This is a genomic window from Paenibacillus woosongensis (assembly GCF_030122845.1).
Taxonomy (GTDB): Bacteria; Bacillota; Bacilli; order Paenibacillales; family Paenibacillaceae; genus Fontibacillus; species Fontibacillus woosongensis_A.
This window is the reverse complement of sequence record NZ_CP126084.1, coordinates 2,072,406-2,303,091: the sequence shown is the minus strand read 5'-3', so window position 1 is coordinate 2,303,091 and position 230,686 is coordinate 2,072,406. Positions and strand designations below refer to the sequence as shown.

General features: G+C 49.4%; 225 protein-coding genes, 2 tRNA genes, 1 other RNA gene, 11 pseudogenes and 1 other annotated feature (2 of these 240 only partly in view). Of the genes and pseudogenes, 52 read left to right on the top strand and 187 right to left on the bottom strand.

Annotated elements, in window-relative coordinates; all coding sequences use genetic code 11:
• Nucleotides 1–480, top strand: partial view of a glycoside hydrolase family 94 protein gene (locus QNH46_RS10455; protein WP_283928039.1) — the 3' end only. The gene continues 1,956 nt to the left of window position 1, outside the view; 480 of the gene's 2,436 nt are visible here — the last part of the coding sequence; the start codon falls outside the window, past its left edge; the stop codon is at nt 478–480.
• Nucleotides 481–583: 103 nt separating this feature from the next.
• Here QNH46_RS10455 and QNH46_RS10450 read toward each other — a convergent pair whose 3' ends face one another.
• The 3 genes from QNH46_RS10450 to QNH46_RS10440 all read right to left on the bottom strand — a co-directional run bounded on the left by QNH46_RS10450 (nt 584) and on the right by QNH46_RS10440 (nt 1,958).
• Nucleotides 584–970: a RidA family protein gene (locus QNH46_RS10450; protein ID WP_283928038.1), complete on the bottom strand. Its 387-nt coding sequence runs from the start codon at nt 968–970 to the stop codon at nt 584–586.
• A 115-nt stretch (nt 971–1,085) separates the two neighbouring features.
• A complete protein-coding gene (locus tag QNH46_RS10445; RefSeq protein WP_283928037.1) occupies nt 1,086–1,631 on the bottom strand; it encodes an aminotransferase class I/II-fold pyridoxal phosphate-dependent enzyme in 546 nt (181 codons plus the stop codon).
• A 135-nt stretch (nt 1,632–1,766) separates the two neighbouring features.
• Nucleotides 1,767–1,958: a PAS domain-containing protein gene (locus QNH46_RS10440; protein ID WP_283928036.1), complete on the bottom strand. Its 192-nt coding sequence runs from the start codon at nt 1,956–1,958 to the stop codon at nt 1,767–1,769.
• Between the two features lie 107 nt (nt 1,959–2,065).
• Here QNH46_RS10440 and QNH46_RS10435 point away from each other — a divergent pair, with 107 nt between their 5' ends.
• Nucleotides 2,066–3,316, top strand: a complete 1,251-nt coding sequence (locus tag QNH46_RS10435; RefSeq protein WP_283928035.1) for a methyl-accepting chemotaxis protein — start codon at nt 2,066–2,068, stop codon at nt 3,314–3,316.
• Between the two features lie 58 nt (nt 3,317–3,374).
• Here the strand turns inward: QNH46_RS10435 and QNH46_RS10430 are convergent, their stop codons facing one another.
• The 11 genes and pseudogenes from QNH46_RS10430 to QNH46_RS10380 all read right to left on the bottom strand — a co-directional run bounded on the left by QNH46_RS10430 (nt 3,375) and on the right by QNH46_RS10380 (nt 13,751).
• Nucleotides 3,375–5,570 carry an alpha-galactosidase gene (locus tag QNH46_RS10430; RefSeq protein WP_283928034.1) on the bottom strand — a complete coding sequence of 732 codons (2,196 nt, stop codon included), beginning with the start codon at nt 5,568–5,570 and terminating at the stop codon, nt 3,375–3,377.
• A 117-nt stretch (nt 5,571–5,687) separates the two neighbouring features.
• Entirely contained in the window at nt 5,688–6,797 is a 1,110-nt protein-coding gene (locus QNH46_RS10425; protein WP_283928033.1) for a DUF4349 domain-containing protein, read from the bottom strand.
• Between the two features lie 200 nt (nt 6,798–6,997).
• Nucleotides 6,998–7,366 carry a Na+/H+ antiporter NhaC family protein gene (locus tag QNH46_RS10420; protein WP_283928032.1) on the bottom strand — a complete coding sequence of 123 codons (369 nt, stop codon included), beginning with the start codon at nt 7,364–7,366 and terminating at the stop codon, nt 6,998–7,000.
• 14 nt (nt 7,367–7,380) lie between these two features.
• A complete protein-coding gene (locus tag QNH46_RS10415) occupies nt 7,381–7,857 on the bottom strand; it encodes a hypothetical protein (protein ID WP_283928031.1) in 477 nt (158 codons plus the stop codon).
• Nucleotides 7,817–8,113, bottom strand: coding sequence for a hypothetical protein (locus tag QNH46_RS10410; protein WP_283928030.1), 297 nt, complete (start codon nt 8,111–8,113; stop codon nt 7,817–7,819). The genes QNH46_RS10415 and QNH46_RS10410 overlap by 41 nt, the downstream gene beginning before the upstream one ends.
• A gap of 488 nt (nt 8,114–8,601) precedes the next feature.
• Nucleotides 8,602–9,869: pseudogene (locus QNH46_RS10405) on the bottom strand (amidase family protein).
• 335 nt (nt 9,870–10,204) lie between these two features.
• A complete protein-coding gene (locus tag QNH46_RS10400) occupies nt 10,205–10,924 on the bottom strand; it encodes a 3-ketoacyl-ACP reductase (protein ID WP_283928029.1) in 720 nt (239 codons plus the stop codon).
• 106 nt (nt 10,925–11,030) lie between these two features.
• Nucleotides 11,031–12,035, bottom strand: coding sequence for a biotin synthase BioB (bioB, locus tag QNH46_RS10395; RefSeq protein WP_283928028.1), 1,005 nt, complete (start codon nt 12,033–12,035; stop codon nt 11,031–11,033).
• Nucleotides 12,036–12,284: 249 nt separating this feature from the next.
• Complete coding sequence (locus QNH46_RS10390; RefSeq protein WP_283928027.1) at nt 12,285–12,623, bottom strand: GNAT family N-acetyltransferase; 339 nt, start codon at nt 12,621–12,623, stop codon at nt 12,285–12,287.
• 178 nt (nt 12,624–12,801) lie between these two features.
• Nucleotides 12,802–13,134, bottom strand: a complete 333-nt coding sequence (locus tag QNH46_RS10385; RefSeq protein WP_283928404.1) for a VOC family protein — start codon at nt 13,132–13,134, stop codon at nt 12,802–12,804.
• 152 nt (nt 13,135–13,286) lie between these two features.
• The gene (locus QNH46_RS10380; RefSeq protein ID WP_283928026.1) at nt 13,287–13,751 is read right to left on the bottom strand and encodes a GNAT family N-acetyltransferase; all 465 of its coding nucleotides are present in this window, start codon (nt 13,749–13,751) and stop codon (nt 13,287–13,289) included.
• A gap of 435 nt (nt 13,752–14,186) precedes the next feature.
• Between QNH46_RS10380 and QNH46_RS10375 the strand changes: the two genes are divergently transcribed.
• Nucleotides 14,187–16,538 carry a fibronectin type III domain-containing protein gene (locus tag QNH46_RS10375; protein WP_283928025.1) on the top strand — a complete coding sequence of 784 codons (2,352 nt, stop codon included), beginning with the start codon at nt 14,187–14,189 and terminating at the stop codon, nt 16,536–16,538.
• 37 nt (nt 16,539–16,575) lie between these two features.
• On the opposite strand, the gene fosB is transcribed toward QNH46_RS10375, so the two are convergent.
• The 8 genes and pseudogenes from fosB to QNH46_RS10340 form a co-directional block, all read right to left on the bottom strand.
• Entirely contained in the window at nt 16,576–16,995 is a 420-nt protein-coding gene (gene fosB / locus QNH46_RS10370) for a metallothiol transferase FosB (protein ID WP_283928024.1), read from the bottom strand.
• A gap of 45 nt (nt 16,996–17,040) precedes the next feature.
• Nucleotides 17,041–17,184: a hypothetical protein gene (locus QNH46_RS10365; protein ID WP_283928023.1), complete on the bottom strand. Its 144-nt coding sequence runs from the start codon at nt 17,182–17,184 to the stop codon at nt 17,041–17,043.
• Nucleotides 17,185–17,304: 120 nt separating this feature from the next.
• Entirely contained in the window at nt 17,305–18,045 is a 741-nt protein-coding gene (locus QNH46_RS10360; protein ID WP_283928022.1) for a GTP pyrophosphokinase, read from the bottom strand.
• 89 nt (nt 18,046–18,134) lie between these two features.
• Complete coding sequence (locus tag QNH46_RS10355; protein ID WP_283928021.1) at nt 18,135–18,812, bottom strand: phosphatase PAP2 family protein; 678 nt, start codon at nt 18,810–18,812, stop codon at nt 18,135–18,137.
• Between the two features lie 35 nt (nt 18,813–18,847).
• Entirely contained in the window at nt 18,848–19,024 is a 177-nt protein-coding gene (locus tag QNH46_RS24440; protein ID WP_347342976.1) for an FtsW/RodA/SpoVE family cell cycle protein, read from the bottom strand.
• Nucleotides 19,025–19,058: 34 nt separating this feature from the next.
• On the bottom strand, nt 19,059–19,514 hold the full coding sequence (locus tag QNH46_RS24435) for an FtsW/RodA/SpoVE family cell cycle protein (RefSeq protein WP_347342974.1): 456 nt from the start codon (nt 19,512–19,514) through the stop codon (nt 19,059–19,061).
• Nucleotides 19,515–19,838: 324 nt separating this feature from the next.
• Nucleotides 19,839–21,089: a HAMP domain-containing protein gene (locus QNH46_RS10345; protein WP_283928020.1), complete on the bottom strand. Its 1,251-nt coding sequence runs from the start codon at nt 21,087–21,089 to the stop codon at nt 19,839–19,841.
• Nucleotides 21,043–21,165, bottom strand: a pseudogene (locus QNH46_RS10340) (winged helix-turn-helix domain-containing protein); the annotation flags it as partial. The pseudogene QNH46_RS10340 and the gene QNH46_RS10345, both read right to left, overlap by 47 nt.
• A gap of 243 nt (nt 21,166–21,408) precedes the next feature.
• Between QNH46_RS10340 and QNH46_RS10335 the strand changes: the two are divergent.
• Nucleotides 21,409–22,047 carry a stalk domain-containing protein gene (locus tag QNH46_RS10335; RefSeq protein WP_283928019.1) on the top strand — a complete coding sequence of 213 codons (639 nt, stop codon included), beginning with the start codon at nt 21,409–21,411 and terminating at the stop codon, nt 22,045–22,047.
• On the opposite strand, the gene QNH46_RS10330 is transcribed toward QNH46_RS10335, so the two are convergent.
• The 10 genes from QNH46_RS10330 to QNH46_RS10285 form a co-directional block, all read right to left on the bottom strand.
• Nucleotides 22,044–22,430 carry a glyoxalase superfamily protein gene (locus QNH46_RS10330; RefSeq protein ID WP_213588707.1) on the bottom strand — a complete coding sequence of 129 codons (387 nt, stop codon included), beginning with the start codon at nt 22,428–22,430 and terminating at the stop codon, nt 22,044–22,046. The two genes, QNH46_RS10335 and QNH46_RS10330, sit on opposite strands and share 4 nt — an antisense overlap.
• 42 nt (nt 22,431–22,472) lie before the next feature.
• Nucleotides 22,473–22,997 carry a tubby C-terminal domain-like protein gene (locus QNH46_RS10325; RefSeq protein WP_283928018.1) on the bottom strand — a complete coding sequence of 175 codons (525 nt, stop codon included), beginning with the start codon at nt 22,995–22,997 and terminating at the stop codon, nt 22,473–22,475.
• Between the two features lie 132 nt (nt 22,998–23,129).
• Complete coding sequence (locus QNH46_RS10320; RefSeq protein WP_283928017.1) at nt 23,130–23,813, bottom strand: phosphoribosylaminoimidazolesuccinocarboxamide synthase; 684 nt, start codon at nt 23,811–23,813, stop codon at nt 23,130–23,132.
• Between the two features lie 102 nt (nt 23,814–23,915).
• Nucleotides 23,916–25,580, bottom strand: coding sequence for an extracellular solute-binding protein (locus QNH46_RS10315; RefSeq protein WP_283928016.1), 1,665 nt, complete (start codon nt 25,578–25,580; stop codon nt 23,916–23,918).
• A gap of 23 nt (nt 25,581–25,603) precedes the next feature.
• The gene (locus tag QNH46_RS10310) at nt 25,604–27,949 is read right to left on the bottom strand and encodes a helix-turn-helix domain-containing protein (RefSeq protein WP_283928015.1); all 2,346 of its coding nucleotides are present in this window, start codon (nt 27,947–27,949) and stop codon (nt 25,604–25,606) included.
• A gap of 222 nt (nt 27,950–28,171) precedes the next feature.
• Nucleotides 28,172–29,293 (bottom strand): glycoside hydrolase family 88 protein, encoded by a 1,122-nt coding sequence (locus tag QNH46_RS10305; RefSeq protein ID WP_283928014.1) that lies wholly within the window; start codon nt 29,291–29,293, stop codon nt 28,172–28,174.
• A gap of 34 nt (nt 29,294–29,327) precedes the next feature.
• Complete coding sequence (locus QNH46_RS10300) at nt 29,328–30,212, bottom strand: carbohydrate ABC transporter permease (RefSeq protein WP_283928013.1); 885 nt, start codon at nt 30,210–30,212, stop codon at nt 29,328–29,330.
• Nucleotides 30,213–30,223: 11 nt separating this feature from the next.
• Nucleotides 30,224–31,147 (bottom strand): ABC transporter permease, encoded by a 924-nt coding sequence (locus tag QNH46_RS10295; RefSeq protein ID WP_283928012.1) that lies wholly within the window; start codon nt 31,145–31,147, stop codon nt 30,224–30,226.
• A gap of 62 nt (nt 31,148–31,209) precedes the next feature.
• Nucleotides 31,210–32,853, bottom strand: coding sequence for an extracellular solute-binding protein (locus QNH46_RS10290; RefSeq protein ID WP_283928011.1), 1,644 nt, complete (start codon nt 32,851–32,853; stop codon nt 31,210–31,212).
• A 218-nt stretch (nt 32,854–33,071) separates the two neighbouring features.
• Complete coding sequence (locus QNH46_RS10285; protein ID WP_283928010.1) at nt 33,072–35,765, bottom strand: discoidin domain-containing protein; 2,694 nt, start codon at nt 35,763–35,765, stop codon at nt 33,072–33,074.
• Nucleotides 35,766–36,219: 454 nt separating this feature from the next.
• On the opposite strand from QNH46_RS10285, the gene QNH46_RS10280 reads away from it, so the two are divergent.
• Complete coding sequence (locus QNH46_RS10280) at nt 36,220–38,103, top strand: rhamnogalacturonan lyase (RefSeq protein WP_488262276.1); 1,884 nt, start codon at nt 36,220–36,222, stop codon at nt 38,101–38,103.
• Nucleotides 38,104–38,149: 46 nt separating this feature from the next.
• The gene (locus tag QNH46_RS10275; RefSeq protein ID WP_283928009.1) at nt 38,150–39,547 is read left to right on the top strand and encodes a M6 family metalloprotease domain-containing protein; all 1,398 of its coding nucleotides are present in this window, start codon (nt 38,150–38,152) and stop codon (nt 39,545–39,547) included.
• A gap of 57 nt (nt 39,548–39,604) precedes the next feature.
• Here the strand turns inward: QNH46_RS10275 and QNH46_RS10270 are convergent.
• The 18 genes and pseudogenes from QNH46_RS10270 to QNH46_RS24685 all read right to left on the bottom strand — a co-directional run.
• A pseudogene (locus QNH46_RS10270) lies at nt 39,605–39,697 on the bottom strand (MerR family transcriptional regulator); the annotation flags it as partial.
• 74 nt (nt 39,698–39,771) lie between these two features.
• Nucleotides 39,772–40,641 (bottom strand): arylamine N-acetyltransferase family protein, encoded by an 870-nt coding sequence (locus QNH46_RS10265; protein WP_283928008.1) that lies wholly within the window; start codon nt 40,639–40,641, stop codon nt 39,772–39,774.
• 36 nt (nt 40,642–40,677) lie between these two features.
• On the bottom strand, nt 40,678–41,208 hold the full coding sequence (locus tag QNH46_RS10260) for a hypothetical protein (protein ID WP_283928007.1): 531 nt from the start codon (nt 41,206–41,208) through the stop codon (nt 40,678–40,680).
• Between the two features lie 214 nt (nt 41,209–41,422).
• The gene (locus QNH46_RS10255; RefSeq protein WP_283928006.1) at nt 41,423–41,641 is read right to left on the bottom strand and encodes an MbtH family protein; all 219 of its coding nucleotides are present in this window, start codon (nt 41,639–41,641) and stop codon (nt 41,423–41,425) included.
• A 35-nt stretch (nt 41,642–41,676) separates the two neighbouring features.
• Complete coding sequence (locus tag QNH46_RS10250) at nt 41,677–48,906, bottom strand: amino acid adenylation domain-containing protein (protein ID WP_283928005.1); 7,230 nt, start codon at nt 48,904–48,906, stop codon at nt 41,677–41,679.
• A 2-nt stretch (nt 48,907–48,908) separates the two neighbouring features.
• Complete coding sequence (locus QNH46_RS10245) at nt 48,909–50,009, bottom strand: isochorismatase family protein (protein WP_283928402.1); 1,101 nt, start codon at nt 50,007–50,009, stop codon at nt 48,909–48,911.
• A gap of 84 nt (nt 50,010–50,093) precedes the next feature.
• Complete coding sequence (locus tag QNH46_RS10240; RefSeq protein WP_283928004.1) at nt 50,094–51,779, bottom strand: (2,3-dihydroxybenzoyl)adenylate synthase; 1,686 nt, start codon at nt 51,777–51,779, stop codon at nt 50,094–50,096.
• Nucleotides 51,779–53,107, bottom strand: coding sequence for an isochorismate synthase DhbC (gene dhbC / locus QNH46_RS10235; protein WP_283928003.1), 1,329 nt, complete (start codon nt 53,105–53,107; stop codon nt 51,779–51,781). Before dhbC ends, QNH46_RS10240 begins: the two co-directional genes overlap by 1 nt.
• 25 nt (nt 53,108–53,132) lie before the next feature.
• Complete coding sequence (locus QNH46_RS10230; protein WP_283928002.1) at nt 53,133–53,918, bottom strand: 2,3-dihydro-2,3-dihydroxybenzoate dehydrogenase; 786 nt, start codon at nt 53,916–53,918, stop codon at nt 53,133–53,135.
• A gap of 119 nt (nt 53,919–54,037) precedes the next feature.
• On the bottom strand, nt 54,038–54,850 hold the full coding sequence (locus QNH46_RS10225; protein ID WP_283928001.1) for an alpha/beta hydrolase: 813 nt from the start codon (nt 54,848–54,850) through the stop codon (nt 54,038–54,040).
• 26 nt (nt 54,851–54,876) lie between these two features.
• A complete protein-coding gene (locus QNH46_RS10220; protein WP_283928401.1) occupies nt 54,877–55,851 on the bottom strand; it encodes an ABC transporter substrate-binding protein in 975 nt (324 codons plus the stop codon).
• A 99-nt stretch (nt 55,852–55,950) separates the two neighbouring features.
• Complete coding sequence (locus QNH46_RS10215) at nt 55,951–57,177, bottom strand: AraC family transcriptional regulator (protein ID WP_283928000.1); 1,227 nt, start codon at nt 57,175–57,177, stop codon at nt 55,951–55,953.
• A gap of 216 nt (nt 57,178–57,393) precedes the next feature.
• Nucleotides 57,394–58,089, bottom strand: a complete 696-nt coding sequence (locus QNH46_RS10210; protein ID WP_283927999.1) for a class I SAM-dependent methyltransferase — start codon at nt 58,087–58,089, stop codon at nt 57,394–57,396.
• Between the two features lie 31 nt (nt 58,090–58,120).
• Complete coding sequence (locus QNH46_RS10205; RefSeq protein ID WP_283927998.1) at nt 58,121–58,879, bottom strand: class I SAM-dependent methyltransferase; 759 nt, start codon at nt 58,877–58,879, stop codon at nt 58,121–58,123.
• 155 nt (nt 58,880–59,034) lie between these two features.
• Nucleotides 59,035–59,625 (bottom strand): FtsW/RodA/SpoVE family cell cycle protein, encoded by a 591-nt coding sequence (locus tag QNH46_RS10200; protein ID WP_283927997.1) that lies wholly within the window; start codon nt 59,623–59,625, stop codon nt 59,035–59,037.
• Nucleotides 59,626–59,826: 201 nt separating this feature from the next.
• Nucleotides 59,827–60,024 carry a hypothetical protein gene (locus QNH46_RS10195; RefSeq protein ID WP_283927996.1) on the bottom strand — a complete coding sequence of 66 codons (198 nt, stop codon included), beginning with the start codon at nt 60,022–60,024 and terminating at the stop codon, nt 59,827–59,829.
• Nucleotides 60,025–60,028: 4 nt separating this feature from the next.
• Nucleotides 60,029–60,628 carry an LCP family protein gene (locus QNH46_RS10190; RefSeq protein ID WP_283927995.1) on the bottom strand — a complete coding sequence of 200 codons (600 nt, stop codon included), beginning with the start codon at nt 60,626–60,628 and terminating at the stop codon, nt 60,029–60,031.
• Nucleotides 60,589–60,816, bottom strand: a pseudogene (locus tag QNH46_RS24685) (hypothetical protein); the annotation flags it as partial. The pseudogene QNH46_RS24685 and the gene QNH46_RS10190, both read right to left, overlap by 40 nt.
• A 547-nt stretch (nt 60,817–61,363) precedes the next feature.
• On the opposite strand from QNH46_RS24685, the gene QNH46_RS10185 reads away from it, so the two are divergent.
• Nucleotides 61,364–62,602: an RICIN domain-containing protein gene (locus QNH46_RS10185; protein ID WP_283927994.1), complete on the top strand. Its 1,239-nt coding sequence runs from the start codon at nt 61,364–61,366 to the stop codon at nt 62,600–62,602.
• Nucleotides 62,603–62,754: 152 nt separating this feature from the next.
• On the opposite strand, the gene QNH46_RS10180 is transcribed toward QNH46_RS10185, so the two are convergent.
• Both QNH46_RS10180 and QNH46_RS10175 read right to left on the bottom strand, forming a co-directional pair.
• Nucleotides 62,755–63,201, bottom strand: coding sequence for a GNAT family N-acetyltransferase (locus QNH46_RS10180; RefSeq protein WP_283928400.1), 447 nt, complete (start codon nt 63,199–63,201; stop codon nt 62,755–62,757).
• Nucleotides 63,202–63,390: 189 nt separating this feature from the next.
• Nucleotides 63,391–63,549: a hypothetical protein gene (locus QNH46_RS10175; RefSeq protein WP_283927993.1), complete on the bottom strand. Its 159-nt coding sequence runs from the start codon at nt 63,547–63,549 to the stop codon at nt 63,391–63,393.
• A 372-nt stretch (nt 63,550–63,921) separates the two neighbouring features.
• Here QNH46_RS10175 and QNH46_RS10170 point away from each other — a divergent pair, with 372 nt between their 5' ends.
• Nucleotides 63,922–68,886, top strand: a complete 4,965-nt coding sequence (locus QNH46_RS10170; protein ID WP_283927992.1) for a rhamnogalacturonan lyase family protein — start codon at nt 63,922–63,924, stop codon at nt 68,884–68,886.
• Nucleotides 68,887–68,967: 81 nt separating this feature from the next.
• Here the strand turns inward: QNH46_RS10170 and QNH46_RS10165 are convergent, their stop codons facing one another.
• From QNH46_RS10165 to QNH46_RS09895, 55 genes and pseudogenes are all read right to left on the bottom strand, one after another.
• Nucleotides 68,968–69,759: a lipid II flippase Amj family protein gene (locus QNH46_RS10165; protein WP_283927991.1), complete on the bottom strand. Its 792-nt coding sequence runs from the start codon at nt 69,757–69,759 to the stop codon at nt 68,968–68,970.
• Nucleotides 69,760–70,489: 730 nt separating this feature from the next.
• Nucleotides 70,490–71,281, bottom strand: coding sequence for a hypothetical protein (locus tag QNH46_RS10160; RefSeq protein WP_283927990.1), 792 nt, complete (start codon nt 71,279–71,281; stop codon nt 70,490–70,492).
• Nucleotides 71,282–71,300: 19 nt separating this feature from the next.
• Nucleotides 71,301–71,843 (bottom strand): cysteine hydrolase family protein, encoded by a 543-nt coding sequence (locus QNH46_RS10155; protein WP_283927989.1) that lies wholly within the window; start codon nt 71,841–71,843, stop codon nt 71,301–71,303.
• Between the two features lie 23 nt (nt 71,844–71,866).
• Nucleotides 71,867–72,295 carry a GNAT family N-acetyltransferase gene (locus QNH46_RS10150; protein WP_283927988.1) on the bottom strand — a complete coding sequence of 143 codons (429 nt, stop codon included), beginning with the start codon at nt 72,293–72,295 and terminating at the stop codon, nt 71,867–71,869.
• A 40-nt stretch (nt 72,296–72,335) separates the two neighbouring features.
• Nucleotides 72,336–72,728, bottom strand: a complete 393-nt coding sequence (locus QNH46_RS10145) for a hypothetical protein (protein WP_283927987.1) — start codon at nt 72,726–72,728, stop codon at nt 72,336–72,338.
• Nucleotides 72,729–73,238: 510 nt separating this feature from the next.
• Nucleotides 73,239–73,775 carry a DNA topology modulation protein gene (locus QNH46_RS10140; protein ID WP_283927986.1) on the bottom strand — a complete coding sequence of 179 codons (537 nt, stop codon included), beginning with the start codon at nt 73,773–73,775 and terminating at the stop codon, nt 73,239–73,241.
• A 240-nt stretch (nt 73,776–74,015) separates the two neighbouring features.
• The gene (locus tag QNH46_RS10135; protein ID WP_283927985.1) at nt 74,016–74,561 is read right to left on the bottom strand and encodes a GrpB family protein; all 546 of its coding nucleotides are present in this window, start codon (nt 74,559–74,561) and stop codon (nt 74,016–74,018) included.
• A 155-nt stretch (nt 74,562–74,716) separates the two neighbouring features.
• Complete coding sequence (locus QNH46_RS10130; RefSeq protein ID WP_283927984.1) at nt 74,717–76,915, bottom strand: DEAD/DEAH box helicase; 2,199 nt, start codon at nt 76,913–76,915, stop codon at nt 74,717–74,719.
• Nucleotides 76,912–78,252 carry an ATP-binding protein gene (locus tag QNH46_RS10125; RefSeq protein WP_283927983.1) on the bottom strand — a complete coding sequence of 447 codons (1,341 nt, stop codon included), beginning with the start codon at nt 78,250–78,252 and terminating at the stop codon, nt 76,912–76,914. The genes QNH46_RS10130 and QNH46_RS10125 overlap by 4 nt, the downstream gene beginning before the upstream one ends.
• A gap of 37 nt (nt 78,253–78,289) precedes the next feature.
• Nucleotides 78,290–79,900: a TerB N-terminal domain-containing protein gene (locus QNH46_RS10120; protein ID WP_283927982.1), complete on the bottom strand. Its 1,611-nt coding sequence runs from the start codon at nt 79,898–79,900 to the stop codon at nt 78,290–78,292.
• Between the two features lie 77 nt (nt 79,901–79,977).
• Nucleotides 79,978–80,247, bottom strand: a complete 270-nt coding sequence (locus QNH46_RS10115) for a hypothetical protein (RefSeq protein WP_283927981.1) — start codon at nt 80,245–80,247, stop codon at nt 79,978–79,980.
• Between the two features lie 188 nt (nt 80,248–80,435).
• Nucleotides 80,436–80,645, bottom strand: a complete 210-nt coding sequence (locus QNH46_RS10110; protein ID WP_283927980.1) for a hypothetical protein — start codon at nt 80,643–80,645, stop codon at nt 80,436–80,438.
• Between the two features lie 76 nt (nt 80,646–80,721).
• Nucleotides 80,722–81,000 (bottom strand): DUF5316 domain-containing protein, encoded by a 279-nt coding sequence (locus QNH46_RS10105; RefSeq protein WP_283927979.1) that lies wholly within the window; start codon nt 80,998–81,000, stop codon nt 80,722–80,724.
• 87 nt (nt 81,001–81,087) lie between these two features.
• A complete protein-coding gene (locus QNH46_RS10100) occupies nt 81,088–81,495 on the bottom strand; it encodes a GNAT family N-acetyltransferase (protein WP_283927978.1) in 408 nt (135 codons plus the stop codon).
• Between the two features lie 197 nt (nt 81,496–81,692).
• The gene (locus QNH46_RS10095; protein ID WP_283927977.1) at nt 81,693–81,827 is read right to left on the bottom strand and encodes a VOC family protein; all 135 of its coding nucleotides are present in this window, start codon (nt 81,825–81,827) and stop codon (nt 81,693–81,695) included.
• A 217-nt stretch (nt 81,828–82,044) separates the two neighbouring features.
• Nucleotides 82,045–82,173 (bottom strand): class III lanthipeptide, encoded by a 129-nt coding sequence (locus QNH46_RS10090; protein WP_283927976.1) that lies wholly within the window; start codon nt 82,171–82,173, stop codon nt 82,045–82,047.
• A 34-nt stretch (nt 82,174–82,207) separates the two neighbouring features.
• Complete coding sequence (gene lanKC, locus QNH46_RS10085; RefSeq protein ID WP_283927975.1) at nt 82,208–84,817, bottom strand: class III lanthionine synthetase LanKC; 2,610 nt, start codon at nt 84,815–84,817, stop codon at nt 82,208–82,210.
• A gap of 16 nt (nt 84,818–84,833) precedes the next feature.
• The gene (locus tag QNH46_RS10080; RefSeq protein WP_283927974.1) at nt 84,834–86,591 is read right to left on the bottom strand and encodes an ABC transporter ATP-binding protein; all 1,758 of its coding nucleotides are present in this window, start codon (nt 86,589–86,591) and stop codon (nt 84,834–84,836) included.
• 395 nt (nt 86,592–86,986) lie between these two features.
• A complete protein-coding gene (locus QNH46_RS10075) occupies nt 86,987–87,229 on the bottom strand; it encodes a hypothetical protein (RefSeq protein ID WP_283927973.1) in 243 nt (80 codons plus the stop codon).
• A 601-nt stretch (nt 87,230–87,830) separates the two neighbouring features.
• The gene (locus QNH46_RS10070; RefSeq protein ID WP_283927972.1) at nt 87,831–88,703 is read right to left on the bottom strand and encodes an SDR family oxidoreductase; all 873 of its coding nucleotides are present in this window, start codon (nt 88,701–88,703) and stop codon (nt 87,831–87,833) included.
• Nucleotides 88,704–88,739: 36 nt separating this feature from the next.
• On the bottom strand, nt 88,740–89,333 hold the full coding sequence (locus QNH46_RS10065; protein ID WP_283927971.1) for an NADPH-dependent FMN reductase: 594 nt from the start codon (nt 89,331–89,333) through the stop codon (nt 88,740–88,742).
• A gap of 230 nt (nt 89,334–89,563) precedes the next feature.
• Nucleotides 89,564–89,944: a hypothetical protein gene (locus tag QNH46_RS10060; protein WP_283927970.1), complete on the bottom strand. Its 381-nt coding sequence runs from the start codon at nt 89,942–89,944 to the stop codon at nt 89,564–89,566.
• A 535-nt stretch (nt 89,945–90,479) separates the two neighbouring features.
• The gene (locus QNH46_RS10055) at nt 90,480–90,935 is read right to left on the bottom strand and encodes a GyrI-like domain-containing protein (protein ID WP_283927969.1); all 456 of its coding nucleotides are present in this window, start codon (nt 90,933–90,935) and stop codon (nt 90,480–90,482) included.
• Nucleotides 90,936–90,985: 50 nt separating this feature from the next.
• On the bottom strand, nt 90,986–91,420 hold the full coding sequence (locus tag QNH46_RS10050; RefSeq protein ID WP_283927968.1) for a hypothetical protein: 435 nt from the start codon (nt 91,418–91,420) through the stop codon (nt 90,986–90,988).
• Nucleotides 91,421–91,524: 104 nt separating this feature from the next.
• A pseudogene (locus tag QNH46_RS10045) lies at nt 91,525–91,810 on the bottom strand (hypothetical protein).
• Between the two features lie 106 nt (nt 91,811–91,916).
• Nucleotides 91,917–92,516: an HAD family hydrolase gene (locus QNH46_RS10040; protein ID WP_283927967.1), complete on the bottom strand. Its 600-nt coding sequence runs from the start codon at nt 92,514–92,516 to the stop codon at nt 91,917–91,919.
• Nucleotides 92,506–92,960, bottom strand: a pseudogene (locus QNH46_RS10035) (GNAT family N-acetyltransferase). Before QNH46_RS10035 ends, QNH46_RS10040 begins: the two are co-directional and overlap by 11 nt.
• Before the next feature lie 35 nt (nt 92,961–92,995).
• Nucleotides 92,996–93,139, bottom strand: a pseudogene (locus QNH46_RS10030) (RDD family protein); the annotation flags it as partial.
• A 646-nt stretch (nt 93,140–93,785) separates the two neighbouring features.
• Nucleotides 93,786–94,061, bottom strand: coding sequence for a hypothetical protein (locus QNH46_RS10025; RefSeq protein WP_283927966.1), 276 nt, complete (start codon nt 94,059–94,061; stop codon nt 93,786–93,788).
• Nucleotides 94,062–94,078: 17 nt separating this feature from the next.
• Nucleotides 94,079–94,546: a GNAT family N-acetyltransferase gene (locus QNH46_RS10020; protein ID WP_283927965.1), complete on the bottom strand. Its 468-nt coding sequence runs from the start codon at nt 94,544–94,546 to the stop codon at nt 94,079–94,081.
• A 15-nt stretch (nt 94,547–94,561) separates the two neighbouring features.
• Nucleotides 94,562–94,741 (bottom strand): hypothetical protein, encoded by a 180-nt coding sequence (locus QNH46_RS10015; RefSeq protein WP_283927964.1) that lies wholly within the window; start codon nt 94,739–94,741, stop codon nt 94,562–94,564.
• A 171-nt stretch (nt 94,742–94,912) separates the two neighbouring features.
• Nucleotides 94,913–95,983 carry a glycoside hydrolase family 11 protein gene (locus QNH46_RS10010; RefSeq protein WP_283927963.1) on the bottom strand — a complete coding sequence of 357 codons (1,071 nt, stop codon included), beginning with the start codon at nt 95,981–95,983 and terminating at the stop codon, nt 94,913–94,915.
• A gap of 300 nt (nt 95,984–96,283) precedes the next feature.
• On the bottom strand, nt 96,284–97,354 hold the full coding sequence (locus QNH46_RS10005) for a polysaccharide deacetylase family protein (RefSeq protein ID WP_283927962.1): 1,071 nt from the start codon (nt 97,352–97,354) through the stop codon (nt 96,284–96,286).
• A gap of 287 nt (nt 97,355–97,641) precedes the next feature.
• Nucleotides 97,642–98,007 carry a VOC family protein gene (locus QNH46_RS10000; RefSeq protein ID WP_283927961.1) on the bottom strand — a complete coding sequence of 122 codons (366 nt, stop codon included), beginning with the start codon at nt 98,005–98,007 and terminating at the stop codon, nt 97,642–97,644.
• Between the two features lie 10 nt (nt 98,008–98,017).
• The gene (locus QNH46_RS09995; RefSeq protein WP_283927960.1) at nt 98,018–98,464 is read right to left on the bottom strand and encodes a GNAT family N-acetyltransferase; all 447 of its coding nucleotides are present in this window, start codon (nt 98,462–98,464) and stop codon (nt 98,018–98,020) included.
• A gap of 27 nt (nt 98,465–98,491) precedes the next feature.
• Entirely contained in the window at nt 98,492–98,725 is a 234-nt protein-coding gene (locus QNH46_RS09990) for a pyridine nucleotide-disulfide oxidoreductase (protein ID WP_283927959.1), read from the bottom strand.
• 84 nt (nt 98,726–98,809) lie between these two features.
• Entirely contained in the window at nt 98,810–99,421 is a 612-nt protein-coding gene (locus QNH46_RS09985; RefSeq protein ID WP_283927958.1) for a class I SAM-dependent methyltransferase, read from the bottom strand.
• A 133-nt stretch (nt 99,422–99,554) separates the two neighbouring features.
• Nucleotides 99,555–100,196, bottom strand: a complete 642-nt coding sequence (locus QNH46_RS09980; RefSeq protein ID WP_283927957.1) for a hypothetical protein — start codon at nt 100,194–100,196, stop codon at nt 99,555–99,557.
• 73 nt (nt 100,197–100,269) lie between these two features.
• Nucleotides 100,270–100,743, bottom strand: a complete 474-nt coding sequence (locus QNH46_RS09975; protein WP_283927956.1) for a hypothetical protein — start codon at nt 100,741–100,743, stop codon at nt 100,270–100,272.
• Between the two features lie 172 nt (nt 100,744–100,915).
• Nucleotides 100,916–101,371, bottom strand: coding sequence for an NUDIX hydrolase (locus tag QNH46_RS09970; RefSeq protein WP_283927955.1), 456 nt, complete (start codon nt 101,369–101,371; stop codon nt 100,916–100,918).
• Between the two features lie 25 nt (nt 101,372–101,396).
• Entirely contained in the window at nt 101,397–101,939 is a 543-nt protein-coding gene (locus QNH46_RS09965) for a histidine phosphatase family protein (protein ID WP_283927954.1), read from the bottom strand.
• A gap of 404 nt (nt 101,940–102,343) precedes the next feature.
• Nucleotides 102,344–103,396, bottom strand: coding sequence for a leucine-rich repeat domain-containing protein (locus tag QNH46_RS09960; RefSeq protein WP_283927953.1), 1,053 nt, complete (start codon nt 103,394–103,396; stop codon nt 102,344–102,346).
• 3 nt (nt 103,397–103,399) lie between these two features.
• Entirely contained in the window at nt 103,400–103,918 is a 519-nt protein-coding gene (locus QNH46_RS09955) for a metallophosphoesterase family protein (RefSeq protein ID WP_283927952.1), read from the bottom strand.
• Nucleotides 103,919–103,982: 64 nt separating this feature from the next.
• The gene (locus QNH46_RS09950; RefSeq protein ID WP_283927951.1) at nt 103,983–104,486 is read right to left on the bottom strand and encodes an NUDIX hydrolase; all 504 of its coding nucleotides are present in this window, start codon (nt 104,484–104,486) and stop codon (nt 103,983–103,985) included.
• A 122-nt stretch (nt 104,487–104,608) separates the two neighbouring features.
• Nucleotides 104,609–105,403, bottom strand: coding sequence for an aminoglycoside phosphotransferase family protein (locus QNH46_RS09945; protein ID WP_283927950.1), 795 nt, complete (start codon nt 105,401–105,403; stop codon nt 104,609–104,611).
• A 59-nt stretch (nt 105,404–105,462) separates the two neighbouring features.
• The gene (locus QNH46_RS09940; protein ID WP_283927949.1) at nt 105,463–106,086 is read right to left on the bottom strand and encodes a GyrI-like domain-containing protein; all 624 of its coding nucleotides are present in this window, start codon (nt 106,084–106,086) and stop codon (nt 105,463–105,465) included.
• 239 nt (nt 106,087–106,325) lie between these two features.
• Nucleotides 106,326–107,138: an inositol monophosphatase family protein gene (locus tag QNH46_RS09935; protein ID WP_283927948.1), complete on the bottom strand. Its 813-nt coding sequence runs from the start codon at nt 107,136–107,138 to the stop codon at nt 106,326–106,328.
• A gap of 37 nt (nt 107,139–107,175) precedes the next feature.
• Entirely contained in the window at nt 107,176–108,009 is an 834-nt protein-coding gene (locus QNH46_RS09930) for an HAD hydrolase family protein (protein ID WP_430691902.1), read from the bottom strand.
• Nucleotides 108,010–108,090: 81 nt separating this feature from the next.
• Nucleotides 108,091–108,315: a hypothetical protein gene (locus QNH46_RS09925; RefSeq protein WP_283927946.1), complete on the bottom strand. Its 225-nt coding sequence runs from the start codon at nt 108,313–108,315 to the stop codon at nt 108,091–108,093.
• Nucleotides 108,316–108,318: 3 nt separating this feature from the next.
• On the bottom strand, nt 108,319–109,356 hold the full coding sequence (locus tag QNH46_RS09920) for a phosphotransferase enzyme family protein (RefSeq protein ID WP_283927945.1): 1,038 nt from the start codon (nt 109,354–109,356) through the stop codon (nt 108,319–108,321).
• A 195-nt stretch (nt 109,357–109,551) separates the two neighbouring features.
• Nucleotides 109,552–110,010 carry a hypothetical protein gene (locus QNH46_RS09915; protein ID WP_283927944.1) on the bottom strand — a complete coding sequence of 153 codons (459 nt, stop codon included), beginning with the start codon at nt 110,008–110,010 and terminating at the stop codon, nt 109,552–109,554.
• Nucleotides 110,011–110,042: 32 nt separating this feature from the next.
• Entirely contained in the window at nt 110,043–110,447 is a 405-nt protein-coding gene (locus QNH46_RS09910) for a DUF1259 domain-containing protein (protein ID WP_283927943.1), read from the bottom strand.
• 861 nt (nt 110,448–111,308) lie between these two features.
• Nucleotides 111,309–111,866 (bottom strand): DUF4240 domain-containing protein, encoded by a 558-nt coding sequence (locus tag QNH46_RS09905; protein ID WP_283927942.1) that lies wholly within the window; start codon nt 111,864–111,866, stop codon nt 111,309–111,311.
• 46 nt (nt 111,867–111,912) lie between these two features.
• Nucleotides 111,913–112,074 (bottom strand): hypothetical protein, encoded by a 162-nt coding sequence (locus QNH46_RS09900; protein ID WP_283927941.1) that lies wholly within the window; start codon nt 112,072–112,074, stop codon nt 111,913–111,915.
• Nucleotides 112,075–112,262: 188 nt separating this feature from the next.
• Entirely contained in the window at nt 112,263–113,324 is a 1,062-nt protein-coding gene (locus QNH46_RS09895; protein WP_283927940.1) for a suppressor of fused domain protein, read from the bottom strand.
• A 165-nt stretch (nt 113,325–113,489) separates the two neighbouring features.
• Here QNH46_RS09895 and ytxJ point away from each other — a divergent pair, with 165 nt between their 5' ends.
• Nucleotides 113,490–113,828, top strand: coding sequence for a bacillithiol system redox-active protein YtxJ (gene ytxJ, locus QNH46_RS09890; RefSeq protein ID WP_283927939.1), 339 nt, complete (start codon nt 113,490–113,492; stop codon nt 113,826–113,828).
• 164 nt (nt 113,829–113,992) lie between these two features.
• Nucleotides 113,993–114,304: a hypothetical protein gene (locus QNH46_RS09885; protein ID WP_283927938.1), complete on the top strand. Its 312-nt coding sequence runs from the start codon at nt 113,993–113,995 to the stop codon at nt 114,302–114,304.
• Nucleotides 114,305–114,373: 69 nt separating this feature from the next.
• On the opposite strand, the gene QNH46_RS09880 is transcribed toward QNH46_RS09885, so the two are convergent.
• Nucleotides 114,374–117,055: an adenosylcobalamin-dependent ribonucleoside-diphosphate reductase gene (locus QNH46_RS09880; protein ID WP_283927937.1), complete on the bottom strand. Its 2,682-nt coding sequence runs from the start codon at nt 117,053–117,055 to the stop codon at nt 114,374–114,376.
• Nucleotides 117,056–117,380: 325 nt separating this feature from the next.
• On the bottom strand, nt 117,381–117,647 hold the full coding sequence (locus QNH46_RS09875) for a hypothetical protein (protein ID WP_283927936.1): 267 nt from the start codon (nt 117,645–117,647) through the stop codon (nt 117,381–117,383).
• A 90-nt stretch (nt 117,648–117,737) separates the two neighbouring features.
• Here QNH46_RS09875 and QNH46_RS09870 point away from each other — a divergent pair, with 90 nt between their 5' ends.
• From QNH46_RS09870 to QNH46_RS09860, 3 genes are all read left to right on the top strand, one after another.
• The gene (locus QNH46_RS09870) at nt 117,738–119,501 is read left to right on the top strand and encodes a DEAD/DEAH box helicase (RefSeq protein ID WP_283927935.1); all 1,764 of its coding nucleotides are present in this window, start codon (nt 117,738–117,740) and stop codon (nt 119,499–119,501) included.
• 6 nt (nt 119,502–119,507) lie between these two features.
• Nucleotides 119,508–120,443, top strand: a complete 936-nt coding sequence (locus QNH46_RS09865; RefSeq protein ID WP_283927934.1) for a YqhG family protein — start codon at nt 119,508–119,510, stop codon at nt 120,441–120,443.
• A gap of 132 nt (nt 120,444–120,575) precedes the next feature.
• The gene (locus QNH46_RS09860; protein ID WP_283927933.1) at nt 120,576–121,640 is read left to right on the top strand and encodes a hypothetical protein; all 1,065 of its coding nucleotides are present in this window, start codon (nt 120,576–120,578) and stop codon (nt 121,638–121,640) included.
• 78 nt (nt 121,641–121,718) lie between these two features.
• On the opposite strand, the gene QNH46_RS09855 is transcribed toward QNH46_RS09860, so the two are convergent.
• On the bottom strand, nt 121,719–121,934 hold the full coding sequence (locus QNH46_RS09855) for a YqzE family protein (RefSeq protein WP_283927932.1): 216 nt from the start codon (nt 121,932–121,934) through the stop codon (nt 121,719–121,721).
• A 158-nt stretch (nt 121,935–122,092) separates the two neighbouring features.
• Between QNH46_RS09855 and QNH46_RS09850 the strand changes: the two genes are divergently transcribed.
• Complete coding sequence (locus tag QNH46_RS09850; RefSeq protein ID WP_283927931.1) at nt 122,093–122,776, top strand: N-acetylmuramoyl-L-alanine amidase family protein; 684 nt, start codon at nt 122,093–122,095, stop codon at nt 122,774–122,776.
• Here QNH46_RS09850 and QNH46_RS09845 read toward each other — a convergent pair.
• The 5 genes from QNH46_RS09845 to asd all read right to left on the bottom strand — a co-directional run bounded on the left by QNH46_RS09845 (nt 122,763) and on the right by asd (nt 128,035).
• Complete coding sequence (locus QNH46_RS09845; RefSeq protein ID WP_283927930.1) at nt 122,763–123,653, bottom strand: divergent polysaccharide deacetylase family protein; 891 nt, start codon at nt 123,651–123,653, stop codon at nt 122,763–122,765. The two genes, QNH46_RS09850 and QNH46_RS09845, sit on opposite strands and share 14 nt — an antisense overlap.
• Nucleotides 123,654–123,931: 278 nt before the next feature.
• Nucleotides 123,932–124,018 (bottom strand) — tRNA-Leu (locus QNH46_RS09840).
• Between the two features lie 139 nt (nt 124,019–124,157).
• A complete protein-coding gene (gene sstT, locus QNH46_RS09835; RefSeq protein WP_283927929.1) occupies nt 124,158–125,387 on the bottom strand; it encodes a serine/threonine transporter SstT in 1,230 nt (409 codons plus the stop codon).
• Between the two features lie 147 nt (nt 125,388–125,534).
• Nucleotides 125,535–126,665 (bottom strand): NAD(P)/FAD-dependent oxidoreductase, encoded by a 1,131-nt coding sequence (locus QNH46_RS09830; RefSeq protein ID WP_283927928.1) that lies wholly within the window; start codon nt 126,663–126,665, stop codon nt 125,535–125,537.
• A gap of 284 nt (nt 126,666–126,949) precedes the next feature.
• Nucleotides 126,950–128,035 (bottom strand): aspartate-semialdehyde dehydrogenase, encoded by a 1,086-nt coding sequence (gene asd, locus QNH46_RS09825; protein WP_283927927.1) that lies wholly within the window; start codon nt 128,033–128,035, stop codon nt 126,950–126,952.
• 107 nt (nt 128,036–128,142) lie between these two features.
• Nucleotides 128,143–128,407 (bottom strand) — a binding site (T-box leader).
• 259 nt (nt 128,408–128,666) lie between these two features.
• Here asd and xynC point away from each other — a divergent pair.
• Complete coding sequence (gene xynC / locus QNH46_RS09820) at nt 128,667–130,343, top strand: glucuronoarabinoxylan endo-1,4-beta-xylanase XynC (RefSeq protein WP_283927926.1); 1,677 nt, start codon at nt 128,667–128,669, stop codon at nt 130,341–130,343.
• A gap of 160 nt (nt 130,344–130,503) precedes the next feature.
• On the opposite strand, the gene QNH46_RS09815 is transcribed toward xynC, so the two are convergent.
• The 3 genes from QNH46_RS09815 to QNH46_RS09805 all read right to left on the bottom strand — a co-directional run bounded on the left by QNH46_RS09815 (nt 130,504) and on the right by QNH46_RS09805 (nt 132,918).
• Nucleotides 130,504–131,280 carry a DUF4367 domain-containing protein gene (locus QNH46_RS09815; protein ID WP_283927925.1) on the bottom strand — a complete coding sequence of 259 codons (777 nt, stop codon included), beginning with the start codon at nt 131,278–131,280 and terminating at the stop codon, nt 130,504–130,506.
• Nucleotides 131,281–131,369: 89 nt separating this feature from the next.
• Nucleotides 131,370–132,377: a DUF4367 domain-containing protein gene (locus QNH46_RS09810; protein WP_283927924.1), complete on the bottom strand. Its 1,008-nt coding sequence runs from the start codon at nt 132,375–132,377 to the stop codon at nt 131,370–131,372.
• A complete protein-coding gene (locus QNH46_RS09805) occupies nt 132,343–132,918 on the bottom strand; it encodes an RNA polymerase sigma factor (protein ID WP_283927923.1) in 576 nt (191 codons plus the stop codon). Before QNH46_RS09805 ends, QNH46_RS09810 begins: the two co-directional genes overlap by 35 nt.
• 301 nt (nt 132,919–133,219) lie before the next feature.
• Here QNH46_RS09805 and QNH46_RS09800 point away from each other — a divergent pair, with 301 nt between their 5' ends.
• Both QNH46_RS09800 and QNH46_RS09795 read left to right on the top strand, forming a co-directional pair.
• Nucleotides 133,220–133,423 carry a helix-turn-helix transcriptional regulator gene (locus QNH46_RS09800; RefSeq protein ID WP_430691901.1) on the top strand — a complete coding sequence of 68 codons (204 nt, stop codon included), beginning with the start codon at nt 133,220–133,222 and terminating at the stop codon, nt 133,421–133,423.
• 2 nt (nt 133,424–133,425) lie between these two features.
• Nucleotides 133,426–133,785 carry a hypothetical protein gene (locus QNH46_RS09795; protein ID WP_283927922.1) on the top strand — a complete coding sequence of 120 codons (360 nt, stop codon included), beginning with the start codon at nt 133,426–133,428 and terminating at the stop codon, nt 133,783–133,785.
• On the opposite strand, the gene QNH46_RS09790 is transcribed toward QNH46_RS09795, so the two are convergent.
• Nucleotides 133,745–134,311, bottom strand: a complete 567-nt coding sequence (locus QNH46_RS09790; RefSeq protein ID WP_283927921.1) for a hypothetical protein — start codon at nt 134,309–134,311, stop codon at nt 133,745–133,747. The genes QNH46_RS09795 and QNH46_RS09790 overlap by 41 nt on opposite strands.
• On the opposite strand from QNH46_RS09790, the gene QNH46_RS09785 reads away from it, so the two are divergent.
• Nucleotides 134,288–135,328, top strand: coding sequence for an NADH:flavin oxidoreductase (locus QNH46_RS09785; protein WP_283927920.1), 1,041 nt, complete (start codon nt 134,288–134,290; stop codon nt 135,326–135,328). The two genes, QNH46_RS09790 and QNH46_RS09785, sit on opposite strands and share 24 nt — an antisense overlap.
• 95 nt (nt 135,329–135,423) lie before the next feature.
• Here QNH46_RS09785 and QNH46_RS09780 read toward each other — a convergent pair whose 3' ends face one another.
• The 4 genes from QNH46_RS09780 to QNH46_RS09765 form a co-directional block, all read right to left on the bottom strand.
• Nucleotides 135,424–136,122: a stalk domain-containing protein gene (locus QNH46_RS09780; protein WP_283927919.1), complete on the bottom strand. Its 699-nt coding sequence runs from the start codon at nt 136,120–136,122 to the stop codon at nt 135,424–135,426.
• Between the two features lie 40 nt (nt 136,123–136,162).
• A complete protein-coding gene (locus QNH46_RS09775; protein ID WP_283927918.1) occupies nt 136,163–137,347 on the bottom strand; it encodes a TolB family protein in 1,185 nt (394 codons plus the stop codon).
• A 206-nt stretch (nt 137,348–137,553) separates the two neighbouring features.
• Nucleotides 137,554–139,095, bottom strand: coding sequence for a sensor histidine kinase (locus tag QNH46_RS09770; RefSeq protein WP_283927917.1), 1,542 nt, complete (start codon nt 139,093–139,095; stop codon nt 137,554–137,556).
• Entirely contained in the window at nt 139,092–139,781 is a 690-nt protein-coding gene (locus tag QNH46_RS09765) for a response regulator transcription factor (RefSeq protein WP_283927916.1), read from the bottom strand. Before QNH46_RS09765 ends, QNH46_RS09770 begins: the two co-directional genes overlap by 4 nt.
• Nucleotides 139,782–140,070: 289 nt before the next feature.
• On the opposite strand from QNH46_RS09765, the pseudogene QNH46_RS09760 reads away from it, so the two are divergent.
• Nucleotides 140,071–140,196 (top strand): annotated as a pseudogene (locus tag QNH46_RS09760) (RidA family protein); the annotation flags it as partial.
• 107 nt (nt 140,197–140,303) lie between these two features.
• Here the strand turns inward: QNH46_RS09760 and QNH46_RS09755 are convergent.
• Together QNH46_RS09755 and QNH46_RS09750 are read right to left on the bottom strand one after the other, a co-directional pair.
• On the bottom strand, nt 140,304–140,540 hold the full coding sequence (locus QNH46_RS09755; RefSeq protein ID WP_283928398.1) for a DUF3977 family protein: 237 nt from the start codon (nt 140,538–140,540) through the stop codon (nt 140,304–140,306).
• A 175-nt stretch (nt 140,541–140,715) separates the two neighbouring features.
• Nucleotides 140,716–140,799, bottom strand: a tRNA-Leu gene (locus QNH46_RS09750).
• Nucleotides 140,800–141,047: 248 nt separating this feature from the next.
• Between QNH46_RS09750 and QNH46_RS09745 the strand changes: the two genes are divergently transcribed.
• Complete coding sequence (locus tag QNH46_RS09745; protein WP_283927915.1) at nt 141,048–141,812, top strand: hypothetical protein; 765 nt, start codon at nt 141,048–141,050, stop codon at nt 141,810–141,812.
• On the opposite strand, the gene QNH46_RS09740 is transcribed toward QNH46_RS09745, so the two are convergent.
• The 5 genes from QNH46_RS09740 to QNH46_RS09720 form a co-directional block, all read right to left on the bottom strand.
• Complete coding sequence (locus tag QNH46_RS09740; RefSeq protein WP_283927914.1) at nt 141,809–142,063, bottom strand: hypothetical protein; 255 nt, start codon at nt 142,061–142,063, stop codon at nt 141,809–141,811. The two genes, QNH46_RS09745 and QNH46_RS09740, sit on opposite strands and share 4 nt — an antisense overlap.
• Nucleotides 142,064–142,068: 5 nt before the next feature.
• Nucleotides 142,069–142,416: a carboxymuconolactone decarboxylase family protein gene (locus QNH46_RS09735; protein ID WP_283927913.1), complete on the bottom strand. Its 348-nt coding sequence runs from the start codon at nt 142,414–142,416 to the stop codon at nt 142,069–142,071.
• 70 nt (nt 142,417–142,486) lie between these two features.
• Complete coding sequence (locus QNH46_RS09730) at nt 142,487–142,702, bottom strand: hypothetical protein (protein ID WP_213588832.1); 216 nt, start codon at nt 142,700–142,702, stop codon at nt 142,487–142,489.
• 203 nt (nt 142,703–142,905) lie between these two features.
• Complete coding sequence (locus QNH46_RS09725; RefSeq protein ID WP_283927912.1) at nt 142,906–143,244, bottom strand: hypothetical protein; 339 nt, start codon at nt 143,242–143,244, stop codon at nt 142,906–142,908.
• Between the two features lie 84 nt (nt 143,245–143,328).
• Nucleotides 143,329–143,901 (bottom strand): xanthine phosphoribosyltransferase, encoded by a 573-nt coding sequence (locus QNH46_RS09720; RefSeq protein ID WP_283927911.1) that lies wholly within the window; start codon nt 143,899–143,901, stop codon nt 143,329–143,331.
• 159 nt (nt 143,902–144,060) lie between these two features.
• Between QNH46_RS09720 and QNH46_RS09715 the strand changes: the two genes are divergently transcribed.
• Nucleotides 144,061–145,098, top strand: a complete 1,038-nt coding sequence (locus QNH46_RS09715) for a YkvI family membrane protein (protein WP_283927910.1) — start codon at nt 144,061–144,063, stop codon at nt 145,096–145,098.
• Here QNH46_RS09715 and QNH46_RS09710 read toward each other — a convergent pair.
• The 3 genes from QNH46_RS09710 to QNH46_RS09700 are packed head-to-tail and all read right to left on the bottom strand — an operon-like array spanning nt 145,095 to nt 150,859.
• Complete coding sequence (locus QNH46_RS09710) at nt 145,095–148,394, bottom strand: AAA family ATPase (RefSeq protein ID WP_283927909.1); 3,300 nt, start codon at nt 148,392–148,394, stop codon at nt 145,095–145,097. The genes QNH46_RS09715 and QNH46_RS09710 overlap by 4 nt on opposite strands.
• The gene (locus QNH46_RS09705) at nt 148,391–149,719 is read right to left on the bottom strand and encodes a metallophosphoesterase family protein (RefSeq protein WP_283927908.1); all 1,329 of its coding nucleotides are present in this window, start codon (nt 149,717–149,719) and stop codon (nt 148,391–148,393) included. Before QNH46_RS09705 ends, QNH46_RS09710 begins: the two co-directional genes overlap by 4 nt.
• A gap of 6 nt (nt 149,720–149,725) precedes the next feature.
• The gene (locus tag QNH46_RS09700; protein ID WP_283927907.1) at nt 149,726–150,859 is read right to left on the bottom strand and encodes a glycosyltransferase family 4 protein; all 1,134 of its coding nucleotides are present in this window, start codon (nt 150,857–150,859) and stop codon (nt 149,726–149,728) included.
• Between the two features lie 235 nt (nt 150,860–151,094).
• On the opposite strand from QNH46_RS09700, the gene QNH46_RS09695 reads away from it, so the two are divergent.
• Nucleotides 151,095–152,561 (top strand): RsmB/NOP family class I SAM-dependent RNA methyltransferase, encoded by a 1,467-nt coding sequence (locus QNH46_RS09695; RefSeq protein ID WP_283927906.1) that lies wholly within the window; start codon nt 151,095–151,097, stop codon nt 152,559–152,561.
• A 990-nt stretch (nt 152,562–153,551) separates the two neighbouring features.
• Here the strand turns inward: QNH46_RS09695 and QNH46_RS09690 are convergent.
• The 6 genes from QNH46_RS09690 to QNH46_RS09665 all read right to left on the bottom strand — a co-directional run bounded on the left by QNH46_RS09690 (nt 153,552) and on the right by QNH46_RS09665 (nt 159,313).
• Nucleotides 153,552–154,367, bottom strand: coding sequence for a Cof-type HAD-IIB family hydrolase (locus QNH46_RS09690; protein ID WP_283927905.1), 816 nt, complete (start codon nt 154,365–154,367; stop codon nt 153,552–153,554).
• Between the two features lie 27 nt (nt 154,368–154,394).
• Nucleotides 154,395–155,147 carry a pseudouridine synthase gene (locus tag QNH46_RS09685; protein ID WP_283927904.1) on the bottom strand — a complete coding sequence of 251 codons (753 nt, stop codon included), beginning with the start codon at nt 155,145–155,147 and terminating at the stop codon, nt 154,395–154,397.
• A gap of 5 nt (nt 155,148–155,152) precedes the next feature.
• A complete protein-coding gene (locus QNH46_RS09680; protein WP_283927903.1) occupies nt 155,153–156,742 on the bottom strand; it encodes an RsmB/NOP family class I SAM-dependent RNA methyltransferase in 1,590 nt (529 codons plus the stop codon).
• 166 nt (nt 156,743–156,908) lie between these two features.
• Entirely contained in the window at nt 156,909–157,382 is a 474-nt protein-coding gene (locus QNH46_RS09675; RefSeq protein ID WP_283927902.1) for a DUF309 domain-containing protein, read from the bottom strand.
• Nucleotides 157,369–158,187 (bottom strand): GTP diphosphokinase, encoded by an 819-nt coding sequence (yjbM, locus tag QNH46_RS09670; RefSeq protein WP_283927901.1) that lies wholly within the window; start codon nt 158,185–158,187, stop codon nt 157,369–157,371. Before yjbM ends, QNH46_RS09675 begins: the two co-directional genes overlap by 14 nt.
• A 31-nt stretch (nt 158,188–158,218) precedes the next feature.
• Nucleotides 158,219–159,313: a quinone-dependent dihydroorotate dehydrogenase gene (locus QNH46_RS09665; RefSeq protein ID WP_283928397.1), complete on the bottom strand. Its 1,095-nt coding sequence runs from the start codon at nt 159,311–159,313 to the stop codon at nt 158,219–158,221.
• Nucleotides 159,314–159,511: 198 nt separating this feature from the next.
• Between QNH46_RS09665 and QNH46_RS09660 the strand changes: the two genes are divergently transcribed.
• Nucleotides 159,512–159,643, top strand: a complete 132-nt coding sequence (locus QNH46_RS09660) for a hypothetical protein (RefSeq protein ID WP_269058915.1) — start codon at nt 159,512–159,514, stop codon at nt 159,641–159,643.
• A 3-nt stretch (nt 159,644–159,646) separates the two neighbouring features.
• Here QNH46_RS09660 and QNH46_RS09655 read toward each other — a convergent pair whose 3' ends face one another.
• From QNH46_RS09655 to QNH46_RS09645, 3 genes are all read right to left on the bottom strand, one after another.
• Nucleotides 159,647–161,080 (bottom strand): L,D-transpeptidase family protein, encoded by a 1,434-nt coding sequence (locus QNH46_RS09655; RefSeq protein WP_283927900.1) that lies wholly within the window; start codon nt 161,078–161,080, stop codon nt 159,647–159,649.
• 250 nt (nt 161,081–161,330) lie between these two features.
• A complete protein-coding gene (locus QNH46_RS09650) occupies nt 161,331–161,573 on the bottom strand; it encodes a ferredoxin (protein WP_155609101.1) in 243 nt (80 codons plus the stop codon).
• A 119-nt stretch (nt 161,574–161,692) separates the two neighbouring features.
• Entirely contained in the window at nt 161,693–162,979 is a 1,287-nt protein-coding gene (locus QNH46_RS09645) for a DNA polymerase IV (protein ID WP_283927899.1), read from the bottom strand.
• Nucleotides 162,980–163,199: 220 nt separating this feature from the next.
• Between QNH46_RS09645 and cimA the strand changes: the two genes are divergently transcribed.
• Nucleotides 163,200–164,816: a citramalate synthase gene (gene cimA, locus QNH46_RS09640; protein WP_283927898.1), complete on the top strand. Its 1,617-nt coding sequence runs from the start codon at nt 163,200–163,202 to the stop codon at nt 164,814–164,816.
• Between the two features lie 104 nt (nt 164,817–164,920).
• On the opposite strand, the gene QNH46_RS09635 is transcribed toward cimA, so the two are convergent.
• Nucleotides 164,921–165,493 carry a TlpA family protein disulfide reductase gene (locus QNH46_RS09635; protein WP_283927897.1) on the bottom strand — a complete coding sequence of 191 codons (573 nt, stop codon included), beginning with the start codon at nt 165,491–165,493 and terminating at the stop codon, nt 164,921–164,923.
• 87 nt (nt 165,494–165,580) lie between these two features.
• On the opposite strand from QNH46_RS09635, the gene QNH46_RS09630 reads away from it, so the two are divergent.
• The 5 genes from QNH46_RS09630 to QNH46_RS09610 all read left to right on the top strand — a co-directional run bounded on the left by QNH46_RS09630 (nt 165,581) and on the right by QNH46_RS09610 (nt 169,303).
• A complete protein-coding gene (locus tag QNH46_RS09630) occupies nt 165,581–166,096 on the top strand; it encodes a M67 family metallopeptidase (protein WP_283927896.1) in 516 nt (171 codons plus the stop codon).
• 52 nt (nt 166,097–166,148) lie between these two features.
• Nucleotides 166,149–166,580, top strand: a complete 432-nt coding sequence (locus QNH46_RS09625; protein ID WP_283927895.1) for a MerR family transcriptional regulator — start codon at nt 166,149–166,151, stop codon at nt 166,578–166,580.
• Nucleotides 166,581–166,622: 42 nt separating this feature from the next.
• A complete protein-coding gene (locus QNH46_RS09620; protein WP_283927894.1) occupies nt 166,623–167,303 on the top strand; it encodes a zinc metallopeptidase in 681 nt (226 codons plus the stop codon).
• 161 nt (nt 167,304–167,464) lie between these two features.
• Nucleotides 167,465–168,190, top strand: a complete 726-nt coding sequence (locus QNH46_RS09615) for a response regulator transcription factor (RefSeq protein WP_283927893.1) — start codon at nt 167,465–167,467, stop codon at nt 168,188–168,190.
• A gap of 6 nt (nt 168,191–168,196) precedes the next feature.
• Nucleotides 168,197–169,303: a sensor histidine kinase gene (locus tag QNH46_RS09610; RefSeq protein WP_283927892.1), complete on the top strand. Its 1,107-nt coding sequence runs from the start codon at nt 168,197–168,199 to the stop codon at nt 169,301–169,303.
• 52 nt (nt 169,304–169,355) lie between these two features.
• Here the strand turns inward: QNH46_RS09610 and QNH46_RS09605 are convergent, their stop codons facing one another.
• From QNH46_RS09605 to QNH46_RS09585, 5 genes are all read right to left on the bottom strand, one after another.
• A complete protein-coding gene (locus tag QNH46_RS09605) occupies nt 169,356–170,162 on the bottom strand; it encodes a DUF4097 family beta strand repeat-containing protein (protein WP_283927891.1) in 807 nt (268 codons plus the stop codon).
• Nucleotides 170,159–171,784: a hypothetical protein gene (locus tag QNH46_RS09600; RefSeq protein WP_283927890.1), complete on the bottom strand. Its 1,626-nt coding sequence runs from the start codon at nt 171,782–171,784 to the stop codon at nt 170,159–170,161. The genes QNH46_RS09605 and QNH46_RS09600 overlap by 4 nt, the downstream gene beginning before the upstream one ends.
• Nucleotides 171,781–172,656, bottom strand: coding sequence for an ABC transporter ATP-binding protein (locus QNH46_RS09595; RefSeq protein ID WP_283927889.1), 876 nt, complete (start codon nt 172,654–172,656; stop codon nt 171,781–171,783). Before QNH46_RS09595 ends, QNH46_RS09600 begins: the two co-directional genes overlap by 4 nt.
• A gap of 329 nt (nt 172,657–172,985) precedes the next feature.
• The gene (gene gltC / locus QNH46_RS09590; protein ID WP_213588854.1) at nt 172,986–173,894 is read right to left on the bottom strand and encodes a glutamate biosynthesis transcriptional regulator GltC; all 909 of its coding nucleotides are present in this window, start codon (nt 173,892–173,894) and stop codon (nt 172,986–172,988) included.
• 98 nt (nt 173,895–173,992) lie between these two features.
• Nucleotides 173,993–174,595 (bottom strand): rhomboid family intramembrane serine protease, encoded by a 603-nt coding sequence (locus QNH46_RS09585; RefSeq protein WP_283927888.1) that lies wholly within the window; start codon nt 174,593–174,595, stop codon nt 173,993–173,995.
• Between the two features lie 98 nt (nt 174,596–174,693).
• Here QNH46_RS09585 and tpx point away from each other — a divergent pair, with 98 nt between their 5' ends.
• Complete coding sequence (tpx, locus tag QNH46_RS09580; protein ID WP_283927887.1) at nt 174,694–175,212, top strand: thiol peroxidase; 519 nt, start codon at nt 174,694–174,696, stop codon at nt 175,210–175,212.
• A gap of 78 nt (nt 175,213–175,290) precedes the next feature.
• On the opposite strand, the gene QNH46_RS09575 is transcribed toward tpx, so the two are convergent.
• The 3 genes from QNH46_RS09575 to QNH46_RS09565 all read right to left on the bottom strand — a co-directional run bounded on the left by QNH46_RS09575 (nt 175,291) and on the right by QNH46_RS09565 (nt 176,947).
• Nucleotides 175,291–175,683 (bottom strand): DUF1499 domain-containing protein, encoded by a 393-nt coding sequence (locus tag QNH46_RS09575; protein WP_213588856.1) that lies wholly within the window; start codon nt 175,681–175,683, stop codon nt 175,291–175,293.
• Between the two features lie 142 nt (nt 175,684–175,825).
• A non-coding RNA gene (ssrS, locus tag QNH46_RS09570) (6S RNA) lies at nt 175,826–176,015 on the bottom strand.
• A 71-nt stretch (nt 176,016–176,086) separates the two neighbouring features.
• On the bottom strand, nt 176,087–176,947 hold the full coding sequence (locus tag QNH46_RS09565; protein WP_283927886.1) for a YesL family protein: 861 nt from the start codon (nt 176,945–176,947) through the stop codon (nt 176,087–176,089).
• Nucleotides 176,948–177,122: 175 nt separating this feature from the next.
• Between QNH46_RS09565 and QNH46_RS09560 the strand changes: the two genes are divergently transcribed.
• Nucleotides 177,123–177,227 (top strand): sporulation protein YjcZ, encoded by a 105-nt coding sequence (locus QNH46_RS09560; RefSeq protein WP_283927885.1) that lies wholly within the window; start codon nt 177,123–177,125, stop codon nt 177,225–177,227.
• Between the two features lie 62 nt (nt 177,228–177,289).
• On the opposite strand, the gene cshA is transcribed toward QNH46_RS09560, so the two are convergent.
• Nucleotides 177,290–178,864, bottom strand: coding sequence for a degradosome RNA helicase CshA (gene cshA / locus QNH46_RS09555; RefSeq protein ID WP_283927884.1), 1,575 nt, complete (start codon nt 178,862–178,864; stop codon nt 177,290–177,292).
• A 288-nt stretch (nt 178,865–179,152) separates the two neighbouring features.
• Between cshA and QNH46_RS09550 the strand changes: the two genes are divergently transcribed.
• From QNH46_RS09550 to QNH46_RS09535, 4 genes are all read left to right on the top strand, one after another.
• Nucleotides 179,153–179,980, top strand: a complete 828-nt coding sequence (locus tag QNH46_RS09550) for a YitT family protein (protein WP_283927883.1) — start codon at nt 179,153–179,155, stop codon at nt 179,978–179,980.
• 169 nt (nt 179,981–180,149) lie between these two features.
• Nucleotides 180,150–180,353 (top strand): hypothetical protein, encoded by a 204-nt coding sequence (locus tag QNH46_RS09545; protein ID WP_213588861.1) that lies wholly within the window; start codon nt 180,150–180,152, stop codon nt 180,351–180,353.
• A gap of 274 nt (nt 180,354–180,627) precedes the next feature.
• On the top strand, nt 180,628–181,821 hold the full coding sequence (locus tag QNH46_RS09540) for a putative glycoside hydrolase (RefSeq protein ID WP_283927882.1): 1,194 nt from the start codon (nt 180,628–180,630) through the stop codon (nt 181,819–181,821).
• Nucleotides 181,822–181,889: 68 nt separating this feature from the next.
• Nucleotides 181,890–183,260, top strand: coding sequence for an MATE family efflux transporter (locus QNH46_RS09535; protein ID WP_283927881.1), 1,371 nt, complete (start codon nt 181,890–181,892; stop codon nt 183,258–183,260).
• A 641-nt stretch (nt 183,261–183,901) separates the two neighbouring features.
• On the opposite strand, the gene pfkA is transcribed toward QNH46_RS09535, so the two are convergent.
• The 3 genes from pfkA to QNH46_RS09520 all read right to left on the bottom strand — a co-directional run bounded on the left by pfkA (nt 183,902) and on the right by QNH46_RS09520 (nt 186,483).
• The gene (pfkA, locus tag QNH46_RS09530) at nt 183,902–184,873 is read right to left on the bottom strand and encodes a 6-phosphofructokinase (protein ID WP_155609121.1); all 972 of its coding nucleotides are present in this window, start codon (nt 184,871–184,873) and stop codon (nt 183,902–183,904) included.
• Between the two features lie 115 nt (nt 184,874–184,988).
• Nucleotides 184,989–186,071: a tetraprenyl-beta-curcumene synthase family protein gene (locus tag QNH46_RS09525; protein WP_283927880.1), complete on the bottom strand. Its 1,083-nt coding sequence runs from the start codon at nt 186,069–186,071 to the stop codon at nt 184,989–184,991.
• Between the two features lie 91 nt (nt 186,072–186,162).
• Nucleotides 186,163–186,483: a hypothetical protein gene (locus tag QNH46_RS09520; protein WP_213588866.1), complete on the bottom strand. Its 321-nt coding sequence runs from the start codon at nt 186,481–186,483 to the stop codon at nt 186,163–186,165.
• Between the two features lie 164 nt (nt 186,484–186,647).
• Here QNH46_RS09520 and QNH46_RS09515 point away from each other — a divergent pair, with 164 nt between their 5' ends.
• Together QNH46_RS09515 and QNH46_RS09510 are read left to right on the top strand one after the other, a co-directional pair.
• Nucleotides 186,648–187,847 (top strand): MFS transporter, encoded by a 1,200-nt coding sequence (locus QNH46_RS09515; protein WP_283927879.1) that lies wholly within the window; start codon nt 186,648–186,650, stop codon nt 187,845–187,847.
• Nucleotides 187,848–187,951: 104 nt separating this feature from the next.
• Complete coding sequence (locus QNH46_RS09510; protein ID WP_283927878.1) at nt 187,952–188,599, top strand: nitroreductase family protein; 648 nt, start codon at nt 187,952–187,954, stop codon at nt 188,597–188,599.
• Between the two features lie 71 nt (nt 188,600–188,670).
• Here the strand turns inward: QNH46_RS09510 and QNH46_RS09505 are convergent, their stop codons facing one another.
• Nucleotides 188,671–189,567, bottom strand: coding sequence for a prenyltransferase/squalene oxidase repeat-containing protein (locus QNH46_RS09505; RefSeq protein ID WP_283927877.1), 897 nt, complete (start codon nt 189,565–189,567; stop codon nt 188,671–188,673).
• Between the two features lie 73 nt (nt 189,568–189,640).
• Entirely contained in the window at nt 189,641–190,024 is a 384-nt protein-coding gene (locus QNH46_RS09500; protein ID WP_283927876.1) for a hypothetical protein, read from the bottom strand.
• Nucleotides 190,025–190,182: 158 nt separating this feature from the next.
• On the opposite strand from QNH46_RS09500, the pseudogene QNH46_RS09495 reads away from it, so the two are divergent.
• Nucleotides 190,183–190,332: pseudogene (locus tag QNH46_RS09495) on the top strand (VOC family protein); the annotation flags it as partial.
• A gap of 184 nt (nt 190,333–190,516) precedes the next feature.
• Here the strand turns inward: QNH46_RS09495 and QNH46_RS09490 are convergent.
• Nucleotides 190,517–190,714: a cold shock domain-containing protein gene (locus QNH46_RS09490; protein WP_009222768.1), complete on the bottom strand. Its 198-nt coding sequence runs from the start codon at nt 190,712–190,714 to the stop codon at nt 190,517–190,519.
• A 213-nt stretch (nt 190,715–190,927) separates the two neighbouring features.
• On the opposite strand from QNH46_RS09490, the gene QNH46_RS09485 reads away from it, so the two are divergent.
• From QNH46_RS09485 to QNH46_RS09465, 5 genes are all read left to right on the top strand, one after another.
• On the top strand, nt 190,928–191,161 hold the full coding sequence (locus QNH46_RS09485) for a hypothetical protein (RefSeq protein ID WP_283927875.1): 234 nt from the start codon (nt 190,928–190,930) through the stop codon (nt 191,159–191,161).
• Between the two features lie 41 nt (nt 191,162–191,202).
• Nucleotides 191,203–191,373, top strand: coding sequence for a hypothetical protein (locus QNH46_RS09480; protein WP_196427037.1), 171 nt, complete (start codon nt 191,203–191,205; stop codon nt 191,371–191,373).
• A gap of 253 nt (nt 191,374–191,626) precedes the next feature.
• Nucleotides 191,627–193,417, top strand: a complete 1,791-nt coding sequence (gene pepF / locus QNH46_RS09475) for an oligoendopeptidase F (protein ID WP_283928396.1) — start codon at nt 191,627–191,629, stop codon at nt 193,415–193,417.
• Between the two features lie 76 nt (nt 193,418–193,493).
• The gene (locus QNH46_RS09470; RefSeq protein WP_155609127.1) at nt 193,494–193,817 is read left to right on the top strand and encodes a LapA family protein; all 324 of its coding nucleotides are present in this window, start codon (nt 193,494–193,496) and stop codon (nt 193,815–193,817) included.
• Nucleotides 193,798–194,835, top strand: a complete 1,038-nt coding sequence (locus QNH46_RS09465; RefSeq protein WP_283927874.1) for a M42 family metallopeptidase — start codon at nt 193,798–193,800, stop codon at nt 194,833–194,835. The genes QNH46_RS09470 and QNH46_RS09465 overlap by 20 nt, the downstream gene beginning before the upstream one ends.
• A 100-nt stretch (nt 194,836–194,935) precedes the next feature.
• On the opposite strand, the gene QNH46_RS09460 is transcribed toward QNH46_RS09465, so the two are convergent.
• The 8 genes from QNH46_RS09460 to hemE form a co-directional block, all read right to left on the bottom strand.
• The gene (locus QNH46_RS09460; protein ID WP_283927873.1) at nt 194,936–196,912 is read right to left on the bottom strand and encodes an ABC-F family ATP-binding cassette domain-containing protein; all 1,977 of its coding nucleotides are present in this window, start codon (nt 196,910–196,912) and stop codon (nt 194,936–194,938) included.
• 43 nt (nt 196,913–196,955) lie between these two features.
• Complete coding sequence (locus tag QNH46_RS09455; protein WP_283927872.1) at nt 196,956–197,771, bottom strand: DUF92 domain-containing protein; 816 nt, start codon at nt 197,769–197,771, stop codon at nt 196,956–196,958.
• 1 nt (nt 197,772) lies between these two features.
• On the bottom strand, nt 197,773–198,417 hold the full coding sequence (locus tag QNH46_RS09450; protein WP_283927871.1) for a fumarylacetoacetate hydrolase family protein: 645 nt from the start codon (nt 198,415–198,417) through the stop codon (nt 197,773–197,775).
• Nucleotides 198,418–198,455: 38 nt separating this feature from the next.
• Entirely contained in the window at nt 198,456–199,181 is a 726-nt protein-coding gene (locus tag QNH46_RS09445; protein ID WP_283927870.1) for a glycerophosphodiester phosphodiesterase, read from the bottom strand.
• A 25-nt stretch (nt 199,182–199,206) separates the two neighbouring features.
• On the bottom strand, nt 199,207–200,562 hold the full coding sequence (locus tag QNH46_RS09440; RefSeq protein WP_283927869.1) for a CapA family protein: 1,356 nt from the start codon (nt 200,560–200,562) through the stop codon (nt 199,207–199,209).
• A 193-nt stretch (nt 200,563–200,755) separates the two neighbouring features.
• Nucleotides 200,756–202,177, bottom strand: a complete 1,422-nt coding sequence (gene hemG, locus QNH46_RS09435) for a protoporphyrinogen oxidase (protein ID WP_283927868.1) — start codon at nt 202,175–202,177, stop codon at nt 200,756–200,758.
• Between the two features lie 7 nt (nt 202,178–202,184).
• Entirely contained in the window at nt 202,185–203,123 is a 939-nt protein-coding gene (hemH, locus tag QNH46_RS09430; protein WP_283927867.1) for a ferrochelatase, read from the bottom strand.
• A 38-nt stretch (nt 203,124–203,161) separates the two neighbouring features.
• Nucleotides 203,162–204,223, bottom strand: coding sequence for a uroporphyrinogen decarboxylase (gene hemE, locus QNH46_RS09425; RefSeq protein WP_283927866.1), 1,062 nt, complete (start codon nt 204,221–204,223; stop codon nt 203,162–203,164).
• 220 nt (nt 204,224–204,443) lie between these two features.
• Between hemE and QNH46_RS09420 the strand changes: the two genes are divergently transcribed.
• Nucleotides 204,444–205,667, top strand: a complete 1,224-nt coding sequence (locus QNH46_RS09420; protein ID WP_283927865.1) for an MFS transporter — start codon at nt 204,444–204,446, stop codon at nt 205,665–205,667.
• 211 nt (nt 205,668–205,878) lie between these two features.
• Here the strand turns inward: QNH46_RS09420 and QNH46_RS09415 are convergent, their stop codons facing one another.
• Nucleotides 205,879–206,508: a class I SAM-dependent methyltransferase gene (locus tag QNH46_RS09415; RefSeq protein WP_283927864.1), complete on the bottom strand. Its 630-nt coding sequence runs from the start codon at nt 206,506–206,508 to the stop codon at nt 205,879–205,881.
• A gap of 129 nt (nt 206,509–206,637) precedes the next feature.
• Between QNH46_RS09415 and QNH46_RS09410 the strand changes: the two genes are divergently transcribed.
• Both QNH46_RS09410 and QNH46_RS09405 read left to right on the top strand, forming a co-directional pair.
• Nucleotides 206,638–207,783: a THUMP domain-containing class I SAM-dependent RNA methyltransferase gene (locus QNH46_RS09410; RefSeq protein WP_283927863.1), complete on the top strand. Its 1,146-nt coding sequence runs from the start codon at nt 206,638–206,640 to the stop codon at nt 207,781–207,783.
• 41 nt (nt 207,784–207,824) lie between these two features.
• Complete coding sequence (locus QNH46_RS09405) at nt 207,825–209,819, top strand: LTA synthase family protein (protein WP_283927862.1); 1,995 nt, start codon at nt 207,825–207,827, stop codon at nt 209,817–209,819.
• A 115-nt stretch (nt 209,820–209,934) separates the two neighbouring features.
• Here the strand turns inward: QNH46_RS09405 and QNH46_RS09400 are convergent, their stop codons facing one another.
• From QNH46_RS09400 to QNH46_RS09360, 9 genes are all read right to left on the bottom strand, one after another.
• Complete coding sequence (locus tag QNH46_RS09400; RefSeq protein ID WP_155609139.1) at nt 209,935–210,165, bottom strand: YuzB family protein; 231 nt, start codon at nt 210,163–210,165, stop codon at nt 209,935–209,937.
• A 26-nt stretch (nt 210,166–210,191) separates the two neighbouring features.
• Nucleotides 210,192–210,494: a HesB/IscA family protein gene (locus QNH46_RS09395; protein ID WP_213588883.1), complete on the bottom strand. Its 303-nt coding sequence runs from the start codon at nt 210,492–210,494 to the stop codon at nt 210,192–210,194.
• A gap of 89 nt (nt 210,495–210,583) precedes the next feature.
• A complete protein-coding gene (locus tag QNH46_RS09390) occupies nt 210,584–210,823 on the bottom strand; it encodes a YkvA family protein (protein WP_283927861.1) in 240 nt (79 codons plus the stop codon).
• A 110-nt stretch (nt 210,824–210,933) separates the two neighbouring features.
• Complete coding sequence (locus QNH46_RS09385; protein ID WP_283927860.1) at nt 210,934–211,857, bottom strand: M14 family metallopeptidase; 924 nt, start codon at nt 211,855–211,857, stop codon at nt 210,934–210,936.
• A 42-nt stretch (nt 211,858–211,899) separates the two neighbouring features.
• Nucleotides 211,900–212,535, bottom strand: coding sequence for a TraX family protein (locus tag QNH46_RS09380; RefSeq protein WP_430691899.1), 636 nt, complete (start codon nt 212,533–212,535; stop codon nt 211,900–211,902).
• 135 nt (nt 212,536–212,670) lie between these two features.
• The gene (gene racE, locus QNH46_RS09375) at nt 212,671–213,486 is read right to left on the bottom strand and encodes a glutamate racemase (RefSeq protein ID WP_283927859.1); all 816 of its coding nucleotides are present in this window, start codon (nt 213,484–213,486) and stop codon (nt 212,671–212,673) included.
• Nucleotides 213,487–213,672: 186 nt separating this feature from the next.
• A complete protein-coding gene (locus QNH46_RS09370; RefSeq protein WP_283927858.1) occupies nt 213,673–214,122 on the bottom strand; it encodes a YtxH domain-containing protein in 450 nt (149 codons plus the stop codon).
• Nucleotides 214,123–214,253: 131 nt separating this feature from the next.
• Complete coding sequence (locus QNH46_RS09365) at nt 214,254–214,694, bottom strand: DUF86 domain-containing protein (RefSeq protein ID WP_283927857.1); 441 nt, start codon at nt 214,692–214,694, stop codon at nt 214,254–214,256.
• A gap of 27 nt (nt 214,695–214,721) precedes the next feature.
• Nucleotides 214,722–215,009, bottom strand: a complete 288-nt coding sequence (locus QNH46_RS09360) for a Dabb family protein (protein WP_213588889.1) — start codon at nt 215,007–215,009, stop codon at nt 214,722–214,724.
• Between the two features lie 180 nt (nt 215,010–215,189).
• Between QNH46_RS09360 and QNH46_RS09355 the strand changes: the two genes are divergently transcribed.
• Both QNH46_RS09355 and QNH46_RS09350 read left to right on the top strand, forming a co-directional pair.
• The gene (locus tag QNH46_RS09355; protein ID WP_283927856.1) at nt 215,190–215,504 is read left to right on the top strand and encodes a DUF2642 domain-containing protein; all 315 of its coding nucleotides are present in this window, start codon (nt 215,190–215,192) and stop codon (nt 215,502–215,504) included.
• Nucleotides 215,505–215,587: 83 nt separating this feature from the next.
• Nucleotides 215,588–216,424, top strand: a complete 837-nt coding sequence (locus tag QNH46_RS09350; RefSeq protein WP_283927855.1) for a patatin-like phospholipase family protein — start codon at nt 215,588–215,590, stop codon at nt 216,422–216,424.
• Nucleotides 216,425–216,515: 91 nt separating this feature from the next.
• On the opposite strand, the gene QNH46_RS09345 is transcribed toward QNH46_RS09350, so the two are convergent.
• Both QNH46_RS09345 and QNH46_RS09340 read right to left on the bottom strand, forming a co-directional pair.
• Complete coding sequence (locus QNH46_RS09345; RefSeq protein ID WP_283927854.1) at nt 216,516–217,154, bottom strand: DUF1266 domain-containing protein; 639 nt, start codon at nt 217,152–217,154, stop codon at nt 216,516–216,518.
• Between the two features lie 8 nt (nt 217,155–217,162).
• Nucleotides 217,163–219,055, bottom strand: a complete 1,893-nt coding sequence (locus tag QNH46_RS09340; protein WP_283927853.1) for a J domain-containing protein — start codon at nt 219,053–219,055, stop codon at nt 217,163–217,165.
• 160 nt (nt 219,056–219,215) lie between these two features.
• On the opposite strand from QNH46_RS09340, the gene QNH46_RS09335 reads away from it, so the two are divergent.
• Both QNH46_RS09335 and QNH46_RS09330 read left to right on the top strand, forming a co-directional pair.
• Complete coding sequence (locus QNH46_RS09335; RefSeq protein WP_283928394.1) at nt 219,216–219,554, top strand: winged helix-turn-helix transcriptional regulator; 339 nt, start codon at nt 219,216–219,218, stop codon at nt 219,552–219,554.
• Nucleotides 219,551–220,468 carry a DsbA family oxidoreductase gene (locus QNH46_RS09330; RefSeq protein ID WP_283927852.1) on the top strand — a complete coding sequence of 306 codons (918 nt, stop codon included), beginning with the start codon at nt 219,551–219,553 and terminating at the stop codon, nt 220,466–220,468. Before QNH46_RS09335 ends, QNH46_RS09330 begins: the two co-directional genes overlap by 4 nt.
• Nucleotides 220,469–220,567: 99 nt before the next feature.
• Here QNH46_RS09330 and QNH46_RS09325 read toward each other — a convergent pair whose 3' ends face one another.
• From QNH46_RS09325 to QNH46_RS09305, 5 genes and pseudogenes are all read right to left on the bottom strand, one after another.
• Nucleotides 220,568–221,362: a Nif3-like dinuclear metal center hexameric protein gene (locus tag QNH46_RS09325; protein ID WP_283927851.1), complete on the bottom strand. Its 795-nt coding sequence runs from the start codon at nt 221,360–221,362 to the stop codon at nt 220,568–220,570.
• A 46-nt stretch (nt 221,363–221,408) separates the two neighbouring features.
• Nucleotides 221,409–221,755 (bottom strand): annotated as a pseudogene (locus QNH46_RS09320) (CheB methylesterase domain-containing protein).
• A gap of 397 nt (nt 221,756–222,152) precedes the next feature.
• Nucleotides 222,153–223,241 carry a Gfo/Idh/MocA family protein gene (locus QNH46_RS09315; protein WP_283927850.1) on the bottom strand — a complete coding sequence of 363 codons (1,089 nt, stop codon included), beginning with the start codon at nt 223,239–223,241 and terminating at the stop codon, nt 222,153–222,155.
• A 17-nt stretch (nt 223,242–223,258) separates the two neighbouring features.
• A complete protein-coding gene (locus tag QNH46_RS09310) occupies nt 223,259–224,392 on the bottom strand; it encodes a Gfo/Idh/MocA family protein (protein WP_430691928.1) in 1,134 nt (377 codons plus the stop codon).
• A gap of 231 nt (nt 224,393–224,623) precedes the next feature.
• Nucleotides 224,624–225,064, bottom strand: a complete 441-nt coding sequence (locus QNH46_RS09305) for a nucleoside deaminase (protein ID WP_283927849.1) — start codon at nt 225,062–225,064, stop codon at nt 224,624–224,626.
• A gap of 286 nt (nt 225,065–225,350) precedes the next feature.
• Here QNH46_RS09305 and QNH46_RS09300 point away from each other — a divergent pair, with 286 nt between their 5' ends.
• Complete coding sequence (locus tag QNH46_RS09300; RefSeq protein WP_283927848.1) at nt 225,351–225,998, top strand: transcriptional regulator; 648 nt, start codon at nt 225,351–225,353, stop codon at nt 225,996–225,998.
• Nucleotides 225,999–226,346: 348 nt separating this feature from the next.
• Here QNH46_RS09300 and rbsK read toward each other — a convergent pair whose 3' ends face one another.
• The 4 genes and pseudogenes from rbsK to QNH46_RS09285 form a co-directional block, all read right to left on the bottom strand.
• Nucleotides 226,347–227,264 carry a ribokinase gene (rbsK, locus tag QNH46_RS09295; RefSeq protein WP_283927847.1) on the bottom strand — a complete coding sequence of 306 codons (918 nt, stop codon included), beginning with the start codon at nt 227,262–227,264 and terminating at the stop codon, nt 226,347–226,349.
• Between the two features lie 332 nt (nt 227,265–227,596).
• Nucleotides 227,597–228,115, bottom strand: a complete 519-nt coding sequence (locus tag QNH46_RS24430; protein WP_347342992.1) for a hypothetical protein — start codon at nt 228,113–228,115, stop codon at nt 227,597–227,599.
• A pseudogene (locus QNH46_RS09290) lies at nt 228,092–228,994 on the bottom strand (endo-1,4-beta-xylanase); the annotation flags it as partial. The pseudogene QNH46_RS09290 and the gene QNH46_RS24430, both read right to left, overlap by 24 nt.
• A gap of 282 nt (nt 228,995–229,276) precedes the next feature.
• Nucleotides 229,277–229,846, bottom strand: a complete 570-nt coding sequence (locus QNH46_RS09285) for a DUF1697 domain-containing protein (RefSeq protein ID WP_283927846.1) — start codon at nt 229,844–229,846, stop codon at nt 229,277–229,279.
• A gap of 159 nt (nt 229,847–230,005) precedes the next feature.
• On the opposite strand from QNH46_RS09285, the gene QNH46_RS09280 reads away from it, so the two are divergent.
• A protein-coding gene (locus QNH46_RS09280) for an oxalate decarboxylase family bicupin (RefSeq protein WP_283927845.1) crosses the window boundary here: on the top strand, nt 230,006–230,686 show its 5' portion. Its footprint extends 513 nt past the window's final position; 681 of the gene's 1,194 nt are visible here — the first part of the coding sequence; its start codon is at nt 230,006–230,008; its stop codon lies beyond the right edge, outside the window.

The following is a 230,686-nucleotide window of genomic DNA, read 5'->3' as shown; positions in this document are numbered from 1 at the left end:
CACAACAATCCTTGGATCATGATCGCGGAAACAGTACTGGGCAACGGAGACCGCGCATTTGAAGTTTACTCCAAAATTGCTCCGGCTTACCTCGAGGAGATCAGCGACATTCACCGGACGGAGCCTTACGTATATTCGCAAATGATCGCAGGAAAGGACGCGGTTAATCACGGGGAAGCGAAGAACTCTTGGCTGACCGGAACGGCAGCATGGAACTATGTGGCGATTACGCAGGCCATCCTAGGGATTCAACCAGAGTTTGACGGCCTGAAGCTTGATCCGTGCATTCCTTCTTCTTGGAATGGCTTGCAGGTTACCCGCGTATTCCGCGGAGATACATTTGAAATCTCCATCAAAAACCCAAGCCATGTGTCCAAAGGCGTGAAGAGCATCACGGTCGACGGCAAAGCTATTGAAGGCAATATTATCGCTCCAATCGGCGATGGCCGCACGCATCAGGTTGAGGTTATGCTTGGCTAAGCTTGCAGCTCTTGTCGTTTTATAATCGATAAATATTAAACAGCCCTCCATCCTGTCAAAGGATAGAGGGCTGTTGCTTGTTCCTCTCAGCTGCTATTAAAATTTAGGACTTGGCCGCAACCACTTCAATTTCAACCAGGCCGTCCTTCGGCAGCCGTGCCACCTCAACGACACTGCGCGCCGGATATGGCTCGGCAAAGAATTCCGCATAAACTGCGTTAACGGCACCGAAATCGTTCATGTCTTTCAAGAATACAGTTGTCTTCACGACATCCTTCATCCCGTATCCTGCCGCTTCCAGAATCGCCTTCACATTAAGCAAAGAACGCTTCGTCTGCTCTTCCACCGTTGCCGGAAATACGCCGGATGCATCCATGCCGAGTTGTCCCGACGTGAATAGCAGATGCCCGAAACGAACCGCTTGTGAATACGGCCCGATCGCTCCTGACGCCTCTGTGGTCGCTACGACTTGCTTGTCTTGTTGTTCCATTTGTTTTCTCTCTCCTCTTCTCCATTTGTTTATTTCGCTGTCTCTTCTTCATACTGCCGCAGCATTTCTTGCTGCTGTTCAGGCGTCAGCTTGGCAATGCCGATGCCCGTAAAACCTAAAATTGTGGCGAAGAAAATCCCCGTCCGAAAAAGGTCGGGTTATGAATGCCGGCCTGCTGCAAGACCTGCTTGAATCGTTCCCTGGTCGTCTCGTTAGGGATGATGATATTGGAAATCTCCAGGCTTGCCAGGTTAAAGGTCTTACCTGGGGATGTACAGATGATGCTGCGCTGGGCGATTTCCTCCGACAGCTTGGCGATGACAGTATGTTCATGCCCTTCGTGGATAAAATCGGCGTGAATATCGTCGGAGACGATCAGCGCGTTGTACTTGATGCACAAAGCAGCGATCCGTTCCAGATCCGCTCTCGTCCATACGCGTCCAACCGGGGTGTGGGGCGAAATTAGCAGCACGATTTTTACCCCTTGCTGCATTCGCAGTTCCATATCTTCGAAATCAATTTCATAACGCCCGGCAACGAGCTTCAGCGGACTTTCTATCAGCACGCGATGGTTTAAAGAAACCGCTGTAGCGACAGGCTGATAAACAGGCGTATGAATAAGAATAGCGTCTCCTTCGTTTGTGAACTGCTGAATGACCAAGGATACAGCCTATATGATTCGTGGACAGAACACGATCCACTCCTGCGGCACCTGCCAATGATAGGAACGGTCCAGCCAACCCTGCACTGCATGGTAATAGGAAGCAAACACATCCGTATAACCGTAGATTCCATGTTATGCGAACGATTCAAGCTTCTCCACGACTGCAGGCGGGGCCTTCAGGTCCATATCGGCTGCCGCGATGTTCAGGCACATCAAGCCTACCAGCGTCCCCTCGGTATTCTTAATGAAATATGTTGAGGATCTGAACTGCTGTCCCCGGGGTCCGGTGGCCTTGTAATTAACGATATAATGTCTATCCCACAATATCCGCCATCTATTCTGCCAATATCTCGAAAATCGATATATCCCCTTGGCCTTTCGGATGATATAATGGGATAAACATCCTAATTATTAAGGAGGGCATCATTCTTATGTCATGGTTCAACAGACTTCCCCTTGGCGGAAAGATTTCAGCAGCCTGTTACTGCATCGCCGCCCTTTTCGGAATACCGACGTTGATTTTGTTCATTCTACAGGGCCACTTATTGACGGGGATCGTCTTGGTTGCCATTCTAGGAGCGCTTACCATCCCTCTTACCCGCTATGTTCAGAAAGCGCTTACGGAATCGTTCGATGACATCTCCAACGCCTCGGCCAAGATTGCCAAGGGCGACTTCACTAGCCGGATCAACGAATCGGGAGGCATGGATAATTTAAGCCGAACTTTTAACAGCATGATAGACAGGCTTCGCAAAATTTTGCAGGAGACCTCCGAAATTACCCGTAAAGTTATGGATTCCAGCCGGGCTATTTCGGACAGAAATGGAGAGCTCATTCACGTTATGGGACAGGTGGCCCAGTCCTCCAACGAATTGGCGATCGGAGCCAACGAGATTTCCGAGGATGTCAGCGACATGACGGAGTCCATCCGTCAAATCGAAAATAAGGTCAGCAATTATACCGACTCTACCAAAGAAATGAATGAACGTTCCCGCGATACGCTGGAGCTCGTCGAGAAGGGCCGGGAATCCGTCTCCAGGCAGGCCGAAGGGATGCGCCGCAATGTTGAAGCGACGCAGAAGGTCGCGGAGTCGATCAATGCGCTCTCCATCAACGCCCAGGGCATTACACGCATTACAGCTACGATTTCGGAAATCGCCGAGCAGACCAACCTGCTATCGCTCAACGCCTCGATCGAAGCGGCTAGAGCAGGAGAGCATGGCGCAGGTTTCGCTGTCGTCGCCCATGAGGTCCGCAAGCTGGCGGAGGAATCCACCGCTTCCACGAAAGAGGTATTCAACCTCGTTCGGAGCATAGAAAATGATGTGAAGCTGGCCGGACACAACATTAAAATTAATGAAGAGGTCGTACAGCAGCAAAACCTGATGATCCGGGAAGCTGAGCAAATTTTTGCGCAAATCGTGCAAAGCGTGCAGTATATTTCCGAGCAAATCGAAGCCTTCTCCAGAGAAAGCGAGAGCATGCTGGACAGCGCGCAGCATATTTCCCAGTCTATTCAGAACATTTCAGCGATTACCCAACAGTCAGCTGCGGGTACGGAGCAGGTATCGGCTTCGATGAATGAGCAAATCCAATCCATCCAGAAGATGGCGGAAGAAACGGAAGCCATGAAAAATGCGGTTTTCCAGCTGCAAAAAACGATACATATTTTCAAATTCTAGACGTGAATGCAACAAAGAAGCCATGGCCTTGGGTCATGGCTTCTTTGTTCCTGTGTTCTTATTGCGAAATCGCTCTTAGTTGCACAACTCTGCTCTCGAAATCGCCCCGAATGGAGGTTATCGGCAAGCCGACTGCCATCAAACGGTCGCCGCCGTAGATGGTATCCGTATCCCCTAGCTGATAGTCCAGCAATGGATCGAGGCCTTCCAGCTTCACGCGCTTCAGCGGCGCGTTCGGCTCGGCGAGCACATGGAAGTAGAACAGCAGCGCTTCCCTCCGGTCTTCGCTGACGAACATCCATGACGTCTCGTTGCCTTCGAAGGGACTTAACAAACGATATAGATCGCCCTGCTGTACCAGCCCGCGAATTTCCTTGTAGCTTGCAATTTGGGCTTTGGCAATTTCCACTTCCTCCGGCGTAAATGTCGTCAAATCAAGCTCATAGCCGAAATTGCCGGACATGGCTACGTCCCCGCGGAATTCCAAGGATGTCTTGCGGCCGACCTGATGGTTCGGCACCGCCGACACGTGAGCGCCCATTGTCGAGACCGGGTAGACGATACTTGTGCCATATTGGATTTTCAAGCGCTCCACGCCATCGGTATCGTCGCTAGTCCACGTTTGCGGCATGTAGTAGAGCATTCCCGGATCAAAGCGCCCTCCTCCTCCGGAGCAGCTCTCGAACAGAATATGCGGGAACTCGCTAGTCAAGCGCTCCATCAATTCATACAGCCCGAGAATATAACGATGAGCCGTCTCGCTCTGCCGCTCAGGGGAGCTGAGCGCAGAACCGATCTCTGTCATGTTGCGGTTCATATCCCATTTAATATATGAAATCGGCACATTCGTAAAAATTTCACTGAGCCGGCTGTATAGATATTCCCTTACATCCGCGCGCGACATGTCGAGGATCAGCTGGTCGCGTGCTTCGGTTCTGCGGTGATTCGGCACGTGGAGGCACCAATCCGGATGGCTGCGATACAAATCGCTGTCCGGGGAAATCATCTCCGGCTCGAACCACAGTCCGAACTGCAGGCCTTGCCGTTTCACCCGTTCGGCAAGATCCTGCAAGCCGTTTGGCAGCTTGCGGCGATCCTCAAACCAGTCGCCAAGCGAGCTGTTGTCGGAGTCCCGTTTGCCGAACCAGCCATCGTCCAGCACGAACAGCTCGATGCCAAGCTCGCCGCCTTTCTTGGCGATAGCTTCGATCTTGTCGGCATTGAAGTCGAAATACGTAGCCTCCCAGTTGTTGACGAGAATCGGACGTTCCAAATCCCGGTGCACGCCCCGGCACAGTCTCGTACGATACAGCTTGTGGAATGTACGCGACATGCCCCCAAGCCCTTCAGCGGAATAGACGAGCACCGCCTCCGGCGTCTGGAAAGCTTCCCCAGGCTCAAGCTTCCAAGAAAAGTCAAAAGGATTGATGCCCAGCGATACGCGCGTTGTTCCGAATTGATCCACTTCGGCCTCGGCGGCAAAATTTCCGCTATAAATCAAGCTGAAGCCGTACACCTCGCCCTGGCGCTCGTTCGTCTCAGGACGGAGCAGCGCGAGAAAAGGATTAAACTGATGCGAACTCGACCCTCTGCGGCTGTTGATTCCGGTTACGCCCGGCGCAAGCGCTCTTCGCTGAATGTGGCGTTCCCTGGCCCATGCGCCTGATAAATACAGCGCATCATAACGGGCATCAGGCAAGTCAATGGAGGCGCTTAATGCCCGCTCGAGCTGCAGCGCCTCTCCCGCTTCATTCGCCAGCCTAGCCGATCTTGCTATGGCGCTGAATTGCTCGAATACCGTATAATACAGCGTTACACTTAACCCTGCCTTGGCATCATGCAGCACGAGTTCTAACGTCTCCGCCTCGTTCTCCTGCTCCGTATAAACCGCCGGAAGCCCTTCCAATGCTGGCTTCCCGGCTGTGATACGGTGTGATCGGTAGACCAGCTCGGAAATGCGGGTTCCGTCAGACAGCTTGATCTGGTAAGCCGGGCTCCGGAAATCGCTCGTACCATACTGCGGGTACTCCTGCGGCAAAGTATCCAGCGATAACGTCTTGTCGTCCGGAAATGGGTTTGGACAGAACGAGGAGCGCTCCACTCTGTAAAGCAGGTCATTTAAATTGCTTCCTTGGCGGAGCTGCGGACCGAAATATACATGTGCAGGCATGCCCCGCACGAGTTGAATTACGTAACTGGTTTGATGAGATTGCAAATGAAAAATACCGGATGCTTTGTCATAGTAAATAGGCATTCCATATCCTCCTAATCAATAGCTGATACCCTGTATTCTACTATGTTCTGCTAGTTACGTAACGACAGTAAAGTGATATTCTATATGGAATTTTGTGTCCTAATTTCAGTTTGCCTTTCAGTCTGTGTCATCTTCATAGCGTGGAATATCTTGATCGTCCGCCGCTTCTGCCTGGCCTGCCTGTTTTGTTTCGGCTGGCGGATTGACTGTATTTTTGCGCAGAAGACGATATTCCCTAGCTTTAAGCAGCCGCTTGCGGTGCACCATCCAGATCGGAGCGGCAATGATGCCAAGAAGCAGCAATATGGGCAGGGCGCCAGACAAAATAACGATGATCCATCCCATAGCGGCCGATAATGCTTTCAGACTGCTGTCCAAAGCGCTCCACGCCCGGTGGCCGAGAGGTTCCTTGCCCTTTGCGGAGGGACTGACTTGGTTCACCTCCGGCTGATATAGCCGGATTTCCACCGTAGAATAAGCCACGTTCTGGTCAATGTAGCGCATCCGTCCCCGGATCTGTTCAATTTCCGTCTGAATCCGTTCCAGTTCATTGGCGAACTCCACCATTTGACTGCTCTTTGTTGCTTCCTTCAGAAATTGCAAATATCTAGACTCCATCGCCTGCTTCACTTTGAGCCGCGACTCTAAATCGACGTACTCCTCGGAAACATCCTGCCCCTGCATACTGCGCTGCAGCGATTCGTGCTCCATTTTCTCCAGACGGTCCAAAAATGAGGAAAATCCGGACGATGGCACCTTCAGGATGATCGTACCGCCCTGCTCATGCTGAGACTGGTTCTCGGTAAATTCCACAATGTAACCGCCCGACATGGCCACCAAATTCCGCACCTCGGACTGCGCCTTGCCGTAATCCTTCACTTCCAGTACAACATTTGCCCGGTAAATCAGCTTCTTATTCAGCCCAGCCGGGGCGTCAATCGCCTGCATGCCAGGGCTTCCTCCTGACACCTGAAAATCGCCAGCCTGCGTAGTGGACGACTGCTTTCCTACAGGCGCCTCATCGCTGCCGGCAGCTGGCATGCTTTGCTCGGTTGCTGTGCTCATGCTAACATCCGCGCTCATGCTCATAAGTTCAGACTCTGCGGAAAAACCGCTGTCCGCCTTGCTGTCGGCTGCTTTATTGTTGCTCGCGCTTCCGCACCCGCCTAACAGCAAAGACAATGTCATGATGCCTATACATAGTACCAATTTCCATTTCTTGATCATTCTATTACCCCCTTTGCACCCTCGACGTTTCCATGGTTTGGAAGGTTGCAGCAAAGCGATAATTAATTGGTCTGGTGACGCATTTTTTATGTAACTAACCGCTTTGCTTTTGGGGAGGTAATATTCTAAACAAATGGTTTCCAAATCAAAGAAGAACAGGATCTAGGCCTGTTCTTCTTTTGTTTGATGATGAATTAATGTTACAGAAAGATGACCATGGACAGGATGAACATAAAGATCACACCTGCGATCATTGGAACCGACGTTCTTTTTATGATCGCGATTGGATCCGTCTTCACCGTACCGGCAACGATCAGCACAACAGCTGCCACCGGCGATACCGCGCGGAACAGGTTGCCCGAAAGTCCCATCGGCACCGAAATTGCAATCGGACTGATTCCTGCTGCATCCGCTAATGGAACCATCAACAGCACCATGGCGAAGATCAAAGCCGTACCGCTGCCGCTAAGAATAACGATCAGCGCCGTAATGGCTACAAGGATCAGCGGCAGAATGAAGTCTAGTCCGTTTCCTTGAATATTTTGCATGGATTGCTGCAGGGCATCCACCAAACCGATGGATTTCAGACCCGTAACAAAAACGGAAGCGGCAACGAGCGGGCGACGATCGGTACCGCTCCACCCATTCCTTTAAAGAAGGATTCCGTTTTTTCCAGTACGCTTCTGTCGCCTTTATGGCGAATGACTTCGCAGATGATCGCGAGCACGAACGAAACCAAGGTTGCCACCTCTACGCTGAGTTCAATGGCATTGCCTGTTGTAATATGATGGTGCTCAAGCAGCAAGAAGCCGTACATATGCTCATGTCGAGCACGGAATCCATAGAACGCATCGCCCACCGGGTCGGCTATGAAAATGTGCAGAGCTTCAGCCGGCAGTTTACCGCTTGGGTCGGATGCACCCCGGGAAATTTCCGCAAAAACAATCGCTAGCCATGTAATGCGAATAACGGCTCGAGCCTTGGGCCCGAGCCGTATCTTATTTTGCCAGTTGCCTTGACTATTTGCTTTTCCCTTTACCTTTGCTTCCCTCCGATTCATACCAATCGAAATCATTCCAACTGCTCTTGATCTGCTCGATCTGCTTCCGCATGCTCGTGCCTTCCAATTCCGCGACAAGTAAATATGTAATCCCGAGAATCAATGCAATCGTACTAAGTATGGTTGGCCCATCACCGACAAAGCTCAACATTTCATTGAAGTGATCTGCGTTCCATACGGAGGAAGCAGACCCGTAAATTGCTGCAGCCAAGTATCGTATGCCGTACAGGAATGCCGCGATCATAATCAAGAGCATTCCTGTAGTCCTTCTATGCATCATTTATCACCTCAGCATATGTATGTATTTAGTCATCGATTCTACTGCTTCGATCTTTCAAGCTGAGTTTTCACATATCCATTCATACGCGAAGGATACGCTTTATCACAACCTCCTTCGGGACCAAACGATGTATGCCTCTGTCCTCATGTCACAATTTTACAAGTAGTTACTGACATTATACAAGGGACTTAGTTCACACTATTCATCCTTGTTTTTCACCAAAAAAAGAGGAAGACAGCGGGAAAAATCCAGCTATCTTCCTATAAAAGCCTCCAATTTTAACAAAATTGAGCCTTATGTGTTCATCCGCTGTAGTCTCAAAGCATTCAAAACGACAGAAACAGAGCTTAAAGCCATGGCGGTTCTGTAATCCATGGGGCTAACAGCCCAAATCCTGCGATCGGAATGCCTAGAGAAATGTAGCCAAACAACCGCTTCCATCGCAATATTCTACAGGGTATATGTCAATTCCTAATTACATCAAGATTGGGAGGAACGCGATGCTTCGAAGCTTGTTCATAACTATAAGCCAGCCCAATCAATGTCGGCTCGCTAAAGGCCGTTCCCACAAAAGTTATTCCGTGCGGCCCTTTCGTCGTATCCCCCTCCGGGGTTGCAAGTCCTGTCCATATTTCAACGCGGCTTCCTTATGCTGCTCATTAAAACGGATGACGTCATCCAACGAACGAACCTTAACCATTTCCGGCAATGTCTCTAAATAGTCGTTTAAAGATTTTTTGAATTCGAAGTTAAGCACATTGAAGTCCCCGTTTTGCCCTTCGCATGGCAGCTCGACAGGATCGATGATCGTTGCTCCCTCAGCCTCAAGTACATGGATGGCTTGTTCGATCAGCGCCAATCTTCCTTCATCAAGCTGCTGATAGTAATATCGCGGGATGCCGATGCGTGATTTTGCCAGAAAAGTGCGGTTGAGAAACGGCGTATAATCCGATAACGCTTGCCTGTTTTTCGACAAAGTCGCGGCATCCTTCGGATCCTGGGCAGTAAGCGCCCCCAAAATCAGCGCAGCATCAGTTACCGTGCGCGCCATCGGCCCCGGCGTATCCTGCGTTTCTGTCAGAGGAATGATGCCGCGCCGGCTAATCAGGCCCACCGTCGGTTTAATCCCAACAATGCCATTGTGGCTGGCCGGGCTGATAATCGAACCTGTCGTTTCCGTACCAATCGCTGCGGCAGTCAGGTTAGCGGCAACTGCCGCAGCCGAACCTGAACTTGAGCCACCGACAAAAATCTCCCCTGGACCATAGGGGTTTAACGTTTGCCCGCCTCTTGAGCTGTATCCTGCCTGCATCGTGCTCGACATGAAATTAGCCCATTCCGTCATATTGGCTTTGCCGAGAAGGACAGCGCCAGCAGCACGCAATTGCGAAGCGACGGCAGAATCCTCCTTCGGTATGGCATTCGCTAATGCTAATGAACCCGCGCTGGTGCGGGTCTTATCATGCGTCCCGATATTGTCTTTCAGCAAAATAGGAATGCCGTGCAGGGCTCCTCTGCTGCCCTGCTCCTTGCGTTCCTGATCCAAAGCTCTGGCTATATCCATTGCTTCCGGATTGATCTCGATAACCGACTTCAGACGAGGATCATAACGATCGATCCGTTCCAAATATACCGCGACCAAATCCTCGGAACTGATCTCCTCTTCCTCCATCGCTCGCCGCATTATCCCGATACTGGCCTCTATGATCCATTCTTCAAGCTGAATTCCCAATGCACGCTCCCCCATTCCTGTAGTACGAATAACTGCCATATATCTTCTCTCATTTTGCGCCATTTGCAGATAATAATAAAGTCAATACGAGCACGGCCATTCCCGCAAGCCTCGTCTGTTTCTTATTTAGCCTCTTCTTCACCGCTGTACCTCCCTCTTATGAAAACCTCACTGTCGTGTTCTGAGATTTCCTCAGCATATTGCATATTGACTAACTATATGCGGATTAGGTCTTGAAAATTGTATATTTCCATGTGAAATAGGCTTCAAATAACACAAAAAAGACCCTAACCCGCTGTAAGCGGGTCAGGGCCTTGCCTATCCATAATGATAAGTTACTGAGGATTCGTCGTCCAGATGCCGGCGGTTTTAACAAAAACACGCTGTGGGAGCTTCAATGTGGCCAGCGCTAGCTCAGCAACGTCTTCCGGCTGCATCATCCGGTCTTCGTCCCCGATACTCAGGCCGGTATTTACGGCAAGCTCGGTATTTACCGTACTTGGCGTCAGAGCGACAACACGGATATTGTTCTTGCGCACCTCCTGCATAACGGCCTCCGTCAACCCCATAATGGCAAATTTCGAAGCATTGTATGCGGAGCCGGTAGCAAAGCCTCTTTCACCGGCTGTCGATGCAATGTTAATAATATTCCCTTGATTTTGAGCAATCAGTTTAGGAAGCACGGCTCTTGTCATGTAATAGGTTCCCATCAAATTAACCTGAATAATTCGCTCCCAATCCTTCGTGTCCATCTCCACCAGTTTGCCGAATTTGGCAATGCCGGCGTTGTTGATTAGGATATCTATGCCGCCTAACTCGGATACAAGCGCCTCTACGGCCTTCTCTGCGGCCGACTGATCGGAAATATCGGCGGAAGCGATGGCAACCTTAATGCCGTGCTGCTCTCGCAATTCGGATTGCAGCGCCTCCAAGTCGGAAGTCGTACGCGCGATCAGTCCTAAATGAACGCCCTCCTTTGCAAGCGCCTGTGCGATCGCCTTGCCGATGCCTTTGCCTGCGCCCGTAATGATGGCTACCTGGTTGTTCAAGCTCATGGTTTATCTCTCCTTTTCAATTCCTAACCCAGAAATGATTATTGGTCATTCCACATCCTATTATAACGAATCTCCTGCGCCTATAACAAATTATGGTTCCCGGAGTTTAAAGGGCGCACTGCTCGATTTCAAAACCAAGATCTTCGATCATCTGATGATCCGCAGTCACCGCCTGCCCTCCAGTTGTCAAATAATCACCGACAAACCATGAATTTGCCGCATAAAGAGACATCGGCTGCAGATGTCTAAGGCTGGATTCCCGGCCTCCAGACACGCGAATTTCCTTGGACGGACAAATGAAACGGAATAACGCCAGCACTTTGAGCGCTTGCAGAGGCGTAACTTTCTCCGAGGCTTCCAGCGGGGTTCCCGAAATAGGAACCAGAAAGTTGACCGGTATCGAGTCAGCATCTATCTCACGGAGAGCATAAGCCATTTGCACAATTTCGGCCTGGCTTTCCCCCATGCCTATAATTACGCCGGAGCAGGGCGACATCCCCGAGGCCTTCACCTTCTCAACCGTCTCCACGCGCTGCTCATAGGAATGCGTCGTTGTTATGGCGGAGTAATTGGCTGTACTTGTATTCAAGTTATGGTTATAGCGGTGGACGCCCGCCTCCGCGAGACGCTTGGCCTGGTCATCGCGGAGCAGCCCGAGGCAGGCGCATATTTTGAGAGGCATCGTGCTGCGTATTTCCGTAACGGCCTCAATTACTTGTTCCAGCTCCCGCGGAGTCGGCCCCCTGCCTGACGCTACGATACAATACGTACCCGCTTGGCGGGCCATCGCTTCACGCGCTCCCGCCAGTAATGAATCTTTGTCGAGCAAGGAGTATTTAGTTACAGGGGCGCTGGAAACAATCGATTGCGAGCAATAGCCGCAGTCCTCAGGGCAAAGGCCGCTTTTGGCGTTCATGATCATGTTCAGCTTCACTTTGTTGCCGTAATAATGACGGCGAACCTTATATGCAGCCTGCATGATCGCCAGGATTTGCTCATCTTCCCCTTGCAGTACGGACAGCCCTTCTTCCATCGTTAACCGTTCCCCCCGCAATGCTGTATCTGCAAGCCGCTCCCAATCTGTCTGTGTTTTCTCTTCAACGTTGTGCATATTTGGTTTCTACCGTCCTCTCTGTATATGTACTGAATCCCTAAGAATATCCCCGAAAAAAATTGTCAACCAATCACAATAAAATAGGTTGACAATTCAACTAAACGAGAATATCTTACCAGAGATGTTTCCTAGTTGTAAATACCCTCCAGCGGATTCCCCGAAAAGACGCCGTTTCCCCCTAATGTTGCAAGAAGCGCTTGTTCACATATATGAGGTGCCTATTCAACTATAGTCCTAGCTATTCGCCTACGGCTTGCATCTATACCAATAGGTATACAAATGCCGATAGTTCAATTTATCATACAGGCGGTTCGCGGAGGCATTGCTCTGCACAACGAGCAAGTAGCTTTTTACGGCCCCGTTCTCATTCGCCCATTTCAAAATATGTAGCAGCAACTGTTCGCCGTAACCAAGGTTGCGGTACGCCTCATCCGTAACGATATCATACAAGCCGGCATACCCCTGCTCAATGACAGCAAGTCCGCACGAGACCGGCCTGGAATCGTTCAGCAATGTGAAGAATCCTTGTTTCAAGCCGGAATTTTTCGTTCCAAGAGGAATACCATACAGCTTGCCGCCGATCATTCCGCCGGACAAATAGGCATCATCAATATCTTCCCGCTGAATGATCCCGTTCTCTAAATATGGATCAAAAGAAATGATCAGCTTTCTTTCCGTATATTGAGCAAAAAAGACTGCTCGAAATGAGCAGCCTTAATAAATAAGCATATAAGTCAATTATTTTACCTTAGTTCATTTATGCCTAGCATTTACAAATCATTAATTGATTGCCATCCGGATCCTTGAAATTAAACCATTGATCATACATGATTTCCGTTGTCAGCTCTACCTGCTTGGACTTCATGTAAGCGTAGGCTTCCTTAATATCATTCGTTTTGAATTGAAATGCTGGCGCTTTAAAGACATTGTCTCCTGTATAAATTTTGCTGTCCAGTATGAGGTCGGTTCCGCCGTTCATGGGCAAAATATACAAATGCCCAAACAATATTTCGCCATCAGCAGGAACCCCTAGGATACCGCAGTACCAATCGCGTGCCTGTTCAATGCTTCTTACCGGGATAAAAATCCCGCCAATTTAACTTAAAATCGGACCTGAGCTCACAAGCACAACCTCCTCATTAATATTCCTTCTCATGAATGAAAACGTTCTCTACAAGAATTTCCCATAATTATACACATTAAAATGAAGGCTGTCACCTTGAAACTCTTACGTTCAAAAGAGGTATCTTATAAATGTTTCTCATATACGACAACCTCTTTACCGTCCGCTGTAGTCACTTTTACCGGCTTCATGCACTGTCTTCTCCAGAAGCGATGGCCCGGCTCGTTCTCGGATATGACACCAATTCGGAACTGCTTCACTTGACGCTCTCTCATCAAGCTGTAAAACAGGTTTAGCGCCTTATAACCATATCCTTTGGATTGATGCTCTTTCTTGATCTCCAGAAGGCCGAGCCAGGTGTAGCCATCGCCAGGATTTTTCATGAGAAATTCAAGTATGCCTACATATTCTTGCTGCACTCGCAATAAATAGCGTTCTGCGCCGATCTCCAGCGATTCCTGAATCTCAGACCTGATCTCCTCCATGGGAAGAACTTCTTTGCCTTTAGCAACCCTGTTATAGTAAGGGTCAGAATTGAGAATAGCTGCTTCAATTTCTATCTGATTTAGGGTAGATTTCTCTAATATCATAGTAACTTAATGACCTTTCATATAATGTTTTAGTTTTCTAAATTGACCATGTACTTGCCGGTACTTAAAGAATATCTTCATGTTCATGAAGCTCATAAAGAAGAAAAAATTGCCCCGCTTAACGAAGATGATCCCTAACTTCCTTTGCTTAGCCGGCATACAATAGCTTTTCTGGCCTACATCTTATAAGTATAGTTCTATTTTTCCGATCAATTAGCAACTATGAAATTAATAACGATCAAAAAGAACTAAATTATTGAAAAAGAAATAGACCTAAGGATCATTTTTTAGGCCTATTAGCTGATTGTATGAAATTCATCCAATATTAAACTTGTCAACATTTTTACTTTTAGTACAAAAGAAGGATTCCCGAAACAAACATCGTATTTATATTACTCGGATGAAAATCCAATAAATCCCAAAGGAGGAAAATACATGTATACCAAGAAAGTCAAAGTAAGTTATTTTATCATCACCCTGGCGCTGCTGCTATTCATTTTGCCGAATACGGTCGCAGATGCCGCAAGTAAGTATAAAGGAGGTTTGCTGGATGGTATTCCTCTACAAACAGGCAGAACTGTAGGTCAACCTACAGGAGCAGACATTACTACAATTACAGATGACAGCACTACAACAAGAACAGCACAGTTAACTTCAGGAACTCTTATATGGCATAATTTTTCTTCTCCAGAGGAAATTAATTCAGTTATTTTAAACAGATATTCTGGTACGGCAGCTATTGAATTTTACGATGCTAACAATAATCTTCTTCTTTCTTACGTACCTGTTGTTAATGATGGGGTTGTTATGCTTCCTTCCCCTGTATCCAATGTATCTACCGTAGTATTAAAAATGACATCAGTTGGGTACATCACAGAATGGAACGTTTTTAAAACACCTTCCACATCTCCTATCGTACCAGCGTTCAGTTGGACCTATGGGGGAAATCAAGTTGTCGAGTTATTCTGGGAAGATATTGGAGCTAGTTCTTATAATATTAAAAGAGCAACTACTCCAAATGGCCCCTATGCATTACTAGCTTCTAACATTATCGGAACTTCTTACGCTGATAGAAACGTAAATAACAAAACACCTTATTATTATGTGATTTCGTCTGTCAACCCGGCTGGCGAAAGTGCCGACTCACCCCAAAAAATGGTCACACCAGAATTAAATAAATATACTGGCGGTTTATTAGATGGAATTACATTAGATACAGGTAGAATTGTCGGGACTCCTACGGGTACAGAACGCCGAGTTACAGACAACAATACGGGAACAAGAACAGCCCAGTTGACATCAGGAACTCTTTTCTGGCATACTTTTTCTTCACCACAGGAAGTTAGTGCTGTTATTTTAAACAGATATTCAGGTACAGCAACAATTGAGTTTTTTGATGCTAACAATAACCTTCTTCTTTCTTATATACCAGTTGTAAATGATGGGGTTGTTATGCTTCCTTCCCCTGTATCCAATGTATCTACCGTAGTATTAAAGATGACAACAGTTGGCTATATCACAGAATGGAATGTTTTTGGGACTCCTTACGTCGCTCCTGTTGTCCCAGCAATCGATTGGATTTATGGCGGAGATAAAACGGTTGAACTATTCTGGGGAGATACGGGGGCTAGCTCATATAATATTAAGAGAGCAACCTCAACTGGAGGCCCATATGCATTGATCGCTTCTAATGTTAAGGGAAATTCTTATATCGACAGAACTGTAAATAACGGCACAACTTATTACTACGTTGTTTCTGCCGTCAATCCAGCTGCTGAAAGCGACAACTCAGCCCAGAAGCAGATTACTCCAAAATCCACCAAATATACAGGCGGATTATTAGACGGACGCACATTAGATACAGGTAGAACTGTAGGGACCCCTACAGGTACGGAACGCCGAGTTACAGACAACAATACGGGGACAAGAACAGCCCAGTTGACATCAGGAACTCTTTTCTGGCATACTTTTTCTTCACCACAGGAAGTTAGTGCTGTTATTTTAAACAGATATTCAGGTACAGCAACAATTGAGTTTTTTGATGCTAACAATAATCTTCTTTCAACATACGTTCCTTCAGCTAATGACACTGTAGAAGCACTTGAGACTCCTGTATCCGGTGTCACTACAGTTGTATTAAAAATGACAACAGTTGGATACATCACAGAATGGAACGTCTTCGGAAGCGGCATTGAAGTGGAAGTTCCTGTTGAAGAGCTAGGACTTTCCGCAACAGCTGGGAACTCGAATGTTCAATTAAGCTGGAGCGCTGTGAGCACTGCAACGAGCTACAAAATTCAACGCAGCACTACGTCTGGTGGTCCATATAGCGTAATCGATACCGTTTCCAGCAGCACTTATTCCTACACAGATCATAATGTAGTTAACGGTACAACTTATTACTACATCGTCACGGCTGTAGACGCTGCAGGTGATGTGGCAACATCTAACGAAGCATCAGCTACTCCTCGCGGCAAGGTCGTTCCACCGATCGAAGAAAATTCGGGGGACCGTGCGCTTCTGTTCATCATGCTTAGCACGGGCGAGATCAAAGAATATGATTTGTCCATGAACGAAGTTAATGCGTTTATCCAATGGTATGAGACAAGAGCCACTGGTGTAGGTCCAATTACTTTTGCCATCGACAAGCATAACAATAACAAAGGGCCTTTCACCAATCGCAAAGACTACATCATTTACGACAAAATCATCACATTCGAAGTTAACGCGTACGGTAATCCAAATAGCGCTTCTCCGACCTATCCAACATCACCACTCGAGCACTAATACAGAAGCCGTGGCTAATAGCCACGGCTTTTTCTTTTCATTCATAAAAAGTCATATGCTCTTTATCATCCCGGTAATATGCCAAACGATCTGCTAAGCTGCCTGTATGGAATTCAAACATATGGCCGTCCGGATCTAGAAAATAAATCGATTTCTTATCCTTCTCGTCCCTTGTGCGACCAGGCAGTACATTCACATGGAGATCCTTCAATCTAGCTGCGATTCTCTCAAAATCAGCCTCTTCGATAGTGAATGCAATATGCGTATACGATGGATTGGCCAAACTTCGGTCTATATCTTCCTGATTTAATGCTAACCATAATCCTTTCAAATCGAAATAAGCCAGCTTCCGGCCCTTGACCAACAATTTGGCCCCGAACACTTCCCTATAGAATTCGATGGACGCTTCCAGATCTGATACCGAGAAGCACAGATGATTCATCGCTTTAATTTCCATGACTTTACCTCACCCTAACTGAGTTTTCTAATCAATCCGTATACTTCATTTCCTATTCACCGCATCCAGCATTTCATCCAGCTTCTCCATCAGCAACTTATCGCTTTCCTGCTTTTTCTTCAGCCTCGCGTCAACGCTGAGAATTCCGAACAAGATGAACAATAACAAAATTCCAAAAATAAATTCCATCCTCTATCCGCTCCTACATAAAATTTTCCGTCCCAAACCAAAAAAAGACCCGCTCTAAGATAGCTCCTATCTTATGCCGGGTCATGTTTCTGAATGAGCTTGATTCTTCTTACCTATATTTTATTCCTGCTTCCCTAGCACATCTATCAACGCGCGCGGAAGATTGAACTTCTGATTATTGATAATGATGCTGGTGAAATCCTCACTTGAATGGTCGTCGTTCAGATGCTTGATCGTCTGAACTTCATTCATCAAGCGCTCCATCTGATGATCCAGCTCGTCCGCGGTATCGGCCGCGTCCTTGAGCTCCTGCAGCAGGCGCTCGGGTACCGATTGATTATATTTATAAAAAATTTTATGCTCGAGGCTAGCCCAGAAGTCCATGGCGATTGTGCGGATTTGCACCTCGACGCATACCTGCTCGACGCGGTCAGACATAAATACTGGAACTTCGATTAGCAGATGCAAGCTTTTATAGCCATTGGGTTTCGGATTTTTGATATAATCCTTAATTTCGAGGACCTTCAAATCATTTTGCTTCTGCAGCATGTCGCTTACCCGATATATATCCGATACAAAGGAGCAGGTGATCCGCATTCCTGCAATATCCTTCACCGTTTCCCGAATCGACTCGAAGGAGAAATCCGCACCTTTGCGATACAGCTTGCTCATGATGCTCTCCGGCGATTTCAGCCTGGTCTTCGTGTGCTCAATCGGGCTATAGTCATGAAGAGATTCGAACTCTTCCTTCAAAATTTCAATTTTCGTCTCCATCTCGTCCAATGCAAATTTGTAAGTTAATAAAAAACGGGTAATCTCGTTGCGCATCATTTTCAATTGCTCAATTTGTCGTTCGCTCATATGGCTTTCCCTTCCTGCTCATTCACTTTTCTATTATTATAACGAATTCGCATTCACGATGCACGAAAGTCCCAGAGCCGCCTTATCGGCTATCGCCGTAAACGAAATTCGGACACCGCTCCATACCGCCCTTCATACCACTGGGCAATCCCGATCATGACGCTCAGCCAGAATCCGCTAGCCAGCAGTGCTCCTGCAATATCGCTTGGATAGTGAACGCCAAGATAGATTCGGCTTATGCAAATCATCACTACCATGAAACAGCTAAGGACAATCAAGAGAATGCGCCCCCATTGTGGACGTATATGCCGCCATAAGAGAAAGGCCAACGCCCCATATAATGCGAAAGCTGCCATGGCATGGCCGCTGGGGAAGCTGAAGCCCGTCTCTTCTACCAAACGATGTACGAATGGCCGCTCCCGCTGAAAGATAATTTTCAATAGCTTATTCAGTAAAGACGCTCCGCCTAGAAATGCAGCGAGAAACAATAATTCCATCCGATGCTGCAATACGAAAAACAATATAAGCATGGCCGACAAAGTAATCAGAATCGTAAACTTGGTTGATCCCAGTGTGGAGAAGAAGACCATAATACGGGTCAAGGACGCCGACTCAAAGCTCTGTACCCATGCCGCCACATGGAGATCAAAGGAATTTAACGGTTGCCGAACCGCAAAAAAAGCGATCACGCCAAATCCGGCCAGTGCCAGCAAAGCCCAGAAAATGACATATGGACTTACACGCCGTTGTCTATGCGAATATCTCATTACATACCTCTCTTCCTGTGTCACTTTCATATAAGTCACGGTAATGGTATAGTCTTATCTTTATGCATCTTCACGCTCAGAACAAGTCCGATCGCAATCATATTCGTAATCAGAGAACTGCCCCCATAACTGATAAAAGGCAGCGAAATCCCCGTTAAAGGCACGAGCCCGATATGCATCCCGATATTGACGAAAATTTGGAACACCAGCATGGCCGTAATCCCGATGACGAGATATGAACCCGCCCTATCTGCCGGAGCTGATCGCCAGCATCGCATTTTTGACATGCCATGATTTACCGGGGTCGCTGGCAGGATCCAGGAACGTCTGTATTCTGGCCATTTGGTGCGGCTTGATCACCTTGGACAGCAATGCGTTATCGGCATAATATAACCAGACGATTGCTCCGATAATCAAGATGACACCGCCTAAGAAAATGAGCATGTATCTTAACCGGATATTGCCCATCCAAAGCATGCTTAGCAGCACGCCAACAAAGACGAGCGCCGTACCAAAATCAGGCTGCTTGATAATAAACAGCACCGGGAGCATAAAGACCAGGCAGATCGGCACCACGTCCTGTATCAGACGAAGCTTCCTCCCCTGCTTCCTGCTCAGCATGTAGGCGACAAGCAGTATCGTAAATATTTTGGCAAGTTCCGAAGGCTGCAGCTGAAACGATGCGATGCTTAACCACCGCACCGTTGATGTTCTCTCCTTTAAATTGAACAAAGGCCAGCATCCCTATCCCAAATGCATAGAGAATATATCTCAGCTTGCCGAAAATGACCCTGTAATCAAAAGAAGCCGCAAGCAACATCAGGATCATGGATAAAGCGATGAGCAGCATACTGTTCTTATGCAGGCCCTCCAGCTTCGTCCCCACTGTTGCTCCATATACGGCTACCGTGCCGATGGCATTTAGACAAATAATAATGAATAATGTTGCTTTATCCAGCTTTTTTAGCTTTTCGAGAAAAATCATACATAACCTCAATTCATCATGCAGAAACGCCGCTGCAGCAGCTAGTTCATCATATCCCTGAGCTCGGTGCTTTCGTGATATCCTTTTCTGTCCTGCAGCTTCAATGTGCCCTTGTCCCATTCATAAATGTCAAGCCCGTTCACACCTGCGCCCAGCGACCAGCCCAAAAGGATTTCTGCGGCCCCATCCCTGTCGACATCACGGATCCCCGCGTAATCCAAACTATGCCCGCTGCCTTCCCCATGCCAAACAATCTGCCATGCTTCCTGCCGGCGCATTAGCAAAGCCGCTTTCAGCGTACGTTCGCGGCCAACTTCCTCTTCATATACAACGGTAGCCTCATTCTGTCCATCGCCGTCCAGATCACCGTAGGAAATGCCGTTATTCGGCTTGCCGTCAGGCATAGTAAGCAGCCGTGCCCCATCAGGGAGCAGAAGGGGTGACCGGCTAAGCTCCATTCGGCCGTCTCCAAATTTCGAGAAATCCAGCAGCTCATGCGACACCGAGGAGATGAAATCATTTTTGAGTTGCTCTTGCCGCTGTATTGTTCCAGCCATCGTATTCAGCGTATCTGTTAGTGCGCCCAACTCGTCCTTATAAGCCTTCTCTGCTCTAACACTGAAATCTCCATCCGCCATTTTTTCAGCGGCCCGCTTTAGACCGGTAATCGACTTCGTAATCATCCCGGACAGCACGATGCCAACAGCGGCAACAAGTGCAATCACAACGAGGCCTACCGCTACGAAGATGAGGGCAATCTGCCTCACCGTCTCCTCCGTTTGCTTTAACGAGGTTATGAACCGTACGGCTCCAGCGGTCTGGCCTTTGGCCACCAGCGGATAGGAAACCGCAAGCACCTCCTCCTGCCAAGCCAAGTCCTGGCCGCGCCAAGTATCGGCAAAGCCGGCAATCGCGCTTCGCACATCTGGGAATCCGGTCATATTTTGCCCAAGCCGAAATCCCGAAGTGTCTTGAATCAGCTGCCCAGAGGAGCCGATAATTTGCACCTGCCCCGCAAAATGATGCGAAAACCCTCCCAACAATCGTTCTGCCTGCTGTTCCAAGTCCTCTTCCGCAAAGTATTGCTCATAAAAAGAGGCCGACAGTTCGGCCTGAGTGACCAGGGTGCGCTCGATATTGTGATAATAATAGTTCACAGCGGCAATCAATATGGCCTCAAGGGTGATCACCGTAATCAGAATGACGAGAAGATAGCTTCCGACCAGCCTTTTGCGAATACCCACATCAATCTTCCTTCCTCCAGCGATAGCCGACGCCCCAGACAGTCTCAATCAGCTCGGGCTTGGAGCTGTCCTTCTCCAGCTTCTCCCGCAGCTTCCGTACGTGAACATCGACCGTAATACTTCCATTAACAAATCGGAGAATCCGTTCAATACTTTGTGATGCTCTTCAAACTCGAGGTCCGCAATATTCAATGCTTCCAAACTTTGCTCAATAGAGTTCATAACAAACATTCCCCGCTCTCCCTGATGGAGTCGATATGGTCGTTCCATTCCTTGTCATTTTATAATCATTCCGAGGCTTTGAACCGATATAATACTTAAGTATGTATCTACTATGATCATGTATAATTTGCAAGGAGGCTGTACGATGAAAAAAATTGTCGCTCTTGTTGTCAGTCTAGCTTTACTGTTATCGGTTCAGACGGCGGCTCTCGCCCATTCTGGCAGAACAGACGCCAACGGCGGACATAACTGCTCTGAGAAATCGAAGCAGAAGGGCCTTTGCACCGGCTACCATTATCACAATTCCGGCACGACGAATTCAGGCTCGAAATCAACATCCACCAAATCATCCAGTACCTCAACCACGAAGAGCGCTTCTACCAAAAGCAGCACAAATAGTAAAAAAACCACCCCTAACAAGGGATATACCACGGTAGACATTACCTTGATTGTGAATAGCAGCATTGTACCTCTGGATCAAAAGGCCGTCATCGTCAACGGAACGGTACTGATCCCGCTGAAAAACATGTTTGATGCCCTCGGCGCCACCTTGGAATGGGATCAGTCTACGAAGAAAATCACAGCCTACAAGGGCAATACAACGGTTGAATTGACCGTGGACAGCACGGCCGCCCGAAAGCAGGACAAGGCGCTTACTTTACAGGCCAAGCCGATTGTCATTAACGGGTATACGATGGTGCCTGCCCGCTTTGCCGCCGAATCCTTCGACGCTGTTGTGGAGTGGGATTCGCAATCAAGCACGATAACCATTACAACACCCTAATCCTGGATTGACTCCCCGAATCCGATCGTGTAGCCGTCCGGGTCCATAATGGAAAACTCCTTCATGCCAAACTCATTGACCTCCAGCGGTTTATGCAGTTTGGCTCCTTTTTCGGCCAGCTCATGATAGAGCTCTTCCACGCCGTAAACCATGGCGAAAATATCCAACGCATCTTCCCGGTGATGAGGGTAATTCGGGGTGATTCGATCTTTGTTTTCTGTTTCATGAAAAATAATTTCCAGCCCGTCCCGTTCGACGAAACCCAGGCCAAAATCGCAGTAGAAGCCAATCGAGCTATAGTACTCAAGCGTCTTCTGGCGATCGGCTACAAACAACACAGGGCTGAGATGCCGGATCGTACTCCTATTGTCTGAAGAACTCACTATCATCACTCCTCCTTTCCCGAAAAATTCATGTTGTTGCGATCAGCTAAGTGTTCTGATCAAACGGTCAATGCATGCTGCCAGCAAAGGATTTAACTCCTCATCGTACATCGTAATCTTCCTTTGGAATACCCTGCCGATAGAATGTCTCTCCATTTCAGCGCTTACCTTGTTCTGCGTTAGGTTAATGATTCTGGTTCTCTTGTCCAAAAAAGCTTGGACTGCTTCATACGGCTGACCATTATACGTAAATTCAAACCGCGGGTTCGTTCTTATCATAGTTCTGTCATTGAGCGAAAAACGCTGCTCTTCATCTCCTTCTTTGCAGGAAATGCTCCATTTGTTCCTTTCGAACCATCTGCTCCTATCCAACAGCTCGATGGCGCACTGCTCGGCTTCAGCCCTGAAGCTTAATTCCCAGCTATCTATGATCCAGCATATGGCCTTGCTGGGAAGATGCTTGAACGTTCTTGTCATGCGGCCGCAAGGACTGCCGTTGTTGTCTATCAGCTCTACGCAAGCCGCCGACATTTTCAGTACCGGGAGCTTGTAATAATAAACCTTCATTCCTCACGTCTCCATATAAAAAAATGACCCAGGCCAAAATCGTCATTTTGGGGCTGGGTCTGTGCTCTGCAACTCTCTTCCATAATTATACATCAGAACCGCTTCATTCTGAAAGGCTTTACGGCAAATCGCTTAGCCGACGATCAGCTTCTCCAATTCCAGCGGTTCTACATATTGGCCATCCTTGTAAGCGCGCATATTGCCGCCGGAAATTTCGTCGATCAGAACGATTTGTGCGCCATCGTCTACCCGGCCGAACTCAAATTTGATGTCGTACAGCTCAACGCCCTTCTTTGCAAGCTCGTCTTTAACGACATGGCCTATCGTTTGCGTCAGCTCTTTAAGCACCTTGTACTCAGCGGAGGATAAAATCCCCAGCATGTCCAGCGCATCCTCCGAAATCGGCGGATCTTGGCGCTCGTCGTCTTTAATGGTCACTTCCACGAAAGCGTCCAGGGCTTGACCTTCCTCTGCATACATGCCATAGCGGCGCAGGAAGCTTCCCACCGCTCTGTAGCGGCAAATGACCTCCAGGCCTTTACCGAATACGGTCGCCGGTTTTACCGTCATCGTCGCGTTGTCGATATCAGCATCTATATAGTGCGTAGGAATCTCTTTTTCCTTTAATATTTCAAAGAAATACTTCGTCAAACGGAGTCCGGCTTTGCCTGCACCCTCCATCGTTAGCCCAACCGTGTTGGCGCCTGGATCAAATACGCCGTTCTCCCCGGTCACGTCATCTTTGAATTTCAGCAAATAGTTGCCATCTTCGAGAGCATATACGTCTTTGGTCTTGCCTGTGTAGATCAGTTTCATTCGTGCAGATCCTTTCTCGTAAAAAGATTTTAATTACAATATAGCACGCTTGCCTGATCCTGCACCATTTTTTTTTATCATTCTCCGGCAAGACACCGCCAACTATTCTTTCACCCTCTCATTCATAACCGACTGATTGTACCGTTCTAGCGCCGTCTGCTGAAGCTCAATGGCCCGGTCGATGTTTAGCGATTTCAATTGCTCCACATAAGCGTCAAAAGCGCTAAGCGGCTCAATGCCCAGGATGATCTTCAGCGACATTTCATCGACCAGCGTCGTTACATCCTGCATAATCGCCGACAGCTCCGCGCTTTCCTTCTCCGTTTTCGGGGTAGAGGGCAGCGCGTATTTCGCCGCATCGGTATCCGACCAAAGCCGGATCGCCTCTTTTTGCTCCGGCAGCATATAATATTGCTCCATATAGCGGATATCTTGCACAAACGGCCCGAAGTAGCTCGCCCGCGTATACATCGCAAGCGCCTGGGATGGAGCCAGTCTATCTGGATTGTTCAGAATCAAATCCGTATACCGCGGATACCCGTCCTTCATCTCGTAGCTGAGGCCTTCAATACCGAAATTGAACAGCATATGTCCTTCAGGGCCATAACCATAATCCAGCATGCGGACGGCCTGCTCGACATGTTTGCTTTTGCTTGATATCGCAACACCGCTAAAGCCGACCGCAGAAGCCCTTTGCCCGAATTTGGAGCGCTCCCCCTTGTGCAGGACGGGATACGGAGCAGCGATCAATTTTGCGCCCGGATCATTCTCCCGCAGTACCGGCAGCCAGGTGCCGATCCCGGCGCCTGCATTCCAGATGCTAGCCCCGCTCCGCCCCGTGAGCATGCTTACATCCTGCGTCACGGAATCGACCGCGGCAAAATTTCTGTCTATAAGCCCCTCGGCATACCAGTCCCGGAATAAGGCCAAGAAATCCCTATAGCCTGCCTCCTGCGGGCCAAATTTCACCTGTCCGTCCTCCACATAGAAGTCCTTCTTAATGCCATATGCCCCGATGAATCCGCCGCCTTCTATGCCAAATAACGGACTGGGAACGCCCAGAAAGGTTAGGGGCGCCTCTATCCCCTTCCTCTCCTTGAAGGCCTTGAGCACCGTATGCCATTCATGGATCGTGACCGGAACGCCGAGCCCGAGCTCATCCAGCCAGTCCTTCCGCAGAATCAGCCCCTGATATGTCCGCAAGCGGTCATCCCCTTGGATGAACGGAAAGATGTAATAGCTCCCATCAGCCGTCCGAATCTGCTTATCAATATCGGGATGCTCGCTTAAGTATTTTTTCAAATTCGGCGCGTAAGCATCGATCGCCTCATTCAGCCTTAAAATGTATCCGTCCTTGATCGCCTTCTCCGGTCCTCCGGGAAAACTGTTCCATTCGTACTCCATCATATCCGGCAGCTCGCCCGAGGCAAGCAGCACGTTAATGGCGTCCTTCGCCTGGTTCTGGGGAGGCTGAATGAAGTGCAGCTTCACCCCCGTCTTCTTTTGCCATTCTTGGAAAAAAGGCACCTCCTGAAAAGTCGGCTTAATGCCCGCGGCATTGCCGTTCAGCTCCGCCCAATACGTCAGCGCCTCGCCGTCCGCGCCTGCTTCTATAACCTCCGGCGGAGTATCAGCGACATTTCCTTGTATTTGAGAAGCAGCCGTATTTATATCGCAAGCGCTTAGCATCGTCATCGTAAGCGCCAGTACAATTCCCAACACAACCGTTCCAAACCGAGCCCGGGCGAAAGCTCTCTCCCCTCTCATCAGCGAAGGCCCTCCTCATCCTGTTAATAAATTTCTTTATACTTGCCTGGTGTAATGCCTTCATACTTCTTAAACACGCGAATGAAGGTAGCTACGTCATTATAACCGACAAGCCTGGAAATTTCGTTTATCGAATCCCGCTTGGCCTGGATCATTTGCTTGGCTTGCGCGATACGCGTCTTATGAATGTAGTCAAGCAATCCCTCTCCCGTCTGACTTTTAAACAGCCGCGACAAATAGCTGCCCTTCAGATCAAAATGATCTCCGATCGCATTCACATTCAGGTTCGCGTCCTGGTAATTTTCTTCAATATAACAAGTTACCTGCGCAGTCAGATCGCGCAATGACCCTTCCCGCTCCTGCGATACGTTCGCTGTCCGCTTGGCTGCGGCGAAGGCGCACACTTCCCCCAGCAGGATTTGCAGCTCCTGCCGCATCTCCTGAATCGTATCGCAGGCCATAATGGTATCCATCCAAAGCGGATTTTTTCTTAAAATGTCGCTATCTCCGCCGCCAAGCTCGTTGATCGCTTTTATGACCGTGGCGACCAGATTGAAAATGAAACAGCGGGCCAGCGCCAATGACATGACCGGCTTGCTGAAGTTGCGCTCGGTAATTTCGTTCATGTAGGCAGAAGCCTGCTCAATATCGCCAGCCTTGATCAAATTGATAAGCTGCTGCTCCACCTGGAGGGGATAGTAGTAGCCGGACTGCGCGTTATCCGCCGCATCCATGCGTATATCTGCTAAAGCGATGATCCCCTTTTTCCCCAGCACCATTTTATACTCCATGGCATCGACTGCCTCCTGGTACGCTCCAGCGATCCCCGACCAGTTGGAATGGCTGCCGCTAATAGAAATCGTAAGCTCCATGTCATATTGTCCCAGGAAATTTTGCGCCTCTGCCGCGATATCCCGCAGCTCCTGCAGCACATATGGAACATCCGGCTTCAGGTTGACCAGGCACACCAGCATATCATCAATCTCTGTCACATATCCGGCATGATGGCGCTGACCAACCAGTTCCTCCACGACGTTGGCGATAATAAACGGGATCAGCTTCCTTCTCTCATTAAGATCAATGCCCGGCAGCTTCTCATAGAGGCTTTCTTCATTTTCGAGAACTAATAAGATCACCGCGAACTCATTGGAATGCAGCGTCATATGAAAAGAACGGAACGCCTCCTCATACGGCACAGGGGTGTCCAGCCTCCCCTTAAGCAGCCGGTGAATCATGTTGGACCTGAGCACCTGCTGATGTTTTTTCAGCTGCATGGCAATCTGGTCCTTCTCGCTTCTGGCGTTCAATATCGCCCTTAGAATGATCCGCAGCTCGTTCCCATCCCCAAGCTCTTCCGCCATATTCTTGCCGTTGATGGATTGTACGAGCTCCTGAATCGGCGAATAATTGCGGCGCATGAAAAACCAGGTCAACACCCCGGCGCCAATGACGCTGATCAGGATGCTGATATAAGTAAAGCTGCGGACATATTCCGCCTTCTCCCAATAGATACTGCTTGGAATGATCAGGGCATACTTCAGCTCCGATACTTCCGACGGAATATAGAACAGCTCGGACTCTCCGGCCCGGGGTGAGGATAGCCGGACGCGCTCGCCCTCCATAAAAGGCTTCAACTCCGGCGCCCCCGGCCGATTTGATAGAAGGATCTCGTTGTCCTGATTCAGAATGAGCAGCAAACCGCCGCTAAACCCAGAGATGTTCTCGATCGCCGCATGGAATTTTTCCGCATCCGCCATCACTACGACGGTCCCGGTCTCCCTGCCGTTCAAATCATAGGGCAGCTGTGTAATGTACGCGATGGAGGTCTGTACCGGCGCAGCGTCCAGACGGGGAAGCACCGTGAAGCGTTTCGTTCCCGCCTGGTGAATCGTCTCCAGCCATTGGTCATAGGAGAGAGCCCCCGTATTATGAATCGTATAAAAAGCCGTTCTCATATCTCTGATATTTCCAGAACGCAGTACGGAATCCCCTTGATCCCAAACGACGTAGAATTCATCGATTGAAGCATAAGAAGTTTTGTACAGCCGAAATTCCTTTACGAGCTGATAGGCTGCGAAGGGCGCCTCGTTCGCCGGCCTGTTGGAATACATTAAATTTTGGAGCTTGCCGTTCCAGGTTATTTCCATATTAAGACGTTTCATCAGATCGATCTGATTATCGATCGTGTAGCGCATCTGCTTCAGCAAAGAATCGTTGGCACGGTGAATCTCACTCTTCAGCGCATGACTCGCCTGAGAATAAATGACCAGGCTGATCATAATCGGCACGAAAAGAACCGCACTGTAAGACAGCAGCCAAGTGACAATAATGCTTTTGCGTCTCTGCCATAAATAATGAATATTTATCAAGCTATCATCACCCGTATATTCGATTAAAATGATTAAAATTAAAACGTTTACAATTACATTATACCGATAAAATGCCGGATTTCGGAATGCCTAAAAGCTGCAATTCGATTGACAAAACCTCTAGCCAAAGGCGTATTTCCCTATTAAAAAACGCAAATAACCCGTAGGGACGCGAAGTCCCCGGGTTTTCTGCGTTAATATTTATGTCAGCCGGGTACCAGATTAAAATATACGATGGCTCCATCCGTTCAGCTTCGCGATCGCTTCAACGAAAAAGTAGTCGCCGTAAATGAGCGAAACGTTGACATTCTGCCCGGCTGGCTTATGCCCGGTTCCCTGCAGCAATATGGCTTCATGACTCGGGAGATCCCATGTTCCGTAGTTCTCGTACAAAGAACCGAGAATCCGCTCGGCCGCCATGCGGTAACAGCGGCCTTCCGGCTCAGGCAGCAAATCAGCCAGCTCAAGTAATCCTGAGGCCGCGCATGCTCCGGCCGAGCTGTCCCGCGGCTCCCCTTCCAGACCCGTCTCCACTCGAAAATCCCAATGCGGAATATGATCTTCCGGCAAATGGGCGATAAAGAAGTTCGCTACACGCTGTGCAGCGTGAAGATACTTTGATTCTCCCGTGAACCGGAAGGCATTGGCCATACCATACAGTGCCCACGCCGCCCCCCTGCTCCAGGCCGAATCCGGCCCGGCTCCCTGCCCGCCGATCGCTTCCGTGAATTCGCCGGTTGCCGGGTCGAAATCGATAATATGATGCACAGAACCGTCCTCTCTGATGAAATAATTCAACATCGTATTCGCATGCTCCTGCGCAATATGCGAAAAGCGCGGATCGCCACTCTCGCTGGCCGCCCAAAATAGCAAAGATAAATTCATGCCTGTATCCACGATAGACCAGCCATGCTTATCCCCGTTCCAGGCTCGAATGAACTTGCCTCGCAAATTGAAGCGCCCTGCCAGGAAGTTGGCCGCGTAAAGCGCGCGTCTTCTCGCTTCAGCATCCCCGGTCAGCTTATACTTGATAGCTGCCGTCGGCAGGAACTGAAAGCCCACGTCATGATCGAAATTATTAACCTGCAGCATTAGCTTCTCCAGCCGCTCATCCCAGCTCCAGGCTGACGACCTGTACCGTTCTTCTGCCGTCATATCGTAGGCAATCCAGAGCATGCCCGGCCAAAAACCAGACGTCCACCAATCAAGCCGCATATCATCATATTTCCCTGTAGCTCCTGCGACATGCGGCGATTTCTCTCCCATCGCCGCGATCATTCCGTCGAGCTTGAGGACGATTTGCTCCCAAATAGCTGCCGCATTTAATGCCTTCCACCTGCTCATATCCCTGCCTCCTCATTCAAACTGCGATTCAGATTCAACCTTTTAATGAACCGATCATGACACCCTTTACGAAAAACCGCTGCACGAAAGGATAGACGCATAAAATCGGAACCGTAGCGACCATAATCGTCGCATACTTGATCGTCTCGCCGATTTGATGGCGGTCGCCCGCCGATGCCCCCGCAGACATGCTGTCGGTCGAATTGGCGATCAGAATTTCCCTGAGCACAAGCTGCAGCGGAAAAAGCTCACGGCTCTTGATAAATACCGACGCATAGAACCAGCCGTTCCATTTATCTACCGCATAATATAAAATCATCACGGCGATGACCGGCATCGATAACGGAATAATGATACGGAACAGAATTGTAAAATGGTTCGCTCCATCCATCTTGGCCGATTCCTCCAGGCTGTCGGGAATTCCCATAAAGGAGGTTCGCATAATAATCAGATTGAACGTGCTGACCGCAAACGGAATAATCGTCGACCAGAGCGTATCAAGGAGGCCCACCCCTTTTACGATCAAATAGAGCGGAATGAGGCCGCCGCCAAAAAACATCGTAAACACGATGATGAACATCAGCACGTTGTTCCACATGACATTTTTGCGAGACAATACATATGCGCCAAGCGCAGTCATAAACAAATTCACGGCAACACCCATAACAACGATAAAAATCGTGTTCCGGTATCCGATACCGATGCCTGGATTGGCCATGACACTTTTGTACGCGTCCAAGCTGAATCCTAGCGGCCTCCACAGTATCCCCTTATTCACAATTAGCTTACCGGCATCGCTGAATGAGGCGAACAGCACGTAGAGCAGCGGGTACAGCGTAACGACAACCAGCAAGATCAAAATCATATAAATACCGATATCAAAGGCCCGGTCGAATAAGCCAACCTTCGTTTTGTTCATCCATTTTCACCTCACCATAAGCTGCTTTTGCTCACTCTGCGGCTGATATAGTTGGCCGATATTAGCAGAATGAGATTGATCACCGAGTTAAACAGTCCGACCGCTGCGCTGTAGCTCCAGCCGAATTCGAGCAGCCCTTTGCGGTAGACGAAGGAAGAGATTACGTCGGCCGTCTCGTAGGTGACCGGATTGTACAGAAGTATGATTTTCTCAAAGCCGACATTCAGCAAATTTCCCATTCGCAATATAAGCATAATAGCGATCGTCGGCAAAATGCCGGGCAATGTAATGTAGAGCATCTGCTTAAAACGGTTCGCCCCGTCCATCCGCGCCGCCTCATACTGCTCCTGATCGATGCCCATCAAGGCGGCGATATAAATAATCGACTCCCAGCCGATTCGCTGCCAGATCTCCGACAAAATATAAATCGGCCGGAACAGCTCCGGCTTCTGCAGCATCGCCTGCCCATCGTAGCCAAGCCAGACGAACAACCGGTTGATCAAGCCGTCGGCATTCGTAAAATCGGTAATAATCCCGCAAATGACGACGAGTGAGATGAAATATGGCATGTACGTAATCGTTTGAACGACTCGTTTAAATAAGCGGTGCCGCACCTCATTAATGAGCAGTGCAAGCAGGATGGGCGCCGGAAACTCGAACAGCAGCGAGTAGACACTAATGAGCAGCGTATTTTTCAGGATTCGCAGGAAATAGTAGCTGTTGAAAAAATCCTGAAAATGATGAAGCCCTACCCAATCACTGCCGAGAATGCCCTTCATCGGCGAATAGTTCTTGAAAGCGATCAGAGCTCCGTACATCGGCCCATAATGGAAAATAATATAATAGGCAATGACCGGAAGGATCATCAGATAAAGATATTTATTAAGGATGAAATCCCGGATAAATCGGCGCTTGAAGGATTGCGGATTCGCCATGGCGTTGTCATTCACCTCGTTTCAAATGGAGAGGGCCGCACGGCCCTCTTTTTTGCATGTCCTTAGCGGCTGTTATAACGCTCCAAGGCAGCGTTCTGAATCTCGATAGCGCGATCCAGTTTCAGCGACTTCATCTTGGCGACATAGCTTTCGTATTGATCGATCGGCTCCGCGCCCAGAATTATCTTAAGCGTCATTTCATCCACCAGCGTATTAATATCGTTCATAATCGCTGCATACTCCGAGCTCTCCTCCGGCGTTGGCGTAATCGGCGGCAAATTGTATTTCGCCGAATCCGTATTCTGCCAAGTAGTCACCGCATCGCGCTGGGTTTGGAGCGCAAAGAATTGCTCAGCATAGCGTTTGTCCTGAATGAACGGGCCGTTGTAGCTGCCCCGGGCATATAATGAAATGCCTTGGGCTGGAGCCAGCTTATCCGGATTTTTCAGCACCAAATCGGTATATGTCGGATAACCGTTCTCCATGTTGTAGCTGACGCCTTCGGTTCCGAAGTTGAAGAACAAGCGGCCTTCTTCGCTATAGCCATAGTCCAGCATGCGTACCGCCAGCTCAGGATCTTTGGCGGCGGTTGTTATCGCCACGGTGCCTTCGGAAGCATAGGCCTGGTTACGCTGTCCAAACTTTGGCTTATCGCCCTTGTTCAGCACCGGATAAGGCGCACCCACAAGCACGGCTTTCGGATCATTCGCTTCCACGAGCGGCTGCCATTTGCCAATCCCGCCGCCAGCGTTGCCGATCGTTGCGCCTGTCGCACCGGATGCGATATTGCCATCCAGCGACTTTGTATCCGCCGTAGCCGCATTTTTGTCGATTAAGCCTTCCTTATACCAGTCATGGAACAGACGTAAATATTCCTTGAACCCCGGCTCGGCCGGACCATATTTGATCACGCCGTCTTCCTGGTAAAAACCGCGGTTGACACCAAATGCGCCGATAAATGCACCGTTCCCGGATTCATTGAAAAATCGCGGCTTGCTGACGAAGGAAAGCGGGGCGACGGCTCCTTTTTTCTCTTTAAACGCCCTCAGCGTCTCCGTCCACTCGTCGATCGTTTCCGGCACCGGCAGGCCTAGCTCATCCAGCCAGTCCTTGCGGATGATCGGGCCCTGGAACACCCGCAAATATTCGTCGCCCCGTACGAACGGAAATGCGTAATAGCTGCCGCTATCAGTCTTGATCATTTTGTCAACGTCGGGATTCTCCGCCAAATATTTCTTTAAATTAGGCGCATACTGGTCGATCAGATCATTCAGCCTGACAATATACCCGTCGCTGATCGCCTTCTCCGGCCCGCCCGGGAAATCGCCCAGGAAGTTATACTCGAGCAAATCCGGCAAATCGCCCGATGCCAGCAGCACGTTCATCGCTTCCTTCACCTGTCCTGTCGGCGGAGCTGTAAATTTCAACGTAACCCCGGTTTTTTTCTGCCAATCCTGAAAGAACGGAATTTCGTCATGCGATGCCTTGACGCCGATCAGGTTGCCATTGATTTCTCCCCAATAAGACAGCGTCTTGTCGGTCTGGATCGGGTAAACCGTCGCTTCCACAGTTTCTTCTGTTTTGGGCACTGCTGCACCGCCGTTGCCGTTCGCTCCGGCGCCCGTCTTGTCACTGCTTCCGGACGAACATCCGAGCAGTGTGCCTAACATCATAATGATTAGGCTGGAAGTCCATACTTTTCTCATTGCTTCAAACCTCCGCTTAGAAATAAGTTGAAATGCATTACGCTCTCAGTCTAGCTAAGGATCACTGCCGCCGATATGTGCAAAACATCAAATCACGTGCCGATTTCGTAACCGCGCACTGACGATTTCTACAATTCAATTGAGAATTTATGCAGTAAAAAGAGGAGGGACATCCCTCCTCTTTGACTCAAATGCTCTATTGCCTAACTTAAATATCTTCAGTGTTTGCCGTTAGCCGCATGCACCCAAAACTCCAGGATGCTGTTCCAGCCGTTGAGCTCGTTGCCTTGTCCAGCGTATTTAATGAACTTTGCTTTTACTGGCGCAAATTCAAAGGTTTCAATGCGATTCGGATGATATTTATGGCTGGCCGCTCGCTCCAGCACTTTCTCGTAATGGACACCGTCCCCCGACACTTCCAGATCGAAATAGTTCACTCGCTGATTCCCGTTATAGAACAGAATACTGACTTGATTCACCCACTGCTCCCGATCCAGCTCAAGCAGCAAATATTGTCCCCTGCCTTCTGCCGACCATCTGGAATCCGGGTCGCGATCCACCGCGTTTGCCGGAACGTTGCCATCATCCGCGCTTGCTGTAACTGCTGCAATTTCGGCGAGCTTTCCTTCCGGCCCCTGCATCGCTTCCTTGATCTCAAAGGCTTCCGTTTTCTTTACCGTCACGCCTCCGAGCTTGCTTTCTGCAGTAATATTCACGATGCCCGGCTTCTTTGCCGTGAATATGTTCCCTCGTATCGTTCCAAGCTGCTTATGATCCACCGTGTAGTGAACTGGCATACCCTCTTGCCCGGCATGGACGACTTCACCGCTGTTCATCGTAATATAAGCTTTGAGTTGTCCGCTGCTGCCTGCGCTGATGGCGTTGCCGACTGCCCTCCAGCCGGAAGCGGAACGATCGGGTTCAAATGAGAGGCTCTTCGGCAGCGCAGGATTCTCTGCCACGCGGAAATTGACCCGATACTCCTGGGAGATGCCGTCCTTTGTCACACGAATGATGCCTGTTCCGCTCGTACCCGACGGCTGCGTAATTGATATCTCCGCATCGGAAGCCATGGCTGCCGCTCGAATTGTTGGTGTCAGCGTCGATCCGTAAGGCAGCGTGTACGTGTAGCTCGTTCTCAAAAACTGCATGCCGTCAATCGCCTCGCCATTCACGAGCAGAGATGAAAGCCCCCAATCGAGCTTACTTTCCCTTCGGTCGATTTGATCCGCAAACAGACTTTGCGGTGTCAATCGCTCACCCTGCCCGATCCCTTCGGCCATATCAAACGGTCTCGTATCCGTATCGGCGATCGATCCGGTGATTTGCACATTCACTCCGGTAACAGCGCCTTTTGTTCCGATAACGTAGCCGTGGCCGAACTGCTCGGACTCCACGATAATTCCGTTCGCGCTCTTGCTTGGATGCGCCGCCTGGCCTGTCGTATTCCAGAACACGCTCTCCGTCGTTACAACACCGTGCCGGTTCGTCTCGGATGATCCGTAGTCTCGCGTTATGGCAGAAATGCCGTCACCGTTCAATGTCATATTATCGATCAGATTAGCCATGCTTAAGTACATATGAAAATCGGTTAATAGCGACGAATTTTCCGAATACACGTTATGCATCACGTTTCCGTTCGCTGAGAAATTGGCAAATGTATAGCTGTGCCGCGCCCCTACAGCATGGCTGTTGGCAATTAAATTATCGTTGCCGATAAATTGATACAAGTATCCATTGCCGTTTGCACCGCGATACTGCGGATACTCCATCGTCACCTGGTCAACGGTCACGTTCTTTGTGCGGTCAAGGACAATGCCCTTCGATAAAATATGGTAGGTTGAATTTCCCGCAGGCTTATATGTGCTAATATTGCGGATCCAGCTGTCAGCCGCGGCGATCACGTTAATCACCTTCGCATTATCGCTCTCGTAGCCCGCCGTGCCTTCTACTTTAAAATCATCTTCGCCTAACCCGCTTTTCGAGTTTTGAATGTTGGCAATGGAAAAGTCCTCGATCCCTACTTCCTTGATCGGCGCCTCCGTCTTCGTAATCGTAATATGATCTCTTACCTTCAGCGGATAACGGGTTGGAATATCGACCGTAATCGTCCGGTTCTTGGCATCAACCGCCACGATCTGCCTGTAGAACAGCTGCTCCACTCGCCCCAAACGTGATGCCCATTTATTGTGCATACCGAGTTCAGCCAGGAATTCCTGTGTCGTATCAAACGTGATCAGTACATAGTCACCCACTGCAAAGCCGCCCGCATCCTCTACCGGAAGCAATACCGTCGGTTCGGATACCGATTTTCGCAGCTGCGTCGTTACATTCGTTTTTTTCCAGTCGCCGTTTCCGACGCGGATAATATCTTTGCCTTTCATATTTTCGGTCGCATTGTAAATGAAGGTTTTGTTCATTCCCGCGCCTTTTAACACGATATGGCTTGCAGGGATATTTAACGCGTAATCTTTGCCAGTAGGCGGATTGACCTGATAAGTACCCTCTGGAAGATAGACTACGCCTCCGCCCTGAGCGGCGGCATCATGAATGGCTTGCTGAATTGCTGCCGTCGCATCGCGGCTTCCTGTCCGGTCAGCATGGTATGGCGCCTTCGTCACATCCATACCCGTGGAAGGATCGACTTGAGGAATTGGCGCCTCCCCGCGATGATAGCCGGCATACGAGAAATCATGAAGGAACCGCCCCTCTTCATCTCTAAACCCCGGATACCAATCGTCCGGATACAGCCGGCTTCTGCCGTCTGTCCCAAGCGATAGGCTGCCGGGTGCCGACGACATCATGTCTGCCGCTTCTTCAGCAGCTGATGCCTGCCCTCTCCCTGGCTCATTTAACCATGTTCCGAAAGTCAAACAACATGCCATCAGCAATATGACTATCTTTTTTTTCATCCTGATTTCCTCCTTATAAAATAGGTTAGCGGTTTTGTATGGATATCCATATTATGGAACATCTGTATTTCGCTTGAGTAGAATCAAAAACTGCATTGCCATTGATAAATTGAATAAGAAAATAAACAAAATCTCCAAAACTATTGATATTTAATGGATTTTCTAGCATGCATAGGATATTTATCGCAAAAAAGATCACGGATGTCTCGTAACCGAGTCCATGATCTTTTTATTTAACGATTAATCTAGATAGATAAGCCAGAGATTACCCCATATCCAAGGGATGATGATTTATTTTACATTTCCATAAACAGTATTTATAGTCTGGATTTTTTATACTATTACCATCAAAACTATTGTAAATATTGTAAATTTTGTTTATTATTGCATTATGTAAGCCCTTTCTCTTTTAGTAATAAAAATCTTTTTAATTAAAATGAGGGAGGTATGCAACATGAACTATTCTACGAGAGCCAACGTAAGAAAAGCAATACAATGCTTTCTTGTCCTTTGGTTATCACTGCCTTTGTTCACCTTCGGAGGAAGCTCCACCTCTTTTGCGGCATCGGCCAGGCAAATGGAGTCGCTCAAACGCGGCGTGGTCGCTGTCAAAGTGAGCAATGGAGTATTCGTAAGCTGGCGCTTGTTCGGCACCGAGCCGGACAATATCGCGTTCAATCTGTACCGGGGAAGCACTAAGGTCAATGCCAGCCCCATTACAAACAGCACCAATTACATCGACCCGCAAGGGACATCAAGTTCGACCTATACAGTAAGAGCAGTGCTGAACGGGCAGGAGCAGGCGGCATCCGAGACGGCGGCGGTCTGGGGACAGAACTATCTATCCGTTCCGATTCAGCAGCCTCCCGGCGGCACGACGCCAGACGGGGTTGCCTATACCTACAGTGCCAATGATGCGAGCGTAGGCGACCTGGATGGGGACGGAACCTATGAAATTGTGCTTAAATGGGATCCTTCCAACTCCAAGGACAATTCCCAATCCGGCTATACCGGCCCGGTAATCATCGATGCCTACCGCCTGAACGGCACCCGGATGTGGCGCATTAATCTAGGCAAGAACATTCGGGCCGGCGCGCACTATACGCAGTTTCTCGTCTATGATCTCGACGGGGACGGCAAAGCAGAGGTCGTCTTCAGAACGGCCGATGGAACCGTAGACGGCGTCGGCAGGACGATTGGCAGCGCCAGCGCCGATTATCGCAACTCCAGCGGGTATGTGCTCTCCGGTCCTGAATATTTGACGGTATTTAGAGGAAGCAACGGCGAGGCTCTAACGACCGTCAATTATGAGCCCGCGAGAGGCAATGTCTCCGACTGGGGAGACAGCTACGGCAACCGTGTGGACCGTTTTCTGGCCGGGGTCGCATATTTGGACGGGCAGCGTCCTAGCTTCGTCATGGCTCGCGGCTACTATACGAGATCCGTGCTCGTTGCCTACAATTGGCGGGACGGGAAGCTGACTAAGCTATGGACATTCGATTCCAACACATCCGGCAACAGCGCATATGCTGGGCAAGGCAATCACAGCCTTAGCGTCGCCGATGTCGATAACGACGGCAAAGACGAGATCATTTATGGCTCAGCCGTCATTGACGACAACGGCAAAGGGCTGTATACGACAGGCCTCGGTCATGGCGACGCGCTGCATGTAAGCGATCTGGATCCCGACCGCGCCGGGCTTGAAGTATTCGGCGTTCACGAGTCAACCAGCGCAGCATACGGGGCGGAAATCCATAATGCGGCCACGGGCCAAATCTATTGGGGCATCCGTACCGGAGCGGATACAGGCCGGGGACTTGCGGCTGACATCGACCCCCGGACGAAAGGGACGGAGCTGTGGGCTTCCGGCATCGGCCTTTACTCCGTGAAAGGCGCGAAAATCAGCGACGCCACGCCGAACTCTACGAACTTCGCCATCTGGTGGGACGGCGATTTGCTGCGCGAGCTGCTCGATCATACTGGCGGCACAGGCAAAATCGACAAGTGGAATTACAGCCAGAGCACAACGAATCGTCTACTGACGGCTACAGGGACGGCCTCGAACAACTCGACCAAAGGCAACCCGAGCCTTCAGGCGGACATTCTAGGCGACTGGCGGGAGGAAGCGATCTGGCGTACCGCCGACAACACCGCGCTGCGCATTTATACGACCACGGACGTGACTTCCCACCGCATCTATACTTTAATGCATGATCCCGTTTACCGCCTGAGCGTGGCCTGGCAGAATGTCGCCTACAACCAGCCTCCGCACACGGGATTCTATCTCGGAGACGGGATGGGCGCGCCACCGAAGCCGAATATTTTTCTGACAGGTTAATTTAATGTTGATTGATCCATTCTAAACCATAGAAAGGAGAATCATTATGAACCAATTACGGCAAGTCCCCCCCTCTCCGGAGGTCACTGCTTATCTGGTTAACGAATATCAGAGAAACTGGAAATCCGCCGGGTTTACTTACAGCCAGTTTCTCATTGCCCGGGGATATCAGAACCCTGCCCACAACCATCCGGGAATGGATGACCATGTAACGGGCATGCCTCCTGCAGGGGCGGAGCTGATTCACACCCCGCGCAAACCGGTTACCGGGGAGCTGATTGTCAAGGTGCTTCTCGTCGATTTTTCCGATATGCCGGGAGTTCTCCCCAAAGAGCACTATGAAGATCTGCTCTTCTCCCGTAATACCCACACAACCGGCAGTATGGCGGATTATTATGACGAAGTCAGCCGGGGGCTGGTGCAAATCCACGGTGAAGTGCACGGCTGGCTCAGGATGCCGCAGACATACTCCTACTACACGAATGGCAACTCAGGCCTTACCGATAAGCTCAACCGGGAATACTATCCGCGGGACGCCAGAAAGCTCGCTGAGGATGCCGTCGATGCCGCACTGGCCCACGGTGTCTCTTTTCCATCCCACCTGGATGCCCTTGACAATGGCACGATTACGGCGTTATTCATCGTACATGCCGGACGCGGAGCCGAGAAAATCCTCCCGCCGCTCAGCGGTAACCATATCTGGTCCCATAAATGGCAAATGGTTAAACCCAAAGAAGTTGCTCCTGGACTTACCGCTGTTACTTATTTAATGGTGCCCCAGGAAGCTCTGCTCGGGGTGTGCGCGCATGAGCTTGGACATCTGGCTTTCCAATGGGATGATTTCTATGATCCAAACTATGATGCCGACGGTGACTACTGGGACGGAAATGGGATGTGGGACGTGATGGCCAGCGGTTCCTATGCCGGCAGGGAGATGCGTCCGGTTCATCCGGCAGGGCTGCATAAACTGCAGCATGGATGGATTGAAGGCGAGAAGATTCATCAAAGCCGGAGCGGGCTGACGCTGCTCCCGGTGACATCGGCCGAGGGCAAAGTAATTAAAATTAAAGGGCCGGGTTACACCAGCAATCAGTATCTTCTGCTTGAGAACAGAATCCGGGAGAAATTCGACGGTGAACTGCCGGGCGAAGGCCTGTTAGTATGGAGAATCGATGAGGATTATGACCAAACCAGAAGCGCTGCCCCCGGCATGTATTTGATCCAGGCCGACGGGAATGAGGACTTGAATGATCCGAATGACCGCAATAGCGGCGACCGGGGAGATCCTTTCCCTGGAAGCAGCAACAATACCGAGCTTCTGGATCATGGGAGAATATCCACCTCTTTTCCGGGACAGCCATCCGGTATATCGCTGAAGAATATTACCTTTGACCCGGAAACGAAGGAGATTACACTGGATATCGAAATTGAAGAGAGAGCATGACGACGAAATAACAGGATCCGGCTTTCAGCAGTTTGCTTGCTGAGGCCAGATCTTGTTTTATTTTACAGACGCATAAGACTCGGCCGCTGCCGCAAGATAATACGCCAGCCCTGTCTGCTGCCCCTCAAGCATCTGCAAATGGAATGAGTCGCTGAATCCCACTTTACTGCCTCCCCTGACAGGAGAGTCAAGGTCTACGTGAAATAAATTTTGCAGGAGTCGGCTTACTGATTCCTTTTCCACTCCTCATGGACCTTTAGAACTTTCGTCCATAATTCGTCTTTTTCGAGCTGGCTGAAGTGATTTAACGGTTCGTCAAATACATCGCTCAATAGTTCAAACCATTCGGTACGATAGGTAATTTCGCTTTTGGTCAGGCCCTGCTCATCGCGCCTGCTGTATACGCATCCTCTAAGCTCATTACTGTTTGTTTTGTGCCTGTTTTGAACGAGCAGCAAATTGATCCAGGTTGAATCCGGAGACGTGCTTAAATATTGATGCTTCGGTATGAACTCCTCCATATTCGGAGCGGCTTCAGCATCGATATCCACGCCAGCAAAAACTCCCTTCGGATCATGTTCCAACCGCCAGCCCGGAGTTTTGACACTAGATGGAGTAAGCTTATAAGTATGAAAGCCCTGCTTATGCTCCCCAAAATGAAGCGGAATCGGCTCATACGGCATATCGCCCAATCCAACATCAACAATCCAGGTTTGGTACGCGTAATTTTCATTGCTTCTATTTTCAATAGGCAGATGAACGGATAGACTTAAATGAAAGGAATTGATTCTCGGTTCATAGCCATGGGGCTGAACCCCGGCCCGGTGCAGCGATACATGATATCCCAGCGAACGCAACAGGTGATGGAATGCCCCGTTCAGATGAAAGCAATACCCGCCTCCACGATAAATAATATGATGAATCAAACTACCGGAATCGATCGGGACAGGCTTGCCGGCAAATAGGTCAATCGTGTGCCACGCAATTCTCTCGACATGGGCACGGTGCAGGGCAAATAAAAATTCCATCGTCGGCTGCTGCCGCTCCATGCCTAACCGGCGCAAATAATCATCGGTTTGTTGAATTGTTAACATAACATCACTCCAGGTGCTTTGTTCCAGCCTCTTCCTCTATTCATCGGCTGTGATATGAATTTCTTGGTCGATTTCAAGCTCTATGATCTCAGTATGCCGCTCCCCTTTGTTATCTTCCCAAGTAAGCTCTAGCGAAGTGCTCTCATAATTCGACTTGTCCTTCTCCAGCTCCCCGTAGGAATAGGCTCCCGTTAATGAACCGATATCCCTGACATTATCCAGGACAGACACTGCTCCGTTATTAGAGTGGAACTCATTCGCATATACGACTTCCTTCTCGCCCTGGCTACTCACTTCATAAATTTTATATCCGAAAAAAGTACTCTGACTGAGCTGCTCAGGATCTCCCTTGTAATTTAAAGAGGCGTGCCCCCTTAAAATTTTGTCTGCCGCAATCATAATCTTATAATCGGTTACATCCCATGCTTCGCCCGTTCCGTGAAGCAAATACAAGCTTGCACCCGAATTAGCCGTGACGGCAGGCTGTTCCGCATTCCGAAACAAATACAGCCACAAAACATTAGTAATGACGATAATACCAACCAAAAGCCATACGGTTCTTTTCATCTTCTCTCTCCACATTTTATTGTAAAGCGGGAAACGCCTTCTGCCTCCAATGTACCATCAAAACCCAAATCATTTCCAGAAGTTACAGAAAACAAAACCTCCAGAATCACTTTTCGTGATCCTGGAGGTTTTCGTACGGGGTGATCCGTTATTACGCAGTCTTAAAGATGTGCGCTAAAAATCCCCTTGCGATTTTCGTTATCGGCCGGTCTCGCTATATTACATCTGCGGTACCGCGTTTTTGCAGTGAAAGGGGGCGCATATCCTTCCACATTGCTTCGATATAATCGAGGCAAGCACCGCGTGTGCTTTCGCCAAGAGCCACCTTCCAGCCTTCGGGCACCTGAATGAACGCCGGCCAAAGTGAATATTGCCCCTCATCGTTCACGAGCACCATATATACGTCGTCTGTTTGTTCAAATGGATTTGCCATCTTTATATCCCTCCTGTTCCTGTATGGTTCCGCCCTTACTTGACCTGCAGCTTCGCCAGCAATACCTGGCCGATCTCCGCCAGCGGTCCCGGCTGGCATAAGTCCTTATGGCGGCAAGCGATGTCATGCCTTTCAATCTGTCCTCCGATATATGGAGCCCACATTTCCGGTTCAATCGGGTCAAACCATTCCGGGATGATGGTCGAGTGGAAGAACAGCAGATCCCCCTCGTATTTTTCGGGAACAAAGGCGCTTAGGAGGCGCACCGAATTTTCGTACGTATTTTTCAAATTTAAAATAATTTCCTCGTCCAGGCTGGCCAGAGCACTGCCGTCGCTGCGCAAAATCTCGATCGCCCGCGCAATATCCAGCGGACCGTCCTTGATCGAGTCGGGATCATAGCCGCCTAAAGCAAGCAGCGCAATCAACGCCTCGTCTTCGCTGGCCTCGCCGCGCAGCGGCAAATAATGGCTTGGGAAAGCATCGAGCATGGCCAGGAACGCCACTTCCTCTCCCTCGTGCTGCAGCTGTACCGCCATCGCCTGAGCGACATTTCCGCCAAACGACCAGCCCAACAGACGATATGGCCCGTGCGGCTGAACGGTACGGATCTGAGCGATATAATCGGCCGTCATTTCCTCCAGCGTTCTAGGATACTGATCGGCTTCGGCAATGCCGCGCGCCTGCAAGCCGTAAATCGGATAATCCATGCCGAGATGCTTCATCAAACCCGCATAACACCAGCTTAACCCGCCTGCCGGATGCACGCAGAACAGCGGGATTTCCTTACCCTCCGTGCGAAGCGGCAGCAGCACCTGAAGCGCGCTCTGCCCCTGATCCGAGTACAGCTTCTCCCCAAGGCCCGCCACGGTCGGAGCCTCGAACAGCAGACCGATGCCAAGCTCCCGGCCCATCGTTTCACGAATTCGGCTCATGAGGCGCACGGCCAGCAGCGAATGTCCGCCGAGCTCGAAGAATCCGTCGTCGATGCTGACGCGCGGCAGGCCAAGCACCTCGGCGAATAAGTCGCACAGCACTTCTTCCTGGGGAGTTCTCGGCCCCCTGCCTTCCGGCGACAAGGTATACTCCGGTGCGGGCAGCGCCTTGCGATCCAGCTTGCCGTTCGGCGTAAGTGGTAGCGAATCCAAATGGATGATCGCCGACGGCACCATATACTCCGGCAGGATGGAAGCTGCGTAACGGCGCAGATCAGCCAGCATGAGCTCTGCTCCTGGGCCGGGAACGATATAGGCTGCGAGCCGCTTGTCTCCCGGCTGATCTTCCCGGACGAGGACAGCTGCTTGCTCCACGCCGGGGTAGCTGGCGAGCACCGCCTCGATTTCACCCAATTCGATGCGGAAGCCGCGAATTTTCACCTGCTGGTCCCCGCGGCCTAGATAATCAAGCGAACCGTCTGGCAGCCGCTTGGCCAGATCTCCAGTCCGATACATGCGGGTACCCGGCGGACCGTATGGATCGGCGATGAAGCGCTCCGCCGTCAGATCCGGCCGTCCCCAATAGCCCTGAGCTAGTCCAGCGCCAGCTACGTACATCTCACCGATGACGCCTGGCGGCACCGGCTGAAGGGTCGAATCCAGAACATAGACCCGTAAATCCGGGATCGGGCGGCCGATCAGGCTGCTCCCTCCCTGGGATGCACTATTTTCATCCAGTTCAAGATAGCTGACATGCACGGTTGTCTCCGTGATGCCGTACATGTTGATCAGCTTGGGGGCATCCTCCGGGTGGCGCTCATACCAGTCCTTCAGGCGGCCCAGCTCCAGCGCCTCTCCTCCGAAAATTACATACCGCAGTGCAAGCTCCTGTCCCAGTTCCACATTCTCCCGATCCGCCTGCATGAAAGCATAGAAGGCCGACGGCGTCTGATTGAGTACAGTTACCTGCTCCTCGGCCAGCAGCTGCAGAAATTCCGCAGGCGAACGGCTGACTTCATATGGCACGACGACGAGACGGCCGCCATAGAGCAGTGCTCCCCACAGTTCCCATACGGAGAAATCAAAAGCATAGGAATGAAATAGCATCCAGACATCATCCGCACCGAAATGGAACCAGGAGTCAGTAGCTGCAAATAACCGGATGACATTATGATGTGGAATAACCACGCCCTTCGGCTTACCCGTCGAGCCCGAGGTATATATCATATAGGCCGGACTTAATGGGGTTACGAGGCCGCTCCGTTCATCCTCGCGCGGGTTATGCTCGGAGCTGTCCCGAAGCCGCTGCTCCACAGCCGGATCGTCAAGCACGATCCTCGGTGTAGGCAGCGTATTCGGCATTTGGCCCGCCGCCTGTTCGTTCGTAATCATATACACCGGCTTCGCATCCTCGACCATCCACTCCAGCCGCTCAGCCGGGTAGTCGGGATCGAGGGGGAGGTAAGCCGCGCCGGCCTTCAGGACAGCCAGCAAGCCTATGACCAGCTCCAGGGAGCGCGGCAGGGCAAGCGCCACCGTTTGGCCGGCGGCCACACCGCCCGCGATCAGCATGTGGGCCAGGCGGTTTGCCGCGGTGTTCAGCTGAGCGTAGCTTAGGCGGTCGCCCTCGCATACCGCTGCAACCGCGTCCGGGAATTTGGACGCCTGCGCCTCGAACAGCTCGAACAGACTGGCTTGGGGCGAAGCCTCCATACTGCCGCAAGGACGCTCTGAAGCTGTTCCCTGACCGGCAGCAAGGCTAATCGTTTCGCCGACCGTTCCGCGTGCATCCATCAAAAAGGCCTGGCGCTCCGCCGGGGTCAGAATATCCGCGTTTGCAATAGGCTGCTCCGGATTTTGTGCCAGCGCCTCGAGCACCTGTACATATCTGCAGGCAAAAGCCTCTGCCGTAGGCGGCTCGTATAAATCTTTGCTGTATTCCAGCAAACCGCTTAGTCCGCCTGGGCTGCCATCTGCGCCGCGCCGTTCATTCAGCTCCACCGTCAGGTCGAACTTCGCCGTGCCGGAGCTGACCATCTTCAGGGATGTGACCGCACCCGGGAACTGAAGCGGCGCTTCCAGTTCATTTTGCAGCACGAGCATGATTTGAAACAACGGATGCCGCGCTCGCGAGCGTGCCGGATTCAGCACTTCCACCAGCTGTTCGAACGGCAAATCCTGGTGCTCATAAGCGGCCAGGTCCGCTTCCCGTACCCGGGCGATGAGCTCGGCGAAGCTCGGATTTCCCGACGTATCCGCCCGCAGCACGAGCGTATTGATGAACATGCCCACCAGTCCGCCGAGCGCATCATCATTTCTTCCGGCAATCGGGCTGCCGATCGGAATGTCGTCTCCCCCGCCAAGCCGGGTAAGCAGCGCAGCCAGCGCGGCGTGCAGCACCATAAACAAGCTGGCCTTGTTATCCTTCGCTACATGCAGCAGCCGGGCATGCATCCCCTCGTCAAGCTCGAAAGGAATAACTCCTCCCTCATAGCTGGAAACGGCCGGTCGTGGACGATCGGTCGGCAGCTCAAGCTGATCCGGCAGCTGATGAAGCTTGTTCTTCCAGAACTCTAGCTGACGTGCATAGAGGCTGCCGGAGTCTCCTTCAACGCCAAGCAGCTGCTCCTGCCACAGCACATAATCGGCATACTGCACGGGCAGCGGCGGCCATGACGGCTGCTCTTTCCGGCACCGGGCCGAATAAGCGGCGGACAAGTCACGTCCTAACGGCGTCAGCGACCAGCCGTCCCCGGCAATATGATGCAGCAGCAGAAGCAGCACATGCTTCTCTGGACCAAGCACGAACAGCTGCGCGCGGAAAGGCGTCTCCGTGCACAAATCAAAGCTGTAGCCAGCGCCCTCAACTATGTTCGACTCCAGGTCTTTTTCGCTCGTCTTTGTGACGATCAGTTTCGGCCTTGCTTGATCTGCGTTTAAAATCCGCTGCTGCGGCACGCCCATCTCGTCGGGAAAGATGGTCCGCAGCGACTCGTGCCGCTCTGTTACATCGCCAAGCGCAAGCTCCAAAGCCTCCACATCCAGCGGTCCGGTTATTCGGGCTGCCCACGGCATGTTATATGTCGGATTTGGCCCCTCCATCCGGTACAGAAACCACAAGCGCCGCTGGGCAAAAGATAGCGGAACCTGCTCCGGACGCGCCGCCGGGCGAACGGGCGGCCTCGCCTGCTTCGCCTGATCGAGATACTGGATTAGCCCGGCCACGGTAGGCGTTTCAAATAAATGGCGGATGCCGATTTCTGCGCCAAACACGTCGCGAATCCGTGCGGTCAGCCGGCCGGCAAGCAGCGAATGCCCTCCCATCTCAAAGAAATCGTCGTCAATGCCGACGCGTGCCCGCCCTAATACCTCCGCGAATAATTGGCATAGCAGTTCCTCCTGCGGCGACCGCGGCGCGAGTCCTTTCGACTGGATCATGTCTACTGGCGCCGGCAGAGCTTTATGGTCAATTTTCCGGTTCGGCGTCAGCGGCATTTCGCTAAGTTCCACGAATGCCGAAGGAACCATATACTCCGGCAAATGCTCCGCAGCATAACGGCGCAGCTCGGCGGGATCCATGGTAACAGAGGCAGCAGGCATGATGTAAGCGACCAGCCGCTTCTCCCCAGGACGATCCTCCCGGGCCATCACCGTCACCTGCTCAATGGCCGGGTGCCGGGAAAATACGGAAATAATTTCACCTAGTTCGATGCGAAACCCCCGTATTTTGATCTGATGGTCGGCGCGGCCGATATAATCCAGCGAACCGTCCGCTTTCCAGCGCACAAGGTCGCCAGTACGGTACATCCGCGTGCCTGGGGCTCCGTATGGATTCGCCACGAAGCGCTCCGCCGTCATCCCCGGCCGGTCCAGGTAGCCGCGGGCCAGCCCGGCGCCGGCGATGTACAGCTCGCCTGCAACGCCGGGCGGAACAGGCTGCAGCGCATCGTCCAGCACATAGAGCTGTGTATTCCGAACCGGCCTGCCGATCGCTGGCTTGGCCTCCTCCTCCCCCAGCCTTGCAGCGGTGGAATAAATCGTCGTTTCTGTCGGTCCGTACTGGTTGTTCACCTGACAACCCAGCGCTTGCAGGCCGAGCTTTAATCCTGCCGGAAGCGCCTCGCCGCCTGAAATAACCGACAAACCTGTTAACGATTCAGGCCTGCTGGACACCAGCTCCTGAAATAAGGTCGGCGTGGCCTGCAGCAGCGTAATTTTCTGTTCCCGAATCCGCTTGGCCAGCGCGGAAGCATCCAGAATCGTCTCCTTCAGGGCGATATCCATGCAAGCCCCCGTTGTCAGAGGCAGGTAGACCTCCAGTACAGATATGTCGAAGGCGATCGTCGTTACGGACAGCATCCGATCCCGTTCGCTTAACGGGAACCGCTCCCGCATATCCGTGATCAGGTTAACCAGGCTTCCATAGGTCACCATGACTCCTTTCGGCAGACCGGTTGAACCTGAAGTATAAAGAACATATGCCGGATGAAGCGGCGATAAGGGGACAGTACGCTCGGCATCCTCCGGATTCTGAGCGGAATACTTCCGTAAACTGGCCATTGTATCAGGTGCATCAAGTACCAGACGGGACGTCCCGCTGAAACCAGCCAGTCTCGATTCGCACGCCTGGTCGGTCAAGATGCAGCTCGGCCGGGCGTTGTCAATCATGTAAGCGATGCGATCCGCCGGGTAATCCGGATCGAGCGGCAAATAGGCCGCCCCGGTCTTATGCACCGCCAGGATCGCCGCGGCAATCAAGGGAGAACGGGATAGAGCCAAGGCCACGATCTGCTCGGGCCCTACCCCCTGTTCTATCAGGTAATGAGCGAGCCGATTCGCCTGTGCGTTCAATGCGGCATAGCTGAGGACTGATTCCTCGCAGGCAACTGCAGCCGCTTCAGGCCTGGCTGCGGCTTGCTGCTCAAACAATTTAGCAGGGCCCGGGCTTGCGCAGGAGGCACCCTGTTGTTTGACTTGGTTCCAGCCCTCGAGTACCTGCCACCGTTCATCGGCCAGCAGCCATTCAATATCCATCACCGGACGTTCGGGATCTGCGGTCGCAAATTGCTCCAGCAGACGGATAAAGCGCCGATGGTGCCTCTCCAGCTCCTCCGGGGCATAAATATCCGGATTGCCGTCGAAATCGATCCGCAGCCCGCCGTCCTCAGACCTTGGGCGCACATGAACGAGCAAGTCATCAACGGGTCCTGCCGACAAATTATGAACGATTCCGGGTGCGCCGCCGAAGCTCAGAGCTTCGTCAAACGGCATCATGTTCAGGATCGGGCCGAACAGCCGCTGCTGCTCGCCCAGCAGCTTGAGCTCGCGCCGCAGATCCTGCTGGCGGAATTTCTGATGCCGTCTCGCAGCCCACAGCTCTTGCGATACCTGTGCGATCACTTCCAGCGGGTTCATGTCTTTGCGAATCGTCAGGCGCAGCGGGACCAGATTCATGACCATACCCGGCACCCGCAGTGATGCGGAGCCTAGGCGGCACATCATCGGCATGCCGAGAATGACGTCCTCTGCTCCTGTAGCCCGGTGCATGTATACGGCCAACGCGGCCACCATCATTTCCGGCCAGCTCGCCCCTGCCGATTCAGCGGCCGCCCGCAGCGCATTCATGCTGCTCGGGTCCAGCTCGCCGGATTGGCGCAGGAAACGGTTCGCCGTTCGCTGCACCCTACCGCCAAGGCCCACGGCATCGGGCTGATCGGCAAAACGCGACAACCAGAACTTGCGGTCCTTCTCCTCCTGCTGGGATGCGCGGTATGCGGCTTCCTCCTGCAGCACCTCCTGCCAGGAACCGAAGCTGCGCCCAATGGCCTCGTCACGGGACAGGGCCGTATAGATTTGAGCCACCCTCCGGGTGAGCAGCGAGAAGCCGAAGCCGTCAATGGCGATATGATGGATTTTCTGATACCAAAGGAAGCAGTCTGGCGCGATCTGCAGAATGGCCTGACGGAACAATGGACCCTTCATTAAATCCGTCGGTGTGGCCAAGTCCTGTTTCATCCAGGCTTCCGCAACTGCCCGCGGTTGATCCTCCCCGCTGAAATCCAAACAGAGCAGGCTCCACTCTTCTCCCTCCGTGTCCGCCAGCCTCTGCCAAGGCCCGTCCTCATCTTCTCCGAAGCGAAGCTGCAGCGTCTCCGCTTCTGCGACCCCCCGCCGCAAAGCCTGCTCAAATAGCTCCAGCCTCAGCGAGCCGCGAATTTCGATATATTCGCCCGTATTGTAAATAGGATTTCCCGGGTCAAGCTGCTGAGCGAACCATATTCCGGATTGCGCTCCTGTCAAAGGATAACGAACCTCCGTTTGTACTGGCATGCTTACACCTCCTTCCCCAGCAAAAAATAGTCGACATTAGGAATGGAAGGGCTCATTCGTGCAGAGAGGAGCTGCCACCAATTGTCCAGCGTCGGCCGTTCGGCCAGCTCCGTAAAGGCAATCTCCTCGCCTTCGCGGCTAAATCGTTCGGCCAGGCTCATGATGCGTATCGAATCCAATCCCCACAGCTCGACCAAATTGTCCTGCCCGCCGATTTCTTCAGCTGCCTCCTGCAGCAAATCGGCGACCTGCTGTCGCAGCTGCTCATAGGACGATGGCTTTGCAGCCAAGGACGGGGAAGCAGCGATGTCTTGGCTTGCAGAGGCCGCAGCCTGAAGCGAGGATCGGGCAGATTGTCCCGTCTGATTCGGAGACGGGAGATTCCGTCCGGTTCCTGCAGTTTGGGGAGGGTAACTGCTGGAAAGACTATGCTCCTGATTGCCTCCCGGCCCATTTGCAGACGTTGCCGCGTTCAGCTCGGCCAGCAGCCGCTGCGTCGTCAAAGTGACCGCGCACCGCTCCGCCGCGTAGGTCAGGGCAAGCTTGTGCTTCTCAAGCGAGAAATCCGCAACCGCATCAGCGACAAAAAACGGCTGGATATCCTGCATGAACGCTTCGCAGGAGCTGAGCAGACAGCCGATATGGGCATAAATACCGCTGACGATCAGCTGATCACGCGCCTGATCCCTCATCCATTGCAGCAGATCTGTTCTCTGAAACGCGCTGTACCGCCATTTGGTCATCTGAATGTCCTGTACGCCAGGAGCGACTTCGGCGGCAATTTGCGCCTCAAACGGGTCAGTTCCAATCCCCGGCCCCCAGAAATCCTGCAGCAGGCCGCGCTCGTCCGGACGCTGACCCCCAAGCTGCGCAGAATAGACGACGGGAATGCCCAGCTTCGCGCATTCGCTGCGTATCCGGGAAATATTGGAGAATAGCTCGACAATGGGAGATTCTGCAGTATTGTAAGGCTTCAGGAAATAATTTTGCATATCATGGATAAGCAGTACCGCCCGCTGCGGATCAGGCCGCCAAGCGACTTTGTTTGCCGGAAGCTCCGCCTCGGCAGGCATGGAATAAGGAAAAATGGCTGGGATACCCATGTAGATCATCCTTTCGACGTTGATTTTATCGAATGACCGAAACGACATTGATCCATAAGAACGTTCATCTTGAAGATGAGCCGTTCATCCGCGCTGCTTCTCTGCTATTAGCTCGCGCAGCGCTTTTTTGCTGACTTTGCCGACCTTCGTCTTCGGAAAAGAATAGATGAATTCGATCCGATCGGGAATTTTAAAGGCAGCGAGACCGCGTCCACGTAAAAAAGCCTTGATCTGCACGCCCGACAAAGGCGTGTCTGCAGCTGGGTGCGGTATGACGAAAGCACAGATGCGCTCGCCCAAATATTCGTCCGGCATGGCCACCACGGCGGCATCATGTACCCCCGGATGGGCGAGAAGCTGGTTCTCGACCTCCTCGGCGGCGATCTTTTCCCCTCCCCGGTTGATTTGGTCTTTGTCGCGTCCCTCTACGATGAGGTGGCCGTCTGAATTGATCCGGACAATGTCACCCGTACGGTAGAAGCCGTCGCTCGTGAAGGCTTTCGCATTATGCTCCTCCGCTCTGTAATAGCCGCGAATCGTATACGGGCCGCGGGTAAGCAGATGGCCGGCCTCGCCAGGCGGCACCTCATTATCCTCGTCATCGACGACGCGGACTTCGTCCCAGGGCGACATCGGCCGGCCTTGGGTATGCACGATGACCTCGTCGGGGTCATCCAGCCTCGTATAATTGACGAGCCCCTCGGCCATGCCGAATACCTGCTGCAGCTGGCAGCCCAAGGTCGGCTTCACGCGTGCGGCCGCCTCGGCGCTGAACTTCGCGCCGCCGACCTGGAGCACCTGCAAATGAGGGAATTCGATACGCTGCCGTTCCGCCGCATCAAGCCATATGAGAGCAAGGGGCGGCACCAGCGCGGTAATCGTGACCCGCTCGCGGAGCAGCAATGGGAAGGCCTCGTCCGGGCTGGCCCCCCGGGCGAGCACGACGCGGCCCCCGGCGTATAACGTGCCCAGCACGCCCGGCGAGCTAAGCGGATAATTATGCGCTGCCGGAAGCACGGCCAGATAGACGCTATGTTCATTCAGCCCGCAGATTTCCGCACTAAGGCGCAGCGAATAAATATAGTCGTCGTGCGTGCGGGGAATCAGCTTCGGCAATCCTGTCGTTCCGCCCGAAAGTTGAAGGAAAGCGACATCTCCCGGGTGTGGCTGGGACAGCCTGCCGCCATACTTCCCGTTCGCCTCACGCTTCTTCGCAGAAGTTTCAGCTTTGCCGCCTGCCTCCGGTTCTCTCGGCTCTCCGTACAGCTCCTCCAGCGCTACAAACTCCTGCGCTTCACCGGCGACCAGAACATGGCGCAGCGAAGGAACCTCGCGAATGACTTCCCTTGCCAGCTCGCGGTAGTCAAATCCCGCATCCTGGTCGGCTATAATATAAGCTTTCGCCTCAGAAAACTCGGATATATATGAAATCTCATGCCTGCGATGCAGCGGCAAGGCGAATACAGGCATTGCGCCGATTCGGAATAATGCAAAAATCACTTCAAAAAATTCCGCGATGTTCGGCAGTTGAACCACGACCCGATCCTGCGGTTCAATCCCGATGCCCAGCAATCCTTCTGCGAGGCGGTCCGTCCGGTCGTCCAGCTCCGCATAGCTGATACGGCGTTCGCCACTGACGATGGCAATCCGTTCGCCGTAAGCCTTCGCGCGTTCCCGCAGCATCTCGCCAAACGTTTCTCCGCGCCAGCAACCCTCCTGGCGGTAACGCTCAGCAAATTCTTGGGGCCAAGTCGGGCATCCAGCAAGCATCAATATCCCTCCTTTACACTGCCCCGATAGGCGAACTGCGGATCATGCAGCCCCATGGCCAAAAGCAAGGTGCGGAACTTCGCCGCCGTTTCGGCCAGCTCAGCTTCGGCGCTGGAGTCCGCCACGATTCCCGCTCCGGCATAAAGACGCAGGCTTCTTCCCTCCGCCTCGGCGCAGCGGATCGTGACGATCCATTCGCCATCTCCCTTAGCATCGCACCAGCCAACCATCCCGGTGAAGAAGCCTCGCTCAAACGGCTCTATTTCGCGGATTGTTTCCCTAGCCAGCTCGGTAGGCGTTCCGCATATAGCCGGAGTCGGATGCAAAGACAGCGCAAGATCAAGGACGGAAGCTCCGGGGCTCGCAAGCTCTCCGTAGATGTCCGTCGACAGATGCCACATCGTCTCGGTTTGTACGAGTGACGGACCCTCAGGGACGTTCAGGCTCTTGCAATGTGGGCGGAGCGCTGCTTCAACCGCCTCGACGACGAGCCGATGCTCGAACTGGTCCTTCGCCGAGGCAAGCAGCGCGGCTGCTCTGCGTTCATCCTCAGCCGGATCATCGCTCCGGGGTGCGGAGCCTGCCAGCGGATTCGCCCGAATGCTCAGTCCCGTTTTGGTAATGAGCAGCTCCGGGCTGGCCCCGATCAGCGTCCGTACTCCGACTCCCCTTAAATCCGGTTTAGCCCTGCCAGACGCCTTCCCTGACGAGGTACTATCCCCGCCGCCCAAATTAACCGCAAAGGTATAGCCTTGCGGATTGTGGCGGGCCAGGTTGCGGAGCAGCCGGGAAATATCGACCGGCTCAGTGTAAGTCAGCTGCAGCGTCCTCGAAAGCACGACCTTCTGCAGCGTGTCCCGGTTCAACCGATCCAGCGCCTCGTTGACATTTTTCTTGTAATGCTCAGGATCTGGATGCATGCTGACCTCGTATTCGGAATCGGATGAGGTTATCCCGTCAATCCTGTTCCTCCCGCTTGCTGCACTGTCCCTATGAGACTCGTATCGACCCTCTCCGCTAAAGCTTAGAGGTGCAGCCCACTGCGTGGACAAAGGCACGATGAGCTCAGCCGGCTGCGCCAAATCGAACGGAATCGCGCCAACGACGATCGGCTCGCCGCCGGCGCGTCCGGCTGCGGCTAGCAGTCCTTGAACCCGCTCAGACAGAGCCTGCGGGGAGCCTTCCCCCGGCTCTGCCCAATATCTCGCCCACTCGCCTTTAGCAAGCAAGGTTCGTCTTGGTGAGGATAAAAAGAAACACAATCCCGACTCGTATTCGTCGAGCAGTTGTGCCGCCGTGTTTGCATATACAGCTCCATGGTTTGCCATTTCCTCCAACATCCCCTTTCCTTCGTTAGACCCCCAATGTTGCCCCTCCGTCAATACATAAATCAAGCATCGTAATATGCCGGGACCGGTCAGACGCCAGAAACAACACCGCAGCGGCAATATCCTCCGGCTCGGCGATCCTTCCGAGCGGTATGCCGAGGCGGTACGATTCGGGCGAACCGGCGATGACCGCCTGGACCCCATCCTGCCCGTTCCACAACATCCGCTGCATCGCCGTGTCGGTGGATCCAGGTGATACGATATTGCAGCGAATATGATTGGCGGCCTGCTCCAGACCCAGGCATTTCGTGAACATGGCCGCTGCTGCCTTGGAGGCGCAGTAGGCCGCCATTTGCGTGCGCGGCACTGAGGCTGCATTGGAGCCAACGGTCACGATTGCGCCGGATTTGCGGGGAGCCATGCGTTTCACGACGGAACGGGATACATGAAACACCCCATTGGCATTCACCGCAAATACCGCCTCCCAATCCGTATCACGAAGCTCCTCGATGCTAGCCATTCTCAGCAACCCAGCTACATTCACGAGAATTTCAACGGGTCCAAGCTCTCGCTCGACCTGGTCGACAGCCGTTTCTACAGCCAGACTGTCCGCAACATCCACTGCGAACGCCTCGGCCTGGCACCCTTGGGTTCGCAGTTCGGCCGCAACCCCCTTGGCACCGGCCCCGTTCAAATCGAGGGCCGCTATAATCGCTCCAGCCTCCGCCAGCGCCCTGACAATAGCCTCGCCGATTCCTTGGGCAGCTCCGGTCACCAAAGCGACCTTTCCTTTGATCCCCGTATATTCCACCTCATCAGCCCTCCCCTGCACTTTTAATTTGCTGGCCTCATGCCCTATACCTATACCCAACCCGCTACAATTTGCGGCCTCATTCCCTCATGCTTCTATCTGCGCGCATCCCCTTTCACTTAAGGGTGGAATGCAAATTGTAACGCCCGGCTGATTAATGCCGGCAGTACAGTTACATGCCCCTCCCCATCAAACTCCTGAAAGCTCGCCGTTATCCCTGAACTGGCGTACATCGACAGGCGTTCCGCCAGCCTTTGGGCATTTTTGCTGTTTTGAGAAATATGGTTTAACTCCAGCTCCCCTGCGCCGAGCAGAACCTTCACATTCAAAGCCTCCTGCTGCAGGCGATTGATGAACATTTCCTCGGCTTCGCCGATCAGCGTTTTGTTCCAATGGAACGAAGGGCTGCCGGCAATGTAGCAGGCAAAAGCCGCCGGTCGCGTAAACAGCGTATATAATGCAAACAGCCCCCCGAGCGAATGGCCAAATAATGTCTGTTTGCCTTGGTCGATAGCGTATTTAGCTCCAATTTCCGGTTTCAGCTCTTCCTCGATAAATTGCAAAAAGGCTGCCGCTCCCCCCTGCTTCGGCAGGGGAGTTCCGTCGGGCCGGTACCGGTAGTCCTGGCTTGTTGCCAGCGTGTAGTCGTAATAACGCTCCGCCGGGAACAATTCCCCCGTGTCATAGCCGATCCCTACGATCACCGCAGGAAATACCCCCGTGTTATGGGGACAACTGCCCTGCAGACGTGCGGTTTCGGCCATCGTGCCGAATACGGAATTGGCGTCCAGCACGTAAAATACCGGATATCCCGAAGGGGGAGGGGGCTCGGAAGGCATACTCACCATAATTCGATACTTGCGGCCTTCCACGCGCGAATGCATAAGCCATTCTGCTGTACGGGGAATGACCATTTGTTTGCCGTCAGCCATTTCCTCTTGATCCACCTTTATTTCCGTTATTCAGCCATCAGCTTGACTGTATCGTCGATAATTTTCTCATAAGCAATGAGTCCGCTTCCCAGCCAATATTCATCGTTCACTTCATATACATGGCCTTGCTGTACGGCAGGAATGCCCTTCCAAATGCTGCTTTCCGTCATCTCCTTCATGCGGTCTGTCCCTTGTCCATAGGCATTGATTACGAAGATATAGTCCGCATCCAGTTCCGGCAAGATCTCCAGCGATAAATTCAGGCTGTTCTCGTTCTCGGTCAGCTTGGTCATTTCGATGCCCAAATGCTGATTCAAGACGTATCCGCACAAATAATTGCCGCCCATCACGCTCACACCTTTGGCGGCGAAACGGATAACCGCTACTTTTTTGCCGGCTGCTTTCTTCTCAATGGCTGCCTTGGCCTCGCCGACCTTTTGGTGATAAGACGCCAGTGCTTGCTTAGCCTCCTCGGTCTTCCCTACGAGCTGTCCCAATGTCTCGAGGGATTTCTCTACGTCGCCTGCTGCGTTGTTGAATACGTAGGTTGGCGCGATTTTGGAGTAATTCTCATACACGCCGTCGCCGGCATAGTTGGCCGTATGCAGGATGATCAGGTCTGGATTGTATGAGAGCAGCACCTCCGAAGACGGTGCGCCGCCCGAAAAATCAAGCTTCGGCACATCCTGCAGCTCCTCCTGTAAATAGCTATGGCCCAGATTTCCATTCGACCATTGCGCTACCGGCTTGATCCCAAGCTTAAGCAGCGAATCTTCCAGATAGGGCGCAAATACGCGCTCCGGCTGTCCGGATATTTGAATTTCATGGCCGAGATCGTCCTTGAACGTTTGCTCGCCCTGCGGCCCCTCCTGAGCATTCCCCCCGGTTCCGGGAACCTCGGCCGCTCCCTGATTTGTCCCCACCTGCCCCGATGCATTTTGGACGGAATCCGTCCCGCAGGCGGCAAGCATGCTTCCTGCCAGCGCAAGGCATAGCAGCATTAAATAATGCGGTTTAATTCTCTTTCCTGTCCTAGTGCTCACTTTCAACTTGGCTTCCCCTCTCACATGATAATGATTATCATTGAGAATGATTATAGATCATCTTCCCTGGTTAGTACCATGGACAGTATCCTGCAAACGGTATGGACATTTTCCTGTAAACATGAGCAGCGCCTCATCCAGCATGCGGTTTACGGAAATCGCCGAGTATTCAAACCAGGGGTCAGATGGAATCAGATGCACTTGGCCGTTCTGTACGGCCTGCAATTGCCTCCACTGTCTGGAATGCTGCAGAGAGAGCCAGTGGGAACGGGAAGCGGACTCCGCACATACGACGGCCAGGATCCAGCTCGGATTGATAGCCTCCAGCTCCTCAAGCGTAAGCTGCCGATGGCCTGACATAGAGGCAGAGCAAGCCAGTTCTATTTGCAAGTCCCGGGCCAGCACATCTAGTATTCCGCGGTTCCAATACGTATGGATGCAATCTCCGTAAATTCGCAGTACCAGGATGCTGTCACTGCCTAACGTTCGATTGATCTCGGTTCTCGCTGCCTGGACTTTTAATTCATACTGCCCGATCCACTGCTCCGCTTTCTCCTCCCTCTCCAAAAACCGGGCAAGCAAACGGAGCTGCTCCCGCCATCCGCAATCCTCCACAGGTACAAAGTAGGTCTCCGCGATGCTGCTGAGCTTAGCCTGCTCGCTCCTTGCGAGGAGGTCAGTTCCGATAATCGCATCAGGACGAAGTCCGGCCAGCTTCTCCATATTGGCTGCAAATGCCAACTGATTGTAAGGCTCCAAAAGCTGTAGATGGGATGTAATCTTCATCCGGTAATCATTGTAATAATAGGCCGTCCATTTGGGATCCAGAGGGGCAGCCACCGGGATAATGTCCAGAGCCAGCAGCAAGCCGGCGATCTCAGGAGAACATGCCGCGATGCGCAGCCTCGCTCGCTTAATGTAGTCAGAGGGGGAGATGCCCACCTCTTTTTTAAATTTACGGCTAAAGTAAAATTCATCGCTGTATCCTACCATTTGTGCAATATCCCGCAGCCTCAGCTGCCCTTCCCCTGAGAGCAAATAGCGCTTGGCCTGATTGATGCGCAGCTCGGATAAATATTTCATAGCGCTCTTTCCGAAGCTCTTCTTGAACAGATCGACGAAATACTTCGGGCTGACGTTCGCCATCTCGGCCAATTGAGCAATCGTTAACGGCTCGTGAAAATGTTCTTCCATGTATTGCTTTATCTCAGACAGTTCTTTCTTGGCACTGGGTTCATCCCTGAGCGAACCTACTGTATATGAAAATAAATCATCTGAAACCATAAAAATTCCTCCTTAAAATAAAAGAATCATCTTCCAATTGAAAATGATTCTCAATATCATACGTTCTATTTTAACCAATCCTTGCCAACGGTGGCAATAGAAGATCTTCCATACCTTGAAATCGGGTAAATGTTATTGGTACGAAAAAAATATCCACTCACCTCAAGGTAAATGGATAAGGATATTTACTAGTATGTTTGGCCCAAATACAGGATTTCAGCTACCCAACTGCTTCCACCATACTCCGGCGCATTCCGGCAGGGTTGACCAGCCATTGTTCCTGATCCGCGCGGCCAGCTCCTCGCCAAAGAAAAATTCAGTGTGTTCGATCGCCTCTTCCACGGACGCGAACTTATAGTCCGCCCTGATCCATTGATGCTGGAACCCGTACTTCTTCTCCAGCAGGGAGTAGTAGGAAGTCAGGAATTCCGGCGGGGCGGGCGTTTCCGTTCCTGTGCCCATCGTTTCAAATATAATGATTGTCCCGGAGGGTCTAAGAACGCGCTGCAGTTCTGCAATAATCCTTTCCAAATGCTCCTCCCATTCCGGATGATTCGAGCTCGCAAGGTAACAAATGCTCCAGCCCGCCACCACGAGGTCTCTGGAGGAGTCGGGCACAGGCAGCGATCTGTGATCCGCCTCTAGAGTAATCCAATTGCGGACGTAATTCTGCTCAGTTAATTTGCGGTCCAGAATATCGAGCATAGGCCGGGATGCGTCGGTGCATATGAGCGTTTTAGCTTCGGGGGCGAGAAATGAGGCCAGTCTTCCAGAGCCCGCTCCCAAATCAAGTACGTCCAAATTCCGGTAAGGCCTTATTTGCCGGACAATTTCAGATAGATCAGGCTGCCTGCTGATCATCGCTTCATAAGCATCGGCTTGAGATATATAAATTTGATCATGATTTGACATGGCTCTTTTTTTCACTTCCTATTTCATCATATTAAAATCTCTTTCTTGCTTCATAAGTAATCATATGATCCGCATGCTGAGGAGCAATGCCATATTCATAATTTCCGGAAATGACAATGTCGCTGAACCCCGCTTTTTCAAGCATCATGCTAAACTCATAAACGCCGTACCATCTCACAGGAAATCGCTGAAGTTCCGACTGGATCAAACGCCCATCCTGCCACTTTTCGTACTTTAAGAGCGACACCGTTCTCTGCTCGATTAAATTTAGCTCGATTCGCTTTTCTTCTAATGTAATGGTTTCTTCCTTCTCCGTTTCCCATAAACGCGTCTTCACAGTATTCATTTCAAAATCCGTCTCCAGGAAAATATCCGCAATAAATACACCTCCATCTGCCAGGTGCTCATAGCAGCATTTCAACGCAGCGACGAGATCCTCTCTCGATTCTATTAATTGTAAAGAGCCTCCTGGAATCAGAATCGCTTCATAAGCATCGTCCAGATGAAACTGCCGCATGTCGCCTTCAAACAAAGTGGGCTGTATCCCCAGCTCGGCGCATTTCTTCATGCATGATTCCAGCATATACGGCGAGTTATCTATCCCTTCTACCTTAAGACCCGACTCAAGCAATGGAATCAGAACTCGGCCTGACCCGCAGGCTACCTCTAGTATTTTCCCCGAAATTCCTTTCAATCGCTCGGCATAATATTCAATGTCGCCAAATGAATATCCCACAGGCTTGCTCAGTTCATACACCTCTGTGCATAATTCTCCATAAGAGTTCAGCATATCCTCACACCCATCTGTTATTGTGCTGTCATTATTTGTGCCTACTTTATTCCCCGCCAAAATCAAAAATAGCTTGTAACCAAAAAGCCCCAGCCCATAGACGCTCTTATCTAAGGCTGAGGCATACATCTGGCTTGAGCTTCTTCTATTATATATCAAAGCTGCTGATCAGCAAGAAGCCGATTATTCTGGCGGGATATGCTGGGTAATAAGCCCACGGCAGCCATATTTGTAAGCAGAGCAGACCCGCCGTAGCTGATAAAAGGAAGCGGCACGCCGGTCACTGGCAGAATGCCCACCACTGCCCCTGCATTAAGCGCAAATTGAGTGAAGATCATGATGACTATGCCCATGCCTGCAATCAACCCAAATAAATCCTTGCTCTTCAAAGCGATAAGGAATCTCCGAGACAGTAACCAAAAGAACAGTATGATAAACAGGGAAGAGCCGGCAAAACCAAACTCTTCGCCGATAATGGCAAATATAAAATCGGTATGCGCCTCGGGCAAACATTGCAGCTTTTGAACGCTTCCTACCAGCCCGGTACCCGTCAATCCGCCATGCCCTAAAGCCATAGACGACTGCAAGACTTGATATCCCGTATTCGATGGATCGGCAAGCGGGTTTAAAAATGACGTAAGCCGCTGAATGCGATAACTTTTGCTTATGGCCATAAAGGTCAAAAACGGTAAAGCGCCTAACCCAAGCAGCAAAATATGGCGCAGATTGGCTCCTCCGACGATCATGCAAGACAGCGTAATGATGCAAATAAGCCTTGCCTGTATATGTAAAACATAGCCTCCTGATGCTTATAAACAGCCAATGTGGAGCTGGCGCTAAAGACCATAGCGAGCCCGAAGCCCACGAGCAAAATCGTTAGAATAAGCAGAATAAAAATCCGATCTGCCTCTTGGTTTAATGTTACTCAAAGCGATATCCCCTCGTCCTTATTGATCATGCTGTTCAGCCGCTGCCGAACTGGAGGATAAGAGCTCCGCGACATATTTCTGCAGACGGTTTTGGTCTACGGTTATGACGGACGCGCCTTTGATCTTCTCTTCCCGCAGCATGTCCAGCGGCGGCAGTTGACTGGAGTGGATGGAGTCCTGATTGATCTTATAACATAATCCGGCCAGCTTCAGCATCGTCCTAGAATTTCGTCTGCACGTAAGGAGCGATTTGATTTAAAATCTGCGGCAGATTCACGAGGGTCGTGACATTTTGCATTTTCTTGACGACGGCCTTCAAGAACTCACGCTGGCGCTCTGTCCGCGCATAGTCTGAAAGAGCGTCTTTACGGAACCTCACATATTGCAGCGCCTTGTTCCCGTCAAGATGCTGCATCCCTTCCTTCAAATCGATCTGGTAATGCGATTTATCCGCCGTATCGGTATACTTCATATCTTTTTCAACATAGAAGTCTACCCCTCCGATCGCATCGATCAGTTGAATGAAGCTTTCAAACTCCACAAAGACGTAATACTGAATCGGAATGCCCAGCAAATCTCCCACGGCCTGACTAGCCAGCTCCGGCCCTTCTTTCCCACCAAAAGCAAGCGCGGTGTTGATGCGATTTTTCCCGTGGCCGGGAATCTCGACATACGTATCCCGCAAAATCGAGAACAAATGCACCGTCTTCGAGACAGGATCATCGAAGCGACCATGATCGTATCCGAACGCCCGGGATCCTCGTCCAATCTCCCGTCCCCGCCGAGCAGCAATATGTTCAATCGCTCTTTCCCTTCCCATACCGGTAGGACATATCCGTCAGGCTGCTGTTCATGCCCGCCCGTCTGTTCATTCTTCTTCTGAATTTGTTGTCCAAAATGAACGAAAGAATACCCGTAATAGCTTATTCCTAGCAGTAATACAATCGCCAGAAGGAGGCCCAGCACCCATACCCATCTTCTTCTCCGAGACTTGCCTGTGTCACTCATTCCTATAAATCCTCCAAACTTAACATACCTGTAAACGCATCTTATTTTATCCTGAAGATAAACAGAAAGGGTTATGAATAAATTAAGATTGACTCTAGACGGCTAAGGCAGGCATAGCGCTAATGCAATATTTCTAACGGACTAGAGATTCGTTATTTACCTGTTTTAAACGAAATCAGCGCGCTAACGGACACACTGGAAGCTATTTGGTTAAAATCATCATTGAACCCATCGATGATAGGCGAAAAGGGGCCGCTGTGTCCGTTAGGTTCAGAAAAAGCGGCTTTTTTGCAAAATAGCGGAGCCAGGGTCCGTAAGAACGCGCAAACCATTTGGCCTCGACTCTACTGAACCTTATTTTCTCATATTATACATATTCGTCCTTAATGTAGAGATTTTAGTTGTATTTACTACCAATTCACCAGTATAATGGAAAGTAATGATAGCGTTATCATTTAGTAAATCGAAACCGGTTCAGTAATATTGCACGCAAGCGCAGCGTGTAAGCAATCCTGCAAGACTAACTTCTATAAAGGAGCGAAAAATCATGTTGAAACGCGGGAAATTATTATATCTCTTTCTGCTGCTTACTCTTCTGATTTCTTTCGTGCCCACCGGAAATACTAGCGCTGCACCCAACTGGAATCTAGTATGGAGTGACGAATTTGACGGCAATTCCCTGAACTCCGCCAACTGGACGGCCGAAATCGGCACCGGCAGCGGGGGCTGGGGCAACAATGAACTGCAGTACTATACGAACCGCCCGCAGAACCTTCAGGTGACGGGAGGAAATCTTGTCATTACTGCTCAGAGGGAATCCTACGGCGGCATGAATTATACCTCTGCCCGGATCAAAACCCAAGGCCTGAAGAACTTTACCTACGGTAAAGTCGAGGCCAGAATCAAGCTTCCTTCCGGACAAGGGCTGTGGCCAGCATTCTGGATGCTTGGCTCCAACATTACGACGGTCGGCTGGCCTGCAAGCGGTGAAATCGATATTATGGAACGGGTCAACAACAACTCCTTCGTGAACGGGACCGTGCATTGGGATGCAAATGGCCATGCGGAATACGGGCGCACGTCGGGAAATTTGGACTTCTCCCAATTCCATACGTACAGCATTGAATGGGATCCGAACTACATTCGCTGGTTTGTGGACGGCGTCCAATTTAACGAGTTCTATATTGCCAACGGCACCGGCAATACGGAGGAATTCCAGAAGCCGTTCTTCATCCTGCTGAATATGGCCGTCGGCGGCAACTGGCCGGGAAGCCCTAATGCTTCAACGCCATTCCCGGCACAAATGCTGGTCGATTATGTACGTGTATATCAAGCTGCAAGTGTGCCAAACATCGTTAGCGGCGGCGTGTATACGCTGACCTCCAAAGCTAGCGGCAAGGTGCTGGATGTCGTGGACGTCTCCACAGCGGATGGCGCCAAAATGCAGCAATGGACCAATTACAGCGCGAGCAATCAGCGCTTCAAAGTAGAAAGCACGGGAGATGGGTATTATAAGCTGACCGCCATGCATAGCGGCAAAGTGCTGGACGTGCCAAGCTCCAGTACCGCGAGCGGCGTGCAGCTGCAGCAGTGGACCGACAACGGAACCAATGCCCAGCGCTGGATGCTGGTTGATGCCGGCGGAGGATACTATAAGCTGGTATCAAAAGCTAGCGGCCTCGTCATGGATGTGACCAGCGCATCGACGGCCGACGGCGCGGCGGTTCAGCAGTGGACCGATAACGGCACGGATGCCCAGAAATGGCTGTTTACGAAAGTGAATTAACCGGCGGCTGAGCGGCCGCTGTATACACCAGAAACCCTTTAGTCATCTGACCAAAGGGTTTCTCTTTCTGCTGCTTCATTCATCGGAATATTTACTTGAACCGACCCCCAAGCTTCATCCTCGGGGCATTCTATGAAATAGCATTCGTCTTGTTACCTGCATTCCGTTCCTGGTAAATCGTAACTTAACCTGATCATGTCCCTGCACTGTATTCCGTTCTCAAAGATCGCCTCATCATAATGCCGGATAAAGAAATCACGATCCACTCCCGTAATTCTGAATCCGCATTTCTGATATAACCCCAGTTGGCTCAGGCTCGAATTTCCCGTGCCGATTTCGACCGTCCTCGCATGTTGTTCAATGGCTTCGCCGATCGCATGCAAGACGAGCTGCTTGCCGATACCCTGGCCCTGATACTCCTCACGTACGGCAATATTCACGATTTCCATTGTCCCTGGACGCGTCCATAGCAATACGAAAACGCCGATCGTTTTTAGTCTATTTGCAGCAATGTAGCATCGGCCTCTCTGCAAATATTCCTGCACATTCCGCTTAGAGGGATCGGCAAGCAGTAATAATTCGAACGGGGCATCCTCCATATTTTTGAGCAGCTGAACTGTAAACTCCACAACAAATTTCTCCTTATATGCATGCTTCTGTTTATCCTATTATTCGGAGTTCCGATGTCCAACTCCTTCCTTCGTTCATGAAAAAATGGCTACACCAACAAGGGTGCCTGCGGTTAAATAACCGTCAAGGCACCCTTCATATCCCCGATTCGAGACAAATTATTTCTTATTGTCGGCATGTTCTTGCCCAAACGCCGCTTTGGCGTCTTCGACCATTTCCTTGGCAAACTCTTCTCTATCCTTGTCTGGAACCGGCATCTTATTCAGCGAATTCCGCTGCACTTCATATTTGCTAAGGCTTTGTTTCTCCTTGCTCATTTCGCATTCTGCCCCCCTTCTTTGCTTATATAGTCCAACTGTAGGATGCGGATGAACAAGCCATTTTATGCATCGGCTAAATGCAGCCCATGTGCCAAAAAGTCTGATTTTTAAGGAAAAATAACTGTTTCGTGAACCTTTATTGTCAAATAAAAATGCTATGATCTTAAATGTAATTAGCAAATATTTCAAAAATTACGGGTGAAAGGGGGATAATTATTATTTGACAAGAAATAACTATCGTTATTTCTAATTTATTTGTAATCGCTTACACCTGCCTGGAGACTTACTATATTAAATTAGAAAGAGGGTATGGCAATTATGCAAAGCAATGTTCATAAACAACCTTTCCTTGTTTTTTTAATTATGGTTATGCACTTCAGCACTGTACTCCCCATCGGATCAATTGCGCAGGCAATGGAGCCTGAAGCCCTCAATCCCTTACCGGAGACAGTCACAAGCGCTGTCTATGCCGATCCAGTCCCCTTGCTGGCTAACGATGAGGTTCGCTTTGATTTTGGTCCCGGTGAAGTTGCAAGCGGTTACATGAAAGTCACTGCTGCTACCCCCTACTCTCAAGAACGGGGTTACGGCTTCGCCGACCCATCCCAGGTTTCCGAGCAGGATCGGGGTACATCCCACCCGCTGAAATCCGATTTCGCTATTCCTAGAGATACAGCGTTTATTGTGGATCTCCCGAGTGGCGACTACACGGTCTCACTAATCGCGGGCGATGAGAGCGGACCGACGGATATCGCCATCACAGCGGAGACGATTCAGAAGGTGCAGCCAACAGCCAAGCTGGCTGGGCAATTTTTGGAGATGGATTTTGATATCGCCTTGATTGATGGACAGTTGAGCTTGGACTTTACCGGTTCGGCCCCGAATATCAATGCACTTGTCATCCGTAAGCAGCCGGAGCGCGAGCCGGGCGAGCGGCCGGTCGTTTTTCTCGCCAGCGATTCCACGGTTCAGACCTATGACCCTTATTGGCAGCCGCAGGCAGGCTGGGGGCAAATGATCGGCCGGTATTTTACAGACGATGTCCTTATCGATAATCGCGCGATCGGCGGCCGCAGCTCAAGGTCTTTTGTATATGAGGGCAGGCTGGATGAAATATTGCGGGTCATCAAACCCGGCGATTACTTGCTTGTCCAATTCGGCCATAACGACGCAACGATTAGCCGACCGGAGCGTTATACCTCGCCCGAGGATTTCAAAACCTATCTTAAATCCTATGTTCTTGGCGCGAGACAGCGCGGGGCTACGCCTATCTTGATTACCCCTGTCGGCCGGAGGGATTTTAATGCAGCTACAGGCAAATTCAATGTCAGCTTCCCGGAATACGTGAAATCGATGAAGGAAGTTGCACATGAGCTAGATGTGGAGCTCGTCGACTTAAGTGCGTCAAGTGTTGCATACTACGACTCCATTGGTCCGGAAGCCGCGCGTTCCGTTTTCCTGCACGTTGATCCAGGCGTCTACCAGGCCTTCCCTAACGGTTCAGCAGACGACACCCACTTCCAGGAATACGGCGCAATCCAAATCGCCAGACTTGTTGCTAGCGGAATACAGCAGCTCGGATTCATGCCGCTTTCGGACTATGTGAAAGAGATCGCGCAGCCTGATCATGTGCCAGCCAAACCGCAGGGGCTGACAGCGGGCAGCATTAGCAATGCAGGTGCAGTCCTGAAATGGAACGCGGCTGAAACTGCAGAAATCTACAAGGTTTACCGCAAGCTGGCCACAGAGCCGGAATCAGCCTACAAGATGATCGGAACCTCCACCATTCCCTCTATGACGATCAGCGGCATGACAGAGGGGACTGGCTATACCGTTCGCGTTACCGCCGTAAATGGGCGAGGAGAATCCGAGCCCTCAGATGAAATTCGCATTGGAACGAAATCTGCCCAATATAAATACGATTTCGGTCCAGTTGGTGCCCCGGTGGCCGAAGGCTACACGGAGGTAACTCGCCAAACGCTGTATACGCCAGAGCTTGGTTACGGGCTCACTTCAAGCGCAGGCATGGACGATCGGGATCGCGGAAGTGCAACCGATGCCCTGCGCCGGGATTTCATCATTTATTTTGGCGGAAGCTATGAATTCAAGGTCGATGTGCCGAACGGCTCCTACTCCGTCAAAACATATACCGGAGATTGGATCGGCTCGACTAGAACCAATGTCAATATTGAAGGAAAAGATTATGGCACCGTCTCCTCCGGCAAAGAAAATATCGCCGAGAAGGTCTTCAATCAGATTGCAGTGACCGACGGGCAAATGAATCTCGTCTTCAGCGGACAAACGGCTCATCTCAACGGTCTGGAGATCACGCCTATACTGCTTGCGCCGGATTCGCTCCAGTTGGTTGAGCTGCAGCTGGCGAATGATCCGGTCACCGCCAAGCTAACCTGGCAGGCAAGCGCAACAGATACGGCTAAATACCAGGTTTACCGCCAAACCGAAGGATCTGCCCATCCCGAACTGATCGGGGAAACGACCGACACCTCATTTACCGATACAACGGCGGATGTAGGCTTGACCTATGTTTATAGCGTAACTTCAATGGACCATGGCGGATTTGAATCCGTGCCATCGGACGGAATAACTGTAACCATGATCGATCCCAGCCAGCCGCTGGCTCCGGTGCCTGCTGCACTTGCCGTTCAGGCGATCCATAAAAATGATGTGACCATCGCCTGGGATACCGTGAAAGAGGCCCGGTTCTTTAATGTCTATCGCGCAATCAGACCGGACGGCGAATACACGCTTATTGGGAAAACTAAAACAAACTCTTACACGGACCCGGCCGTGCTTACGACCATCCCTTATTACTATAAAGTCGCGTCAGTTAATGCTGGAGGTATCTCCGAGATGTCGGAAATGCTTGTGACCGAGGCGGTAACGACTTTGTACCGCGAGATGGAGTATTTGGACCGGGCTCCTGTGGCGGTAAAGACGAAGGACGGCAACTACATCGGGTGGAGAATGCTTGGACTGGATCCGGACAATATCGCATTCAACATTTATCGCGACGGCATCAAAGTAAACAAAGAGCCGATCGCAAGCAGCACGAATTTCGTGGATCTGCAGGGAAAGGAACATTCCAAATATATAATAACGACGGTCATCGGCGGTAAAGAAAAGGATGCCAGCGATGAGTTCGGCGTATGGCAGCAGCAATATCTGTCGATTCCGCTGCAAAAACCGGCTGATGCTTATACGAAGGACGGCCAGCCTTATACGTACACTGCCAACGATGCCAGCATCGGCGATCTGGATGGGGACGGCGCTTATGAAATCGTCCTGATGTGGTCGCCTTCCAATGCCAAGGATAATTCGCAGAGCGGCTATACCGGAATCGTCTATTTGGATGGATACAAGCTGGATGGAACGCAGCTGTGGCGCATTAATCTTGGTCATAACATTCGGGCCGGAGCTCATTATTCCCCGTTCCTAGTATACGACCTGGACGGAGACGGCAAAGCTGAAATCGTACTGAAGACGGCTGACGGAACGGTCGACGGCCAAGGCAAGGTCATCGGCGACACCACTAAGGATCACCGGAACAGCACGGGCTACGTACTTCTCGGCGACGAGTTCCTCACCGTATTTGACGGCGAGACCGGTGCTGAATTGTCTACCGTCCCCTATGACCCGCCGCGCGGAGATGTGGGGGCATGGGGCGACACGTACGGCAACCGGGTCGACCGCTTCCTGGCCGCTGTGGCCTATTTGGACGGAGAGCATCCGAGCGTTATTTTCAGCCGGGGCTACTATACCCGTACCGTACTGGTTGCATACAGCTTCAAGGATGGCCAGTTAACGAAGCAATGGCGTTTTGATACGAATGATAAAGGCAACGGAAGCTATGTCGGCCAAGGCAACCACAATCTGTCGGTCGGCGATGTGGACCATGACGGCAAGGATGAAATCATTTTTGGCGCCATCACGATTGATGATGATGGCCAGATTCTGTACAGCACGGAGCTTGGCCATGGCGATGCCCTGCACTTCGGAGATCTTGACCCGACCCGCCCTGGACTTGAGGTATTCGGGGTGCATGAGAGCACAGGTGCCAAGTTCGGACTGGAGATGCATGATGCAGCCACCGGTGAAATTCTCTGGGGCGCATTTACGGGCAAGGATACCGGTAGAGGCATGAGCGCCGATATCGATCCGAATTATCCAGGAGAGGAAGCATGGGCGTCGACAATTACGAATGAGGAGCATATTCCGATTACGGGGCTCTATAGCGCACGAGGCGAGTTAATTAGCGAGAAAATCCCGTCCTCCGCCAACTTTGCAATTTGGTGGGACGGCGACCTGCTGCGCGAGCTGCTCGACCACAAATGGAATACCGAAACGAAGACGGGTACAGGTACGATCGATAAATGGGATTACAAAAATAAAACGACCATGAACCTGCTGACGGCTGAAGGCACCTTATCCAACAACTACACGAAAGGAAATCCGTCGCTGCAGGCCGATCTGTTCGGCGACTGGCGGGAAGAGGTCATCTGGCGATCCGAAGATAGTACGGAGCTTCACGTCTACACCACCGTAGATCCGACGGAATACAAGCTTCGTACTTTGATGCATGATCCAGTATACCGCCTCGCGGTCGCCTGGCAGAACGCCGGCTACAACCAGCCGCCGCATCCGGGCTTCTTCCTGGGCGAAGGCATGGAGCAGCCTAAACCCCCGCTGATCACTTATGCAGGAGCGCCTAATGAACCGGAGGAGCCGATTAAAGCTTCTGGGGCTCCTGGGAAGCCGGCATTAACCGATAATAACGGATACGACACTGGCCTGCTAGACGGCGACTATACCATTATCATGAACATGTGGTGGGGTAATAATGGCAGCGAGTATAAGCTCTATGAGAACGGGCAGCTGATCGATACGCAGAAGCTGACGGACGATTCTCCCTCCGCACAGATAGCTTCTACGGAAATTACGGGGCGGCCGAACGGGACCTATACCTACACCTGCGAACTTATCAATAAATTCGGCACGACCGCCTGTGAAGCCCGAACCGTTACCGTTAAACATGCTGCCCCGGCCAAACCGGTACTGGCCGATGATAATTGGGACGGCGACGGCAGCTATCAGCTGACGATGAATTTATGGTGGGGCACGAACGCCACCGTCTATCGCCTTTACGAAAACGGCGTTCTTATGGATACCCAGACTCTCACCGCTTCTACTCCGCACGCACAATATGCGGTGACCATGATCGAAGGCAAAACCGCCGGAGAATATAAGTACCAGGTAGAACTGGAAAACAGCAGCGGCATCACGAAAAGCGATATTGTCACAGTTAAAGTTAAATAACCAATCTTATAAAAAACGGGCTGACTCGAATCAAGTTGATTCGGATCAGCCTGTTTGTCGTGGCGGTACATTACCGCTGCCCTAGATCAGCAGGATGACCTTGCATATAAAATAGGATGCTGGAAGGAGCAATGTTTGCGCAGCCAACGTCCCTAAGAAACGCGATGTCATCAGCAGCATGTATATTTTCCCCAGCTGCTCTTTATACTCTTCCTGACTAAGAGCCCGATCCGTGATCAATCCTACCTGGGGGTCTATGAATATGGTTAACAGGATCGTCGCGATTCCATTAATCAAACCGGAGGATTGCGACGCCATCGTACTTAATTCAGGAACCAGGTGAGCCGCATACAAGGAGGATAGCACGCCCACCGTATAAATTGCCGTTACAACGACGTTTAAGAATATAAATCGCTTGGAAACACCCAAATAACGAAACTCCTTTAAACGAAACGTTGGTTTAGCGATATAACGCTTTGTATTCCGCAGCTGAGCTACCGTTACACTGGCAATGAGCCGCGGCAGCGAACCCGCAAGCCCCAGCTTCGAGATCACTCTCGCCCAAATATTCACAAACGTAGGAAAGAGAACAATGGCTATAAATGTCCCGACCGAAGCAGCGATCAAGATGATTCTAAGATATTGGAGCACGTTAAATGTTGGATCCGCCCTGGCAAAATCAATAAACTTCGCAGTTAATGGCGCTTGAATCAAGTTTGCCGTTCTTGAGACCAGCACCATAATACCCGTCAAGGACAATGCAACGGCAATTTTGTTTATTTTCACTCCGGCATACCTTAAAGAATAAGACAACGTTTCCGCGGTATGAATAATCATGGTTAGAAAAAAGCTGGTTATTAAGTAATTGATCATGATTTAGTCTCCCTGATTCGCTGCTTTCCTCGCCGATCCCTTGCCGAATCAGGATCATAAGCAAAGAATAGTAAGTTACTAAAATAGGTTAGGGAAAAGCTATCTATGCAAAGGCCCCACATTCCATGCGCATGATCATAAGAATGACTAGTACTGCTATTTGCGGATTCTGATCTTGGTACTACATCCAGCGCTCAAACCCGCGGCACCTTGTGCCGTTTTTTTGTTATCTGAAGGCAGCATAGCTTGATGTTTATTTATAAATCCCCAGCAAATCATCAATACACTGTCTCTGACCTCTTTCCTGAAGTATAGCAAGGCACCGATAATTCAAAAGTGTTAATCTGACCAATCCACTCATAAAACTGTCTTTGATTCAGCCCATACTGCTTAAACTTCGCTAATTCAGGATGCAATAAATACGCCATACGACCAATGAACAACCACCATAAATACTCCCCAGATTGAAAACATATTAGGCAAGATGTTTCGCCTGTAATAGCTTTACATTGATCTCTAAAATCTGCCCCGGAAAATAAACGGATCATTTACGGCTCTAAATCAAAAAATACGGTCTCCGATTTGCAAATTTCAAGTAGCCTTGACTGCAAAAGTCCAACACTCTTCTTCGTCATGTATAATGAACATAGCATCTTCATTTTTGTTCGCTACGCTGCTGGTGCTTCCTCCTGACGAATTGATACACACCTTTTTCATTGATCATCTATTTCTAGTCAACAGTGAATCCGGCACTTCTTATAAAAAGCATTTTATCCTTGGTCCATAGCTCCTCTAGCTCGCTGGAGTACTCATAAACGGCATTCGGATGCCTTTGTTCCAAATCTTCTAGAATATTTAGCATCAGATTTCTTTTATGTTCCCCTTCAACCGCATTCCGCTCGCTATGCCCGACGGTGTCCAGTTCATGCGTCCTGCTAATTCTCATCTTCGGTAAAATCGGGTTTTTCGAATGAATCATCACGCTAAACGTTTTTGCCACCTCGGTTGGCGCGGCAGCTATTCCCGGCCCAATCAGACCTTGTTCATGTTTGGTGACTGAATTGTATGCCCATACCACATCAGCTATTTTAAGAATATTCAAGCCAAACGTAGTGATTTTTATAATCCAATTCTCCGTGATTATGACTTCTTTATATCTCTTGGTTCCTGGGTGAGATAATTCGCTGGCTATGTAATAAGAGACATCATTAAACTTGCCGTAGATTTCAGCCGCTTTATGTATTGGATGATGCTGTACCTTAAATACCCTGATTAGCAGCTTACCTGTAAGCACCAATGCTAGTCCTGAAAGCATAAGTCCTGCCAATAACAATACAACAGACCCCAAATCGAGCAATAAATAAATCCAATCGCCATCGTTCAAATATTCAAGCAATTGTAATACTGCCTTTAATCCGCCAAGAGAAATCATAGCGAGTAAGAGTGCAATAATTAAAACGGTGGAAATAAACAGGTTGCGATTCGTCCGTTTGATATGTGAAGCTAAAAAATCTTGATTCATTCTATTCCCTCACTTTTGATTAACATCCTTGATTTTTGATTCGGCCAACTGTATCTTCAATGGGTTCTACAATCCCAAACCGGCCCTGAAATATATTAAAATTGTAGAAATGATATAAATCGCTGGCTAATAAATCCCCATTATCGAAGGTTGTGTTTGTTCTCTCGGGGATCATCACTTGAAACCCGTACTCAAAAGCCGCCTTTAGAGTCGTATCTATGCAATACTCTGTTTGCATCCCTGTGATTATTAATTGCTCGATTCCTTTACGCTCCAAATACTCTTTTAAATTTGTCCCTTTAAAGGCGGAGTTGAATTTTTTGTTGATCACCTTTTCATTGGCGAGCGGACTAATCCCACTATAAATTTGCCAGCCCTCCGTATTCGGTTCCAATGCCTCACCGACAGGATCATCGTGCTGGACATAAATGACCTCTATGCTGTTTTCACGGCATGTGGAAATCAGTCTCTCTATATTGCTTATAACGACCTCAATATCAAATGGCTTGGCCTCTACTAATGCGTTTTGAACGTCCACTACTAAAAGTGCTGCATTTTTCATATGAGATATTCCCTCCCATTAAGTTAGATATTTTTCTGAAAAACAACTTCGTCTTTTTTGATGTAATGTGAGTTGGTGTAGGTCTGCATCGCAGCCTCATTGCGCAGTCCTGTATGAACTTTGATTGTTCTCACTCCCCGCCGTTTCAACTCTGCTTCAATCTCGTGAATGAGTTCAGCGGCTAATCCTTGTCTCCTTGCTCCTTCCCGGACATATAGCTCTGTGATTTCTCCTGCAAGTTCACAATAGCAAAATGATTGATAGGATTGACCACAAGCAAATCCAACAGGTTCATCATTGAGGATCGCGATAACTACAACTTCACCCGAATCAACCAAACATTGTTTGATATCGGAATGAGATGCTTCAACGCCATTAAATTCACGATTAAGTTGAGCCAGAGCCTGCGCATCATCAACCACAGCCAAACGAACATACTTGTTCTGCTTCATGAAGCACCTGCCTTCAATATTATTAGGGATTCGTTCCTGATTAAAGTCTTGGGTAAAAACCGATTACCTTCATCGTTTTGGGGGCGATGATAGGCACAATAGGAGCTAAAAGCCCATCTTGTTCTGTATTAAATGTGACTGCGATGAATATGGAATCCGTTTTCTCGATCTGCTCCAGCCGCTTCTTCTGTTCATCCGTAATGGGTATGATCCTTTTATCTCTAGATTCGATGAGCTCCACTCTAGCTTCTTCCCATTTTATCGTAATAGTATCGTATTGATTTTTCTCCACGCTCTTCCAGGCGATTTTCCTAATCTCATGCAAATTCAGGCTGGAAACTCCGTTTGACCTGCAGATTAGAAACAGCGAAATACCGAGGAATAACACAACGATCAAACCGACGGCTATTACTCCGATACGTATTTTTCTCATTGCAGCCGTCCTTATTCGAACTATTGTCATAAAGCACGATTACAACTATAAATCCAAGCTATAAATTCTTATATGCTCCCCATCCGCCTGAGGGTAAGTTCTTTGAACGTCAAGCCGAATCTCTCATAATATCCGTCGAGTACCTGCTGAATCATTGCTTTTCATATAAATTGGCACTCCATCCCACTCCATCGATTCTGCGAATACGATATTTTCTATTAACTGCGAATCTATGTATGTACCCGGATTCTAAATTATCAAGCTCCTGCCAAATGAACGGGTCTGACCAGGTCAAAATATAAGTTCCGACAATTTCATTGTTCCATTCGGCCAGATATACGTCCGATCCATCATTCATAAATTCCAAAACTTGCTCCAAATTAAAATATTCCGGCCTCCATTTGGTAGATCCCTTTGGAATTGAGCCATCTAGCCGAATTCTGCCATAAGTCCAAAATAATTGGCGCCTCTTCGCGTTGCGCAGGTCTGATAAGCAGCTGAGTCCTAAGATCATCGCCCAGCACAAGCATTCACCCTTTCCAACTCCATTTCGGCCAAATATTCCTTTACTTCTTTGGTTGTTCTAAAAATGATAACCTGCTTTTGTTCTTTTACTTGATCAAGCGTTTCTAATATTTTGCCCCTGCTTCTTGACCTGAAGTTCCAAATCCACCGCAAAAATTCTAAATCGATCTTCTCTTTACAGCCTGCTGCCATATCCTCTCTTGCTCGCCCGTGATTGAGAATTCTGCGTTTAATTACCCGATAGATGCACAATAAACGCGGAAAATCGAAAAAAAATACAACGTCCGCATCGATAAGCCTCTTATCTAAAGTTCTAGAGTAATTTCCATCCATAATGTAACAATCATGGTTCAATAATTCTTCGATCGTCTGATCCCATTCTTCTTCAGTTGCAGCGATCCAGCCTGCCTTCCAATAGAACGAGTCAAGATGAATCACCGACAGTCCAGTGAGATGTCCTAAACGTGTTGAAAAGGTAGATTTCCCAGAGCCGGGACATCCCAATACAAGCACTTTCTTCATCAAAGGTGCCTCCCCCGTGTAAAAAATAAAAGCCGCAGCAGCTAGCCCTTATCTTAAGCTGGAGCGATATTTGCCGGAGCTGACTTCCATAATTATACATCTTCAAATCGATTGGCGTAAGACATTGGGTGCATTAATATTAGGCCGAAGGCTGGCCAAAACCGAGCTCGCGTTTGTTCCCTCTTAAATAGCGGTGTCTCTCCTAAGTTTATAAGAAATGCTAGTTTCCCCAGCCTATTCTTATAAATCAGATGGTCCAGGGCTCCAGCCATTCCGCTGTGACCAAGCATGCGCTTTGTGCAGTATGCTCCATATCATGGGCCCTTTGCCTTCGACATACTTGGCACGTTCTTGCTTGTACAGCTCCATGAGTCGGTGTTTTTCATGCGCATATCTCACGCAATCCTCCTTGTGTTCTCTTAAATAGTCTCTGAAAAGTAAAGTCATTTGCTCGGCGAAGCTTCCGGTCTGCCTGACGTGGACATGTGTCCTTCTACTCCCGGGTAACTCACGAAAATATCTCTTGGTCTTATCCGGATTGTCTTCTCTAAAAATAAAACCAACATCCTCAATATGCTTCTTATAGGAAAATACGTCATCGATATTTGAAACGGAAATTTGGATATCGATGATCGGCTTTGCATCTAATCCGGCAACTGAGGTTGAGCCTACATGATCGACCCGAAGCGCCAGCTCACCTAACGCTTCTCTTAACTTCATTCCTGTCGCCAGAAATAAGCTTCTCCATTCAGGATCATAAGCAGCAATTCTCCACTGCTCCTCCATGTTATACGCTCCTTTCCATAACGCATAGGCTGCCAAAATTAAATTTGTGCTGCTCTAAATATATGTGCCCCATACAGCAAAACACCCCAGTCCTAGATCGCTGTTGTCTTAGGCTGGGGTGTGGGATGTCTGAGCTTCTTATTGGTTGTTGCTGTTTAGTTCGATTCATGAGCAGCCAATGCTGCGGCCAGTCCTTGCACATCCAGTCCGTCTACGGCAAAAGCACGCCGCACCAGTTCAGGAGGCACGAATTCGTCGTACTTGCCCAGGTATGGCGCTTCGGCGGCATCCAGCAAAACTTCCGCATCCCTGACGGCGGATAGTTCCGATTGTATGCCTGCCAGCAGCTCCTCGGCAGTCGTTCTTCCCGAAACGACCATATAATACGGCTCCATCGGGACAACTTGACGCAATCCCATCGGCTCGGCAAGATTATGCTTCAGTAGTCGCTCCAAGGTACGGAATTGCTTGCTTCCAGCCCACGGCAAAATAAACAGCGAGTCGCCGCCAGCCGGAATAACCGGACTGCGCAGCAGCCCGCTTTCCCGGGCCAGTCTGCGGGCCCGCTCCAATCGGTTGGCTGCACCGGGAGCCAGGTATGGGTACAGCGTCTGTTCCTGCAGGATCTGACGCATTTTGTGCATCACCCGCGTATGGACGTCGCCGCCGGCTCCAAGCCAGAGCGTATCCACCTTGCCTCTGGAGGATTTGACATAAACAGCTTTGTGCTTGCTGTCGACTTCCTCCACCTTCCACAGCTTGCCGGCCAGTGAGAAGCAATAGCCTGGCGGCGGCACGGTCGTGATGCTGCCGATCTCCTCAGAGCCGTTATAAACCGCATGCTCTTCGTCATCCTTGAATACCGCATAGAAGCGGAAGTTGTTTACGATCTTCTCACCGCCAAGCCCGATGATTAAGGCGCCTTCCTCTGTCTGCTGAATATGATCTGTCTGCAGTAAATACCGCAGCAGCTGCTTGAACTCCTCCGGCTCTACGTCGCGAAAAGCAGGCAGGGTCAGCACGGCCTGCGCCAGCTCGGCGGGCTTTGCCTCGCCGATGCTTTTGAGCGTGCTCATCGTCTGATGATAGAGCACGCCAACGGGCTTGCGCCGCAAATCCAGCGGCTCTACCCAGCGCTCGCGGACGTACAGCTCAATGACAGCGATCGCCCGCAGGAGCGTCCACGGCATTCGGGCAGGCAGCTGTGCCTCTTCATCTTCTTCCTCCGCACAGAGGAACATCATCTCTGACGCCTGGTCGCCCCGGCGGCCAGAACGACCCAGCCGCTGCACGAAGCTGGAGCAGCTGTACGGTGCGCCGAGTTGAATGACACGCTCCAGCTCGCCAAGGTCAATGCCGAGCTCCAGCGTCACCGTCGCTGCCGCCACCGCCGGCCCCGGGCCGGATCGGAGCGCTGCCTCGGTCTCCTCGCGCAGCATCGCCGATATGCTCCCGTGGTGTACGTGGAATACGTCGCGATCCTCCCGCTTCGCGGCGATCCGCCGCAGTTCCAGCGTAGTCAGCTCGGCGTCGGAGCGGCTGTTGGTGAAGACGAGTGCTTTTTTCCGATGCGTGTGATCATAAATGAAGTTGTAATAGTTTTGCTTCGCTAGCTCCAAATGCTCGGCCTCCCGCTCATCACGGGCATCCGGGAACGAGAAGTTCTCCACCGACAGCTTCAGCTTCCGTCCGCCTTGGGGAGATACGACCTCCACGGGCTGCAAGGTTCCGGCTCCAAGCCAGCGGGCTGCGGCCTCGTAATCGCTCAGCGTGGCGGACAGGCCGATTCGCCGCGGCGAACAGGAGGCCATGCGCTCCAGCCGGGTTAGCTGGCTCAGCACCTGGATGCCCCGGTCCGCCCCCATGAACGCATGAACCTCATCAATCATAATGTACCGCAAATCATGGAACAAAGCCGGAATCGCATTCGGCCTGTTCATGAGCAGCCCCTCCAGGGACTCCGGCGTAATTTGCAGGACACCGGAAGGCCGCTGCATCAGCTTGGTTTTCTCCGCCTGGGAGATATCGCCGTGCCAGTGCCATACCGGTACCTCCCCCTCCCGCAGCAGCTCGGTTACGCGCTCGAATTGATCGTTGATCAGCGCCTTGAGCGGCCCGATATAAAGTATGCCGACGGACCCGGAAGGCCGATGATACAGCTCTGTCAACGCCGGAAAAAAAGCCGCCTCCGTCTTGCCCGACGCTGTGCCGGAAGCGATCAGCAAATGATGGCTCGTATCGAGCAGCACACGGCAGGCCTCGACCTGAGCCTCTCGGAGGCTGTCCCATTGCTTCCGGTAAATATATTCCTGGATAAACGGCGCCAGCCGGGAAAAAGAACTAGATCCGCTCATAACTCAAACTCCGCCAGGAAATCATCCAGTTCATCCTTCGCTCCGTCCTTGCGGTCACCCGTGCTCGCTGCATGCTCCCGTTCCCGCTCGCCCAGCAGCTCCGCGAACGAAAGCTCCTTATGCTGGTGCAGCATATGCAGCACATCCATGAAATCCCGGACCACCTCGCGGGTCGTCAGCAGCTCTTCGGCGCCAAGCCGGTTCACCGCCGCCTGCATGAAAGCGATCAGCTGTTCATCCGCTAGCTGAGACTCGTAGCCGAAATGCATAGCATGGATATCCCGCAGCTTCTGCAGCAAAACGAGGATTTCCTCGTGGGACAGCATGTCCAGCTTCAGAATCGGCGAAGTGTATGTCCGGCGCGAACTGCTGCTGTAACGGCCATCCATCAGCCGGGAACGCAGGGCGTCATAGCTGAACAGCCCTCTGCGTTCATCCTCGACGAACTGAGGTGTCCCGCCAAGGTAAATTCCCAGGTACTGGGCTTTCCCCTGCATCGTGTCGTTGAACATCGTCAGCAGCTTCTCGTAGTTGCTCTGGCGGGATATGCTATTAGTGATTTTGTACAAATTGACGCCTTCATCCATAAACAGCAGCAGCCCTTTATACCCGATGCGCACTGCAAATTCCGCCCACAGCTTCATGTAGTCGTACCAATTGTCATCGTCGATGATGACGCCGACGCCGAGCTCTTTGCGCGCCTCCGTCCGGGTTGGGTACTCCCCGCGCAGCCAGCGCAGCGCCGCCGCTTTCTGGTCGTCATCCCCCAGCTTGCAGCCGTTCCAATAGGCAGCCAGCACCTTGGCGAAATCAAAGCCGTGCACCAGATTCTGCATCTCATTGCATACCGCATAAATCCGAAGCTCTACCGCTTCATGCAGCGCCGGATCGCCGGGCCGCAGGCCAGCTGCCTGCATTTGCTCCTGCTGTAGTGAAGCGATCCATTTTTGCAGCATCGGCTCCAAGGCACCGCCATCCGGTCTCGTTCGAGTGGACATGTTCATCATAAGCTCACGGTAGGTAGCAAGCCCTTGTCCTTTGGTGCCGACGAGCCGCCGCTCCGGCGATAAGTCTCCGTCCGCCACCACAAACTCCCGGTCCATCGCATAGTTGCGGATCATTTGCAGCAGGAAGCTTTTGCCGCTTCCATATCGTCCCGTAATCAGGCGAAATGCTGCCCCTCCCTCCGCGATATTGTCCATATCCTGCAGGATCGAAGCCACTTCGGCCTTTCTCCCGACGGCGATATGCTCCAGCCCGACCCGCGGCACGACCCCTGCCGTCAGGGAGTTCACCAGCGCCGTGGTCAGGCGTTTTGGTATTTGTATCTGTTTCATCGGTGTCACCTCGTTTTATGAACATGTTGGACCTATGTCAGCTAAGCAGACTCCGCAGCTCTTCCCTGTACTCCAGGGCGATCTCATTGCCATCGACGAGCAAGTCGCCGATGTACTCCATCGCAATTTCGTTGATTTCGTCCAGCAGCAGCTCAGGCATGGAGCCGGCCTGTTCAGCAATGCCGAGCCGTACCGCGGTGTCCTCTCCATCAAGCAGAGCGGACAGCATTTTGAGATGCGCGGCGGATAAACGGGCGAATACTTCACGCCACTCCTCCGGCAGCTCCGTCCCAATCTCCCCTGCCGCAGCTTCGCTATGCTCCGCTTCCCCGGGCTCCATCCAGCCCCGCTCAAAATCGAGCTCCGCCTGCTGCAGGCTCTCTGATTGCTCAGAATCCGGCACCTTGCTCGCTTTGGACAGCTTAGCCGGCAGCGCTGTTTCTTCCCTGCTCTCATTTGACACAGGTGCCTGCACCTCAGTCGTCAGCATATCCCGTACCTCATCCGACTCCCACTGAATCCTTTGCAGCTTCGACGTGTTGATTTTCACTTTAGGCACGAAGGCTCTGGCCTCCTCCGCCTTACGCTGCTCGAATTCTTTATGCAGGAATCTTGCAACCAGTTGTTCCACGCTAGACTCCACGGTAATTCCCCGCAGCTTGCCTCGAAATCCCGATAACTCGCGCAGCTTGTTCTCCGTAAGCCTGACAAGCTGGGTTACATACGAGCGCAGCGGGAGATGTGTGCTAATCGGCAATACGCTTACTGTAACGTCGCGCCCATACAGCTCGTGATCATATACAGCGGTGCGGAACAAGGGCCTGCTGACTTTTTTCACGCGGGGTATGAACCGCTCCAGCAGCTTTACGCCCTCGCTTTTAGACAAATAACCATCGACCAGCGCCACTACTTTCGGGGCATAGGCCTGCAAATCCTTGCGCCCCTGCCCGGTGTAAAAACGGCTCTTCTCCACATCATAGTCGATCATCGTCCTCAGCATATCCCAGGTCAGCGCAAGCGGCTCAGCGGTAAATCTACGTTTCCACTCCAGCTCTTTCAACTCCGCGGATAAATTCCGGGGGAGCTTCTGCAGCGGAGCCAAAGGCTGGACATGCAGCCCGAATACCAGCCCGTAATCGTAAAGCCATTCGCGTACGTACGTGTCCAGCTTCGGATATCGCTCCCGGTAAGCGAGCCAGACCCGCTGCATCTGCTCATGCCCTTCTGCCGGTTCATTTATGCCGATGCCATGAATCAGCTCGTACAGGTACACAAAAAGATAAGACAGATCCGTATCCGGATACCGCCCTGAGCGTACCTCTCCTCGCCAATACAAATACCAGCGCAGCTGCCCCGGCTGCATTTGCTCGTAAGTGGGCCAGTAAGCATGAAAAGGGATAAACTCCGCCGCTTCTCCGCCCTTCCATTCGAGCTCGCGCGCCTGCTCCACAAACTGCCGTTCCCGGGAGACATAGCGGAAATTTTGTCCCCAGTCCACTTCCCGCCCGCCGTGTTCCGGTATTACCACAAAGGGCTCTGCCCGCTTCTGCTCCGGCTGCTCAAGCTCGATCTCCGCAAAGGTAAGCTGCTCCCTAGTTCTTCTCTGGCTGTTCATCATACCGTCGTGCCTGACCGTTCTTTCGTTCATCGTCCATAGACCTCCATCACGACACTATTATACCATCAAAGCGAAAACTTGTTCGCATTTTTTAGGCTGCTTAGGGGCTATTTTTCCTTATTACGGGCTTCATGCTTCATCTCCTCCAGCAGTTCCTCTTCAATCGCTTCATTACTCATATTGAAATCGTCCTGCTCCACGATTCCTAGCTTTTCTTTAATACGTTGGATGTCGTTATACATTTCCCGGTTTCGGATATACATGCTAAGAACCATCCCAAAAATAACGGAAACCAGAATTAGCACTCCGACCGGACCCATAAATATGGAAACCAGTATGGCAATTATTATGGCAAGCAGCGTCCCAATGATAAACATTTTCTATCCCTCCGCATCTGAATGCTCTGTATAATGATGCTATTTCATATTGAAGGCTAGCTAAATCCAAAATAACGCTTCGGGTATCGTTCTTCATCATGGTATTTTTACTTTCTTCTATCTAAAAAAAGAGCGACTGTTGTGCTGAATGTTATCCACAAACCTCGCTCTAATGCTATATGGTTGGCTTAGCATGATATTGTAAGCTCAACCTTTCTTGTTTTTTCCTCGCTTGAAGCATACCAGCTTTTAACTTTCTCAAATTCAGATGATTCTATATCAGGTATAGCTTCCTCCGATGATTCCGCCTCAACAGAACTGGTCATTGCAGTTTTCATTGGAACTGACAAACCGTTTATAGTGATTATTAATGCTGTTGCGCCCAATACAAAAATCATGGAAGAGCATGATTAATTTTTTCACAGCAATTATTTTCTCCTTAATTTTTGCACACCGCTTTCTAGGAAATTAATTTCACTTTACGATCATAAAAATGGCTATTGCCATCAGGAAAAAAGGGAGTCCCCATAGAAAAAACATAGAAGAAAACTTGTTTCTAGACTCTTTATCCTCCGCCGTTTCTATCTCTCTATTGGCTCTCATTTGAACCCCGCTAACAAAAGTCCCATTGAGAACGCCTGCTAGCAGCAGCATGATAACTCCAATTCCGCCCGTAATGTTTATGGCCTGTTGCCATTCCCATAAGAAGCCTATAGACAATGATAATACAACACTGACGATGATTCCGGTCATCAGCTTTTTAATCGTAATTCCCTCCTGCTACTTCCATGATTATACATCTGAATAACTAGGCATGAAAGGTTAGAAGCCCGAGTCCATTTACACTATATTTTTAGTGAAAATCAATTCGAGCGGAGCATTTTCTTGCATTAAACATCCGGCATCCTTATACCCAAGCTTTCTATAAAAGTGCTGTGCCTCTTCATCGGATTGCGTCGAGGTCATGACAGAGCTAAAGCCTTTCTTTCTCATCAGCTCTTCCCAGTAGAGTACGACTTTCTTCCCGTGCCCTTGGCCCCGATATTCTTCATCAATCCAAAGCATGTTCATAAACGGCGTGTTATCCCAGAAATACCCGAACCTCATCCAGCCTATTTCTTCATTCGACTCCCACAATATGAATACCTCATGTTCATTTATTTTGTTCTTAACCAAAGCCTCAGCGATATGTCTGTCTCTTTCCACGATATATTTATAGTCTGAATCTGTCGCAGCTTTTATTTCCATAGATTTCAATTTCTCCCCTAAATTCAGTTATAGAACTGACATATCATTAATTGATTCACAATCGTTAAAAGTAAAATCCGAATGGTCGATATGCTTGTTTATCGCTGATACTTCGACTCCTCTATCTTGTATAAAATTGTATGTACCCTCATTGTTGTTCGTCGAAAAGCTAAATGTGGCTCTGGCTACCCGATCGTTCACATTGGATTTAAATTAAAGTCATGCTCCCCTAAGCTAAAACCCAGAGTATGGCAATACCATTGGCAAGCTGACTCCAAATCCTTAACATAATACATAGCGCCTGTAATTGGTTTGCTGATAAATGAATTCATTTGGGGCATCCTCCTTGTTATGATAACTTCCTTAAAAGTGGTGCCAAGTTTATGTGTACAAAAAAGCCCCAGCCAAGATAGCTCTATCTTAAGCTGGAGCGTTTGTTGTCTGAGCTTCTTCCTTCATTATATATGAAATAAAATAAATAAGGAAAAGAATAAGCAGTTTGCTTATCCTTTTCCCTATTTATGCGCGCTTATGAATGTTGTTTAGTTATTAACAATGATTGCTTACTGTCGACCAAGTTGCTGCTGTAGTCGTTACAGTCCATGTAATTGTAATTGGAAATGCCTCTTGCTCTTCTGGTATTGCAGCTAATTGTTGCAGCGCTAACACATCATTCATTGTTTTCACCTCCTTTCATGAATAGGTATACGGTCTATGTAACTAATGGAGTATTCATATACCTTGTCTTCGTTACAAATTGATTAATATTTATAATCGGCAGCCAATATAATGGGTTGGATTCTAAAATTCCTTGTAGCCCTAATATGATCCCTGCGCTTCCAGAATATAAATCATCAGATAAGCGATAACAGAAGTTTCCTGGAAATAAACAATGGTTTTCTTTGAAAATAAGGAACAAATTTAATCGATCAATGGCTTGCTTTTTGTGAGCTTCAATCATTTCATAAGTATCATCCAGCAGAGGTGGTATCAGTAAAAAACCGCCCGCCCCATCAAATAATCCCCCAGTGAATGTACATCTTATATGATTCAAATTAACTATTAATTTGAATTCGTCCTGATAATGCTTCTGGCCACTCACATGATTCAGATACCAAATCGCTACTCCAATTCCTATAGATCCACCTGATAAATAAGGAATCAACAATTTTCGATCATTCATGATTTGCAGAACATGCAAGTCCTCGTCAATGTGGGCATTTTTTAAATCAAGTCCTACTAGCTCTTGTGCCACCACATAAAAAGTCGTATTCCTCGTAACCGCATACATTGCTGTAAAAAACAACGATACACCTGACCATCCATCGATCAGCCCAACAGGATCAGCAGCCCAGTCGGAAACGGTTAAACTTCTATTATCTCTTAAAAAATGCATAATATGACTTGCAATCGATTCAGCTTGCTTTAAATATTGATCATCGTTTTCTTCAAAATATAAACTGATTAAAGCAAGCCCAATCCCCGCCAAGCCTGACCTTAATGAAATATCATCGTTATTACCAGTTAAATTGCTAAATAATTCTAAAGCTTTGTCTTTATAACCTAATTCATACAGTGTTGCAGCAATACCTGCTTTGCCAGTAAACAGTCCTCGTCCCTGTAATTCAGATTGTTCAGAATGAATGTTATGAATGAAATGTTGTTCAATCCAATGGATCACTTGTTTATCCACATTTCCTGTTCTAAACAAAGCCAGCGCCGCACCAGTCCCTCCAGTAAGCACATTCGTTGTTCCACCAGCGATTTCATATTGTCTAATATCACCATGAATCAGACCTTGATCTGGCACTAGATTGGCCAACATCCCCGCTCTTAGACCTGCTATCAACGATTTTATTTCATCTGACCATTTTTTTTGAGCATAATCTATGGGTTGATATTGTTTCTCTTTTGTTGCTGATAAATGGATGTCACATCTGTTTTCGATTTCTCGGAGAAATAAGTAGAACTCACTACCAAATTCTTGTTTAATCCACTCATTGTGATATGAGGTTATACTTTCCTCAATATTGCTTATCGGACCTATAGGTAACACACAATATCTTAGTATTTTTTTAACTGCATACCAGTCTCGTTCCTTGCGGTTTATATTTTGATGATCCGAAAATCCCATCGTATGAATTGCCGCCTTATCTTCACGATCTTTGTGATCGGCAGACTCAAAATCAATAAGTGTCACATCCAGATCCTTCGTGATCATCATATTGGCTGGCTGTAAATCTCCCATGCCAACATTTTTACGATGCATCTCGGTAACAATATCTATTAAACGGAGGATGATTTGTTTCACTTCATTTATATACTGTTCTTTATCTTTATGGCGATGAAAGGGGTATTTCGCAGCTATCCACGTTTTCATATCAATCCCTTCAACATATTCTTCTACTAGAAATAAATGCTTCCACGATTTAAAATAATCAACTACCTTCACTACGCCTTTCACATCCGCAAGCTTCGATAATGCTTCGTATTCCTTTTGCAGCCTGTCGATTGCATCTTTATTTTGTCCGTCTAGCCCTACCTTTGGCCTTGCTTCTTTAATAACTACCTTTCGTTTATCCTCATTTCTTTCAGCGATATAAATCCCGCCGCCATTGGTAAATCGCAGCGCATTTTGGAATTTATATTGTTTAAACTTAGGATTATTTTCATCAGCATCAGAAAACTGGTTGTTCAACTCTAAAAATTGATCAAAATCTTTAACAAATTCAGGCGCCTGATAATAAGGGGTACGATTATCCGGAATTAGTTGTCCTGTGGGATCCTTGATGCAAAATTCGCCTTTTTCGTTGGGAATTTTCACAAATCCCCCATATCTATAGTATATATTGCTATTTTTCCAGCATTTATCACTTAGAATATAAGGCCCATTTTCTTGATCTTTAACCTTGTCATATAAAATATGAAGTAATTCATAAAATTCTTCATCGGTTGGAGGATATATCGTTATGAATTTTCCGGAGCTTATTCTATTCCCATTTTTGGAGTTAATACTATGTAAGTAGGTTTTATTAAGAAGATGCTTAAAGGTCATTTTACGTTCGATTAAAACTTGGCTTATGTCCGCTAGAATTTGCTGTGCATTTTCCATAGTTGCACTAACATGAATCTTCCAGCCCTGATCCTTAATTTTTTTATTGGCAAAACTATAAATTTTCCAAGGAGAATTTTCCTCTGTTCTAATCAAACAATCTTCAGACAAATGGTTTACCGTGAATTCAGCTGTTTTGTTGCCAGCCTGCTTCTCGTAATATTTTGAATCATTATTTACGTACTTAAAGTAAAGATGGTTTTTATCCATTATGGCTGCTCCTCCCTCATTGTAATTGTGCGCTAAATTGCAATTCACAAAATTGCTGATACAATTTATGAGTTCTTTGTAATTCATAGTGGGTTCCTTGGCCTGTTACCTTGCCATCTTCCACAAAAATAATATATTCGGAGTCCATAATCGTAGATAATCTATGAGCTATTACAATGGCGGTTCTACCCTCAATAATTTTCTTCATCGCAGATTGCACTTTTTCCTCAGACTGGCTGTCCAAATTTGATGTTGCTTCATCTAATAAAATGAGTTTAGGATCTTTAAGGAACATTCTTGCGATAGCAATTCTTTGTCTTTGTCCGCCGGATAAGTGGAGTCCTCGCTCGCCAATATGCGTGTCCAATCCATGAGGCAGCTGACTTATGAATTCCCATGCATATGCCATTTCGCAAGCTTCAATAATTTTCGCCTCATCTTGCGGTTCTAATCCAAAGATTAGATTCTCCCTTATCGTCCCGGTAATTAGACTGTGCTCCTGAGATACATAACCGATTTGAGAACGCCAGGAATGCAATGAATAATTTTCTATACTTTCACCATCGATATAAATACTTCCGCTGGTTGGTTTGTAAAATCGCTCCAGCAAGGAAACAAACGTCGTTTTTCCACTGCCGCTTGGGCCAACTAACGCATAAGTATTCCCGCTCTTAATATTCAATGTGATGTCCTCTAAAGAAAACGATAAATTTTCCTGAGTGTTATACTTAAAGCTCAAATTTCTAATTTCAATGTCTTTGCAGCTTAGATCTAAACTCTTGCCCTCATTTATATTCTCTTCTTCCTCGGATAGCAGCTGTAAAATTCGTTCTGTTGCCCCCTTGGTTTTCTGCAACTGAGAGAAGAAAAAACCAAAGTTAGAAATAGGATTGATAATATAAAAAATCAAGGTTAAAAATGCGATAAAGGTTCCCGCTGTTAAACGGCCATTCGCTAGTTGGACACCGCCATAGCCAATAATGATCATAATAATAATTAACATGATCATATTGAGGAAGGGATTTACCGTAGCTGACCATTTGGCTTGCTTCAAACCTAGTTGCATGAGATCATTAATATTTTTTAATCCTTTATCGATTTGATAGTTTTCAGCGGTAAAAGACTTAACCAACTTATTTTCGGAAATCATTTCAATCGCACTAATATTCAATTTTCCAGTTGACTTTTGCGTTTTTTTAGAAAGCTCGGATAACGCTCGGCCTAAAGGAATAAAAAATAACAGGAATATTGGAATCGCAGCTACAATAACTAAGGATAATTCCCAGCTATAATAGAACAGCCAAAATCCACAAAATAATATGGTTAATACAGCATTGATAAATGTAGAAAATGAATGCGTGACCAAGTTGTATATCACGGTAGTATCACTAACTAATCTACTGGCTATATCCCCGGATTGGTTTCTATCAAAAAACGCTGTTGGCAATTTCACAATTTTCGTCCAAGTCATTCCTCTTAGATTAGCTACAACCGTTAAGCCAACCTTGCTCAATAAATAACTTGATAGAACACCTGTAATTGTCACACAAACAAAAATGGCTACTAAACCGATTAAAACGCCTCGATTCAGACTACCTGAGAGGGAGTAGGAATCGATGATATTCTTTAAGACATTAGGAATAAATGTGGAAAGTATGGCGCTAGCAGAGCTTATGGTACAAGCCACAATAAAGAGGCCTACATGAGGTTTCGACTTATGAATTAGCTCGAAAAAACTTCCCCACGAATATTGACTTTTTGCTTCTTTAGCCATCTTTTCACCTTTTCTATTGTTTATTGGATGCAATAAACCTACTATTCATGCAATGATCAATGAATATAATTTGAAAGAAAAGATAGATGTATTGGGAGCTGTAGGGTATTTTGTAATAAATAGTTCTTATGGTCTTATCATTGCCTTTATAGAGGAAGGTTAGAAAAATTGGTTTTGAATACAAACATGATGTATTTATGGGGTAAATTATGAGGTGAATAGTCTATGATTAAAGTATGGTGGAAATACTAAATTTATTTGTTTCTAATTTTAACATACACAATTGCGAAATTCAAGATTATAATTCTATTAATAGAAAATAATTACATTCTATGCTTTTTGAATCCCTCGTCATGTACTCTTATGGATTAACTTATTTTCAATTAAATATGCAACTATTTGTGATCAATTGTTTTCCATTGATTACGGTCAACAATCCATAATCCACTCATAGAACTACGTCTTAAATCTCTTCCTGTTTGCTGGCTTTCACCAACTACAACGTAATTTCCATGGGCAGCTAACCCCCTTGTAAAAATAGGGGCACCTGAAACCCAAAGAGGCGTCTTCTCATCCAAGTCGATTAAGGTTCCTTTATTGGAATCACAACTAATTTTTTGGCCCTGATCGTAATCCATATATTGTGAAGGCCAGTTGCTGGTCCTAAGTTTTCTATTTCCAACAACTGCATGCCTGGATAAGAAAATACACCCAGCCATGATCCTTTATTGAATCTGTGGGCAATCACATATAATTTTTCATCTTTGATGAACACAGAATTAAGATGATCTCCGCTGTAGACATCTGGGGATAGCCTATCCCACCGTTCTGAGCTTAAGCCGATTTCATGAAAGAAACCTGGTCTAGATCAATCAATGGTCGTTATTACATTACGCCCTGTATTGGTGCAAACAACTTTTCCGTCCGGTGTACATACAATTTGATGAGGGGCGGATAAAAAAACAGAACTTCTTTTTGCTCCGGCAGATATCCAACCACGTTCGGATAAAGCGTATGAGGTGATGTCAATCAAATTTGCGTTTTCGATCCCACTATGAGATAACACAAGATGTTCATCATTTTCAAACCATGATATGCCATAGTACTCCTGTCGGTCACCTTCAATTGGAGTAGCATGGATCGCTGCTGCGACAAGGGTAACCAACCTAGCGTCATGCGAAGTCAAAAAACACCGGCCATTCTTGATGGAATGGCCGGTGTTTAAATTCGGGTTCTATGTTACTTAGGGTTCGGGATACCGCTAACGATTTGAGTCAATGCTTCACGGACTGGCGTAGCTGGGCGACCGAGCAATTTCTCAAAATCATTGCTTTCGACCTCTAGCCCGCCTTCTCGAATGCCTTGTTGAATGCCTACGAGAAACGGAACAAGGAAATCCGGAACACCTGCACTTTTCATGATGTCAGCGTAGGCTTCGTCGTCAACCTGTTGTACAGGTATGTCTTTACCTAACACTTCACCAAGAGCGGAGACAAATTGCTCCTGCGTCATGAGCTTGCCTGAAAGTTCGTAGACGGTATTTTCGTGACCATCTCCAGCTAGTACAGCAGCAGCCGCCTCCGCATATTCCTGCTGAAGGGCCCAGCCGACTTTGCCGGATCCGGCAGATGTTACCCAAGGTGCTCCAGCCATGACGCCTTGAATGCTTGAAATTTCATTTTCCAAGTACCAGTTATTACGCAAGAAGGAGTATGGAATTCCTGTTCTCAAAATCGCCTCTTCTGTTGCCTTATGCGGTGGAGACAGGAACATCTTGCTTTCTTTCGCGTTAACTAGGCTAGTGTATGCAATAAATTTAACACCAGCGCGTTCAGCTGCTGCAACCGCATTTGTATGCTGCCGAATGCGTGTTTCATTGTCCCCGTCCGCAGAAATGATTAATAAGCGATCGATTCCTGTCAAGGCAGTATCCAATGTTTCCGGGTGGTCAAAATCGCCTTGGCGAACCTCCACACCGCGAGTCCGGAATCCTTCTGCTTTCTCCGGATTGCGGACACTGACAGCCAATTGATCCGCAGGCACTGATTTCAATAAGGTTTCAACAATTTTTGTCCCTAATTTTCCTGTCGCACCTGTAACCAATATCTTCATAATTCGTGTCCCCTCAGGCTAAATAATTTCAAGTTTTTATCTCAATACTTTTAACGCACCGCTCCATGCTACTACTTGATCCAGCATGGCATTCACGTTATCAAGATGCAAATCCTGTGGTTTGAAAACAGAGAAGTTCTCGAAATCTGTAAACAATGACAATGTCGGATGTACGCGAACATCTGCAATCAATAATTCGCCCATGATTCCCCGCAGATGTTCAGCTGCACGAGCACCGCCAGTTGACCCGTAGCTTACGATTCCTGCCGCCTTGTTGTTCCATGCTTCGCGTGCGAAATCAATGGCGTTTTTCAATGCGCCTGTGATGCTGTGATTGTATTCTTGAACGATAAACACAAATCCGTCTAGGCTCGCAAGCTTTTCATTCCACGCTGCAATTCCTGGCTCCGTACCATCGGTTGTGCCCAAAAACGGCAATTTGAAATCAGCAATATCTACGATTTCGTAATTCGCATCCCCGCGTTTGTCAGCGATCCCTTTCACCCATTCTCCAACTTGCGGGCTAACGCGTCCATCACGCGTGCTTCCTAAAATAATTCCGATGTTTAGTTTTGACATTGTTTTTTCCTCCTTATTTGTACTTCCGAATATTTTGCCCAAAAAACCCATTTTTCCACCGCCAAAATTAATGTTTTATGAAATGGCCAGTTTCGATGTCAAGCTCTCCTGACGGATCCGCCTCCCTTCGAACATGTGATGAACATAAATCAGTTCATTTGCCTATCATAGCTTCAAACGAAAAAATTTAATTAACCGGATAATAGTTAATTACTTTATGTAAGTTATTATATTTATTTTATCTATTTACGTCAAGTATGCATTTATAGCTACGGTTAGGTTCATGCTTGCCTCCCTTTATTTATGGTTGCTCTGTCCAAGTTGTTCTTACATAACCAATTTTCATGCCAATCTTCTATAGGGTAATATAGCGAAGTATGAAACCCGGACTGATACAATCCTCTTTGGGCAAGTCCTTGCAGCAGACCTTGATTGACCCGTGATGATACAATTTCAAACTGCATCTTTCGTTTTCTAGATCTATAGAAATCAATAATATCATCGAGCAGCTCAATATCATCAGCACTTATGCCTTTAACCGTATTAAATGCTGGCCAAGGCATAGTCTCGCTATACAGTGCAATTGCACTGCCAAAATGTTTGATCTCTACACCTTCAGGATTACCAGGTCTTTCTTGAATCGCTTTCATTCTATCTAACATGTAATCTGATTCGGACTTTCGATTAATTCAACTTTGTCTTGAGTTAGTGAATGTTGCATAAATGAAATACCTCCAGTTTTAATCATATACAAATTGGATCAATTAGATTCACATATCTGTTTCCAATAAGCCCATGCTTTTTTGTATCCAGGCAAATCATTTGGATGGTGCTTGATGCTTAACCCTACGCGACAATATAGTTGTATTAATTTACTCTTAACATTTACTTCCTAACGTCTACTCCATTTCTTAATAAAAATATTCAATAATAATCCTATAAGAAACCATATCAAAATCCCTAAAATTGCAGTATTTAATCTAAAGTTATAATTCACAATGTCATCGTATTTAAATAATTGTTTGACAATAAATTCAACATTAGATAATAGATTTGCGATGATTTGACTATTTCCTTCGCCATGTCCCTTATCAATACTTTGATCAATTAATGTTGATGTGATTACGAGACATAATTGAAAAATCGGAAATAGGATGTAATATCTATGCTTCATTGATTTATCCCTCGTCCTTAATGTTAGTCTCTAATTATGCTATTTGTGTTTGTGGGTATAAACCACTCAAGAAGTTCAGTATTTTGTTGATCAGGCTTAAATATCTCAAATCTAGGTTTAGAAAGATCAATTTGATATCTTTCTTGATTATCGATTGTACATACGTTCTCCCAGAAATCACCAACATGCTCTTTCTTAAATTTGAATGCGACATATTCTTCTGCCGGTATAGTTAAAGCATTCATCCCTTCAGGGACATTCTGTGAGTCCGTGACTTCAGCTCCAACGAAGGGCGTTGGATATTTACCGGACACTACAAGATATTGAAGCTTATTTGTTGAATTAGTTATTTCATTCATTCGTTCGTTAAGTTTTCTAAACAGATGTTTCTCTTCCTCCATGCTCTGGCCACTAAACCCAATAAGTATAAAAGCTTTACGCTTACAATTATAAGTTTCTACAATCTCATTCAAATTCATAATAGAGCCCTCCAGTATTACATACACCATTTTGAATTCCCTCGAGTACCTCAATCCATTTCTAAAAAATCTTCCTGATGATCTATAATCCATTCATTCATCCGATTTATTGTTTTTTCGGATAATTCGTTATATTTAGCGAAATATTCTGTTACAGCATTCAATAAACCCTTATCTTTTTCTAAATCCGTTGGACTCACCTGTTGCCCTTTGTTCATGTCTTCACTTCGCTGCATAATTAGGTCTTCCATTTGTTCTAACAAATCAACCATTTCAAAATCCTTAAAATATTGAACTCCGCTTTTTATTCCGCTCCAAGATTGAATCTCCAATATGTAGTAGCTTGAAAACCAGTAAAACTCTTCGATTGTCTTGGCGTGATTATGAAACGAATAAAACAAATATAGACCTTTCTGCCCTTCATTTAACTGCTGATACATTTCTGTTTTTGTGGTGATATCCTTTCCACGAACAGCTAGCAGCATAGGTTGGATACATAACCAGCTTAATTGCGTATTCTAAAAATCTTGTTTAGTTAACTTTACTTTCATTGATTTCTCCATTCTCATGATTTTGAATTGTATTAGATTTAAATCAAGTCCTTCTTGAGGTAGTAATGTCTATTTCCCCGTGGAGCATCCTCGATAATGGCCATTTCTTTATACCCATACTTCTTATAGAATTCAGGCGTTCCAATTCCAACAGATTGCACTATTAAGCCCAGCTATAATTTCGCCCTGATCATCCTGTGAACATAAGATAATTTCTTCGTAGATACCGTTTGGTACATGTTTGGAATTAAATTCAATTAGTTTGTTTCTAACATAATTTGCATCTTCACTTGTCCCTATTAGGATCCTTGGGGTTCTAGACATATAATCCTCCTTCGCCGCAACAGTCAGCCTGAACTAAATAAAATGCCCCAGCCTTAGATAGCTCTGATCTTAGGCTAGGGCGTTTATGCGTGAGCTTCTTCCATGATTATACATCCGATAATATGATTGGCTCAACTTTCTCTATCCATTTATGGTCTTGATCTGCAAGTAAGGTTCTCCATCCGAGATCACTTACTGGTTTAAAGTTCTTTTCTTGATCATCTATGAAAAGAATGAGTTGGTTTGCATCATTATGGTCAAAATGTTTTTCTACATATTTATAAATTTGAATATCAGGTTTACATAGGCCAACTTGATTTGATATCGTGATGCTCTTTATAAAGGGTTCAATCTTTGATAAAATCGGCTCCAGCCATTCCTGGCAATGATTACTGAGAATATGGATATCAGCGATTTGACTCCACTTCGGCAAGCAATTGATGGCAGGAAGCGGTTCAAGCGAATGAATCAGCATTTCCCGAGCTTCTTGTTTATTGATTGGATTTATTCGGTGGCTCAACCAAGTCCAAAAATGCTCTTCCTTCATCTTTCCCATCCAAAGGTCTTTACGGATTTCCTCAAATTGTTCCCTGAAACTCTGAAACAAAATTTGCGAACCCTCGGATAGATTAAGCCAACAGGTCGGTGAAAAGTTGCTAACTAACACACCGGCTAAATCTAATACAAGCTGCGGTTTAACAGTCATCCTCTGGCCCCCTCAAGCTTTCTTTGGCTCGTATGCTCCTAATTGTATTGTTACAGTCAGCGACGTCATCGATGTTAACTTTCCAAATCATGTGGTCATTTGCCTTGCCCCAATAATCTTTTAATAAATATTGAGGTTCTCCAAACTTTTTTGTCCAGATTTGTTGCGCAGTCTTATATCCGCTATCTAAAACAAATTCCTTTATCCCCTTTTGACGCATTGCGGAATACATTGCTTTCAAAAGTACATTGCCCACCCCGTTCCTTTGGTAATGAGGGTCATCATTTTCTAAGTGAATTATTTTCGAGTTGATTTCGTCTTCCATATCATCCAGCAGTTCTCCAATGCCATCCTTCATAAACGTATCTGTAATGACAATTCTAAAAAACAACCTAGTTCTTCGGTGTCTCTACTGCTTGGTCTTCTTATCTCCACGTGCAACAATGGATTACCACTCCTATTAATAAAGAGAATACGAATTAATCATTATATACGACTTCCGTTCCGGCGATGAAATCATGAATCGCTCTTTTATCTTCTCTAAGCCCAACCATGAATGCACTGATTAATACACCGATCCCAAAGGTCAAACCATAAACAATACCCGCAACTAAGTTGCGTATCGTTCCTTCATCTTTCTGATTCCCAATTAGATCTTTCTCAGTCATAATAAATGAGGAGAAGCCTCCAGCATCATTCGGTATGAATTCCAATGACATGCTTATATGATCCAAATAAAATGTATGAACGTCTCTCGTTTTTAATTGCAGATTACCAAAAATAATTAACTGTTCATCTTGCATCTCAATATGGATGCTGACCCCTAACTCAACATTTTGGAAGCTCCCCGCATGTTGCACTAATTCTTGTGAACTCAGAATTGGATCAGGCATATAAGTCAGGTTTAGAAAATCCAAAATGTTATTGTAATATTGAGGCCATTCCCACGCCGTATTATCAATCGCTAACGTATTCATCCTGCATTTTGCATAAGCATCGCGAGCTAAAACAGCATATTCATGCAAAAAATTCAGGTGCAAATCCTCGCTTTGTTGGCCGCGATTCACGTAATAAGGCTCATGTTTATATTTCTCATAAGTATGCTTAAGCCAATTTTCGCCGCCCCGTGCTACCATCATTCTATGAATTCCAACAGCGGGATCTTCTTGATAAAGATAAATTAAGGTGCAATTTAATTCTGCCAATCGTGCGTATATTTCTTTTATAAAACGGATGATATCGTCTCTATCTACATCCAAATGAAGTTGTTCAATGATTGGGATTTTGGAACAGGACCGACTCCATGACAATGACGGAATTATCCTCAGGTAGAGCATCCAGAAAGCGGTCCAAGTTAGCAAGATAAATATTTCTCCAATCTGTAGGATCAGTAATCTCACAATCAAGAAAAATCGGATGCTGAAAAGCAGATTCATGAAAAAGCTTTGTTTTCATTCCATTTCTTTCAGTTTGTAAAGATATGAATCTTGCAGTTGTTGACTTGCCTGATCCGGGTATTCCTTCGACAATGATTAGATGCAACATCATTTCCCCCCTTCTTGTTAATTATTCTTTGTACTTAAAAAATAATGATAAAAATCCTGATCTTTCACATATCCGTTTCGTTCATATAGTCGCTGAGCTTGTAAGTTATTAACCGCTGTCGACAGTTCTATTCCTTTAGCTTTTATTTGTACGGCGTACCTTCTTGCTTCTTCTAACAATAGTTGTCCTAATCCCTGCTTCCTATATTCTCTGAGCACAAATAAGTCGTTTAATATTAGAGATCTTTCCAAAGAAATAGAAGAAAAAACAGGATATAATTGTGTAAATCCACTAATCATATTTTTGCTAATATCTTTTACTACAAAAATGATAGATTCCCGATGTTCAAAGCGTTCAAATAAAAATTGATGTGCGCATTCCAAATTTGACTGCTGTCCGTTAAATAGGCGATATTCATTAAACAGATTTGATAATTCATCTAAATCTTTGAACGTTGCTTGATAGACATCGTACTTTGAACTCATAGTTCCCATCCTCACTTACTCTTTATCTTCATTTAATAAATTCACACCAGAAATAATACATAATAAAAACAAGAATAATAATCTTAACCAATCCATTAAAAGCCAAAAGTCGCCGCCATTCACAATACTGGGACTCAATCCATACTCATCCACAAAAATGCCCATATTCCAAAATAGCTTTGCTCCAACTGTCAACTTTGAATTGATAGTTTTAGCAGCGCTGGCATTATTTTCACTATATTCTCACTTTACCAGACGAGTTGATGTTTTTCTATGTAAAAAGAAATTAGGGGAACCCCAAAAATCCCGGCAGGGAAAACCCACCGGGATTTTGTTGAGAGACGTTTATGTTATTGCTTCCGATATTTAGTTGATCTCCAAATAATCGAGGAAAGCATCCCATGTTCCGTTATCGGCTGTAACTACAAGCTCAACCTCTTGATTTCCGGTTCCATGGCTGACATTATTTAGGGTATACACCGCAGGACTGCTTCCGCCGAAGTAGAAGGTTCCCTTCGTTTGTCCGCCGATTTTCAAATCAACTCTAGCCATGTTGGAATTGTTCGAAGCACCGCGGAGTGAGAAATTATGCGTGCCGGTCGTGAAATTGTGAGTAAATTTCACCGAATCACCGTTCGCGTATAGAGCCACTCCGTTGAACGGCGAGTTGATATTCCCAGCGTACGGTCCGCTTTTGGTCATACTCTCGGCCTCGACCTTCGAACCTGTACCTGGCTGAGGCGTTGTTCCCCCGCCGCCAATGTTCAATGTGTGGCTGTATACATTAGCACTTCCACTACTTTGATAGCCCTCTACTGTAAGAGCAACTTCATACATCTTACCCATTGTCATGCCCAATCTTTCCCAAGCTTTAAAGTGCTCGCTTACCGAGATGGTCCCACTTGTGCGCTTAGACGTCCGCACACTCCAATACTGCTTGAAAGTAGCCGTGCCTTTAATGGATGGCTGGTTTACTCGAGTCGTCTCATATATGTCATAAGTTCCCCCGTCAACAGTAACGGTGCCCTTTGGCGAAGCTCCAGGCGGACGCCAGCTGCCCCAGCTATCAACGATATAATATTCTACCAGCGGATCAACCGTCCAGCCATAGACCGTTAAATATGAGTTGCCGTTTGGCTGATAAGTGGCCCCATAGGTTATCGAGATATTTCCAATCTGCTGATGCGTTTGTGTCTCATTAAACTTCTTGCCTTTTCGGAATAAAATATTATTGATGTTGCTCCACTCCGCACTGAACGTGCCTCCACTGCCGAGAACCATTGTTCCATTTCCGCTATCCTTCCAGTATTCGTAGTCGTAACCGTCATGGGTTCCAACCGAATTGCTGGTAACCGTTTGCGCACTTACTGCTCCGGGTAATGTTAACGTGAAGCAGAGCAACAAAGCGGCAATCAACTTCATTTTTCTTTGTTTCATCGTAATTCCTCCCTTTTAGTTTAAACTGCATCTCGTCATCCTATGATGCTGTGCAGACCCTAGCAGATCTCGGTTATCACTTCCTTCCATTATTGGTATTGAAAGCGTTTGCATTTTTATTTTAACAGAGGCCTCCTTCCTTTTTCTTGTAATAAAATAAAGCTTCTATCGTCAAAACTTTAGTTTTTGCCCATAAATCTCATTCATATACACATGACATCCCGGTTGGAAGGATCCAACCGGGATGTGCCAAGCGGAACCTCTATTCAATTTAAAATAATGATTGTGTGCTTCAGAATGTTATTGGATCTCCAGGTAATCAAGGAACGCATCCCAGGTTCCGTTATCGGCTGTAACCACGAGCTCAACTACTTGGTTACCTGTTCCATGGCTAACATTGTTTAAGGTATAGACCGCAGGACTGCTCCCGCCGAAATAGAAGGTCCCCTTCGTTTGCCCGCCGATTTTCAAATCGACTCTGGCCATGTTGGAGTTGTTCGAAGCCCCGCGGAGTGAAAAATTATGGGTACCGGTCGTGAAATTATGCGTGAACTTCACCGAATCGTTGTTGGCATATAAAGCGACTCCATTGAATGGCGAGCTGATATTTCCGGTATACTGACCGCTCTTGGTCATACTCTCGGCTTCTATTTTTGTACCTGTGACAGGAGGAGGGGTTGTGCCCCCGCCGTCAGGGGCAACTGCCCGGCCGGTGCTTGGCGAGATCATCCCGGAGCAAAGGCCACGGTTCTTGAGATTTTGCGCAATCTGCGGGATCGCCTGGAGCGTTGCTTGGTACTGGTCATGCATCAGGATCACATCACCGTTTTGCAGTCTGCCTGCTGCCGCTACGATTTGGGCGGTGCTGGCGCCGTTCCAATCCTGGGAGTCAACATTCCAGAGCACTTCGGTAAGACCGTTCTGGGACAAGATAGACTTCAAAGTGGCATTGGTCTCGCCGTACGGCGGACGGAACAGCTTCGGTGCAGACCCGGTAGCCGACTGGATCGCCTGCTGTGTCCGCGTAATTTCCGAAGACATCTGCGAACTGCTCAGAGTAGTCATATGCGGATGTGTATAAGAGTGGTTGCCAACCCACATGCCTGCGCTCACTTGGTCCCGCACCAAAGAAGGGTAATTCTGTGCGTTTTGTCCCGTATTGAACATCGTTGCACGCAGACCAGACTGCTTCAGTGCATTAAGCAGGTTTGTCGTGTTACCGGGATTAGGGCCATCGTCGAACGTCAGGCCAACGTAGCCATTCGGGCAGTTGGCATCGGCAGCAGTGGCGGCGGGCATCATCGGAAGAGAGAACAATGAACCGAAGAGCGCAAGAGCTAGCGCCCCTTTTACTAGTTTTGCTTTGAACATAAAATAGTACCTCCTCGTCATTAAATACGAGTATAGTTACTCCCTTCACTCCTGGTCGCTGCAACTCTCTCTATGAAATTAGAGATTTGGCCTCATCTCCTTGTGATTTCAGTATCCCAACAAAAAAGCGCTTTCAAATAAAAAGATTGCTGCTGCTACCTTTTCATAATGAAAGCCGCTTTTTGCCAGGTGTCTCTAGTATAAATGATCAGAATGCTAAATAATATCTTACAATTAAACCATTTTACCCCAATTATCTTAGGAATATTGTGCTCCAGCTGAAATTTCTATTTTACTGGCTTTATACATTCTACTCTGTTTCCAAATGGATCTCTAAATTCAAATCTTTCAAACCCTGGAATAGGTATTGACTCTAGTGTTTCAATTCCATTTTCTTTTAGCCGGGTCTCCATTAGCTTGATATCTTCTACTTCATAGGCGAGATGAGCTTTTGTTAATAAACGATCCACTCCTGCTTCAGTACCAATATGCAACTGTTGGTCGCCAACTTCAACCCAAAATCCGCCTCTGTCAAGCAAACTTTCTGGTTTTTGTATTTCTTTCAGCTGTAAAACTCCACAATAGAACTTCCGCGCCTCTTCTTCTTGGCCCTTTGGAATTGTAATCTGTGCATGATGAAATTTGAGTATCATAGTTTGCCTCCTATATATGAACCATTTCAAACCTCTTAACGAATCTATATCCATTTATATCAAAACCATTTTTCTTATAGAATTCGTGTGCTTTCATTCGTTCAGGTTTTATACCGCTGGTTAGATAAAGGCTATTTGCCCCCTTCTCCTTAGCCCAATTTTCTATAAATCCAAGTAGTTCCTTTCCTATTCCCATCCCTTGAAGATCCTCCCTAACAACTACAATTGAGATTTGTACTGTAACTCCATCCCCTTCGTAGTAGTGTACTAAGCGAGTACCTATCATACCAACGACTTCATGATCTTGAATTGCCACGAATGTAAAATACCCCGGATTATTCTCGATCAGTTTCATTCTCTGCTTCATGCTATCCACATCGGTTGGATAACCTAAATCAGCCATCAAATCAGTTACCGCTTCTAGGTCGCTTGAATTATATTTACGGATTAAAACCAACCTCCATCACCTGCTCTCTTAAAATGGTTAGACTCTCGGCTTTAATATCGTTTTGTCTCGATCTACAGTTGATGTTATAAATTCCTGTTTGATTTCTTGTTTTAGTACCTCTTTAAAACGCTCTCTGCCAATCTGATCAAAACGTTTCTGAACTCTTTGTACATGTTCTTCATCCGCTTTAATCTTTGTTTCAATCTCTTCGTACTGTTCAAAAGAATCATATTCCCAGAGGGCAAAAATCTCACTTGTGTTCTCATCCACTTCAAGATGCCATCTGCCGTTTACCTAGTTTTGAGATACGCCCTCATAGTTTCTTGAAACTCTATCTAGACCGGTTGGCATTTCTTACAAACCTTTTCGAACTGTTCCGCGAATCAGAAACACAGAATTTATCATCATTCGTTCCAAGTGTTCGATTTCAATTCCCGCATCATCTACCATCTGCAGAATGTCCCTATTTTGATGGCAGCCGACTAATTTTACAGATAGTCCATCAAATCGGTTCTGGAACCATGCGTAGGTCGAATTCGTACTTATACCGTGTTCGAACAATAGAATATTCCCTCGGTCTTTTACCCATGCCTTCATTTTGTCTAAAACCACTTCTGGATTCTGGTACGCGCATAACGACAACGTGGATACGACGGTATCAAAAGAGTTCTCTGGGAGTTCCAGCCTCTCCACATCGGAAACCAGCAACTCGCAGTTAATGCCGTATTCTGCCGCGGCCTCTTTCGCCTTTTCAATCATCTTTGGGCTGAAATCTACCGCCGTCACATGAACGCCTTTGGGGTAGAACGGAAAATTGTTACCAGCCCCCACCGATACTTCCAAGACCTTGCCTGCGGCATGTCTCAATAGTCGGCTTCGTTCGCCTGCCATTTGTAGTTTCCTTCGCCGCCTTTCATACGATTTGGCCTGTCGGTCGAAAATGCGCACCCCTTTTTGATTTGTCATTTACCTTCACCTCGCTTTATTACTAATTTCTGTTTAACATGAGTTTAAATATCCCTAGTCACTTCAATCCATTTCGATACCACTTCAGTTAGTTTGCTTTTCTTATCCTCCATGTTACCCCCTCTTATCTATACTAGTTATTGTCTTCCCACCTTACCGAGTCCACAGTTTCATTTACAATTCGAATCATAGCATCGACGGCAGCGATCGGACATTGGTACTCGATCCGGAGTACATGTCGATCGAACTCGTAGAAAAAAACACCGGAAAAGACCGAATCCTCTTTATATTGATTGTGTTTACCCCTCAATCCGCCTTTGGAAGTAGTCTCGATAAACTCACCGGAAAAGGAGCCATCGTGATCTTGCTGCTCCCTGGCCACCGCTTCATATAATGAGGTATTCTCCATCACTTCATAGGATATCGTGGCTTTTCCCGATAAATCACGCACAAACACGATACTATCGCCCTCTACCACTGGTTCGCCCATATCCGTACGCACCGCGAAGGTCACTCCAAAAGGTTCGATCGTGTACTCTGTTCCATCGAACGTCGCGGTTTCATGCTCCAATGAGGTTTCCAACTTGACTTCGCCACCGACCACAACCGATAACTTCGCCGCGTCAGATGCGCGTGTGTCCGGATCAGGCGTATGTTTTGCTTCTGCTTCGCCGACCTCGCCAGGCGCTTCCTGGGAAGCATACTGATTCGTTGGGGACCCATTCTCCAGCGATTGTTCGGCTGGATTGTGTTTCCCCGTACACCCTGCTACCATCAATATGAGTACGGCCACAAGAAGGGGTGATACCCATTCTTTCCCCATCGATCTTATCCCCTCTCCTCCCACACTATTTCATGTCTGGCCAAGTATCAAGATGAATATCTCGTTCAAATGGAATCCCCCAGTATTTATACTCGATCTTTACTGTCTTTATATCCTCGTCATCTAATAATCTTATTCCATAATGAAGGGGTGAACTAGAATTCTGTGTTGTCTGATTAATTTCTTGAGGTGATTGTGTGGGGTGTATTGGTTCCTCATTCACTTCGAGGAATTTAACGGAATTTTCAAAATCAATACCGCTACCAACTAGATGTCCGGAATAACTAATGACCAATTGAGCCTTTTCAGGAGCTCTACCGTTAACTGTAACTTCTGATATGACAATATCATGATTCCCTGTATTGATTAGAGATATATCTAATTTCCTTTTTCCATCGTATTCAGAAAATCCATCAACAGTTAAAGGATTTTGATTGAGGAATATCACTACAATCATTCCCGTAATCGCCAGTGCAATTATTGAGATAAACAGTTTCATTCTAAGGATTCATATCACCCCCTAATTTCAAAGCTTGTGCCTGTGCCTTCTTGTTGGACTAAAACCGCCCCCGAAAATGGTAGTACCTCATGATGCTTCTGGATTACATTCTCAATCGATTGGAAGATCTTCATTTTATTGCACTTCCTTTCTTTAAGTAAAAAACATTACCTTACCATTCCGTGATATATCCTGCTTTTCTAAGATAATGTTCGGTAAATGGATTTAAATTCACGATCGGCTCGCTCAAAGAAAAATATTTCAGTTCATGACTCTCATTGTCATTTACTCTCGGGCTCCCTTCAATCTCATGAGCCTCATAAATCGCCATGACATTGTAGATCTCATCTCCATGAGGGTATTTGAAATACATATCTTTACCAGATAAAATGGTTATAAATTCGAACGATTTTGCGGTTAGACCTGCTTCTTCAAAAAGTTCCCGAGCTGCAGCTTCTTCCAAAGATTCTCCAAGCTCTAGTGCACCGCCTATGGTTCCCCAATCATTTGTATCTGTTCTCCTTTGAAGAAGCAGCTCTCTATCCTCATTGAAAATTAACACGCAGGCCCCCGCCATAATTAAAGGCCTAGACCCTACAATTGCTCTTAAATCCATAATATATCCCACCGCACATGACTCCTTTAGTTTGTTATTACTTCCAAATTCGGGTGATACGTCTTTCCCCTTTACGATTTAGAGCAAGCTCAAATACATCCGGATTGCTAAGTTTTCTCCAATCATTAAATCCAATTTCATGATCATTATATTTCAATAGTAATGACAAAAGATTTCCATGCGTGACTACTGCAATATTCATCTCAGGACGATCAATTATTTCCTTAATCACAGAAATGCCGCGCATCATGGCCTCACGTGATGATTCTCCGCCTGGTAACTTCATATCCAAGTCTTCAAATGATTCTTTTAACTTCTCCATCCAATCGTCGATTTCTTCTGCAGACAAAACCCTTTCGCACAGCCGGTTATCCTTATGGATCGTCAAATTTAAAGTTTCAGCAAGCGGACGTATGGTCGAGATAGCTCTTTCGTATGGACTGGATATGATATAGTCAATCTGCTTTCCAATGAAATACTCAGCTAGTTGATCAGCCTGCAGCTGACCCTCGCTAGTTAATTGCGCATCTGGTTCTTGACCTGTAGCCTTACAATGTCTAATGAGGTATATACGTTTCAAGTGTGATCACCACTGATTGTTATTATTTTTAGCACCGCGGTTGATGTAACCGGATTGTTGCTTAAGCCCACTTCTCAGAAGTTTGTTAATGCTCATAATGATATAAAACGACCCAGCCTATGATAGCTCATATCTTAGGCTGGGTCATCATTTGTTGTCGGAGCGTTCTTCCACGATTATACAACGAACAACTAAAGGGCAGTAGGTATTTATTTTTTCCCAAAGTCTGCCAATGTACATGTCCTAGAAAACCTCCATCCATTTTGTCACCTTATCTCGAAGCTTTCCTAAATCGAAAATACTTACTGCCGGAATATCATACCAGTCAAATTTTTCTACAGTCGTTTCTTTCTAAAAACTAGGTTCTACGTATCTATCATCCAACCGTAGAATAGCTCTCGAAGCTACTGTTGCGATTCATCTGTTTCCCATAACGAATCCCGCGAAATGTTAATGTATTCCAGTTGCTTCATTCCATACAGGAAATCAGGCTTCTGTTTGATCATACACATTCCCAAGTTCAAGACTCGTAAATGCTTCAGCTTCTCTAGCTCGAGAGGCAGTTCATGGATCGAGGTGTACTGAATTGTAAGCTGCTCCAGTTTTTCTAGCTCTCCAATCTCTGCTGGGATGCGATTAAGACTGATTTCTTCCTTGGGCTTAACCCGATACCCGGGGGTGGGCCGATCTGAGCTCCCACATTGAATGCACAGCTCTTTCAGATTCTTAAGTTTAGATATGGATGCGGGAATACTCTCCAAATCAGCCGTCAGGATTTTCAAGCGCTCAAGCTTGCTTAACTCGAACAGCTCTTCGGGCAGACGGTAAAGATCCTGTTCAAAAATTTCTAGCTCACGCAGCTCTGTAAGGTATCGGATTTTCTCAGGCAGCTCTGTCAGCCTATGTCCACTTATATACAGCCGATCAGTCTTATGCTTAATGGCATCATCTAGCAATCGATCCAGATCGCGGTGAGCCTTTAATTCTATAAACAGCCCAGGAATACGATCCATCAGTTCAATGGCTTCTTCCTCCGTTACATCCAACCCATACATTTGTTCATGCACAACGGAATAAAGGAAGTCTCCCCCGCCTTCTTTCAAAAAGCACAGGTCTTCCGGCAGGTTCGGATAAATCCAATCTGACAGACGGTTTGCTAATTGCTTCAGCAGATTTCCACTTTCTTCGCAGCATCTATACAAGTAATAGGTTCCTTCCGTATAAAAAGCGCTACTGCGATACATATTACTTATTTGTGTTACTTCATCTATAGAATCGCCTTGAATTACGATGGTCTTCATCAGGTAAGGCTCCATCGCTTCCAGGGCACTTGTATACGGAATCTGGGCCGGATCAACCGGAATTTTCTCCCCTAGCACAAAAAACTCCGAATTCTGTATAGCCAAATCGATAACCTGCTCATAAGCTTCACCTCTAGGGTCTGTATATAATCTCACTGATCAATCTCCATTCCATAAATTCTTTATACTCGTCGTAGTATAAATACCTTCGTCGAATATTAAACAATTTAACTGCATTCCATATGCGCATCCACCATCTATCCCAATCTTACCCCGACCAAACCTAATATCCGAGGAATCATGAAGTTCAATAGTTCTAGTATGACCGAATATGACTAGTTTATCGGTTTTTGGTTCCGACTGATGAAACTCTTCCTTATTATACATAAAGTCATGCTCAGGTTGTTCTCGCCAATTTATATACTTCGGATTGAGTCCAGCATGAACATAGATATGGTGTAAATCTTCATAATAAAGAGGTAAAGATTCTAGAAAATCTATATGGCTACTAAAATTTACTCGTATATACTCTCTAGCTTGTTTAAACAATTCCTCATTCATATTGTCAGTAACAACATGACAATAACTTTGGAGCGTTTGCATACCACCATGTTCCAAAAATTTATCTTGGACCGTGTTTATACCCGTCTCTGATAGAAACGGATAACTTAATCCCATATATCTTGTTCATTTTTGGTGTTAACACCCTCTCACTGGTTTCTCCAAACCCGAAAGACTTACTTCAGCTGTCGGCTGCCCCACTAAAAAATCGATGTTTAAAATAATAAATTAACCCTGCTCGATCAACATCTGAGAAATACAGGGGATTCTCTTCTAACATCTCTTTAATCTCTTCTATATCTCTCCAATGTACTCTCTTCGTATCGTCGCCCGCTTCTAGCAGTTCTCCTTCTGATGAACATATAAAGTACATTCCAGTAGAGTCAATAGGTCCTTTCACTGTCTGATAGACACAAAAAGGCCTTATACATTCCACTTCAAAACTATGATTGATTCCTTTGGTGTCAATTCTAGTCTCTTCGCCATCGACCTGAGTTACCTTCAATCCAGTCTCTTCGAATACTTCTCTTTTTAATCCTTCTAATATTGGTTCAAATAATTCAAGTCTTCCTCCAGGAAGCTCCAAAAGCTCAAGTTCACCGGCCTTATTTCTTGTTTGTATTACAAGTTGCAACCTGTTATTTCTTATACGTTCAATGAATGCCCTTGCATTTACAAAGAACATTTCTGGATCACCTCAGATAAAAGTAACTTTACTCCTATATTTTTTCTCTATACTCTTCTGTTTTCTTCTATACTCTTCTTCAACATACAAACATGCAAACCAGACGAACCTGTGATATCACACTAACTCCAATCATCAAAATGCTTCTCAAGAAAGTTTAACTCCTTCTTATAATGAGCTAAATGTCCTTCTTCAACTAGTCTTATAAAGGCCGGATCTCCGGATGTCGCCCGCTCTGACAGTGTGGTACACATAAAATTTATGCGAGAAATAACCCATTCCTTGAGATCGACCGGCACATCCATGCCATAGGAATCAAAAAAAATTTGTATTCGTTCCCTCCGTATGGAGGCATGATCTACTTTGTTATATTCAACCACCGCATAATCTTCCCCACCTGGCGAGAACCCTGCAAGAGGAACTGAAGTGTACAACGTGTAAGCAATATCCCATATTCGTGGTCCTGGACCTGCCATATCAAAATCAATAATCCCTACTGGGAGCCTGTTCTTGAACACAACGTTATAAAGCGCAACATCGTTATGACAGACTACTTCATGCAGGGATTTTTCCGGGAAATTATGAAGGGACATTTCAGATGTTGTAAATCCTGCAGTCGCATCATGGAAGTTTCTTAAAAGCTTTGCCAATTCAACTAGCACCAAATCCGACCACATATAGCCTTCAATTTCAGGGTAATCGTTTCCAGGCACCACCCCATCGATGTAAGATAAGATTTCTCTTCCCTTTTCATCTACCCCTAAATATCGAGGGACAGACGGGCAACCCACCTTCTCAAGGTACTTAAGCAAATCACTCACATATGGATTGGGTTTAGATTCTCGGCGTACTGTCTCACCTACCTTTACGACTTGATTAATATTCCCGCCGGTCAAGATTTCCTCGCGATCAGTCATGTCTATGCCTCCTTTAAATCACCTTCCAAAACAACCCGGCCATAGATAGATACTGTTAATCACAACTTTTTTACAGGGAATCTTAACACCGTTTTTAACTTGGATGGTTCAGTTCTTCGAGGATCAGACAAATAGATCTCACGATGAATTTTGCTTGTACGGATATATCCATGTTCTGAACAAAACTCTTCCATGATAGCGAAACTTTCCGACTCATTATCATAGCTGCCAAGATGCAATGATTGACAACTTAATCCATCCTCAGCATGCTCAAACCGGACCTTCTCGAGGTAAGGATTTTGCTTTTTGTTCCTTGTATGTTCTAAAAATCGTTTGAATAAACTTTCAGTCAAAAAATCTGGTTGGCGTATCATTATAGTGTACTTAAAATTGGTTTTGTCTGTTGCCGGCTTAGTCCGATCAAGTAAATCCCATACGCCTTCAAGTGGAAAAACCGTATATTCATAATAGCCAACCGGCACATCATCGCTCTTATAGGACATTCTCACCGCATAACTTAAACTGTATAAAGCCTCAGTAGCCATTGCAAAATCCTTTCCGTTAGGATCCCCTGAACCATTAATCATAATAAACGGAATACTAGGCACCTCTACAATCTCTGGTGATGTTTTTGGCATGTAGAGATGTTTAAAATCTTTCTTATAATCTATTTTTTTACTCAATTTCATTCTCCCCTCACTTCATGAATCAAACTGACGTTTCCCTTATTGAATCTTCACTTAGTGATCTCTACAAAACTTTTAGCGATATCATTCGCTTCAACAATTGTATTTGCAGGCCCCGATATATATCCTTCGACTAAGTTATATCGTGAGCTTATTTCATCGAACGAATTTAGATTCATTTGAGTATATAACTCCAACAATTTTCGTATTGATTTTAAGTGATTTAAGATAGTCCATCATACCTCGAATAGTCCCATCCCCTCCTTAACAACCTTGATCAATTCATCTTTATGGTCAGGATGACATGCAATTAAATAGGGTTCTTCATTCATTCCTGTAAACGGATTGCCATCAAAATCAATAACTACTCCTCCTGCTTCTTTTACCATTAAAACTCCAGAATAGAGATCATCCCCTTCGGAATTATAAAGGACAGTCCCATCGATATCGCCTTTAGCAAGCATGCACCATTGTAATGTCGGCGCCCATAACCTCATCATTCTCTTAACATTCAAATCCATATGTTTCCTTAATTGGACTGCTTTCGGATCATTTTGAACTTTATGTCCTTGGATCCAGCCAATGTTCCCTCTTTTGAAATGATTGCTTCGTTTCACTTTCATTTCTCTACCGTTGCAATAAGCACCTTTATTCAGGCAAGATTCAAATAATCTATCGGTCATCGGCTCGTATACTACACCAAGAACCGGTTCCTTTTTATACATCAGAGTAATTGAGGTAGTGAACACCGGGAGACCAATGGCGAAGTTGTTTGTCCCATCCAATGGATCAATTAGCCATAGCCAATCCGAGCTTTTTCCATTGTCCCCCGCTTCCTCGCTATGTATTTGATGATCTGGAAAAGTACTGCTTATACCTTGAAGTATGATGGCCTCAGCCATATGATCTACTTCAGTTACAACATCACCAAAGCTATCCTTTGACTTAATATGTTCAAAGTTATCAAATCTTTCTTTGGCAATAAGTCCAGCTTGTTTTATTAATTTCACTGCCACTTCTTGAGCTGTATGAATAATATCTGCGTTCATGACTCACCTCTTAACTTTAGAACTATATCCATCCAAATTACTTTATGCATGTTTTAATAAATTTGGCTACGCCATCTTCGTTATTACTCTCGATGACCGTATCTGCAATTCTCAAGATGTCTGCATGCGAATTAGCCACTGCTATTTTCTTGCCACCAACCTCAAATAATCCTAGATCATTTAAATTGTCGCCAAATATGCAAATATCCTTGGTTTCTACATTCATATGTCTTGCCCACATCTTTAAACCTTCGCATTTTGCAGCAAGCGGATGACTGAATTCAAGGAAGTATTGATTTTCTATATAATAGTCTTTCATGATATGGTGGTTGACCTTATCCCCTAATACAGAGCTTACTTCTTCTTTAAGTGGTAGTAAATCATCCAGCTCGCCAATAAATGTCAAGGCTAATGTCTTTTCATGATCGGACGATTCAAGTGTATTCACTTCAATGAATCTTGGATCATTGATCCGGCTCTTTAGGAATTCTGTCATGCCAAAGGAAGTTAATTTCTCGTGATATACCCGTTCTTTATTCGAAGGATCCAATAAAAAATAAAAAGGTGTACACCCATGTTTCTTGCCTCTTTGTATGATCTCATTTGTCAAACCAGCATCTAAAAAGTATCCATCGATCACCCGATTATGAATAACATCAAATAGTAGTGCACCATTATATAGAATGACTGGATGCTTCCACGCGATGTCAGAAACTACACTATATGCACTTATCAACCCTCTGGCGGTAGCAAAACTAATAATGCAGCCTTCTTGAATAGCGGAATTGAGAACGTCAACGGTAAAGTCCGACATCGTTTGATCGGATCTTAATAAAGTTCCATCTAGATCAGTTATGAATATTCTACTCAAATTCATACCTCCTTTGGTCTTTGCATGTCAAAGTAATGTCGGATATATTTCAATGTGATTGATCTTCTAATTCACACTTCCTTACACCATAAAACACCATCTAACTCCAAACTTATCAATAAAGGATACTAAACAGGGGCTGAAAAATATGGGACCAATTGGAGTTATCGTTTTACTTTCTACATTTATAATTTGATAAGCCTCAGGGTCATACATAATATTGTCAACTTCTGATCCAAAGGTCTTTTTATAAAGCTCGATAGCTTCAGAACAAGCGCCGTTTAAATAAAGCTGTAGTACCAACATCCATTAATCCTCCTCAAAATAACCATTTATAATAGGGGCTATCATTTCAAATAGGAATGACCTGTCATTAATGTACTCATGGATGTAAGCCAAAGCGTATTTTTGCTCGTCAATTAAACTAGGAATTTCTTTCATATTAGACGAGTGATGACAATAATTTTCAATCATCACCATGATGAAAAAACACTCCAGGTCACGGAGATAGTCGTCTGTATTTAGTTCAACAACACTCTCATATCCTTGAATTAGTAACCTTCGATGTTGAGGGTTAAGCTCCAATAGTGCTCCTGCTAAATCATACAAATAGTATCCATAACCGCATCTGCCAAAATCAATGGGGCATGGAAGCCCGTTGTTAAACACGACGTTTCCAAAGTGTAAATCTGCATGGATTAACCCATAGTTTCGAGCATCTCGCTGCATGCGATCAAATTGATGAATGATCTTATCTACAGCTTTCTGATAACGTTTCCATGACTCGTCCGGTAGAAATCGTGAATAATAAAGTTCCAGTTTAGCTACTTCCTGCCTGAAGCTATCACTCCCCCAATGAGGTCGGACAAAATCAACGGGTGTTTCCAAACTAGCTGAAGCTTTATGAATTCTACCAATCATGGCCCCTATGTTATATACATGGCTGTCTGTGAACTCACTATTCCAGTGCTCTCCCTCAACCCACCTCATTAACGTGACGTATGGTTTCCGATACCCTTCTTCTGTTTCACACTCTAAAATATAAGAGCCACAGCGGCTTTGAATCCCTTCTGGCACTACCAAATCCTTTACTTTCCTTAATTCATTTAGAAAAACAAGTTCAGACAAAATTTCTTCTTTGTTGACTCTTTCGGAATGAATACGAAGCAGGTAATTTCCCATCGTATCGGTTTCTATTTTGTATGTAACGGTATCTGACAAATGAATAAAACGAATACAGTTCCATTCCACTTCATACTGTTGAATCGCACTCAATGCAACATTCCTTGCTCTCGAGAGTAAACTTTTTCGTGTTTCTTCTGTATCAAAGTCAAAAAAAGACTTCATGCCCCCACCTACTCTGTTTTATTTTTGTCCTAATTTCAGATCACGTTTCTTATATACACGAAACGACCCAGCCCTAGATAGCTCTTATCCTGGCTGGATCGTTTGTTGTCTGAGCATCTTCCATCATTATACATCTGACTGCCGAGGGACGATAGTCCCGAGTGAATACGGTGTTATAACCTTATTTATCGTATGCTATATGCCGCAGTGAATAACATAATGACTTGAGATTAATGCTTCCTCAATTATTTCTACTAACTCATCCATTTGGTCAATAACATCCACCTTTTTGAATTTATTTTTCTCATAATAGCCCTTATTAGATCCTAAATCCCGGCAATAATCTCCAGTTAAAATAATGTATTCCGGCCCATGAATAAAAAGATTTCTCCAAGATATGATAATATCTCTAAATTTCCTCAGCTGTTCCTTCTCTTTGATGATTGTGTACCCATATCGATCTAATCCTCTTTCATGCGACCCATTGGGATACCATCCTTCGATCCAATTCAATGCATCACTAAGATAATTGATTAGCTCATCATCGATTGACACATGAAAATTAACTGGATTCCCATTAAGTACTATACCGTTTTCAGTCCAAGTAATATCTGGATGATCTACTCGTCCAACAAAAAAGTCATGATTCGGCACTTCATATGTCCCTCGCTTCAGTTAGTAAAAAATTAAGCTACTGGATAACTGCTTAAGGTTGAAAAAGCATACGCTATTTTCTTTGCAAAATGTAACGGAGGCTCAACAGACTGGATATGAATATACATAATTTGGGGCCTTGTATATAACCAGTGATTATGCAAGGCACTAACAATCATTCCTTGTTGGATAATCGCATGCATAAAGCGAGGAATCTCTTCTTCTAAAATTGCAATTTCAGCCAAACATAACGCATTACCGCCTTGATCCAGGGATTCAAATAAGACGTCTGCTGGCACAACAGACCTGCTCATGCGCCCTTGCACATTTACCTTAAAATTGCGATGCAGCGATACAGAACAAATATCTTCGTTAATGTTGCTTTTTCCTCTAAGAATATTAGCAAATTGTTCGCAAACCAAATGAAAGTGATCCATATCATTAACCCCCCTGTTACAAGAAAAATTCTGTAATATATATTCAATGGAAGCCTTGAACATGTGAATATTCTTGTAATTAGGCTGGTTTAATTATATTTTGATCCTGGTCAAAAGCAAACCGCAATCAATGTGACCGTAGAATCTGCTTCATTACTACTGCCTATTACTTCCTCGAATCCTAATCTAACTCCTGCCGGATACTGAGCAGCTTATTCCCTACCTACTTCTATAACTACTGGTTCCTCCGTTGAGACAACGTCAACGATATGATTTAGGCAAGATACACTATAATATTTGAAAGATCCTGGATAGTCTTCCGAAGCTATCGTCCCGGCACGAATAAAATCTAAATACCTCGAGTTTCTCACCGGATAGCCAATATAGCTATTAAATTCAATTTTAATTACAGGTGATTTTTCGTCATTTGTAACGGTATAACCATCCCCAATATTTTTGTCTCCAATTAATATAGGTTCTGGTGTTGAACTTGTAATACTTCTGCTAAAGAAAAGACGCAAATCCCAACTGGCATAAGACCGCAATTAAATAACTGATATTTATACTTAATTTATAATTATGTTTTCTTGATTCAGTGATATATTCATTTTTATATCCTTGTATGACTTTAATAGTATCCCAAATTCAATTATACCCATCAGACTCCATAACAAAGTAAATACTAATAATAGTGCATTAACAAGAGAGAGTAACATCCCTACTCCTATATCCGCTATTTTTATGAATTTATAACATAGATGGAATACAACTGTTGTTATAAAAAGAACTAATCCAATGAGACTTAATATCGGTTTGTAATTATTAATATGCTTTCACCCACCTTCGAAGCTATATTTCAAGTTAAGTTAATGGGTTCTCTCCGAATCTACTCCATAACAAAGGATATCGTACCTCTAAATCCTCTTCCTCCCAGTCTAAATCCAATTCTGCGGGCTCAATTTGATAACCCCTATTTTCTAATTCATGCAAAAATTCGGTATGAATTTCATCATTATATTCAAATTCACCTGTTTTTTTATATATGTACGCATCTAATCCTACCGATAATATTTCTTCCATTTGAGGAGCATATTCATCCTCCATCAAGTTTTCTTCTGTAAAATATCCTGCTAAAAATTCAGGGTTGTTTATTGCTCCGTTGTATACTTCTTCCCCTCTTGAAATTAGCCATCCTCTGAAATAATCAAATCCGTCATCCGAGCAGCCCCCCATGATCACAAATGCAGCGCCCCATAGCGAACTTGTGTAGGACTGATCCATCATCTTCTGAAGTTCAACTTCAAAATCTATAATTTCTTTAAGCTCTTTTTTTGACAATTCTCGAGCCAGCCACCCTACTTGTTCTGAACCCTGTTTTTTTGATTGATCTATAAATTCCCAGAAATATGGAGTCGACATGAAATTTAAGTCTCCTTTTTAATTATGATTTTATTATTGGGGTTTTTTAAAACCATCGTCTTAATTCATCTTTACCTGCAATAACTGCGCCTGTGCATTCTCTTACGATGGCTTCATTATGCATAACCTTAATAAATTTGTGAAAATCCTTCTCCATCCAAGACTCGAAATACAAATTGATAATTTCTATAGCTTTATCACGGTTCATCAATAACCTCCTTGCTTTAATGCGTTGATTTCCGATACGTTCCCGTATTCACGAAACGACCCAGCCCTAGAGATCTCTTATCTTAGGCTGGGTCGTTTGTTGTCTGGGCTTCTTCCCACGATTATACATCTGACTACCAACTCATACAATGCAGAATAATAGCAAATGTTGGCATCACTATATCCACATCAGCCAATCGTTTCGACGACATTTCCTTCCTGGTCTTTAATGTGAGTTTGTACGATTTGGATCGCAAGCCCTGGCATAGCAGTTAATTCAAATGCCCCAGCCTTCGGCACCAGGCTTTGGCTAAGTTCGGCAGCAGCGGCCTCATTCAAGACGATGCTGATTTCGTCATCCTCGGTACTGCAACCGGGCTGTTCCCCAGGCTCGAACACAATGCGGATCTCTTGGCCGGCAAGGACAAGGCTTTTGCCTTTGAGTATCCGTCCGCGCAGCAGCTTCCCGACAATTTCAGCTTGCTTCGCACCTAGTTTTACTGTGTCCGGACGTTTGCTGAACCATCCTTTTTTGCCCGGCTCCCAGGCCAATTGATCGACATATAAAAAGCCGGTATTAGAGCCTTCCTGCTCCATCCCTTGTTCAACTGCCTCCATAATCGATGGAATCTGCAAAAGAGAATCCCGGGATAAATCGGTAACATAACCCGGAATTTGCGCCGCACCTTCCCTTAGCAACCCTAATGTATTCCAGGTCTGCATCGCCTCAAGCTCATCTCTCGTGATCCCTACCATTTGAATAAACTCCACCAGGCCATTGGGCGTATAGATCGGCGGCAGCTCAGGATCCAATGTGAAAGCAAGAGCTGTCAATAGCGTGTCTTCGCCCAGGCAGATCGGGCCATTCGCATCTAAATAATCGCCGGGTTTGAACACATTACCGCTATTAAACACGTATCTTCCCATGTTTTGCAGCAAATTCAGTGCCCAGGCCGGCGGCTCCTCTTCGCCATCATTCCGCGTCAGCCGCAATGTCAATTCAAACCCGAACCCGCTGTACTCGTCATTCTCCGATTCTTTTTCATACAATTCAGAAAATCCATAAGTTACAAAATGCCAGTGCGGAACCGGCGTCTCGCTCTTGTAAACGCTAATCCCATCCAGCGGATCCTGACCTCCAAGCGCATAGGATATAAGGGTTCCATAATGCTTGGGCTCCTGCTCCCCGTATATTTTGGACAACTCCTGGTCAATCGCATCCCAGCCGGATGTATTTGCTTCCTCACTCATCATTTGTGCCTCCTATGTATTGTACTGGCTTTCAGCCATGCCTGCTGTTTATTCTACTATTCTACTCGTTTCTGCACCAACTTGACTACGGGCAGGATCATGTTAAAATTCAATCATTCGATGAATACTTATGGTTAACTACAACTAATGAGGAGAGTGTGCTGTATGAACTGGAGAGAAATTACGACACTTGAAGAGTGGAATGAAATGTTGGCTAAATCAACAGAGCGCGGCCAGATTATTCTAAAACATAGTACGACATGTCCTGTAAGCTCCAACGCGCTTCAGGAATATGAACAATATTTGCAGGATGCTCCTAATCCAGATTTGGATTATACGCTAGTGAAAGTAATCGAATCCCGTCCGGTGTCCAACCAAATTGCCGAGGATTTGAATGTCAAACACGAATCGCCGCAAATTATATTTATCAAGGATAAGTCCAAATACTGGACCACCTCCCACTGGTCGGTTACAAAGGCGCATATAACCGCGGTTTTGGACTAATTAGGGATTTGAAAATGAACTAGCAGCCCGGTTGATGCTTCGATCACCGGGCTGTTAAACCACTATCAGCTGCTTGAATTCACTTTTAAAGTCGATGGCGAAGAATTCAAGGGACATTTTCATGGCGATGAGATTATCTGGTTTAACCTTACCCCAAGCAAACGATGGATGAAAGTAGAGTAAAGCGAATTGAATCTGCCATATACTCATTAATAAGACATCATGGAGTCTCGGATGATATTCAGAACTTTGAAAAAATAAAACCTTTATTTGAAGATACCCCTCATGAGCGCAAGCAATTTTCTTTGCAGATGCAGGGAAATGAATACAAAGGGTTTGTTCATAAAGGAGAGGTTCACTGGTTCCATCCTCAGCCTCATCAGAAATTTGAGGACGAAGTTTTAGAGGTATTGGAGTCTAAGATTCATGAGAAAGTGGAACGGAAAGAACAGGATATAGAAATTCAACAGGAATAGAGAATGATCGATCCAAAAAAAACGGTCAGGCGCACAGATTGCTGCCTGACCGTTTATTTTCTTTCTAGCTTACGAACACTTGCTGTACCCGCAGTTCGCGCAGGTTTTGCAGCCTTCCACGTTCAGCAGCGAGGCCGACCCGCAGGACGGGCACAAGTCCCGCGAGGACGCCGGCGCGCCGCCATGATGGCCGTTGCCGGCAGACTGGACACCAGCCGTTATGCTCCCCGCAGAGCCCACACCTGCTTGCTCTTCGTGGTGAGCCACGGTCGCAGCTACCGGAGCCGGATCATGATCGTCATACGGGCCATGCTGCACGTGGATTTCCAGTGCTTTGGCAACGGCATCGGCGATCGACTCAACCCGATTCGGACCAAAGCCGATAGCGCCGGAACCGCCAATGCCTTTCAAATGCTTGATCAGCAGCTCTACCTTCTGTCCATGGTCGCCGTAGCGCAGGAACAGGGAGCATACGCGGCCCAGAGCCTCGGCCATCGCGAACACGTCTGAGCCCGCTTTGCCGACATTGAGGAAGATTTCGCTCGGAATGCCGTTCAAATCGTTAATCGTAATGTACGCCATGCCAAATGGCGTATTGATTTTATACGTTGCCCCATGCAGGACCTGCGGACGCTTCTTGTACTGCTTATCGAACACCGTCTTCTCGCTTGGGTCCACCCCGGCGGACAGCGTTTGATCCAGTCCGTTTAACGCATTTTGCTCCGCGCCCGTTGCCGAACCTTCAGCGCCAGCCGAAGCACCGGCAGCATCGCCGCTTTCCGAAGAGTTTGCATTTGCATTTGCTTCCGCTTTATCGTCTTTCTTCTCCGTCTGCAGAACCTGCACATCGCGGCTGCCGTCACGGTAAATCGTTACGCCCTTGCAGCCGAGATCGAAAGCTAGCTCATACAGGCGTTTCGTCTCTTCTACTGTAAAGTCGGCCGGACAGTTCGCTGTCTTCGAAATTGAGCTGTCTACCCAGCGCTGGATGGCCGCTTGCGTGCGAATATGATCCTCGGCGGACAGATCCATCGCCGTTACGAAATAATCTGGCAGCTTCTCGCCCGGATGAGCATCCATCCATTCCTGCGCAATCGGAACGAACTGCTCGTCAAAGCCCAGCCGGCTCTGACGGTAATATTTGAACGCGAAGTAAGGCTCGATCCCTGTGGACGTACCAACCATTGTACCCGTACTGCCCGTAGGAGCCTGGGTAATGATCGTAACGTTGCGAATGCCTTTCTCGCGAACCGCTTCACCGACCTCAGGATATACCTCGGTCATCACTTTCATGAATCCGCTTTGCAGATATTTGTCGGCCTCGAATGCCGGGAATGAGCCCTTCTCCCCTGCGATATCCGCCGAGGCAAGGTAAGCCTCCTTCGCAATGAAGCCATATAATTTATCAAGAAACTCCAGCGATTCCGGACTGCCGTAACGGACGTTAAGCTTGATCATCAGCTCGGCCAGCCCCATCGTGCCGAGGCCTACGCGGCGCTCATTCTTCTGGTTCTTCTCGTTCTCTTCGAAATGATAAGGTGTTTTATTGATGACATTGTCCAGAAACCGCACCGAATAACGCGTTGTCAGCGCCAGATCGTCCCAAGCGACGTCATGCTTGTCCTCATCATAGAATTTGGACAGATTTATCGCCGACAGATTGCACACTCCCCAAGCAGGCAGCCCTTGCTCCCCGCACGGATTCGTACAAATGATCGGATTGAAATACCAGCTGTTCGACATTTGATTGTAGTATTCCATAAATACGACGCCCGGCTCGGCCGATTTCCAGGCCGATTCAATGATCGTATGCCAGATCTCCCGCGCCTTCACCGTACGGAAGTGATTCACTCTCCGTCCGGCAGCTTTCCATTTGTCCAGGTCGCCGTCCCACACCTCATTGTAATCTTCATAAGTCGTATCCGGGAAGACAAGCTCCCAATCCAGATCTTCCTTCACGGCCTTCATGAAGTCATTGCTGACACAAACCGACAGATTCGCGTTCGTCACTTGGCCCATCGTTTGCTTTACCGTAATGAAATCCAGCAAATCCGGATGCCAGTCGTTAATCATTAGCATCAGCGCACCACGCCGGCTGCCGCCCTGCTCGATTAAACCTGTCGTATAGCTGAACAGTCCGCCCCAAGATACAGCACCGCTGGATGAGCCATTTACGCCTTTGACAACAGCCCTTCTCGGACGCAGCGAGCTCAGGTTGATTCCGACGCCGCCCCCGCGCGCCATAATTTCGGTCATTTCGGACAGCGTCTCCATAATGCCGCCTCGGCTGTCCTTCGGCGATGGAATCACGTAACAGTTGAACAGCGTCAACTCATCGCTGGCTCCGGCGCCAGCAGCAATACGTCCGCCCGGCACCAGCTTCCAATCGTCCAGCACATAACGGAATTTCTCCTCCCATTCCTGCTGCAGCTCCGGCGTAACCTCCACCGAGGCCATGGCGGAAGCCAGGCGATCCCACATTTCTTCCGGTGTTTTCTCGATATTCAGCGTCAGCTTCTCAACATCGGACTGCACGAGCTCGCCGGACCGGGTCTTCACCGTAACCGTCCGCCCCTCTCGCGCTACGACCTCGCCTACTTCTTTCGTAGGGAACTTCGGATCATCCTTCGTCAGTACAAGGACCACGTCGCCGACCTTCGCATGGCTCGGATCAGGATTTTTCCATGCGTACCGATCCAAAAAGATTTTTTCACTAAGTCCCTCCAGACGTTGTTTCTGCTCTGTTTTCAAAGAAAACACCCTCCTCAAAATGATGATTCGCGCCCTAATTCTACATCACCGCAGACTAATTGTTGTTTCTTGTCGCAGTGTTTATCACCGCATCTTTCCTCCTGCTGGACGCAAAAAAATGTCGGTAGCTGCGCAGATGCCACACCTGCACAAATACCGCCGATTCCTGTCTGTTCTCTAACCTTTTTCTTATTTATTCATTACCCTCATCCACATCACATAAACGATCTTTATATGTATAAATCACAATATGTAGTGGGCGAGTACCATTATACTATACAACATCTCGATATTACAGCTTGGCTTCCCTGAAAATTAAGGCAGATTAATGGCGTTTATCCCCCATGATCTCCTCTTTCCTTTGAATCCCTTTATATTTCGTTTCTTCCTTTGAAAAAGAACTGAAAACCATTCCATGCCATACCTGCATCCTCCCGCCAGCCGCTATGGCCTTAGCGTTGCCTATTTCCTGACATATCATCCTTATCTCAAGCCAGACCTGACGCCAGAATTTCAGCCAGCCCGTTCTTTCAAAATCAGAATTGCTCCGGAGCCAGATTGTGACATATTCCGACAGAATGCCAAGATACACAACCTCTCTCGCAGTTATGAATTTCTACTTATTCGTCCATACTACATCTACACAAAATTTAGAAGATGACAGAAAAGGGAGGTTTACATCATGAATCCGCACCCTCCAAATTCCCTGCATTCTTCCTTGCAGGCCGGTCCCCCCATCGAATTCAACCGCTCCTGGTACGAGGATTTGAACAGCCGCCTGGACAAGGGCGGGCCTTGGGACGACTGGAAGCTGTTTAACCTCGCCATGGAGGCAGAGAATGCCTCCCTCGTATCGAGCTTTGAAGAGATTCTCTGCCTCTCTCACATCCACGGAGTAAAGCCGCTCCCGCATCAGACAGAGACCGCCCGTAAGGTGCTGTTCGAAATGCGCGGCCGGGCGATCTTGGCCGATGAAGTGGGACTTGGCAAGACGATCGAAGCCGGACTGATTCTCAAAGAGTACATGATTCGCGGACTGGTCCGCAAAGCGCTGATCCTCGTTCCGGCCTCTTTGGTGCTGCAATGGGTGCGCGAGCTTAACCAGAAATTCGCCATCCCCGCCATAGCCCAGAAAAAACAGCATTCCTGGGATAACGATATCGTCGTCGCCTCCATGGATACGGCCAAGCGCGATCCGCATAAGGAAATTCTGCTGAACAACGAATACGATATGGTCATCGTCGACGAAGCGCACAAGCTGAAAAATAAAAAAACGACCAACTACCAATTCATGATCCAACTGCGCAAAAAATACTGTCTTCTGCTCACCGCCACGCCGGTTCAGAATGACCTCAGCGAGCTGTTCAATCTGATCAATCTGCTCAAGCCGGGCCAGCTCGGCGGGCAAGGCGATTTTGCCGCCAACTTCGTCGTCGATAAGCGGATCCCCAAAAATGAGGAGAAGCTCAAGGAAGAGCTCTCCAAGGTCATGATCCGCAACCGCCGCAGCGATGGCGACCTAGAGTTCACAAAGCGGATCGTCCGCAACATTCACGTCGAGCTCTCGCCCGAGGAGAAGCAATTATACGATGGCGTTACTTCCTTTGTCAAAGACCAATATCATGCAGCGGGTGGAGACCTGAGCAGCATGCTCTCGCTCGTCACGTTGCAGAGGGAGGTGTGCAGCAGCCGGGACGCCGTGTTCGTTACGCTTGTCAATTTATCGAAGAAGCTTGCCCCCGATTCCCCGCTTCGCGACCGCATCTGGGATTTGGTCGGCATCATCAAGACGATCCAGGCGAATAGCAAGGCTGAGAAGGCGATGGAGCTCATCCGGGAAATGAATGACAAAGTCATCCTGTTTACCGAATACCGGGCGACCCAGGAATATCTGCTGAAATATTTCCGCGAGCGCAACATGACGGCCGTGCCCTACCGGGGCGGCATGAACCGCGGCAAGAAGGACTGGATGATGGACCTGTTCCGCGGCCGGGCCCAGGTCATGATCGCTACCGAAGCCGGCGGCGAGGGAATCAATCTGCAGTTCTGCCACCAGATGATTAATTTTGATTTGCCTTGGAATCCGATGCGGGTCGAGCAGCGGATCGGCAGGGTGCATCGTCTGGGCCAGAAAAACGATGTAAAAATATACAATCTATCGACCAAAGGCACAATTGAAGAGCATATTCTTAACCTGCTGCACGAGAAAATCAATATGTTCGAAATGGTCATCGGCAGTCTTGATGTCATTTTGGAGCGTTTCGAGAAGGAGCATTCCTTGGAGAAGAGCATCTACAAAATTCTGCTGGAATCGCAAAACGACGAGGAAATTGCCAGCCGTGTTGCTTCCCTTGGCAATTCCTTGCATCAAATCAAGGATGAGCTGGGCAAGAACCCTGTGGACGATTCTTCAGGCGCCAATCTTACAGAACTTACGGGAGGCTGATGAACAATGACCATGACCATGGAGCAAATCCAGCAGTATGTGCTGGCTTATCTCGACATTACCGAGTGCCAGATCATGGAGAAATCGCCGCATCACGTAACCGTCAAACTGTCTCTTCAAGCGGACAAGGACTTGACCAACCGTCCTTACTACTGGAGCTTCATCGAACGTACGGGAGCCGAACCGCAGACGATGTCCTTCAAATTCGTCTTTGATGCAGAGCGCCATGATGCCGAACTAGCCGCAGCGGAGCAGGATGTGCCCAAGCCGCAGGAGGATCAAATCCTCGGACGCCATTACGGGGCCATCCGCCCTCTGCCCGTGCTTGGCCCGGCACGGATTCAGCGCGAGGATCTGGCCTTCGGCAGCCCGCGCCTGAAGCAAATATTCGACGCCGCGCTTCGGCGGGGCCGCTGCGTCTACCTGTTCGAGAGCGCCTCACCAAAGCAGCGGATGACCCTGCTGCCTGCGGCTTACGAACCATGGCTTGGTGTCAATTTCAAAATTGAGTTTTGCTGTGATATGAAAAGAGAAGAGATCCGCACGCTGGGCATTTCCCTGCTGACCGGGCACATCGACACCTCCTTCAGCTCCAGGCTGCAGTCCCTCTCCCTCGTCCCCCGGGTACCAGAGAACGTCCATATCGAGCCAACTAGGCTATCCTTAGCGGAGGGCCGCGATATGCTCGAGCAAATCATCCGGACAGCAATCGAGGCTTATGACCAGACCTGGGCCGAAGAAGCCAACGAGCGGCTTCAGGAGGAGCTGCTGCTCATCGACAGCTACTATACGGACCTGCTTCGCGATCCGGACAAGGAGAAGAAGAAGCTAGTTCAGGAGCAATACGAATCGCGCCGTGGTGAAATCCGCTGGCAGTACGAGCCGAGGATTGTCGTATCCGCAATAAACTGCGGCATCTTCCATTTGCGTCTGCGGCGATGACGAATAATTGACCCTTCTCGCTAAAAGACCGCAAAAATAGAAGCCGTCTCGGCCAAGCCCCCGCGACAGGTTGAGACAGCCTTCTTGGCGGCGCTCTTTTAAGATAGAGGCAAGTCAAACGTGATAAATTATATGAAAGCTGGTGATCGCTTGTCCATGTTCCGCTTTTCTTATAAAATAAGCCTGGTTTTGCTGCTGGGCCTGACTATCCTTGCTGCTCCCTTGCCAAGCCTGCAACATGTACAAGCCCACGCTCAGGAGGGCTTGCTCATTCCGCCGGACTCGTTTGTCATTGCTCAGGCAGCACCGGCTCCAGAGGAGGCCGTCCGGTTCGCCGAGCAATTGATCGGCAAGCTCTCCGCGAGCAAGCCGTTCACGGCTTGGAAGGAAGCCCGCCCGGAATTTCAGCCTCTGGGGCCTGGCATGCACGCGTGGCTTGTGACGCTAATCCAGGATGGCAAGCCCCTAGGCTATCTCATCCTCGGCGCCAAGCCGTCGGGCGGCTACGCCCTGATCGAATACGGCGCCGGGCCGGAGCCGCTGTTCGACACGGTAGCACTGCAGCGGTCGCTGACAGCAGAGAGCGGCGTGTCCGCTCACTCCGCCTCGCTCCCGTCGCATTCAGCAGCGCTCCAGGTCGAACAGCTCTACGCCGGGCCAACGCTCGCCGAATGGCGCATCATCGACAGGGCGGGCCAGGCCGCGGGCCTGCAAGTACAAGCAGCGACCCGTGGCGATTCGCTGCCCCTGCAGTACCGGGATGCCCGCAACGCTGATCCGCTGCCGGATAATGAATCCGTATGGCGGAGGCTGCTGGCCTCGCTGCCCCAACTGTCCTCGGCCATCGTTGCCAGCGGATCTTCGGCAGCCATTCCTGACCCGCCGACAATAACGGCTGACAGCTTTGACCCGAACGACAATCTGCTATGGCTGGCAAGCGACCAGCTTAAGCTCACAGCTTCCTCCTTAACCCAGGAGCTCCGCCAGCACAAAGCTCTCATCTTCGCAGCCCGCAGCGAAGACCGCAATTATACTCTGCCATTGCCCGTTTATGGCTATCAGACCTGGGAACAAGGAGACGATACCGCCGCTATTGAACATGTATATGTCATGACCGGCTCGGCCGCCTCCCCCCGCTTTATTGCTTTCGATGAACTAGCGAGAACAGGGCAATTTTACAACAGCACTGGCCAGTAAAAGCTGCAGAACCGCTAAACAGTAGCTCAGTACAATAAAGCCTGGAACTTAGCTTCATTCGCTTAAGCTCCAGGCTTTTCAATTTTTATTACGGGTTCGCACGCCTTTCCCTTTTCTGCCGATATGCGCCGTCTGTCCCCACCACATGCCAAGACTGAATGGAATCATCCCGAACCACCTGCGGCTCCAAGGCTCCTTCCCCTTGGCCTGACTGCGCCGGACATCCTTCGGTGTCTCCATATAATTTACGACTCGTTCGGTAATGTATTTGACCAGTTCGTCGCCCTTAGCCATGTTGCAGCTCTCCTTTGTTATGGGAATCGTCGGCATATTTCTGTTTACGATTAGTCTGCACCGTTTATCTTCACCATAAACCTTCTCCACCACGGAATGTATGTTTTTTCATATTATGGCTCATTCTAAATTACAAACATCCCGGTGGAGGTGAATCCATGAGACGCAAATGCCTTTCCCTGCTTGCAATAATTTTTGCTTTCAGCAGTTTGTACGGCACAAGCGTAATCGCTGGGGATCATACCTTCCGGTACGCTTTTCCCCAGCCCGTCATTCTCATCGATGCAGGACATGGCGGAATCGACGGCGGCACTTCATATGGCGACATCCTGGAGAAGGACATCAATTTAGAAATTGGCCGCCGCCTTTATGTCATACTTCGCAGCCATGGATATCGAGCGATTCTAAATAGGACTGGCGATTATGCGCTAAGCGACGATAACCGCTGGCTGCGAAATCGTTCGCGTCACATCCGTGATTTGGCCCAGCGCAAGCAGTTAAGCGAAGAGCTTCCGTCGGAAATCGTCGTCAGCCTTCACGTAAACTGGGGCAGAAACAGAGCAAAACGCGGGCCAATTGTACTTCACCAGAACGAAGGCCGCAGTGCCATACTAGCATTCTCAATCCAGAACTCCCTGGACAGCCTGTATGCCGCTTCATCCTTACCTCAAGTCGGCAAGCCTTTTTATCTGCTGAATCATGTGGATTGCCCCGCCGTCATCGTGGAAACTGGCTTTCTCAGCAACGCCGAAGACCGCGCCATGCTTATCAGCACACGCGGTCAACAGAAAATTGCCGAGGCCATTTATGGCGGAATCGTCCAATATTTTACGGCAATATGATCCCGCCTCCCGGCCATTGTCCGGGAGTTTTTACATCGCGGGCCATTTCCGAAATACCTACGAATTCAATGCCCTGCCCTTGAAGCTTGGGAATATATTTTTTTATCACCGCGGCCGTCTTCTTCCCTTTGGTTCCTACATGGCCGATCGTTACGCATTTTCCTTCGGCATGCACCTGCTCTGCGACTTTGTCCATCTGCCGGGAAATATGAGCCTCTGTATGCACATCATCAAGAAAAATATCGTTCTTGATTTGCGGCATGCCTTTCTGCTTGCATAATTTAAAAATGATGGATCGATAATTCGTACGGCTATCGACGAAAAATAACCCCCGCTCGCGGCATACATCCAGGATGATGGACATTACGCGCTCATCCCCGGTTACTTTAGATCCCATATGATTGTTGATTCCGATCGCATAAGGAACGTTGTCGATGGCGGCTTCCACGTTCTTCCGTACTGCCTCGTCGCTCATTTCAGTGAGAATCGCTCCGGGGCCCAGCCATCTCGTTGGTCCCTGCTTCGGCTCCAATGGAAGGTGAATCAGCACATCATGCCCGACTTCGTGAGCCTTTCGCGCATCCGCTTCCGTCGTTGGCAGAAAAGGCATAACTGCTACGGTTACCTTGACTGGCAGGGCCATTATTTCCTCGGTACCCTGCATTCCGTTGCCCAGATCATCGATAATGACCGCCAGCTTTTTACCTTTTGCCGATTGTCTGCCCTCATCCTTTATAAGCTGAGCCGCAGGTTTGGAAATTGATGCGATCTGCCCTGCCGCTGCAAGCCCAGGCAACATATTGAGGGAACTTAAGCTTAGCAATAAACAACAACATATTTTCCCGAAAACCCGCCAATTTGCCGTATTTCGATCCATGTTCACCCTCCTTAGCATTTTCACTTGCCGTGATCGCTCCGTTTCCTTAACGTCTTTCCTATTATGACTGTCCATGTCCCGATTATTCGCCGCATGCATATTGTTTCTCTGCTGGCAAATCGTTGCATCCATGATGAAGCTAATATTCAGAGGCTAGCAGGTCGAAGGCAATCGGCCAAAGCAGAGAACGCTGCGAATGGACTTTGCAAATCCCAAATATACAAAAAAGCTCCTGATTCTCCACAGAAGAAAATCAAGAGCTTGTTTCATTGTTAGGTTGGTGCGGTCGAGAGGACTCGAACCTCCACGGGGGTAAGCCCACACGGACCTGAACCGTGCGCGTCTGCCAATTCCGCCACGACCGCTTAAGATAGTCACCGCGGGAGCCAATCTCCCGAGCAACAAAATAAATGTTACCATGTTACTGAACTCGAGTCAATTATTATTTTCGCATCCCCTAATTTCTGCAACAAAGAAGCAGGGGCACATACGCCCCTGCTTTATCTAGGCACTAATACTAGCACTATTGGCTTCTTTTCGTTTTTTGGCATATTCGGCCGTAGCCGTAAATAGTACGTCAGAGGATGAGTTCAACGCCGTCTCAAAGGAATCCTGCAAAACGCCGATGATGAAGCCTACACCCACGACCTGCATAGCGATGTCATTGGATATGCCGAACAGGCTGCAGGCCAAAGGAATGAGCAGCAGCGACCCGCCGGCAACGCCCGAAGCCCCCGCAGCGGATACGGCGGACAGGACGCTGAGAATCAGCGCTGTGCTGAAGTCCACAGGAATGCCAAGCGTCTGGACGGCCGCTAGCGTTAAGACGGAAATTGTAACTGCCGCCCCCGCCATATTAATCGTAGCCCCTAATGGGATGGACACCGAATATGTGTCCGGATCCAGCTTTAATTTTTCGCATAAGCGCATATTAATAGGAATGTTTGCCGCAGAACTCCGGGTGAAGAATGCCGTTATCCCGCTTTCCTTCAGACAGCTTAACACGAGAGGATAGGGATTTTCACGCGTGTTCACATATACGATCAATGGATTAACGACAAGCGCTACAAAGAGCATACATCCAATAAGCACGAGCAGTAATTTCCCGTAACTAAGCAAGGACGAAAGCCCGCTGGTTGTAATGGATTCAAACACAAGGCCCATGATCCCAAGCGGCGCAAATTGTATAACCCATCTGACGATTTGCGTTACGGCATCCGATAAATGCGTGAGCATGCTTTTCGTGTGATCATTGGCCCCTTTTAAAGCAGCCCCAAGCAGGATCGCCCAAGCTAGAATACCGATATAGTTAGCGCTCATCAGAGCATTGACCGGGTTGTCTACAATCTGAAAGAGCAAATTGTTCAGTACTTCAACAATACCTCCGGGGGGAGTCAGCTCTAACGCATCCGTTACTAGAGACAGCTTTACCGGAAAAATAAAACTAGCCCCGACAGCGGTAACCCCTGCCAAAAAAGTACTTAAACCATATAGAGCGATAATCTTCTTCATGTTCGTCTGGCGCCCTTTTTGATGATTGGCTATCGCAGACATCACCAGCAGCAGCACCAATATGGGTGCAACCGCCTTAAGCGCGGAAATAAACAAGGTACCAAACATAGCGATTCCTGCAGCCTTTGGAACGGATAAGGCCAAAATAACCCCGAGTATAATCCCCGCAAAGATTCGTTTTACGAGACTTAGTTTATTCCACCTGAGCATAAGTGTCTTCATTGTTATTCCTCCGGGTATGCATGATGAGTATATAATTTGCACCGCCTTGACGCTTTAACGAGGCATAGCGCTAGTTTACCACGCCTCTGACCGTCTGTGAATACTTGGAAATAATTGTGCGAATTTCTTCATATATACCCAAGCGGGTTATTGGCCAATGGCCCCTTCTACCTTGTAATTCTCCAGAGCAATATCGGTATCCAGTCCGAGAACCAGCTTGGCCAATTGGTATCCGATATAAGGCCCCATCGTTAAGCCCGATGCGCCCAAGCCGTTGGCCACGAAGATGCCCCGCCAGCCGGGCAAAGCGCCAATCACTGGCAGAAATCCCGGAGTGAACGGACGAAAACCGACTCTTGCCTCCATATAGGTGCTGTCAGCCAACCCCGGCGCATACGCCAGCGCTTTACTGAACACCTCTTGCAGACCACCTGCCGTAATACGGGTGTCGAAGCCTTGCGGGTCGTTTTCATGGGTTGCACCAATTACAATCCGGTTATTGTCAAAGGCCAGGATATACTGATCTCCGGGCGGCATGACAACCGGCCAGCTGCCCGTATCCATATCCGGATATGCCAAGTGAACGATCTGCGCTTTTTGGAAGGTCGCTTTGAATTCTACCCCTAACGGTTCGAGCAGCGGATTAATCCACGCGCCGGCACATACGACGACGGCGTCGGCATGGATCAGCTCATCCCGGCCATCCCGGATTCGTACTCCTGTAACCAAGCCGCCGGCAAAGCAAAGCTCCGCTTCCCCGTTCAGCAGTACGGCGCCCTTTCTGATCGCAGCGCGGAGCAGCGCATCCCGGAGCGCGCGTCCATCGACGCGGGCGGCCCCGCCGATATGCAGCGCGGCGTAGTCATCGGCGAGCGGCGGAAATAAACGCTTCACCTCATTAGGGGTGAGCAGCGTAATGTCGCCCATCTCGGGGGCATCATGCTTGCGCAGCTCGGCACGTTTTTGCAATTCAACCAGCTTGTCCTGTTCCTTATGGATGCGAAGCGCCCCGACACGCGCATAGCCGGTTTCGGTCTCTCCGTCTCTCTCCAGCTCCTCGATCAGGGCCGGATAGAAACGTGCCCCTTCCCTGGCCAATTTATACCAGGCCTGGTTGCGCCGCTGGGAAATCCACGGGCAAATGATGCCGGCTGCGGCGTCCGTTGCCTGTCCCAGGTCTTTCCGGTCGACAATGGTCACCTCCGCTCCGCTTTTAGCCAATTGGTACGCCGTAGAAGCGCCTAAAATCCCCCCGCCGATCACGATAAACTTTTGCATGCAACAACTTCCTTTTGTTTGAGGTAAATGTGTAAATTTTGTAATTCTAGTATCTATTCTAGCTCAATTGAGGCAAATCACGAAAAAAGCTGGATTTCATGTATCTAAAACTTGGTTTTCAGCTTTGTTAGCCTAGAAGCCTCAGTTTAATGACATGAAATCCAGCTAATTGTATATTCAAACGTCGAACGTGGTTTTAAATACAACCAACCCATTTAGGGGACAGCCCCTACGCTTCACCGAAGCTCAATGGGCCCATTTTTCCAAAAGGACGGGCAAATTAATTACTTCGGCTGAATATAGCCTTCGGCTTTAAGCAGCTCTGCGATCAGTACAGCGCCCCCGGCCGCTCCGCGCAACGTATTGTGTGATAAGCCTACAAATTTATAATCGTAGAGCGAATCCTCGCGCAATCTGCCCGTTGAAACGCCCATGCCCTGCTCGATGTCGCGGTCGAGTCCGGTTTGCGGTCTGTTTTCTTCTTCAAAATAAGTGATGAACTGCTTCGGTGCGCTTGGCAGGTCAAGCTCCTGCGCTCTCCCTTTGTATTGCTGCCAGCGCGCAATGATTTCCTCTTTGGAAGGCTTGTTTTTGAACGATACAAACACCGTTGCCAAATGTCCGTCCGTTACGGGCACGCGGATACATTGCGTCGTGATCAGGGGAGCGCTAGCTTTAACGATTTGACCATCGTCAACCCGGCCCCAGATGCGCAGCGGCTCCTGCTCGCTCTTTTCCTCTTCCCCACCGATATAAGGAATGACGTTGTCCAGCATTTCCGGCCAATCGGCAAAATTTTTGCCGGCTCCAGAAATCGCCTGATACGTCGACGCGACCACAGTTGTCGGTTCAAAATCCAGCAGGGCATGCAGAGCAGGCACATAACTCTGGATGGAACAATTCGGCTTAACGGCGATAAACCCGGTTTCCGTTCCAAGCCGTTTGCGCTGTGCAGCAATGACTTCAAGATGCTGCGGATTCACTTCAGGAATGACCATCGGCACGTCAGGTGTCCAGCGGTGAGCCGAGTTATTGGAAATGACAGGGGTTCCCGTCTTCGCATAAGCCTCTTCCAGAGCTTGAATCTCTTCCTTCTTCATATCCACCGCGCAAAATACAAAATCGACCCCAGAAGTAACCTCTTCTACTTTCGCTGCGTCCTGAACAACGATGTTTTTTACGCTGTCAGGTATTGGCGTGGACAGCTTCCATCTGCTTTGCACGGATTCTTCATAGGTTTTCCCTGCGGAATTTGCGCTAGCCGCAATCGCCGTCACCGTAAACCAAGGATGCCCATCCAGCAGCTGAACAAACCGCTGACCAACCATCCCCGTACCGCCAACAATGCCTACTTTTAATTTTTCTCCCATCTGATATCCATTCCTTTCCATATGCGTTTGATCTGTACCCGGAACGATCCTATCCTATTTCTCCCGAGAATTTAAAAAAATCCCACCCCCAAGACGATTCGATCCGTCTTGGGGGCGAGATTTGTATGCCCGCGGTACCACCCCAAATTCGTTAATATGTCGCCATATTAACCTCTTCAAGTACAACATGCCCATTTGCACGCTTATACTCTAGCTCTGTAACAGGAGCTCCTGGCACACCATCCTGACAATCATCGTTCCGATGTGCTGCTCAGAGTCTTTTTTCAATAAAGAAATGCTTTGCTCCTTTCCAGCAATCGGAGCTCTCTGTAAAAGATTTCATTTATCTACTCGTCTCATCATCGCATTTAAATATTGCGATTATATTACCAAATAACTGCCCTTACGTAAACCCATTTATGAAAAATAGGCTGTGAAGTGCTACAAATGTGAAGGCCGTCTTTTAAGATATTTAATATTAAATTACCATATTAGCAGGAAAATGTAAATTTATCACTAATAAAGTAATCAGGCATATATTATTGATTTTGCCAATGGAAAAGGAGGTCGTCAGAACACGAATACAGCCGAATACCGACAAACCATATTATTTTGAGAGGAGACGAAGATCATGTTTTCACGTGTAAAAAAGTCAATTCATGTATTCTTGGCATTCGTAATTACGCTGCCGCTGATGTTAACCCTGCCAGCGATTACTGAAGTTTCGGCAGCAAGTGACGCAGTCATTAATTTATCAGCAGAAAAACAAACGATTCGCGGTTTTGGAGGCATGAACCACCCGGCATGGATTGGAGATTTGACAGCGGCGCAAAGAGAAACCGCTTTTGGTAATGGACCGAATCAATTAGGTTTTTCGATAGTAAGAATCTATGTAGACGACAATCGAAATAATTGGAACAGAGAAGTAGCGACTGCAAAAAGAGCGATTGAACATGGCGCATTAGTCATTGCTTCGCCATGGAATCCTCCAAGTGACATGGTTGAGACCTTCAACCGCAATGGGAATACAAATGCAAAACGACTGAAATACGATAAGTACGCGGCATACGCGCAGCACCTTAACGATTTCGTTTCATACATGAAGAATAACGGCGTCGATCTCTATGCTATTTCTGTTCAAAATGAGCCGGATTACGCGCATGATTGGACATGGTGGACGCCACAAGAAATGCTTCGCTTTATGAAAGAAAATGCCGGATCCATTAATGCCCGAATTATCGCACCCGAGTCTTTTTCTTATCTTAAGAACATGTCAGACCCGATTTTGAACGATCCACAGGCTCTTGCTAATATGGATATTCTTGGCGCCCACACTTATGGCACTCCGTTCAGCAATTTCCCTTATCCTCTTTTCAAGCAAAAAGGAGCGGGAAAAGAGCTTTGGATGACGGAAGTCTATTACCCGAATAGTGACAATAATTCGGCGGATCGCTGGCCCGAGGCATTGGACGTGGCATATCATATCCACCACAATATGGTTGACGCAGAATTCCAGGCCTATATCTGGTGGTACATTCGCAGGCAATACGGCCCTATGAAAGAGGATGGTAATATCAGCAAGCGCGGATATGCGATGGCTCATTACTCGAAATTCATTCGCCCCGGTTATGTAAGGGTTGATGCAACCAAGAACCCTGATACCCATGTTTTCACTTCTGCCTACAAAGGCGACAACAAGCTTGTTATTGTTGCGGTTAACAGAGGCACTACAGCGGTAAACCAAAACTTTGTCTTGCAAAATGGGACGGCTTCGAGCGTATCAAGATGGATTACGAGCAGCAGCAGCAATCTGACAGCCGGAACACCACTGGATGCCTCAAGCGGCTCCTTTTTCGCCCATCTTCCTGCCCAGAGCATTACAACCTTTGTAGCTGAACTCGGCAGCGGCAGCGGTAACGGCGGCACCACCTATGAAGCGGAAACAAACGCAACATTATCCAACGCGGTCGTAGAGACTCTTTATTCAGGTTATAACGGTGCAGGGTATGTCAACTTTAATGCATCTACCGATGCGAGCATTCAGTGGAATAGTATCTACTGTGCTGTTGCAGGAACTAAAAACGTGAAGTTCAGATACGCACTCGAAAGCGGATCAAGAAATCTAGATGTCTACGTTAACGGAACAAAAGTAGTGAGTAATACTGCCTTTGCAGCGACTGGAAATTGGGCAACCTGGGGCGAGAAAACGATCCATGTCCCTATGAATGCCGGAACCAATACTTTAAAAGTAGTCACTACCGGTACGGAAGGCCCGAACATCGATAGCATACATGTCTCGGCGCAGTAGGCTCATTTTTGAAGAAACAGAGAAGTTTGCCTGCTATTAAAGCAATCATGTATTTGGGACTGCTATTGGACCTATTCTCCAAGAAATGGCTCCAATAGCAGTCATTTAACTGGGCCGATTCATTTGTTTTGTATAGATGGTGGGGTACGATCCTATCGCTCTATTCCTGCAGAATACTTTCCGCAATCGTGACGAGATCTTCTTTCGCCAGAGGGCTTTTCTTATAGGTAGCAATCTCGTACTCCAGCTGGTTTTCCGCATCCTCCCAGATGAGCTTGGTCGAGTAGACAGCATTTGAACCCGTAGAATAGATCGCCTCGATTCCGTCTATATGCAGCTTTTCAAATTTCTCGCCCTTCCCTGGTACGCGCGTACTTTCTGTAATTAGCGGCTGAATTCTTTTGGCGCTGATTCGAATGATATCCTTCCCTTTCGCGAAGACAATGGCCGCTTCCCCGGCTTCGCTCCAATTTACCTTTTTAGCGTAATATTTTTTCCCTTTTGCTTCCGCTTTGAGTTCATCTAACAAAATTTGATACCCTTCACTAAGAAAGTGAAAGTATGGAGGTATGATTTCCCCCGATTGAAAAACATATCCTTCCGGAAGCCATTCCGGCTGCTGTAAATCCGGCGCTTTGTGTTTGATTGACAGCTGTGTATATTCTTCGTGATCTAAACTCGTTATGGAGCGGTACGTATAATTTAATATATTGTTAACACCGTCATACATGACCCTTAAACCGCCTTGCTCATCCACTTTGTTGAATATTGCTTCCGCCTCTTTTTTCTGCAGCTCAAGATTGTTTTTGCTCGAAGCTGCCTTTGTCGCAGGTTTCTTCACCGGTTTGGCAGCAGCTTCCGCATGGATTCCACTTGCTGAGCTTAGCGCTAGCAGGATGCTTACAGTGGCGATCATCGTTTTTGTCGTAAGGTTCATGAGTAAATCTCCTTTCGGCCAGACAGGCACATGGTTTGTTTACTTGTATAACGCCCGAACCTTCTGGAAAGGGACACTCCGGAACAAAGTCATTTCAACGCGCTCTCTACAATGCGGACAAATTCAGATTTGGACAGAGTGCTTCTTTGGTTATCGTAAATGGAATAAAAGACCTCAGCCTCCTCATCCAGCCATTCCAATTTGTGCTTATAGTGGGCTTCCGCTACCTCCTCCGTCTTCGCTTCCATATAAACCATCTCTTGTCCGCCTGCTGTCAGCTTCTCCACGAACACGCCTTCGGGATGCATCGTTGTTACCGAAGATGGGCTCTTCTTCCGCACATAAGCATTGATATTGATTGTATCCTCCCCATTGGCGTATCTCGCATTTGCACTGCCGGCTGTATTCCAGGACAGCGGTTTGATGAACAATTTGGAGTCACTGGTGGAGGTCTCAGCCATACGGATAAATTCCGGCTCCAGCCTTTTCAGATTTTCTAGACTGGCCTCCCCTTCCATCACACTGGGAAATACATTCCCCGCTTCGAAGGAGAACCCTTGCGGCAAGTATTTGGGTTTCAAGAAAAGCGGTCCCTTTGTCATTTCAAGCTGCTTCTCAAATGCCTCATAACTGCTGTGCTCCAACGGCTTATATACGGTTTGAACCTTATTTCCGCTGTCGTAAGCATTCAGCGTATCGTCATGGACATAGTAGGCCACGAGTTCACCTGGCTTAAGCATCCCTAAGACATGCTCTCTATAGGCAGACCTCATTTCATGATAAGTCTTGGCATGGGGAGTAAACGCATCTTCCCTGATTTCCTTGGTTTCAACAATCACTTCGCCTTTGGGGTTCAATATTTGCACATACCGGGAAGCCGCGAGGCCTGTTAAAGAGGTCAGCACAATAATGAGGCTGGCGAGCATGACTACGGCTCCCGTCTTACGCCGAACTGTTTTTTGGCCGCTGCTCCGTTCATGGATTTCCCGAACCCGGTTCATAACGCTCAGGCGTACATCGATGGTATCCTGAGCCTCTGCGGTCAGAAGCTCCTTTAGCGTTTCATCTTGAAGAATAGTGCCGCTCTTTCGCATCATACCCCGCTCCCCCTTTCTGCTCCATCAGCCTCTGCAGCTTCACCTTCAACCGGCCGTATTTTTTCTTGACCGCTTCCGTGCTTTTTCCTGAAATTTCTCCAATCTCGGCAAATGACTTCTCTTCAAGCGCCCGTAATATTAGCAAACTGCGCTCCTCCGCGCTTAAGGATGTTATGGCGGACGCAAGCGGCTCTCCGAATAATCGGCTGGTTATCGTTTGTTCCGCGCTTTCGGCAACCGTATTCTGCCGGAACCAGCTCTGAAATTTATGCTGGACACTGCGCTTGCGAAGCAGATTTAGACAATGGTTATGGGCGATCTTATACAGCCAGGATGAAAAGCTGCCGCTGGGCTCATACATTCCAATTTTTTCGAACCCTTTGACCAGAATGTCCTGCACCGCATCCTCCGCTTCTTGCCGATTCCCCAGCATACGGCTGCAATAGCGAAAAATCGGTGCCTGGAATGCTTCAACGATATGTACATATTGATTAATTTCGCCCGCTTTGACTTCCATGACGCATTTTTCCACAAACTCCATTAACCGGCCCTCCTCTCTATCTACTGTATAACACTTAAGCAACAGGAAAAGGGACATGAATAGCGGCACCCATAATAATAAAAAATCACCCTGATACTTGATCTGCCCCAAGGTCAGAGTGATACAATTTTTTTCATCGAAATTACCGAAGGTGCGAAACTAGGGGCTGTATCCATTTGGCAAGAATAAACTTACAAAAAAATCAATAACCAAAAAAGTAAAGTTAACTTTACTTTTTTGGTTAGTTGTGGTTATAATAAATGTATATAAAACTTTACTTTATTTGAAGGGAGGGCACTATTTGATTACAAACAAAGTACAAGAATATCGTAAAGAATTCGGGTTAATTCAAGAGGAACTAGCAAGAGCCCTCAATGTAACTCGCCAGACCATTGTTGCCATAGAAAATAACAAATTTAATCCCAGCTTGGAACTAGCATTTAAAATATCTAAGTTTTTTAATCAGCCTATTGAAGAAATTTTCACTTATACGAAGGAGGAATGAGAATGCAAACTGAATATCTTTTTATGGCAATTGCTTTTATTGTTGCGGCACTTGTGCCATATTTTTTTAAACGGAGACTGCGCAAAAAAACAGGCCTCCCAGAAACGGATGAACGGGTTCTCCATCAGTTTCAAAAATTCACACTGTTCATTGTATGTATTATCAGCATAATTGGCGTATTAGCTTTGGGTATTTACACATTACTTGGCCACGATACCCTACAACATCTGGTTGTTTCTGTTACTGCTTATACTCTCACTAAGCGTAGGTGCGTTTTTATCAAAACGTTAAGAAGAGAGGGATCCCCTCTCTTCCAGCAATTTAACAGAACAAGTCCATTGCAGAACTACAACCCCAAGTAGCAATGGCTGCATAAATTATAGCGCAACCAAGACCAGGAAGCCCGCCAGCCAGTGCAGCTAGTGCGCAAAGCTCAGCCATGCCATAACCGCTCATCAAACCACACATTGTTCCAACGTATTCTCGGCATGAAGCCAAGCTGGTTATCGTCGATGTCGATTTTTGATCTTGTACTCCTGCTAATTGAGTAAATTCCACAGTATTAATATCCACTTCCTTATTTGTCATTAGATCAATTAATCTACCATCGGTAGTAATTTTAAACTGTTGTACTTTTTGGGAACTGGAAATAGTAAAAATCTGATTGCCATTTACATCAGTTGTGAATGAAAAATCAGCATGTGCAAATATCACTCCCGCAGTTAAGTCAACCCCATAATTTCCGCACTGCATTTGCTTTACTGGAGCAATAATTTTTTGTTTAGTTTTGACCGTATAGTCAATAATAAATCGGAAGGTTAAGTCATAAAGTTTCTCATTAATATTACTGTTGGAGGTAATAGTATGAATGATATGCAGTCCGTTCAATCGTTATTTGAGCCATTTCCCTTTGGGGGTACGACACTATCGAATCGCATCGTGATGGCACCGATGACAAGACAATTTTCTCCCGGTGGGATTCCGGGCTCGGATGTGGCTGCTTATTATCGCCGCAGGGCTGAAAACGCTGTAGGGCTTATCATTACCGAAGGGACAGTGATTAATCATCCAGACTCATCCAATCAAAGCAACGTGCCGCATTTTTTTGGCGCAGATGCCTTGGACGGTTGGGCAAACGTAGTGACTGAGGTACATAACGCAGGCGGAAAGATTATACCTCAGATCTGGCATATGGGGGCCCGAGGCCACGTCAATGATTACTCCGAATCAGATATTGAGGCGATGATCCAAGCCTTCTCTCAGGCAGCATTTGAAGCGAAGCGTTTGGGATTTGACGGTATCGAACTTCACGGCGCGCACGGATATTTAATAGACCAATTTTTCTGGGAGGAAACGAATCAGCGTACGGATCAGTACGGAGGGGACTTTGTAGAACGTACCCGGTTTGGGGCAGAGGTCATCTCAGCTTGCCGTCTTGCTGTGGGCCCCGATTTTCCGATCGTGCTGCGGTTCTCGCAGTGGAAAGGAACGGATTACACTGCCAAATTAGTGAAGACGCCAAATGAGCTGGAAAGGTTCTTAGCCCCCTTGGTTGACGCAGGCGTTGACATATTCCACTGCTCCACTCGCCGATTCTGGGAACCTGAATTCGAAAATTCTAATCTGAACCTTGCTGGCTGGACAAAAAAACTGACGGGGAAACCGACAATTACCGTAGGCTCGATTGGTCTGGATCGTGATGTGACGAGCTTCTTTACTGAAGGAAAGGGAGCCAGTCTTAGTCGAGTCGACGAATTAATCGAAAGACTTGAACGCGAAGAATTCGATCTGGTAGCCGTAGGGAGGGGATTATTAGCTGACCCTGCTTGGGCCAGTAAGCTCCGCGAAGGCAGAATTGACGACTGGGTTCCTTTTGATCCCGAACAAGTAAAGAAATTGTATTGAGATTGTTATTGAATGTATCTTCTCACATATAATCGCCAGAATGCCCCCTGATCACAAGTTCATCAGGGGGCATCTTCTTTATTATTAGTTGTTCCTTAATCCAGTTTACCCACACTCACAGCGACCTGCTCGATTTGGCTGCTGCTCAGGGAACCGTCTGGGGAGCTAATCGTCACCGTCCGGTCATCCAGTTGAAAACCCAGCATCGGCGTACCGGAAGGTGAATACCACTTCGCGATGACGCCATTGGATAACTTGACCTCCTTGGATGCATAGTCGGTGGAATAATCCCGTGGCGACACAACAACAGTCATATGCTCAAAGATCAAATGGACTCCATCATCGGTAGCTGCCGCTTTAACGTAGCTGTCGTTTGCGGTCATTTGCTTAGGAGCATAGGCTGTCTCGAAGGATTCGAAAGTGGCGTAAGCCTTTTTGATCACCTTAATCTGTGCTTCACTATAATTGATAGTTATCAATTCACTTGCTGGCTGATTATCCCCGCCTTGTTTCGTTTCCAACCGAATTTGCTGGCTGGCGGCATCGAACTCTACATTGATTCCAGCTATGTTGGAAATGGCCCGCACCGGCAAATACGTCGTATTTTGATAGGTGATGGGCAACAGCTTTTTGCCATTACTGTCTGTTAAAGATTGTACGGCTCCGTTTACTTTAAAGCTAATTCCGTGATTCAGATAAGCGCTGATCTTCTCCAGCTTGCTTCCGGCATATACACCGGCGGTTCCCGATAAAGTCATTCCCAATACAATGAGGGAGATAAGCTTTTTTTTCATAACGATCTCTCCTTTTTCTTCTCTTTTTTTCCGAACATAATCATGGTTTGAAATCGACAATATATGTTACGACAAGCTTCTCATTGTCATCCACAGTGATGCCGAGCCTTGTACCAGAAGGGTTCCAGCTTAGCGGATACGTCGGGTAGTACGATAATCCTAGCGGCGATACCTTGCCGGAGACAGTATCAAAAATATAGATACCATTCATGCCGCCCTGATCCTCGGTATAGACCGCGAAGGCTAGCTTGGAAGAATCGGGGGACCAGGATTGATCCGACACTACATCACCTTTACCGATCTGTAAGCCTTGCACATGACCACTCGTATCATAGATGAGCAGGTTCTCTTCTTCCTGCCCGTCGCGTCTTGAGGTAACGGCAATCCGCTGACTGTCAGGAGACAGGCTCATGGCAGAGATATCCTTGGCTAGCACGGTTGGCCGAGCTTGTGTGGGGGTGAAGCTTTTCAGGCGGTTTTTGGCATCTGTGTAATATATTTTCCCATTACCCACAGCAAATTGGGATTGGATGAAGTAATCTACTTCGGAATCCTGTAACTTGATCTTTGTCCGGGTACCGTCCACGGAAATCTTCCATATCACCCCTAAGTCCTCCACCGAGCCGGCGGCCAGAATATAGGAGTCATTATTGAGCCAACCGCCCACTTCTATATAATTATCAACCGTGACTTCACGCCGTTCACCTGTAGCCATATTTTCGATCGCATTCTCGACCGTATATTTGTTCTTCCAGGTCTGAATGAAGCTGTATTTCCCATCCGGCGATAAGAATGATTTGATAACTTCACCGGGACTCGCTCCTGGTTGCTTCGCAATGCTCTGTCGCTGTCCTGACTCCAGATCCAAACGGAACTGACGGTGGCTATATTGCGCTCCCTCCGTAGCAGTCGCCTCCTTCTCCAATGCGGTCACTTCGATCTCCAGTTCATCGTCTGAAAGCCATTTTTCTATATTTGCACCTTCAATCCGGTGTATACGCTGCACGGCAATTCCCTGCTCAGCAGGCGGTTTGCCCTCTTTGACTACAGTCAGTTCACGTTTTCCTCCTCCCGTCTCGGCGCTGCTGAGGCTTCCTACATCGGGCGTACTGCGAACCGGTGCTGTTCTTCCCTCCTGCGCTGCATTACAACCCGATATCATGCCGGCTGACAGCAAGGTCGCTGCAAGCAGTCCGGCGATATAGTTCCTTCTGTTCATCTTCATCAAGGCCCTCCTTCTCAAAATGTAATTCATACCCCGGCCGTTTGATCCGGTTGTGCGGTTGTGGTCTGCTTCATCTGCTGCAAGCTCCTCCATCACCCTTAGTATAGAGAGACAATATTTCGTAAAAATATCTGGCTTGTAACGAACTTGTAAACAATCCGTAAATCACTATTGGGGCTCGATCATGTCGAAAAGCCCGGATGATCTTATTCATTCCGAGCTTCGCCTTTGTTAGTTTGTGTATATTTTATTCCTTCCGAACCAGAGGCATGCAGTGGAAGCTCTACCATGAAACACGACCCGTCCGGCCCCGTCTCGACAAGCTGTACCATTCCTCCTTGCTTCTCGGCAAGATTACGAACCAGAGCTAACCCAAGTCCTGTTCCACCGCTGGCTCTTGAACGATCTTTGCTGACTGTATAAAACGGGTCGAAAATACGTAGTACGGCTTCCTCTGGAATACCGATTCCCGTATCCGCAACTTCGATGATCATTCGCTGTGTCCCATCTGCTTGTGCTGTTATGTAGTTAAGTAGGTGGACTTGTCCGCCTGGCCGGTTATATTTCACCGCATTGTCCAGTAAATTAAGCATGATATGCATCACATTCTCAGGATCGGCCCATACCTCTCCTGCAGCAAGCGAAGTATGGATGGTGACCCCGCAGTTGTCCGCCTTTCCTTGCAGCCGGGCCACAGCTTCCTCCAGCAAAGTTCGCAGTGGAACCGCCTCCGCTCGTGTCTCAAACTCGTAAACATCCATCGCCGACAACTGCAGCGCCTTCTCTACAAGACCATACAGCCGCTGCGCCTCCACATGGATACGCCTTCCGGCATCGTCCAGCAGAGCAGGATCATCGCTGTACATATTCAAGAGGTCGGCGTACGCGAGGATCGAGGTTAACGGCGTCTTCAGCTCATGGCTGATATTGCTGATGAACTGTTTCTGCTGCTGCTCCAGTTCTCGCAGTCGCGCCACCGTATCAATCAGCTTCTGCTTTTCTTCATGCAAAGCACTGACTGACGTGGAGATACTGCGGCTCATTTCATAGATTCCTTGGGCGAGCTCACCCAGCTCATCCTTTCTGATGACCGAAGGGGCGGACAGATAATCGCCTTGCCCAATTTGTGATGCCGCCCTGTTCAATCGGTCAATGACATTAACCTGGCGCCGGACATAGACGTAACCGATGAGGAAGCCGGCACCAAGCACGGTGGCTCCAGCAAGAAGAAACAACCCGCGGATTCGGGCGTAAAAAGCATTTTGCCCAGCAAGTGAAGCATGAAACTGCACCGTGCCCAAACGCTGCTCGGCATTGTAGAGAGGAGCGAGAAACAACAACTGATCCCCTTCGGTGATGTACGCTGACTGCCCTTGGGCTGTAAAATGCAGAGCATCCTGCACATCAGCCTGGGACTGAAACGGCAGCGAGGTAGCGGCAAAGGTGCCGTCCACCGTATACAGCGTCACTGCCATACCGCTTTGTGCGCCCAAATCCACAGCCAGCCGTTGACCCCACTGCTTCATAAACTGATCCGGCTGCATCCTGTCTCCGGTCAGATATTCCTCACGCACGTGCAGATTGGTGGCTTCTGCTTGCCGGGTAAAAGACTGCTCCAGCAAGGTTCGCTGGTTCTCCCGGATGCCGCTCAGCACCAGCACACTCAGGCAGGTCACGACAAAAACGAGCAATAGGGCGAGCAGCAAAGATATTTTCCCCTTCAGGCCTAGCCGAAATTCGCCGATCATCTCGGTAACTCCGTACTTTTATAGCCGATCCCGTGAACGGTCTGAATGATGCCGTAGTGACTGCCCAGCTTTTTACGCAAACGCTGTACATGGATGTCCACCGTGCGGGTGCCACCCGCAAAATCCATAGCCCATACCTTCTCCAGCAGCACTTCCCGTGAATAGACCCGACCTGGATTGCGCATTAGCAAGACTAGCAGATCAAATTCCTTAGGTGTTAACTCGAGCAGCTCACCTCGAATCGACACCGTGCGGCTGAATATCTCTGCGGTCAAATCCCCTAGTCTCAGTACATCCTCCTGCTCCTGCTGCATTTGCTGTACATACCCTCCCCGGCGTAATAGAGCCTTAACTCTGGCCAGCAGCTCTCGCATATCAAAAGGTTTAGTCATGTAATCGTCAGCGCCCAGCTCCAGTCCCAGCACTTTATCAACAATATCATCTTTGACAGTGAGCAACAGAATCGCCGGCCGCGGCTGGCCATCTAGCCTGCGGCATACATCATAACCGCTTACACGAGGCATCATGACATCGAGCACCATAACCGTAGGCCGGAACGTATCGACCTTGTCCAGGGCCTCCTGGCCGTCCGCAGCCATCTCCACCTCATACCCTTCCCTGCGCAGCGCATAAGCAACAGCCGCTCGGATGCTGCTCTCGTCATCCACCACAAGTATTTTGATCATGAACTTCTCCTCGCATGCTTTTCTAGCAAGTATTATATCAACAAGAAACGTTCTTAAAAAACCTTAGATGCAGTGCATCGTACCTCAAAATAATCTGGGAATGACTGAAATTGACACCAAATTTCAGTTCCTTTATATTAATTTTTAATATTTTTGAACTTTTATATCTTCTGGTTATGGATACTCTACTACTGTTTTTTCTAGAATCCATTCTCGCGGGTGAAGTGTGTCATAAAATGAATGAATAAAACGGCAGAAGCATCCTTATTTTTACGGAGGTGCTTTTTTAATGGAGAATTCCAAAATTACTAGAAAAAATCCTGAAGGTATGTATAGCCCAGTAGGCAACTACACTCATATTACCAAAATCCCAAGAAATTCTGAGCTGTATGTTATTAAAATAGAAATAGAAGTATGGGCAGCTAAAGTCTAAATGGACTTCAAACCCCTCACTTAAATGTATATTTACGAGAGGGGTTTTTATTAAGGCTGTTTTCGCAATATCAATGTTTTTAAGCATACTTATAGGCTTACTATACCAAAGATGATTTTAAATTCGTTTCGGTTCTTTTTTGTCACTTTCAAACCTTGTTTCAAATCAATAATCAGTACGGTTTTTCTTATCCAAATTCGTATGTATGCGGATTGAAATTGGATAGGACGGACTATTCCTCTTACCTCAAATTCCGTGCCGTCATTTAATTCTGTTTCGGTCCTAATGAGCCACTTGTTGCCTATTCCAAATTCTATATACCTCAGAAAGAAACACCTCTTATCCTGTGTTTAATAATTCCTAGCAACCTGAAAAGGGCATATTTGTCATATGGCAAAAGACTTTCCGCAGTCGGTACAAAGATAGTGCTGTCTCGGATAACAAAAAAAGGTTCCCAATCTGCTGAGATAAGCAAATCAGAAACCTTCCTGTATAACCTGATGCGGTCGAGAGGACTCGAACCTCCACGGGGGTAAGCCCACACGGACCTGAACCGTGCGCGTCTGCCAATTCCGCCACGACCGCATGTTGTCTTGTCTTGCAGAGTGTTTTCCGCAGCGACAAGATATATAATATCATGCTGGGCTAAGAGAGTCAACAACCTTTTTTTATTTTTTTGACCAGGTTGCAACATTCAGATCTGCCGCAATCTCCAGGCTGCTAACAGCTTGCCCCTCATCCCCCGGACCAGCTGGCAAATAATACCTCAGACCGATGCAGTCTGATCTTGTCTTCCTATACAGTGGGAATAACTATGGTCTGGAGGTTGAATGATGAATCAACAATTTACTGGCGTAAGCAAAAGCACTACCGTAAAATTGCTCGAAGGAGAGCGGGTGCTTGTCTGCATCGGTCTACTGGGCTTTGTGCTGGCAGCAGCTTGCGGTATTTGGGTGTTGCTGTATGGAGGCGCAACATCACCGGACGGTGATGTGTCCAGAGCCATTTCCTTTGATGCCGCGTTAGGTATTTTTCTCATTTCTACCGCGGCGATTAGCCCTCTTTCCGGAATGAGCCCCAAAAAACGAGCGTTCTTCCGCTGGGCCTTCGTTATCCTATCGCTTTATTCCTATGGAGCAGAGACCATCCAAAATTTTCGCGGCGTCAACCCGCGTTTTGTTGAGGATGGCTCCTTCTTTGATCATTTCGTTGGTATTGGCTTCGGTCTGGTTGCCCTCCTGCTGGTGATCGTATATATCTTCTTCTCCATCCCCTTCTTTCGCCCAAAAGCCTCGCAAACCCGTCCAGAAATCGTGCTGGCGATCCGTTACGCGCTGCTGGCCACGATGCTTTCTTTTGCAGCGGGCATCTGGATTTCCTTGAATCAAAGCCGGTTTACGGGCCTTGAGGGAAATCTCATTTGGCTGCACGGTCTCGGCTTCCATGGCCTTCAGGTACTTCCGCTTATCGCTTGGTTAACTGAACATTCCACGATTACTATAGCAATACGACGAAAGGTCATTCACCTTTCCGGTATCCTATACTTTCTAGGGGTTATATGTATCGGTTGGCAGACTGCGCTCGGGAAATCGATTTAGGAATGGTCCTGGCTTCCTTCGCTAGCCTGCGGCTGCTTTATCATCACGATCGTTATCGGAGCAATCGTGCTATACCAGGCCAAGCACATCTTATCCCCGGCATATTGGCAGAGGGCCGGGAATAGGGACATCGCCTCTTGATCCAGGTTGACCTCCACTAAGCCTTGCCCTGCAAAAAAAGCTGTCCTCGGGGCCTGCAAAGCCTCAAGGACAGCTGATTGAATTGCAATACGCGCTACACACGCTAGCATCAACACTATTGCAGCGCCGATTCTGCCGCCAAAGCCTGCTGGACACGGGTAACACCCTGTGACAGGGCGTTACCCGCAAGCGCAGCCGAGGCGACGGCGACGGTCTCCAAAATTTCCTCGTCGGACGCTCCCTTGGCCCGGGCCTCGTTAACATGATAGAACGTGCAGACTTCTTGATTCATAGACAATGCAATGCCCACGGCGATCAATTGCTTCGTCTTGGCATCGAGCGCACCATCCCCGAAGCACTCGCCCGTAAAAGCGTGGTATGCCTCCGTCACTCCGGGCATCGTTTCGCCGTAATGGTGGATTTCCTGCTTATATGCGCTTATTTTATCGCTCACCAGCGACATGGACGGACATCCTTTCCTTAGTAAAGTGAAGTTTCCATTTACTACGTTGTCCCGTCCAGCCAAAAATATGCTATCCCTCCGGGGAAATTCGCGGTTCGCGGGAAGGTTGAATGATATAGCTCCGATCCAGCTTGACGACATTGCGGTTTGGCCTGCGAATCAGCACATGCGTATCGTCCCAAGCCACGACGATGCCCCGAATGTCATTCTCCGGAATGGCATCCCGCACCACTCGCACTTTCTCGCCGGATAATCGGTAAGCATCCAATTGTTCATCCGAAATCACGGGACAATCACCTCCTTCTTCTTAATCTTACCACAACCTTACAAGTCCTATAAGAAGTCACGGTCTAAATACAGATTTCTGCCCGCACAGCAAGATCGTACATCTCTTACAGCGCAGAAAAAGACCCCGCCGCATGGCGGAGTCTCATTATATCGTTCACCTTATGACCAAGCTACGAACAAAACCAGCAAATTATCCCTGATTTAACGCTGCGCATGCTCCCGGCTGTCGTTCTTCTCAAACCAGAAATCAAGTACCTTCGCCGACATTACCCGCTGCTCCAGATAAGCCACCTGCTGCGGGCTGAACTGATCCTTCCAAGGTATGGACAGCTCCTTGCACAGACCCGCGATCGTCAGAAGCTGGGACCAGGCTACATAGCGTTTGTACCAGAAGAACTGGGGATGCTCAAGCATATAGGGATAAAGGTCGTCAAATTCCGTATGTTTGCAATCCAGGGCACGTTCAAAAATAACCTTGGCATCAGACAATTTGGAAATAAAGAAATTCGCGTCTACAACAGATTGATTTTGATCCCCCATCGTTTTTGCCTCCTCTCCCTAGTGCTCCCATTATATCGAAAAAAAGAAGACCTGCAAAGGAGTGTTGCAAAATTGGTACAATTTTTATTCGGCAAAAGTGATTTTTCCGCCCGCAAGCGAGCCGATTTGCACGAGCGATTCCAGCCGGATACCCTGCTCGCGAATCGCTTTGCCGCCGGCCTGGAACGTCTTCTCGACAACGATCCCCGCCCCAACCAGCTCGGCGCCGGCCCGCTGTACAATTTTGATCAGCCCCCGTGCGGCATCGCCGTTTGCAATGATGTCATCAATGAACAGAATTCGATCATTTTCCGAAATGAAATCACGCGAGATCAGAATGTCCGTCACAATTCCTTTCGTAAACGAAGGAACCCGTTCACAGAGCATATTGTTCTCGGCGAGCAGCGTCTTCTTCCGACGCGCGAACACCAGAGGAACCCCAAGCTCATAGGCGGTAGCGAATGCCACGGCGATCCCGGAGGATTCCACCGTGACTACGCGGGTGACGTTATCCTCCTTGAAACGTCTGGCGAATTCCTTGCCCATTTCCATCGTCAGCTCGGGATCGACCTGGTGATTGAGCAGAGCGTCCAGCTTAAGTACCTGCTCCGAGACAATAACGCCTTCCTCGGCAATCCGTTGTTTTAGTTTCTCCATACTATTTCCTCCCGGGTCATCTTGTTTGTAACAAATTAACACATTCAATTCTTCGCTTCAAGCACGGATTTGCTGGAGCCGCCGGACAAGAATAGTCATGTCCCATTCCCCTGCAACATACCTTGTACTATATATAGCACATCACCCAGGGGGAAAACTATGAAAAATGCCTTGAATGCACTTAAAATCGCCTTCACTTATGTCGGTACCGTCGTGGGCGCCGGTTTCGCCACCGGCCGTGAAATATTGCAGTTCTTCACCCAATATGGCAAATGGGGAGTGCTGACGATCCTGCTGGCGACATCATTATTCATATGGCTAGGCGCAAAAATGATGCTGCTGGCCCAATCCATCAAAGCCGCTTCCTATGAAGATTTAAACCGCCACCTGTTCGGGGACGGCTTCGGCCGGTGGCTTAGTTTTTTTACCATGATCGTTCTGATCGGTGTCAACAGCGTTATGCTGGCCGGAGCGGGATCCGTGTTCGTGGAGTACCTTGGACTGAACTACCAAATCGGCCTCTGGTTTACCCTGATTGGAACCTTTATCCTGCTCAGAAAAGGGATCGAAGGCGTCATGCAGCTCAACACGATCGTCGTACCCATGATGCTGATCCTCTCCATGGCCATTATCGCCTCGACGGCAAGCTCGCCAACCGCCATGCGCTTCGTCACCCTGACTACCGATAAAGGCTGGTTCATGGCCTGGGCCTCTCCCTTGTTATATACCGCCTTCAACCTCTCTATGGCTCAAGCCGTGCTCGTTCCTATCGGAGGACACACCTCGGACCGCCGCACGATTATATGGGGCGGAATCCTAGGCGGCGTGGGTATCGGCTTCATGCTGATGGCGGCCCATTTTGCGTTATCGGCCCACATGCCGGGAATCAACCAGTACGAGGTCCCGATGGGCAGCATTGCCGCGCAATTGGGCAGCGCCGTCCAGCTCATCTATATCCTGTTGATTTTCATGGAAATATTCAGCACCTTCGTGGCCGACGTGTACGGCGTAACCCTTCAGCTCAGGCAGCATTTTCAAGTTCGCCCCTACCTCATTTTCATCGCCGTGCTTATGATTTGCTATGTAACGAGCCAATTCGGATTCAGCTCGCTTGTATCGGTTCTTTACCCGGCCTTCGGCTTCTTCTCCCTGCTCTGGATCTACGCGCTTGCCGTCTACAAACGAAAGCCGAATTAACCCAAATTCACGATTTGCGCTTCCGGGATTTGCGCCTGAATGCCTTGAACGACGTGAGCGTGGCAGGTCATCATAATCATCTGGCGTTTGGAAGCAATCTCCTTAAGTACCACAATGGCTCCTTGCAGGCGCTCCGCATCGAAATTAACGAAAAGATCATCCAGCAGAATCGGAATGCTGCGCTGATGGGAGACCGCTTCGGCAAGCGCCAGGCGCATGGACAAATACAGCTGCTCCGCCGTCCCCCGGCTTAGCGCTGCGCTGCCAATCGCTCCATGATCGCGATGCTCCGCCTGCAGCTCCTGACTACCCATCTTGAGAACAATTCGCTCATACCGCCCGTTCGTCATCTTCCGCAAGTAAGCCGAAGCCAGCCGCAGCACCTCAGGCTGACGCTCTTCTTCATATACGCGCCGGGCCCTGGAAATCAGCTCCTGGCATACAGCCCTCACCGCATACTGATCCAGCGCATCGCGAAGTGCCGCTTGCTGATCCGCAAGCTTCTGGCTGACCTCCTCCTGCCTGCCTCTCCGCTCTAACGCTTCCTGCTCCTGCAGGAGCCGTCCCCTGCGCTCCTGCAGCTCCCTCCAGGTTCTCTCCTTCGCTGTAGCGGCCTCTTCCGCTGCCAGCAGCCGTTCCTGCAGTTCTTCCTTGGAACAGCTGCCAAGCAGCGCTTCAAGCCGGCTCTGCTGATCGGCGGCAAGCCCGGAGAACATGACCGTTTCCAGCTGCCGGATTTCCCTCTCCAGCTCGGCGCGGCGGCTAGCCTCCGCGCTGCGGCGCAGAAAGTCCTCCCCGTTCGCGGCGTTTCCTTCCTTCAGCAGCGCCTGCTCTCGAATTTCGATCCGGCCCAGGCGGTCATTCAGCCGCTCCAGCTCTTCGCTGAACGTCTCGAGCTTGGAGGCAAGCAGCTCGCGCTGGGCGTAAATTTTCTCCGTGACAGAGAGCTGAGAAATCGCTTCGATGACGACTCGCCCTAACGAAGCCTTAGGCAAATCCGCGAGCTCCGCCCGGGCTCCCGCTTCTGGTTCAGGCGCATGACTGTTAAGAGAAGCCCCTGGTTCATTGTCGGCAACACTTAGTCCTGCCTGCGCCGCCGTCTCGCCGTCCAAATCGCTGCCGATCACCTTCACTTCATGTTCATAGGCCTCATTGGCTGCCGATAACATGGCCGATCTTACCGCCAATTGCTCAAGCCGGTTCTGCCACTCCCTGCCTTGCTGAGCAAGGCGGAACACGTCAAGCGCGGCCTCGGGGGACAGCTCGGCTGAAAGCTTGCGCTCGCGCAGCCACAGCTCCCATTCCCGGGCCAGCTCCCCGAATTCGGCTTCCCGCTTGGCCAGCTCCCGCTCTGCATGCTCGCAGCGCTCCAGCGCAGCGGCTGCCCGCTGGCGGAGCAGGGCGATTTCCTCCCCGAGCGCGGCATGGCGCTGTTCCCATAGCTGCCAGCGTTCCATCAGCTGGCGCAGCTCCCGCTCCCGCCGATCCCACTCCTCGGGATGCAGCGGCGCGGCGGCTCCATCCGTGCGCCCAGCCGCTGTCAGCGGATCGGAGACAAGCCTGTCCAGCAGGGTGCGGAGCCTGGCTTCAGCCCGGGAAGAGTCATCCTCTCCAGGATAGCGGCGGGTTCCGCCGCGGCGATTCGAGTGAGTTCTCCGGACCATACCAAGCCATAAGTTCATATCGAGCCCGGCAAAAAGCGCAAAAGCCGCAATCAGCCCCCAAACCGAGCGGGAGGACAGCCAGATCACCCCGGGCACAATTACCGTTAAGGCAGCACTGCCTATCAGCAGCTTGCGGTACAGTCCCTGAATCCGCTGCCCGGCCAAAACCTCGGCTTCCTTGGCCCGCGTCTCCCGCAGCCGGGATGAAGCATCTTCATGCCAGCGCTCCAGTTCCCGGCTTAACTCGCTCCAGGCCTGGCGAATTTCGGCGGGGCGCTTCGGCACGAGCATGGCGAACTCCCTCCGGCCGGCTTCCGCGCTCTCCTCCAGGCGGGACATCGCCGCCGAATAGGCCTCCTTCGCTGCCGCAGCCTCCTTCGCCAGCTTATGCTGCTCGCTGTACATGAGCTCCATCTCTTTCTCGTAAGCGGCAAAGCGCGCGCCGAATTGACGGACGGTTTCCCGCTCGCCAACCGTCCCGGCGAACGAAGCAAGCTCCGCCTCCGTCCAATGCGCATCGATGCTGCGAAGACATTCGCCTTCAAGACGCTGGCGCAGCATGCGGATCTCCGCCTGCAGCTCTGCGATTTCAGTCTTGCGCGCCTCATATCCTGTCAATTGCCCATGCAGAGCCCGTACGGCCTCCGCCTTGGCCAGCAGTGTCAGGTTCGGAGCAAGCATGCTGATTTCCGCCGTCATTGCCTCCATCTTGCGCCTCATCTCGGCCTGATCGAGCAGCAGCCGCTCCTTCTCCTCCTGCAGGGCATTCCAGCGCGAGAAGCCTTCCTCGGGAAACCCCTCGTATTCGGGCAGTGCCTGCAGTTCAGCCCTTAGCCTCTCGCGGGCGAGCCAGTCCTCACGGATCAGTGACGCTTTGCTCAGCTTCGCCAGCTCCCGGCTGCAAATGTCGCGCTCCTCCTCGCAGACGGCCAGCTCGCTCACGACCCGCTCCAGCTCGGCGAGCGCCTCATTGTAGCGCGGCAGCAGCTTTCTTGCAGCCTCGGCCTCCTGCGCAAGCCGCTCATAGCCCTGCAGCAGCTGAGCCAGCTCCTGCGTGCGCCCGCGGGGCCTGTAGAGCTTGTCCATCTCCTGGCCAAGCCTCTTCTCTCCGCGCAGCACAGCGGCCCCGCCGCCGATACCGGCGTGGAACAGGAAGCGGCTCAGCTCTTCCGACTGAAGCGCGGCCACCTCCTGCAGCTCGGTCAGCGAGATGGCAAACAGCTGCTTGAACATATCGCTGGAGAGGCCTCCCAGCAGTTCGCGCTGCATCTCCTCCTGAGCTGCTTCAAACAGCCTGCCCCCGGAATCAGTCCGCGTAATCCGCAGCCGCTCGCCCCGCGAGCCCGCCGTCCTGCCGTCGCCTTGCTGCGCGTAACGCTCGATGACCCAGCGGTCGCCTTCCTCGCCAGACAGGATCAGTTGACCGCCATGGGCGCCGCCCCGGGTCGGCTCATACCGCATGGGCCCATACGTCCGCGAGGGTATGCCAAACAGCATGGCTCGCACGAAGCCCAGCAATGTGCTCTTGCCGGCCTCATTTGGTCCGTACAGGACGGTAACCGGCCCTTGCAAATCCAGCTCCAGGCCGCTCAAATGTCCAAACCCGCTTACCTGCAGCTTGTCCAGCCTCATCGCTGGGCACCTCCCTTCGCCTCTTGTTCGGTCAGCAGGGTCACTGCCATCTCCGCCGCTTGACGAACGAGAGCAGCCTTTTCTTCAGCCCCGAGCTCTCGTACGAGCCGGCGAAGCCTGCGATCCTCAGCGACCGAAGCAAGAGCGGAGCCGACGATCTGCTCCAGCAGCTCTTCCTCCTGCTCAGCCAGATCCGCCATGCGCAGCAGTTCGCCGAGAAAGCTGTCCTCCTGCTTCAGCGCCGCGAGGTCTGCATCTGCCCCCGTCTTTATCTTCAAGCCTGTCGGCCAAACGATGGAAACCGCCGGGTCAAGGTCAAGGCCAATTCCATCGCCCTGAAGCCGCTGGCTTTCCCTGCGCCGCAATTCCTGGAGCAGCTCCTCGCCCTCGGTTCCCGATTGCAGCATGCCATGCAGTGGCCCCCTGCCGGTTAATACGAGGCGTACGACCTGAAGCTTCCCCTCGGATTGCTCCCTCAGCTCCTCCAGCAGCTCTTCGGCCAGATCCCGCAATTGCTCCTCGCTGCTTAAGCCGTCGATAGATAGCTCCGCCTCCAGCCAGCGGACATAATCGAGCGCCCGGAACGAGAGCTTGGCTCCTCCATGCTCATCGACGTTCACGAGGTAACAGCCCTTCGGGCCAGTCTCCTTCATACTGCGTCCCTGCAGATTGCCCGGGTAGACAATCCAAGGGGATTCGTGCAGAATCTGACGCTTATGAATGTGGCCCAGCGCCCAATAATCGTATCCGCTTTGCTGCAAATCCCGAAGCGAGCAAGGAGAATAGGCATCATGACCCTCCTGCCCGTCCACATTGGCATGAAGCAGCCCGATATGAAACAGGTCGGACGCAGGGTCTCTGCGAAATTGCAATGCCGTATTCTCCGTCACCGCAGCGATCGGATACGATATGCCGCTGACGACCGCTACAGGCTGGCCGTCGCTGCGCCGCCTCGCTGTGACGCTCTCCACCACAGGCCCAAACACCGTAACATGCTTGGGATGCGCCAGACGGAGCCTGCCCGCATTCAGCGGGTCATGGTTGCCGTGAATCACATAGACCGGGATGCCATGATGTCCAAGCCGGTCCCAGGCTTCCCGCAGCCGGAGCTGCGCCCGCAGCGAAGAATCGGAAGCGTCGTATACATCCCCGCTCACGACGAGGAAATCCGCCTGCTCCGTTATCGCCAGCTCGACCAAATGATCTAATGCGGCAAACGTGGACTCTTGCAAATGGCGGCGCAGTACGTCCGGGATGCCGGTCATGCCGGCAAAGGGGCTATCCAGATGCAGATCCGCCGCATGAATAAATCGAAATGGAATCATACGCCCTCACTCGCTTGATTGCTTGAATTGCAAATAAATATTTTTCAGCTCATGCACAACCCTGTCCAGCGAATAGCAGTTCTTCGCTTTATCCAGCCCGGATCCGGCGAGCCGGGAACGATATTCCTCGTCGGCAATCAGCTTCTCCAAAGCCCCGGCCAGAGCCAAATGATCCTCGGGCTGGACGAGCAGGCCGTTCACACCGTCCTCGATTTGCTCGGCAATTCCGCCGATCTTCGTGCCCACCAGCGCCAAATTGCACAAGGCGGCCTCAGCAAACACCGAACCAAACGCCTCTGCCCGCGACGGCAGCACAAAAATGTCGAAAAACGGCATGAATTCTTCGGGATGGAGGGTGTAGCCGTAAAAAATCGTTTCATCGTAAATCCCCAGCTCCATAGCCAGCTGCTCCAGTTCCTCGCGGATCGGACCGTCGCCGATAATATGCAGCACATAGCTGATTCCCCGCCTTTTCAGTTCAGCACAGGCCCGCAGCAGCACATCCAGCCCTTTCGCAGGCACCAGCCGGCAGACCGTCACCAATTGGACGACATCGTTATGGTGCGGGATAGGCTTGAATCTCTTATTATCGAAGCCGTTGCGAATGACCCCGATTTGCTCGGGATGGTCAACATGGGGTGACAAATATCCGCGAAAAGATTCAGATACCGTAAACATCCGGTCAGCACGGTACTCCATCTCCTTGTACAAAGAACAGAGGAAGCGGTGCTCCGGCCCGCCCTCTTTAATTTTTCTGTTAAGAATCAGCTCCCGCTCGTAACTGGAGTGAATGCTCTGGATGACGGGCGTGTCCGGGTAGACCTCCTTCATGGCTAGCCCGGCGATCGGATGATGCGCATGAATCAAATCGTAGGACTGCTGCAGCCGCAGCTTGGTCCACCATAGATAATCGCGATAGGTTTGCATATATTTCTGGACGATTGCGCTGTGCTCGTACTGGCGCCAGTCAAAAGTATGGAACTTAATTTCATCCGTGCCCTTGCCCCGGATCCGCTTCGGCAGGGAGAACAACTCCATTTCCCACTCGGGAGGCTCGAACTTGTCTTGCAGGTAGGGAATCATCGAAGATACGCCCCCAGGCTGCTCTGGGGGGAAAAATAAAGCCTGCAGCAATTTCATACTCGTTCTCCTTTACATGCTGTATTCTCTGTATTTGTTCCTCATCATAACGCATAAGAATAACGTCCATAGACGTACTTATCTGAGGTTTCCGGTATCTAAAGACAAATCAATCCTCTTCAATTATGACACAACGAAGAAGGAACATCCATTCCCCTTTTGAGATTAAATCCGGTTATGGTAAAATTTCCGATGTACATTTTTATACTATGAAAAAAGGAGTTTTCAGAAGCATATGTCCATGACAGCATTGCCGGATTCCTTCTGTGAACGCATGATTGCGATGCTCGGAGAGAAGGAAGGGCAAACGTTCCTTAACAGCTATGCGATGCCGCGAACGTACGGACTGCGAATCAACACGCTGAAAATCAAGCCCGGATCACCAGCACAACGCGACATCATACAGCGCTTCGGACTGGAGGGCATCCCTTGGTGCGAGGAAGGCTTTTATTACGATGAAGACAAACGCCCGGGCAAACATGCTTACCATGCCGCGGGATTATATTATATTCAAGAACCGTCCGCCATGTCTGCCGTTGAGCTGCTGGACCCTCAGCCCGGAGAGGCCGTGCTGGATCTGGCCGCCGCGCCGGGAGGCAAAACGACGCAGATCGCGATGAAAATGAACGGCAAAGGCCTGCTGATCAGCAACGAGATCCACCCCCAGCGCGCAAAAATACTAGCGGAGAACGTCGAGCGCTTCGGCGTGCGCAACGCGGTCGTTACGCAGGCTGCTCCGGGCGAGCTGTCCTCACGATTCCCGCTCGCCTTTGACCGGATCATGCTCGATGCGCCGTGCTCCGGCGAAGGCATGTTCCGCAAGGACCCGGATGCGATAGCCGAATGGTCGGAGCAATCGGTGGAGTTTTGCGCGGCAAGGCAATGGGACATTCTGCAGGATGCCGTTGCGATGCTGAAGCCGGGAGGCCAGCTTGCCTACTCGACCTGCACCTTCAACCGGGAGGAGAACGAGGAGACCATCGCCCGGCTGCTGGCGCATTATCCCGATATGACGCTGGTGGCAGAGAAACGGATTTGGCCGCATCGGCACAAAGGTGAAGGGCATTACGTCGCCTTGCTGCAGCGCAAGAGCGGGGGGGACGAGAAGATGGGAGCGCTAGCGGCTTCCTCTCCAGCATTCCGCGCTGAACCAGATAAAGCCCGTCCCAAGAGCAAACCGCACGGTAAAAAACGCAGCAATGGGAAGAACAGCGAAAAAAATACAGCAGCCGCCTATGAGGCTTTCACCGACTGGGCGGAAAGCGAGCTTCCCGGCTTCGGAGGATGGCTTGGGGATCGCGCAGGAGAAGGAATCCCTATTTTATTTGGGGAATTATTGTATTTGCTGCCGTTCAGCACAGAACTGCAATTGACCCCTGACATCCTTGCCGGGCTGAAAATCCCCCGTGCCGGCCTCCATCTGGGCGACTATAAAAAAGGGCGCTTCCAGCCGGCCCACGCGCTGGCTATGGCCATCCGCCCTGCGGATGCCGCTCTAACCTGGACGCTGAAGCCGGACTCGCCTGAACTGGCGGCTTATTTGCATGGAGATACTTTGGCGGTTCCCGCCGATTACCGCGGCTGGTGTCTCGTTACGATGGAATGCGGCGGCGGCGGCGGCTTCCCCCTCGGCTGGGGCAAAGCAAGCGGCGGCCAGCTTAAGAACCATCTGCCCAAAGGGCTGCGCCAGCTGTCCGTGTAGCCGGCAGACGATATATCAGTGAATGGTAAAAATGGCCTTCTAGCCAGGGAATCCCCCAAATATAAGCCGGATGGAAAAACGCGATGCTTTCTGTCCGGCTTTTTTACACATTTGTTTATGAAAAAAATTAGAAACCGTGTGCCTACTACTGCCTGCTATTCTTAGCAATTGTGGGCTAATGCCATTCTAATACCACCGAAATACCACTGTGATACGACTGAAGTGATAAGACTGAAATAACAAGACTGAAATAACATTGTAATACGACCGGCAGAAATGCAACTCTAGGCGACTCTATGGTACTTTAAGCAACTCTAAAGCGACCCTAAGCGACTCTTATGCAACTTTAAGTAACCTTTTCAACTTTAGGCAACTCTAAGCAACTTTTTCAACTTTAATAAGCATCTCTAATGCAACTCTAAGCAAATTTTTCAACATTAACAACTTTAATGCAGCTATCCCAAACTCCGCATGCACCTTGTCCAGACTGAACCTATATCATCCCATTAGAACCTCTTTCATCAAGAAATCCAGGAGCAACAGCGCCCGCAGCAACACTTTACCTACTTACCTTACACCCACTTTATTAGGTCAACTAATTTAAATGGATTTATAGTAGTTAGATTTTTCAACAAAGAAAGAAAGGTAGAATTAAATGGATTTCATGTCGTTAAAAGAAGGGAGATAGCCATTATGGACTGGAATCTTGATTTTAAGTACATGAAGTCCATCTATTCTCCTGCAACATTCGTTTAGAGCATAATTAGATACATGAATTCCATTTAGTGTACGACACAGCTTGTGTATGGCGTCCTTGGATCCGACTTGGTGTGCGATTAGTTTAGTGCGTGGTTTCGTCCGTGGTTTGGTGTGCATTTAGAGAGCGACAACTTCGTGCAAGAAAAAAGGGGCGCCCCTCCGTCATCTTTGATGACTTGGGACAGCCCCTTCTTTCGTAACCGGCGTCAACCGACAGCTGTTTTGATAAAATTAACGCACAGATTCTTCCAAGCAGTATTTCTCAAGCGCCAGCTTCACGCCTTCCTCGTTGTTCGAAGCAGTAACCGCTTGGGCGGCCGCCTTGACCTCCAGCGGCGAGTTGTCCATCGCGATGCTGAGCCCGGCATAAGTAAGCATCGATATGTCGTTGTAGTAATTGCCGACGGCCATGACGTTCTCCGCAGGAATCCCCCGCTTCTCCGCCAGCTTCCGCAAGGCTGCGCCCTTGGAGGAATCCTTGTGGGTGATGTCGATGAAGAAGTCGCCGCTGCGCAGCACATTAAATTCCGAGTTATCCCATTTGCTCCAGTCGGCGTACACTTTATCCAACTCGTCCTTATGGCCGGACACAGTCACTTTCACGATGGGCTCGCTCAGGTCGGCCCAGCGCGGCAGCTCCTTAGGCACCATCATGAACTGTTTGTACATATCCAGGGCCTCCTGGCTTAGGCTGGCCGCCCCCTGAACATAGAGCGCGAATGTCGTGTTCACGTCAAAGTGAACGCCGTTATCCCGGCAATAGTCCAAATAAGGAGCCAGGGGCAGCGGGCTGATTTCGAATTCATGGACGATCTCCAAAGTCTCAATGTTGACCGTTGCCGCCCCGTTATGCGTAATGACGTAACCACTCAGACCCATTTGCTTCATGAACGGTATAGAGTTCCCCGGAGCACGGCCGGTGCAGAGCACGAATTCCGTGCCCTGATCCGCAATTTTCTTGATCGTCTCCGCCGTTCCTGGCGTCAGCTCGTGATCATCGTTCAGCAATGTACCGTCTACGTCCAAAGCGATCAGTTTGTATCTCATCTCCATGTCTCCTTTGTTTATCTATAACTATTTCTTGTACGTCTTAAGCAGCTCCACCTCGGCCTCCGTCAGCTCGCGGTATGAACCGAGCGCCAGGGAGTCATCCAGCGTGAGCGGTCCCATGCTGATGCGCTTCAAATATACAACCTTTGATCCGGCGGCCATGAACATCCGCTTTACCTGATGGAACTTGCCTTCGGAAATGGTCAGCCGGACACGGGATATCACGCCCTCTTCCAGGCGCTCGTGCCCAAGCACCTCCAGCTCAGCCGGCAAGGTGACGTAGCCGTCATCGAGAGTAACCCCTTCACGGAACAGCGCGATTTCCCGCTCCCCGATCTCGCCCAGCACATGAGCCTCGTACGTCTTGGGCACATGCTTGCGCGGCGATAACAGATCATGGGCCAGCTGCCCGTCATTCGTCAGCAGCAGAAAGCCTTCCGTATCCTTATCCAGGCGTCCCACCGGAAACGGAGAGAACACGCGCAGCTCCGCCGGAATCAAATCCAGCACCGTCCGCTCCCGGTAATCCTCGGTCGCGGAAATGACGTCTTGCGGTTTGTTCAGCATCAAATATATGAACTCGCGGTAATCAATGCCCTTTCCGTCTACGGAGATGCTATCCTCGTAAGGATCGGCCTGAATCCCGCTATCCTTGGGAACAGTGCCATTCAGCATAACTCTCCCCTGCTTCACCATTTTTTTGATATCCGATCTCGATCCATAACCAAGATGGCCGAGTATTTTATCCAGCCTTTGCGTTTTTTTGCCTTTGCCCACGTTTCCTATGTCCACCTCCACCCTGCGGGATATTCGTTCTTGAGCATCCCGTCTATCCATTTCCCCCAGCCCAGCGATACGCCGTCAACGCAAACCAGTACGTATCCTTTAGGGAAACCCTGGATACCCCGGCATTCGATTCTCGATGCCGGGACATTCAGGGTTTCCCCTTTAAGATACCTGACCGCTTCGCCGTTCTCCTGGGATAAATTCAATACCCGGTTTGCTTCCCCTGCGGATAAGGCGGTCGCAAGCGGATGCCCCGGGGCAAACCGGCCATTCTTTACGGTGCCGGCATACCACCCGGGACGAACGGTTTTCAGTCCGGCAAGCCGTTCCTTCGGCAGCGGGGACTGGTAGACATGGCCGCCGAACAACAACGGCTGCCCGGGGAGCTTCGCAGTTACATGCTCGCTTGCAAATTGCTTCCAGCAGTCCAGAAGCTCCCGTTCGCCGGGCACTTTCCCAGCACTCTCCCGCCCTTTGGAGGCCTTCCCCGTATGAGAATGGCCCACAGGCCTCCGGTTCGTTTTGCCCGGCTTGCTGCCGGGGCTTGTCTGTTGCGGCTCTCTGCCGCGTACGGACATCTGTCCGCCACGCGCTAGCTGCCCCTCGGCCCCATTGTCCCGGCTTACTGCCGGGCCCTTGTGCTGCAGCACGGCCAGGAAATGCCCCTCGCCTTCAACCTGGTGCGGCCACAGCCTGCCGCACTGTGCGGTCAGGCTAGCGGATTCCGAGGAGAAGGCAGCATCACCGCCTTCCGCATTCAACCGGTACAGCCACTCCGGACGACCTGGCGAGAAACCGGGTTCCTTCGGCAGCGGAACAAGCTCAAAATCCGGGTGCCGATCCAGGAACCAGGCAATCACTGCCTCATTCTCTTCAGGAGCAAATGTACAGGTTGAATACACGATTCTGCCGCCCGACGCCAGCATGGCCGCGGCGGATTTCAGGATGTCCTTCTGCATTACGGTGCACTTGGAGGTTGAATGAACCTCCCACTGCCGCGCCATGTCCTCGTCCTTGCGGAACATGCCTTCTCCAGAGCAGGGGGCATCGATCAGAATTTTATCGAAATAAGCCGGGAAGGCATCAGCGATACGCTCCGGCGACTCATTCAGCACCACGGCGTTCCGGACGCCGTACAGTTCGACGTTTTTGGCCAGTGCCTTCGTCCGATCTGCGTGAATGTCGTTGGCTACAAGTACGCCTTCCCCTTGCAGCTTGGCCGCGATTTGCGTCGTTTTGCCTCCGGGCGCGGCACATAAATCCAGCACTCTCTGGCCAGGTGACACATCAAGCATTTCCACAGGCGCCATCGCGCTGGGCTCTTGGATATAATACAGCCCCGCATGATAATACGGGTGTTTTCCCGGCTTCTGTCCTTCCTGAACATAGAATCCGGTGGGACACCAAGGTACGGGCTTCAGTTCAAACGGAGAGAGGCGCAAGAACGACTCAACGCTTATTTTAAGCGTATTAACCCGGATACCGGCGTAACGGGGATTGTCATAAGACGATAGATAAGCGCTGTAATCGCTGCCCAGCAGCTGCTGCATCTTTTCCAGAAAAGCCATCGGTACATGTACTGCCATATATTGAACCATCCATCCTTATCCAAGAATATATCTATTGTAACATACCAGTATCATCAGATTGTAAAGCAATCCGCCATCCCCGTCCAGCCTTAACCGAATTAATCGCATTCCGCACATACCAAAAAGCCCTTCCACCATACTTCGCATGAAAGGGCTTTATTATTCATTTGGACTTGCCCTGCATCCGTAGGTCATGCTTGGCGCCTCGCTGAGGCCCTCTGCGCTGCGGAATGTTGGGGGTTACTGCCGATAACGCCTGCTTCACAAGCTCTGATAAGTGCTCATCCTGTATTTCGATGGTCAAATCGTAATAAGAAAAGGGGGATTGCTCATATTCCGCCAACTGAGCAGCATATGCTCTGGTCTCGTCAAGCAGCTTGGCAAGATTGATGCCAAGGGAATCCGGCGGATAGGGGGTGAGCCTCTGCGCAGCGGACTCCATCATTTTCCTCCCGCCAGTCACATTCCCGTTACGAAAATGGTACAAACCGACCGCAACCTGAAGCAGCCCCTTGTATAACGGGTCCTTATCCTGCTTCAGCCACAGCTCCTCCATGACTTCATGGCATTCGAAGTAATCCTGGTCGCGATTAAAATAGATCAGGAAGGCTACGTACAGAGGATCATACGCTGTCATCGCCGGACTCCAACGCTTTTTTGGCCGCTTTGATCTTTTGCGTGACTTCAGTATGCATCTCCTTCAGCCCTTCCATATCCCGGGCCTCCCACAGCTCGTTGAAACGCTGCTGAGCCTCGATGGCCTCTGATACCATATGGTAAAAATAGAGCTGATGAATCGCCGTCAACAAATGGTTCACGATGCTGGATTCGTCCTCGAAGCTCTTTTGTGCCAGCAGAATCTCCTCGCGAATGCTGGACATCTCATTATCGAGGACAAAAGCGGCCTCTGCGGCCTTCTTCAGCCTGCTGCGCATTTCATCGGGCAGGCTCTCCCGGTATTTGTAATTCAGGGAGTGCTCGATCGTGGCCCAGAAATTCATGGCTAGCGTGCGAATCTGAATTTCGGCCAGCACGTTTTTGAGTCCCAGGGCAGTCTGAACCGGATATTCGATAATCATATGGAAGCTGCGATAGCCGCTTTCCTTATAATTGGTAATATAATCCTTCTCGTAAATTACTCTGAGATCCTTGCGGGCCCGGATATACTCGGCTACTCTGCGAATGTCCTCAACAAACTGGCACATGATTCGAATGCCGGCAATATCCTCGATCCCCTGCTCCAGCTGATCCATCGGCACGTTCAGTCGCTTGGCTTTATCGAGAATGCTTGATATTTTCTTGACTCTTCCGGTAACGAATTCAATCGGGGCATATTCCTCCAGCTTCTTGAGCTCGGAGCGCATCGTTTTGAACTTGACCTTCAACTCTTCCACCGTTTGCTCATACGGCAGCAAAAATGCTCCCCAGTCTCTACTATCCATTCCACTGTGCCTCCTGTCTTCTGTGGCCCGGTTAGCGATGATCTGCTCCTACTGCTTCGGAAATGTGGCTAAATCCGTCGCGATGCAGCAGGTCCAACAAACCGCGATGCACTTCCCGATTCAGCTCGGGACCTTCATAAATTAGAGCGGTATATATTTCTACCAGACTGGCGCCGGCACGAATTTTCTCATAGGCATCTTCAGCATTAAAAATTCCGCCGGAACCGATGATCGGAAGCTTCCCTTCCGTCAGTCGATAGACATGGGAAATAACCTCCGTTGATCTGTCCTTCAGCGGCTTTCCGCTGAGACCGCCGGTCTCCTGCGCGTGCTGATGCGTAATGCCTTCACGCGATATCGTCGTATTGGTAGCTATAATTCCCGATACGCCGCTATTCGTGATCGTCTGCACCATGAATTCCAGCTCCGTCATGCTGACGTCCGGGGCGATTTTCACGAGAACATGCTTCTTCTTGCCATGCTTCTCCGCCTGCTCCGCCATCTCGCTTTGCACGGCCTCCAGCAGGGACGCCAGCTCGCTGCCGTGCTGCAAATTGCGCAGGTCGGGCGTATTCGGCGAACTGATGTTCACGACAAAGAAGTCCGCATGCGGATAAAGTTCCGCAATGCATTTCTCATAATCAAGATGGGCCTCTTCATTGGGAGTGACCTTGTTCTTGCCGATATTGACAGCGACCGGAATCCGCCTGCTCCGCAGCGCCGCCAGCTGCCGGGCCATATAAGCGGTGCCCTGGTTGTTGAACCCCATGCGGTTGATCAGCGCTTCCTGCGGTTTAAGGCGAAACAGCCTCGGCTGATCATTTCCCGGCTGGGCCTTCGGCGTGACCGTACCGACCTCCATGAATCCGAAGCCGACAGCCGAAAACGCCTCTACCGCTTCCGCATTTTTATCCAGCCCTGCTGCCAGCCCTACCGGAGTAGGAAAATGAATATCAAATAAATCGACAGCCAGCTCCGGAACCTCTTTAACTCCGTACATTCCGTGCAGTAGAGGTATGAACCCCGGCACTCTAGCTGCCTTATGTAATCCTCCAATCATGAGATGGTGAGCCTTCTCAGCATCCAATCGGAAGAATAAATGCTTGCCAATATTGCGATACAACACGTCTATCTTCACTCCGTTCATCACTTATGCCATACAATGCCTCGCTTTTTAGTTTATCGTTTTCTCGCTCAAAAGAAAAGTTTAACCTTCTTGCAAACGTAACGATTTCGTCTCCCGGAGGTGATAGCATTTTAAAATGAAAGCTATTACAATAAATATGTAGCTCTTTGAACAATTTAGAAGGGAATGATTGTTGTCATGGCTGCCAAACGCAAACCGCCGACGCTCCAGCAAAAGAAAGAGGAAGTCAACAAAAAAGGGCTCATCTGGGCCATTTCTATCGTTGCTGGACTCATTATTCTGTTCACGCTAGCACTCGTATTCAAATAATGGCTAATGCAGCCAGCGATACGTCCGGTGAGGATTGCTCTGATCCTGCCTGTCCCCAAGCGTGAACCGCTCTGCCGGGGTAAGGTCCTGATCGGGCAGTCCTCCCTTGCCTATCGTCACCTTCGTTCCGACCGGAAGAAGGTCGAACAGCTCCTCCACGTCCTTTTTCCCCATCCGGACACAGCCCAGCGATTCATCGACGCCGATACTGTCCGGCTCGTTCGTGCCATGAATCGCATAATTCGTATCGGACAGCTGCATTCCTCTGCTGCCGAACTCCCCGTCCGACTTGCCGTTCGGATTTATGACCTTGTCAGAAATATGAAACGTCCCTTCCGGCGTCTTATCGCCGCCCAACCCAACCCGGTAGCTTCTGAGTATGACCGAGCCGCTTACTACTGCCAAACGATAATTGCTCGTATCGACGATCACCTCCAGCGGCTGGGTAAAAAACCGGTCGCCATCATTGGCTTTCTTCCCCTTCGTACCGCGGGATTCGCCTGAACCCGCCTCGCTGCCGCCTGCCTGTTGTTCCCGCTGTGCGAACTCCCGCTTCAGCGGCCCGAATGCTTCTTTCATATGATCATTGGTTCCTGCCAGCCAGTTGTCCGGAAACGGCTGTGTGAGTTCGTCCAGACTGACCGGCCATTTCCCGTTTTTCTCCTTATATCGCAGCATAGCCGAAGAGAGTACGGCCAGGGATTCCTGCCGTTTGATCCACTCCCCCGCCTCCGCCTTCAGATGTCTCGATTCGGGCGGCTTACAGAAACACGCCGCCGGGTCGTAGGACTGCACGCTGGTTTGGCCGTGGCCAAGCGATTGGATGCCATAAACGATCGGCATTTTATGAGACCAGTTCAGCCATTTTCCTTGTTTGCCCATGCCCAGCACGACCTGATAGCCGCCAGCCGTAGCGCTTCCCTGCAGCAGCCCGCCGATATCGCCCGTTACTCCCCTGCCTCCGGGAACATAACCGATCGCCGTAAATTTCGGGCTATCCTTCACCGGCTCCGCAAGGGCTGGCGATGGTTCCGCTTCCGTTATAAGCTGACCTGGCTTGCCCTCCTCAGAAACGCTATCCGCATGCCCGGGAGCAGGAATCTCCGGAACTGTTGCTGCTATTTTGCCGGGAGACTGCGCGGAAGGAAGCCACAGAAACAGCAAAAGCAGCAAAATAAAGCCTGCCTTTCGAAGCAAACGGCTGCGCTGCTCCTGCCTGCGCGACTCCTGAAGGATGCCAGCCTCATACCCCATCCATAAATCATCGGGTATTTTGCTGGCCTCGAACGCTTCGTACACGCTTCCTGCCTGAATGTAACAATAATGGGCTTTGCCTTCCTGGCCGCTTTGTTCATATTCTTTGCCAAGCAAATACCAAGCCATTTTATTGTTTGGGTGGTTCTCTACGTATTTTTTGAGGTAAGCCGAATTTTTCATCGTAAACCTCCATTGGAATCAACTTGTGTATGGATTGCATGAACAACTTCTTTACTTAATATATCGGCTGCGGAGCGCTTGTTTCAAACCATTCTTTTGAAATTGTCAAATTCATGACCTAATACCTAACTATATCGCAGCCAGGATGACCTGGATTGGGATGGGCAAAAGAACAGCAAAAAGCATCCCGTGCCGGAAGCGGCGGGATGCTTCTCCAAAAGCGTGATGTAGACTGGTCTTTCTGTTCTGTTTAACCTTCCATATTGAACGGAGTATCTGCAATCTTGATGGAATCGGTTGGGCATCCGTCAGACGCATCCTGAAGGTCGTCATGCAAGTCTTCCGGAATTTCTGTTACACCGCGGTTACCATCATTATTGTAGATAACTTCGGCCAAGCCCTCATCGTCATAATCGTAGATATCCGGTGCCGTAGCGCCGCAAGCGCCGCAAGCGATACAAGTATCTTTCTCTACCCAAGTATATTTCGCCATCTTTATCTGCCTCCTGATAAACGGTACAAGTGCGGTGAATTGCTACCACCATGACCAATATAATATAAAAAGAAAGCAATTTCAAATCATTTGTTACCAATTTCCATTGATAATTATTATCATTCCTCCCGATTTTCCCGGAGAAAATCCGTTTGCAGCGAAGTGCCGCGGATTTTATGATTCCGGATCAGCGCGGAAGGATCATCGCTGAGCATACCAGCCGTCAGTATGGCATCTTCACCAAACTTGTCCCGGAGCAAATCCATTGTCCTGGTCAGCGATTCTTTCTTCGGCTGCTGCTCGTAATCAAACAAATCTAGCTGCAGGGCCGAGTTCTCCCTGGGAATCAAATTTTGCAGCGTAATGCCGAGCAGCCGAACCGGCTTGCCGTGGCTCCAGTGACGAAGATACAGCTCGCAGGCCTCCTTGTATATTTCATCGGCCTGCTCCGTCACGTTTCCTAATGTCTGGGACCGGGTTATTGTCTTCATATCCGGCGTCCTGATCGTGATTTGCACCGTTTGCGCCATCAGCTTCTGGCGGCGCAGGCGCCTTGCCACCTGATCGGCCAAATTAAGCATGACCCGCTTCACGTCCTCCAGCTCGGTCAGGTCTTTCGGCAGCGTCGTCGTATGCCCGATGGATTTATTCTTCTCCCGCTCCTCCTGTACCGGCGAATGGTCAATGCCGTGCGCAGCCTGCTTCATCCATAGGCCGACAACGCCGAAGCGCTCCGACAACAGCCGCTCGTCGGCCGCCGCCAGCTGGCCAAGCGTGTATATGCCCATCTTCTTCAGCTTCTCCCCCGTCTTGCGGCCGATGCCAAACAGTTCGCTGCACGGCTTATCCCATAGCAGTTCGGGAACATCGCGCAACCGAAGCACCGTAATGCCGTTTGGCTTCTTCATATCCGAGGCCATCTTGGCCAGCAGCTTGTTCGGAGCAATGCCGATGGAGCAGGGCAATCCCAGCTCCTTGGCAATGCGGGACTGGATTTCCGCCGCGATTTCGAGCGGAGTGCCAAACTGCTTCGAGCCGGTGATATCCAGATAGCACTCATCAATCGAGGTCGCCTGCAGCAGCGGGGTATACCGGTAAGCGATGTCCATGAATGCCCGGGAGTAACGGCGGTACAGGTGGAAATCCGGGGCGATCAGAATAAGTTTGGGATATTTCTTTAACCCCTCCCTCACGGTCATTCCTGTTCGGATTCCCATCGCCCTCGCCGCATACGAGCAAGTAACGATCACGCCTTTGCGCAATTCCACGCTTCCTGCCACGGCTGTCGGTTTGTTCCGGTATTTCTCCGGCTCCTCGGCCTCATGAACAGAGCAATAAAATGCGTTCATATCGATGTGCAGCACAACCCTGCCGTTCACAGGATAATATTCGTCGATATTCCTCACTAGCGTTCCCTCATTTTATTTATACTACAACATGAATTTTTACGCCTTGCACTCGATGATCATGATCTAAAAAAAGCATACCTTTTGAGCCAAATCGGGTCAACAACCCTTGTGCAATTTCATAAAAACGGTGTTACATTTAAATTGCAGATGCTATAATTAGAAATTATACTAATCAGAGCTCACACTCAGACGATATCCAAAGGGGGACATTTTCATCATGTCAAAGGCTGTAACCATCTTCGACACAACATTACGTGACGGCACTCAGGGAGAAGGCATTAGCCTGTCTGCGGACGATAAGTTGAAGATAGCCAAGAAGCTGGATCAACTGGGTGTTCATTATATCGAAGGCGGCATTCCTGGCAGCAACAGCAAAGATATCGAGTTCTTCAAGCGAGTACAGGAACTCGGATTATCCGCGACAGTCACCGCTTTCGGCAGCACCCGGCGCAAAGACAGCATCGCCGAGCATGATCCTAACTTGAAACGCATCCTTGAATCCGGTGCCAGAGCCACATCGCTCGTTGGGAAATCATGGGATTTCCACGTGCATACTGCGCTCCAGACAACATTGGAAGAGAACCTGGCCATGATTTACGATTCCATCGCCTATTTGAAGCGGGAAGGCATGGAAGTGCTGTTTGATGCCGAGCATTTCTTTGACGGTTACAAGAACAATCCAGAGTACGCTCTCGCCGTCATGCGCAAAGCGGAGGAAGCCGGCGCTGACTGGCTCGTCATGTGCGATACGAACGGCGGCACGATGCCGCATGAGGTACATGACATCGTCTCTGTCCTTGCTGGACGCGTAACGACAGCCCGACTTGGCATCCATACCCATAACGACTGTGAATTGGCCGTAGCGAATGCATTAAATGCTGTACGAGCTGGTGCGGAGCAAGTCCAAGGCACCATGAACGGTTACGGAGAGCGCTGCGGCAATGCCAACCTGTGCTCCATCATCCCGAACCTGCAGCTGAAGCTGGGCTATGATGTTATCGAGTCAGAGCAGCTCCAGCAGTTGACCAATACGGCCCGTTATGTCGGCGAAATTGCAAACGTCCATATGCCTGTGGGACAGCCGTTCGTCGGCACAGCGGCATTTGCCCATAAAGGCGGCATCCACGTCTCGGCCATTCTGCGCGATTCCCGGACCTATGAGCATATTGCTCCGGAAACCGTCGGCAACCGGCAGCGTGTTCTCGTATCCGAGCTTGCTGGACAGAGCAATATTCTGTCCAAGGCGCAGGAAATGGGCATCAAATTTGACCCGGAAAACGAAGAGACACGCCAAGTCATCTCCAAAATCAAGGATTTGGAGCACCAAGGCTACCAGTTCGAGGGTGCAGACGCGTCCCTGGAGCTGCTGCTTCGTCAGGCTAACGGAGAAATGAAAGAGCTGTTCGTCTTTGAATCTTTCAAAATGCTCGTCGAGAAGTCCGCAGGCAAGCCGGTTGTCTCGGAAGCCTTCATCAAGCTGAATATCGATGGAAACAGCCTGTACACAGCTGCGGAAGGCAATGGCCCGGTGAACGCGCTCGACAATGCCCTGCGCAAAGCGCTGATATCTTATTATCCTGCATTAAAGAACATTCACTTGTCGGACTATAAGGTCAGAGTTCTCGACGATAAAGATGCGACGGCCTCCAAGGTCAGAGTTCTGATTGAATCGAAAGACGCTGCCAATTCGTGGAGTACAGTCGGCGTATCCGGCAACGTTATTGAAGCGAGCTGGGAGGCGCTTGTCGACAGCTTGCGTTACGCTCTGCTTGGCCAAACCAAAATGGAGCATGAAGAGGTAGTGTCGGCAAGCCAAGGGCTAGTTAACCATTAATCCATGATGATCTACATCGGCAATGCCGATGTTTAACGCCGGAAGGCCCGGAGTCCGTAAATTAAAGGACTCCGGGCCTTCCGCATTCCATTTTTTACAGTGAATTACGAGGACTGCAGCAGCTTCTTGATCTTGGCCTCCAAATCCTTCGGCGGGAGTATGCCCACGATTAAATCCTGGATTACGCCATCCTTGTCAATTAACACGTTCGTTGGAAAGGCCATGCCGTTGAATTTCTTGTAGGCCTCTTCCTTCTTGTCCAGCAGTACCGGGAATTCTATCCCATATTCCTTAACGAAGGCTTCGGCTTTTTCAACCGTGTCATAAGCCGTGACATTGACTCCGTAAATGTCCAGCCGCTCGCCGTATTTCTCGTACAGCTTAACGAGATCAGGAGCTTCGTCCTTGCAGGGATCACACCAGGAAGCCCAGAAATTAACCAGTACCGGCTTGTCTCGTTCTCCCCCTACCTTATAGGTGTTTCCATCCAGTCCTTGCAATGCAAAGGCCGGAGATGAAGAACCCGGCTTCGGGGCACCTTCTGCGAGCGCGGCGCCCAAGGTTTTTTTATCACTCCCTGCGCCTAGGAAAGAGCGCACCTCGTTTCCGTAATTTTGGTACAAGGCGATGCCAAGCAGGACGATCAAGAGCGCAAGAATCGGTATGTTTTTTCTCATGTGTATTCTTCCTTTGCTATTTGTATATGTTATTGTACCCTGTTTACCCGTTTTGTTACAAACTGAGGAATGAGGTGAACATCATCTATGAACGATTACTTCTGGAAGCATGTTTCCGAGCCGAAACGGATCATCCTTCCATCTGTATATAAGCAGCTGGAGCAAGATAGCCTGACCCGTTATCCCCATGAGGCATGCGGGATTCTGCTGGGTGAAATAGCGGCTGGAGCGGTCATCATAGATGGCTACGTTCCGGTAACCAATGCTTCTGCCCAACCGGACCGGCACTTCTCGCTGGAACCGCAGGAATGGGTCAAACACAGCTATCATCCGAAGCTGTTGGGACTGTTTCACAGCCACCCTACTGCTCCCCCGGTCCCTTCAGCGACGGATTTGCGGGAGCTGCCCTTATTTGCCAGCCTGCTTAAATTGTATGTCATCGGTTCTTGCTGCAATACCGAGCCGGCAGCCGGACAAACTCCGGGGAACAATCAGCCTAGCTTTTCGCTGCAAGGGTATGAAATTATAAGCAGCGATAGTAACTATAGATTGGAAAGCATAACGTTTGACTGTATAGTTGCCGATCAGGTATCATTATTTTAGAAAAATAAATATATACTAAAAATATCCTTAGGAGTGAGGTGAGCCTAGCAGGATGAAACTATACAGAATCGGCGAACTAGCCAAGGCTGCCAGCGTAAGCGAGAGAACGATCGACTATTATACCAAGCTGAAGCTCATTGCGCCGGAGGCACGCACACAGAAAAATTACCGCCTATACAGTGCTGAAACCTTAAACCGTTTGAAACGTATTAATGAATTAAAACAGGAGAAGTATACATTAGAGGAAATTCGCTCGAAGCTGGAGCTGTGGAATAAAGTAAGCCACGAGGAACAGGTTACGGAGAAGCTTACTTCCCTCGAAATCCATATGCAAAGATTGGAACGGGAGGTCAAGGAGCTGGAGCCGCTTATTTCTAAATTGAAGCCTGGCCAAGCAAGAAAAATGTTCTCCAGTCTCATGCCCCAGAGCCTCGCCTGCATCGATGCGCTGTATCTTCTAATTAATCAAGGGCCATTTACGTAAAGTTCTGAACAATCATTAACAACAGGGGGATGGAGAAGAAAAATGAGCTCAAATATTATGTTTATTCCATTATTATTTGCCATCGGCCTATCGATATGGGCCCAGTTCAAAGTAAAGGGAACCTTTAACAAATACGCCAATGTTCATAATATGTACGGCCTAACCGGCCATGACGCAGCCCGCCGCATGCTGGATGCAAACGGTCTGTACGACGTACCGATCGAACCTGTACGCGGCAGCCTGACGGACCATTACGACCCGACCAAACGCGTCGTCCGCCTCTCCGAGCCGGTCTATTACGAGAATTCGGTATCGGCCGTAGCGGTAGCCTGCCATGAAGTCGGGCACGCCATTCAGCATAAGGAATCTTACTCCATGCTGGTTCTGCGCCACAAGATGTTCCCGATCGTCAATATAACGTCCCAAGTATCGCCGTTTTTAATTCTTGCAGGCTTTCTGTTCGGTTCACTGAACCTTCTGGGCGTAGGCATCGTGTTCTTCTCATTGGCCGTGCTGTTCCAGCTTGTCACCTTGCCCGTAGAATTCGACGCATCCAACCGGGCCCGCAGAGGCATGCTAAGCATGGGCTTAGTTTCGCAGAATGACGAACGCGGCGTAGGCAAAGTTCTTAACGCAGCCGCATTGACTTATGTAGCGGCAGCCCTTATCTCCCTTATTGAACTTCTTCGTTTTATCATGATGTTCTTCCAAAGCCGGGACTAATTATTCAAACCACGGAGAGATTGCAACCAGTAATCTCTCCGTTTTTTGTGCTTCCATGCACCTTAGTATAATCCGCCATTTATTGAAATTATTAGGATGAACGGGGTAAAATAGAGTGGTATTTTTACGTTGAAATTTCATTGCCTAGGAGGAATTCGATTTTGCTCAGAAATGAGAAAATACTGATGGTCGATGATGAGGAAGGTATTTTGAACCTGCTGGAGATTATTCTCAAAAAAGAAAGGTTCCATGAGATATATTCCTGTACCACGGGGGAAGAGGTATTGAATTTGCTAAGTCAGCATACGTTTGATGTCATTTTGCTGGATATCATGCTCCCCGATACCCATGGATTCGACTTATGCCATAAAATCAGGAGCATCACAAACACCCCTATTATTTTCATCAGTTCGTGCTCCAGCGATTTTGACAAATTAACAGGCCTCGGAATCGGCGGTGACGATTACATTACGAAGCCTTTCAATCCCCTTGAGGTAGTTGCTAGAATACATAGCCTGCTGCGAAGACAGAACCTTACCCGAGCCATGCTGCGTGAGAACCATGAGCAGTCTAAAGAATACCGTTATGGCAACCTTGCCTTAAAACCTGCCGAGGCACGGCTTGTTGTCGACGAACGAGTTATTGAATGTACGGCTAAGGAGCTGGAGTTACTTCAATTTTTCTTCAAAAATCCGAATCGCCTCTATACCGCTACGCAAATCTACCAGCTCGTATGGGGAGAGGAGCCAAACTATGGCGAAGAGAAAACCGTGGCCATGCATATTTCCAAAATCAGAAAGAAGCTCGAAAGCAAGCCGAAGTCCCCTGAAGTCATCATTAATCTAAAAGGAATTGGATACAAATTCGTGCCCCCTAAAGAAAGGTAACGTATCATGAATATTAAGCTGCGCTTCAGCATTCATTTTATCGCCGGATTATTTGCCTGGATATTAAGCATGGGAATCGTCGTCATGCTGATCATCGACGGCATTCTGCCCATGCTGGGACTTTATGAAGGGATGCCCGGCTACGACCTGATCCTGATTATTCTTTTCGCGGTCAGCATCATCGTTTCGAGCCTGATCTTCAGCTGGTATTTCAGCCGCCCAATCTGGTTGATCATCTCCTGGATATCCCGCTTATCGCAGGGTATTTATCAAGAGCCTGCCGACAGCGATAAAATGTATACGAAGCGGAATAAGCTCAAAAGACCCTACCGGCTATTCCGCGAAATCATAACCAACATTTATGAATTATCCGACCAACTCCGAAAATCCCAGCAGGAAAGAGAGAAGCTGGAGCAGTTAAAGAAGGACTGGATCGCCGGCATCTCCCATGATTTAAAAACACCGCTTACCTACATATCCGGCTATTCTGCCCTGCTCCTGAACGAGGAATATGCCTGGAGCGAGGAAGAGAAGCATTCCTTCATGCAGGAAATTCTCAAAAAAAGCAAGCATATGGAAGCCCTGATTCAGGATTTTAACCTGTCTCTCCGGCTCCAGGAAACAAAGGCGCAGATCCCTCTGCGGCTGGAAGAGGCGAACCTGGTGGAGTTCCTGAAGAGCCTGCTGGCGGATACCTGGAACGACCCCCATCTACAGGAGTATGATTTAAGCTTTCACTGCGAAGAGGATTTGATTCCGTTCTCTTTTGACCGGCGCTTGCTGTACCGGGCGATCCAGAACCTGCTTATCAATGCAGTCATGCACAATCCCCCGGGCACGGCAATTTCGGTACAGCTAACGAATGTACAGAACGAATTCATTAAAGTTACGATTGAGGATAACGGGGTTGGAATGGACCGCACTACTGTGGAGAATTTGTTCAAGAAATACTATCGCGGAGCAACGCCGGACTCGTCTTCCGCCCATCATTCCATGGGCCTTGGCCTGTCGATCGTTAAAGATTTGATACTCGCCCATCGGGGGCATATTTCCGTAAACAGCATCCCGGAGAAGGGGACTACCTTCTACATCACCATCCCCTTTGCCAAATAACAATACCCGCCCTTCTCCGTCAACAGTCAACGATGGAGCAGGGCGGGATGTTTTATTTAATATAAATACTTCCTGAAGATGATTTGATGGTTAGATTCGGCGCGTCGGCAGCAGAACCGATCTTAGCCTTTAATTCCTGCCCTGCTCCTACAGCGTTCACTTCGGACGCCGAAGTCAGGGACGACTCGATCCTGCCGGATTCTGTCGAAGCGTCAATCTCCAGGGCGCCAGGTGCATTCTCGAAAGCCATCTCGACTTTTCCCGTTCCAGTTCTAATACTGCTTCCTTGACCCAGTTGCCCGTTATGGGATACCTTCACATTCCCTGCATCATTCTCGATGTGGAAGTCACCGGTAATCCCGGTAAGCTCAATGTCTCCCGAAGCAACTTTGCCTTGAATATGATTTCCCTCAAAGCCGTTAATTTCAAGCCTTCCCGAATCTCCTATAAAAACAAGCTCATCGGCTTTCAAACCTTCGCCTTTAATTTGCCCAGCAAACGCCGTCAGACTGATTTTGCGGAATTGCTTATCCGGCAGCTCAACCTGCAAAGTGTCTGTCTTAAAGTTAACCAGACTCGAGGAGCTGCCATAGTTAACATCCAGCACACCGCCGTTCAACTCGGCGATGGCTTCTTTACCGCCTTTTGTGCTGACCTTAATTTCAGAGCTGCCTGCAGACCGTATTTCAATATTTTGGCCGTCCGTATTTAGGATGATTTCCTCCACTTGCGTCCCATCGAAGGTCTTGCCCGCACTATTTACGCTTGGTTTGGAATCGCAGCCTGAAAAAGACAGGGCCAAGACCACAGCCAACGCCGTAGTAATCATTTTTATATTACGGTTAATTATCAAATTCATGATACTCCTCCTTTATCGTAGTGCTTCGAGTTATTTCCTTTCGCAGCGCTACCTCCCAGCACTCCTGCTTTGATCTGCTGGCCAACAAGAGCCACGATCAGCAGGAGGCATGTCAATATGCCGTATAGTAGGGATTGGCTTGTCCCGGCGCCCAGGAAGTTAAGACCAGGAAGGTTGTTAACCGCTCCCATATACCACCACAACATATAGACGACTTCAAACATTTTCCTCGTCCCGCTGAGCGTTCCCAAAGCCATGGCCAGCGTCGGAACGAATAGAACGCTCACCAGCCAAGCCGTCAAGTGCGCCCATTGTCCATCCAGAATGAAGTGGACTAACGCTCCCGAGAATACGAGCAGGGTAATGAGAATTCCTGAAACCCAAACCGCAAAAAATCTGTTGAGCGGAGAACAGCTGGACATCAACAATTCCCGGGTAAAATAATATTTCTCCCGTGTGCCCATTTGCGACCAGATGGCAATCGGCCATAACGCTAGTACGGGCAGCCAGCTCTGTACGTTTTCCATCGGGATGAGAAGGCTCGCGGCCATACTGCCCAGCACAAGCAGATACCACCAAATGGAACAATCTTTCAGCATAATGCATATCTCCGCTCGAACTAGTCTCATCATGCGGACTCTCTTCTCTTTCTCGACAGGAGACAGCCTATACTCATGGCTATGATCCGGTTTGGCAGCAACACCATTCTTCGGTTCATAGATAACCTGGATGTGACTAAGTTTGGCATTCTCTTTTGTCCTGAAGCGGTTGAATACGAGGGAAGAAACAAGAATAAGCAGCACTGCGATGCCTACCCAGGCCAATCGGTAAATAAGCAGGCTTGAGCTCCATTCTACGCCATGCCAGACAAACGTAGGGCTGGTGCCTTCCACCGGATAATATCCGAAGCTTCCGCCCTCCTCGCTCGCAGACAGGAACGCATATTTCAGCGTAGCTTCCCTTACCATATCCGAACGAATGATATCAAGCCCGAATACATCCAGTAGACTATTCGGCGTAGCGATCGACACGATACTACAGCATACCCATAGAGCAAAAAAGATGATATTCCCCACGACACCCTTTAAACCAGGCATCACGTCGAACAATACAGTCAATGCTGCCAGAACGAGCAGCGAAGGCATGACTATGAAGGCGAATGGCTGCAAGTAATCGGCGATATGAATATAATAGTCTTCCCCGCGGATCAACTGCATTCCCATAAACGCCAGAAACAACAGCAGCTCGATCACAAGCAGTACAACATAGTTGGAGATCACTTTGCTAAAAATGTAGCGAAAATTAGAAATCGGCGTCGAAGCGATGATCTGCCCGACCTTCAGCCTCTGATCCTCGGAAACCTGGCTGCGCAGCATAAAGAAGGCAAACAGCCACAACAGCAGCGTGGACATCATCGTGACCATCCCGCCTAACCATGCGGAATTGTAAATGCCTCGTACCCCGCCAATATAGAACACCTGATACCCGCTGGAGGGGGATGGCACGCAGGCATATCCCAGGAACAACGTTAGCAGGACGACGATGAGGAAGGAGTAGCTTCTCATTTGCTTGATCAGGTTGTTCTTGATCAGACAGTAGTAGGTTCTCCATGCATTGCTCATGACGCCCCTCCTAATGGAGAGACGGCGTACAGGTAGGCATCCTCCAGCGTAGAAGGAAGCAGAACAGCATTCTGGGAAGGGCGGAAATCAGAAACGATCCGGGCATGCACCCCGTCGCTACGGTGTATGGCGCTGCTAATAATATACTTCTCCTGCATGTCCTGCAGCTCGGAGGAAGGGAAAATGCTCAGCCACACCTTGATATCTGCCCTCTGGATCAAACTTTCCGGCGTCGTTAAATTCACGAGTCTGCCTCTGAAAAGGATTGCGATATTCGGAGCAATCGACTCGATATCCGTAACGATATGCGTAGAGAGAATGACGATCCGATTGGAGGACATCGTCGATAGCAGATTTCTGAAGCGGATGCGCTCCTCAGGATCAAGTCCCACGGTCGGCTCATCGACGATGAGCAGCGAAGGATCATTTAACAGTGCCTGGGCGATACCTACGCGCTGCTTCATCCCCCCGGAAAATCCCCCCAATAGCTTCTTGCGGTCATTAGATAAATTTAAAATTTCGAGCAATTCATCGATCCTCTTCCTTGCCGATTTTAGCGTTAACCCCTTCATCGCGGCCATATACTCCAGAAACTCCACGGGGTTCATATTCGGATACACGCCGAAGTCCTGCGGCAAATAGCCGAGTTCGGCGCGCAATTCATCTGGATGCTGCGCGATATCCACACTGTTCCAAGTAATCACTCCGGAAGTAGGCTTTTCTAATGTCGACAGCATTCTCATCAAGGTTGATTTACCTGCCCCATTCGGTCCCAGCAGTCCCAGAATACCCGGCTTTAGATGCAGGGTGACCTGGTTAAGCACTTGTTTTGAGCCATAGGATTTGGTTACATGCTCAATTTTCAACTCCATTGCTACTCTTCACCACGCCTTATTTGTTATTTGCACAATCATTGCTTTCAGATCTTGAACCCTAGTATACTGTGCGAAAATAAAAGTATAGTAAAATAAGAGCAAATCTAACTTAAAATGCACGGAGTCAACAACAAACCCGCTCAAGCTGCGGAAAAAGCCCAGCCATACGGCTATTTCCGTATAGGCTGGGCTTTATTATGGTTAATAATTTGGGATCATGCCTTCCGGGCTGCAATGCCCCGAAAGAAGCGCTAGACGGTTTGAACCGGCTGGACAGCATGTCCATCGACCTTTTTCGATATTACAAGAACAAACGCCGCCAGTTATTAACTTGGCGGCGTGTCCGGTTGTAGTCCGAAATATTCTAGCAGAAATATGCGGAAGGATTGCGCGACCAGCGGGAGTTTATCGTCGGCTCGGTGAATCAGCCCGATCGTTCTCGTTACTTTCGGCGTAGAAATGCGAACCCGGGCCGGCTGCAGCGTGAAGCTCTGGAATAACGCCACTTCAGGCAGGAGACTGACGCCCATCCCGGCCGCGACTAAGCCGCGGATCGTATCCGTCTCCTCGCCTTCAAAGGCGATTTTCGGCGTGAATCCGGCTTCCAGACAAGCATGCCACACGATAGGTCTTAAAGAATAACCTTTGCTGAACAAGATGAATTTATCGTCTTTCAACTGGTTGAGCTTGATGCTCTGCTCGTTGGCGAGCGGATGGCCTGGAGGCAGAATCGCCACTAAATCCTCCGTCAGTACGACGTTGCCCGCAACCTGATTATGGTTCTCTGGAAAAGGAGAGATGAAGGCCAAATCCACTTCGGCTGATACGACATCACGAATGAGTGTCGGGTACATTCCTTGCTTGAATCTGAACTTTACATTCGGATACAACTTACGGAATTCGGCAACTACACTAGGAATAACATGAACACCGAGGCTATGTGGAAATCCGAGACGAATTTCGCCTTGCTCAGGATCAATAAACTCGTGAACTTCATTTACGGCGCGATCCAAATCTTTGAGGATCGTCTCCACCCGGCTGCAAAATAGCTGTCCTACCGCAGTCAAATGCAGATTTCTTCCCTTTTGCATGAACAAGTCAACGCCAAGCTCCTGCTCCAGCTGGTGGATTTGCCTGCTTACCGCAGACTGGGCCACATGAAGCTCTTCGGCTGCCTGTGTAACATGCTCCTTCTTCGCCACCTTCACAAAGTATTGCAGTTGTCTTAATTCCACGAATCTGATCGCTCCATTTCGATTCCTGTCATAACCCATATGGGTAACTTGCCATCATTTTTGCTCTAACATAACTTTACCATTTACCTTCAAGGGGTTCAACGTCGTTTTAACAGGCGAATGATCAATCCATAGATGAAGAAGCCGCCGATAAATCCGCCTAAGTGGGCGATCCAGTTGACCTGAGGCACGAGGAACGAGAAGATAATCCCGACGATAAGCAGGCTGTACAGCGTCTTGCGGGATGCTTCGTCCATGAATTGACGCTGAAATAGCGCAACATAAAGGAATGCCCCGTAAATACCGTAAATGGCGCCTGATGCCCCTGCAGAAATATGCGGAATAGACGAATGCTGATAGATTCCCGCCGTGATCAGATTGCCGACGACACCGCTCCCTAAATATAACAGGACATAACGCCAGGAGCCGAGCAGCCGCTCCATCGGGGGCGTAAAGATCAGTATCCCGAAGCTGTTAGAGAACAAATGCCCGAAGTTGAAATGCAGGAATACCGCGGCGACATACCGCCACCATTCACTGGCATAGGGTTCTTTATTCACCATAGCCCCATAATCAAGGATGACCCCCTCCGGCCCCGCAGCAGTTAGAACAAACATCACAATATTAATTGCTAGAATGAAGCAGGTAACAGGGTACGATTTCAGATACGTTCTCCAATTCTCATAGCGAATAAATATCATACGATCCGAACCTTTCTTCCTAATGTTGGACAATCTCTTTCTAAAAAGATTATAATTAAAATTAGGTGCTTTCACAAAATTGTTAGGAGGAGATACATTTGGCACAAGAACGTACTAATGCGGCAACATTTAAAGGCAATCCGATTACTCTGGTAGGTCCTGAGCTGAAAGTTGGCGATACGGCTCCAGAATTCCGTTTAAGTAAAAATTTGCTCGAAGAAGCAACTCTTCAGGACTTTGCAGGTAAAATCAAGCTCATCAGTGTCGTCCCCTCCCTGGACACAGGCGTATGCGATGCGCAAACTCGCCGCTTCAACGAAGAAGCTGCCAGCCTTGGCGACGACGTCGTTATCCTGACGGTCAGCGCGGATCTGCCTTTCGCTCAAGCCCGCTGGTGCGGTGCCGCAGGCGTTGACCGCGTAGTAACCCTGTCCGACTATAAAGACAATTCCTTTGGTCAAGCCTATGGTGTATTGATTAAGGAATTCAAATTGGATCAACGCTCCGTATTCGTGATCGACAAAGACAACAAAATTACCTATGTCGAATACTTAAGTGAAATGACCGAACATCCGAACTATGAAAATGCAATTGCTGCAGTTAAAGCCCTTCTGTAATAAGTTGCAGTTGCAATAACCCTATTGAACAAGAAAAGCGAGTAGGAGGATAAAACCTCCCTGCTCGCTTTTGTTTAATTATGAAGTTACTTTATAAGCCCCGAGCTTCTTGTCCAGCGCCGCATAAAGATTGAGGATATTGCGATAGTTGCTGCCCAAATCCCCCAACGACCCCCTCGTCGCCGAGTAGATGTCCACCGCACTGCGAAGCGGCCCTGTCGACACGATCGATACGGTAATATCCATCGTGCGGCCCAACGCGGTTTTCTTCTCCAGCGTAATTTCGCCGACAGACTGCACCTCGTGCAGCACTTTATACCCTGGAATTTTCTTTAACGTCGAGGAGACTTCCTCCCAAATTCTATCCTTGGATAGCTGATAATACCTTGTTTTCATTTCGGGCACTTTCGCACGGTCGCTCGTACCTTCCTGGCTGCGGAATATGCCGATGAGGGTTCTTTTGATTGACACTCTACTTCCTCCTTCGTTACTCGTCACGAGACATAGGGTGTATGTACTACATTTGTATCTAGTTTAACATTGTTGCGTAACAAACAAAAGCACCCTGGTACCTTTATTCCATAAAGGGACAGGGTGCTGTCATCATTGAATATGTAGACCCGCCTATGCCGTCCGGTTACACTGTCTCGAACCTGCATCAGCAGGTGGGTGACCGCAGCAGCGCCTTTGAAGTCCCCTGATCTAATAGATAGGGCCTTTCAGCAGCGAAGCAATTTAAGTCTCCCTGGACATTGTCATTGGTTCAAAACAACATGGAACCGAAACGCACATCGCAGGACGTAAACCTATTATAGTCCTTCTATTTCTAAATGTAAACCTAATATAGGCAGTTTGTAAAATTTGTAAATTCGGCCTAGGATTTTGTCTGATCCTTACTGCTGTCATCCGGCAGTTCAGCCGTTGGCTCTTCTGCATTTCCGGCATGCTCACGGTCTTCGCGGTCATTCCCGGCTCCTTCGTTTCCTTCAGCGTCGCTGCTGTCTTCTTCGCCGTCTTTCGAGCCTTCCTCCACTACGCGCATCTTCTCAACCTTCTCCTGAAGCTTGTTATAACTGACATTGAAATTATAGAAGGCAACGAATGCGGCAAGCGTACCGAAGCCGAACAAGATCAGCCATGTGAACTGCATCGTAATGAATCCCAGCGCAATGACGCAAAGCACCGTCGATAACACGCGGAACGGACGGAGGATGGTCAGCAGGATCGCATTCTTAATAAGAAGCGAAGTTTTCAAATGATAGTGGGCAACCAATGAAAAGAAATTGAATAAGGAAACCGACAGCAAGATCAAGAAAATCAACATGATGATGCCGATAATCTGCATGTTGGCGAATTGCTTCATATATACGTTATAGTCGACGATCATGACAATGATCAACAAAGTGTAGAAGATTCCACCGATCATGCTCTGCTTGTAGTTCTCTTTGTACCCTTTGAAGTACACTTTAACAACGCTCACATCCGTATCGCCCATGACCCATTTACGCGTCACCGAGAATAGCGCCGCTGTAGCCGGGAACAATGTAAACGGTGCCAACACGGCTAAAATCCAAGCGATTTGAATCCACATTTCGATGTCCGGGGTTAACAATCCCGTTAGCACGAAAAACCAAAAAGGCGACGAACAGAGAAGCCAGAGCAAATTGCTTCCCGATATTCTCATGATCCACTCGGTTACTTTGTAGAAACCGCTCATTAGTCCTTTGTATTCCAAAAAAAAATCTCCCTCCAGTAAGGTTTATGTCTATTAATAATACTATACATGATTAAATGAGCACTATCCAGCGCCTATTTTAACATGTTCTAGGTAAGCGTCTAAACTATATGAACGAATACGCCATAGTATATACCGTAACTTCTAATCAAACATCTTTAAAGGAGGTTATCTCATGTCGGGTGTAGGTCATTCTTGTGGCGGTTTCTGGACTTCCACAGGTACAATTCTGGTGTTGTTCATTCTGCTCGTTATTGTGAGCCGTTCCATCCTGTTCTAATCTCCTATAAGCAAGAAGACGGAGCGCCAGCAGGCGTCTCCGTCTTCTTTGCTATATACTCATTAAGCGTCGTACGAAGGATTGTCGTTGCGTCTTGGCGGTCTACGGTCCCCACCGTTGCTTGCAGGACGCGGCTTGCGATCCGAGGAAGACTGGTAATCCCTTCCCCCGTCTCTGTTATAACCGCCTTTGCTGCCGTAACCTCCACGGCCACCGCCATCGCGGTTATCTCTGCGGTATCCGCTGCCGCTGCGGTTGCCATATCCATACGGCTTGCGTCCGCTGGAACGGATGTCCGGCTTGCGGCGTTTTACTCGAATCGGCTCCTCTGGAGTCAGCTCGATATTCGTGTTATCCCCTTTGTCTCCGGTAATGAGCTTAAACGCGGCTGCCAGCAGGTTAACCGAATCATATTGCTCCAGCAGCGAAATGGCGATTCCTTTGTATTCGTTCAGTTCGGCTGCTTCCACAAGCTCAATCAGGCGTTCTGCCGTAATTCGCTGTTTCCCTTCGATCGCCTCGGCAATGGAAGGCAGCGGCTTGCGGGCGATCTTCTGGCGGGTGATCCGCTCGATGAAGTGAAGATGGTCGATTTCGCGCGGCGTAACGAAAGACCAGGCTACGCCTTCCTTGCCCGCCCGTCCCGTACGGCCGATGCGGTGCACATAGCTCTCCGGATCCTGCGGCAGGTCGAAGTTGACGACATGGGTTACGCCGGATACATCCAAGCCACGTGCTGCTACGTCAGTAGCCACAAGCACGTCGATGCTGCCATCCCGGAACTTGCGCATGACGTTATCACGCTGGTTCTGAGACAAATCGCCATGAAGGCCGTCCGCGGAATAGCCCCGTTTCTGCAAAGCTTCCGCCAATTCGTCTACGCGGCGTTTTGTCCGTCCGAATACGATAGCCAGCTCCGGTGATTCCATATCCAGCAAACGCGTAAGCGCGTCGAATTTCTGGCGTTCATGCACTTCGATATATGCCTGATCGATTAACGGTGCGCTAACTTGCTTTGGAATAACGGAAACATGCTCCGGGTTTTTAAGAAATTGCTGGGCAAGCTTCTGGATATTTGCTGGCATTGTAGCGGAAAATAGCATTGTTTGGCGCTCTTCGGGGACAAGCTTCAGAATCGACTGAATATCGTCCATGAAGCCCATATCCAGCATTTCATCGGCTTCATCCAGTACGACAGTCTGTACGTCGTCAAGCTTAATCGTTTTGCGATTAATGTGATCGAGCAAGCGGCCAGGGGTGCCGATAATCATTTGAGGCTTCTTCTTCAATGCGCGAATTTGGCGGACGATATCCTGTCCCCCATAAATCGGCAGGGAACGGATGCCTTTGAAACGGGACAGCTTCCCGATTTCTTCGGCTACCTGAATAGCAAGCTCCCGGGTCGGGGTCATAATCAGCGCTACGATCCGATCCTCACTGGCCGGAATTTTGCTGATCAGCGGAAGACCGAACGCCGCCGTCTTGCCTGTTCCCGTTTGTGCTTGTCCGATGAGGTCGCGACCTGTCATCGCAATAGGAATTGATTTGGTTTGAATCGGGGTGGCTTCTTCAAATCCGAGTTCTGTTATAGCCTGTAGAACTTTAGGCTCTAGGCCGAAATCTGCAAATGTGCTCAAAATATTCATACTCCTTCTATATAGTGGACTTCCCACCATCTTGACTGTATTCTTAAGTAGCATTGGAACGTTTATAGGCTGTCCCATCAGCCCATAAATTTTACATAGCATACGGATCTTCGGAATATTCGGTTCAGATCACTAATACATTCTTTCCCATTTAACATGGAAAAGGATACCTACTCAAGAATATCTCAAACATTATAGCACAAAACATGAAAAGAACACCAGCAAGCTGCCTGGCTTATTTTCACAACCATTTTCACAACCATAAGAGGTGATTTTACGATGCTCAAAACAATCTGGAACAGTCTAGTCATCGTGTTCGGAGCGGCATTGATCGCAGCCGGCTTCAATCTATTCCTCGTCCCGCACCACCTGCTTAGCGGCGGGGTCTCCGGATTATCCATGCTGACCGGTTACTTTACGCCCTTAAGCATCGGGACGATGTATCTCGTGTACAATATTCCTATTCTCATAGCAGGACTGTTTCTGCTTGGAAGGCGCTTCATCCTGCTGAGCATTCTTTCCGTCGCTGCGGTAACCTGGTTCATCGCACTGATCCCTGTTCAGGAAATTCCGGTTACGACCGATGCATTCCTGTCCGCGGTCGTCGGGGGCGTGCTCGTCGGCATTGGCAGCGGAATATCGTTTCGGGCGGGAGGATCCTCCGGCGGCTTTGATATCATAGGCTCGATCATTACGAGATACCGCGACTTCCCGGTCGGCAGCGTGCTCGTCTCGATGAACGCCATCGTCATTTTGGCCATGGGGTATATCGAAGGGGACTGGAATCTGGCCCTTGCTTCCATGGTATCGATTTACCTCAGCGGCAAAGTGGTCGATCTCCTTCATGTCAGCCATATTAAAGTTACCCTGTTCATTATAACGGACAAAACCGACGAATTGCTAAGCAGACTTTTGAAGCTACCGCGCGGGGTTACTCTCATTAAGACACAAGGCGCATTCTCGCACAAAGAAAAGGATATGCTGATGACCGTAACGACCCGCTACGAACTGACCGAGCTTAGAAATATTATTAAACAGACCGACCCCGCAGCGTTCGTGAACATTGTAGAAACCGTGGGCGTTATGGGTTCGTTCAGAAAAAGGTAAATTTTCCCACAGGCCTGTACTCGATGCCAAAAGATATTTGATATGATATAATGAATTATGCGCGGTTCCTTCGTCAATTTCATAAGATTTCAGCTTTACCCGATTTCACAGGCTTTGTGCTTTTCCATTTAAGAATGATTCTCTACACGAATGATTCTAGAAGGAAAGGGTGATTGATGTGGAAATGGAAACGGTAAAACTGGCACAAATCGTCATGAAGTGGTTCCCCGATATGCTTCCTTTCTTTAACGAGAAGGAGCTTGACTCCATGATCATCCTTCGGGACGGTATGAACTTATTGGAACCGAATGATGCGATGGAGATTATTCAATTTAGCATCTGCGAGCTTCAAGATACTAATTTGCTTCATTAAATATTAGTTTCAGCGAGCTTCAGCCTTATAGCAATACCCAGGCCGCTTTCTTTTGTCTTGGCAGAAGAAGCGGCCTTTTTTTTGGAATATTGAGCTTGTACTTATGAGGATCTCCTTGGGTGCATTTCTGGATATCGGTTTCAACCAGGCATTGCCGTGTTAATGAGTAAAGCCGCGGTTATTTTTTCGCAAACAATAACAAAACTGTTTATTATGAGCAACAAACATCCATTATAATCATCTTAGAACGTGTATCTTATGGGGAGAGAAGACGATGAACATCTTTTGGACGATTTTACTGCTGGCTCTGAGCGCGGGTACCGGCGGGGATGTTTCCCCGGCTCACACAGACGCTTCAAACAGCAAAATGCCGGGCATTATGCAATCAGCCTATCATACCTTCCTGGCCAATGCCGCCGAGGGACGGCTGGACGCTCCGCTTTCACCTACCATGCTGGCAGTGCAGCCTCAAACAGCCGCTCCAGTCGTAAAGGGGATTTACGTAACGGCTTACAGTGCCGGCGGTTCCCGCATGGACCAGCTGATCGACTTGCTGGACAGAACCGAATTGAATTCCATGGTTATCGACCTCAAGGATGATCATGGCTACATTACTTATAAGACGGACAATACCAAGCTTCAAGAGCTAGGTCAGCCCCAGCCCTTCATTCGTGACATGGGGGCGCTGATGGAGCGTCTCGATAAACATGAAATTTACCCTATAGCTCGCGTTGTCGTGTTTAAAGACAGCGTGCTTGCGAAGAAACATCCAGAATTATCGTTTGTACATAGTGACGGCTCCGTCTGGGCCAATGGCAAGGGGGAAGCCTTCGTCAATCCGTACAGCAAGGAAGTATGGGATTATAATGTGGAGATCGCCAAAGAAGCTGCCAAGTTGGGCTTTAAGGAGGTACAGTTTGATTACGTGCGGTTCCCCGAAGGGTTCGAGAAAAGAGCGGACACTTTAAAATATCACAAGGATGAGCGCAGCCGCGTGGACGCGGTAACCTCCTTTGTAAAGTATGCAAAACAAGAGCTCCACCCGCTCGGCGTCAAGGTATCCGTCGATATTTTCGGTTATGCGGCTTCCGTGCCTGCTGCCGAGGGGATCGGCCAGGATTTCGTGAAAATATCGGAAAATGTAGACATCATCTGCCCAATGATATATCCTAGCCATTATACGACCGGCTGGTTCAATGCCAAGGATCCAGACATGGCCCCCTATCAAACGATACGTGGAGCAACGATCGATACGCAGAAGAAGCTGGAGCCGCTAGGCGACAAACAGCCTGTAATTCGGCCATGGATTCAGGACTTTACGGCTAGCTGGCTCGGCAAAGGCAACTACACCAAGTACGGCAAGCATGAAGTGGAAGAACAAATCCGCGCACTCAAGGAATTGAACGTCGATGAATATCTGCTATGGAATGCATCCAACCGGTATACATCCGGCGTAACCTATAAATAAATGCCATCCAACATGGCCCGGGCGACCCGCCCGGGTTTTGGTTTGGGTGGACTAAGGAGAAATCAGGCTTGAAAGAAACCATCAATCTTAGGCAAAAATATGCCCAGTTTATTATCATACTTATTCCCATTCTAGTAACGCAAATTACGATGTCCCTCATGACCTTTTTTGACACGATGATGTCGGGCCATGCCAGTCCTGCCGATTTGGCTGGCGTTGCGATCGGCTCCAGCCTGTGGGTCCCTGTCCAAACCGGTCTCAGCGGAATTTTGATGGGGCTGATTCCGATCATATCGCAATTGATCGGCGCCGGGCACAAAGACAAAGTAGCGTATCATGTCATTCAAGCGCTTTGGCTCTCGATTGCCATCGCCGCGGCCGTCGCGCTCGTTGGCATGTTCACCGTAACACCGGTGCTTAATGGGATGGCGTTGGAACCTAAGGTGCATAATATCGCCCAATATTTCCTCGTGGCGATATCGACCGGCATCTTCCCGCTGTTTGGCTACATCGTCATGCGTTCGTTTATTGACGCACTCGGCCAGACCAAAATATCGATGATCATTACGCTGATTTCCCTGCCGCTAAACGTCGGAGCCGGGTATGTGCTTGTTTTCGGAAAACTCGGTTTCCCAAGACTAGGAGGGATAGGCTCCGGGATTGCCACTGCTTTTGCTTACTGGTGCATCTTTTTAATATCGGTTCTGATCGTCCATAAGGCAGAGCCTTTTGCCTCCTATGGCGTGTTCCGCAAATGGTACGGCTTATCGCTTGCGAAGTGGAAGGAGCTTATGAAGCTAGGCGTGCCGATCGGATTCGCGATTTTCTTCGAAACCGCCGTCTTTGCAGCGGTAACCCTGCTGATGAGCCGTTTCGATACGCTCACCATCGCCGCGCACCAGGCTGCCCTTAACTTTGCCAGCACATTGTACATGATTCCGCTCAGCATCTGCATGGCCCTGACGATTCTGGTCGGCTACGAAACCGGTGCATCACGTTTAAAGGATGCCAAGCAGTATTCATACATTGGCATAGGATCAGCAGCCGCTTTATCGGTAGCCACCGCCTTGATCATTATGCTGTTCCGTCAAAATGTAGCGCAGATTTATGCCAGCGAGCCGGAGGTCGTGCAGCTGATCATGCATTTCCTGATCTACGCGGTTTTCTTCCAGCTGTCCGATGCTATTGCCACACCAATTCAAGGCGCGCTGCGCGGTTACAAGGATGTGAATCCTGCGTTCTGGATCACCCTGCTCGCCTTCTGGATTATCGGCTTGCCGCTGGGCCACGTGTTGGCTAATTATGCGAATCAAGGCGCCTATGGTTACTGGGTTGGGCTCATATCCGGACTGGCCGTAGCCGCTGTGCTGCTCACCGGCCGCCTTCTGGCCGTCCAGCGCAAATTCGCGAGGCGGGCGCTTCTGCCTGAGTCGAAGTAATGGACAGTAACGGATTAGCCTGGCGAGAGGGGCATGCCTAGTTGTCTAGTCATTCATGCAGAGTGCGGCAATAAGGCAGCGTTTGGGGCATTGGGGCCAGCTCTCGACGTGTTTTGTTGCGAAAATGCACTATACTTCCTCAATCTTACGCTAGTGTCTAACACATTAGGAGTTGTTGCTGCACCTTCGGCTCTGCCATTTAATAAAAGTGGAATCATTCCCTCGGTATTGAATTCGACTGCTGATTTTTGACTTTCCTAGGTGGTCAGGATCAGGTAGCTAGATGTAATTCATGCAGTTAGTTCATCGGTTTTGGTCGTGTTAGAGGGAACAAACTGCAAATCCTACATGTAGTTTTAAGTGATTTCGACGAATTCGCTCCATTCAGGTAAACTAACTGCATGTTTTACATTTAGCGTATGGTTTTTTTATAAAACAGCTTAACTAGATGTATAAAATGCATTCCGCTGCTTTTACAGACAATAACCCGCCCTCCATTTGTGAGTGATTTAGCCGAGCCGCTATCGCATGAATCGCATGATGAGAAATACAAAAAGGGAAATTCAGTGAGTGACTTGACTCACATGGATTTCCCTTTTGGTATTTCTCGGTTATGCAATCAGCATGCAACCGCCAGCCCATTACTGGGACAGACGGGATGCCAGCTCATACAGGCTCATATCAAACGATTTCTTGGTCGATACGACCTTCTCAATATCGGTCAGGATCATTTCGCCGCCGATCATGCCGCAGGCCTTGTTCGATTCGCCTTCAATCAACTTGCGTACTGCAAAGTCTCCAAGGCGGCTCGCCAGATTACGGTCAAACGGAGTCGGAGACCCGCCGCGCTGAATATGGCCGAGAACCGTAGCGCGAGGCTCCAGGGACGGCTGGCGCTCCTTGATAGCCTTGACGACTTCCTCTCCCGTTCCTACGCCTTCCGCTACGATAACGATGCTATGTCTCTTGCCGTTATCGAAATTCGATCTCATCCGGTCCGCAACCTCGTTCAAATCAAACGGTACCTCTGGAACAAGAATCGTCTCCGCGCCAGCGGCCAATCCCGCATGCAGGGCAATGTCTCCGGAGTGGCGTCCCATCACTTCAACGACCGATGCCCGTTCATGGGAAGACATCGTATCCCGCAGCTTATTAACGGCGTCAACTACGATGCCAACCGCAGTATCGAAGCCGATGGTGTAATCGGTAAAGGAAATATCGTTGTCGATCGTGCCTGGAAGGCCCATCGTTTTGATTCCCAGTTGGCTAAGCTTCGCAGCGCCATGGTAAGAGCCGTCGCCGCCAATGACGACCAGGCCGTCAATGCCGCGATCCCGCAAAATTTGAGCACCCTTCTGCTGGCCTTCGGGCGTTTTGAATTCCACGCAGCGTGCCGATTGAAGAATCGTACCTCCGCGCTGGATAATATCGCCTACGCTTCTTAGATCCATGGAGAAGATGTCATTATTGAGCAGCCCCTGATACCCCCGTTGCACTCCGAATACCTCAAGCCCGTAGTACAATCCGCTGCGTACGACTGCGCGTACGGCGGCGTTCATGCCTTGGGAGTCACCGCCACTGGTGAGAACTGCGATTTTTTTTACTGCTGACATAATGATTCCTCCTAATAGTTTTGTGAAGCAAAACTTGCCTCGTAAGCATCCGCTTAGTTTTGTGAAGCAAAACTGCTTCGTAAGCTCTCGCTTAGTTTTGTAATGTAAAAACAAGCTATTTCAAACGTTTGCGGATCCAGCGGCTGTTCACGAAGAAAAACAATCGCATGAGCGAGCTTCGTCTCATCAATTGCCTGGAAACCCCTCGAATTTCTTGCTGCTCACTGACTTTGGGGTCGGATAGATACAAAGCCAGCAGTCCTTCGATAATCATCACGTGAAACGACGAAGCCGGCAGGACGGCGACATCCCTCCGGGCCTCATCGACCATAAATACAATGCGTTGAAGCATAGTTTCTTTATTATCGTAATAGCTGCAGAAATTCAAATCTCCGCCAATTTCATCCTCTGCCTGGTCTATCAAATAGTCAAGCATTATATGTACTCCGCATACATAAGGAAAATAAGCATCCTGGATCTTCTGTGCGCTCGTCTCGCTGAGATGCTCGTCGCTTGCCGACAGAAACAGCATAAATACGCCTAGGGTTGAGCCCGTTGCCGCAGCAAACTCGTTCCATTTCAACTGGGGCGCCCGCGACTGGTGAAGCTCCCACCATGAAAGGAGTGCAGCCTCGCGGAGGCTGGGATCAATATGCTTGTACACCTGTAGGTCCGTGTACAGCTGCACCAGCTCGGCAACGAATGGCTGGGCTGCATGATATCCGGGCAGTTCCCTAATCCGGTCTTGGCAGGTTAAGACAAGGCGGTGCAAATACCCTCCGTCCTCGCGTTCCTCCCGAAGCGCGTAATAATCGGTTAGCTCTGCCTGCGGGTCAATGGCGTCCAGCATGCTTTGATGAAGAAGGCGAAAGTCCCCCTCATCCATCGATGTACTGCGGTCACAAAGATTATCCAAATAATCACTGATCGTCTGAAAGGCTACGATTAAGGGGATCAGTATATGGCGCTTCGGCAAATTGGCAGCCGCATAAACCGCGCCCCCCTGACAGTGGAACTCCTTCGTCTCAATACTAGCAAGCGCTTGTCTTCTTAGCTCAGGGTCGGGGATCAGTCCCGCTTCCTTCCTCCAGCCGTTAAGCTCCTGGCGAACATCGGGCAAAATGAACTTGTATACCCGGCTCATCAGCCTGATCGGCTCTCTAGGAAACTGGTTTCGACTTTGCTTAAGTTCAATCAATGGCCTGCCTCCACTAGGTTGTTTAGATATAGCGAGTTTTAAACCAGTCTATATTATAATATGATCCCTCTCTTTGTACAAATTAACTAAATCACAGATGCGTTCTGGCCGTCGGCTCATCCTGAGAGACCCGGTACCATATCTGGAGATCGTGAATCTGGCTGGCCAATTCCGCGATTTCTCCATTGATTTGACAGCTCTTCTCAAAATCGTTCTCATTCCCCATCTCGGACAGTTTCCGCTCGATCAGACGCTCCAGCGCCATGACCTTGGTCGGTATCCGTCCCCGAATGTTCTCCCAGCTTTCGATCATCGCCAGCCTTTCCTCAACGCCGTAATCTTCAAAAGGCCGATCAAGAGACGGTACATGAATATCCAATCTTTCGTCGTACACAAAGCAGGATTGATACACGCTGATCCTCCCCTACCCGAGGTTGTATATTGCTAAACTATATTATAACGAATTTAATAGGTTTACAAAACTTATTTAGTTACGGTTATGATATACTATCCATGTTGCATGTCAACCCAAGAGATGTATGACTTAAATTACCGGAACGGAGTACGGATCTAAAGATGAAATCACAACACTTGGCCCGCTCAGAAGTATCCTGGCTCAGAGCCCTTATTTTTACGATTTATGGAACCAGTGCGCTGGTAGCTTCTTATTTCCCTCTGTTTTATGCAGACCTGGGATTTTCCAGAACACAGATCGGCTACATCTACGCCGTCGGCCCGATGATCTCGTTAATATCCAATCTGCTGTGGAGCTATGCAAGCGATCGCTTCCGCACCATTAAGAAAATACTCCTCATCCTGCTGGCAGGCCAGCTGCTAATGTCCTTTTTCCTTTCGATGACGACGAAATTTGCGGTCATTATGCTCATTATTACATTGTACTATTCCTTCTTCTATCCCGTGCTTCCGCTATCCGACTCGATCGCAATCTCGACAGCAAACCGCCACAAGAAGAACTTTGTGTCAATCCGCATTTTCGGTTCGATCGGCTTTGCGATTTTTGCACTGCTGATCGGTTATGTCCTGTCAACCATACCTTCCATCACAACCATGGGGGTATCGATGATTATAGCGGGTACGGCGTTGTTCCTGACGCTATTCGTCAAAGATCAGGCAACCAGCGTAGCGAGGGTTAACTTCTCCGGCGTCTTATCGATCCTGAAGCAAAAAGAGCTGCTCTGGTTCCTGGGCTGCGTATTTTGCCTTGCTCTTGGCATGCGGATGAACGATGCTTTCCTGTCCATCTCGCTGCATGACCTCGGAGCCGGACAAGAACTAGTCGGCTGGGCCATGCTCCTGTCGGCCTTCTCGGAAATTCCGATCTTTTTGCTGCTCACCAAATATGGTGCGAAATTCAAGGAGCTTCCTCTGTTGCTTTTAGCAAGCCTGATGTTCGCCTTAAGATTCATGCTGGTAGGATTATCAGATTCGGCAACCAACATACTGCTCATTCAATTCATGCATGGAGTCTCCTTCGGCATTTTCTATGTTACGGCCATACGCATGCTCTCCCGCCTCATTCCGGCCCAATTTCAGGCTACCGGACTTGCCCTGTTTACGGTCATGTGGTCAAGCTTGTCGGGACTATGCAGCGGGGCATTCGGCGGCATGGTATTTGAGCATTTTGGCAGGGAGAATTTCTATTTTGCGGCCATGGGCACCTCTTTACTGGCTTTTATCGGCTTTGCCAGCCGTTATTTTTACAGATCCAAAGCAAAGGTGCACAGCAGTCACTCGGCTACTCATCATGACCTATAATAAATACGCCAAATAAACCGTCTTCTGTTCAAAGCCCGCCTCATACGTTATAATTAAGAGCAGATTATAGTACCTACTGTTAAACGAAACGAAGGTGGGATATTATGGATTTTTATCAATTCCGGGACATCATCACGACCCGCCGAAGCATACGGGACTTTACGGAGGAGCCTGTTGCCATTTCGGATATCGAAGAAATCATCGATTGTGCCCGCTTTGCCCCTAGCGATACGAACTCGCAGACTTGGGAATTCATCGCCGTAGTCAATAAGGAGAAAATCAAGCATATTGAGGACTTCACCTGGGAGAGGCTGCATGAAATTGCCGCGCGTGCCGAAGGAAATGGATTGGCAAGGGAAGCCAAGCTGCTCGTCAAATCCTTTGGACCGTACGCCACCGCTTTCGCGGGAGCCCCTGTGCTGATCGTATGCCTCTCTACCCCGTATACGTCTAAGTTCAGGGAGCGGATCTTCGATCCTATCGCATTCGTAGAACCGGAGGTTTGGACGGAGGAAGGCTTGAAGAGCAGCTGTCTGGCTACGCAGAACTTAATGCTCGCAGCCCACGCGAAGGGACTGGCGACCTGCCCGATGACAGGACCTGTTCTGCTGGCAGAGGACAAGCTTCGGGAATACCTCGAAATTCCGGAAGACCGCGGTGTGAACATGGTCATTGCGCTAGGCCATCCCGCTATCTCGCCGAAAGCGACGCCCCGCAAGGAAGTCGCGGAAATCCTGCGCATTGTGGAATAAGAGAAATAACGACGGACTGATCAGGGATGCATCCTTTGACCAGTCCGTTTTTATTCCCAACCTGTATTTTCTTACAATCGCCCATATGCGCGAAGCGTCATGAGATGATTTATCGTCACGTATCCCCGCCACTCCTGCTCTGAAGCAGTACTTACGGCCGGCCAGGAAATCGGCCACCCTCCGTCAGACTGCTGCTGGCGCAGAAGCTCCTCCAAATGCAGATTCACCTCGTCCGATGTAACAAAGCGATAGGCATAACTTGCCGGTGTAGGAGCATAATCAAGCACCTTCTGGACATACCCCTCGGCAAGCGGATCGCGCTCAATAACACCGGGAGAGCCCAGCCATTCATCAAGCACGCCATAATACCTGGCTGCCCGATCAGCATCCGGTGCGTTAGCCAAAAACACGCTCCACTGCTCTCCCTCATGATAATCGCCGGGAGGCCCATTCTCCAGGGAGCTCCAAATAAACGATATGTTGGTTTGGAACCACTCCTTCTTCAGCAGCGGCTCCCGAAACGGACTCTTCAATAACAGGCCGATAATCTTGCCCGTAGGGTTCAAGGAAGGTATGCCATCCCTTTCCGTCTCCCACCACGGAGCATGGCCATAACGATTAACTGCAGTCGTTGCCCGCGGCAAACCTCCGCCGGGGAGAGTAAGCTCTTGCAAATAAGACAGGAGCGGGGGCAAAAGCTCGGAATCCCAGCCGTCCATTTCATCGATCAGCGAAAGAGCCATTTCCGTAGTCACCGGCTGACTGTCCGGACAGCGCATATCCGGTTCAAGGGCATGGCCAAACCCGCCGTCCTCATTTTGATACGATTTGAGTGCTTGAATAACCTTCTGTTTGGAGCCATGCTCAAAATGATAAGCAAAGCGCATTCGATCCAGCAGCCGGGCGCTGTTATAGATAAAGCTTCTGGCAAGTTCTACTGTTTCACCGCCATTCAACCGCCTGCTCATAACCGGCCTCCTCCTTTCAGATAGCGCCACCATATCGCAGCATTGTTCGCCTGGATACCTCGAATTTGTCGGCCTAGGCTTGCGCCGTCTCGATTTTCATCCCTTCCATTTTCTCTGCTTTATAATATAAACCATCATCTTGAACTGCAATATAATCATTCGTTTCGACATTTTTAATTTTAAACAATTTTGTACCTTTGTATTTATTAGAAAACAGATTCGGCAGCTCACTGGATTCATTTGTGAAATGTTTTTTTATTGTACCAATTTCATCATCAATTTCAGTAACAGCTTCATTTGTAATTTTATATACTTCATGGTTCCATGTCACAACATCAAATGCCCAGCTTTGTAAGTTGTGTTGGTTTGAACATGACCAGAGTGCAAGAAAAATCGGCACAGCAAGTATGATTACTAACGCTTTTTCATCCAAAGCCCTCCTAAATTTAGCGCTCATTTCAATAGCTAGGCGCTTCCGATTTTTTAAATGTTGTATTCGGAAGTTAAGAAGTAAAGATAAAATCCATCTTAATTATATAATATATTTGGGGAGAGTTAACACAAATGGAAAGAATACCTGGTCACCAGAATAAAAATTTAGGAGAATGTGAAAATGAAGTTGATGACCTTGAAGATATTTTAACTCGCATAACAAAGGCGGGGATTCCAATTGAGCATGGACCCGTTGATGAACCGTGGCAGGTTCGGCGTTTTTTTGTACGAGATCCTTTCGGGAAGCTTGTCAATATTCTTGTTCATCTTTAGTGCAATACCTCTCGAAGTCCCCCTGTTCAGAATTGATGTTCATTTCAGCCATTTTATTGTCCCCATGATATACAAGTTAAAAAGAAGACAACAAAAAAACACAGCCCGTTAAGAGCTGTGTCTTTCATATTTAAGCCTTCTTGAAACCAAACCTTATAAGTGATCCGCTAGTGCGGAAGAAATCTTATAATTTGATTACGTTAGCGGCTTGAGGACCACGGTTACCGTCGGTGATTTCGAACTCAACGGCTTGGCCTTCTTCTAGTGTTTTGAATCCTTCGCCTTGAATTGCGGAGAAATGCACGAATACGTCTTCGCCGCCTTCAACTTGGATGAAGCCATAGCCTTTTTCTGCGTTAAACCATTTAACTGTACCTTTCAAATGAACAACCTCCTAAAAATAATCGCCATCATTGACGAATATCCATATTATACTCCATGGTTTGATACAATGCAACGTATCATTTGCCATGCAGACAAGCATTTTTTTAATGAACCGCTTCCGGTGTTTTTATTTGCTTTCGTACCGGGCGTGAGTTATCATTTTACATAAAAAATACAACCGCCAATAAACGATGATCGGAGAACGACAAAGATGATCAAAAAACACGAAATATACAAACGAGACAAATGGAATATGATGACGGTAGAAGTTCAAGGCAAGTATATCGTCCTTCGGGAAATTTCCGATCAATGGGGCGAGGAATGCCATACGTTTCTTAGCCGGCCTGCACTGATGAACTGGGCCGAAAGCCGCTTCCCCAAAGAAGAATTCGCTGGCAGGGAAGAGGAATGGAACGACATCATGAACGCCTTCAAGCAAATTTAAACCGCCTGATTACCTTATATAAAGGAGAACCTATCAAGACCATGGACAGTTCAAACCATTTGATCTTTATCATTTCCGCGTTCGCTCTTGGTATCGTGCTGATTCTGAGCAAGAATCAAGTCCAGCCCAAAATCCGGCGCTGGCTTGCCATTTTTGCCAGCCTGATGATTGCCTTTGCATTCGGTCTTATCATTTACAGTTTTCTGGTATAGCGCGCCTACTCTGGAGAGGATGTGACGGGGACCATCTATTCCTCATTCGCTCTTTGCGGAGTAGATTCCGGGACAGAAGGACATACTAGAGCAATCTCCACAAGTGATTCCGAGGGAGGTTCCTATGAAAATAAAAAGCATTTCCCTGCTCCCCCTCCTGCTGTCCTCCTCCCTGCTGATAGCGGCTATACCCGGCGATATGGCCGGCGCAAACACCCGGCCGAAGGCTTATCCAATTCAAAGGAGGATACCCATGACCACATTACCGAAACGTTCTGAAGTTCAGCCAGAGAAATGCTGGCAATTAGAAGATTTGTTCCCGAGCCAGAAAGACTGGGACGCCGCATTTGAAGAGCTGAAGCAGTTGAAGAATAAGGCGGCCGAATTCGAAGGCAAGCTGAGTACGCCTGATAGCGTCAAAGCGGTATTCGCTTTGGAGGACGATCTTTCCCTGCGTATTGAACGCCTGTATGTTTACGCCCACCTGAGCCATGATCAGGACACGACAAATCCTACATATCAAGCTCTTGTCCAGAAAGCCAAAAAGCTTAGCGTCGAAGTCAGCGAAGCCCTGTCGTTCATTACGCCGGAAATTCTGGCTCTGCCTGAGGAGCAGCTGGACAGCTACATTAGCGATCCGCAGCTTGCCGACTACAAATTTACTTTGCAGGAAATCAAGCGCGAGAAGGCGCACGTCCTCAGTAAAACCGAAGAAGCTCTGCTGGCCCAGGTCGGCAATCTGTCGCAGGCGCCGCAGCAAATTTTCGGAATGATCAACAATGCCGACATGAAGTTCCCAAAAATTAAAGACGAGCACGGCAAGGAAGTGGAACTGACCCACGGCAGCTATATTCAATTTCTCGAAAATCCGAATCGGGAGGTCCGGGAGCGGGCCTTTAAGGCCGTATACGAAACCTACGGCAAACAGAAGAATACGATTGCCGCTACGCTTAGCGCCAACATTAACAAGAACATGTTCTACTCCCGGGTTCGCAAATATCCTTCCGTTTTGGAGATGTCCCTGTACGGCGATAACATTCCAAAAGAGGTTTACACGAATCTGATCGATACGATCCACGAGAGCCTCCCGCTGCTTCACCGTTATTTGCAGCTGCGGAAGAAGCTGCTTGGCGTCGATGAGCTGCATATGTACGACCTCTTCGCGCCGCTTGTGGAGGAATACAAATGGGACATCTCGTATGAGGAAGCCAAGGAGATGCTGCTCGAGGGCTTGAAGCCGCTTGGCGAGAATTATCTGAATGTGCTGCGCGAGGGCCTCGACAATCGCTGGATTGACGTGTACGAGAATGAAGGCAAACGTACGGGAGCTTACAGCTGGGGGGCCTACGGCACGCATCCATACGTGCTCCTGAACCATAAGAACAACCTGAACAGCATGTTCACGCTGGCGCATGAAATGGGCCATGCCCTGCACTCCTATTTCTCGGATGAGAATCTGAAATACCGGGATGCCCAATATACGATCTTCCTGGCTGAAGTAGCCTCAACGACAAATGAAGCGCTGCTCATGGATTATTTATTGAAAAAATCGACCGATCCAAAGCAAAAGCTGTACCTGCTTACCTACTATGCCGATCAATTCCGGACCACGGTGTTCCGTCAAACGATGTTTGCGGAATTTGAGAAGCAGATTCATGAACGCGCGGAATCCGGCGAGTCCTTGACGCCGCAGGAACTGTCCAAGATCTACTATGACCTCAACGTGAAGTATCATGGCAAAGAGATGGCCGTCGATCAAGACATCGAGATGGAATGGGCGCGGATTCCGCATTTCTACACCAGCTTCTACGTGTACAAATACGCGACCGGCTTCAGCGCGGCGACGAGCTTCTCCAAACAGATTCTGGAGGAAGGCCAGCCTGCCGTTGACCGCTATCTTGGCTTCCTCAAGAGCGGGGGCAGCGACTATTCGATCAACATCCTGAAAAAGGCCGGCGTCGATATGTCTTCGCCGGAGCCGATTCGCGAAGCGATGAGCGTATTCGGTGAGTTGGTCGAGCAAATGGAGAACTTGACGAAATAACCGGTTCATTGAGAAATCCCTTGCCCTTTTGGGGTAAGGGATTTTACACTGTATACAAGAAGGAAGGTGCACAAACATGAAGCTACAATGGTCTCTCATTCTTGCTCTCGTCTTCGCACTCATCACGGCGTTATTTGCCGTCATTAACGTGGAGCCGGTTCAAGTCAACCTGCTGTTCAATTCCGTACATATTCCGCTCATTCTACTTATTCTGGGTTCGACCCTGCTCGGCGGAATTATCGTTGGCTCCTTCGGGATCTACCGAGGATACCGGCTGCAGAAGGAAGTCAAAATACTCAGCGCCAAACTAGCGCAAATCCAGGAAGCTACTGGCTACGAATTTCTTGATAACGAAAAATCCGCACCAGAGGAGGCTGATCATGAACATCCAACCCAATGAAACATATATGCTGGACTTGCTGACCAAGCTTCTTAACACACCAAGCCCCAGCGGCTTCACCCATCGCATCATGAAAGTGATTGAAGCCGAAGCCAAAGCGCTTGGCTTTGCCGTTACCCAAAACGAAAAAGGCGGGGCCATCATCACGATGAAAGGGAAGGATTCCTCGCGGCGCATTGCCCTCAGCGCGCATGTAGACACTTTGGGAGCAATGGTTCGTTCTATTACCTCCCAGGGAATGCTGGCCATCACCTCCATCGGCGGGTTCATGATGCAGAGCATTGAGAACGAATACTGCACGATCCATACACGGAGCGGCAAGACCTACACCGGAACGATCCTGACATCACGCCCCTCTGTCCATGTCTATAGCGATGCCCGTGATTTCACGCGCGAGGAGAAGCATATGGAAATTCGCATTGATGAGCTGGTAAACAGCAAAGAAGACGTAATGAAGCTGGGCATCATGCCCGGCGACTTCATATCGTTTGATGCCCGTCCAGTCATTACGCCAAGCGGCTACGTGAAATCCCGCCATCTCGATGATAAGGCTAGCGTTGTGGCTCTGTTTGGACTGCTGGAATCAAGCCGGCGCGAAGGATGGCAGCCGGCGCACGATGTGGTGCTGCTGATCTCTAACTACGAGGAAGTCGGTCACGGCGCCTCATGGATGCCTGGCGGCATCCATGAAATGATTGCCGTGGACATGGGGACGATCGGCGATGACCTAAGCTGCAAGGAAACGGATGTGTCGATCTGCGCCAAAGATTCGACCGGGCCCTATGACTACGAAATGACGGGCAAACTGATCCAGCTCGCCCAGAACCTCAACATTCCTTTTGCGGTCGACATCTATCCGCACTACGTCTCCGACGCGTCTGCGGCACTGCGCGGGGGCAGCAACATTCGCGCCGCTCTGATTGGTCCGGGAGTCCATGCTTCGCATGCCATGGAAAGGACACATAAGCAAGCGGTCTTGAACACGGCCCGGCTGCTGGCCGCTTATGTGATGAGCTGACGACGCTGAAACATCCGCTAAACAACCTAAAAAGAGCACCCGATCAGGAGCCGATACTCCTGAATGGGGTGCTCTTAAATTTTGCTTAACTCTTCTGCTCTTAACTCTTCTGCTGCTCAATTTTCTCCGCCAGCTCGTTCAAATACGTCCAGCGGTCCATCAGCCGCTCCAGCTCGGCCTCCGCTTCCTGCTGCTCCTTCATCAGCTCCTGCAGCCTGGAGGCATCGCTGACCGCCTGCTCCATAGCCGAGGCGATGTCGGCAAGCCGCTGCTCCGCTGCTTCAACGAGACCATCGATCGCTTCATACTCCCGCTGCTCATTATAACTGAACTTCACACGCTCGACGCGGGATTGATCTCTTTGACTGCCTGAACCTCCCGTCGTCCCGCCTTCGGAGCTTCCTGCTCCTGAAGCCGCCGTAGAGGCCCCTTTGCCTTTCCCGCCAGCAGAATCGATTCCCGGATCAGCGGACTTGCCAAGCTGCTGTACCCGCTCGGCATAATCGCTGTAATCGCCGACATGAACCGCTACAACGCCCTCACCCTCAAACGCCATAATTTTATCCACGGTACGGTCGAGGAAATAGCGGTCATGGGATACGACGAACACAGCGCCCGGAAACTCGTCCAAATAAGCTTCCAGGACGGTCAGCGTCTGAATGTCAAGATCGTTCGTCGGCTCGTCCAGCAGCAGCACATTGGGCGCGCCCATAAAGACGCGAAGCAAATACAGCCGGCGCTTCTCGCCGCCCGACAGCTTCCCGATCGGCGTCCACTGCATCGCCGGCGGGAACAGAAACCGCTCCAGCATCTGCGCCGCGGTAATCCGCGACCCGTCTGCCGTCGTGACGACCTCGGCTTCCTCCTTAATGTATTCGATGACCCTCTGCTTGTCATCCATCTCCTGATGCTCCTGTGTGAAGAAGCCCAGCTTCACCGTCGGCCCCACCTCGACATAGCCCTGATCCGGCTCAATACGCCCTGCGATCATGTTGAGCAGCGTCGATTTGCCGCTGCCGTTCGGACCAACAATGCCGACACGGTCGCCGGGTACCGCCGTATAGGTCAGCTCCCGGATCAGAACGCGTTCCCCGGCCGACTTGCTTAGTTCGAAGATTTCCACGATTTTGCGCCCCAGCCGCGTCGAGGCCACCGATATATCGAGCTGCTCGCTCTTATATTCGGTTCTCTCCTGCTGCAGTTTCTCAAACCGTTCAATTCTCGCCTTCTGCTTTGTCGTCCTTGCCTTTGCACCTCGGCGAATCCAGGCCAGCTCCGTGCGGAGCAGATTCTGCCGCTTCTGCTCCGCCGATGCCTCCCGTTCCTCCCGCTCGCTCTTTAGCTCCAGGAAGCGGCTGTAGTTCGCTTCATAGCGGAACAATCGCCCGTGGTCCAGCTCCAGCATGACATTGCATACCCGATCCAGGAAATACCGGTCATGCGTAATGAGAAGCAGCGCGCCGCGCCGTCTTTGCAGGTAAGACTCCAGCCAGGCCACCGAATCATTATCGATATGGTTCGTCGGCTCGTCAAGAATCAGCAGCTCAGAGGGCACGATCAGCGCCGAAGCCAAGGCGATCCGCTTGCGCTGCCCGCCCGATAGTTCCCCAACCTTCCCGCCGAAGTCCGTGATTCCAAGCTTGGACAGCACGCTCTTCGCTTCACTTTCCAGGCTCCAGGCCTGCAGCCGGTCCATTTCCTGACTTAGCCTTGTTACCTCGGCCTGCAGCCGTTCATCCGCCGGGTGCAGCTCCAGCCGCTCCACCGCTTCGATATATGCGGATACAATCTGCAGCATCGGGTCGCCGCCCTGAAATACCTGCCGCAGCACCGTCGTCTCCGGGTCGAAATCGGGATTCTGGGGCAGACAGGCGATCCGTATATCGTTGTTTACCGCCACCCGGCCAGTATCCGGCTGCTCCAGTCCGGCCACAATGCGGAGGAAGGTGGACTTTCCAGTCCCGTTGACGCCAATGACGCCGATTTTGTCATGCTCCTCCATTCCAAAAGACGCGTCCTGAAACAGCACCTTTTCCCCGTAGCTCTTTGAAATTTGTTCAACCGTTAAAATATTCATTTCGTTCCCTACTTTGCATGAAATACGTAGCTCTAAACAACCTTCAGTACAGCCAGCTCCCCATAACTACAGCAAGACCGCCCGCCGCAAGCGAGCTAATCATGTTCACCATATCATTATTCATCCAGCCCCAGCCCCGCTGAGGCATTGTATCCTCCCCGCAGTGCCTGGCCGTTTCGACGCTGCGGCCGCAAACCGGGCAGCGGTACATGCTCTGCAGCGTTGCCCCCAAATATGAATCAACCATGGCTCCGGCAAAGCCCGACAAGCCGCCGATGACGATGAAACCAAGCAGCGGCAGGTGGACGTAAGCCGTCTGGCCGCTCCACAGTCCAAGCAGGCCGGCCGCCCCGCCGATAAACAGCGCACCTGCCAACGCCGCCGAGCTGCCAAGCAGCGATACTCCTCCCGAAGTGCCCGGGGCTATCGGCTGGCCGTTCATAATCGATCTTGGAGGCTTCTTGCTGAGACTGCCCCATTCCGTAGCCCAGGTATCCGCTGTTACCGAAGCCATCGTCCCGACAAAAAACAAGGCCCATCCGGGGTTGGGCCAGAGCGCATGGCCTATACAGGCAGCCATTCCCAGCCCCCCGTTGGCCATCACTTGTCCAGCATCCCTTGTGCCCGTTTTGGCGTAGCTCTTCTCCGCCTCCGACTTCCGGCTCGCCTTCAGCTTGGAGAATGCGCTTGACGAGATAAAGAACAAGAGCAATATTCCGAACCAGAACACATTCCCGGCCCCGAAGTACACCGTGCCCATGACGGCCGCAGCAGCCATCCCCGACAGGCTGAGCGACCGTTTCCAATAAGCCGCCGCTGACACAGCCAGCGCGCATACCGCTCCAATGATCCAGTTCATTTTATGAGTTCGAGCCTGAGCCAAGCAGGACAGTGCAGCTGCCAAGAATCTGGCCGCCGTAAGCCAGCTCCAGTTTGTCCCCGCTCGCGACAGGTCCGACTCCCTCGGGAGTGCCTGTGAAGATCAGATCGCCTTCGCCGAGCCCATAATGGTTCGCGATATAATCAACGATTTGCTGCAGCGGAAAAATCATGTTGCTAATATTTCCACGCTGAACGACCTCGCCGTTCTTCCGAAGTACGAAATCCTGCCCCGCGGTGTCCTCGACTCCCGGAAAAGCCATGTAAGGCGTCATTGGCGCCGAATTCAGGAACGCTTTGGCCGCTGTCCAAGGATGCCCTTTGTCCTTCAGTTTGTTCTGAACGTCGCGCAGCGTAAAGTCGATGCCAAATGCGATGACATCAACCAGATCATCAACGGTAATGCCCGGCGTATAATCCCGGCCGATGCGCAGGACGAGCTCAGCCTCATAATGAACCTCACCTCGTCCCTCCGGCAGCTCAATCGCGCTGCCATCCATCGGGACTGCCGCGTGCGACGGCTTCATGAAAATCATCGGTTCGGACGGAACATCATTCCCCAGTTCCTCGATATGCAGCCTGTAATTGCGTCCAACGCAGTATATGTTCCTGATTAGTTGTTTCATCTAAAGAAGCGCCTCCTAATTGTTCATTTCTGATTAAACTAGAGCATGGCCTCTTGCCAGATGTCAGGCCGGTTCGTACATATAAGAACGTCCTTATGCAGCGCGGCAACCCGCTGCATTGTCCGTGCATCATCGATCGTCCAAGCCATGACCGTGATTCCCAGCTTTGCCGCGCGGGAAGCAAGCTCGGCGGTTAAGTGGCGGTGGCTGATCGATAGAAAGGAGCAGCGCAGCAATTGCAGCCGCAGCAGCAAATCCTTAGGCCTTCCTTCGATGATGAGTCCGGTGCGGATGCCGCGCGCGATTTCTTTGATCCTGGCCAAAATCCGTGGCTCGAAAGAAGTGAGCACCACATCATGCTCCATTTGGTGGCGCCTGATCTCCGCAACCACCTTCTCTTCAATCCCCGGGTACATAGTCCCTTGGGTCTTGATTTCGATATTTGCCCGCAGCCTCCCGCATACCGTTTTCAAGAACTCATCGAGCGTTATTAGGCGCTCCCCCCTGAACACCCTGGATTTCCAGCTGCCGGCGTCCAGCTGCTTCAGCTCTGCAAGCGTCTTCTCCCTGACGGGGCCGCGTCCGTTAGTTGTCCGATTCAACGTGAAATCGTGAATGAGTACCGGAATGCCATCTTTGCTTAGCTGCACGTCAACTTCAACCCATTGCACAAAAGGAAACTGCATTGCCATTTGCATCGCAGCCATCGTATTCTCCGGCGCTTTGCCCGAGAAGCCCCGGTGTGCCACGCATAAGTTGTTCATTCCTGAGGCCTCCTTCAGCCATTCGTTAACCGTCAATTAAACTGTGCACGGCGCCGCTGGCGTCAATAGCGATATTTTTAGACAGGCTCTCCACCTTTCTGAGAACCTCCGCCCCTTCCTCGCCCTGCAGCGGAACCGGCTGGCCGACTTCCGTACGGAAAGGCAGCAGCTTCATCTGGCAAACGCCCTTCTTCGAACATTTGGCTTCAAATACGGCAGTATCCCAAGTATCGGGAGCCGATGATTTTTTGGTAAAAATAAAATTACCGGTGCTGTAAACAATCCATTTGCCTTTATAACGCTCCATGCCTTGAAGCACGTGAGGGTGGCCGCCGATAATCAGATCCGCCCCGGCATCGATAAATGCGTGAGCCAGCGAGGTCTGATGCTTCTCCAGTTTCGTCGTCCGTTCCTTCCCCCAGTGGGCCACGACGATAACTAGGTCAGCATTTTGCCTGGCGCTCTGCACCGCTTTAACAGCCTCCGCCGAATCATAGGCAACGGCCAGGCCAGGCTTGTTCTTGCCTGCCGCCCAATCTGAATGGGGGATGACGCGGCTGAACCCGCAGAGCGCAATTGTAATTCCTTTTCGTTCCAGATACAAAGGGGCATAGGCTTCCTGTTTATTTTTCCCTGCTCCGAAGTAATGGATGTCATGGTCATGCAAATGCTTCGTCGTATCAAGCAATCCTTCGACGCCCTGGTCCAGCGAATGGTTATTGGCCAGGTTAACAGCGTCAACCCCCGCCTCACGCATCGGGGACAGCACTTTGGGCAGCGCCTTGAACACGAAGGATTTATCCTCCGCCGGCGTTCCGCGGTCCGTAACCGGAGTCTCCAGGTTCAGCACGCTTAAGTCGTCGTTTTCAAACAGTTCACGAATATATTCATAAGGATAATGATAGCCTTCCTTCTCCAGCTTCGATGCAATGCTTCCCGAGAAAATCGTGTCTCCGGCGAAATGTAAATGCAGCAGCTCCTCAGGCTCCTGTTCGCCTGGCGCAAGTAACCCGCCGTCATCCTCATCGGAAGGCGGTGGAGACTGGCCTGAATCCATCCCCTCGCCTGCCTTGGCTCCAGCCGGATCGACGCTTTGCGCCGGATCCGTATCCGTATCATAGCCAGAATTGGTTTCATCCGTCCTGGACTGGCCGTCGCTCTCGTTCGGCGGATCCGCTGTGTGATCGGCAGGATGCTGAACAGAAGCCGGATCCTGGCTGCCCTCCGTGTTCGGAACAATGATCTCTCCGACGTAGTAATAGGCGCCCAAAGCAATGATCGCGATGATCAGCGATACATTGAGCGTAAGCCAGAAGCGGCTGTACCTGCGCTGTTTCTCCTGTTTTCGCCTACGGTATTTATCTGATCTTGGTGGGTACATCGCAAACTCCTTTATTTCTCGCTCAGAGCCTGGGTGGCCTGAATGCTCATTCTTAACTTGCCAAAAAAAATGAGGAGCAAATTCATTGCACCATTGATTTTATTATATCAGGTAACCTTAAATAAATAGAACCCCTCGCCTATTTTCAAGCGGAGGGGTTCTTGTTCCAGCGGTTATTCCTGCTCAGACATCACTAGCGGGCAAGCCGGTCGGCCATTTGTCCGGCCAATTCTTTAGCTTGGCGGATGCAATCCGGCAGGCCGACGCCTTCAAAGGCAGCGCCCGTAGCGTAAATGCCGGGCAGCATCCTGTCCAGCCGGGACCTGAACTCGGCAATATGCCGTAAATGATTCACGGGATACTGCGGCATGGACTTCGGCAGGCGGGTAATTTCCGCGAACAGCGGCTCCGCCGTAATATTCATCAGCTCCCGCAAGTCTTTCCTGACCAGCGCGATCAGCTCCTCGTCCGGATAAGACACTTTCTCCTCATCGCCGAAGCGTCCGACATAGCAGCGGAGGAGCATTTTGTCCTCGGGGCTGGTGTGCAGCCACTTCACGCCCGTCCACGTACAGGCCGTAATATTGCGTCCCTCCTTGCGGGGAACCAGGAAGCCGGAACCGTCAAACGATCCGCTGACATCTTCCCGCTCGAAAGCAAGCACTACGTTCGCTACGGAAACGTAGTTAATGGCGTCCAGCTCGGTGACGTCAACGAGCGGCCGCAGCAAATCGGCGGCGGCAAACGCCGGCGTCGTCACAACCACGTCATCGGCAGCAACCCTTTCGCCGGAAGCGAGAACGACCTCATAGCCTGCCTGCTCGCCGCTGCGCGGCTCAATCGCGCTAACCGCCGATTCCAGCCGCTGCTCCACATCGTCCAAGTCATGGACAAGAGCATGCACCAGGCTTTGCAGTCCTTGACGGAAGGTCAGGAAGGCGCTTTTCTTCGTTCCGGTATGCGTCTCTACAGGCTTTTTGCCCGTCATCATTCCCTTGATCAGGCTGCCGTACTTACGCTCCATTTCACCGAACTGCGGGAACGTCGATTGCAGGCTAAGACGATATGTATCCCCCGCATAAATGCCCGCGAGCAGCGGCTCCGTCATATTGCTTAACACTTCCGCTCCCAGGCGGCGTTCGATGAAATTCCCTAGCGACTCGTCTTCCGTGCTCTTCCGTGGCGCTCGCACGAGATCCATCAGCGCCCGAAGCTTGCCGCTCCAGCTGACGAGCCCGGATCTCAGAAAGGGGCCGATCTCTGTCGGAACTCCGAGCACTAGACCGGACGGCATCGGGTGCAGCCGCCCCTGATTGACGATATACGTTTTCTTCGCTTCGGGATTTGTCGTGACCAGCTCGTGATCAATTTCAAGCTCCTTGGCCAGGTCGACCATCGCCGTCTTGCGGGCCAGGAACGAATCCGGCCCTTTCTCGATGACGAAGCCGTCGCGATGCAAAGTTTCGATCTTGCCGCCAAGGACTTTATCCTTTTCGATGATCGTTATTTCCGGTTTGCATCCCTTTTCCTTATAAAATTTGCGGATATAGAAAGCCGCGCTAAGTCCGGTCAAGCCCCCGCCGACAATAACTACCTTGCGGGACGCATCGCTCATATACTCCTCATTCCTTTACCTGAGTGTTAAGGATGACCTCACTTAATGTCTCCATGTATAACGGATCAGTATTTAAAGAATCGATCCGTTCCAGCCGGATGTCGAGCTCCTTGGCGATGGCCTTCGCTTCGATATCCAGATCGTACAGTATCTCGAGGTGGTCGGATACGAAACCGACCGGCGCTACGAGCACATCCTCGACCTGCTCCTGACTAAGGGTGCGGAGCGTATCGAGAATATCCGGCCCCAGCCAAGGCACAGCGGTACGACCCGCGCTTTGCCAAGTAAACTGCCAGGAGCCTGCTCCTGCCTTCTCCGCAACGGCGGCGGAGGTCGCCAGAAGCTGATCCTGGTAAGGATCGCCCATGGCCAGGATTTTCTCCGGCAGGCTGTGCGCGCTGAACAATACCTTGACCTTGCTGCGCTCGGCTCCCGCCTCCTCGAACAAATCCAGCTTGGCGGATACGCGTTCGGCGAAGGCCTGAATCAGCTTCGGATGAAGGTGATAGCTCTCGATGAACTTCATATTCAGACCGCATTCCTCGGCCTTGGCCTGGGCACGCTTGATATAGCCGCCAACGCTCATCACGGAATAATGGGGGGCCAGGACGATGCCGATCGCTTCCGTAATTCCGTCTTCAGCCATTTTGGCTACACCATCCTCGATAAATGGGCGCGCATGCTTCAAGCCTTGATAGCATACGAATTGTTGCTCTTTGTCCGGATTGAGCCGATCCAGCGTCTCCTGCAGGGTTGCGACCTGGCTGTCCGTGTTGGCCCGAAGAGGGAACACCCCTCCCACGATCGCTTCATAGCGGTCTTTAAGCTCTTTCAGCTGTTCCTCCGTAGGCGGATTCCCCCGTCGGATATGCGTGTAATAGGCCTCTACGTGGTCCAGGCTCTCCGGCGTTCCGTATGACATTACCAATACACCAATTTTGTTCATGACTCTCTTCACCTCTGTCTTTGTCTTCTAAATTGGAATTATACCGTCTGCTGTTTCTGACGGGCGATCACTTCGGCAGAGTATTCATGAACGTACTCTGTCAGCTCGCGGAGCTTGTCCAGCGATGCTTCGGGGAACAGCCCATGACCCAGATTGAAAATGAATCCTGGCGATTCGACGCCCTGATCGATGATTTCCCGGGCATATTCCTTAATAACTTCCATAGGCGCGGTTAATACTAAAGGATCTAAATTGCCTTGGATGGCATACTTCCCGCCCGTCCGAAGGCGGCCTTCGCGAATCGGAACACGCCAGTCTATGCCGATTACATCAGCCTCAAGCCCCGGCAATGTCGGCAGCAGTTCTCCCGAGCTCACGCCTGGAAAATAAATCTTCGGGACATCCAGATCCCGAAGCTCGGCAAAAATACGTTTAATCGTCGGCAGGACATAGATTTCAAAATCCTTGGACGACAATGCGCCTACCCAGCTGTCGAACACCTGGAATGCCTTGCCTCCATTCTTGATATGGGCGCGCAAATAGGTGATCACCATATCGCCGAGCTTCTCCATCAGATTATGCCAAAGCTGCGGCTCGCCGTACATCAGGCTTTTTGTACGGATGTAATTTTTGGAAGGACGGCCTTCGATCAAGTAGCTGGCGAGCGTAAACGGCGCTCCGGCAAACGTAATGAGCGGAACGTCCAGCTCTTTGTCCAGGATCGAGATCGTCTTCAAAATGTGGGACAAATCGTTCTCGACATCAATCGGCTTCAGCCGGTCAATATCGGCTTTCGTCCGAATCGGATTATGGATAACCGGACCGACATCCTTGACGATATCAAAATCAATACCAATAGAAGCAACTGGATTCATAATATCTGAATATAAAATGGCGGCGTCCACGCCTAGCTTTTTGACAGGCATAAGCGTTACTTCAGCGGCCAGCTCGGGCTGAAGGCAAATTTCAAGCAAGCTGTATTTTTCCTTGATCTTGCGGTACTCCGGATCGTATCTTCCCGCCTGTCGCATGTACCAAACAGGAGCACGATCAACTTCCTGCCTGAGACAGGCACGAATAAACCGGTCATTGTAACTCATGTAAGCAAGCCCCCAATATTTAAAATTTCCCTAAATTACATTATGCCCTTTTTAAAAGTAAGTAACAACTGTCACACTTCAGCATCCGATGACAATACTATGACATCCTTAATCAGGCCGATGCCGTCATTATGATATAATTGAATAAGTTTGAACACAATAATGAGGTGCAAATGAGGTGCAACTAGACCGTACGGAAAGAGAAAGGATGTGAGAACAAGTGAAGGACAATACCTGGAAAGTGAACGTCCTTGTGCTTTGGTTCGGTCAGTTCCTCGTCAACGCAGGCATGACCATGATCACTCCGTTTCTGTCTCTATACCTCGCAAGGGATTTGAATGTGCAGGGCGAGCAAGCCATCGGTTTCTGGGCAGGATCGATTTTTGCCGCGAACTTTGCCACGGCATTTATTTTCCAGCCGATTTGGGGCAAGCTCGCCGATCGCTACGGCCGCAAAATCATGCTGCTGCGATCCGGCTTCGGGATGGCGATCGTCATCACATTGATGGGCTTCGCCACGCAGCCCTGGCATTTACTGGCTCTGCGCATGCTAAATGGAACGATTTCGGGATTCAATCCCGCCGCGGTCGCACTCGTCTCGGGAACCGCGCCCAAGGAGCGGATGGGCTTTGCCATGGGCGTGGTGCAATCCGGCATCGTCGCCGGGACGATACTCGGTCCGCTGATCGGCGGCCTGCTGGCTGAATGGATCGGATTCCGGCCGATATTCTATATTACGGGCATTCTGCTGTTCGTTGCCTCTGTCCTCGCCATGCTGTTTGTTCGCGAAAGCTTCGATCGCGAGGAAGCGGCTCATGTCCCGCAAATCTCCATTTTGCAGGGGTTCATGGAGCTGAACAAAACGCCTCAGCTGACAGCGCTGTTCGCAGTAACCTTCCTGCTGCAATTCGCCATGTTAAGCCCGATGTCGCTCCTGCCGATATATGTCGAGCATTTACACGGCATCGCCGCTAACGTGCCGTTCTGGGCGGGCATGGTCACCGCCGCTACCGGCATATCGAATATGATTACCTCGCCCGTCCTGGGCAGAGTCAGCGACAAAATCGGGGCGCACCGCATTTTGACGTACTGCCTAATCGGAGCCGCCGCAACGCTGATTCCTCAGGCCTTCGTGCAAAGCGTCTGGCAGCTGATTATTGTCCGCTTCCTGTTGGGGATATTCATGGGCGGCCTTCTGCCCAGCGTTAACGCACTCATCCGGCATTATACACCCGACGGCATGGAGAGCAGGGCTTTCGGCTTCAACAGCAGCACGCTCGCGTTGGGGAACATGCTTGGCGCTTTGATCGGAGGCTTTTTGTCCGGCTATATTGGCATTGAGGGCATCTTCATCATTTCCGGCGTGCTTCTCTTATGCAACACCGTCTGGGTCCGCTTGAAGCTGTACTCGAAGCCAAGGCTGGGCTCTCTGAAGCAAGGCTGAAGGCGGTGTTTCACCTGTGTGGAAGCTCCGGAAGAAGGGCTTAAGCGGCCCGTCCGGCATTCTGGCTATTCGATTAGGGTTAGCAGCATAACAATATTCGCATTCTTTCAGCCGCTTGATATTCGACTTACCTGCAAAATAACCTCGCCGCTTTGGCGAGGTTATTTCTTTTTACATTACAAATTCACCATGTATGCAAAATAAACACTTGCTATTTAACCAGCGCTAGAGCTAGACCGTCAAAGGCCGGTAAAAAGGTGCTTAGGAGACGTTCGTCCCGGGCAATCATTTCATTGAACTTGCGCATGGCAAGTACGGCAGGGCCGTTTTTGTCCGGGTTCAGGGTACGGCCGCGCAGCAGCGTGTTGTCCCCAGCGATGATCGCCCCGGGTAGAGCCAATTTGATCGCATATTCCAAATATACCGGGTAATTCTCTTTGTCTGCATCGATAAAAAAGAAGTCGAACCGCTGCCCCTGCCGCTCCAGCTCGATCAGGCTGTCCAGGGCCGGACCGACCCGGTAGTCCACGATCTCCCCGTATCCGGCTGCCGCCATATTGCTGCGGGCCATAGCCGCATTCTCCTCCTTTAGCTCTAAAGACAACAGCTTGCCGCCCTCGGAAAGCCCTCTCGCCAGGCAAATCCCGCTGTATCCGCCCAGCGCGCCGATTTCCAGAGCCGACTTGGCCCCGGAGGACTTGACCAGCAAAGTCAGCAGCCTGCCGTAGCCCGGGACGACTGATACGTCCCTGATCCCGCTGTCTTCAATCGATTGCTTCACTTTATTCAACTGCTCATCCTCAGCGTATAATTTTTCACTGTATTGTTCAGGGGTTAACATAAATTCAGATTGCTCCTCTCAGCTGAATTCTTGCCGAATCCGTTTGTATCTTCATTGACATTGTCCTATACTGAATTGTATGGTTTTTAGACGATGACTACAACTGACAAAACGGAGTGATATATTCATATGCCAGGTCCACTGCAATTAATCGCGACCTCCCCTATGGGACTCGAAGCCGTCGTGGCTAGGGAACTTAAAGAACTGGGGTACGAAGATACGAAGGTTGAGAACGGGCGAGTGAATTTTACCGGAGATTTCATCGACATTTGCCGCTGCAACTTATGGCTGCGCACGTCAGACCGCGTGCTGATCAAAATGGGTGAATTCTCTGCGGTCACGTTCGATGAGCTGTTCGAAGGAACAAAGGCGCTCCCTTGGCAGGACTGGATTCCGGCCCATGGCGAGTTCCCCGTCGAAGGCCGTTCCCACAAATCCCAGTTAAGCAGCGTTCCCGCGTGCCAGGGAATTGTCAAAAAAGCGATTGTCGAGAAGCTCAAGGAATCCTACCGCACCGAATGGTTCGAGGAAACCGGACCGCGCTACGTCATTGAAATCAATCTGCTGAATGACATAGCGCTGCTGACGCTCGATGCGACCGGACCGGCATTGCATAAACGCGGCTACCGCAAGCTGGCGACCGAAGCTCCTCTGAAGGAGACCATGGCTGCCGCCATGATTTTGCTCAGCCGCTGGAATCAAAATCCGTCGCGCCCTTTCTATGACCCTTGCTGCGGATCAGGGACGCTGCCGATTGAAGCCGCGATGATCGGCTGGAATATCGCCCCTGGGCTGCGCCGTTCCTTCAATGCCGAGGGATGGCCAGTCCTTCCCGAAGAACTGTGGCAGCAGGCGCGCGAGGAAGCGTTCGACGCGGTCCAGGATGATATCCCGCTGAACATCGCCGGCAGCGACATTGATCCGAAAGCGATCGAGGTAGCCACGGCTGCCGCCAAGAGCGCCGGGCTCGGCAAGGAGATCGCTTTTGAGGTTCTGCCAGCAGCCAGAATACAGCCCCAGGGCGACTACGGCTGCCTGATCACGAACCCGCCGTACGGTGAGCGGATCGGTGAGGAGAAGGAAGTCCGCAAGCTGATTTCCCAGCTTGGCCGGGTGGCAGCCGGGCTTCCGACCTGGTCGTTCTTTGCGCTCACGCCTACCAAGCAATTCGAGCATGATTTTCAGCGTAAGGCAGACAAACGCCGCAAGCTGTTCAACGGCCGAATCGAGTGCCAATATCTGCAATTTCTGGGTCCCCTTCCTCCGCGGCATTAATGCCCGGGAAGGGGTTTCCCTTTGAAAGGAGTTGAGGACCTGTGCCGAAGCATCCAGGCCATTCATCGAAATTTGGCTGCAAGCGTCTATGGCGGCTGATTCCGGGCATTTTGCGCTATCGCCGTCTCGAGTATCCTTTATTCGTCTTCGCCTTGTTCTGGAAGCTCCACTATCTGCATCACAACTTGAATGCGAACAATATTGATATGAACCGGCTGGATAACCTCATCGCGATCGGATCTCTGATCCTTGCCTCCTTCTGGACGCTGTGGCTGAGCACCCGTGCCCGTTCGGCAGCCCTCGCGCTGCTCAATGTCCTGCTTACGGGCGTTATTTTCGCTGATCTAGTGTATTATCGGTATTTCCGTGACTTTATCACGGTGCCCGTCCTGCTTCAGGCGGGCCAGGTAGGTGAACTTGGCGAGAGCATCTCCTCTCTGCTCCTCCCAAGGGACCTGTGGCTTGCCGCCGACTGGCTCATTGCAGCTATCATTCTAGGTGTCTGGCTGCTTCTCCGGCGGCTCAAATCTGAGCGTCTATCGCAGGACGGTGACCGCGAAACCGGCGCTTCCGCTGCACATGGCAAAGAGCGTCCGATGGGCCGCCTGCTTACGGGACTGCTGGCCTTTATGCTTGGATATGTCCTCACGATGGGGCCGATCCAGCATTACAAGAACACCTGGGCCGGCGAGCTGTTTACGGGCAACTGGTGGAATTTGTCCCTGTATAACATCACCGGACTGCTCGGGTTCCATTACTACGATGCGTACCGCTACGCCAAGGAGCATCTGAGCAGCAAACCAGCGCTAACCGCAGAAGAACACAAGGAAATCAAGCGCTGGTTCCGCGAAGCCGCAGAGAAGCGCAAGGCACATAACGATACTTTTGCCGCTTATAAGGATAGCAATGTCATCGTCGTTCAGGTGGAAGCCCTGATGAATTTCGTGATTGGGAGACAGATCGGCGGAGAGGAAATCACGCCCCATCTCAACCAGCTCATGAAGGACAGCATGTACTTTGCGAGCTATTATCATCAGACAGGACAAGGACGTACTTCGGATGCTGATTTTTCCTCAAACAGCTCCCTGCACCCGCTGCCTACGGGTTCAGTCTTCGTCCGCTTTCCGAATCACAATTACGATATGCTCCCGCAAATACTAGGCGAACACGGCTATGAGACAGGGGCTTACCATGCGTACGAAGGCAGCTTCTGGAACCGCAATGCCATGTACAAGGCGATGGGCTATGATCATTTCTATCACAGACAGCATTACATGATGGATGAACCGCTCGGCTGGTCGCTCGGGGACAAATCCTTCTTCCGCCAGTCGCTCGACTTCATGACGCGGGACAGCCGGCAGCCATTCTACGCCTTTCTAGTAACTCTGACAAGCCATCACCCCTATCAGCTGCCGGCTTCGGAGCGCAAGCTAGATGTTGGCGAATTCCAGGGAACCCTCTTCGGCAGCTATCTAGAATCCGTTCACTATGCCGATGAAGCCCTAGGACAGCTCATCGAAGGAATGAAGCAGAAAGGGATATGGGATCATACGATTCTGTATGTATACGGGGATCATGATAATTCGCTTAAGGATAAAAAGCCTTATGAGCAGTTCCTGGGCAGATCATTGTCAGAGCTCGACATGCACCAAATCATGAATCAGGTGCCCCTTATTATTCATCTGCCGGACAACGGACAAGCCGGCGTGTACCAGGAGCCAGCGGGACAGCTGGATATGGCGCCCTCTCTTCTTCATCTGCTCGGAATTGAGACCGATTCCTATTACATGATGGGCAACGATTTATTTGGAAGCGGAGACCGCTTCGTCGCGCTGCGCTCGGGGGCATTTACCGACGGGCGCGTGTACTACACTCCTTCCGCCGATGGCCTGTTCGAGCACGGGGAATGCTACAGCCTGGACACTAGAGAGCTGACGGATTTAGAGCAGTGCCGTCGAGGCTATGAAGAAGCGAAACTGCGCCTGTCCATATCGGACCGGGTCATCCAGTACAATCTGCTCCGGGAGTATCGCTAAGTTGATCCTTGTTGATCCTTGCATCCTGTGCTCCCTGCCGCAACGCAAAGAAGAGCTGCTTATCTCGCAAGAGAAATAAGCAGCTCTTCTTGATTCGGATGCTTCCTTCAATACTTTATTTGGGCTTCTTCACGAAAGGAGCCGCCTTGGTCAATACCTCGTCTTCGGTCGGAGCGCTGATGTAGCGTCCGTTAATGTATACGAACGCCCGCTTCCCGCATGGGCCGCAATAAGATTTGCAGCCAACCTTAATCTCCGCGTCCGGCGCCAGCTTCTGCAGCTTGGGCACAAACGTCTTCATCCGTATATGATTGCATTTATCGCATATGCGAATGTCATTAGCCATGCTGAATCCCTTCTTCTTTCAAAGTGCTAGTGATCACCGTGATTTCCTTTGGATGGATTCGTAATAACGAAGCCTTCCTCCGGAAAATATAGATAGTCGATCTTCACGCCTTCAAGAAGCGGTTCGTTCAGATCAATAACGACGTCGATTTCTTTGTCCGTAGCCACGATTTGGTCCGTCTCGGCAGGCTTGACCAAATCGAGTCCGTAATGGGCGTGATCCCCATGAGCATGAGTGATGAACACTTTCAACGCAAGACCCTTGTTCTCTTCTTTATCCAATTCCCTCTTTATCACCTTCGCCGCATTGCGGGTAATTTTTACGCTCATATGATCGCTCCTATCTTCTTATGACTACCTAACATTCCTATTGTAAAGAATGTCAACGGTTCACGCAAGCATGTATCCCCTCTGCCTGTTTATGTCAGCGGATGCTTGCGCTCGGCTCTCCCGACGAACCAGTCCATCAGCAGCATCGTCACGGCCATATCGTCGATCGGAATAAACGGCAATACGTCCGGCAGCACCCAATAGGCCAGGGCTGGGACGATCAGCAGCAGCTTGTCCAATACAGGAACCCGCGATGAGGCAAGCAGCCTTGGAACGCGGTTGAATATATGCGACCAATGCCGGAGCGACCACAATCTTCTCCATTTCACAGCTGCTTCCCCTCCTCTTTGCGCCATCGCCTTATCATTCATTATGGCCGGTATGGCTTATTCATTACAATACCCTAATTTACGTTATTTAAAAAAAGCAAATCCGGGGGTTACCCCCGGATAAACTCGGTCAACAGCGGCTTGATTTCTCCATAAATTGCCTCAAATTGCCCTGCCGGCAGCGGGTTGACGCCAACCCCCGCTTCGATCGTAAATCCGGGACGGCGAAATTCGCTAATGAACCAGTCTTTATAACCCGCATCGCTGCCTGTAAGCTTCACCGCCCTATATCCGCTGGCCTCGGCTAACCTGTCGGCTAAAGCTTCGGAGCCATCCGGCTCCAGATCCCGGTAATTCCAATAGATTTCACGCCCCTGGGTATGCAGCGACGCTACTCTGCTGAACCGCAGCCTTCGCGTCAGGCTGGCGAGCGCGGCGGCTTCCGGCTCGCTTAGCGGCGCGCTTCCCCCGTAGTCCTGGGAGGCTGGGCCGCCCGTACTGCGCCGGGCTCGTTCCTCCTCCCAGCCCGCGGGAAATTGATCGTTAAGATCGACGCCGCGGATATTCGCCTTCCAGCGGCTGAAGTCTTCCATACCGCTGTTCCACGATAACAAGTGCTCCCTATAGGGACATTCCGGCCATAAACCATCCTGCGACAAATTTATACCGTCTGGATTGGCCATCGGCACCGCCCATAGCGTTATCCCGCCCAGCAGATCCTCGGTCAGGCTGCCGGCATCTTCCCTGCCGGACGAAGATTCCAGCTCAGCCGCCAGCTCTTCGATGAAGCGAAGCAGCAGCGGCGTCGTAATCCACTCATTGGCATGAACCGAGGCGTTCACATGAACGCACTCCTCCCCGCTTCCTAGCACGAGTGCATCGATGGATTTGCCGAGCACGCTTTTGCCAACCTCCACGCGCCTTAGACAGCCGTAACGTCCTTGCAGCTGTCTAATATCGGCTATCCCGTCCTCATAGCGGTATCCTTTACGGATGCGCACGATAGGCTCCTGGCCATTGCTTACTGACGCCAACACCTCTATTCCTCCTTTATTGAGCGCCGGGTCGGCCAGCAGCTACTCGCCAATAAGGTGAACGATCACGGCAAGCACAGCCAAGTGCGCCGGGTAGAACGTTCTCCAGAGCCAGCGAGGCATCCGCCACGACTCCAGCCTTCTCCATAAATTCGGCCCGTACGCAATGATCATCGTCGGAATGATGCTAAAGAGCTGGATGACCCAGCCGTAAGCAAACAGCGCAGCCAAGTTCAATAATAAATGCATTCCGACGAGCATCGGACCGGGCTTCATATAATTGAATATAAGCATGAGAAGCAGTCCATATGCCCCATATTCGAAAGGGAACACCTCGAACATCGCATAAATCAGGGCAATCAGCGCGTAGGAGATCCAGCCTGGGGATAGCCCGTCGAGCACACGAAGCAGGATCGCTGCTGCGCAAAGCGAGAAGACGACATTCAATTCATTCGTATCGAAAGCCAGTTGATACGGCATTTGCGACAACGCCGCGATACCGAGCAGCCGGAGCACGTATTTGCCGTGCGAGGATGTATGGCGATGCCCTAGCGCCAAAGCGTAAGCATATAGGGGAAATGCGATTCGGCCTATAATTCTCCAGAGGGGCTGATCGGGAAAAAAGAGCAGTCCTACATGATCGATCAGCATCGTCAACATGGCGAGCAGCTGCATCATAATCCTCCTTCATCCATTATGATGATGGTCTATTCTTTCAATATGGCTTACACTACGCTTGGCTATGAGCGAGCTACACAAAAACAACCTTTGCCGGATAACTCCTGCCGGCAAAGGTTGTTCGCATTTTCCAGCTTAGGAAGGCGTGGAAACCTGCCATACGATGGGGGTAAGCTCGATCTGCTCCCCCAGCCACTGGTGGGCGATTTTGTTGAACATTTCAGAATCCCCGCTGCAAAAAAACTGATGAATCGGAATTTCATTGCCCCGGGCCAGCTGCCCTTTCTGATACAGCACGGTGCTGATCTCGCGAGCGGTTTCGTCTGCGGAACTGATCAGCTTCACCTTCGGCCCCATGACCGCCTGAATCGAACGCTTCAGGAACGGATAGTGCGTACATCCGAGGATCAGGCAATCGATTGGATGCTGCTTCATTTCCTGCAGCGAATGCTCCACGACCAGATGTGCCTCCGGCGTCTCGAACTGCCCCTTCTCCACCAGGGGAGCGAAATCCGGGCACGCTTCGCTCTCCACGTCGATCGCGGGATTGAGCTCCTTCAAAGCCGTGATATACGCTCCGCTATTAATCGTGCCGACCGTACCGATCACCCCGATCCGGCCCGTCTTCGTGGCGCTGATCGCAGCCCTTGCCCCAGGATGTATTACCCCGATGACCGGGATGCTCACCTTTTTCTTAATGTGCTCTAGTGCAGCTGCTGTTGCAGTGTTGCACGCGATGACAATCATTTTCGGATTGAATTGAATCAAATAGTCCACGATCTGCTCGGTAAACAAAGTGACCTCTTCCGGAGACCGGGGCCCGTATGGAGATCGGGCGGTATCCCCGAAATAGATGATTTTCTCTCTGGGGAGCTGTCTCATGACTTCTTTGGCCACGGTAAGACCGCCCACTCCCGAGTCTAATATTGCGATGGCTTGCTGCACGAACATACCGCTTCCTTTTATTATAGTTTAGATGCTTTACGTTACTTTATGACCGTTCATCCTAAAGTGTACTAATTAATATTACCCCATGCCACGAGAACGTGACAAGGAACGAACACGGGAGCCTGTCCTGCTAAATGCGAGAAAAAAGACCCTGCAGGGTCCTTTTCTTCATCATATTCGGCGATTCGATTATGCTTGGATTTTATCCTTATCCTCATTCTCAACCACGGCCGTCTGCTCGGTAGCTTCGATCATTTCAGCAGCTTCGCTAGCTTCGGCTTCGATAGCTGCAGTTGCGAAATCTTCCGCTTCTTCGGTTTCGTTCTCCCCAGGGAATGCGGAGATCTGCACTTCCTTGCCTTCGTCCGGGCTTTCTTCCTCGCCCTTGCTCTCACGCCAGGCCTGAATGTCATGAATGAGATTTCCGGCGGTTTCCTTTACAATCTCGGCCAAGTGAGCGCTCTGTTCAGTAACCTTGCCGGCAATCTCGCCTGTTTTCTCTCCGACCTGACGCGCCCCGTCGGCAATATCCTTGCGGAGCTCTTTCCCCGGCTTGGGAGCAAGCAGCAGCGCTGTAACCGAACCGACAATCGTACCGATGGCTGCACCCCATATCCATCCTTTGTTTCCTTTGCTCACGATACATCTCTCCTTATGCGGCACGCCCGTACATCAGGGCTAATGCCTATATAGTTAATTCATTATAAGCAGCAGATGCTTGTTTCGACACAACGTGAAGAGGACATTTTGGATAATTTCCTGCAAGCCGGTCAGCTCTCGATTCCTTCCTGATCCAAATATGCACGAACGCGTTCAGCAAAGACAGTAAGCCCCTCTGCTTCCTTCAATTGCTTCAAGAGCCCTGTAAGTGCTCCGCGGTCGACGGCAAAATACTCCTGCACCAGCGGCTTGCGCAGACGCACCAGCTCGATCAAAACAGCATGCAAGCCCGCGTCCACCACTTTCTCGTCCAGCATAATATCGATGATGTCCTCATAACTGCTTGCATCCCGCATAATAAAGCCATCGATTAAATAGCTCCCTACGTCCGTAACGATTTCCAGCGCCAGATGAAGCGCTCTCTCTATGGCGTAACGTTCCAAAAGCCCTGAATTCTGAGCCTCTAACGTATCCGATGAATTCAGAACCTGTACAATTTCCGGCAGCATATGTAATCTGCGCTCGATTTGTTCCCGATTAACGTAATACACGAAAGTCTCCTCCTTCCACGTGCCGTTCTAGAATTCAAAATCAACAGCAACCTGGCTCTCTCTGGCTTCCGCCATATGCTCGATCACTTTCTTATGCACAGGGTGTACCTGATAGCCCTGCAGATCCTCAAGGGAATCAAATGTGGTAACCAGCGCTATATCATAAGAACGCGGAGACTTGACGACGTCGATCCCTACCTCGATGCTGCGAAGCTGCTCGATCTTTCCTTCCATATCGCGAAGAACGCCAGCCGTTCTCTCAATGCTCTCCGGCGAAGAATCCTTTAGCTTGAACAATACAATATGTTTAATCATAGCCTGCTCACTCCTTAAAAATTAATAACTATCAGTACATCTATCATACCGCATTTTTACACGTACTAATATCTTAAAATAACTTTACCCTGCTGGCAGCACACTTGTCCAAACTCTATGAATCTATCGAGCATACGATATATTGCGATTCACATCATATTCAGCAAGGAGGAATCCGTGATGGGCATCTTCAGCCGATTGTTCAAACGGCGCAAGCTGGAGCTCCGCCTGCTGCATGCTGGGCTAGAGCTGCTGAAGCAGCGGGTTGAGCATTTGGAAAGCCTGCTCGCCGCAGCTACATTCCCCGATTCCGAGACGGTGGAACGGCTCAGCAAATTCGCCGGTGAGTCTCTTGCCATTCAGACAATGAGCTTAACCATTCCTGGAACACTGGTTGCTGTTCATAGCGACAATTTTGAAATTCGCGATACAAACAGAAGGCTTGTCTTCATTCCCGCCGCAAAAATCATATCCGTTACGTTTGATAATAAATAGCTCCGACATTAAACTATAAATAGAAGTGTTTAGTGTCTATTCCTGTTATTTCATCCTATATGTACCTAATGAGGTGAGCTGAAGTGCCAAGCTTAATATTGGAAGGGGGAACCCTGCGCCCGATTTTCAGCGCGGGCGTCATGGATGCGCTGCTGGACGAGGAAATTATGTTCCCTTATTGCATTGGAGTATCCGCCGGAATCAGCAATGGATTTTCCTATATATCCAAGCAGAAACGAAGGAACCTGGAAATCGTGGAGCAGTACCGCAACGATCCCCGCTACATTGGATACCGGAATTTTCTGCGTCATCGCAGCCTGTTCGGGCTGGACTTCATCTTTGGCGAAATTCCAGGCCAGCTGATCCCTTTCGATATGGAAACGTTCAACAGCTATGAGGGCAAGCTGCTTGTCGGCGTTACCAACGCGTTGACCGGCCGGCCGGAATATATGGACGGTCTGCAAATTGACGAAGCAATGACCATGCTCAGGGCTACCTGTGCCATCCCCATGTTTTTTCCGGCAATCGAAATGGACGGCGCCAAATACTATGACGGCGGGTTAACCGACCCGATTCCGATCCGCAAGGCCGTCGAGGACGGCAATGAGAAGCATTTAATCATTTTGACCCAGCCGAAGGGGTACGTAAAAACATTCAGCAAGCAAAATGCAGCGGTAGCCAGATTATTAAGACGAAAATACCCGCTGCTGGAGGAAATATTGCTGACGAGGCATGAACGTTATAATGAGACTGTCGCCTATTGCGAGCGATTGGAGCAAGAGGGCCAAGCGGTCATCATCCGTCCGAAGGTGCCGCTGGACAGCTTCGAGAAGAACGTCGGCAAGCTGCGCGATACATGCCAGCATGGCTATGACCTGGCGATGGAGCATATGAAAGACATCCGCAAGCTGTTCCATTAAGCAAGCGGGAATAGGGTTCGAAGCATAATTTGGAAGAAGGCTTGATCCAGTGATCAAGCCTTCTCTAATGGCCTTTTGTTCATGCTGAGCCCTACAATTTGGCTCGCCAACTGATCCGCTTGCTGGGACTGAGCCTTCGGGACAGCATTCGCGCGTGCATATACGTGATGTAATCCTCTTTTTGAGGTTTATCGTTGCCGCTAAGATAATGCATACCGGCGATGCAGGCCAGATGATATTCGTCCCAGCTCTCATACTGGCTCTGAGCCAGCTTGGCAATTTCTCGGGAAAAGATCCGCGCTTCATTGAAAGCCAAATAACCCAATCTGACGCCGGATTGAGCAACGGCCAGATATAACGCATAATCATAAGCCGCAATCCCCGGCCGGATCAAATAAGGCATGAGCTGGTTAACCCGCCTCAATTTGCTCTTCCGCTCATCGGAGTCTGGAAGACTGGCAATGTACAGGTCGCGCTCCGTCATTGGCAGGGCAGCCAGACTATCCCTCAACTGCTTGAACTCTGATCTGTATCCCTCGTACAGCAGCCATTTCAGTTTTCTATCGCAAGTTATTGAACTCTTTATTCCATAGTGATGATACATCCAATTGTCGAGCAATTGGCTGGACAGCACGCTGAGCCGATTCAGCCCCCCGACGCTGCGATCGTTCAGCGGGTCATTCAAAAACAGTGCTTCAGTCATCGCACAATAAAAAATCCGACTTCTCAATGCTCTAATCATAGGCTTGTCCTTTCCGAATAAGCAGCTTTCGATGCTTTTTTCTTCTTCATATGCAAACGAAGACCCCAGGTTACAAAACAAAGGAATAAATAAAAAGCCATCGAATTGCCCCGGCCGACCATGGACTTGTTCTGAAGCTGCGGACCTTCTTCGATATATTTCGGATAAAGCTTTAACGGCTTCTCGGTTCCGGCGGGCAGACCACGAAGTGAAAAAGAGACCGCAGACTCAACATCCGTGGACTCCAGCATACGGGCATACCCGGTGATGGTCACGGGGCGCATCAGCAGCGATGCGCTGTCCCCAAGCCATTTTTCCGATAGAAATACGACGTGCTGCCCTTCAAAGCTTCCAATGTAAATATAGCGCTTGGCAAAGCCGTAATACTGCAAATTCTTCTCAGATGCGGATCTCCCCTGAATCATTGTAGTTCCCTTCATTTCGCCCATTTGCAGTTCATACAGGCCTAAACCAACGTCCAATACGTCCGTAAGAGTTATGGCCACATGGCTGTTTTTTGGGGCATTCTCCAGTTGATCAAGGCTTGTAACCGAAGCGGTCTTCTTGATGTTTGTCTCCATCATCAGAGAATGCACATACCAGCCTAAGCTGAGCAGCGTCAATACAAACACACAGATCTGCAGCCAGGAAAATTTCAGTTTGAACTTCTGCCGTCGGGCTGCTTTCCGTTCATTGTACAGCCTTCTAACATGTTCAGGGTGAGCATGAGCCAATCCTTGCAGCGCCTGTACCGCCTCCAGAGAAGCGGGATCTGCCTGCTCTGCCACCTCCAGATAATATGTTCTGGCCCTGTCTTCCTGGCCTAGCTTCAGCCAGCAATGGCCCAGCGACAGCTTGGCTTCCATCAGGTGCGGTACACGAGACAGCACCCATTGATAGTCCTCTACAGCTTGGGCATACTGTCCTTGCCGGAAGAGGATGCGAGCCCGAGCAAGGTAGCCCTCCATCTCATCCGGCACGACTCTGATCTGCCTCCCATAAGCCTGCAGCGCTTGTTCCTCGTTCCCCTTTCGCAAATAATATTCGCCCAGCAGACGGAGCAGATCGGGATCATCGGCAAAGAGACCGTAGGCTTCTTCAAGAAATCTCCCTGCTTCCTTCAAATCATTGACGAATAGTGCTTGAAAGCCCTTATACCGGCAGCTTAAAAATCGGTCATAGTCGATATCGCCCGCACCTAACAAAAACTCATAACTTAGCCCAGGTTCGGCCAACTGCTTGTCATAGTACTCCAGGAAGGGATCGGCTCCAGCGTATTCTTGATCTTTCCAATGTGCCGTAAACTCGTGTCTCCATCCAAAGAATCCCTCCAGCAGCTGCCATACTTCTTGAGGCAAATAGCGGCGGCTTTTTAGTACCTCGAACATTCGCCTGTTAATTTCATCTTTACTAAAGATGTCCCAAGCTATCTTGGAATTGAGCAGCTCAATCCATGCGTCTCTTGAAATCCGGGTTGGAAAATGGTCATATATGGCGATTGCTTGCGCTATGAACTCATCGACACTTCCAGAGGAATCCCCAAGTTCATAAAGCTCCGGTTCCGAAAAAACAACCCCAGCATCACGCGAGAGCCTAGAAATGAAAACGGCCGCGTTCTCATCGCCTTCCTGTTCTTCTTGATCTTCTTGGCCTTCTGGCTCGTCTCGCTCTATGGTTTGAACAGGGATGTGATCATCTGAACGATCCATCCGCTGATTAACTAGCTTTATTGCCCGGTCATATGCCTCACGGAGCGCCTGATACCCCTCGGCGTCTTCCTCTGGATGATAAATCTGAAGCTGCTTGGCATATGCCCGCTTAATTTCCTTGATATCATTTGTAGGCTCAATGCCAAGCTGCTGCCAAATCGTCATAAAAAATCCCGTCATAACGCTCTCCTGAGAAAATGTAAATTTTTCGGACATCCCCCCTTATTTTATCGGAGCGAGCACAATTCTGCATAAATTTTATGTATATTTTTTATACTTGCTTTATTTTTTACACTAGATATAATTAATATACCTCATATCACATAGGGAGGCGATAATTATTCAAGTTTGCCCGTACCTAGAGTATTCCTTCCGCATCCTTGGGAAGAAGTGGAATGGATTGATCCTTCATTATCTGTCCCTATGCGCAAATGGTTCCGCTCATTTCTCGGATATCAAGCGGGATCTAGCGGACATCACGTCAAGGGCCTTGTCCTTGAAGCTGGCCGAGCTGATCGAATACGGTTTAATCGAGAAGAAGATTACGGCAAACCCCGCGGTTACCATTTCATACGAATTGACGGAGAAGGGCCGGTCTTTAACGGCAGCGTTAACGCCTATCCAGAAATGGGCGCAGCAATATGAGAATCTACATGGAAAAGAGGAAGAAGACAAATGACAAACCAGAATATGATGTGTGATTTACAGACAGGAGTATGCGGTGAAGCCGGCGACGATACGGTGGAGCTTATCGATCTGAATGAGCCTGAGAAGAAAGTGAAGCTGTACTATGTCACCGATCCCATCTGCTCCCACTGCTGGGCGCTTGAGCCCGTACTAAGACGCTTTCAGGAGCAATACGGACATTATTTCCAGTTCCACACGGTAATGGGCGGATTGCTGGAGAGCTGGAACGGCTTTGCCGATGTCAGCAACGGCATTCAAAGTCCGGCGGATGTAGCCGGCCACTGGCGCGAAGTGGGCGAGCATTCCCGCATGCCGATCGACGGCTCGCTGTGGCTGGACAATCCTGTGCAATCCTCTTACATTCCCTCTCGCGTATATAAAATCATTCAGCAGCAGAATGTGCAGCTGGCGGATACGTTTTTGCGGCGGGCAAGAGAAGCGGTATTTGCCTTCAATCGAAATATCGGTACCGACGAAGTGCTCGCCGATATCGTCAGCCAAATGGGCCTGGATGGAGCCGATATTGTAGACCAAGCCGCCATGCCGGCTGCACAGAGTTTGCTGGAGGAGGATTTCGAGCTGTCCCGGTCGCTTGGAGTACGTGGCTTCCCGACGATCATTATGGTCAATAGTGACAATAAGGGCGTGAAAATCGTCGGGGCCAGATCATTAGCAGACTATGTGAAGACCCTGTCCCAAGTACTGGAAGCAGAATCCCTGCAAGTACGCGCCGTTCCGGAAGTAGCAGCCCTACTGATGAGAGAGCAGCGTTTATTCTCCAAAGAAATTGAAATCATGTACGATCTTGAGCAGCATGAAGTGGCAACGTTTCTAGAAAAGTCCCTCCCTGCGGACAAGTATTCACTTTCGCAAATCGTCGGAGAAACTTACGTAGAATCCAAATAAGTTAACTCATGCGGATTTATTTTTGCAGCAATCAAAAACAAAGACGGCTGCCGCGAGGAAACCTCGGGCGCCGTCTTTGCTATTCAGGCGTATGGATGATCACACAATTTGATATAGCGGCTGTTCCGCCAGGAAATGAACCGGAACTGCTGGAAACCACGTTTCCAGCCGCTTCGCTAAAGCTTTCATGCCAGGCGCCTCGCTCTCGGCATGCCCGAGCATGATTAAGGCACGAGACCGTCCCTGCTGCCAGCTGTCTCGCACGTATTCGGGGGTCTCCCACTCCGGCCCCTCCCCGGCAATAATCAAATCCAGATTCTCTTGGGCAAATAAAGGAATCGCATTGGCGCCACCGCCGCGATACCCGACCAGCAACCCTGTCCGTCTGCAGCGCATCGTCATATCCCCGGCAACACGGATATATGGGACATTCAGCTTCAGCTTCAAATGATCCGCAATCTCGGCTACAGTCATATCCGGTAAATCAAGGATCGTTGAGGCCGGGTGAATGCGATCAATACAATCCTCCCAGTCCAATGCCTGCACTAAGCCAGCCGTAATTCCGTCCGGCTCGTACTTGTGAATGTAGTCATGGAGCCTGAACATCGCCAGCCCTGATGCTTCGATCAATCCCTGCTTCTGTGCATAGACCGAATCCCCCTGCAGCCAATCCGTCTGGCTATGATGGCTGTAATAAGGGCCTTCATGAGTAATCAACAAATTGACGCCCAAATCGGCGGCTTGCTGAATCACCTGCTGCGTCGGCATAAATGTAATGCCAATTCCAGTTACGGAGGTGCCCGGATCTCCCGTTAGCAGCCTGTCCACCGTATTCTCCAGAGCGGGCGCTGGCGCCATCAATTGATCCAAAACCTGCTGTATCGTAATCGCCAAATGGAGTCCTCCTTCATTACATTGCTCGATCCTTCATTCTAACCGATTATAGCATGGCGTTGATCAGGCTGGGAATGTTCTGTAGCGCAGCCTGCTTCTCCACGGCGCCCAGTTCATAGGCAGCCCTGGGCATTCCATAAACAACTGACGATTCCTCGTTCTGCCCGATCTCCTTGCTCCTTTTCTGTGCATGGCGAGCATGCCTCTCGCTCCGTCATAACCCATGCCGGTCAGAATTACACCTAGCGCCTCTTTGCCGGCTTCCTTGGCGACGGATTCGAACAATACGTCAACTGCGGGACAATGCCCGCTTACCTTTTCCCCTTGGGAACAAACGACTTTATAACCGCTGCCAAATTTCCTGATCCGGATATGGCGGTCCCCAAGCGCCATCAATACCCTGCCAGGCTCGATATATCAGTCTGACCGCTTTTGACCGCTCCTACGAGTGGTATAAGGACATATTTGACGCAGAAATCGAATATTCGTTTTATCACCCCACCGACTCGCTGGAGAACGCCCGCTTCCGCTGCTTCAAGGAAATCCCGGTAAATGTGGTGGAGTCCCCTGTCAGCGTCATTCAGCACAGAGTATGCGAATTTCGCACAAGCAACGCGACGGAGGATCATCGCTACCTGCAAAGCAAAGGCGTAAGCGATACCGCTCTAACAGAACAGGAAGACGGCTTGAAAGCTTTAATTTCTACGGCCAGTGGGCAGGGAGTTCAGGAGGCTCGAGTTCTAAAAAACAGCCCAAACGCCTTCAATCCATGGCGTCGGGCTGTATCTTGTTATGGCCGATCCAGCGCCCAGCGCTGTCTCGTTGATGTAACCGTCTCCCCGGTTAGGATCGCCTTCTCGATCAGCATCCCCAAATAATGATCCTGTGACGCTTCCGCAAGACTATAGAACTCGGGTCCGCCTTGGACATACTCAGCCATGCGCTGCAAACAGCGGGCGATGGCGATTTCATCATCGTACAACCTTGCCGGAGCAAACGGATTGTCATAGAGCCATTGGTCGCCGCACAAAATGCCCTGCAGGAAGTAACCCTCCTGATTTTCGAGCTCCCCTTTGTTTATCCGTTTTAGCTCCATTTGCAGCGGTACCGTCGATTCCTGCTGGATTAAGATGCGGTTGTCGAATATTTCTCCGCGTTCCCCGCGAACCGAAAGATGGTTCGAACGCACCCAGGAACGATGCTGATCCTTCGTAAAATCATAAATGCCGAGCCGGTCGCCGAAATCAAGCCAAGCTAAATCCCGCTGCAAAGGAATCATCGCATCTTCGGCCGGCGGGCCTTGGCGCGTCGGGCCTTGCACCCATTCGGACTGGAAACGCATACCTCTGATTTTAACTTCTTCGAACGTGATGCCCAGCATTTTACGGATCAAGCTGACGCCATGATAAAGATGGGAGATAGAAACGGTCGTTTCCGTAATTCTTCCCAGTCTTCCCGAGCGAATAAGAGCGAGACGCGCTTCTTGGATAGGGTGAAAATGATATTGCTCCGCGACTTGAACGCGAGCGCCTATTGCCGTTAGCCGATCATGCATCAGCTCCAGGCCCTCCAGATCCGGTGCCGGCGGCGTCTCCATCAGTGCCGGTATGCCCGCCTCAGCCAGCTGGAACAAATATTCTGTCCCTGCTGCTCCGTTGACCGACACGACGATAAAATCGGGACTTTCGCTCTTCAGAAGCTGTTCAAGCGAACGATAAGTCGTCACACCCCACCGCTCCTCCATTGCTCTTGCTTTGGACTCGTTCCTGACGACTATACCACTGACCTGGAAAATCTCCGGCAGAGCCTCCGCAATACGCAAAAAATATTGGGCCCGAAAGCCTGCCCCGCCGATAATGCTGAATTTTACTGGCTTCATCTCGTCTTCCTCCCGACTTATTGCTTTTCACTCGCATTTAATGCTGGCCTCGTTTTGGCGTTAAAACGGGGAGCTCGGGCCAATAAGCCTTCCCGCGTATAAAAAGGATTGTCTTTCGCCAATGGAAGGCTGACGGGCTGCTTCGTGATGGATGCCTCGTAAACGGCCGTAATCAGCTCCAGCACATTTCTTCCGTCCTGTCCGTCAATAAGTACCTGATGCGATCCATTCTCGATGGCTGTCAAAATATTATCAACCTGCCCTTCGAACCCGCTATACAGCAGCGGTTCAATCCCATCCCTGTAAGCTTCGATTTCCGTCTCCAAAGCAGGGTTCCGCTCAGGAAACCCATTGTCTTTCGCCGTCGAGGCGTACACTTTCCAGGGAGAAGAAATACGGGCGTGCTCGCCCTGAAATACCATCTGCCGCTCCTCCCCATGATGGATGACGGAACTCGTAATTTGCGCCAGGCTCCCATCCGCATAAGATAGGATCGCAATGGAGATATCTTCGACATCCGAATTTCGGTGCGAGGTGTTGCTCATGACAGCCTGTACGCTTTGCGGCATCCCCATCATCCACAACAGCATGTCCATGTGGTGAACGCCATGGTTGAGCGTGCAGCCGCCCCCCTCCTGCTCCCAGGTTCCGCGCCACCATAGATCGTAATAACTCTCGCCGCGCCAATGATATGAATCGACCTGGGCGTGGACGATTTTCCCCGGTAAGCCGGAATCTAGGATATGCTTCAAATTCCAATTGGGTTCATGGAAGCGGTTCTGGCCCACGACGGACAGAATGCATCCGGATTGAGCGGCAGCTGCCAGCATTTGATCACATTCCTCAAGCGACATCGCCATCGGCTTCTCGACGAGCACATGCTTCCCTGCCCGCAGCAAATCACTCGCCATCTCGGCATGCGTTTGAGGCGGAGTACAAATGGACACCAAGTCGATATCCTCCTCATGAAGCAGCTCTTTATAATCCTGCACGACTTTGCAGTCGAATTGAAATTTGTCCCGAAGCAAAATGGCTTTGTCTTCATGACGATTAACTAAAGCAACCACCTTACAGCGCTCTGAAAAAGAGGCATAAGCGGCCGCATGAGAATGTGCAATAGACCCTGTACCGATAATAGCTACGCGTATTATGACAGTTCACTCCCCGATGACAACAAGATAGCGCTTCCAAGTAATTACAGGCGAGCGCTTCGAAAATTCTCCTATTATATTAGCAATTCAAATAGCTGATTTGTATAAGAACAATGCACAATTTACTTTAATTTCTCCAAAATAAAAGTAAAAACCACCCCAACTGCTGGGAATGGCCTGTTCTTGCTGCCCGCGCAGCGTTATGACGAAGCGCATGGCGTTCTGTTTGCCCTACTCCGTATTTTCCTTGCGCTTGGTCCATAATTCAAAAGGCTCAGATCCATTCGCCATCTCGACGTATTGAAAAGGAATATTCGGGTTGCTCCCCGCCGGAACGACCTTTGCCTCCATGGCAACCTCCTTGGGGGTTGCGTAGTAGACGGCCTTCAGATCAGCCCGCTGAATCGCGCCCTGGCACATGGGACACGGCTCCCCGCTAGCGTAAATCTCGCAGTCGGACAGCAGCTCGCTTCCCAATACGCGGCTGGCCTCCCGAATCGCTCTCATCTCGGCGTGATCCGTTGGATCCTTCGTTTTCAGCACGGTATTGACGCCGGTCGCCACGACCTCTCCGTTCCTCACAATGACGGCCCCGAACGGACGGCCGCCCTTCTCCTTCACGTTGCTGCGGGCTAAATCGATCGCGAGCTGCAGAAATTGTTGAGTATTCATCTGTACAACCCTCCTGACTCTGCAATTATATCATCCGCCTTATCCTGTAACATACATAGAACGAATTAAGTGTCCAACACTACTGAGACGTTAAGCTTGCTAACTAAGACAGTTTCATTCTATACTTACCTTAGATGTCATTAATTTCAACATGGAATCGGTCATGGAGCACATGCCGCTTTGATACAAGCATCCCTTTCTTGCCAAAGAAAGGCGATGCTAGATCAGAGCGGCTTTTTTGGTTCCAGTTGCTGCCGATTTATATTGATGAAAGGGTGAGCAGACAATGCAGCGTTTTAATGAAGAGTATGACAACTGGATGCAGAAACATATTTCAGAGGAAAAGAACCATCGGCGGCTGGAGCTGCTTGAAAAGGGACTCGGACATGGGACAGTGGCGTTTTTGCGGTCAGTTTGGTTTCCTGCGGTCGGTAATTTTAACAACCTGTATCCCGAGTGGGAGGTACGCGATTTCCATAGCGGATATCGTTATTTGGATTTGGCATACATGCCTGGGGATGCGAAAGGCGGAATTGAAATTCAGGGGTACGGACCTCACGCGAGGGATTTGGATGTTAGAAGATTCAAGGATCTTTGCCGAAGGCATTGTTTACTTGCTCTGGATGGTTGGATTTTTCTGCCGATCGCTTATTTATCCATTCAAGATGAACCTGAGGAATGCCAGCAGCTCGTTCTATCCTTCATAGGCAGGTTTATTTCCATAGATGCCCCTTCCCAATTGTCCTGGCTTGAAGCTGAAACGATACGTTTTGCCCGCCGGATGCTGCGCCCCTTTACCCCCTCCGAGCTTGCCCATCATTTGCGGGTCAGCGACCGCCATGCCAGACGGATTCTGCATGGGCTAATTGACATGAGCATTCTAAGCATTGCTAGCGGGAAGCAGCGAGGGCGAAGCTATAAGCTGAGATTATAACAGATGAGTTGGGAACTCGAAGAATGAGGGACACGGTCTGATGAGGTATTTCGGTAAAGCCAACGGACAGCAGATCCTCTATTTCAAACTTTTAAACGTTTTCTAGAAGCTAACGGACACAGGATCAGCTATTGACCTATTCACGATGTAAATCTCTCTGAATTACGCTTAATAGCGGAACTACGGTCCGTTAGCTTCTGATTTTGCAGCTTTTTGCCGAAATAGCGGAATCCAGGTCCGTTAAGATTAGCTTCCTAACCCCGCTCCTACGAGCGGGGCTGCAAAACAACAACAACAACAACAACAACAACAACATATACGGTTCTAAATAAGCTTACCTGCTTCAACCTACAGTAGAAGGTCGATCTCGCTCCGCTCTGGGATCGATGTTTGCGCGCCTGCCTTGGTAACGACGATTGACGATACTATCGTTGCGAAGGAAATGGCCTCCTTCACACTCTTCCCCTCGGACAAGCTGACGGCAAAGGCTGCTACAAACGAGTCGCCGGCTGCCGTTGTATCCACGGCTTTCACTACTCTTGCCGGGACATGAACCGTTTTATTCGCATCCACGTACAGGGATCCATTGCTGCCTAGCGTAACGATGAGTCTGCTCACTCCTTTCGCCAGCAGCACTTTGGCTGCGTCCTCTGCGGACGCTATAGAGTTGACGGTCTGTCCGCTAAGCTTCTCCAGTTCAGTCTCGTTGGGAATTAAATAATCCAATTTTCCAAGCACCTCATCAGGAATGGATTCCGGTGCAGGGGCCGGATTTAATATGATCGTTTTACTATGCTTGTTTGCCAGATCTACAGCCTCGTATACCGCCTCATAGGGAATTTCCATTTGCAGTATAACGATGTCCGCTGCCTTGATTAACTCCTCATGCGCTGCCACGTAATCTCGGCTACACAGATCATTGGCGCCCGGCATCACAACGATGCTGTTATCTCCCTCATCATTGACTTGAATGACGGCGAGCCCCGAGGTTGCCGCAGTTACAAGATCGATATGATCTGTGTTTACGCCTGCCTGTCTCAGATTATCCATAAGCGGGCCGCCGAATTCATCCCCACCGACCTTGCCCAACATGAAGACGTCAGCCCCTAATTTTGCTGCGGTTACCGCCTGGTTGGCCCCCTTACCGCCGGGCACCCGTTCTACAGAGCTGCCAAGCAAGGTTTCGCCCACCTGCGGAATATATGGCACTCTTAACACCAAATCCATATTAATGCTGCCTATTACTAAAATTTTGCTTGCTGCCATACTTACACCCCTCAATTGCAGTACCTGAGTACATGCTTACCTAAATCCAAACCTAATCCTACTTTATCTTAATATTCTCCCCAATACCAGTTGATCGACCGCATACTCCGCTTCGGCCGCGGCGTCGAGCAGGACCCTATGCTTAGCAGGCAAGATTCCTGTGGACTATTCGGCGACGATTTGGCTGGTGACCACGTCAGTGTTTAATCCGAATATCACGAATGACGCATAACAAAAAGGTGGAAGCCCCATTGTGCCTCCACCTCTATTCATTCTAACCGCATTGCAATCGCAACTTATTCACAAATCGCTCGGAGAAAAACTCTAATTCATTAATTCCACAAATACACGTTATCCACATATACAGAGGTTTGGCCGGACGCATTGCTAGCGCCGATGAATTGAACACCGTATTCCTTAATATTGGCCTTGTCCACCCCGGATAAATTCAAGGTCAGATCGGTTTGGCCGCCGGCGCTGATTGTCTTCCAGCCGCTGTCCGCCCAGGCATAGTTGTTGCCATATTTCACATACAGCTTCACGCCTAATCCGGAGCCGTAATTACCAGAATTAGCGCCTTTTACTGTTGCTCTAAGCTGGTTGTAGCCGGTGAAATCTGCGTTTCCACTCTTGAACATGTAATGCCCGCTGCCGCTGGACATGTTAATCGTCGACTTCAGCGATCTTGCATCCTTCGAGCTCCAATCGGCCGAGGAAGATGGTCCGGATACGACGTTGCTGGCGGACCATCCATCCGTACCCGATTCAAAGTTTGCATAGGCGCCCGAACCCGTGCCTGTTCCTGGCTGGCCGCCTCCTCCTCCGCCTAAATACTGCTTCAGCCACTGCATGGCTGGCCGCTCGGCACCGGAGCTGGTCACCAAATGCGTATTGGACGCCCAGGTCTGTCCTTGAATATATCCCCACAAGGTGATGCCTTTAACGGATGGGTGCTCCCACAGTACAGGAAACTTCTGTTGGTACCGCTGCAATTGGGTATTGTCATCACCTGTTATATCCAGCTCGGATACGTAAATCGGAAGCCCCGTCGACGCCAACGTATTCAAGACATTGTTCATCGTGTTGACGGATACGTTATCCATGTTAAAATAGTGACACTGGATTCCTATGCCGTCAACCAGCCCTCTGGCCTTAAGCAAATTAATGATTTGCAGATACTGGGCCGCTGCGTTGGGATCGCTGATAATTCCGTATTCATTGATCAGCAGCTTAGAGTTCGGGAAGGCTTGTCTTGCCTGCTGAAAAGACCAGATGACCCAATCCCAGCCCGTGGCTCCATCCCCGCCAATGGCATTCCTATACGAAGGCTTCGCGTGCAGCGGTTCGTTCACGACATCCACAAATTCCGAATTTCCATATCTCTGGGCGGCGGCTTGAATCCACTGGGTCACCTCTGCCCTTTGCTCGGAGGCGGAGAGGCCGCTAATCCAGGATGGCTCTTGACTCCCCCAGACCAGCGTATGGAATTTGAAAGGCATTCCTCGGCTTTTCGCATAGTTGTACGCTGTATCCGCCGCACTCCAGTTCATACTGTTGCGCGTCGCCTCTACCGCACCCCATTTCGTTGAATTCTCAGGCGTAACCTGATCCCAATACGTAGCAAAGCTGGAAGGAACGTTGTTTGCAATGATATTGCCCAAAAACTTGCTGCCGTTAGCTATCCCCGCGTGAGCGTCCTTAACCAAGGCTGGAGAAAACAAGGAAGCCATAATTGCAACTGTAGTCAGCCAAACCGCCAATTTCGATTTTGACTTTAACATGAATTTACCTCCTTCAAAATTCAGCTTTCTTTTGCGCGACTCCATTCGTCTCAAGAAACGGCATCACCTCCATCTGCAGGAAAGCAGATATATTAAGCGCTTACATTTTCCATATTATAGTAATTTACTGTGAATGATATAGTGTAAATTAAAGGATATATCTTCAAAATCATAGTTTTTTCCAAATAAAAACAGGCCTTGTTGACCTGCTCTCCATGAACTTAACCGTATTCATGATATATCCTGCTCCATTTCAGTAGCTAGATCAATGAGTTTGTTCAGCGTTTTGAAGTTGCGGACCGTTGCTGGAACGCCTAATTTATCCAGTCTGCCGGACAGCTTTGAATTGCGCGAACTATTGCTGTACAGCAGATAGATTTCCTTGCCTAGTATGACGTACTTATCTTCACCAAAATCAGCAGAGTGCAGCTTCTCTACCTGCTCAACAGGCAATTCCTCCTGCAAAATGGAGACGTACAGGCTCTCCCCAACTGATGATTCGGCTGCTTTGGCAAGCTCCTCTTCAGTGAAGGGACTTCGCTCTGCAATGCTGCGCAGCTCCGGAGCCGTTCTCACAATGACGCTAACTGACATTCCGAAGGCAGACTTGATCACCTGCTCGATCCGTTTGCACAGTACGGATTTCTCTTCGCTCGATTCGAACAGGACATTTCCGCTCTGGATATACGTTTGTACTCGGGCGAGGCCTGCTTCCTCTTTCAATACGCGCCTGAGCTCCGCCATTTTCAGGATATTTTTGCCTCCTACGTTGATCCCTCGCAGCAGAGCTATATAAACCATATTCCGTCACCGCCTTGTCCCCTTTTAGGCGAAATTATATCATAGAGAATCTCCGCTAATAAACCTGGGCGTTATCTGTGCCCTCATATAATCCAAGCATTCCCCCATATAAATAGTTTGAGGACTTGTAAATCCGATGCAATTGGAGGGACAACTACCATGAAAGAGGCTTATCCTGGGCATGCCAAGCCCCTTATCGTGCCTCAGCCAATCCGAAGCGACGGCGCGGGAGGGCCGGACTATGGCCCGCGGGATGTATGGAGAGATCTTGAAAACCCGGATCTCCTCGTTCCCCCTCCTACAGACGCCGGCTTGGTGCCTAATCTGAAAATGTCATTTTCCGATACCCATATGCAGTTAAACCACGGAGGCTGGTCTCGCGAAATTACCGTCCGCGATTTACCGATCGCCACGACGCTGGCTGGCGTGAACATGAGCCTGACTCCGGGAGGAGTAAGGGAATTGCACTGGCATCAGCAGGCGGAGTGGGCGTATATGATATGGGGAAAAGCGAGGATTACCGCAGTGGATCAGAACGGACGCAACTTTATCGCTGACGTCGGCGAAGGCGATTTATGGTATTTTCCTGCCGGAATTCCGCATTCCATCCAGGGCCTGGAGACAGGCTGCGAGTTTTTGCTCGTGTTCGATGATGGTAAATTCTCTGACCTGAACACACTGTCCATTTCAGACTGGTTTGCCCACACGCCCAGGGATGTATTGGCCGCCAACTTCGGCGTTTCGGAAAAAGCCTTTGCCTCGATTCCTTCCGGACAGGTATATATTTACCAGGACGGAGTCCCGGGTTCCCTGGAAAGCCAGAAGACCGAGTCCCCTTAC

What these genes read in the sequence shown, in the direction of transcription:
- QNH46_RS10450 (WP_283928038.1), bottom strand. Translation starts at nt 970, where the DNA reads ATGGAACAACAAGACAAGCAAGTCGTAGCGACCACAGAGGCGTCAGGA.
- QNH46_RS10435 (WP_283928035.1), top strand. Translation starts at nt 2,066, where the DNA reads ATGTCATGGTTCAACAGACTTCCCCTTGGCGGAAAGATTTCAGCAGCC.
- QNH46_RS10430 (WP_283928034.1), bottom strand. Translation starts at nt 5,570, where the DNA reads ATGCCTATTTACTATGACAAAGCATCCGGTATTTTTCATTTGCAATCT.
- QNH46_RS10425 (WP_283928033.1), bottom strand. Translation starts at nt 6,797, where the DNA reads ATGATCAAGAAATGGAAATTGGTACTATGTATAGGCATCATGACATTG.
- QNH46_RS10415 (WP_283928031.1), bottom strand. Translation starts at nt 7,857, where the DNA reads ATGAATCGGAGGGAAGCAAAGGTAAAGGGAAAAGCAAATAGTCAAGGC.
- QNH46_RS10410 (WP_283928030.1), bottom strand. Translation starts at nt 8,113, where the DNA reads ATGCTCTTGATTATGATCGCGGCATTCCTGTACGGCATACGATACTTG.
- QNH46_RS10400 (WP_283928029.1), bottom strand. Translation starts at nt 10,924, where the DNA reads ATGAGCTTGAACAACCAGGTAGCCATCATTACGGGCGCAGGCAAAGGC.
- bioB (WP_283928028.1), bottom strand. Translation starts at nt 12,035, where the DNA reads ATGCACAACGTTGAAGAGAAAACACAGACAGATTGGGAGCGGCTTGCA.
- QNH46_RS10390 (WP_283928027.1), bottom strand. Translation starts at nt 12,623, where the DNA reads ATGATCGGCGGCAAGCTGTATGGTATTCCTCTTGGAACGAAAAATTCC.
- QNH46_RS10380 (WP_283928026.1), bottom strand. Translation starts at nt 13,751, where the DNA reads ATGATATTAGAGAAATCTACCCTAAATCAGATAGAAATTGAAGCAGCT.
- QNH46_RS10375 (WP_283928025.1), top strand. Translation starts at nt 14,187, where the DNA reads ATGTATACCAAGAAAGTCAAAGTAAGTTATTTTATCATCACCCTGGCG.
- fosB (WP_283928024.1), bottom strand. Translation starts at nt 16,995, where the DNA reads ATGGAAATTAAAGCGATGAATCATCTGTGCTTCTCGGTATCAGATCTG.
- QNH46_RS10365 (WP_283928023.1), bottom strand. Translation starts at nt 17,184, where the DNA reads ATGGAATTTATTTTTGGAATTTTGTTATTGTTCATCTTGTTCGGAATT.
- QNH46_RS10360 (WP_283928022.1), bottom strand. Translation starts at nt 18,045, where the DNA reads ATGAGCGAACGACAAATTGAGCAATTGAAAATGATGCGCAACGAGATT.
- QNH46_RS10355 (WP_283928021.1), bottom strand. Translation starts at nt 18,812, where the DNA reads ATGAGATATTCGCATAGACAACGGCGTGTAAGTCCATATGTCATTTTC.
- QNH46_RS24440 (WP_347342976.1), bottom strand. Translation starts at nt 19,024, where the DNA reads ATGCTGGTGTTCCAAATTTTCGTCAATATCGGGATGCATATCGGGCTC.
- QNH46_RS10335 (WP_283928019.1), top strand. Translation starts at nt 21,409, where the DNA reads ATGAAAAAAATTGTCGCTCTTGTTGTCAGTCTAGCTTTACTGTTATCG.
- QNH46_RS10325 (WP_283928018.1), bottom strand. Translation starts at nt 22,997, where the DNA reads ATGAAGGTTTATTATTACAAGCTCCCGGTACTGAAAATGTCGGCGGCT.
- QNH46_RS10320 (WP_283928017.1), bottom strand. Translation starts at nt 23,813, where the DNA reads ATGAAACTGATCTACACAGGCAAGACCAAAGACGTATATGCTCTCGAA.
- QNH46_RS10315 (WP_283928016.1), bottom strand. Translation starts at nt 25,580, where the DNA reads ATGAGAGGGGAGAGAGCTTTCGCCCGGGCTCGGTTTGGAACGGTTGTG.
- QNH46_RS10305 (WP_283928014.1), bottom strand. Translation starts at nt 29,293, where the DNA reads ATGAGCAGGTGGAAGGCATTAAATGCGGCAGCTATTTGGGAGCAAATC.
- QNH46_RS10300 (WP_283928013.1), bottom strand. Translation starts at nt 30,212, where the DNA reads ATGAACAAAACGAAGGTTGGCTTATTCGACCGGGCCTTTGATATCGGT.
- QNH46_RS10295 (WP_283928012.1), bottom strand. Translation starts at nt 31,147, where the DNA reads ATGGCGAATCCGCAATCCTTCAAGCGCCGATTTATCCGGGATTTCATC.
- QNH46_RS10290 (WP_283928011.1), bottom strand. Translation starts at nt 32,853, where the DNA reads ATGAGAAAAGTATGGACTTCCAGCCTAATCATTATGATGTTAGGCACA.
- QNH46_RS10285 (WP_283928010.1), bottom strand. Translation starts at nt 35,765, where the DNA reads ATGAAAAAAAAGATAGTCATATTGCTGATGGCATGTTGTTTGACTTTC.
- QNH46_RS10280 (WP_488262276.1), top strand. Translation starts at nt 36,220, where the DNA reads ATGAACTATTCTACGAGAGCCAACGTAAGAAAAGCAATACAATGCTTT.
- QNH46_RS10275 (WP_283928009.1), top strand. Translation starts at nt 38,150, where the DNA reads ATGAACCAATTACGGCAAGTCCCCCCCTCTCCGGAGGTCACTGCTTAT.
- QNH46_RS10265 (WP_283928008.1), bottom strand. Translation starts at nt 40,641, where the DNA reads ATGTTAACAATTCAACAAACCGATGATTATTTGCGCCGGTTAGGCATG.
- QNH46_RS10260 (WP_283928007.1), bottom strand. Translation starts at nt 41,208, where the DNA reads ATGAAAAGAACCGTATGGCTTTTGGTTGGTATTATCGTCATTACTAAT.
- QNH46_RS10255 (WP_283928006.1), bottom strand. Translation starts at nt 41,641, where the DNA reads ATGGCAAATCCATTTGAACAAACAGACGACGTATATATGGTGCTCGTG.
- QNH46_RS10250 (WP_283928005.1), bottom strand. Translation starts at nt 48,906, where the DNA reads ATGCCAGTACAAACGGAGGTTCGTTATCCTTTGACAGGAGCGCAATCC.
- QNH46_RS10245 (WP_283928402.1), bottom strand. Translation starts at nt 50,009, where the DNA reads ATGGGTATCCCAGCCATTTTTCCTTATTCCATGCCTGCCGAGGCGGAG.
- QNH46_RS10240 (WP_283928004.1), bottom strand. Translation starts at nt 51,779, where the DNA reads ATGCTTGCTGGATGCCCGACTTGGCCCCAAGAATTTGCTGAGCGTTAC.
- dhbC (WP_283928003.1), bottom strand. Translation starts at nt 53,107, where the DNA reads ATGGCAAACCATGGAGCTGTATATGCAAACACGGCGGCACAACTGCTC.
- QNH46_RS10225 (WP_283928001.1), bottom strand. Translation starts at nt 54,850, where the DNA reads ATGGCTGACGGCAAACAAATGGTCATTCCCCGTACAGCAGAATGGCTT.
- QNH46_RS10220 (WP_283928401.1), bottom strand. Translation starts at nt 55,851, where the DNA reads ATGCTGCTATGCCTTGCGCTGGCAGGAAGCATGCTTGCCGCCTGCGGG.
- QNH46_RS10215 (WP_283928000.1), bottom strand. Translation starts at nt 57,177, where the DNA reads ATGGTTTCAGATGATTTATTTTCATATACAGTAGGTTCGCTCAGGGAT.
- QNH46_RS10210 (WP_283927999.1), bottom strand. Translation starts at nt 58,089, where the DNA reads ATGTCAAATCATGATCAAATTTATATATCTCAAGCCGATGCTTATGAA.
- QNH46_RS10205 (WP_283927998.1), bottom strand. Translation starts at nt 58,879, where the DNA reads ATGCTGAACTCTTATGGAGAATTATGCACAGAGGTGTATGAACTGAGC.
- QNH46_RS10200 (WP_283927997.1), bottom strand. Translation starts at nt 59,625, where the DNA reads ATGATCGTCGGAGGAGCCAATCTGCGCCATATTTTGCTGCTTGGGTTA.
- QNH46_RS10195 (WP_283927996.1), bottom strand. Translation starts at nt 60,024, where the DNA reads ATGCTGAAGCTGGCCGGATTATGTTATAAGATCAATCAGGACTCCATC.
- QNH46_RS10190 (WP_283927995.1), bottom strand. Translation starts at nt 60,628, where the DNA reads ATGGGAAGGGAAAGAGCGATTGAACATATTGCTGCTCGGCGGGGACGG.
- QNH46_RS10185 (WP_283927994.1), top strand. Translation starts at nt 61,364, where the DNA reads ATGTTGAAACGCGGGAAATTATTATATCTCTTTCTGCTGCTTACTCTT.
- QNH46_RS10180 (WP_283928400.1), bottom strand. Translation starts at nt 63,201, where the DNA reads ATGGAGGATGCCCCGTTCGAATTATTACTGCTTGCCGATCCCTCTAAG.
- QNH46_RS10175 (WP_283927993.1), bottom strand. Translation starts at nt 63,549, where the DNA reads ATGAGCAAGGAGAAACAAAGCCTTAGCAAATATGAAGTGCAGCGGAAT.
- QNH46_RS10170 (WP_283927992.1), top strand. Translation starts at nt 63,922, where the DNA reads ATGCACTTCAGCACTGTACTCCCCATCGGATCAATTGCGCAGGCAATG.
- QNH46_RS10165 (WP_283927991.1), bottom strand. Translation starts at nt 69,759, where the DNA reads ATGATCAATTACTTAATAACCAGCTTTTTTCTAACCATGATTATTCAT.
- QNH46_RS10160 (WP_283927990.1), bottom strand. Translation starts at nt 71,281, where the DNA reads ATGAATCAAGATTTTTTAGCTTCACATATCAAACGGACGAATCGCAAC.
- QNH46_RS10155 (WP_283927989.1), bottom strand. Translation starts at nt 71,843, where the DNA reads ATGAAAAATGCAGCACTTTTAGTAGTGGACGTTCAAAACGCATTAGTA.
- QNH46_RS10150 (WP_283927988.1), bottom strand. Translation starts at nt 72,295, where the DNA reads ATGAAGCAGAACAAGTATGTTCGTTTGGCTGTGGTTGATGATGCGCAG.
- QNH46_RS10145 (WP_283927987.1), bottom strand. Translation starts at nt 72,728, where the DNA reads ATGAGAAAAATACGTATCGGAGTAATAGCCGTCGGTTTGATCGTTGTG.
- QNH46_RS10140 (WP_283927986.1), bottom strand. Translation starts at nt 73,775, where the DNA reads ATGAAGAAAGTGCTTGTATTGGGATGTCCCGGCTCTGGGAAATCTACC.
- QNH46_RS10135 (WP_283927985.1), bottom strand. Translation starts at nt 74,561, where the DNA reads ATGGAGGAGCAGTGGAGAATTGCTGCTTATGATCCTGAATGGAGAAGC.
- QNH46_RS10130 (WP_283927984.1), bottom strand. Translation starts at nt 76,915, where the DNA reads ATGAGCGGATCTAGTTCTTTTTCCCGGCTGGCGCCGTTTATCCAGGAA.
- QNH46_RS10125 (WP_283927983.1), bottom strand. Translation starts at nt 78,252, where the DNA reads ATGAAACAGATACAAATACCAAAACGCCTGACCACGGCGCTGGTGAAC.
- QNH46_RS10120 (WP_283927982.1), bottom strand. Translation starts at nt 79,900, where the DNA reads ATGAACGAAAGAACGGTCAGGCACGACGGTATGATGAACAGCCAGAGA.
- QNH46_RS10115 (WP_283927981.1), bottom strand. Translation starts at nt 80,247, where the DNA reads ATGTTTATCATTGGGACGCTGCTTGCCATAATAATTGCCATACTGGTT.
- QNH46_RS10110 (WP_283927980.1), bottom strand. Translation starts at nt 80,645, where the DNA reads ATGATTTTTGTATTGGGCGCAACAGCATTAATAATCACTATAAACGGT.
- QNH46_RS10105 (WP_283927979.1), bottom strand. Translation starts at nt 81,000, where the DNA reads ATGACCGGAATCATCGTCAGTGTTGTATTATCATTGTCTATAGGCTTC.
- QNH46_RS10100 (WP_283927978.1), bottom strand. Translation starts at nt 81,495, where the DNA reads ATGGAAATAAAAGCTGCGACAGATTCAGACTATAAATATATCGTGGAA.
- QNH46_RS10095 (WP_283927977.1), bottom strand. Translation starts at nt 81,827, where the DNA reads ATGAATTCATTTATCAGCAAACCAATTACAGGCGCTATGTATTATGTT.
- QNH46_RS10090 (WP_283927976.1), bottom strand. Translation starts at nt 82,173, where the DNA reads ATGAATGATGTGTTAGCGCTGCAACAATTAGCTGCAATACCAGAAGAG.
- lanKC (WP_283927975.1), bottom strand. Translation starts at nt 84,817, where the DNA reads ATGGATAAAAACCATCTTTACTTTAAGTACGTAAATAATGATTCAAAA.
- QNH46_RS10080 (WP_283927974.1), bottom strand. Translation starts at nt 86,591, where the DNA reads ATGGCTAAAGAAGCAAAAAGTCAATATTCGTGGGGAAGTTTTTTCGAG.
- QNH46_RS10075 (WP_283927973.1), bottom strand. Translation starts at nt 87,229, where the DNA reads ATGGATTACGATCAGGGCCAAAAAATTAGTTGTGATTCCAATAAAGGA.
- QNH46_RS10070 (WP_283927972.1), bottom strand. Translation starts at nt 88,703, where the DNA reads ATGAAGATATTGGTTACAGGTGCGACAGGAAAATTAGGGACAAAAATT.
- QNH46_RS10065 (WP_283927971.1), bottom strand. Translation starts at nt 89,333, where the DNA reads ATGGGTTTTTTGGGCAAAATATTCGGAAGTACAAATAAGGAGGAAAAA.
- QNH46_RS10060 (WP_283927970.1), bottom strand. Translation starts at nt 89,944, where the DNA reads ATGTTAGATAGAATGAAAGCGATTCAAGAAAGACCTGGTAATCCTGAA.
- QNH46_RS10055 (WP_283927969.1), bottom strand. Translation starts at nt 90,935, where the DNA reads ATGAATTTGAATGAGATTGTAGAAACTTATAATTGTAAGCGTAAAGCT.
- QNH46_RS10050 (WP_283927968.1), bottom strand. Translation starts at nt 91,420, where the DNA reads ATGCTGCTAGCTGTTCGTGGAAAGGATATCACCACAAAAACAGAAATG.
- QNH46_RS10040 (WP_283927967.1), bottom strand. Translation starts at nt 92,516, where the DNA reads ATGACTGTTAAACCGCAGCTTGTATTAGATTTAGCCGGTGTGTTAGTT.
- QNH46_RS10025 (WP_283927966.1), bottom strand. Translation starts at nt 94,061, where the DNA reads ATGTTGCATCTAATCATTGTCGAAGGAATACCCGGATCAGGCAAGTCA.
- QNH46_RS10020 (WP_283927965.1), bottom strand. Translation starts at nt 94,546, where the DNA reads ATGAGTTCAAAGTACGATGTCTATCAAGCAACGTTCAAAGATTTAGAT.
- QNH46_RS10010 (WP_283927963.1), bottom strand. Translation starts at nt 95,983, where the DNA reads ATGAAACAAAGAAAAATGAAGTTGATTGCCGCTTTGTTGCTCTGCTTC.
- QNH46_RS10005 (WP_283927962.1), bottom strand. Translation starts at nt 97,354, where the DNA reads ATGTTCAAAGCAAAACTAGTAAAAGGGGCGCTAGCTCTTGCGCTCTTC.
- QNH46_RS10000 (WP_283927961.1), bottom strand. Translation starts at nt 98,007, where the DNA reads ATGATACTCAAATTTCATCATGCACAGATTACAATTCCAAAGGGCCAA.
- QNH46_RS09985 (WP_283927958.1), bottom strand. Translation starts at nt 99,421, where the DNA reads ATGACAAATCAAAAAGGGGTGCGCATTTTCGACCGACAGGCCAAATCG.
- QNH46_RS09980 (WP_283927957.1), bottom strand. Translation starts at nt 100,196, where the DNA reads ATGGTAGCAGGGTGTACGGGGAAACACAATCCAGCCGAACAATCGCTG.
- QNH46_RS09975 (WP_283927956.1), bottom strand. Translation starts at nt 100,743, where the DNA reads ATGAAACTGTTTATCTCAATAATTGCACTGGCGATTACGGGAATGATT.
- QNH46_RS09955 (WP_283927952.1), bottom strand. Translation starts at nt 103,918, where the DNA reads ATGGGATTAAGTTATCCGTTTCTATCAGAGACGGGTATAAACACGGTC.
- QNH46_RS09950 (WP_283927951.1), bottom strand. Translation starts at nt 104,486, where the DNA reads ATGTTCTTTGTAAATGCAAGGGCATTCATTGAACGTATAAGAAATAAC.
- QNH46_RS09945 (WP_283927950.1), bottom strand. Translation starts at nt 105,403, where the DNA reads ATGACTGATCGCGAGGAAATCTTGACCGGCGGGAATATTAATCAAGTC.
- QNH46_RS09935 (WP_283927948.1), bottom strand. Translation starts at nt 107,138, where the DNA reads ATGAACGCAGATATTATTCATACAGCTCAAGAAGTGGCAGTGAAATTA.
- QNH46_RS09925 (WP_283927946.1), bottom strand. Translation starts at nt 108,315, where the DNA reads ATGTTGGTACTACAGCTTTATTTAAACGGCGCTTGTTCTGAAGCTATC.
- QNH46_RS09920 (WP_283927945.1), bottom strand. Translation starts at nt 109,356, where the DNA reads ATGAAGTCTTTTTTTGACTTTGATACAGAAGAAACACGAAAAAGTTTA.
- QNH46_RS09910 (WP_283927943.1), bottom strand. Translation starts at nt 110,447, where the DNA reads ATGGATCACTTTCATTTGGTTTGCGAACAATTTGCTAATATTCTTAGA.
- QNH46_RS09905 (WP_283927942.1), bottom strand. Translation starts at nt 111,866, where the DNA reads ATGTCGACTCCATATTTCTGGGAATTTATAGATCAATCAAAAAAACAG.
- QNH46_RS09900 (WP_283927941.1), bottom strand. Translation starts at nt 112,074, where the DNA reads ATGAACCGTGATAAAGCTATAGAAATTATCAATTTGTATTTCGAGTCT.
- QNH46_RS09895 (WP_283927940.1), bottom strand. Translation starts at nt 113,324, where the DNA reads ATGAGTGAGGAAGCAAATACATCCGGCTGGGATGCGATTGACCAGGAG.
- ytxJ (WP_283927939.1), top strand. Translation starts at nt 113,490, where the DNA reads ATGAACTGGAGAGAAATTACGACACTTGAAGAGTGGAATGAAATGTTG.
- QNH46_RS09885 (WP_283927938.1), top strand. Translation starts at nt 113,993, where the DNA reads ATGGATGAAAGTAGAGTAAAGCGAATTGAATCTGCCATATACTCATTA.
- QNH46_RS09870 (WP_283927935.1), top strand. Translation starts at nt 117,738, where the DNA reads ATGAATCCGCACCCTCCAAATTCCCTGCATTCTTCCTTGCAGGCCGGT.
- QNH46_RS09865 (WP_283927934.1), top strand. Translation starts at nt 119,508, where the DNA reads ATGACCATGACCATGGAGCAAATCCAGCAGTATGTGCTGGCTTATCTC.
- QNH46_RS09860 (WP_283927933.1), top strand. Translation starts at nt 120,576, where the DNA reads ATGAAAGCTGGTGATCGCTTGTCCATGTTCCGCTTTTCTTATAAAATA.
- QNH46_RS09855 (WP_283927932.1), bottom strand. Translation starts at nt 121,934, where the DNA reads ATGGCTAAGGGCGACGAACTGGTCAAATACATTACCGAACGAGTCGTA.
- QNH46_RS09850 (WP_283927931.1), top strand. Translation starts at nt 122,093, where the DNA reads ATGAGACGCAAATGCCTTTCCCTGCTTGCAATAATTTTTGCTTTCAGC.
- QNH46_RS09845 (WP_283927930.1), bottom strand. Translation starts at nt 123,653, where the DNA reads ATGGATCGAAATACGGCAAATTGGCGGGTTTTCGGGAAAATATGTTGT.
- sstT (WP_283927929.1), bottom strand. Translation starts at nt 125,387, where the DNA reads ATGAAGACACTTATGCTCAGGTGGAATAAACTAAGTCTCGTAAAACGA.
- QNH46_RS09830 (WP_283927928.1), bottom strand. Translation starts at nt 126,665, where the DNA reads ATGCAAAAGTTTATCGTGATCGGCGGGGGGATTTTAGGCGCTTCTACG.
- asd (WP_283927927.1), bottom strand. Translation starts at nt 128,035, where the DNA reads ATGGGAGAAAAATTAAAAGTAGGCATTGTTGGCGGTACGGGGATGGTT.
- xynC (WP_283927926.1), top strand. Translation starts at nt 128,667, where the DNA reads ATGTTTTCACGTGTAAAAAAGTCAATTCATGTATTCTTGGCATTCGTA.
- QNH46_RS09815 (WP_283927925.1), bottom strand. Translation starts at nt 131,280, where the DNA reads ATGAACCTTACGACAAAAACGATGATCGCCACTGTAAGCATCCTGCTA.
- QNH46_RS09810 (WP_283927924.1), bottom strand. Translation starts at nt 132,377, where the DNA reads ATGATGCGAAAGAGCGGCACTATTCTTCAAGATGAAACGCTAAAGGAG.
- QNH46_RS09805 (WP_283927923.1), bottom strand. Translation starts at nt 132,918, where the DNA reads ATGGAGTTTGTGGAAAAATGCGTCATGGAAGTCAAAGCGGGCGAAATT.
- QNH46_RS09795 (WP_283927922.1), top strand. Translation starts at nt 133,426, where the DNA reads ATGCAAACTGAATATCTTTTTATGGCAATTGCTTTTATTGTTGCGGCA.
- QNH46_RS09785 (WP_283927920.1), top strand. Translation starts at nt 134,288, where the DNA reads ATGAATGATATGCAGTCCGTTCAATCGTTATTTGAGCCATTTCCCTTT.
- QNH46_RS09780 (WP_283927919.1), bottom strand. Translation starts at nt 136,122, where the DNA reads ATGAAAAAAAAGCTTATCTCCCTCATTGTATTGGGAATGACTTTATCG.
- QNH46_RS09775 (WP_283927918.1), bottom strand. Translation starts at nt 137,347, where the DNA reads ATGAAGATGAACAGAAGGAACTATATCGCCGGACTGCTTGCAGCGACC.
- QNH46_RS09770 (WP_283927917.1), bottom strand. Translation starts at nt 139,095, where the DNA reads ATGATCGGCGAATTTCGGCTAGGCCTGAAGGGGAAAATATCTTTGCTG.
- QNH46_RS09765 (WP_283927916.1), bottom strand. Translation starts at nt 139,781, where the DNA reads ATGATCAAAATACTTGTGGTGGATGACGAGAGCAGCATCCGAGCGGCT.
- QNH46_RS09745 (WP_283927915.1), top strand. Translation starts at nt 141,048, where the DNA reads ATGAATCAACAATTTACTGGCGTAAGCAAAAGCACTACCGTAAAATTG.
- QNH46_RS09740 (WP_283927914.1), bottom strand. Translation starts at nt 142,063, where the DNA reads ATGCTAGCGTGTGTAGCGCGTATTGCAATTCAATCAGCTGTCCTTGAG.
- QNH46_RS09735 (WP_283927913.1), bottom strand. Translation starts at nt 142,416, where the DNA reads ATGTCGCTGGTGAGCGATAAAATAAGCGCATATAAGCAGGAAATCCAC.
- QNH46_RS09725 (WP_283927912.1), bottom strand. Translation starts at nt 143,244, where the DNA reads ATGGGGGATCAAAATCAATCTGTTGTAGACGCGAATTTCTTTATTTCC.
- QNH46_RS09720 (WP_283927911.1), bottom strand. Translation starts at nt 143,901, where the DNA reads ATGGAGAAACTAAAACAACGGATTGCCGAGGAAGGCGTTATTGTCTCG.
- QNH46_RS09715 (WP_283927910.1), top strand. Translation starts at nt 144,061, where the DNA reads ATGAAAAATGCCTTGAATGCACTTAAAATCGCCTTCACTTATGTCGGT.
- QNH46_RS09710 (WP_283927909.1), bottom strand. Translation starts at nt 148,394, where the DNA reads ATGAGGCTGGACAAGCTGCAGGTAAGCGGGTTTGGACATTTGAGCGGC.
- QNH46_RS09705 (WP_283927908.1), bottom strand. Translation starts at nt 149,719, where the DNA reads ATGATTCCATTTCGATTTATTCATGCGGCGGATCTGCATCTGGATAGC.
- QNH46_RS09700 (WP_283927907.1), bottom strand. Translation starts at nt 150,859, where the DNA reads ATGAAATTGCTGCAGGCTTTATTTTTCCCCCCAGAGCAGCCTGGGGGC.
- QNH46_RS09695 (WP_283927906.1), top strand. Translation starts at nt 151,095, where the DNA reads ATGTCCATGACAGCATTGCCGGATTCCTTCTGTGAACGCATGATTGCG.
- QNH46_RS09690 (WP_283927905.1), bottom strand. Translation starts at nt 154,367, where the DNA reads ATGAGATACAAACTGATCGCTTTGGACGTAGACGGTACATTGCTGAAC.
- QNH46_RS09680 (WP_283927903.1), bottom strand. Translation starts at nt 156,742, where the DNA reads ATGGCAGTACATGTACCGATGGCTTTTCTGGAAAAGATGCAGCAGCTG.
- QNH46_RS09675 (WP_283927902.1), bottom strand. Translation starts at nt 157,382, where the DNA reads ATGACAGCGTATGATCCTCTGTACGTAGCCTTCCTGATCTATTTTAAT.
- yjbM (WP_283927901.1), bottom strand. Translation starts at nt 158,187, where the DNA reads ATGGATAGTAGAGACTGGGGAGCATTTTTGCTGCCGTATGAGCAAACG.
- QNH46_RS09660 (WP_269058915.1), top strand. Translation starts at nt 159,512, where the DNA reads ATGGCTGCCAAACGCAAACCGCCGACGCTCCAGCAAAAGAAAGAGGAA.
- QNH46_RS09655 (WP_283927900.1), bottom strand. Translation starts at nt 161,080, where the DNA reads ATGAAAAATTCGGCTTACCTCAAAAAATACGTAGAGAACCACCCAAAC.
- QNH46_RS09650 (WP_155609101.1), bottom strand. Translation starts at nt 161,573, where the DNA reads ATGGCGAAATATACTTGGGTAGAGAAAGATACTTGTATCGCTTGCGGC.
- cimA (WP_283927898.1), top strand. Translation starts at nt 163,200, where the DNA reads ATGTCAAAGGCTGTAACCATCTTCGACACAACATTACGTGACGGCACT.
- QNH46_RS09635 (WP_283927897.1), bottom strand. Translation starts at nt 165,493, where the DNA reads ATGAGAAAAAACATACCGATTCTTGCGCTCTTGATCGTCCTGCTTGGC.
- QNH46_RS09630 (WP_283927896.1), top strand. Translation starts at nt 165,581, where the DNA reads ATGAACGATTACTTCTGGAAGCATGTTTCCGAGCCGAAACGGATCATC.
- QNH46_RS09625 (WP_283927895.1), top strand. Translation starts at nt 166,149, where the DNA reads ATGAAACTATACAGAATCGGCGAACTAGCCAAGGCTGCCAGCGTAAGC.
- QNH46_RS09620 (WP_283927894.1), top strand. Translation starts at nt 166,623, where the DNA reads ATGAGCTCAAATATTATGTTTATTCCATTATTATTTGCCATCGGCCTA.
- QNH46_RS09610 (WP_283927892.1), top strand. Translation starts at nt 168,197, where the DNA reads ATGAATATTAAGCTGCGCTTCAGCATTCATTTTATCGCCGGATTATTT.
- QNH46_RS09605 (WP_283927891.1), bottom strand. Translation starts at nt 170,162, where the DNA reads ATGAATTTGATAATTAACCGTAATATAAAAATGATTACTACGGCGTTG.
- QNH46_RS09600 (WP_283927890.1), bottom strand. Translation starts at nt 171,784, where the DNA reads ATGAGCAATGCATGGAGAACCTACTACTGTCTGATCAAGAACAACCTG.
- QNH46_RS09595 (WP_283927889.1), bottom strand. Translation starts at nt 172,656, where the DNA reads ATGGAGTTGAAAATTGAGCATGTAACCAAATCCTATGGCTCAAAACAA.
- QNH46_RS09585 (WP_283927888.1), bottom strand. Translation starts at nt 174,595, where the DNA reads ATGATATTTATTCGCTATGAGAATTGGAGAACGTATCTGAAATCGTAC.
- QNH46_RS09560 (WP_283927885.1), top strand. Translation starts at nt 177,123, where the DNA reads ATGTCGGGTGTAGGTCATTCTTGTGGCGGTTTCTGGACTTCCACAGGT.
- QNH46_RS09550 (WP_283927883.1), top strand. Translation starts at nt 179,153, where the DNA reads ATGCTCAAAACAATCTGGAACAGTCTAGTCATCGTGTTCGGAGCGGCA.
- QNH46_RS09540 (WP_283927882.1), top strand. Translation starts at nt 180,628, where the DNA reads ATGAACATCTTTTGGACGATTTTACTGCTGGCTCTGAGCGCGGGTACC.
- pfkA (WP_155609121.1), bottom strand. Translation starts at nt 184,873, where the DNA reads ATGTCAGCAGTAAAAAAAATCGCAGTTCTCACCAGTGGCGGTGACTCC.
- QNH46_RS09515 (WP_283927879.1), top strand. Translation starts at nt 186,648, where the DNA reads ATGAAATCACAACACTTGGCCCGCTCAGAAGTATCCTGGCTCAGAGCC.
- QNH46_RS09510 (WP_283927878.1), top strand. Translation starts at nt 187,952, where the DNA reads ATGGATTTTTATCAATTCCGGGACATCATCACGACCCGCCGAAGCATA.
- QNH46_RS09505 (WP_283927877.1), bottom strand. Translation starts at nt 189,567, where the DNA reads ATGAGCAGGCGGTTGAATGGCGGTGAAACAGTAGAACTTGCCAGAAGC.
- QNH46_RS09500 (WP_283927876.1), bottom strand. Translation starts at nt 190,024, where the DNA reads ATGAGCGCTAAATTTAGGAGGGCTTTGGATGAAAAAGCGTTAGTAATC.
- QNH46_RS09485 (WP_283927875.1), top strand. Translation starts at nt 190,928, where the DNA reads ATGATCAAAAAACACGAAATATACAAACGAGACAAATGGAATATGATG.
- QNH46_RS09480 (WP_196427037.1), top strand. Translation starts at nt 191,203, where the DNA reads ATGGACAGTTCAAACCATTTGATCTTTATCATTTCCGCGTTCGCTCTT.
- pepF (WP_283928396.1), top strand. Translation starts at nt 191,627, where the DNA reads ATGACCACATTACCGAAACGTTCTGAAGTTCAGCCAGAGAAATGCTGG.
- QNH46_RS09470 (WP_155609127.1), top strand. Translation starts at nt 193,494, where the DNA reads ATGAAGCTACAATGGTCTCTCATTCTTGCTCTCGTCTTCGCACTCATC.
- QNH46_RS09465 (WP_283927874.1), top strand. Translation starts at nt 193,798, where the DNA reads ATGAACATCCAACCCAATGAAACATATATGCTGGACTTGCTGACCAAG.
- QNH46_RS09460 (WP_283927873.1), bottom strand. Translation starts at nt 196,912, where the DNA reads ATGAATATTTTAACGGTTGAACAAATTTCAAAGAGCTACGGGGAAAAG.
- QNH46_RS09455 (WP_283927872.1), bottom strand. Translation starts at nt 197,771, where the DNA reads ATGAACTGGATCATTGGAGCGGTATGCGCGCTGGCTGTGTCAGCGGCG.
- QNH46_RS09450 (WP_283927871.1), bottom strand. Translation starts at nt 198,417, where the DNA reads ATGAAACAACTAATCAGGAACATATACTGCGTTGGACGCAATTACAGG.
- QNH46_RS09445 (WP_283927870.1), bottom strand. Translation starts at nt 199,181, where the DNA reads ATGAACAACTTATGCGTGGCACACCGGGGCTTCTCGGGCAAAGCGCCG.
- QNH46_RS09440 (WP_283927869.1), bottom strand. Translation starts at nt 200,562, where the DNA reads ATGTACCCACCAAGATCAGATAAATACCGTAGGCGAAAACAGGAGAAA.
- hemG (WP_283927868.1), bottom strand. Translation starts at nt 202,177, where the DNA reads ATGAGCGATGCGTCCCGCAAGGTAGTTATTGTCGGCGGGGGCTTGACC.
- hemH (WP_283927867.1), bottom strand. Translation starts at nt 203,123, where the DNA reads ATGAACAAAATTGGTGTATTGGTAATGTCATACGGAACGCCGGAGAGC.
- hemE (WP_283927866.1), bottom strand. Translation starts at nt 204,223, where the DNA reads ATGAGTTACAATGACCGGTTTATTCGTGCCTGTCTCAGGCAGGAAGTT.
- QNH46_RS09415 (WP_283927864.1), bottom strand. Translation starts at nt 206,508, where the DNA reads ATGTTAACCCCTGAACAATACAGTGAAAAATTATACGCTGAGGATGAG.
- QNH46_RS09410 (WP_283927863.1), top strand. Translation starts at nt 206,638, where the DNA reads ATGCCAGGTCCACTGCAATTAATCGCGACCTCCCCTATGGGACTCGAA.
- QNH46_RS09400 (WP_155609139.1), bottom strand. Translation starts at nt 210,165, where the DNA reads ATGGCTAATGACATTCGCATATGCGATAAATGCAATCATATACGGATG.
- QNH46_RS09395 (WP_213588883.1), bottom strand. Translation starts at nt 210,494, where the DNA reads ATGAGCGTAAAAATTACCCGCAATGCGGCGAAGGTGATAAAGAGGGAA.
- QNH46_RS09380 (WP_430691899.1), bottom strand. Translation starts at nt 212,535, where the DNA reads ATGATGCAGCTGCTCGCCATGTTGACGATGCTGATCGATCATGTAGGA.
- racE (WP_283927859.1), bottom strand. Translation starts at nt 213,486, where the DNA reads ATGTTCGTGCAGCAAGCCATCGCAATATTAGACTCGGGAGTGGGCGGT.
- QNH46_RS09360 (WP_213588889.1), bottom strand. Translation starts at nt 215,009, where the DNA reads ATGATTAAACATATTGTATTGTTCAAGCTAAAGGATTCTTCGCCGGAG.
- QNH46_RS09355 (WP_283927856.1), top strand. Translation starts at nt 215,190, where the DNA reads ATGGGCATCTTCAGCCGATTGTTCAAACGGCGCAAGCTGGAGCTCCGC.
- QNH46_RS09340 (WP_283927853.1), bottom strand. Translation starts at nt 219,055, where the DNA reads ATGACGGGATTTTTTATGACGATTTGGCAGCAGCTTGGCATTGAGCCT.
- QNH46_RS09330 (WP_283927852.1), top strand. Translation starts at nt 219,551, where the DNA reads ATGACAAACCAGAATATGATGTGTGATTTACAGACAGGAGTATGCGGT.
- QNH46_RS09315 (WP_283927850.1), bottom strand. Translation starts at nt 223,241, where the DNA reads ATGAAGCCAGTAAAATTCAGCATTATCGGCGGGGCAGGCTTTCGGGCC.
- QNH46_RS09305 (WP_283927849.1), bottom strand. Translation starts at nt 225,064, where the DNA reads ATGAATACTCAACAATTTCTGCAGCTCGCGATCGATTTAGCCCGCAGC.
- QNH46_RS09300 (WP_283927848.1), top strand. Translation starts at nt 225,351, where the DNA reads ATGCAGCGTTTTAATGAAGAGTATGACAACTGGATGCAGAAACATATT.
- rbsK (WP_283927847.1), bottom strand. Translation starts at nt 227,264, where the DNA reads ATGGCAGCAAGCAAAATTTTAGTAATAGGCAGCATTAATATGGATTTG.
- QNH46_RS24430 (WP_347342992.1), bottom strand. Translation starts at nt 228,115, where the DNA reads ATGCAGTGGCTGAAGCAGTATTTAGGCGGAGGAGGAGGCGGCCAGCCA.
- QNH46_RS09285 (WP_283927846.1), bottom strand. Translation starts at nt 229,846, where the DNA reads ATGGTTTATATAGCTCTGCTGCGAGGGATCAACGTAGGAGGCAAAAAT.